Raw genomic sequence first — 228,468 nt, forward strand, 5'->3', positions numbered from 1 at the left:
CAGCGGCTGCGCCCCGCCCCTCGCCCCCGCCACCGAGGTCAGCGGCGAGGTGGGCGTCACGCCCCGGAGAATGAACCGGCCCACCGGTACCCGCGCCAACCGCGGGCGCCGGCCTCAACCCCGGGACCGCCGGTCCCGGGGTTCCGGCAGTTCCGGACGGAGGGGAACCCGCAGGCGTCGGCCACGGACCGCGCGTCGGCTACGGGGTCTCCGGCGCCTCGCACGGCGCATGGGGCCGCTCGCGGTCCGCCGAGTAGAGGTGGCTGTCGCGGAACTGCTCGGCGCCCAGGGTGCGGCCGACCATGATCACGGCCGTACGGACCACGCCCGCGGCCTTCACCTGGTCGGCGATATCGGCGAGGGTGCCGCGCAGGACCAGTTCGTCGGGGCGGGAGGCCATCGCGACGACGGCGGCCGGGCAGTCGGCGCCGTAGTGCGGCAGAAGTTCGGCGACGACCCGGTCGACGTACATCGCGGCCAGGTGGAGGACCAGCAGCGCACCGCTGCTGCCGAGGGTGGCGAGGTCCTCGCCCTCGGGCATGGGGGTGGCGCGCTGGGCGACGCGGGTGAGGATGACGGTCTGGCCGACGGTGGGGACGGTCAGCTCGCGCTTGAGGGCGGCGGCCGCCGCGGCGAACGCGGGGACGCCCGGCACCACCTCGTACGGCACCCCGGCCGCATCCAGCCTGCGCATCTGCTCGGCGACCGCGCTGAAGACGGACGGGTCGCCGGAGTGCAGCCGGGCGACGTCGTGGCCCTCCTCGTGGGCACGGACCATCTCGGCGGTGATCGTGTCGAGGTCCAGCTGAGCGGTGTCGACGAGCCGGGCGCCGGGCGGGCACTCGGCGAGCAGCTCGCGCGGCACCAGGCTGCCCGCGTAGAGGCAGACCCCGCAGGAGGCGAGCGTACGGGCGCCGCGCACGGTGATCAGGTCGGCGGCGCCGGGACCCGCGCCGATGAAGTGGACGGTCATGGTTGCTCGGTCTCCTGGGGGAGGGAGGACGGGGACGGGGAGGCGGCCGGTGGCTTCACGGCCGACCACTGGGTGACCGGCATCGCCTGCCGCCAGCCCGTGAAGCCGCCGACCGGCACCGCATGGGCGACCGCGAGCCGGACCAGTTCACCGCCGTGCTGCCGGTAATGGTCGGCGAGCAGCGCCTCGGACTCCAGCGTCACGGTGTTCGCGACGATCCGGCCGCCCGCCGGCAGCGCCTCCCAGCACGCGGCCAGCAGGCCGGGGGCGGTCAGCCCGCCACCGATGAACACCGCGTCCGGCGTCGGCAGTCCGTCCAGCGCCGCGGGCGCGGAGCCGTGGACGACGCGCAGTGCCGGTACGCCGAGCGAGCGCGCGTTGCGGCCGATCCGCTCGGCCCGTACGGCGTCGCGCTCGACGCTGAGGGCGCGGCAGCTGCGGTGTGCCCGCAGCCATTCGACGGCGATGGAGCCGGAGCCGCCGCCGATGTCCCACAGGAGTTCGCCGGGAGCGGGTGCCAGCGCGGCGAGGGTGGCGGCGCGGACATGGCGCTTGGTGAGCTGGCCGTCGTGTTCGTAGGCGGCGTCGGGGAGGCCGGGGACGGTGGCCAGCGGCGGGGTGCCGGGCTCGCGGCGGCAGTCGAGGGCGATGACGTTGAGGGGGTCGGCGGGCGGTGCGTCCCAGTCGGCGGCGGTGCCCTCGGCCGTCCGCTCGCGGTGGCCGCCGAGCTGCTCCAGTACCCGCATACGGGTCGGGCCGAAGCCGTGTGCGCGCAGCAGGGCGGCGACCTCGGCGGGGGTGCCGGCACCGGCGGACAGCACCAGCAGGCGGTGGCCGTCGTACAGCGCGCGGGCCAGGTTCTCGGTGGGCCGTCCGACGAGCGTGATGACCTCGGTGTCCTCCAGCGGCCAGCCGAGGCGGGCGCAGGCGTAGGAGACGGAGGAGGGGTGCGGGAGGATGCGGAGCCGTGGCCCGCCCCGGGCCGCTTCCGCCGCCCCGTCCGCCCACACCTCGGTCAGCGTCCGCCCGATCCCGTAGAACATCGGGTCGCCGCTGGCCAGCACGCACACCCGGCGCCCGGCGTGCGCGGCCAGCAGTCCGGGGACGGCGGGGCGCAGGGGGGAGGGCCACGGGACGCGCTCACCGGCGCACTCCCCGGGCAGCAGCGCGAGCTGGCGGGGGCCGCCGATCAGCACCCCGGCGCTGCGCAGGGCCTGCCGGGAGGCGTCGGGCAGCCCGTCCCAGCCGTCGGCCCCGATGCCGACGACGGTGACGGGTTCAGGAGCGGCCGGGGCGGGTGGTGCGGGGCTCACTGCCGAGTACCTCAGAGGTCGGGAGGGGCCGGCCCCGGGAGGGGTGCCGGTCCGGGGGACGGGAGCCGAACTTTACTGACCGGTCGGGTCACGGGGTCCCGCTGCCCCCCACGAACCCCTGCAAGGCCGCGGCACGCTTCACCGGCCGCGGCGCGCTGGAGCCGCACCCCGTACACGCCTACAGCAGCGGTGGCCGCCGCACTCGGCGGCCGTCCCTCGTCCGCCCCGCGGCCTCACGCCAGCAGTGCGGTCAGGAACTGCCAGGAGAACAGGAACGTCGCGCAGAAGCCCAGGCCTGCCGGCAGCCACTGCCAGATGCCGCGCGGGGAGTCGAAGCAGACCAGATAGCCGAGGACGGCGACCACGCCGGTCAGGGCGCCCAGCCAGAAGGGGAGGCCGTCGTGGTGCGTGGACAGGATGGCGACGGCGGCCAGCAGGCCGAGCACCGCCAGGATCTGGCCCTTGCCGGGTGCGGGCCGCGCGATCTCGCCCGTAGCGCTCATAGCGCCGGATGCTACCCGGGCGCGGGGACCTCGGCGGCTTCCCACGCCAGCCGGGAGCGGACATCCGGACTCCGCTTTCGGCACCCGCTCCCCTCCTCATCCGCACCGCTCTGACCAGGCACGATAGGCCGTTCGACGGTAATGACAACGGTCACCGATGCAGCCTTTGGATCTTTTGCCGAAGTGCGGTTTGCTTCGGACGAGGAGCCAGGAAGGAGCGCGCCCATGACCGAGGACGCCCACAGCCACGGGCACAGCCACAGCCACGCCCACGGGGTCGCGCCGGACGCCGACCGGCGCTGGCTGCGTTCCGCGCTCATCCTGCTCACCGCGTACATGGCGGTCGAGGTCGTCATCGGTGTCGTGGCGCAGTCCCTGGCACTGATCTCGGACGCCGCCCACATGCTCACCGACGCGGTCTCGATCGTGCTGGCCCTGGTCGCGATGCGGCTGGCCGCGCGGCCCGCGCGCGGTGGCTACACCTACGGGCTCAAGCGCGCCGAGATCCTCTCCGCCCAGGCCAACGGCATCACCCTGCTGCTGCTGTCGGTCTGGCTGGCGTACGAGGCGGTCCAGCGGCTGATCTCGCCGCCCGCGGTGACCGGCGGGCTGGTGCTGGTCACCGCGCTGTCCGGGATCGTGGTGAATCTGATCTGCACCTGGCTGCTGTCCCGGGCGAACCGCTCCAGCCTGAACGTCGAGGGCGCCTACCAGCACATCCTCACCGACCTGTTCGGGTTCGTCGCCACCGCCCTGGCCGGTCTGATCGTGCTGACGACGGGCTTCGAGCGGGCGGATGCGATCGCCTCGCTGGTGGTCGTCGCCCTGATGCTGCGGGCCGGTACGGGGCTGGTGCGCGAATCCGGACGGATCTTCATGGAGGCCGCACCGGCCGGCGTCGACCCGGACGCGCTGGGCGAGCATCTGGTCGCCACGGACGAGGTCGTCGAGGTGCACGATCTGCACATCTGGCAGATCACCTCCGGGCATCCGGCGCTGTCGGCGCACATCCTGGTGGCGCCGGGCGGCGACTGCCACAAGGTCCGCCGCAGTCTGCAGGAGCTGCTCAGCGGCGAGTACGGCATCGGCCACGCCACCCTCCAGGTCGATCACGTCGGTGAACAGGGCACGCCCGACGACGTCCTGACGCTGGGCCCCCGGCCCGGACCCGATCCGGAGCAGCAGGACGGCCATTGCGAGGACGCCCATGGTCCGGTGCACCGGTCGGGGCCGCACCGGCAGTGAGGCACGGGGCCGCCGCCCCCCTCACTCGGGTGAACCCGGCCCGGGAGGAGGCCGCCTGCCGCCGGTGACGGGGGCCGCGGTGCTCGGATGACGGCATGAGAACCGCCGCTGTCTGCGCACTGCTGTGCGCCGCCACGCTCCCCGGACCGTCCGCCGCCGCGTACGCCCCGCAGGCACCGCTCACCGCGGGGTACGCCCCGCGGGCTCCACGCACCGCCGGGCACGCCCCGCAGGCACCGCCCGCCGTCTCGGTCACGGTGGCGGTGACCGACGGCCGGGACGACGCCGAGGCCGGCAAACGGCTCGACTACCGGATCACCGTGCACAACCTGGGCCCCACCGATGTCCACCGGGCCCGCATCGAGCAGGAGATGCCGGCCACCACGACCTCCGCCGCCGCGCCCGGCGCCACCGTCGAAGGGCACGGCGTGGGCCGGCAGAAGGCCGTCTGGCGCTCCGATCTGCCCGCGCACGACATCCAGGTGTTCACCGCCTCGGCCGTGCTCGGCGACCGCGCCGACCTCACCGGCAGCGCGGCCCCCGGCACCCTGCGCGCCGCCGCCACGGTCTGTGTCTACGTGGGCGAGTCCTTCGCCCCCACGGCCTGCTCCGGCGATCTGGACGACTTGCCGGAGACGCACGCGGAGGCCGGGGACGGCGACGGCTGGGTGTGGTGGGCGGCGGCCGCCGCGGCCGCCGCGCTGCTCGGGCCGGGGGTGGCACGGGCGGTACGGCGGCGGCGCGCCGCGCAGCCACGCTGAGCCCCGGGCCGCACGACCCGGCGCCCGCCCGGAAGGCCGGGGCAGGGCGCCGGGTCACCCGTTGGCACCGGCCCCGCTCGCGGACGGCAGGCGTTCGCACTTGCCTGGGAGAGGGCCCGTAGGGCACGTCGTGGGGGGTCTTCCCGGACCCGGCCGATCCATCGGACGCGCCCCGTTCCGCCGCCGGGCAGGAAGGACCAGACGCGATGTCAGCGAGCGCACCCGTACGCCCCGGCGGGCGGGTGACGGAGGGGGAGCGGTCGTCGCGGCCGCTGTGGCGGCGTGGGCGGGCGGCGGCCGGCGGGGTGCTGCTGCTGTTGGGGGCGTTGCTGGTGCCGCTGAGTCTGGCCGCGACCTGGGCGCGGGCCGAGCTGACCGAGACCGACAGCTATGTGGCGGCGGTCGCCCCGCTGGCCGGGAACGCCGCCGTCCAGGACGCGGTCGTCGACGATGTGACGGACGGGGTGATGGCGCATGTCCGGCTCGACGGGCTGCTGCACGCCGTCCCGCGCGCCGAACGTCCCGCGCTGCGGAAGCACTTCACCCGCGGCCTCCGCGAGTTCGTGGACAAGCAGGTACGGCAGGTCGTCACCGGTCGCGGCTTCCCCGCGATGTGGAACGGAGTGCACCGCACCGCCCACCGGACCCTGGACGGCAGTCTGACCGCCCCCGGCCGCTCCGCGGTCACCCTTGATCTCACCCCCGTCGTGGAGCGGGTCAAGCATCAGCTGTCCCACAACGGCATGGGGCTCGACATCCTCCGCCGGGTGCCGAGGGCCGGGGTGGAGATCGTGCTGCTGAAGGCACCGGACGTGCCGCGGATCGCGGCCGTCTACAAGGTCGTGCGGACCGGGGCGCTGCTGTTGCCGCCCGCCGCGGCACTGTGCCTGACCGGCGGGCTGCTGCTGACGCGGCGCCGGCGGCGCGCGCTGATCTGTACGGGGCTGGGCTGCGCGGCGGCCGCCGCCCTGCTGGCCGCCGCGCTCGCGCTGGTCCGCGGCCGTGCCCTGGACGCGCTGCCCGCCATGATCTCCCGGCCCGCCGCGCACGCCTACGCCGATGCGCTCGCCGGTCCGTTGCTCACCGGGGTCTGGGGGGTGGTCGGCGCGGGCATCCTGACCGCGGCGCTGGCCGCGGCGGGACCGCCGACGGCCCGGACACTGCTCGCGCGCCGGCTCGCCCGCGCCGCCGACAGCCGCTGACCTCCGCTCAGATCGCCAGGACCGTCTTGCCCTGTGCCCGGCCGGTGCGGCTGGCCTCCAAGGCCTCCGGCGCCTCTTCCAAGGCGACCTCGCGTCCTACGAGGACCGTCAGACGGCCCGCGTCGACCTGGCCGGCGAGGATCTCCAGCAGCTGCTGGGAGGGGCGGTTGACGAAGTTGAAGCCGCGCAGGTTGTTGTCGGTCAGCTCGTCGGCGTCGGCCGAGCCGATGAGCGAGACGGCCGTGCCCCCGTCGCGTACGGTCCGCGTCAGCTCGCCGAACTCACGAGGCCCGCTGGTCATGTCGATCAGCACATCGACGCCGTCCGGATGGGCCGCGAGGACCTGGTCGGCGACCGGTCCCACGGTGTGGTCGACGGTCTCCGCGGCGCCCAGCGTCCGCATCAGCTCCGCCTTGGCCGGGCGCGCGGTGGCGATCACCTCGGCGCCGCGGCCGGCCGCCAGCTGGGTGGCGAAGGTACCGACGCCGCCGGTCGCGCCGACGATCAGCACCCGGATGCCCTCGGTGACCCGGGTCTCCTCGACCAGGTTGTATGCGGTCATGCCGGCCGTCGGCAGCGCCGCGGACGTGGCGTAGGTGACGCTGCGGGCGGCGTGCGCGAGGCGGCCCTCGTCGGCAACGGCGAGTTCGCCGTACGAACCGCCGCCCTGATCCGGCCGCTGGAACTGGCCGAACACCGCGTCGCCGACGGTGAACCGCCGTACGCCGTCCCCGATCGCGAGTACCTCGCCCGCGCCGTCCGCCCCCAGGACCAGGGGGAAGGCGGCCGGTACGGCATCCCCGAACATGCCATCGGCGATCTTCCAGTCGCTGGGGTTGAGTCCGGCGGCGGACAACCTCACCAGGACCTCACCGGGCCCTGGTTCGGGCTGTGGCAGATCCATGAGCTGCGGCTTTTCACCGAATGCGCTGACTGCTACGGCTCTCATCGTGGCGTTCCCTTCCACCCTTCCGACCGGTGGCCGAAGTGGATCGTAAGCACGCGGGTGGGGCCGGACGCGGCAGGAGGAGAGGCGGTGCGGCGGAAGCAACTCGTACGGCCCCTCACGCCGGGGCTGTCCGGCCCTCCGTTCGGCGGGGCGCGGCCGTTGGGGCCGCGGGCCGGCCGTGCGGTCCACGCCGACGGCGCTCCCCGCCGCGTTTCCTCCGGGCCGGGGCGCTTCCCGGCTCCGGGCGGCTCCCGGCTCCAGCGTGGTGAATTCCCCGGTCCGCGGGGCGCGGCGCAGGGTGGTTCCGGCCCCGCACGGTCCGCCTCGGGTACATATGACGCCATGCGCGTACTGGTCGCGGCGGCCGAGGAGTTGGCCGCGGACATGAGGGCCACGGGGCTGCGCCGTGCCCGTCGGCACCGTGCGCCGGCCGGGCGTACGCGACGGCCGGGTGCCGGCACTGTCCCGCACGGAATGCGGGGTGCTGGAGGCGGGAGTGGCGCAGGGAGCGGTCTGACGGCCCGTAACCCCGCTCCCACCCGATTGCCCGCCTGACGGGTCCGCTCGCGGGCCGCGGGATTCAATGGCTCAATGATCCGGTTCGAGTCCGTCACCAAGCGCTACCCCGACGGGACCACCGCCGTCGACGACCTCTCCTTCGAGGTCGGCGAGGGTGAGCTGGTGACGCTGGTCGGACCGTCCGGCTGCGGCAAGACGACGACGATGATGATGGTCAACCGGCTCATCGACCCCACCCACGGGCAGATCTATGTCGACGGCTCGGACGTCGCCGGTGTCGATCCGGTCGAACTGCGCCGCCGGATCGGCTATGTCATCCAGCAGACCGGCCTCTTCCCCCACCGCACCGTCCTCGACAACACCGCCACCGTGCCCTTTCTGACGGGCTGGAAGAAGGCCAAGGCACGCGAGCGGGCCGCCGAACTCCTGGACCTGGTCGGGCTGGACCCGGCGGTCTACGGCTCGCGCTACCCCGAACAGCTCTCCGGCGGCCAGCGGCAGCGGGTCGGGGTGGCCCGTGCGCTCGCCGCCGATCCACCGGTGCTGTTGATGGACGAGCCGTTCGGTGCGGTCGACCCGGTCGTCCGCGACCGGCTGCAGAAGGAGTTTCTGCGGCTGCAGGCCACCATGCACAAGACGGTGCTGCTGGTCACCCATGACATCGAGGAGGCCATCCGGCTCGGCGACCGGATCGCGGTCTACGGGGAGGGCCGGATCGAGCAGTACGACACCCCCGCGAGCGTCCTCGGCGCCCCCGCCACCCCCTACGTCGCCGAATTCGTCGGTACCGACCGCGCGTTGAAGCAACTGTCGGTCACCGGTATCGACATCGGCGACCTCGAACACCCTCCGCTCGTCGGACTCGGCGAACCCGCCGCGGAGGCCGCGGGACGGCTGCGGGCCGAGGGCGCCCGCTGGGCGGTGGTGCTGGACGAGGACGGCGCACTGCATGGCTGGGCGGGCACGGAGGAGCTGGCGGGAGTGGCGGGCACGGTTGCCGGTCATGCCCGCCGGATGGAGGCCTGGGTACCGGTGACGGGCACCCTCAAGGCGGCCTTCAGCGAGATGCTCAAACACGATGCCGGCTGGACCGCGGTCCTGGACGGCCACCGGTTCCTGGGCGTCCTCACCCCCACAAAGCTCCATGAGGCACTGCGCCGCACCATCGACTCCGATGAACGGGGGGTACCCCGGGAGCGGGCCGAGGTGGATTCCGTTCCTACGGAGTGAGCTCGCAGGGCGGTGCGGGGCTGTTCCACGTGAAACGCCCCGCCCTGCCTGCCTGGCGTTTCACGTGAAACAGCCCCGCCCTCACCGGCCGATGTCAGCCCTTGGGCAACAGCCCCTTGGACTGGAGGTAGTTGCGGGCCACATCCGCCGGCAGCCGCCGCCAGCTGTCCACCTGCTCGTTGAGGTGCGCCAGGTCGGCGGTGGTCAGGACCTTGTTGAGGCGGTTGAGGGCGGCGGCCACCCGTTCGCTGCCCGCGCGGGCACGGTTGACGACGGGGACGACATAGTCGGCGTTCTGGAGTTTTCTGTCGTCGGCGAGCAGCACCAGGCCGAACTGGTCGAGGGTGGCATCGGTGCTGGTGGTCAGCACCATCTGGTCCTGCCCGTTCTGTACGGCCTGTTTGGCGGGCGTGGTGCCGACGCCCTTCGGGTCGATGGCGGTGATGTTGATCCCGTACCGCTTCCTGAGCCCCGGCGCGCAGAACGGCCGCTGCACACACTCGTCGCCCGCCGCCAGACGCACCGGCAGCTTGGCGCGGCCCAGGTCGCTGAGGGTCTTGAGGTGGTGCTTGCGGGCGTATGCGGCGCTCACCGCGAAGGCGTTCTGGTCGACGGCCCGGCCGGCCGGGAGCACGGTCAGACCGCGGGGGCCGGCGAGCCGGCGCAGCGCGGCCATGGTCGCACCGCGGTCCGGCGAGGCGACCGGGGCCGCCTTGGCTCCCTTGTCCTTGGCGTTGAGCCAGTCGGCGAAGGTCGCGGCGTACTCGGGGACCACATCGATCTGCCCGGCCTCCAGGGCCGGTTCGTACAGCTCACGGTTGCCGACCGTCAGGACATGGGTGCGGTATCCGGCGTGGCTGAGCAGCGCCGCATACATCTGGGCGAGCAGCTCGCTCTCCGTGAAGCCCGCCGAGCCGATGGCCAGATCGCGGCTGTCGCCGGGGGAGGCGGTGATCGCGGAGCGGGTCTCCAGGGAGGGGCCGCCGGCGCAGGCCGAGAGCCCGAGGGCAGTGAGGACCACAAGCGCCGCGGCAGCCGCTCTCACCGGATCCGCCCCCGCGCCCAGTCCGGCACGAACCGCTGCGCCAGCTCGAAGGCGGCCTCCATCAGCAGCGCGAACACCGCGACCAGCACCGCGCCGGCGACCACCTGAGGGGTGCTGGCCAGGTTGAATCCCGCGGTGATGATCCGGCCGAGGCCGCCGCCGCCCACCAGCGCGGCCAGCGTGGCGGTGGCCACCAGCTGGACCGCGGCGATCCGGATGCCGGTCACGACGAGCGGAAAGGCGAGCGGCACCTCGACCCGCCACACCAGCTGTGTCCCGGTCATCCCCATGCCCCGCGCGGCCCGCACCACGCTCTGGTCCACCTCGCGCATCCCGACGTACGCATTGGTCAGCAGCGGCGGAATGGCGAACAGCACCAGCGCGATGATCGTCGGCCACTGCCCGTACCGCCCGATGGGCGTCAGCAGAAGCAGGACCAGTACGGCGAAGGTCGGCACCGCCCGGCCGATATTGGCGAGATTGACGGCCAGCGCGCCACCCCGGCCGAGGTGGCCGAGGGTCAGCGCGACCGGCAGTGCGATCACGGCACTGATGACCAGGCAGGCGAAGGTGAGCACGAGGTGCTGTTCGAGGCGGTGCCAGACCCCGTTCTCACCGGACCAGTTGGCGGCCGTGGTCAGCCAGGTCCACACCGCGGAGAGGGTGTTCACGTCCGCCGCCCGGCGGCTGCGGCCGGCCGCTTCGCTCCCCCGCCGGCCCGGGTCCGCACCCGCGCCTTGCGTCCGGCCCGGCGCCAGGGGGTGAGCAGCCGTTCCGCGCCGAGCAGCAGCAGATCGAAGACGATCGCGATGAGCACGCACAGCACGGACGCGGTGAGTACCTGCGCCTTGAAGAAGGAGTTCATTCCGGCGTAGATGAGGTTGCCCAGCCCGCCGTACCCGACGATCGCCCCGACGGTGGTGAGCGCGACGGCCGAGACGGTGGCGATCCGCAGCCCGGCCATCGCGGCCGGTACGGCCAGCGGCAGTTCGATGGCCAGCAGTTGGCGCATCGGCCCGTACCCCAGGCCGCGGGCGGCCTCCTTGGCCTCGGCGGGGACCCCGTCCAGCCCCGCCAGGATGTTCCGTACGAGCAGGGTGAGGGAGTACAGGGCGAGGCCGACCACGACGAGGGTGGCGGACAGCCCGTAGACCGGCAGCAGCAGCGAGAACATCGCCAGCGACGGGATGGTGTAGATGACCGTGGTGATGCCGAGCACCGGTCCGACCGTCCAGCGCCTGCGGCGGGCCAGCAGCGCCAGCGGGACCGCGATCACCAGCCCGAGCGCCACCGAGATCACCGTCAGCTGGATGTGCTGGCCGACCGCGTCGAGCAGGATCTGCCGACGGGTGCTCAGGTAGTCGCCGCAGATCCAGTCGTTACGGGCCAGGCAGTCGTCCGGCGGCGGTGCGGTCACGGTACGAGTCCACCCCGGCGGGGGCGGGGTGTCGCGGCGGACGCGTCCGATCGGGGTGGGTGCGGACGGCCTCCGCCGACGGCCGTTCCGCCCGCCCGCTTCCTCTCCTCACCTCGCGTACACACCCCACGTATACACGCAGTGTGTACTGGCTATGTATAGTCCACCTGAGCCTGTTCGACCCGGGTGACCGAAGGTCGGCACGACGCGGCGATGCCACCCACGCGTCGGCTTTGCCATGCGCAAAAGCGCAGGTCATGGGCTCACTGTCCACCGCCCACGCCCGAAGAGAGACCCGCATGCCGAAGCGTCATTCTGCGGCCCGCAACACGTCCATAGCCGGGCTGCTGGCGGCCACGGCCCTGACCCTGACCCTCAGCGGCTGCGCCACCTACGACGTCACCGCCCCGGCCGACGCCCGCGCCGACGCACCGGCGGCCGACGTCAAGGCGAAGGACGCCCGGCTCGCCGCGGCCGAGGACGCGAAGAACGGGGACGGCAGGAACGGGGACGCGAAGGACGGCGGGCAGACCACGGCCGGGAACGGCACGGGCGATGACGTCGACTGCCGCACGGCGAAGTGCGTCGCGCTCACCTTCGACGCGGGCCCCAGCGAGCACACCAACCGGCTGCTGGACATCCTCAAGAAAGAGAAGGTGCACGCGACCTTCTTCATGCTCGGCGAGAACCACGTCGACAAGCGCCCCGCCGAGGTGAAGCGGATCGACGCCGAGGGCCATGAGCTGGCCAACCACACCTGGTCGCACCAGATCCTGACCGACATCCGGCCCGGGGAGGCCAAGCGGGAGCTGTCCCGCGTACAGGAGGCGGTCCGCAAGATCACCGGCAAGACGCCCCGGCTGATGCGCCCGCCACAGGGCCGGACCGACGAAGAGGTGTCCAAGATCAGCAAGGAACTCGGCCTGGCGCAGGTCCTGTGGAGCGTGACCGCCAAGGACTACCGGACCAACGACTCGGTCCTGATCACCAAGCGGGTGCTCGACCAGACCGAACGCGACGGCATCATCCTGCTGCACGACATCTACAAGGGGACCGTGCCGGCCGTCCCCGGGATCCTCAAGGAGCTGAAGAAGCGCGGCTACACGGTCGTCACGGTCTCCCAGCTGCTCTCCCCGGCGAAGCCGGAGCCGGGGATGGTCTACCGCCCGTAGCGCCCGACGCGGAGCGGACGCCACGCAGCGGACGCCACGCAGCGGACGCCACGGCACGGGCATACGGGGTGGGCACCCCCTACGGGGTTCCTACGGAGCGGGCGCCTTGGAGGCCCTCGGCTGCCCCACCGCCGCCCCCTTCCCGCTGAGCCGGTGCCACCAGTGCCGGCGCCGCGGATGCACCGCGCGGCCCAGCCGGCACCCCAGCAGCAGATAGCCGATCAGCGCGCCGGCACAGTTGAGGATCACATCGTCGATGTCGAACGCCCGGCCGGTGATCAGCGCCCCCTGCACCAGCTCCACCAGCAGCATCACCAAAGCCGTCGACACCCCGACCCGGAGCAGCCCGCGGGCCCGCGGCACCAGCACCGGCAGCAGCACCCCGAACGGCAGCCCCAGCAGGACGTTGCCGCCGAGCTGCTTGACCGTATCGGCCAGGTGCGGTTGCGCCAGATAGCTCCGGATCGAGTCGCCGGGGCGGAGGTTGGGGTGGGTCAGCGGCACCGAGGCCGCCGACGGGGTCAGCGTGACCCGCGCCAGCGCCACCGCAAAAGCCACCATCGCGGCGAACGCCAGCACCAGCAGAAGGATCCGGACGGCCAGCGGGGCCCGCGCGGCCACGGGTGACCATGCCGCCTCATCGCCCTGTTGCGTATGCGCCATGAGGTCACTCCCCGGTATGCGAGATGCGCAGTGCGCCGATGGGAAGTTCGGTTACCCGGGGTCCGGCGAATCATGTGGCCGGGGACGACGGCTGCCCTCACGGCACCCACGCCACCGCCTCACCACAGGCAACAGGGGCGCCGGACAGCTCCGGCGCCCCTGCTCGGCTCATGTGCGGCTCACCCCCGGGGGCGCTCCGCCTCCACCCGTCGGCGTCCCTTGTCGTCGGACGCCGTCGGCGCCTTGGACGGTCCGGTCTGCCGCCCCGGGCCCGGGGCGCCGCCCTCCCCCGCCGCTCCCGCGCCCGGCTTGCGCGGCGGGGCGACCGCCTGGGTGTCCTGCGGGAACGTCAGCTGCTGGCTCTGCCACTCCAGGGCCGGCCCGACCTCGCGCCGCCAGGTCGCGAACTGGTGGCTGCCCTGCGGCAGGATGATCGAGTCGACGGTCATCGGCGACTTCGCGGCATGGATGAACTTCATGGTCTCGCCGTAATCCGCCTCGCCCTTACGGCTGCTGGCGACCAGCGCGGAGATCTGCGGCGCGGGAAGGTTCTTCAGCCGCCACAGCAGATCGTGCTCGCGCTCCCGCTGGGCGCCCGTCGGGCCGGGCCCGAAGAGGCTGCCGGTGGTCAGATCGTCCTTGATCGCGTAGTCACCGGAGAGCGAGACCGCCGAGGTGTAGGCCTTCGGGTTCCGCATCGCCAGCTGCAGCGAGCAGGTGCCACCGGAGGAGTACCCGAACGCGCCCCAGGCACTGGGGTCATGGCCCACCCGGTAGGCCGACTTCATGGCGTCCGGCAGATCCTTGGTGAAGAACGTCTCGGCCTGCGGCCCGCCCGGCACATCCACACACTCGGTGTCCCGCGGCGGCGCGATCGTCGGCCGGACCATCACGATCACCGTCGGCTGCATCCTGCCCTGCGCGATCAGCCGGCCCGCGTTCTGCGGCACCTGGAGGTGCTGCGCCAGGTTCATGATCCCGCCGGGGTAGCCGCTGATGACGACCATGACGGGGAACCGCTGACGGCGGAACTGCTGCTGGAAGTACTGCGGCGGCAGATAGACGAAGCCGGGGTTGATGGCTCGCGTACGGCGGCCGACGATCCGTACCGACTCGACCTTGCCCACCCTGTTCGCGGGCCCCTTGGGCAGTCCGCTCACCCGATCGAGGCCCTGCGGACCGGCCGGTTGGACCAGGCCGGCCTTCATGTTGCCGACCGAGGCGTACTGGCCGCCGCCCTGGCTCACGGACACCGGGGCCTTGTCGTTGTTGCCCAGCAGCTCGTCCCAGTTGCCGTAGAACTCGAAGTTCGTGTTCACGGCGAGGGCGAGTGCACACACGATCGACACCTGGGTGACCAGGATGGCGCCCAGTCTGCCCAGGACGGCGCCCACCCCGCGCCGCGACAGCCGGGGCCAGAACCGGACCGTGGCAGCGACGCAGAGCACCGCCAGCACGATCACCGTGTATTCGAGCGACTGACTGGTCAGCCCCATGCGCCCACATCTCCCGTCACCCTCGAAAGGGTTCTTGCCTTCTTACCGGCCGCCTAAGGCTCAACGGGCGGCTCTGGACAATGGTCACCGGAGAAGACGGGCACACCTGCGCATCGGATACCTGAACGACTCACTTCTTACCCAGCTCTTGCCACATCGTTTCCGCGGCGTGATGTGGGGCGGGGCCCGTGGCACCCGGCCGGGACAGGGCTCGTGGGACGGAGGAGGCGGTCCCCGCCCCACGAGCCCCGGCGTCTGTCACCTCCCGATGCCCCGTCCGTCCTCCCGCCACACACTCACCACGGAAGGCCGTACCAACTCACCTTCCCGGTCCGGCCATTGCGACGCAGGCCTCTCCACACTCGCCCCGTCCACCTCACCCGGATGCCGCACGGCGACCCTCACCCGCCGCTCCTGCACGATCGGCCCGCAGGTCTCGGCCCCGGTGGGTACCGTCAGGAACTGCTTGGCCTCACCGCGCCGGGCCCCGGCGGTCGCCACACCGAACAGCCCGTCATGGCTGCCCAGCGCATTGAAGCGCAGGCCGGGGAGCCGGTGCGCAGGTCCGGGGCGGGGGGGGGTGCGTACCGTCGGGGCAGGCGATGCGTACCGTCGGGGCAGTTGGCGGGTTCCGTCGGGACGGCTCGTACGGACTGCGAGGAGGTTTTGTGGACGGCCGGGGAGACGGTGCGGACGGCCGAACAACCTCGTACGCAGGGCGAACGCGCCCAGGCCGCACCGGCTGAAACCAGCTGCCGCCGCAACACCCCCGGATGGCCCACCACACAAGGCGCGGGGTCCCACGATGAGGCCGGTGTCGGCCGCTACCCTTACGTATCCGTCCTGGTCAGGGACATGTCTGTGCTTCACGGACATACGCCGCACCCACCACCCGCAAGAGAGGTTCGCCGATGGGCATTCGGAGTCTGCTGCGCAACGCTTTCGGTCGCTCCAAGGCGACCCGTGAAGAAACCGGCGCGGCCCCGAGCGGCGCCGACAAGCCGGAGTCCGCAACCATCCCGGAGGCTCGCGAAGAGTCCACCCCGGCCGCCACCACCCCCGCCCCGGAGGCCGAGGTCCCGGCCGCACGGACGGCCCCCACGGAGACTCCCGACAGGGACCCGGTTCCGACGACCGCGACGCTGCCCGCACAGGGCGGCCGGGCGGACCGGGGGGACCGGGCGGCGGAGACCTCCGCGGCCCGGGAGGACAAGGCTGCGGCCGATGCCTCCGCGACGGCCGAGCCGTCCACCGCAGAGGAAGCCACCGCTGAGCCGTCGGCCGCCGAGGCGACCGTGACGGCCGGGAAGCCCGAGGCGGACGCCGCCGAGGACAAGGCCCGCGCGGACAGCGGCAACGACAAGGACGAGCCTGCGGAAGAGGCCTCCACGGCCGCCGCCCCGGCCTCCTCCGACGCCGCCTCCGACCTCGTGAGCCAGGCCTTCGACAACCCGGGCCAGGCGCCGGCGGCCGACGCCGAGCCGGCCGTTGATTCCGCGAAGCCGGCGGCCGAGCCGGAGCCGGTGGCCGAGTTGAAGGCACCTGCCGAGGCCGAGGCGACGGTCGAGCCTGCGGCAGAGGCCGCCGCAGAGCCTGCGGACCAGGCAGTTGCCGAGGCCGAGGCCGAGACGGCGGCAGAGCCGGAGGCCGCACCCGAGCCGGAAGAGAAGGTGGAGGCGAAGGCCGCAGAGCAGCCGTCGGCCGAAGCCGAGGCGAAGCCGGAACCCGCAGCCGAGCCGCAGGCCGAAGCCGAAGCGAAGCCGCAGGAGGTGGACCGGCCCGCGTCCGCGGGCTCCCTCCCCACCGCGCCCCCCGCGCTCCTCAGCCTCTACAAGTCCGCGGCCGCCACCCTGGACAAGCACGGCCTCGCCACCCAGCGCGCCGCCGTCTACCTGGTCCTCGACCGCTCCGGCTCGATGCGTAACTACTACAAGGACGGCACGGTCCAGAACCTCGCCGAGCAGGCCCTCGGCCTCTCCGCGCACTTCGACGACGACGCCACCGTCCCCGTCATCTTCTTCTCCACCGACATCGACGGCACCGCCGACATCGACCTCACCAACTACGAGGGCCGCATCGCGGAACTGCACGCCGGCCTCGGCCACATGGGCCGTACGAACTACCACTGGGCCATCAACGCCGTCGTCGAGCACTACAAGAAGTCCGGCTCCACCGCCCCGGCGTTCGTCATCTTCCAGACCGACGGCGCCCCGACCTCCAAGCCGGCCGCCGAGAAGGCGCTCTGCGAGGCGGCCGGGCTCCCCATCTTCTGGCAGTTCATCGGCTTCGGAGACCCGGACGCCAAGGGCTTCGACTTCCTCCGCAAGCTCGACGACCTGGCCGTCCCGGAGAAGCGTGCCGTCGACAACGCCGGCTTCTTCCCCGCCGGCCACGACCCGCGCAGCCTCTCCCACGACGAGCTCTACCAGCAGCTGATGGTCGAGTTCCCCGAGTGGCTCGCCGAGGCCCGCACCGCGGGCGTCATCAAGGACAACTGACCGCTCCTCCCCTTACGACACCTCACCGGCCGCGGCCGGGCCCGTCCGGCCCGACCGCGGCCGCTGTCGTGTGCACACCCCGGGAAGCCCTCGAATCCCCTCGGCCGGGAAACCGCGGGAATCCGCAGGAGCCTGCAGGGAGCCCGCAGGAACCACCCCTCACCCCCTCACGCGACAGCGGCCCCCACGAGCGGCGTGCCCCGCCCACGCCCCACCACAAGAGGCGAGCCCTCGCCCCGCTACCTAGGCTGAATGGGTGCAATGCTCCGTTTGATCCGGTTGCTCCCGTGTGGGCGGCGGGGTGGCCGGGGTGGCCGTACCAGCCAGGCAAGGCGGGTCGTGATGAGTGACGCGAGCCATGAGGGAGGCCCCGCTCCCCCTCCCCGTGCCAGTACTCCCAGTTGGGCCGCGCGGACGGAGCCCGATCCGCGCCGCTGGTGGGGGCTTGTGGTGATTGCGATTGCACAGTTGATGGTGGTGCTGGACGCGACCATCGTGAATATTGCGCTGCCGTCAGCTCAGCGGGATCTGGGGATGTCGGATGCGAACCGGCAGTGGGTGATCACCGCGTACACGCTCGCGTTCGGCGGGCTGCTGCTGCTCGGCGGGCGAATCGCCGACCTGGTGGGGCGGAAGAAGACCTTCATGATCGGGCTGGTCGGGTTCGCGGTGGCGTCGGGGCTGGGCGGTGCGGCCACGGGGTCCGGGCTGCTGTTCGGGGCGCGGGCGCTGCAGGGCGCCTTCGCGGCGCTGCTGGCGCCGTCCGCGCTGTCGTTGCTGACCACGACGTTCACCATCGGAAAGGAACGGAGCAAGGCCTTCGGGATCTACGGGGCCATTGCCGGTGGGGGCGCGGCCATCGGACTGATCGCCGGCGGGCTGCTGACCGAATACCTGGACTGGCGCTGGTGCCTGTATGTGAATATCCCGATTGCCGTGATCGCCTTCGTCGGTGCCGCCGTATTTCTGCACGACAAGCCCGAGCGCGGGCGCGTCCACCTGGACATTCCGGGTGTGGTGCTGGGCTGCGGTGGCCTGGTCGCGATCGTGTACGGGTGCAGTGAGGCCGAGCCGCGGGGATGGGGGGACGGGCTGGTCCTCGGATTGCTGGTGGGGGGCGTGGCGCTGCTGGGCGTCTTCGCGTGGTGGCAGACGAGGGCGCGGCATCCCCTGCTGCCCTTGCGCATCGTCCGTAACCGGAATCGCGGGGGCGCCTTCCTGACCATGGCGCTGGCGGTCATCGCGCTGTTCGGGATGTTCCTGTTCATGACCTATTACCTGCAGACCGTGCTCGGGTATTCACCGGTCAGGACGGGGGTGGCCTTCCTGCCGATGGTGGCGGCGATCGTCGTCGGTTCGACGCAGATATCGGCGCGGCTGCTGCATCGGATCCCGCCCCGGTTCCTGATGGTCCCGGGCGCCGTCCTCGCCTCCGTGGGGCTCTTCACGCTGACGTTCCTGACGGCCGAGCCCGCATACGTCTCGCATGTGCTGCCGGCCATGCTTCTCGTCGGTCTCGGCATGGGGCTGACCTTCATGCCGGTGCTGGCGACCGCCACGTCCGAGGTGCCGCCGCGCGACTCCGGCGTCACGTCCGCGACGGTCAACACGGCACAGCAGGTGGGCGGTTCGATCGGTACGGCGCTGCTGAACACGATCGCGACCTCGACGAGTGCGGCGTATATCGCGGATCGGCTGGCGGACGCGGCCCGCCGGAGCGCGGGCCCCGGCCTCACCCCGGCGCTGCGGGAGCAGATCGTGAAGGCCGGGGTGGTGCACGGGTTCACCGTCGCCATCGGGGTGGGGTCGGCGGTGATGCTGCTGGCCGCTCTCGTCGCCGGGCTGATGGTCACCGGCCGGGCCCCGAAGCAGGGCCGGATCCCGACGACGGACAGTGCGGAGTCGGCGGACGCGGCGGTGTGAGGGCAGCGCGGGGTCACGCCCGCAGGGGCAGGGCAGCGGTGAGGTCCGTAAGGTGCGGGGCGGGGCATCCGCGGCGTGCGGGGGCGGGGCGGTCGCCGCCGAAAAATCCGCGCGGGCACCCCCACCCCGTCCAGTACGATATTGACGTTCCGTAAAGCAAATCCTCACTCACCGTAGCGACTTGGGAGCAGCCGGCAATGGCTCGACACCTCATCACCAGCGCCCTTCCGTATATCAACGGGATCAAGCACCTGGGCAACATGGTGGGGTCCATGCTCCCGGCCGACGTATATGCGCGGTATATGCGGCAGCGCGGGCACGATGTGCTCTACATCTGTGCGACGGACGAGCACGGGACCCCGGCCGAGCTGGCGGCGAAGGACGCGGGGCAGTCGGTCGACACCTTCTGTGCGGAGCAGCACGACAAGCAGAAGGCGATCTACGAGGGCTTCGGCCTGGAATTCGACTACTTCGGGCGGAGCTCGTCGCGGGAGAACGTGGAGCTGACGCAGCACTTCGCGCGCAAGCTGCACGAGAACGGCTTCATCGAGGAGCGGGCGATCCGCCAGGTCTTCTCCGTCGCCGACGACCGCTTTCTGCCGGACCGCTACATCGTCGGTACGTGTCCGCACTGCGGCTACGACAAGGCGCGCGGCGACCAGTGCGAGAACTGCACCCGGGTGCTCGACCCGACCGATCTCATCGACGCCCGGTCGGCGATCAGCGGGAGCGGTGAGCTGGAGGTGCGGGAGACCAAGCACCTCTTCCTGCTCCAGTCGAAGCTGCAGCACGAGGTCGAGGGCTGGCTGGACGGCAACGGCAGCAAGGAGTGGCCGACGCTGGCCTCGTCCATCGCGCACAAGTGGCTGACCGAAGGCCTTCAGGACCGGGCGATCACCCGTGACCTGGACTGGGGCGTTCCGGTGCCGGCCGATGTGTGGCCGGAGCTGGCGGCCGAGGGCAAGGTCTTCTACGTATGGTTCGACGCGCCGATCGAGTACATCGGGTCGACGAAGGAGTGGGCGGACGCCGTCTCCGACGGGAGCCGCGACTGGAAGTCGTGGTGGTACGAGGCCGATGACGTCCGGTACACGGAGTTCATGGCCAAGGACAATGTGCCCTTCCACTCCGTGATGTTCCCGGCGACGCAGCTGGGCACCCGCGAGCCGTGGAAGAAGGTCGACTTCCTCAAGGCCTTCAACTGGCTCAACTACTACGGCGGGAAGTTCTCCACCTCCCAGCGGCGCGGCATCTTCACGGACGCGGCGCTGGAGCTGCTGCCCGCCGACTACTGGCGCTACTTCCTGATCGCCAACGCCCCGGAGTCGGACGACACCTCCTTCACCTGGGAGCTGTTCTCGTCGTCGGTCAACAAGGACCTGGCGGACACCCTCGGAAACTTCGTCAACCGGGTGCTGTCGTTCTCCCGGAAGCGGTTCGGCGACGAGGTGCCCGCGGGCGCCGAGGCCGGTGCCGCGGAGCAGAAGCTGGGTGCGGAGATCGCCGGGCTGCTGACGGAGTACGAGGGCCACATGGAGGCCCTGCAGTTCCGTAAGGCCGCGGCCTCGCTGCGTGCCCTGTGGAGCGCGGGCAACTCCTACCTGGAGGAGAAGGCCCCGTGGCTGGAGATCAAGACCGACAAGGACGCGGCAGCGCTGACCCTGCGTACGGCGATGAACCTGATCCATCTGTACGCGGTCGTCTCCGAGCCGTTCATCCCGGCCTCGGCCAAGGCGATGCGGGGTGCCTTCGCCCTGGAGAACGACACCGCGGTGTGGGTGACCCCGGAGGAGGCGAAGGCGCTGGCCTCGGTGCCTTCCGGGACGCCGTTCACGGTGCCGCCGGTGCTCTTCGCGAAGATCACCGAGGAGGACCTGGAGTCCTACCGCGAGCGCTTCGGCGGCGCGGAGCAGTAGGCCCGGCCCGCCCGCGGGCGTCGCTGCCGGCCGGAGCACCGGAGCGGTAAGTCCGCCCGAGCACGAGCGTGTTCGCGGCACGGACACCTGAGGACCGCCACGCGCCCGTCCAGCCCTTGCGGCCGGACGGGCGCGAGCGCGTTCGGGCGTCGGGCCGGTCCCCGGACAGGCCCCGGCTCAAGGCCGGGCTCGGTGCCGGGCCGGCGGGGACACATAGACGCTCAGCCGTCCGAAGTCCGGCACCTGCGGCAGGGCTACCCGCCGCCAGTGCCGGGCGTAGGCCGGCGGCTTGTCACCGTTGGCCAGGACGACGGCGACCGGGCGGCCCGCACCCAGCCGGGCCAGGCCCGCGGGGGTGATGCTGGCGTCGTGACCGCCGGACTGCCGGGACGCACAGCCCGCCTGATAGGCCACCCGTACCGCTTCCTCGCCGCTCACCACGCAGGGGGGACGTACGCCCGCCTGACGCAGCGACGTGGTGATCCGGTCGATACCGGCCTGGGCGCGTGCAGTGCTGCGCACCATCGTGTGCCAGACCACCAGTTGGATGACCTGGTGGCTCATCAGCGCGAGGACGAGGAGGGCCACCGCCCAGGCGTTCCGGCGCGGCAGGAGGGTCAGCCAGTACAGGAACCAGGCGGCGGGCATCATCAGCAGCGCGTAGGCGGGCAGCAGGAAGCGGGGGGCGGCGTAGTCCACCGTCAGGAGGTAGGGGGCGGCGAGGCACAGGCCGACCAGGGCCGGGAGGACGACGGGGGCCGGTCCGTACCGGTGCAGCGGGCCGCGGGGGTCGCGCAGGCGCACCAGCGGCCAGGCGGGACCGTGGCCGTGCCGCCCGCCGCCGGGCGCGGGGTCGGCCGCCGGGTCCGGTCCGAAGCTGCCGGGCCGGATGGGCGCCAGCCCGAGGGGGTGCCGGGCACCGCTGCGCGCCGCCGGCTCGTACCCGTACAGCCCGCCGCGGGGCTCGCGGGCGCGCAGCGCCGCCCACACCGCTCCGGCGACCGCCAGGGGCAGCACCAGCCACCACACCGCCGTCACCGGGTGTTCCCAGGTCAGATGGCAGGGGCGGCACAGCGTCTTGCCCTGGAGTGCCCGTGCGTGATCGTCGAAGGACAGATGCCAGCCGAGACCGCCCTGGATCTGCCCGGCCCGCTGCAGCCGTGTCAGGAGCCCGCCGTAGGACAGATACGCCTCCACGGCCCACTCGGCGCAGCCGAGGGCCAGGCCGGCCGGCACCGCCAGCAGCACGGCGGGGCGCCGCCAGGACGGGACGCACAGCGCCGCGGCGAAGAGCGGCACGGCCAGCCACACGGCGTCGGCGGGACGCATCAGCGCGGCCACGGCCATCGCGACGGCGAGTCCGGCGGCGGCACCGCGGTCGGCGCGCGGGGCCAGTTGGCGGGACGGCTGCCGTACGGCCCGCAGGAAGCAGCCGGTGGCGGCGAGCGCGGCGTAGCCGACCCACAGGTTGGGCATCGCCTGCGGACCGTAGAACAGCGTGATCCACAGACCGGCGAACAGCGCACCCCCCAAAGCCGGTACGGGGGCGGGCAGCAGGCGCCGCCAGATGCACAGGGTGATCAGGAGCGCGGCTCCGGAGAGCACCGCCAGGTAGCAGTGCAGCACGACGGCCGAGGTCGTCAGGGCGGCCATCGGTGCGAGGAGGAGCGGGATACCGCGGGCCCGCGGTGCGCTGAAGAACGCGGCCGGCGCATGCGGGTCGACCTGGCTGACGTACACCGTCTCGTCCCATCCCAGGCCGGGGGTGGCGAGGGCGAAGGCGAGGAGGCAGGCGGTGAAGACGACGGCCACGGCGGTGAGCCACCACAGGTCGCCGGCCGGGACGGGGCGCGTCGTACGGGCCGGCGGCCCCAGGGCGGACCTGGCGGAGAGGAGACTGGCTTGCTGCATGGGCACCACAGTGCGTGCCGTACCGGGGCACGGCCACATGAATGGGGCGGTCGGGGCATTCGGGCCGGGCCGGAGCCCGTCTCCGAGCGCACACCGCGGCCGTCCGCCCGACAGCACACCGGGCCGCAAACGGGCCGGGGCGGCGTTTCACGTGAAACGCCGCCCCTCAGCCCGTTCGAGGCGTTTCGCCCCTGGGTGATGCCTACTTCGCCTGCGGCTTGCGGATGGAGAGGTGCAGCTCCTTGAGACGCGCCTCCTCGACCTCGCTCGGGGCGCCCATCAGCAGGTCCTGGGCGTTGCCGTTGAGCGGGAAGGCGATGGTCTCGCGGATGTTGGGCTCATCGGCCAGCAGCATGACGATGCGGTCGACGCCCGGGGCGATGCCGCCGTGCGGCGGGGCGCCGAACTTGAAGGCGCGGAGCATGCCGCCGAACTCCGCCTCCACCGTGTCCTTGTCGTAGCCGGCGATCGCGAAGGCCTTGTACATGACCTCGGGCTCGTGGTTACGGATGGCGCCCGAGGACAGCTCGGTGCCGTTGCAGACGATGTCGTACTGCCAGGCCAGGATGTCCAGCGGGTCCTTGGTCTGCAGCGCCTCCAGGCCGCCCTGCGGCATGGAGAAGGGGTTGTGCGAGAACTCGATCTTGCCGGTGTCCTCGTCCTTCTCGAACATCGGGAAGTCGACGATCCAGCAGAAGCGGAACTCGTCCTCGACGAAGCGGCCGACGCGCTTGGCGGCCTCGACGCGGACCGCGCCCATGATCTTGGAGACCTCGTCGAACTCGCCGGCGCCGAAGAACACGGCGTGGCCGGGCTTGAGGTCCAGCGCGGCGACCAGCGACTTGACGTCGTCCTCGGTGAGGAACTTGGCGATCGGGCCGGTCAGCTCCGTCTTCTCCGCGTCGCCGCCGACCCGGACCCAGGCCAGGCCCTTTGCGCCCTGCTGGACGGCGAAGTCACCCAGCTGGTCGAAGAACTTGCGCGACTGGTCGGCGGTGTCCGGCACGGCCAGGGCGCGGACGTGCTTGTCGGCGAAGGCCTTGAAGCCGGAGCCGGCAAAGACGTCGGAGACATCGACCAGCTCCAGCTCGGCGCGCAGGTCCGGCTTGTCGGAGCCGTACTTGAGCATCGCCTCGCGGAACGGGATGCGCGGGAAGGGGGAGGTGACCGTGCGGCCGTTGCCGAACTCGGTGAACAGCTCGGTCATCAGCTTCTCGACGGGCCGGAAGACATCCTCCTGCTCGACGAAGCTCATCTCGATGTCGAGCTGGTAGAACTCGCCCGGCGAGCGGTCCGCGCGGGCGTCCTCGTCGCGGAAGCAGGGCGCGATCTGGAAGTAGCGGTCGAAGCCGGCGATCATCAGCAGCTGCTTGAACTGCTGCGGGGCCTGCGGCAGCGCATAGAACTTGCCGGGGTGCAGACGCGAGGGGACCAGGAAGTCGCGGGCGCCCTCGGGGGAGGTCGCGGACAGGATCGGGGTCGCCATCTCGTTGAAGCCGAGGGACACCATCTTGTGGCGGATGGCGGAGATGACGGCGGTGCGCAGCATGATGTTGCGGTGCATCCGCTCGCGGCGCAGGTCGAGGAAGCGGTACTCAAGGCGCTTCTCTTCGTTGACGCCGTCGTCCGCGTTGATCGTGAAGGGGATCTGGTCGGCGGCGCCGAGCACCTCGACGTCGGAGACCTCGATCTCGATCTCGCCCGTCGGCAGGTCGGGGTTGACGTTGTCGGCGCCGCGCGCGCTGACCTTGCCGTCGATCCGGACGACGGACTCCTTGGTCAGGGAGCCGAGGGCCTCGTTGGCGGGGGTGCCGGGGCGGGCGACGAGCTGAACGAGACCGTAGTGGTCACGCAGATCGATGAAGAGGATGCCGCCCAGGTCACGTCGATTGTGCAGCCAGCCGCTGAGGCGGACGTCCGTGTCGACGTCCACGGCTCGGAGCTCGCCGCAGTTATGGGACCGGTACCGGTGCATCGCTCATCCAAGTCGTCGCGAGGTCGAGGTGAGGAGTTGTCGGGAGAGGGAGAGGAAAAGGTGTACGGGCTCGGACGCCCGGTCGCTCTCCCCGCGGATCACCCGAAAGGCCACCCCAGGATTGACATAACCGCTCCAGGTTACCGTCCCGGCCCGCACGTCTTCGTTGACATATACGCATCAGCGTCGCCGGGAGCGGAGCGCGGCGTCCCGACTGGGACGATGGTCACGTCCGGCTCGCTGGTCGGGTCCCGCCAAACGCACATAAAGTGATGCAATGCGCACCGAGGATCTCCTGGCCGCCATCGCGACCGGCCTGTGGCGCTGGGACAACGCATCGGGACGGGTGACCCTCGACGCCGAAGCGGCCCGGCTGCTCGGCCTGCCCGCCGACCCGGTGGAGCTGACCGAGGCCGCGGTGCGCTCCCGTTTTCATCCCGTCGACTTCGCCGAGATCAACGGGATCGTGCAGCTCGCGGTCGCCGAGAAGACGCTCGCCGAGGCCCGGCTGCGCATCGTGGACGAGCGCGGGCGGGTGCAACGCATCGTCCGCTCCCGCTCCCGCCCCCGGGTCGTCGACGGCGGCTTCGAGCTGGTCGGAACCCTTCAGGAGGTGCCCGAGCCGCAGCCCGGGACCTCCGCCGCGCACACCCCGATAACCGGCGACTGGCGGCGTTCGCGCGAGGCGTTCCTGCTGGACGCGGGCCGGGGGCTGGCCGAGGCGCGGTCCACCGCCGAGGTGCTGCGGGTCGCGGCCGGGCTGTCCATGCCCGGGTTCATGCCGGACGGGCTGGCGGTCTTCGGCACCGAGGGCGACCGGCTGTCGGTCATCGGCCACCACGGCCACCACGGTGACGACGAGCGGCCGTTCGTCGCCATGACGCTGGAGACCGACTATCCGGCCGCCGAGGTCATCCGTACCGGCCGGGCCATCTATCTGCCCACCCCCGGGGACTACAGCCGCCGCTACCCCGGCACTTGGCCGCTGGCCGCCCGCTTCCGCCGTACGTCCTGGGCGTTCCTGCCGCTGGTCAACGCGGGCCGGACGATCGGCGCCTGGATGGCGGCGTTCGCCCAGCCGGTGGCGTTCACGCCCGACGAACGCTCGGTGCTGACCACCGTCGCCCGGATGCTGGCGCAGGCGCTGGCCAGGGCCGGTGTGCAGGAGGAGCAGCAAGAGCTGGCACTGGGGCTGCAGCGCAGCATGATGCCGACGGTGCAGCCGGACATCCCGGGGATGACGGTTGCGGCCCGCTATGTCCCGACCGGCGGCGGGCTGGAGGTCGGCGGCGACTGGTACGACATGATCCCGCTGCCGTCCGGGCGGATCGCGCTGGTCATCGGGGATGTCCAGGGGCACGACGTACGGGCCGCGGGCCTGATGGGGCAGCTGCGGATCGCGCTGCGGGCCTACGCCTCCGAAGGCCACCACCCCGATGCGGTGCTCTCCCGTGCCTCCCGGTTTCTGGCCGGGATCAACGAGACCGAACTGCGCGGCCACGGCGAGGATCAGCGCTTTGCGACCTGCCTGTACATCGAGGTCGATCCGGCAACGGGGCTGCTGGACATCGCTCGGGCCGGCCACCCCGACCCGGCGATCCGGATGAGCGACGGCACGATGCTGGTCCGGCCCACCGCGGGCGGGCTGCCGCTGGGCATCGTCCCGGACACCGACTACCCCACCACCCGGCTCGTCCTGGAGCCCGGCGAGACCATGATGGTGTGCACCGACGGACTGATCGAGACCGGCGGCCACGATCTGGAGACCGGCTGGGCGCGCCTGCGCGACATCATCGAGACGCATGAGAACGGCGAGGACGGCGAGAGCCTGGAGCGGCTCGCCGACGCCCTGGTCCAGGCGGTGCACGGGCCGTCCTCGCACCACACCACCGGACCGCTGGTGGACCGCCGTGAGGACGACATCGCCGTGCTGCTGCTGAGCCGCGAGGGCGCCGGCTGCGGGATCGGGACCGGCGGCCTGCTCGCGCCACAGCCCGTACGGCGCACCGTGCTCTCCGTCGCGCAGGCCGAGCCGGAGCGGATAGCCGAGGCGCGCCGTCAGGTCCGTGACGTGCTGCACGACTGGGCCGACCCGGACCAGGTGGACTCGGCGGTGCTGATGGTCTCCGAGATGGTCACCAACGTCCTGCTGCACACCGACGGGGACGCGCTGTTGGTCGCCGAGATCACCGGCGAGCGAGGCGCCCGGCGCATCCGCGTCGATGTCGCGGACAGCAGCGACGAGCTGCCGCACCGCCGCTGCCCCGGCGAGCTGGCGTCGTCGGGACGCGGTCTGCTGCTGCTGGAGCTGTTGGCCGGGGCGTGGGGCGTGGATCCGCGCGGGGACGGCAAGTCGACGTGGTTCGAGCTCTACGAGGACGCGGGGGACGCGGCGGGTCCGGTGTCACCGGAGTCCGGGCCCTCGGTGTAGTACACCCGCAGCTCGTGGAGCACGCCGGTGACGGCGGCGGTCAGTGGTACGGACAGCAGCATGCCGAGGATTCCGGCGACGCTGGCGCCCGCGGTGATCGCCAGCAGCACCGTCGCCGGATGCATATGGACCGTACGGCTCTGGATCATCGGCTGCAGTACATGCCCCTCCAGCACCTGCACGGCCAGGACGACGCCGAGCGCCCAGAGTGCGATCACGAAGCCACGGTCGGCCAGCGCCACGAGGATCGCCACGGTGCCGGAGATGAAGGCGCCGAGGTAGGGGATATAGGCGCCGACGAAGACCAGCGCGCCCAGCCCGAGGGCGCCCGGCACCCGAAGGATCAGCAGTCCGACGGTGATGCAGATGGCGTCGATCAGGGCGATGAAGGTGGTGCCCCGCATAAAGCCCTCGATGGACTCGAAGCCGCGGCGGGCCATCCGCTCCAACTGCGGTGCGGAGCTGCCGGGCGCCCAGTCGTTCAACGTGCGTACGGCCTTGTGGGAGTCGCGCAGGAAGAAGAAGGTCAGCAGCAGGGCCAGGACCGAGGCGGCGAGGAACTGGCCGACCGCGCTGACCCCGGTCAGCAGCCCCGAGGCCGCGGTGCCGCCGAAATTGGTGACCAGTCCCTTGGATTTGGAGGCGAGATCGTCGAGCGATGTACCGGCCGCACCGAAGTGCTGGGAGAGGTCCTTGGCGGCTTGCCTGAGCGAGGAGATGATCTGGTCACCGGAGTCGACCAGCGCGTTGACGACGATGAACCCGGCACCGCCGACCACCACCACGAGGACGGCACAGGTCAGTCCGGCCGCCAGTGAACGGTTGAGCTTCATCGCCACCAGCCGCCGGTAGAGCGGTCCGAGCAGTCCGCTGCCGAGCAGTGCCAGCAGTACAGGCGTGACCGCCGCGCTCAGTTCGACGCACAGCCACACGACGAGGGCCACCACGGCCGCGATCAGCAGCCCCATCAGACACCAGGCCGCGGCACGGCGGGCTTGGACCGGCAGCAACGGCTGTGAGGGCAGTGGCCGTTCAGGCTCGGCGCCGCTCCCTGTTCCATCCGAATCGTTTTGCACCCGGACAGTCCACCATGGCCGGAGGCCCTGGTGCGGCCCCCGAAACGGGTCAGGGGCGGCGTTTCACGTGAAACGCCGCCCCTGCTGCCGACACGACGTCAGCGCTCGTCGGCGGGGACCGTCCCGAGCCGGCCGGCCTGGAAGTCCTCGAAGGCCTGCGCCAGTTCGGCGTGGGTGTTCATCACGAACGGGCCGTAATGCATCATCGGCTCGCGGATCGGCAGCCCGCCCAGCAGCACCACCTCGAAGTTCGGACTGCGCGACTCCTGGGACTCGTCCGCCCGGATCGTGATCGAGTCACCGGAACCGAACACGACCGCCTGGCCCATACGGAACGGGCGTCCCTCCACACCGGCCGAGCCGCGTCCGGCCAGGCCGTAGGCGAGGGCGTTGAAGTCCTTGCGCCACGGGAGGGTCAGCTCGGCGCCCGGGTTCACCGACACATGCATCATCGTGATCGGCGTATGCGTGATGCCCGGACCGTTGTGGCCATCGATGTCACCGGCGATCAGCCGCAGCAGCGCGCCGCCGTCACCCGAGGTCAGCAGCTTGACCTGGCCGCCACCGATGTCCTGGTAGCGGGGGGCCATCATCTTGTCGCTCTTCGGCAGGTTCACCCACAGCTGGAGGCCGTGGAAGAGACCGCCGGACATGACGAGCGACTCCGGCGGCGCCTCGATGTGCAGCAGGCCCGAGCCGGCCGTCATCCACTGGGTGTCGCCGTCGTTGATGACGCCGCCGCCGCCGTGCGAGTCACGGTGCACGAAGGTGCCGTCGATCAGATACGTCACCGTCTCGAAGCCGCGGTGCGGGTGCCAGGGCGTGCCCTTGGGCTCTCCTGGCGCGTACTCCACCTCGCCCATCTGGTCCATCATGATGAACGGGTCGAGGTGCTTGTAATCGATGCCGGCGAACGCCCGGCGCACCGGGAAGCCCTCGCCCTCGAAACCGCTCGGAGCGGTGGCAACGGCCAGCACGGGGCGGGCGTGCGCCGCGACGGGCGCCGCCACACGCGGCAGGGTCAGCGGGTTCTCAACGGTCACAGCGGGCATGACGGCCTCCTCGGTCGTTCGCTCAACTTAGTTGAATGGTGAACAATCTGCAAGGCGTGCGGCATTCCCGCGCGTATTTCCGCAGGTCGAAGGGGGTTGATCCGGACCGGCCCAGGCCCCGGACCGAGACACACATCGGGCCGGCCCCACTCCCGGGACCGGCCCTCGACTCAGCCGCAGCGGCGGCCATCAGCCATCTGCACAGCAGTGGCGGTCAGCCATACATGCGCCGCATCGCGAAGTCGACCATCTGCTCCACGGCCTTCGCATCGAAGACCATCCGGTGATCACCCTCCATGTCGAGGACGAACCCGTAGCCGGTCGGCAGCAGGTCGAGCACCTCGGCACCGGTGATCACGAAGTACTTGGACTCCTTGCCCGCGTACCGCCGCAGCTCCTTGAGGGAGGTGAACATCGGGATCACCGGCTGCTGGGTGTTGTGCAGCGCCAGGAAGCCGGGGTTGTCACCACGCGGGCAGTAGATCTTGGACGTGGAGAAGATGCCCTGGAAGTCCTCGGCCGACGTCGAGCCGGTGGTGAAGGCGCGCACCGCATCGGCGAGGGAGGGCGGGGACGGCTCGGGATACAGCGGCTGTTCGCCGTAGCCCCCGGGGGCCGGTTGCTGCGGCGGGGGCGGCGCTCCGTACTGCTGCTGCCCGGCACCCGCGTTCTGGTCGTAGCCGTACATGCGCCACAGCGTACTGAGTCGGCGATTCGTCGGGGGACGCTCGTCACAGATGGGCGGTAGGGGTTGATTCTTATTACCGGTGGGTAGCATCATCGTAGGCACTTGCTACTTGCTGGTATTGCGTTTGAGGTCCTCCCTCCCGAACCCTTACGGAGCCGTATCCATGGGGCACTACAAGTCGAATCTCCGCGACATCGAGTTCAACCTCTTCGAGGTGCTCGGCCGTGACAGCGTGTACGGCACCGGACCGTTCGCGGAGATGGATGTCGACACCGCCAAGAGCGTGCTGTCCGAGATCGCCCGGCTGTCCGAGAACGAACTGGCCGAGTCGTTCGCCGACGCCGACCGCAACCCGCCGGTCTTCGACCCGGACACCAACACCGCTCCGGTTCCGGACACCTTCAAGAAGAGCTACCAGGCCTTCATGGACGCCGAGTGGTGGCGTCTGGGCATCCCGGAGGAGCTCGGCGGCACCACCGCGCCCCGCTCCCTGCTCTGGGGCTTCGCCGAGACCATCCTGGGCGCCAACCCGGCCGTGTGGATGTACGCGTCCGGCCCCGCCTTCGCCGGCGTCCTCCACGAGGAGGGGACCGAGGAGCAGCACCGCATAGCCCAGCTGATGGTGGACAAGCAGTGGGGCTCCACCATGGTGCTCACCGAGCCGGACGCCGGTTCGGACGTCGGCGCCGGCCGCACCAAGGCCGTGCAGCAGGCGGACGGCACCTGGCACATCGAGGGCGTCAAGCGCTTCATCACCTCCGGTGAGCACGACATGTCCGAGAACATCGTGCACTTCGTCCTCGCCCGCCCCGAGGGTGCCGGTCCGGGCACCAAGGGCCTGTCGCTCTTCATCGTGCCGAAGTACGACTTCGACTGGGAGACCGGCGAGCTGGGCGAGCGCAACGGCGCCTACGCCACGAACGTCGAGCACAAGATGGGCCTGAAGGCCTCCAACACCTGCGAGATGACCTTCGGCGCCAACCACCCGGCCAAGGGCTGGCTGCTGGGCGAGAAGCACGACGGCATCCGCCAGATGTTCAAGATCATCGAGTTCGCCCGGATGATGGTCGGCACGAAGGCCATCGCCACCCTCTCCACCGGCTACCTCAACGCGCTGGAGTACGCCAAGGAGCGCGTGCAGGGCCCGGACCTGGCGGCCTTCACCGACAAGACCGCCCCGCGCGTCGCCATCACCCACCACCCCGACGTGCGCCGCTCGCTGATGACGCAAAAGGCGTACACCGAGGGCATGCGCGCCCTGGTGCTCTACACCGCGACGGTCCAGGACGACATCCTCGTCCAGGAGGCCGCGGGCGAGGACGCGAGCGCCGCGATCCGCCTCAACGACCTGCTGCTGCCGATCGTCAAGGGCTACGGCTCGGAGAAGTCCTACGAGCAGCTGGCGCAGTCGCTGCAGACCTTCGGTGGCTCCGGGTACCTCCAGGAGTACCCGATCGAGCAGTACATCCGGGACGCCAAGATCGACACCCTCTACGAGGGCACCACCGCGATCCAGGGCCAGGACTTCTTCTTCCGGAAGATCGTCCGCGACCAGGGCCAGGCGCTCACCGCCCTCTCCGACGAGATCAAGAAGTTCCTCGCCGACAACCTCGGCGGCGAGGAGCTGGAGCAGGCCCGCGGCGAGCTGGCCAAGGCGGCCGCCGACCTGGAGGCGATCGTCGGCGCCATGCTGACCGACCTCGCGGCGACCGAGAAGGACGTCAAGTCCATCTACAAGGTCGGTCTGAACACCACCCGCGTGCTGCTGGCCTCCGGCGATGTCATCATCGGCTACCTCCTGCTCAAGGGTGCGGCCGTGGCCGCCGAGAAGCTGGCCGGCGCCTCGGCGAAGGACAAGGCCTTCTACACCGGCAAGATCGCCGCGGCGAAGTTCTTCGCGCACAACGTCCTGCCGGGTGTCAGCGTCCAGCGCGGTCTGGCCGAGTCCGTCGACCAGTCGCTGATGGAGCTCGACGAGGCCGCGTTCTAGGAGCGGGTTTCCGCAACCTGCCGCGGCGGCCGGTCTCAGAGTTCTCTCAGATTGACCGTCCAGAGTGATGGCGCCCGCCTCTCTTCCCCCGGAGAGGCGGGCTTCGTCATGTCCGGCAGGCAACGGGGCCGTACGGGCCGGTGCGCGGCCCGTACATCGCGGCATCGACCCGGAATCCCCCGCTCCAGGGGGCTTTTCGGTCCCGAATACTGAAATCCTGGCCGGAAGGGAGCGGAGTCACGATGCAGGCGCACGGGGAATGCGGGGTCCGGCTCCTTATGCTGAATCCATGACCAACTCCGCCCGCTTCGATCGCGGCCACACCGACGACCTGATGTCCTTCCTCGCCGCCAGTCCGTCGCCCTACCACGCAGTGGCGAATGCGGCGGAGCGGCTGGAGAAGGCCGGGTTCCGGCAGGTCGCCGAGGTCGATGAATGGGACGGCGGGACCGGCGGGAAGTATGTGCTGCGCGGCGGCGCGCTCATCGCCTGGTACGTGCCCGAGGGTGCGAGCGCCTCGACTCCGTACCGAATTGTCGGAGCTCACACCGACTCTCCCAATTTGCGCGTCAAGCCGATTCCGGACACCGGATCCCGTGGCTGGCAGCAGGTCGCCGTCGAGATCTACGGCGGCACGCTGCTCAACACCTGGCTCGACCGGGACCTGGGGCTGAGCGGGCGGGTGACGCTCGCGGACGGCAGCCACCGCCTCGTCCATGTCGACCGGGCGTTGCTGAGAGTGCCTCAGCTGGCCGTGCACCTCGACCGCTCGGTGAACGCCGACGGCCTGAAGCTGGACAAGCAGCGGCACATGACACCGATCTGGGGCCTGGGCGAGGTGGCCGAGGGCGATCTGATCGCCTTCGTCGCCGAGGAGACCGGCCTCCAGGCCGGCGACATCAAGGGCTGGGACCTGATGGTGCACAGCATCGAGGCGCCCGCCTATCTGGGCCGCGACCGCGAGCTGGTGGCCGGTCCACGGATGGACAACCTGCTCTCCGTACACGCCGGGACGGCCGCGCTCACCGCCGCGGCGGCGGCCGGCAGCAAACTGACCGGCATTCCGGTGCTGGCCGCCTTCGACCACGAGGAGAACGGCAGCCAGTCCGACACCGGCGCGGACGGACCGCTGCTCGGCACGGTCCTGGAGCGCTCGGTCTTCGCCCGCGGCGGCTCCTACGAGGACCGGGCGCGGGCCTTCGCCGGCACCATCTGCCTGTCGTCCGACACCGGACACGCCGTGCACCCCAACTACAGCGAACGGCATGAGCCGGGGCACCACCCGATGCCCAACGGCGGGCCGATTCTCAAGGTCAATGTCAATCAGCGCTACGCGACGGACGGCAGCGGACGGGCCGTCTTCGCGGCGGCCTGCGAGCGGGCCGAGGTCCCGTGGCAGAGTTTTGTGTCCAACAACTCGATGCCGTGCGGGACCACCATCGGGCCGATCACCGCGGCCCGGCACGGCATCGCCACGGTCGACATCGGCGTGGCGATCCTGTCCATGCACTCGGCACGCGAGCTGTGCGGCGCCGAGGACCCTTTTCTGCTGGCGAACGCCCTGACAGCCTTCCTGGAGGGCTGAGTTGGAATTCTCACTGCTCGGTCCGATCGCCGTGACGACCGGCTCCGCGGAGCTGTCGCTCGGGCCCGCCAAACGGCGCAGTGTGCTGGCGCTGCTGCTGCTGCAGCCCAACACCACCGTCCCACTGGAGCAGTTGATCGACTCCCTGTGGGAGGACGAGCCACCCGAACACGCCCGTACGGTCGTCCAGGGACATGTCTCGCGGCTGCGCGCCACCCTCGCCGAGGGCGGTGCGGAGGCATACGGCATCGAGCTGACCACCCATGGCTCGGCCTATCTGCTGCGGCTGCCGGAGGAGCTGATCGACGCCCACCGCTTCGGTGAGCTGGTGGCACTGGCACGCCCCGAGGCGGCGCCGGCCGATGCCGTACCGCTGCTGCGCGAGGCGCTGGGGCTGTGGCGCGGGCCCGCGCTGACCGGCACGGTCACCAGCCCGCCGTTCGCGGCCGCCGCGCATGCGCTGGAGGAGCGCCGGCTGACGGCCGTGGAGGCGCTGGGGCGGGCGCACGGCGCGCTCGGCGAGCATGAACAGGCCGCCGCCGTCCTCTACTCCGCGGCCGTCAACCACCCCTTGCGGGAGGGCCTGATCGCCGGGCTGATGCGGGCGCTGTTCCATACGGGACGGCAGTCCGATGCGCTGGAGTGGTTCCATCGCACCCGCCGGCTGCTCAACGAGGAGCTGGGTGTCGATCCCGGCGAGCGGCTGCGCGGCGCGTACGAGGACATTCTGCGGGCGGAGGCGGCCGGCGGGGGACGGACGGGCGCGGCGAAGCCTGCGGGCGGGGCGCGTGCAGCGGGCTCCGCTCCGGGTGGGGCGCCGTCCGGAGCGGCTCGTTCCGGGACGGTTTCCGGAGGCGGGCGCCCCGGGACTTCCGGAGAGGACCGTTCCGCAACGGGCGGTGGTTCACGGCCCGTTGAGGGTGAAGGGCGGGTACCCGTCCCGGGGCCCGACGGCAGCGATGAGGCGCGCGGTGGCCCTGGTGCGCCAGGTGCCGACGGGTCGGGGACAGGCGCGACGGACGGCGTTCATGACGGGTCCGGCTCCGGGCGGGCCGGTGCGGCACCGCGGCTGCTGCCCCGTCCACCGGCCCGCTTCCTGGGCCGGGAAGATCAACTCTCCGCACTCACCGCGGTGCTGACGGACCGTACGACGGGCGAGAGCCCGCTCGTGGTGGTGGCGGGACCGGCCGGCGTCGGCAAGACCGCCTGCGCCGTGCAGTGGGCGCATCTGCACGCCGGGGCCTTCCCCGACGGGCAGCTCTTCGCCGATCTGCGGGGCTTCGGCGAGGGCGACGAGGCACCGCCGGCCGAGATTCTGCGCGACTTCCTGCTGGCGCTCGGCACTCCGCCGGAGCGGGTGCCCGGCTCGGCGCAGGCCGCCTCGGCACTGTTCAGGTCGCTGGTCGCGGAGCGCCGGCTGCTGGTCGTCCTCGACAACGCCCGCAGCTCGGCGCAGGTACGGCCGCTGCTGCCCGGTGGCCCGCACTGCGCCACGGTCGTCACGAGCCGCAGCCGTCTCGACGGGCTGGTCGCCACCGACTGCGCCCGGCCGGTCGGTCTCCAGACGCTCGGGCATGAGGAGGGCGCGGCGCTGCTCGGCGCCATGCTCGGCCCCGAGCGGGTCGCCGAGGACCCGGCCGCCGCGCGGGAACTGGTCGATCTGTGCGACGGTCTGCCACTGGCGCTGCGGGCCGCGGCCGCCCAGCTGACCGCCCGGCCGCGCTGGCGGCTGGCCCGGCTGGCGGCGGCGCTGCGCGACGAACGGCGGCGGCTGGCACTGCTGTCGGCGGAGGACACCGGCATCGCGGCGGCGCTGCGGATGTCCGTCGCCCGGCTGTCGGCGGACGATGCCCGGCTGCTCAGCGCGCTGGCGACCAGCGCGGACGGGCACCTCAACGCCTCGTTGGCGGCGGCGCTCGCCGGGTACGACCCGGAGCGCACCCAGGACGGTCTGGACCGGCTCACGGAGATGCATCTGGTGGACGAAGAGGCCACCGATGTCTACACGATCAGCACGCTGACGCAGTTGTTCGCGCGGGATGAGCGCGGTGAGAGCGGCGAGGAGGGCACCAGGGGAACGGGTGACGGGAGCAAGGGGAGTGACGGCAGCGGCTGAGCCGTCGCCGGGCGCCCCGCCCCGGGCGCGGAAGCGTTAGGCGCACGTTAGCGGCACGGCAGCGGCGAGCGGCAATCTGGTGGTCGGCCGCAGGACAGAGCACAGGCCGGACCGCAGGACGTACCGCAGGCGCGGTGCGGACCACCGACCGGGGGAGACCGGAAATGCCGCGCAGCCACGCCCACTCCGAAGCAGTCATCGAGACCGGCGCCAGGACCGCCATCGGCGCCCCTCGTGGGTCCCGTACCGTCCGCCGCCGTACGCTCCGGATCGCCGCGGCCGGGCTGACCGCCGCCGCCGCGCTCACGCTCACCGCCTGCGGTGGCCAGGACAACCCGCTCAAGACCAGCGCAGCGAAGCCGTTCAACCCGGCGCCCCAGGACTCCAAGACCCCGGCGGCGCAGGGTGAGGATGCCGCGCAGGGCGGCAAGCGGACCGACGGCGGCCGGACGGAGCAGGCGTCCGCGGGGCATGGCGGCAACGGCACCGGAACGGATGCGGGGACGACGACCGGGGCGGGCACGCACCGTGCGGACAAGTCCGGCGGCGCCCCCGGCGTCCGGCACACCGCCTGCGACGCCGCGAAGATCCGCATCGTCGCCAAGCCGCTGAAGCGGCCGGTCAACCACCTTCTGCTGGCGGCCACCAACACCTCCGGCGCCACCTGCGACCTCTACTACGCCCCCGCTCTGCGGTTCGGCGAGGCGCAGTCCCCGCTCGCCGAACTGCCGGACAGCAGGCCGCAGGCCGTGGTCACCCTCGCCCCCGGCGAATCCGGCTACGCCGGCGTGCTGACCTCGTCCGCCGACGGCTCCGGCCGCAACGGCCACACCGTGACCTCGCTGTCGGTCAGCCTCCCCGGCCGCGACGGCAAGGGCAGCATCGGCGGCTCGGCGGCGGTGGCTCTCCCCGGAGGCAAGACGTACCTCGACGACAGCGCGTGGGTGACGTACTGGCAGTCGGACGCGAGCGCGGCAGCGGCCTGGTGAGCCGCGTCCGGTGCTCCGGAGTCCGGCCGGCTGGAGGCCGGCGTTCGGCCTCCTGACAGGCCGTCGACCACCGGTGCCGGGGCGAGGCGATCGACGCCACCGACGCGAAGACCTCCTGAACCAGGGCGCCCGCAATCCCCCAGCGGGCGCCCTTTCGCGTGCCCGGCATCCCGTCATGTCTCATGCAGCGGCCCGCCCTGTCCCGGGCTCCACCCCTCTTCGCAGGTCACAGCCGTGTGCACGGTCGGGACATCTCATGGGACGAGGAACCTCCGGCCGGCCCCCGGGCCCCGCTCGACGATGGATTCCGTCGCCGCGAGCAGACCATCCCGCGGCTCACCGATCGGCCAACCGGCCGCCTACGGAGGGGAATCGGCATGTCCGAGCACAGCAACAGGCACCCGGCAGACAGCACAACCCCCGCGACCCACCAAGCGCCCACGGGCCACAAGCGGTCGCCGTTCCGCAGGACCCTCCTGCGGACGGTGCTGCCCACGGTTGCCGCGGCCGGTATCGGCGTCGCCGGTTTCGCGGGGCTCGCCCATGGCAGTCAGACGGCCCCTGCGACGGCCGCCGACGGGCACTCCGCGGCTGTCGCCCAGCTCTCCCGCGACACCTCCACCACCGGCTCCACCCTCACCGCTCACACCGCGAGCGCCGGTTCCGCACGGCAGGCCGCGGCCGCCGACTTCCCCACCTGGGGTACCCGTTGGGTGGTGCACGCCACCGCGGACAGCAACTCCCCCGCCGTCGGAATGATCAACAAGACGGCTCCGGGACAGGACCGGATCACTGCCGACTACCAGGTCGACACCGGCCACAAGGTGTGCGACGGCAGCACCTGCTCGACGTTCATGGCGCACCTCACCGGGCCGGTCAGCGGCTTCCTCAGCGTGGTCGCGGTGGACATCCCACAGGACCGGCTGCCGGGCGTGCCGGTCCAGGGCGGCGGCGGGCAGCCGCAGCCCGGCGGCTCCCGTCAGGACATGCTCAACCGCGCCGCCACCTGGCTGACCGCCAACAACGGTGCCCAGGTGCCGTACAGCCAGGCCAAGACCTGGAAGGACGGCTACCGCCAGGACTGCTCGGGCTACGCCTCGATGGCGCTCGGGCTGCCGACGCCCGGCACCAACACCGTGGGTCTGGCCACCAACCGCAACATCACCCGGCCCATCTCGCTGGGCGAGCTCAAGCCCGGTGACCTGCTCATCGACGCGGCCGGCGACAACAACACCCGGCATGTCGTGATCTTCGAGAAGTGGAACAACGACGCGCACTCCTCGTACACCGCCTACGAGCAGCGCGGCGGCCACGGCACCGACCACCGGACGCTGAGCTACGGACTGCCCGGCGGTGACGCCGAGTTCAAGCCCTACCGTCCCGTGAAGTTCGGCGACTGACCCCGTTCCGGGGCACGAGGCCTGACGCAGGAGCGCATGCTGTTTCACGTGAAACGTCACCATCTGATCCGGGACCGATCCGGATCGTGTAACGAGGGGCACTTCCGCCACAGGGGAGCGGAGGTGCCCCTCGCGCGCGCATGTCCGCTGTGCTGAAATGCGAGATGTGCCTGGCAATCAGAACCACGGCGCCCATGTCCGCCGTAAGCCGTTAGCCCCTCTACCCGACGAACTCTCCGGCCCCGTACGCGACTTCGTCGCCGGGCTGCGCCGCATGCACGGCGAACTCGGATACAGCCTCAAGGAGTTGGAGGGCCGGCTGCCCGCCAGCCGCTCGTCCCTCTCACGCTATCTGCGCGGTCAGAGCCTGCCGGACGAACGGCTGCTGGTGCAGTGGTGCAAGCTCTCCTTCACCGGTGAGGACCGGCTGCCCGCACTCGTCGAACTGCTGCATCGCGCCCTGGAGGCGGCGGACGCGGGCGAGCGGGAAGCGGCGGAGCGGGACGGTGTGCCCGAGGCGGGGACCGAGGCCGGTGCGGAAGCCGGGGACACATCGACGGCCGGACGGCGTCGGCTGCGGCTGGTGCTCACCGCACTCGGGGCCGCCGTGGTGGCCGTCGCAGCGGCATGGGCCGTACCGGCGCTGACCGGCCCGGACGCGTCGGACGGCGGCGACGGCCGGGCGCAGGGCTCACAGGCCGCGGCATCGGCCACCGGGTCCGCCCGGATCACCGTCCACAACGTCGAACTGGACTGCCGGCACCGGCGCACCGAGAACTGCGCACTCGGCCTGGCCCGCGACCCGTATCGGCTCTATCGCCGCTCCAACATCGTGGGGCATATCTGGCACGGCGATGTGCTGCGCGCCGTCTGCCGGATCGCCAATGGGGTCTCGGTCACCGACGAGGTGGGCGGGCACAGCAGCATCTGGTTCCGGGTTGATCACGACGGCAAACAGGTGTGGGTGCCGGGTATCCGAATTCGCCCGGAACAGCTGGAAAACACCGAGCTGCCCAGCTGCCCGGACTGATCTCCGGCACCTGACGCGGGGCGGTCCCGACCCGGCCACAAGCTGATCCTCACCCCGCGCCACGGACTGATCTTGACTTCGTACGACCCATCTGACCTGCTATGACGCCACTTCGGCACCGGGCACGTCGAACCCGCCCTGGCGCATCGACCGGCAATGGATATCGTGGCCGTGCCATGACAGACACACCTCGCTGACTGCAGCACTCCACTGGGGGAACCACCCATGACCGCACGCCGCTCCCGAAGCCGCTCCGCCGCGTACGCCGCACTGGCCCTCGGACTGGCCGGCTCGCTCGCGCTGACCGGTTGCAAGAGCCACTCCTCGAAGAAGTCGAAGAAGTCCTCCTCCTCGTCTTCCAAGAGCAAGAAGCGCAGGATCATCGGCGGGGGTGCGGCCGCAGCCGGGGCAGGGGCGGCGTCCCGGCGGGTGCGCGACTGCTACCCCAGCACCTACAAGGTCACGTTCTCCCAGCAGACCGGCCCGAAGAGCCATGTGGCAGTGAAGTTCAGGAACTCCACCAGCCGCGACTGCAAGCTCTACAACGCGCCGCTGCTGCGCTTCAACAACGCCAAGAGCCCGCTGCCCCTGCTGCAGGGCACGCCCGGCCACCTCGACGGCACCCGCATCACCGTGCCTGCCCACGGTTACGCCTACGCGGTCATCCCGACCAACACCGCGGCCGCCAAGGGCACCGAGCAGAAGTCGGTGACCATCGACTTCATGGGCATCTCGGCGAGCTCCGTCACGCACGGTCCGGTCACCGTCAACTTCCCGGAGAAGCGGCTCCACATCTCCGTCGGCAAGAGCAAGGTCACCAACTGGAGCTCGAGCATTCACGGGGCCCAGCTGGCGGGCGGCGTCGGGAACTGACCCGCCGCCCCTCCGGCCCGCCCGCGCCGGCCGGCCTCGTCCCGGGCCCGGCCGACGGGCCCGGGCTCTCGCTCCTACTCGGCGTCCAGCCCTGCCAGGACGAGCCCCAGCCGGGCCACCCCGCCCTCGGCGATCTCGACCGGGACGCCCCAGTCCTGCTGGTGCACATGGCAGGCGGGGTACTCGATGTCCGGGGCGTCGTCGCAGGACGCGGCCATCGCCGAGACATGCAGCACACCCTCGGTCACGCCGTCCGCGAGCACCAGATCCCGCGCGAGATCGGTGCCCGCCCCCGCGCCGTCGGCGAGCAGCTCCGGCGGCGTCGCGCTGACCAGCAGCCGCGTCGAGGGGCCGTAACGGGTGTCGAGCTTCTGGCCCGCCGGGGCCTGGAAGACCACGTCCAGCCGCAGCGCGCCCGGGGCGACCTCGGTGGCCGCCCGCTGGGTGCGGTGTGCCACCGACTCGACACGGATCGCCTCCTCGGGCAGCCGCAGCCGGGTCAGCCGGTGCCGCGCCGACTCCACCACCACGATGTCGTCGTCGACGAGCACCGCGGCGGACGGCTCGCGCAGATCCGTCGCCAGCGTCGTCACCTCGCCGGTCGCGGGGTCGAAGCGGCGCAGTGCGTGGTTGTAGGTGTCCGCGATGGCGACCGAGCCGTCGGGCAGGGCGGTCACGCCCAGCGGGTGCTGCAGCAGCGCCTGGCCGGCGGCGCCGTCGCGGTGCCCGAAGTCGAAGAGGCCGGTACCGACGGCCGTACGGATGGCATATCCGTCACCCACTTCGGCGGGCTCCACCCAACGGACCGCGCTGGTCTCCGAGTCCGCGATCCACAGCCGGTCGCCGGCCGCCGCGAGGCCGGACGGCTGGGCGAACCACGCCTCGGCGGCCGGGCCGTCCACCAGGCCCTCATTGGTCGTGCCGGCCGCGACCTCGACCGTCCCGGCGGCCGGGTCGTAGGTCCAGAGCTGGTGCACCCCGGCCATCGCGATCCACAGCCGGTCCTGCCACCACGCGATGTCCCACGGCGAGGAGAGGTCCACCTCACGTGCCGGTCCGGAGGTCGGCGAGCCCTGCCACCACTGCTTGCCGGTACCGGCCACCGTCTCCAGCGCACCGGTCTCCGGGTCGAAGACGCGGATGGCGTGGTTGACGGTGTCCGCGACGGCCACCCGGCCGTCGGGCAGCAGCGCCAGGCCCTGCGGTTCATTGAAGGAGTCCGGCGTCAGACCGCGCTCGCCGGTGCCGATCCGGCGCAGCACCTGCTCGCCGTCCGCGGCCAGCTCCACCAGCTGATGCCGGGTGGTGTCCGAGACCAGGAAGCTGCCCGCGGGCAGCCGGACCGCCTTGCCGGGGAAGCGCAGATCGGTGGCGACCGGCTCCGGCGGTACGTAGGGGCCGTCGCCGCGGCGCAGGGTGCCCTTCGCCGCGTGCTCGGCCTCCAGCTCCTCGACAAGCTTCTCGATGGCGTGCGCATGGCCCTCGCCGGCGTGCTGGGCGACGACATACCCCTCGGGGTCGATCACCACGAGCGTCGGCCAGGCCCGCACCGCGTACTGCTTCCACGTGGCGAGCTCGGGGTCATCGAGGACCGGGTGCTCGACGCCGTAGCGCTCCACCGCATCGACGACCGCCTGGTGCTCGGCCTCGTGCACAAACTTCGGGGAGTGCACACCGACGATCACGACGGTGTCGCGGTGCCGCTCCTCCAGCTCCCGCAGCTCGTCCAGGACATGCAGACAATTCACACAGCAAAAGGTCCAGAAATCCAGGACGACTATGCGTCCTCGCAGGTCAGCGAGGGTGAGATCCTTGTTACCGGTGTTCAGCCAGCCACCCTTGCCGATCAGCTCGGGGGCGCGGACGCGTGCACGTGAAGCCATGTGCACATTCAACGTCACTCCGGTGCGTGCGCATTCCGCAGGTCCCCGGGGGAACACGTCAGCCATGCAGCAATCTCCCGGGGGGCCGCCCCCGCACACGGGCAAGTACGTGGTGCGCGACCGCATCTTCGGCATCGGCGACGACTACTGGATCGACGACGAGCACGGGCGGCACGCCTTCCTCGTGGACGGGAAGGCGCTGCGGCTGCGGGAGACCTTCGAGCTGAAGGACACCGAGCGGCGGGTGCTGATCACCATCCGCAAGAAGATGCTCAGCCTGCGCGACACGATGACCATCGAGCGGGACGACAAGCCGCTGGCCACGATCAAGCGCAAGCGCCTCTCGCTGCTGCGCAACCACTATCGCGTCGAGCTGGTGGACGGCACCGAGCTGGATGTCAGCGGAAAGATCCTGGACCGGGAGTTCGCGATCGAGTACGACGGCGAACTGCTCGCGGAGATCTCGCGGCGCTGGCTGACCGTGCGCGACACCTATGCGGTCAATGTCGTACGCGACGATGCGGACCCGCCGCTGCTGATCGCCATCGCGGTGTGTGTGATCCGGCTTGCGGAGCGGGAGCGCGGGGACGACTGAGGAGAGCGGGCTTCCCGACCGTACGGCGCACCCCTCTGCGGCCCGGGTACATCGGCCTACGATGGTCATCCGAAAGCACTGCCGGGGTGCCCGTGCGCAGCGTAACTTAACTGCACAGACAGCAGCCCGCGTACGAACCGTCCGAGGGGTCCCGTGACCGTCCATCCCAGCCTTCAGTCCTCCATCGATGCCTGGACTCACTCCATAGAAGCGATAACCGAGCTGGTCACTCCGCTCGTCGAAGGCGAGTGGAACAGGGCGACGGGCCTCCCAGGATGGTCTGTTCGCGATGTGGTCTCCCATGTCATCGGCCTGGAATGCGAAATGCTGGGCGACCCGCGGCCGATCCATACGCTGCCGCGCGATCTCTACCACGTACGCAGCGAGTCGGCCCGACGCATGGAGGTGCAGGTCGACGTCCGCCGGCACCACACCGCGCCGGAGATGCTCAGCGAACTCGAATACACCGTCATCCGCCGCTCCCGGCAGCTGCGCAACGAGTCCCGCCAGCCGGACGCCGTCGTGCACAGCCCGCTCGGTGAGGACCGGTCGCTGGAATTCGTGCTGCAGCAGCGGGCGTTCGACGTCTGGGTCCACGAGCAGGACCTGCGCCGGGCACTGGGCAAGCCCGGCAATCTCGACTCCCCCGGCGCGTATGTGACCCGCGATCTGCTGGTGAAGGTGCTGCCCGGCATCGTGGCCAAGAGGGCCCAGGCGCCCGCCGATTCGGCGGTGGTCTTCGATGTCAACGGACCGCTGGAATTTCTGCGCACGGTCCGCCTCGACGCCGAGGGGAACGCCACGATCGACGGCAGTGTCTCGCTCGGCCCGACCGTGACACTCGCCCTGGACTGGGACACCTTCCACCTGCTGGCCTGCGGCCGGGTCCGCCCGTCGGCCGTCGCCGAGCAGATCAAGGTCGACGGCGACGATGAGCTGGCACGGGCGATCCTGGACAACTTCGCCATCACGCCGTAGCGGGGAGGTTTCCGGTGGGGGCCACCTCACCCGATGCCCGAACCGTCGGCCGGGCCGACCCACGAGGAGTTGGCCCCGGAGTGAGCCGTTTCACGTGAAACAGCCCTGTCCGTTCCACGTGAAACGGACCCGGCCGCCGGTCGTTCGGCTCGCGGGCCTCACGCCGGAACGTGGACCGCCTCGACCCGGCTGACCACCAGCCGTTCGCGCTCGCGCCGTGCCGCACGCCGACGCAGCCGCAGGATCTGCGAGACGCCGGTCGCTTCCAGAACGAAGATCGAGGCGAAGGCGATCCGGTAGTTGTCGCCGGTCGCGTCCAGCAGGACGCCGATGGCCAGCAGCGTCGTCATCGAGGCCGTGAAGCCGCCCATGTTGACGATGCCGGAGGCGGTGCCCTGACGCTCCGGCGGGTTGGCGGGCCGCGCGAAGTCGAAGCCGATCATCGAGGCGGGGCCGCAGGCGCCCAGCACCGCGCACAGCACGATCAGCAGCCCCATCGGCGCATGATCGGCCGGCCAGCACAGGACGATCGCCCACATCAGAGCCGTGGCGCCGACGGTGCTCAGTGCCAGCGGCGTGCGGGCCGCGTGGTGACGGGCGATGATCTGGCCGTAGATCAGGCCCACCGCCATGTTGGAGAGCACCACGAGGGTGAGCAGTTCACCGGCGGTGCCACGCGACAGCCCCTGCGACTCGACGAGGAACGGCAGGCCCCAGAGCAGCAGGAACACCATCGCGGGGAACTGGGTGGTGAAGTGCACCCACATCCCCAGCCGGGTACCGGGCTCACGCCAGGCGTCCACGATCTGCCGGCGCACGAACCCGGCGCCGGTGTGCTCGGCGGAGGGGGGCGGCGGCTCGAAGCCCTTGGGGTGATCCGTGAGGAAGAGCAGCAGCACGATCAGCACGACGATGCCGCCGACGGCGCTGGAGGCGAAGGTCGGGGTCCAGCCGAAGGTGTGCAGGAAACGGGCGAGGACGAGCGTGGAGATCAGATTCCCCGCCATACCCACGAGCGCGGCGATCTGCGCGATGAACGGGCCACGGCGGGCCGGGAACCACCGGGAGCCCAGCCGCAGCACGCTGATGAAGGTCATCGCATCCCCGCAGCCGAGCAGCGCACGCGAGCCGAGCGCCATGGCGTACGACGAGGAGAGCGCAAAGCCGAACTGGCCGACGGTGTAGAGCACCACGCCGAGGGTCAGCACCTTCTTGGCGCCGAGCCGGTCGACCATCAGGCCGACGGGGATCTGCATCCCCGCGTACACCAACAGCTGGAGGATGGAGAACGTCGACAGCGCCGAGGCATTGATGTGGAAGCGCTCGGCGGCATCCAGGCCTGCCACACCGAGGCTGGTGCGGTAGGTGATCGCGACGAAGTAGACCGCAACGCCGATGCCCCAGACGGCCATTGCCTTACGGCCGCCCGGCGGGTCGGCGGGCAGCAGCCGGGCGGAGCCGCCGCCTATGCCGGAGTTGCTGGAGCTGTCGGCCCTTTCGGTACCACCGCTCATCGCACGTCCCCCTGCGCGAGGTTACGGACCCAGCTGACGTGCCGCTGCACGGCGTCGGTCGCGGCGTCCGCATCCCCTGCCCGCAGGGCCTCGAGGATCTCCGCGTGCTCGGTGATGTTCTTGGCGATCCGGTCCGGGTGGGCATGCATCACCGCAACCCCCATCCGCAGCTGGCGGTCGCGCAGCTGCTCGTAGAGCCGGTCCAGGATCTGATTGCCGGCGCTGCGCACAATGGCGGCGTGGAAGGCGCGGTCGGTGACGGAGACGGCAGCCAGATCACCGGATGCGGCCTGCTCCCGCATCGTCTCCAGCAGCTCGGTCAGCTCGCCGATCAGCGCCTCGCTCACGGGCACTGCCTTGGCGGCGGCATGCTTCTCCACCAGCAGCCGGGTCTCGACGACATCGGCGATCTCCTGCGCGGAGACCGGCAGCACCAGCGCGCCCTTCTTCGGGTAGAGCTTGATCAGCCCCTCGACCTCCAGCCGCAGCAGCGCCTCACGCACCGGCGTCCGGGAGACCCCCACGGCGTCGGCCAGCTCGCCCTCGGTGAGCAGCATCCCGCCCTCGTAGCGGCGGTCCAGGACGGCGTCCTTGATGTGCGCATAGACCCGTTCGGCAGCGGGCGGTTGCTTGGCGGTGGGCTCTCTGACAGGCGCGGTGGGCGTGGCGGCGGTGGGCATGCGCACAGGATAGATACAACAGGTATGCGTTCCGCGCTCCATTCCGCGATGCGGACGGCGGGGAGGGTATTTGTCCTGGTAAGGGCGCTATCGGAGCTGTCGTCACGACGGAACGGCAGCCGGGCAGCAGCCGGGCGAACGGCCAGGCGGCGGGCGGATCCCCGGCCCGACCGCCGCCCGGTCATGCCGTCAGCCCGGCATCCGCCCCTGGGCGACCAGCCGCTTCACGACCTGCGCATGGGCGGGTGCACAGCGCTCATGTGCCTCCCAGCGGTCGAACCAGGCGAACTCGGCGATCTCCCGGCCGGGGGCCGGTGCGATGTCCTGGGGCCCACCGGTGAAGCAGGTCATATGCAGCCGACGGCCGTTCTTGCCATGGGCGATGTCATGGATGGCAAACGCCTCCGACAGGTCCTCAGCCGGCACCACCAGGCCGAGCTCCTCGCGGAGCTCACGCGACAGCGCCTCCCGTGTGGTCTCCCCGGGCTCGTACTTGCCGCCCGGGAGATAGAACGTGTCATTCCCCCGCGTCCGCACGCTCAGCAGCCGCCCGTCGCGCAGATGCAGCCAGCTCACCGACTTCAGCGGCGCGGCACGCTCCAGGGCGATCATCGGATGGCCGGTCTCCTCGTCCGTCCGCCGCCCCCGCTCCGTGAAGCCCGGGTGCGCCAAGAAGCCGCGGGCCGCGCCGTTCCCCTCGAAGACCTCCAGGGCCAGCGCCCCGTGCAGCGCCGCCGCATGCTCCAGCAACTCCCGCCCGACGCCGCGCCCTTGGGCCTCCGACGCCACGAACAGCCCGCCGACCTCAGCGGGACCCCCGCTGCCGTCCCCGGACCCGCCGGGCAGCAGCCCGAGCAGCCCGACGACGATGCCTTCGCGCTCGGCGACCCAGTTCTCCGCCCGTACGAGGTACACCTCACGGAGGATCCGGACCCGTTCGTCCTGGCCCTCCCCTCCGGTGAACGGGTGCGCACGCTGCACGGCCCGGGACCACAGATCGGTCACCACGTCCTGGTCGGAGGCACGAGGGCGCCGGATGATCGTTTCGCTGCTCATTTCGCCGACCGTAGGCAGCTCGGCCGACCGCGGCAAACCCTTTCCCGCAACGAGCCCGGACTCCGTCGAAGGGGGACCACGGAGTGACGCCAGGTCCGCCTCAAGTCTGACAAGAGTCCATACCTGCCGCGTACGAATCGGCGCGGATCCCGTGGGTGAATGGAGGCAGGGAGTCGGGGAGGCTCCCCTACCCAAGGGGAGTTGACCATGCAGCCCAGGACGAACGCCGGCCGCCGTACGCGGAACACCGTCGTACTGGCATTGATCGTCGCCGGCCTGTGGGCGGGCGTCGCACTGACCCGCGGCGCCGCGCACCCCGACGAGTCCGGCCCGGTCGGGCCGGTGGCGCACTTCAGTCGCGCGGTGGAGCTCATCCGCGGCTGACCGGCTGCGGTGCGCCGACGCCCGCTACGCCTTCCTCGGCTCGCCGCGGTAGGTACCGAACGACCAGCGGTTGCCCTCGGGATCGCGGGCGCCGAAGCCCCGCGATCCGTACTCGGTGTCGGTCAGCTCATCGGTGATCTCCGCGCCGGCCGCCCGGGCGCGGGCACACAGCTCATCGGGGTGATCGGTCACCACATAGCCGCCGAACGACCCCGGCCGCAGCGGCCAGCGGTCCTCGTCCGCGTCCTTGACGGAGCCGAGCATGATGCCGCCCCCTTCCGGCCAGGAGAGCTGGGCGTGCTCGACGCGCTCGCCCTCCCCGTGGACCACCGTCTCCTCGAAGCCGAAGGCATCGACCAGGAACCGGATCAGTGCACGGGCGTCGTGGGCCCGCAGGGTCGGCCATACCTGGGGTGCGGGCGTGGTGTCGGACAGGTTCCCGGACATGATCGCTGGACCTCCTGGATCGGGTATGCGCCCCCTGGCGGGCCGCTGACCTCAGCATTCCTCGACGGCGTCCCCGGGGGCTTGGACGTTTCGGAACTCCTCGGCGAGCCATGTGCTGGGCGGGCAGCCGGCCAGCGAGCGGAACTCCCGGGCGAGATGGGCCTGGTCGAAGTAGCCGCAGCGCACGGCCAGATCGGCCAGCAGCGGCGGGGTGCCCGTGCGGGCCGCTGTGCCGAGCAGCCGGCGTGCCCGGTCGAAGCGGATGACGCGGGCGGCGGTCTTGGGCGTCAGACCGGTTTCCTGCCGGAAGCGCGCGGTCAGATGGCGGGCGCTCCAGCCGATGTCGTCGGCGAGTGTCGCCACCGTTGCGGTGCCCCGCGACTCTGCCAGCAACCGCCAGGCGCGGACGACCTCGGGCGCCGGACCGGAGCCGCCCGGTCCCGGGGAAAGGCGACCCAGCAGATAGGCGTCCAGCAGCGCGAACCGCTCCGGCCAGCTGCGCGCCGTCCGCAGCCGTTCACCGAGGTCCGCGCCCTGCCGTCCCAGCACCGCGTCCGCGGGGAGGTCGATGCTTGCCAGTTCTCCTGCGGGCAGCCCCAACAAGGTGCGGGCACCCAGCGGATGCAGGCCGACCTGGATGCCGGACTGGCAGCCCTGGTGGGTAATCAGCGCGGGGCGGGTGTGCAGCCCGCCGATGAGGGTGCCGTAGCTGCCGGGGGCCTGCCCGGGGTCCGGGTGGCCGGCCAGCGTGAGCGGCTCATCGAGAGTGAAGATCAGGGTCAGCCGCGGCGAGGGAAGCCCACGGTGCCGGCCCGGTGGGACCCCGGCCTGCCGGTATCCGGCGTATGCGCTGACGTACGGGCGGAGCGGGGGCGCGGGGAGGGCGAGCGGATGCTCGTCAACGGAGCCGGGCCGGTCCCGAGGCGGGGTTTCACGTGAAACACCGCTCCGAACCGCCCGGCCCCGCATCCTGGGTCATCCCCAGGTGATCAGGCGCTTGGGCCGTTCCAGCACGGCCGCGACATCCGCGAGCAGCTTGGAGCCCAGCTCGCCGTCGATGATCCGGTGGTCGAAGGAGAGCGCGAGGGTGGTGACCTGGCGTGCCTTCACCTTGCCCTTGTGGACCCACGGCTGGAGCTTGACCGCACCGAAGGCGAGGATCGCCGACTCCCCCGGGTTGAGGATCGGCGTACCGGTGTCGACGCCGAAGACGCCGACGTTGGTGATGGTGACCGTGCCGCCGGTCATCGCCGCCGGGGACGTCTTGCCCTCACGGGCGGTGGCGACCAGATCGCCCAGCTCCGACGCGAGTCGGGGGAGTGTCTTGACCCCGGCGTCCTTGATGTTCGGGACGATCAGCCCGCGCGGGGTGGCCGCCGCGATCCCGAGGTTGACGTAGTCCTTGTAGACGATCTCCTGACGCGCCTCGTCCCAGGACGCATTGACCTCCGGGTGGCGCTTGATGGCGACCAGGAAGGCCTTGGCGACGAGCAGCAGCGGGTTGACCCGCAGCCCCGCCATGTCCGGGTCCTGCTTGAGCTCCTGGACCAGCTTCATCGTGCGGGTCACATCGACGGTGATGAACTCCGTGACGTGCGGCGCGGTGAAGGCGCTGGTGACCATCGCCTGCGCGGTGGCCTTGCGTACGCCCTTGACCGGCACCCGATGCTCGCGGGCGGATGCATCGGCGAGGCCGGGCTCGGCCGGGGCAGCCGCGGCGGCGGAGACCGGCGCGGCGGCCTCGGTCGGGGCGGCCGGGGACGGCGCCGCTGCCGGGGCGGCGGCCGCATGGACGTCCTCGCGGGTGATGATGCCGTCCGGCCCGGTCGGGGCGATCGCCGCCAGGTCGATACCAAGGTCCTTGGCGAGCTTGCGCACCGGCGGCTTGGCCAGCGGCCGGCCGGCGTGCCCACCTGTGCCGTTCGCGACCGCAGTCACGGAGGCGGCGGGAGTGATCACCGGGGCGGCGGCCGGTGCCGGGGCGGCCCGCCCGTTCAACTCCGCCTGGAGCGCGGCGCTCGCGGGCTCCGGCTGGGCCGGCACCGCCGCCTGGGGCTTGCGCGCCCGGCGCTTGGTCGAGGACGGCGCGGCGCCGTAGCCGACCAGCACCGCCTGCCGGCCCTGCGGCTCGGCCTCCTCCTCGCCGGACGTGGCGGCCTCCTGCGGCGCCTGCTGAGCCGCCGGCGCCGCGGCGGGCCCGGCTCCGGGGTCGGTGTCCACGGAGATGATGACGGTGCCGACGTCGACGGTGATGCCCTCGCCGAAGTTCAGCTCATGCACCACCCCGTCGTAGGGAATGGGCAGTTCCACGGCGGCCTTGGCGGTCTCGACCTCACAGACGACCTGGCCGTCGGTGACGGTGTCGCCCGGCTGGACGTACCACTTGAGGATCTCGGCCTCGGTGAGCCCTTCGCCCACGTCGGGCATCTTGAACTCGCGGAAGCGCTGGGCATTGGCGGTAGCAGTCATGGTCACGAACTCTCCTCAAACCCTCAGTACGCCAACGCACGGTCGACGGCGTCGAGCACCCGGTCCAGTCCCGGAAGGTACTCGTCCTCCAGACGGGAGGGCGGATACGGGGAATGGAACCCGCCGACCCGCAGGACCGGGGCCTCCAGGTGGTAGAAGCACCGCTCGGTGATCCGGGCGGCGATCTCCGCACCCGCGCCGAAGAAGACCGGGGCCTCGTGGACCACGACCAGCCGGCCGGTCTTCTGCACCGACGACTGCACGGTGTCGAAGTCGATCGGGGAGAGCGAGCGCAGATCGACGACCTCGATCGACTTGCCCTCTTCGGCCGCGACATTGGCGACGTCCTGGCAGACCTTCACCATCGGGCCGTAGGCGGCCAGGGTGAGGTCGGAGCCGGTCCGGGCGATCCGGGCCTTGTGCAGGGGGTCGGGGATCGACTCGGTGTCCAGCCGCGACTTGTCGTGGTAGCGGCGCTTGGGCTCGAAGTAGATGACCGGGTCGTCACCGGCGATGGCCTGCTGGAGCATCCAGTAGGCGTCGGAGGAGTTCGAGGGAGAGACGATCTTGAGCCCCGCGACATGCGCGAACAGCGCCTCGGGGGACTCGGAGTGGTGCTCGACCGCGCCGATGCCGCCCGCGTACGGGATGCGGATGACGACCGGCACCTTGACCTTGCCCAGCGCGCGGGCGTGCATCTTCGCGAGCTGGGTGACGATCTGGTCATAGGCGGGGAAGACGAAACCGTCGAACTGGATCTCGACGACGGGGCGGTAGCCGCGCAGCGCCATGCCGATCGCGGTGCCGACGATGCCGGACTCGGCGAGCGGGGTGTCGATCACCCGCTCCTCGCCGAAGTCCTTCTGCAGACCGTCGGTGACCCGGAAGACGCCGCCGAGCTTGCCGACGTCCTCGCCCATGACGAGGACCTTGGGGTCGGCCTCCATGGAGGCACGCAGCGATTCGTTGATCGCCTTGGCGATGGTGATCTTCTCGAAGACGGCCATGGTCAGTTCCCCTCCGCGGCGGCATCGGCGTCGGCGAACGACGCCTGGTACGCGGCGAACTGCGCGCGCTCCTCATCGACGAGCGCATGCCCGTCGGCATAGACATTCTCGAAGATCGCCATGGTGTCCGGGTCGGGCATGGCACGAACGGCATCGCGGACCCGCTTGCCCAGGGCCTCGCTCTCCGCGTCGATCGAGGCGAGATACGCCTCGTCGACCAGGCCCTCGGCCTCCAGATACGTCCGCAGCCGCAGGATCGGGTCCTTGGCCTCCCAGGCCGCCCGTTCCTCGTCCGCCCGGTACTTCGTCGGGTCGTCGGAGGTGGTGTGCGCACCCATGCGGTAGGTGAACGCCTCGATGAGCATCGGGCCCTGGCCGGTGCGCGCCCGCTCCAGCGCCACCTTGGTCACCGCAAGACAGGCCAGTACGTCATTGCCGTCGACCCGTACACCGGGGAATCCGTAACCGCGGGCGCGCTGGTAGAGCGGCACCCGGGTCTGCTTCTCGGTGGGTTCGGAAATCGCCCATTGGTTGTTCTGGCAGAAGAACACGACCGGGGCGTTGTAGACCGCGGAGAAGGTGAAGGATTCCGCGACATCTCCCTGGCTGGAGGCGCCGTCACCGAAATACGCGATGACCGCGGAATCCGTGCCGTCCTTCTGCACTCCCATCGCATAGCCGGTCGCATGCAGCGTCTGCGAACCGATGACGATGGTGTACAGGTGGAAGTTGTTGCTGTTGGGGTCCCAGCCGCCGTGGTTGACACCGCGGAACATGCCCAGCAGGTTCGTCGGGTCGACGCCACGACACCACGCCACACCGTGCTCGCGGTAGGTCGGGAAGACATAGTCGTCGTCGCGCAGCGCGCGGCCGGAGCCGATCTGGGCGGCCTCCTGGCCCAGCAGCGAGGCCCACAGACCCAATTCGCCCTGGCGCTGGAGGGTGGTCGCCTCGGCGTCGAACTTCCGCGTCAGCACCATGTCGCGGTAGAGCCCGCGCAGCTCATCGGCGGAAAGATCGATCGAGTAATCCGGATGCTCGACCCGCTTCCCTTCAGGGGTCAGCAGCTGTACGAGCTGGTCCTGCTCCGCCTGCTCGGGCCGACCGGAGTTCCGGGTCTTGGCCGGGGACGCCTGCTTCGCCGACGTCGCCTTTTTGGCGGTGGTGCGCTTGCTGCTGCCGCGGGCGTTTTTCCGCTGCGCAGTGCCTTCCACGGTCACGTGCTGCTCCTCCGTCTGTCCGGCCCCCGGGGTCCGCCGGTGGCCGTATTGCGGCTCACCCGGTATCCGATACGGCGCACGGGGTGTGTGCGAACGCGGCCGGATCCGGGTGGAACAAAGCTCCCGGAAGGTGGCCTGCTCATTGCACGTTACCCATTGTCAAAGCCGAAGTGGAAACGGCGCTGACCTGCGATTTTGCTTGGATTTCCAAGTAAACCGCGAAGGCTTGGAACAACTCCTGGTCACAGCGTTGCAGGCCGCCGGGACAACGGCACGTTATATCGGTGACCTGGAGCACGGGAAGGGTTGATGTGTGAGACTGATGTGGTGCGCGAAGACGGAAAAATCACGGTATTCCTGCTCGATGACCACGAAGTTGTCCGGCGTGGCGTTCACGAAATGCTGTCGGTCGAGGACGACATCGAGGTGGTCGGCGAAGCCGGTACCGCCGCAGATGCCCTGGTCAGGATCCCGGCGACCCGTCCGGACGTCGCGGTGCTCGATGTCCGGCTGCCGGACGGGAGTGGTGTCGAGGTCTGCCGCGAGATCCGTTCGCAGAATGAGGACATCAAATGCCTGATGCTCACCTCGTTCGCGGACGACGAGGCCCTTTTCGATGCGATCATGGCCGGTGCGGCCGGTTATGTCCTCAAGGCCATTCGGGGCAATGAACTGCTCTCCGCGGTACGCGAAGTGGCGGCCGGGAAGTCTCTGCTCGACCCCGTGGCCACCGCCCGGGTGCTGGAGCGGCTGCGCGACGGCAACGCCGCGAAGGGCGACGACCGGCTGGCGAGCCTCACCGACCAGGAGCGCAGGATTCTCGATCTGATCGGCGAGGGGCTGACCAATCGCGCCATCGGCGAACGGCTCCATCTCGCCGAGAAAACGATCAAGAATTATGTCTCCAGCCTGCTGTCCAAGCTCGGCATGGCGCGCCGCTCCCAGGCCGCCGCGTATGTCGCGCGGATGCAGGCGGAACGGCACTGACACAGCAGGTCGGCAAGCAGGAGGCGGCAACGCCGTGCCCGGCTCATGGCGATTCAGGACCATCGGCCCGGCTCCTCGGGGCTGCCGGCCCCTACTTGCCGACCGGACCCGCCCCGCAAGGTGGTGACATGTCCACCGACGAATACCGTGCCATCGAGCTGCTGAACCGCACGCCCTACGGGCGCGTCTCGGCCAGTCGGCGGGCGCTGCCCTTCACCACCGTCACCCGCCATCTCGTGCTGGACGGGCGACTGGTCCTGCGGCTGCACCGCGGCTACGGCTACCACCAGGCCCTGGACGGCAGCGTGGTCGCCTACGAGGCCGACAACGTCAACAGTGGCGAGTGCGACACATGGTCGGTGCAGTTCACCGGCACGGCCCGGGTCATCGAGCCCACCCCCGCCGAGCGCGAGCTCTTCGGCCGTACCCCCCTGCTGGCCGACGGCGCCCCCTTCGACCCGGTCTTCCTGCGCATCGAGCCGGAATTCGTGACCCTGCACTACCTCACCGATGTGCCGGTCTTCCGCTATGCACACCCTGTGTAAGGCTTTCCGGCACACCCACTCCGACAGGCGCAGTTGATCTAACATCTGGCGCGTGCTGCGCTCATCTGTAGTCCGGACGGCGGCAACGCCCGACAGAGACACCCTCGGATCCCTGCTCCGCCACTACACCGGCGCCGGCGCGCCGCTGTCCTGCGAACCCGTCGCCGAGGGCCTGCTCAACCACGGCTACTTCCTCGCCACCACCCGCGGCCGCTACTTCCTCAAACACCATCTCGACGGCGACCGCGCCGCCCTCACCCGCCAGCACCGCGCCACCCGCCGGCTCGCCGCGCTCGGCCTGCCGGTCGCCCCGCCCGTCGCCGACGCGGACGGCCGGACCGTCACCGTCCTCGACGGCCGCTGCTACGCCCTGCACCCCTGGGTCGAAGGCCTGCACCTGGGCGGCGCCGCGCTGACCTGTGGCCAGTCCTGGCAGCTCGGCTCCCTGCTCGGGCTCGTCCACACCACGCTGGAGCAGGTCATGGCCGACGAGCCGCATCCGCCCCGGCCACCCTGCGCGGACGCCGGCGCCGATCCCGAGCGGACCTTCGAGATGATCGACGAGCTGCTGGCCCTGGCCCGCGGCGCCCGGCCGCGCACCAGCTTCGACGAACTCGCCGAACACCGTCTGCTGGAGCGCCGTGCCCTGCTGGCGCAGATGGCGCACCACCGTCCGGCCCCCGACGCGGAACCCCCGGCGGGCTGGGTGCACGGTGACTTCCACCCGCTGAATGTGCTCTACCGCGACGCGGAACCGACCGCGATCGTCGACTGGGACCGGCTGGGCGTCCAGCCACGCGCCGAGGAGGCGGTGCGCGCCGCCGCGATCTTCTTCGTCCGCCCCTGCGGCACGCTGGACCTGGCGAAGGTGGCGGCGTACGCGCGCGCCTACCGCAGCACCTGCGGAGCCGGCGCCGATGAGCTCGCGGCGGCCGTCCACCGGGTGTGGTGGGAGCGGCTGAACGACTTCTGGATGCTCACCTGGCGCTACCAGCTGGGCGACCGCCGCACCGATCCACAGTTCCCGGCGGCGGCCGCACTGGCCGTGTGGTGGACCCGCGAATACCGGGCCGTACGGAACGCGTTCACCCGCTGAACCGGGGCCGGGCTCCGGTCAGCCGCCCGCACCGAGCGTGGCGCCGCCGTCCGCGCCGTTGCCGGCGGTGGCCCCGCCGTCCGCACCGGCGGTCGTTCCGCCGTTGGCGGCGCCACCGTCCGCGGCACCTCCGTCAGCGGTGCCCCCGTCCGTGGGACCGCCGTCGGACGTCCCGCCGGTGTCGGTGGGCGGCTCGGACGTCGGCGGCTCGGACGTCGGCGGCTCCGAGGTGGGCGGCTCCGAGGTTTCCGGCGTGCTGGGCTGCTCGGTCGGCGGCTCGCTGTACGTGCTGCCGTCACCGCCCGTGCTGCCCGGGTCGGTCTCCGGGGTGCTCGGCTCCTCCGACGGCGGCTCGCTCGCCTTGTCGTCCTTCGTCGGCTTCGGCGACTGCGACGTGGGGGTTTCGTGCTTCTTGTCCTGGCCATCGGTGTTCTGCAGCGCGAAGGCCACACCCATGGCGACGGCGATCACCGCGAGCGCCGCGATCAGCCAGATCTTGCCGCGGCCGCCCTTGGCGGGCCGGGGACCGCCGTCGAAGCCACCGTCGTCGTCCCGCATACCGGACCGCAGAATCGGCTGCGCCGTGGTGCGCCCGGCGTCGGGGTGCGGCAGCGCGGTGGTGGCCGCGGCACCCATGGACGAGGTGTGACCGCCCTCGTGCACCGCGACCGGGCCGGTGCTCCAGGTGCCGGTGTGACCACCCTGCTCATGCAGCATCTGCAGCGAGTACTGGACCAGGCCGCGCATCTCCTCGGCGGACTGGAACCGGTCGTCGGGGTCCTTCGCCAGCGACCGCATGACCAGACCGTCCAGCTCCGGCGGCACCGCGTCGGCGACCTCGGACGGCGCCACCGGCATGTCCTGAACGTGCTGGTAGACGACCGACAGCGGGGTCTCACCGGTGAACGGCGGCCGCAGCGTGAGGAGTTCGTAGAGCAGACAGCCGGTGGCGTAGAGGTCGGAGCGGGTGTCGACGGTCTTGCCGAGCGCCTGCTCCGGGGAGAGGTACTGGGGGGTGCCCATGACCATGCCGGTCTGGGTCATGGTGGACGCGGCGCCGTGCAGCGCGCGGGCGATACCGAAGTCCATGACCTTGACGGCGCCACTGTTCGTGATGATCACGTTCGCGGGCTTGATGTCACGGTGCACGATGCCGTGCTGGTGGCTGTAGGCCAGCGCCTCCAGCACACCGGAGACGATGATCAGCGCCTGGTCCGCCGGCGGCGCGTCGGCATTGAGCAGCAGATCGCGGATGGTGTGGCCCTCGACCAGCTCCATCACGATGTACGGCACGGTGTTGCCGCCGACCAGGTCCTCGCCGGAGTCGTAGACCGCTACCACAGCGTGGTGGTTCAGCCCGGCCACGGACTGTGCCTCACGCGTGAAGCGGGCCTTGGACACCGGGTCCTCGGCGAGGTCGGCGCGCAGCAGCTTCACGGCGACGGTCCGGCCCAGACGTACGTCTTCGGCCGCGAACACCTCCGCCATGCCGCCGCGGCCGAGCCGTCGCGTGAGCCGGTAGCGGCCATCGCCGACCAGCCCACCGTTGCCCCACATCTCCGGTGCGTCGGGGATATTGGAGCCGGTGGCGTCAGGATCGGACGGGCCCTGGGGGCTCTGCGTCGGTGCCATCGGTCCTCGCCGTCGAATCGATCCGCATGAGAGCGGTAAGGTCATCGGTCTTCGCTAGAGCACGCTACAGGCTCCGCGGCATCCGCCGGTCCGTCGTGGACCGGCCATCAAACCTGCCGGAAGCCAAATGCCGCAAGTTCACCAGGGGTAATGAGGCATGCAAAAGCCTCATGGCCGTGACGGGATCTTGCACATCTGGTCACGGAACGGGCACACAGCTTGACGTGTCCGAGGCCTGGGGCAGACTTGGCTGCGGAATTCCAGAATTTTGATCGTTATACGTACGGGCAGTGCGCCTAGGGGGAAGCGGAACGATGAGCCAGGACGGCGCTCAGGGCCAATTCGAGGGCCGTTCGGTCGGCGGAGGACGTTACCAGCTTCGTGATCTTCTTGGTGCCGGTGGCATGGCCTCCGTGCACCTCGCTTACGACAGCGTCCTGGACCGCGAGGTCGCGATCAAGACCCTGCATACCGAGCTCGGCCGCGAGCAGGCCTTCCGTGAGCGCTTCCGGCGCGAGGCCCAGTCCGTGGCGAAGCTCACGCACACCAATATCGTCTCGGTCTACGACTCCGGCGAGGACGAGCTCGACGGCGGCATGGTGCCGTACATCGTCATGGAGTACGTCGCGGGCCAGCCGCTGCGCTCCGATCTGGACAACGACATCGCCCAACATGGCGCGATGCCGACGGAAAAAGCCTTGAAGATCACGGCCGATGTGCTGGCCGCGCTCGAGGTCAGCCATGAAGTGGGCCTGGTCCACCGGGACATCAAGCCCGGCAACGTCATGCTGAACAAGCGTGGCGTCGTCAAGGTCATGGACTTCGGCATCGCCCGCGCGATGCAGTCCGGCGTGACGTCCATGACGCAGACCGGCATGGTCGTCGGCACCCCGCAATATCTGTCGCCCGAGCAGGCCCTCGGCCGCGGTGTGGACGCCCGCTCCGACCTCTACTCCGTCGGCATCATGCTCTTCGAGCTGCTGACCGGTCAGTTGCCGTTCGACGCGGACTCCCCCCTCGCCATCGCCTACGCCCACGTCCAGGAAGAGCCCCCGGTCCCGTCGAGCATCAACAGCTCGCTGCCGCCGGCCGTGGACGCACTGGTGGCCCGTGCGCTGAAGAAGAATCCCAACGAGCGGTTCCCCACCTCCGAGGCGATGCGGGACGAGTGCCTGCGGGTCGTCGGATCCGGGCAGTCCGGGGCGACGCCCCTGATCATCGGCGAGGGCCCGCGGGCGCGCACCAGCGGCTCGTCGGTGTCCTCCGCGGTCTTCCCCACCGCTTCCGGCAACCTGCAGACCCCGCCTCCGCAGAGCGTGCAGCAGCCGTATCAGCCGACCCAGGCCGCCGGATTCGGTCCTTCGACGCCCCCGCCGCCGAACAACGCCTACCCGACGCCCACGCCCGGTCCCATCCCGAGGCCTGCCCCCTTCAACTCGGGTGGCTACCAGCCCCCGCCGGCGTACAACCCGCCGCCGCCCGTGACGGCCTCGATGCCGCCGGCCGGTGGCCCCCGCCCGCGGAAGAACAACACCGCGGTGATCGTCGTCTCGGCGATAGTCGGCGTGATCGTGGTCACCGCGATCGCGATCGGCATCGGCCTGAGCGCCGGCTCCAGCGATGACACCGGCGGTGACATCACCCCGACGTCGGCGTACTCCGACACCACGTCGGCGTCGCCCACCGAGAGCGTCCGGCCCGAGGACAAGACGGCGACGATCCTGGCGTCCGAGTGCACCCACCCGACCAAGAGCTACAGCGACAAGGGCAAGATCCTCATCCCCTCGTTCCGCTTCAAGAATCTGGACTCGGTGAAGAAGTGCATCGAGGCCGCCGGGTGGAAGTACAAGATCGTCGGGCAGGAAGACAGCTCGATCTGGGGCAAGAACACCGTCACCAACCAGACTCCGGCCGCCATCAGCTGGTGGTACCCGAGCAAGGACTCAACCATCGAGCTGACCATCTCGACCGGCCGTAGCGGCTGACGGCAGACGGCCCACCCGGGCCGTCCGTGGACAGCGGAGGGGCCGGCACGCGGAATGCGTGCCGGCCCCATCTGTGTATTCCGCGCGTGGTGCGCCGGCTCGACCGTGACGGCCCTGGGACAGCGTTAGAGGTACGGGCCCGAGCGGGCACCGCCCTGGCCGGGCGCGCCCTCCTCGGCGTCCATCGGAACGGCACCGGGCGGCAGCGCACGGCGCATCGACTCCAGCTGGGCACGGGCGGCCATCTGCTGGGCGAACAGTGCGGTCTGGATGCCGTGAAAGAGGCCCTCGAGCCAGCCCACCAGCTGGGCCTGGGCAATCCGCAGCTCCGCATCCGTCGGCACCGATTCCTCGGTGAACGGCAGCGACAGCCGCTCCAGCTCCTCGACCAGCTCGGGGGCCAGCCCGTCCTCCAGCTCCTTGACCGAGCTGGCGTGGATCTCCTTGAGCCGGACCCGGCTCGCCTCGTCCAGAGGAGCGGATTTCACCTCCTCCAGCAACTGCTTGATCATGCTGCCGATGCGCATGACCTTTGCAGGCTGTTCGACCATGTCCGTCACGGGGGTCTCACGGGGTTCGTCGCCTTCGCCCCCGCTGCCGGAGCCGGTGCTGCCGAGCGCCATGCCGTCCGGGCCGACCACCAGGACGTGCGGATTCTCCTGCGACCGTTCATTCATCGGCATATCCATGCCGCCATTCTCTCGTACGAGGGGTCATGAAGGGTGGTGCCCCTGAGAGAAGGTGATCCACCCTTCTGGACGGACTCGGCTGCCGTGGTTTCACGTGAAACAACGGATTCCCACCGTTTCACGCGAAACCACCGAAATCAGCTCCGGCGCAGCCGAAGGGCGAAGAAGGCCAGACCCAGTCCGGTGAGAGCGAGGCCGGCGCCCATCGGAAGGACCCGCTCGACCGGTGCGTCCGGGGCTTCCATGGCGTAGGGGCTCGCCGTCGCGGCCACTTCGCCATCCGCACTGTCCGGTACGGAACGCGCCTCGTCCTCGGGGTCAGCAGGGGTCGGGAGCGGCGGCAGCGCCTCGTAGGAGCGCTGCGTGAGCCGGTCCGCGACATTCAAGCGTCGCGCGGGCGACGGCCGTGCCGAGGTCCCCTGTGCCGCATGGGATGCGGATGCCGAGGGCTTGGGGTGCTTGGGCGCCGGGGTGCGCCGACCGGGTCGGGGGTGCGCACGGTCGACGTCGGGCGAACTCGTCCCGGCGGACGGCCCATAATGACCGCGCCCCGGGAAGTCCGCGCTGTCGTAGTCGGGCCCCGGGAGGGGGTACGGAGGGCCGGCCGGCCCGATGAAGGCAGGGCTGAACGGGTGATGCGGACGGTGGTGCCACCGTCCATATCCGCGAGGCCCACCGAAGTGGTGGTGCGAAGGCCGGTGCGGGTAGCCCGGAAAGGCGTCCGACAGGCCGGGGAAGCGCGGCGGCAGCTCCGGGAGGCGCGCCGGGGCCCCCGGGTGACCAGGGTGGTCCCGGTCACCCCGCCCGTCGACCGGGCGACGGTCGGCCGCAAAGTCGTCGGACGGGTAACCGTCGAGCCCGTAGTCGTCGGCCCCGGCTTCTTCCTGCGCATAGTCGTCGTCGGGCTGATCGCCGGGGCGGGCGAGGTGCGGATGTCGGTCGACCGGTGTGCCCCGCCGGTCCGCAGCCGCCGCTGAGGTGACCCCTATCGGAACGGGCAGGACGACGGCGGCCACCAACAGACCGCTGACAATGCGCGAACGGAAACCTGGAGCGACCACATGCCCCTCCCGTGCCGAGCCGTCGAGTGACCTCCTCAGCGTCACATGTGATGAGATTCACGGCATCTCGGACAGATCAGGCGGGTTACCCGACGGGAACGTGGGAGGAGCGGGGCCGGGCGGCGCGGGCCACGGGGCGGGAGGCCGGCCGGCTCAGACCGTCAGCACGACCTTGCCGACATGCGCGCTTTCCTCCACGATGCGGTGCGCCTCGGCGGCCTCCGACATCGGGAGCGTACGGTCCACGATCGGCCGCACCTGGCCGTTGCTGATCAGCGGCCAGACGTGTTCCCGTACGGCGGCGACGATGGCCGCCTTCTCGTTCAGCGGGCGGGCACGCAGCCCGGCACCGGTGATCGCGGCGCGCTTGGCCATCAGGGCGGCGAGATTCAGCTCCGCCTTCACCCCGCCCTGCAGCCCGATGATGGCCAGCCGGCCGCTGACCGCCAGCGCCTTGACGTTCCGCTGCAGGTATTTCGCACCGATGATGTCGAGGATGACGTCCGCGCCCGTGCCGTCGGTGGCCTTGCGGATCTCCTGGACGAAGTCCTGCTCGCGGTAGTCGATGAGGATGTCCGCGCCCAGCTCGGCACAGCGGGCCAGCTTCTCGGGGCCGCCCGCGGTGACCGCGACCCGCGCGCCGACCGCCTTGGCGAGCTGGATCGCCATGGTGCCGATGCCGCTGGCACCGCCGTGGACCAGCAGCGTCTCGCCGGGCCGCAGATGCGCGATCATGAAGACGTTCGACCAGACCGTGCAGGTCACCTCGGGCAACGCGGCGGCCGTGATCAGGTCCAGGCCGTCCGGCACCGGCAGGATCTGCCCGGCGGGGACGGCGACCTTCTCGGCATATCCGCCGCCCGCCAGCAGCGCGCACACCTCGTCACCGACGGCCCAGCCGTGCACGCCGGGACCGAGCTCGATGATCCGCCCCGAGCACTCCAGCCCCGGATACGGGGAGGACCCGGGCGGCGGGTCGTAGAAGCCCTGGCGCTGGAGCAGGTCGGCGCGGTTCACGGCGCTGGCCACGACCTCGATCAGGACCTCGCCCTCGGCGGGCTGCGGATCGGGCACGTCCGCCCAGACAAGTGCTTCGGGGCCGCCGGGCTCGGGGATAGTGATCGCTCGCATGGGCGCGAGGCTACTCGCCGTCCGCGTACAGGGCGACGGTGCGGGGGCTCATGACTACCGCCGGGTCGGCCACCGGCCCCCGGATGAAGTGCGGTTATTCATCCGCCCGAGGCACCGGGTCGACGCCGGTGCGAGGCAACGGGGCACCTCTTCGGGGTACTCGGGCGGGCCACGGCGCGACGGTGCCGGGCCACGGCGCGGCGCTGGGGCCCAGCCTTTGCTTTCTCCGGTACGACTTGCCACTCCACCGGGTGAGCACCCCGTCATTGCCCTGCAACCGCCCCGCTGCCGGCGATATCAACGCTCCATGATCAAGACGACGGCTCGCGCCTTCGCCGGTGCAGCGGAGTCCTGCCGCCGGTCGCCGGCTCCCGCCGCGGCTACGCACGCACGGGTGCCTGCATCCCGGAGCATGGGAGGCATGTTTCCTCCACAGACCGCCGCAGAGCAGGCCGTTCCGGGAGCGTCGACCGGATGAGTGACGAGCAGCAACCGCGCCGCGGGACCGACAGATTCGCCATCCTCCGCTCCCTCTGGTCCCGCACCCGGACCGAGGCCAAGGACGACACCGAGGCCGGCCGCTCCATCGTCATGCCCGCCCAGGACATGGCACCGCCACTCCAACAGGTCCTGCGACGGCTGGTGATGGCGCTCGGCGTGCTGGCGCTCACGACGCTGCTCGTATGGCTCGACCGCGCCGGATACCGCGACAACGCCCACCACCAGGTCGATTTCCTCGGCGCGGCCTACTACGCGACGGTCACCCTCTCGACCACCGGCTACGGCGACATCACTCCGGTCAGCGACGGCGCACGGCTGATCAACATCCTGGTCATCACGCCGCTCCGCGTACTGTTCCTGATCATCTTGGTCGGCACCACGCTCGAAGTCCTCACCGCGCGCACCCGGCACCAGGTACGTATTCATCGTTGGAGGTCCCGCATGCGAGATCACGTCGTCGTCATCGGGTACGGGACAAAGGGCCGCCACACCATCGAGACCCTGATCGGCCAGGGCGTCTCGAAAGAGAAGATCGTCGTTGTCGATCCGCAGAAGACGGTCGTGGACGCCGCCAGCAGTGACGGCTTCGTGGGCGTGCACGGCGACGCGACCCGCTCCGACACCCTGACCAGGGCCGAGTTGCAGCGTGCCGCGCGCGTTGTCGTGGCAACCCAGCGGGACGACACCGCGGCCCTGGTCACGCTGACGGCGCGGCAGCTCAACAAGCACGCCTCCATCGTGGTGGCGGTCCGCGAGGACGAGAACGTACCGCTGCTGAAGCAGAGCGGCGCCGACATGGTCATCACGAGTTCCAGCGCGGCGGGACGGCTGCTCGGTATGTCCATGGCCAGCCCGTACGTCGGCACGGTCCTGGAAGATCTGCTGACCTACGGGAGCGGACTGGATCTCGACGAGCGGCCGGTGACGAAGAGCGAGGCGGGCCGCTCCCCCCGCGAGCTCGGTGATCTGGTGGTGGCGGTCGTACGGGGGCACCGGGTGCTGAACTACAGCGACCCGCAGGCCGCGACGCTCGAACTCACCGACCGCGTGATCACCATCAGTCAGGCGGGGCCGAGCAGCTGACGTGTGCGCGGGCAGAGGGTGCGCGAAGGGGGCGGCGGGCCGAGCGGAGGACGGGACCCGGGCCGACGAGCGACGTGGCGGCAGGCACGGCAGACGGCCTGCGCCCTGCCCTACGCGCGCCCGGGGGCGGTCCAGCCCGTTGATGCGCCCGGCGAACCCGTCGAGGAATCCGCGGACCAGCCTGCCGACGAGCCGGCCGACCAGGGAAGTTCCAGGAGTTCGAGCTCGGTGCCGCGCTCCGCGCCACCGGGCGGGACGACGGCCAGCGCATCGGCGGCGGCGATTCCGCGCAGCATGGCAGGGCCGTGGAAGTGCAGCGGCGCCGCCATCAGGCCGTGCCGTTCGTCATCGCGGTAGACCACCGGAACGATCCGGGTGTCCTGCGGATGCCCGTGGACGGGGGCGGCCAGCGGCGTCCGGTACGGCGCGGCGGGCTGGCGCGCGGCGAGCGTACGGAGCAGCGGTTCGGCGAGCGTGACCAGGCCGGAGACCGCGGCGAGGGGGTTGCCGGGCAGGCCGACGAGATGCCGGTGCGCGGCCAGGCGGGCAAGCAGCATGGGGTGCCCGGGGCGGACCGCAACGCCGTCGACCAGCACCTCGGCGCCCAGCCGGCGCAGGGTGGGGTGCACATGGTCGACGGGGCCCGATGCGGTGCCGCCGGTGGTGATCACCACGTCGGCGGTGGACTCCGCAACGGCGGCATACAGGGTGTCGGCGTCGTCGGCGAGATGGCGCGGCGCGGCCGCCTCGACGCCCAGCGCATGCAGCCACGGGGCGAGCATCGGGCCGAGCGCATCGCGGATCCGGCCCTCCTGGGGCAGGCCGTGGTCCAGCAACTCATCGCCCAGCACGAGCACTTCGACGCGCGGCCGGGGGTACGCGGTCAGCTCGTCGTAACCGGCCGCGGCGGCCAGGCCGAGAACGGCGGGGGTCACCAGGGCGCCGACGGGCAGCAGCTGGTCGCCGCGGCGGCACTCCTGACCCCGCGGGCGGATGTCCTGACCGGGCGGCGCGGGCTGCGGTGCGTACAGCCGCCGTCCGCCGTCGCTCAGCTCACGGACCTCGCCGTGCTCGCTGCGCAGCACGGCGGTGGCACCGGACGGCACGCGCGCACCGGTGGCGATCGGGATCGCATGGCCGTCGTGGAGCGCCTCGGTCGACGCGTGACCGGCGAGGATGCCGGGAGCGGGACCGGCCTCGGGTGCGTCGGCGGGGTGGTCGACGCGCCAGGGGCCGGGGCCGGATACCGCCCAGCCGTCCATCGCCGAGGTGTCGAACGACGGCAGATCGGTGAGCGCGGTGAGGGGCGCGGCGAGCGTACGGCCGAGCGCGGCACCGAGCGCCGAGGTCTCGGGCGTGGGTGGGCCGGCTGCGGCGCGCTCCGCGATGCCCCGGGCGGTGTGCCAGGGGAGGTTCAGGGGAGCGGGGGAGGTGGGAGCCGAGGGGGCTTCGGGGCCGGCGGGGCCAGAGGGGCGGGAGGCGCCGGAAGAGCTGGAGGTGCTGTTTCCGGAGGCGGTGGGGTCGTCGGGGGAGAAGGGATCGTCCGGCGTGTAGGGGACGTCGCTTCCGCACCAGGTGGCGGAGGAGGCGGCTGCCGTGGCCTCGTGGGCGGCATACGGCAGGCTGACGGTCGTGGGCTCGGCCCCGCCCTCGGCCTCGGGCCGTACGCGCATCGGCGCCGTTGCGTTGGCCAGCGCGAGCGCCTCCTCGAACGGGTCGCGACGCCCGTCGCCCCTTGTCTCGCCCTCTGTCCGGCCCGCCGTGCCGCCGGGCTTCCCGTCGAACTCGCCGTCGGTCATTCCGCGGGCTTCGATTCGGTACCCGTGCCGCCGCCGGCCTCCGCCGAGCCGGCGGACTCCTCGGCCTCCGCCGCCCAGCGGTTGGCCAGCGCGGTGGCCCGTGCGGTCAGCTCCTTCACGTCCCGGCCCTGTTGGCCCGCCGCGTAACCGATCAGGAAGGTCGTCAGCGGTGCGGCCGGCCGGGCGACGCCGTGCGCCGCGTCCCGCGCGAGATCGAGAAGCGCCGCCGTGTCGACATCGAGTTCGATGCCCAGGTCGGCCTTGACTGCGGTGATCCATTCATCCAACACGTTTCCATGCTCCCTGATACGGGCGCGCGCCGCGCTGATGTCTTCCCAGGTGTCGCAGTCGAAGGATGCCGTGGTCGTGACGTCCGGGACCCGTTCGAGCAGCAGCCCTTTCACCAGGGCACGCAGCGGCAGACCGGCCAGAGTGCCCTGTTCGGCCCGTACCCGCGCCAGCTCACGGCGCAGCGACTCGGCCCGATAGGCGGCCACCAGCGGCTGGTCCCGCCCCGAGGCGTCCTGGAGCATCGCCCCGTCGCGCGCCGCTTCACCGCCGCGGGGCGCGGAAACGCCGTGGGGCGCGAAACCCTCACGGGGCGCGGAATCGCCGTGGGGTGAACCGCCGCCCGGCCCGGCGGCGGCCGATTCCGTCGCCGCCGCCAACAGGCTCTGCACGGTCGCGGCGGTCAGGAACGGGAGGTCGGCGGAGAGGACGAGCACCGTCGGGGCGGTGGTGTGCCGCAGGCCGGCGTCGAGTGCGGCGAGCGGACCGCCGCCCGGCGGGTCCTCAAGGGCGCGGACGACGGCACGGGTGGTCGGACGGTGAGGGCCGACGACGACGGTGAGCGCCGTATCGGGGCAGGCGGCGAGCACCCGGTCCAGGAGGGGGCGACCGCCGACGGACAGGGCGGGTTTGTCCGCCCCGCCGAGCCGCCGGGCCGCGCCTCCGGCCAGCACGATGGTGTCGTAGTCGGTGAGGTCGTTCACCCCTTGAGTATCGCCGGGGCGAAGCGGATCACACCGGTGCCGGAGCTGCGGCAGCTGTCAGCTCCGCCACAGCGGACGCAACGGCCCCGGCCGGGGAGGCGCACCCGTCACACACGCCGCGGGCTGCCACCCGCCTTGCCGCGGTCACCGCCTTCACCGCCGCCACCGGCTGACTGCCGCCAACGGCTCAGTGCCGCCACCGTTTCACCGATGTCACCGGTCTCGCGGATGTCACAGCGTCCGTAGCAGCAGCGCGGGCTGTTCCACACAGTCGGCCACAAAGCGCAGGAAGCCTCCGGCGGTGCCGCCGTCACACACCCGGTGATCGAAGGTGAGCGAGAGCTGAACGACCTGCCGGACGGCCAACTCCCCCTCGTGCACCCAGGGTTTGGCGGCTATCCGGCCGACACCGAGCATCGCCGCCTCGGGGTGGTTGATGATCGGCGTGGAGCCGTCGACGCCGAAGACACCGTAGTTGTTGAGGGTGAAGGTGCCATGTGTCAGCTCGGCCAGGGAGAGCCCGCCGGCCCGGGCGGTCTCGGTGAGCCGGGCGATCTCGGCGGACAGCTCCTCGACCGTACGGGCATGGGCGTCGCGTACGACCGGCACGACCAGACCGCGGTCGGTCTGCGCCGCAAAGCCCAGATGGACGGCGGGCAGCCGGACGATCTCCTGAGCCTTGGTGTCGACGGTGGCGTTGAGCTGGGGGAACCGTGCGAGCGCCGCCATGGTGATCCGGGCCAGCAGCGCGAGCAGCGACACCTTGGGGACGCCCGGCACATTCATCGCCCTACGGGCGGCCAGGAGTTCGGTGGCATCGGCGTCCACCCAGCAGGTCGCCTCCGGGATCTCCCGACGGCTGCGGCTGAACTTCTCGGCGGCCGCACCGAGCATCCCCCTCAACGGGATCCGCTCCTCACCCGCCGCGCCACCGGCTCCCGTGGATCCGATGGTCCTCACGGCTCCGGCAGCGGTCGCGGCCCCCGCCACACCCGTCGCACCGGCGCCGACCACCCCTCGGACACCATTCACCCCGTGGGCACCAACCGAGGCGGCCGCCCCGGCACTACCCACCGACTCCTGCTCCTGCCGTGCCCGGACCGCGCACTCGACGTCCGTACGGAGAATCAGCCCATCCCGCCCGGACCCCGTCAACTCCCGCAGATCCAGCCCGTTTTCCCGCGCCATCCGACGCACCAGCGGGGAAATGACGGCCACCGTACGACTACCGGCATCCACGGCACCGGCCCCGGACGCCCCGTCCGCCCCAGCCGTCCTGGCCGACCCGTCCGCCCCCATGGCCCCGGCAGCCCCGGTGACGCCGACTGACCCAACAGCCGCCGCCCCCGCATCAGCCGCACCTGAGCCACCAGGCGCACCGTCGACCGCTCCAGCCCCGGACGAGCCGTTCACCACTCCTGCGGGCGGCCGCGGCACTCCCGCCACGGGTCCCGCCCCGCCCCCCGGCCGGATCCGGCGCCGCCGCGCCGCCGCCGCGCTCGTGCCGTACCCGACGAGCACATTCCCGGACCCGGCATCCGCCGGGCCCTCCGCGGCCGGACCGGAGGTCCCGGCGGAAGCCGGCGCCGAAGCCCCCGCATCGGGTGCACCACCTGTCACACCCGTCCCGGCGCCAGGCCCCGTCCCAGGGCCCGTCCCCGCCAGATCATCGGGCACGGCCCCCACCGCGACCGTCACCAGCGGCGCCCCCACCGGGACTTCTTCCCCCTCCTCACCGAAGCGGGCGGTCACCACGCCCCCATACGGGCACGGCACCTCCACCATCGCCTTGGCGGTCTCGACCTCCACCACCGGCTGGTCGATCGCCACCACCTCGCCGACCTCGACCATCCAGTGCACGATCGTCGCCTCGGTGAGGCCTTCCCCCAGGTCGGGCAGGGTGAATTCGCGGACCACGGCCATCACTCACCACGTCCCTCGGTCCAGTCCGACTCCCACTGGAGGCGGGCGACGGTGTCCAGAATCCGGTCCACGCCGGGCAGATGGTGCCGTTCCAGCATGGGCGGCGGATAGGGGATGTCGAAGCCGGAGACGCGCAGGACCGGCGCCTCCAGGTGGTGGAAGCAGCGCTCGGTGATCCGCGCGGAGATCTCACCGCCGGGACCGCCGAACCCGTTGGACTCATGGACGACCACGGCTCGTCCGGTCCGCCGCACCGACGCGCAGACCGTGTCGTCGTCGAACGGCATCAGCGAGCGCAGATCGACCACTTCGAGGTCCCAGCCCTCGGCGCGGGCGGCCTCGGCGGCCTCCATGCAGACCGGCAGCGACGGGCCGTAGGTGATCAGCGTGGCACTGCTGCCGCGGCGCCGGACCGCGGCCCGGCCCAAGGGGGCGACCTCGGTGGGCGCATCGGGCGACCAGTCGGCCTTGGACCAGTACAGGCGCTTGGGCTCCAGGAAGACGACCGGGTCGTCTGAGGCGATGGCGGCGCGCAGCAGCCCGTAGGCGTCCTCGACGGTCGCCGGGGTGACGACCTGGAGCCCGGGGGTGGCGAGGTAGTACGCCTCGGAGGAGTCGCTGTGGTGCTCGACCCCGCCGATGCCGCCGCCGTACGGGATGCGGATGGTCAGCGGCATCGTCAGCGCCCCGCGGGTGCGGTTGCGCATCCGGGCGACATGGCTGATCAGCTGCTCGAACGCCGGGTAGGCGAAGGCGTCGAACTGCATCTCGACGACCGGCCGCAGCCCATACATCGCCATGCCGACGGCGGTGCCCAGGATGCCGGCCTCGGCGAGCGCGGTGTCGGTGCAGCGGTCCTCGCCGAACTCCTTGGCGAGGCCGTCGGTCACCCGGAAGACGCCGCCCAGGGCGCCGACGTCCTCGCCCATGACATGGACGGACGGGTCGTCGGCCATGGCGTCGCGCAGCGCGCGGGTCAGCGCCTGCGCCATGGTGGCGGGCTTGCGCGCGGTCGCCGGAGCGATGGTCGTCATGGCCTGGCCTCCTCGGCGGAGCCGTCGGCGCCCGCTGCGTCCTCGGTGTGTCCGTCGGCCTCGGCGTCCAGCTCGGCGCGCAGCAGTGCGGCCTGGGCGCGCAGTTGGCTGGTCTGCTCGGCGAATACGTGGGTGAACAGGTCCATCGGGTCGAGCTCCGGGTCGGCGTTCATCCGCTCCCTGAGGTCGGCCGCCAGCTGCTCGGCGCCGTCCCGGGTGGCGGCGACGAATTCATCGGTCAGCAGATCGCGGGCCGCCAGCTCATGCTCCAGAAGGGCTATCGGGTCGTGGGCCCGCCAGGTCTCGACCTCGGCATCGCTGCGGTAGCGGGTGGCGTCGTCGGCGTTGGTGTGCGCCTCGATGCGATAGGTGACGGCCTCGATCAGGGTGGGGCCGCCGCCCCTGCGGGCCCGCTGCACGGCCTCGGTGAGCACCTCGTGCATGGCGGGCGCGTCATTGCCGTCGACCAGGCGGCCCGGCATGCCGTATCCGACCGCCTTGTGGGCGAGGGACGGCGCGGCGGTCTGCTTGGCGAGCGGCACGGAGATCGCGAAGCCGTTGTTCTGGACGAGGAAGACCACCGGCGCCTGCCAGACCGCCGCGAAGTTCAGCGCCTCGTGGAAGTCGCCCTCGCTCGTGCCGCCGTCGCCCACCATAGCCAGTGCCACCACCTCGTCGCCCTTGAGGCGCGCGGCGTGTGCCAGGCCCACGGCATGCGGGAGCTGGGTGGCGAGCGGGGTGCACAGGGGGGCGATGCGGTGCTCGTGCGGGTCGTATCCGTTGTGCCAGTCGCCGCGCAGCAGGGTCAGCGCCTGTACGGGGTCGAGGCCGCGGGCCACGGCGGCGAGGGTGTCGCGATAGCTGGGGAAGAGCCAGTCCCTGTCTTCGAGGGCCAGCGCCGCGGCGACCTCGCAGGCCTCCTGTCCCGTGGAGGACGGGTAGACCGCCAGGCGTCCCTGCCGGGTCAGGGCCGTGGCCTGGGCGTTGTACCGGCGGCCACGCACCAGCTGGGCGTAGAGCCGGGTCAGCAGTCCGGAGTCGAGCCGGGCCGCAGCGTCCGTACCCAGGAGGCGGTACGGCTCCTCGTCGGGCAGGAGGGGCGCGGGATCGGCGCGCGGCCGCCAGGCAGGCGGCGGGCCGGCCAGGCTGCTCTTGTTCCTGCTGCTGCCGGGCTGCTCAAGGACCGTCATGTCGAGCACCTCCTCGGATCGAAGGGGTGGCGCGGTGCGCCTCAGTGGGTGGTGGGCGGACGGCGGACGGGCAGGATGGAATCGGCCAGGGCGGGTACGCCCTGCCCTACCGATTGTTCGGTCGCCGATGCATTTTGGCTACAGGCGGGCTCAGCCTGTGGACAAACGGTTCTCCACAGCCTGAGATGAAGACAGGGCGTCCACCAAGGGGAGGCGGGACCATATGCCGGACGAACAGATGGCCAATTCCGGCGGGCAGCCGCCCGCGGCACCCGCCCCCGCGCCGCCCTCGCCGGCCGCACGCCCGCTGGACACCATCGACCGTTCGATCCTGCGCATGCTGCAGACCGACGGCAGGGCCTCGATACGCTCCGTGGCCGAGCGGGTGCATGTCTCGCGCGCCAATGCCTACGCCCGGATCAATCGGCTGATCGACGACGGGGTGATCCGCGGCTTCAGTGCCCTCATCGACCAGGAACGCGCAGGTCAGGGCGCCTCCGCATACATCACGCTGAAGATCGTGCAGAACTCCTGGCGGACCGTGCGCAAGCAGCTCACCACGCTGCCGGGGGCCACCCACATCGCGCTGGTCAGCGGTGATTTCGATGTGCTGCTACTGGTCCACACCAAGGACAACCGCGAGCTGCGGGAGCTGGTCCTCACCCGTATCCAGTCGATACCGGAAGTGCTGAGCACCCGCACCCTGCTGGTCTTCGAGGAGACCGACCTCGGGCCCGAGGAGGAGTGACCCGCTCCGGGCGGGGGAGCAAGCGCCCGCCGGGCGCAGACGCCTTTGGGGTGCCCGGATCGGACCTGCCCGGTCAAGGTGCACGCCGAACGGCGCTTGCGCAGATCAGGGCTTGCGCAGTCCCTCGAACGCCGTACGCACCACGGCCTCGGCGACCTCGTCACGGCTCACCGCGCCGCCGCGCCCAGGCCGGTACCACTCCACAATCGAGTTGATCATGCCGAAGAGCAGACGGGTGGCCAGCCGGATGTCCACGTCGTCCCGGAGGTCGCGGTCGGCGGCGGCCTGCTTGAGCAGATCGGAGACCTCGTGGTCGAACTCCCGGCGGCGCTCCATGGCCCACCGCTCGGTGTCCGTATTTCCCCGCACCCGCAACAGCAGTGTCACATAGGGGAGTTCATCCATCAGCACCTCGGCCACGCGCCGGGTGACGTGCTCCAGCCGTTCGATCGCCCGCCCCTGAAGGGCGCCCGGCTCCTCCAGCACACCGAACAGCCCGTCCAGGGCGCGGCTTATCGCGCGCCGCAGCAGCTCTTCCTTGCTGCGGACATGGTGGTAGATCGAGGACTTCGAGATGCCGGCCGCTTTGGAGAGGTGCTCCATGGACGTGCCGTCGTAGCCGCGCTCGATGAACACCTCGACGGCGACCGCGAGCAGCGAATCGGGCGTATAGGTGTCGCGCTTGGCCATGGTCATGATTAGAGCACCCATTCCTCGACGTCTGCACGGCGCCGCAGCGCCCACGACGGTGCGTAGCGCCCACCGGCGTTCTGGTGGTGCATCGAATTCAGCAGATCCCACACCCATGGGGCACCGAGCCGCTCGACCCACTCCATGGGGCCGCCGGGATAGTTCACGCCCAGCCGCATGGCCGTGTCGATGTCCTCAGGACTCGCGACCCCGCGGGCCGCGGCGTCCACGGCGAAGTCGATGATCATCGCGATGGTCCGGGCGACGATCATCCCCGGTACGTCCTCGATCACGCTGACCTGCTTGCCGAGCGCCTGGAACAGCCCGACCGCCTCCGCGAGGTCCTCCTCGGAGACCGCCGCCGAGGCCGCCAGGGCGATCCGGGTGGCCGCGCGGTAGTCCAGGGAGAGATCGAAGCGGATGTGTTTCCCGTAGACGCCGGACGTCGCCGGACGGCCGTTGGTCAGCGCCAGACAGGCCCCACCGGGCAGTCGGAGGAAACCCCCCGACTCCCCCTGCGTCCGGTCACGGGTGATCTTGATGCCCGCCTCCTCGATGAGCTCGCGCAGCACCACCGCGGGGCCGGGCAGTTTCGCGTGCAGACCGACGGACTCGGGCGCCGGGCAGGGCTCGGCGGTCCGCGGTTCGGGCCGGCGGGCGCCCTCGGAGTAGTCGAACCATCCCCGCCCTGCCTTGCGGCCGTGCAGCCCGGACTCGACCAGCCGGCGCTGCGCCAGGGAGGGGGTGAACTTCGGGTCCTGGAAGAACGCCCGCCACACGGAGTGGGTGACCGCCTCGTTCACGTCCTGCCCGATGAGGTCGGTCAGCTCGAAGGGCCCCATCTTGAAGCCGGCACCGTCGCGCAGCACCGCATCGATGGTGGCCGGGTCGGCCACCCGCTCCTCGTAGGCGCGCAGGGCTTCGGCGTAGAAGGGGCGGGCGATGCGGTTGACGAGGAAACCGGGGGTGTCCGTACAGCGCACCGGCTTCTTGCCCCAGGCCGCGGCGGTGTCGTACGCGGTGGTGGCAGCGGCCTCGTCGGTGGCGAAACCGCTGATCACCTCGACCAGGGGGAGCAGCGGCGCCGGGTTGAAGAAATGCATGCCCACACAGCGGCCGGGGTGGCGCAGTCCGCCCGCGACCGCGGTCACGGACAGTGAGGAGGTGTTGGTGGCCAGCAGGCAGTCCGCCGCCACGATGTCCTCCAGGGCGGTGAACAGCTCCTGCTTGGCGGGAAGTTGCTCCAGGATCGCCTCGATGACCAGTGCGGCGTCGGCCAGCTCCGCGGGGGCGGCGGCGGGGGAGAGGCGCGCGCGGGCGGCATCCCGCTCGTCCGACGGGATCCGGCCTTTTTCGACGAGCCGGTCCAGCCGCCGCGCGATCGCCTCGGCGGCCTGTCCGGCGCGCCCGGGAACGGTGTCGTAGAGACGTACCCGGTGGCCGGCGACCAGCGCCACCTGCGCGATGCCCTGCCCCATGGTGCCGGTGCCCACCACTGCCACGGTGCTGCTGGTTCCGATTGCCGTCATGCCAGCTGATCCTCCCCGACCGACTTTTCCACAGGCTGGTCGGGCCCTCTTGCCCCGACCGATCGTTCGGTTACTCTAACTCCGTTGCCCTGTCCACTCCCAGCCCTTATCCACTCTCCGCCCAGCTCGACGAGGAGTTGGTCATCGATGGCCGCCGAAATGACCGCAGCGCAGTTGATCGAGAAGCACCGCCCGACCCTCGACCAGGCGCTGGAGGCGATCCGCACCCGCGCGTACTGGTCCCCGCACCCCGAGCACCCGAAGGCCTACGGCGAGACCGCCGCGCCCGACGGCCTGGCCGCCTTCGAGGCGCTGCGCGGCCGGCGATTCGAGCTCGACCAGCCCGGCACGGACGAATGGACGGGCGAGGAAGTTTCGCCGTACGGCCTGAAGTTGGACATCGCCTATCCGCATCCGGACGTGGACGTGCTGCTCCCGGCCATGCGCGCCGCGCTCCCCGCCTGGCGGGACGCCGGCCCCGAGACGCGCGCGGCGGTGTGTCTGGAGATCCTGGCCCGGATCAGCGCGCGGACCCATGAGTTCGCGCAGGCCGTGATGCACACCAGCGGCCAGGCCTTCATGATGGCGTTCCAGGCGGGCGGCCCGCATGCCCAGGACCGCGGCCTGGAGGCGGTGGCGTATGCGTACGCCGAGCAGGCCCGCCTCCCGGGGCAGGCGCCGTGGTCCAAGCCGCAGGGCAAGCGCGACCCGCTCGAGCTGGCCAAGAGCTTCACGGCCGTGCCGCGCGGCGTCGCCCTGATGATCGGCTGTAACACCTTCCCGACGTGGAACGGCTATCCGGGCCTGTTCGCCTCTCTGGCGACCGGCAACCCGGTGCTGGTCAAGCCGCATCCGCGCGCCGTGCTGCCGCTGGCGCTGACCGTCAAGGTGGCCCGCGAGGTGCTCAGTGAGGCGGGTTTCCCCGCCGACCTGGTGTGCCTGGCCGTGGACAGGCCGGACGAGGGCCTGGCCAAGACGCTGGCCGTCCGCCCCGAGGTCCGCATCATCGACTACACCGGCTCGACCGCCTTCGGCGACTGGCTGGAGACGCACGCCCGGCAGGCGCAGGTCTTCACGGAGAAGGCCGGCGTCAACACCGTCGTCATCGAATCCACCGATGACTACAAGGGCATGCTCAGCAACCTCGCCTTCTCGCTGTCGCTCTACAGCGGCCAGATGTGCACCACCCCGCAGAATCTGCTGATCGCGCGCGACGGCATCACCACGGACGCCGGTCCGAAGTCGTACGACGAGGTGGTCAGCGATCTCGCGGGCGCGGTGAGCGGGCTGCTGGGCGACGATGCACGGGCCAACGCTCTGCTGGGCGCCATCGTCAATCCGCAGGTCAAGGAGCGGATCGACGCGGCTGCCGGGCTCGGCGAGGTGGCACTGGCCTCCCGTGAGGTGGCCAACCCCGAGTTCCCCGGGGCCACGGTCCGGACGCCGGTGATCGTCAAGCTCGACGGCGCCAAGCCGGACTCCGAGGCGGCCTATCTGTCGGAGTGCTTCGGCCCGGTGTCCTTCGCGGTGGCCGTCGATTCCGCGGCCGGCGCGGTGGATCTGCTGCGGCGCACGGTCCGCGAGAAGGGCGCCATGACGGTCGGCGCGTACACCACCTCCGCCGAGGTCGAGCAGCTGGTGGAGGAGGCCTGCCTGGAGGAGTGCGCCCAGCTGTCGCTGAATCTGACCGGCGGGGTCTATGTGAACCAGACCGCGGCGTTCTCGGACTTCCATGGCTCGGGCGGAAACCCGGCGGCCAATGCGGCGCTGTGCGACGGCGCCTTCGTGGCCAACCGCTTCCGGACGGTGGAGGTGCGACGGCCGGCGTGACGGATGCGGGCGCCGGGGCACGGGACGCTCTCCCGGGCCCCGCGCCGGGCGGCCGACGGGGCACGGGCTCCGTCAGAGGCCGTCCGGCCCCTCGATCCGCGCATGGCGACCGATCCAGGCATGCATCGCGATGGCGGCCGCGGCCCCCGCATTGATCGAGCGGGTCGAGCCGAACTGCGCGATCGAGCAGACCAGCGAGACATGCCGGCGCGCCTCCTCGGTCAGCCCCGGCCCCTCCTGGCCGAACAGCAGGACACAGCGCCGCGGCAGCTCGGTCGTCTCCAGCGGCACGGAACCGGGGAGATTGTCGATCCCGATGATCGGCAGCTCCTCGGCCGCCGCCCAGGCGGTGAGGTCCGCGGTGTCCGGGTGGTGACGGACGTGCTGATAGCGGTCGGTCACCATCGCGCCGCGGCGGTTCCAGCGGCGCTGCCCGACGATATGGATCTCCTTGGCCAGGAACGCATTCGCGGTCCGTACGACCGAGCCGATGTTGAAATCGTGGCCCCAGTTCTCGACGGCCACATGGAAGTCATGGCGGCGGGTGTCGAGGTCGGCGACGATCGCCTCGCGTGTCCAGTAGCGGTAGTGGTCGACGACATTGCGGCGGTCACCGTGCGCGAGCAGCTCGGGGTCCAGTCGGTCGTCCTGGGGCCAAGGCTCAGGATGCGGTCCGACGCCGATCTGGGTCCCGTACCCCTCGTCGTACTGGAGGGGCTCGACGGGGGCGGTTTTCTCGCTGCTCACCCCACGAGCGTATGGCCATCGCCGCCGTGCCCCGTACGGGCCTCCGGCTCACCGCCCTCGGCCCCGTCGGCCGGGCGCGCCTCACCGCCACGCGGGAAGAGCCGTTCGCGCAGGCCGGAGAGGCGCGCGGAGAGCCAGGTCAGGAAGTTCGTCGGCAGAAAAACCGCGTCCGCCGCGACCATCGCGAGCGAGAAGAAAGGCAGTCCGAGCAGGAACGCGATCGAGAGGTGCTCACAGATCATCGCGACCAGCAGCACATTCTTCAGCCGGCGGTTGAAGAGTGTGAATGGGAAGGCGACCTGCACGATCACCGTCCCGTAGGTGATCAGCATGATCATCACGCCGTTGCTGCCCAGCAGCTCGGACAGCGCCGGCCAGGGCGAGAAGTAGTCCAGGTGCATCGGGTAGTAGACCGCGGTGCCGTCCTGCCAGCGTGAGCCCTGGATCTTGTACCAGCCGGCCGTGGCGTAGATCAGACAGACCTCGATCACGATCACCAGCAGTGCGCCGTTGTGGGCGAGCTTGGCGAGGGTGTCCAGCACGATGCGCGGCTCGCCGGGCGCGTAGCGCTGCACCGCCCACCACAGGCCGTGCGCCAGCCACAGACCCCACAACACCAGGCTCCAGCCGATGTGCGGGAACGGGCCGCCCTCGGACCAGCCGAGGCCGTAGTTGCCGCCCAGCTGGGCGACGGCCAGCACGAGGCCGAGCACGGACCACAGGATGACGCCGGGCAGGTCGCGGGAGACGGCGGGGACGCCCTCGGCTCCCTCCCCACCGGAGGCGTACGCGGCGGCGGCCGCCCGCTTCGCCCGGCGTGCGTCCAGCGACCAGACCTGCCCGCACCGGGTCAGCACGAGATACATCGACATCAGGTGGATGACGTTGTCGCCGCCGTCCCCTATGAAGATGCTGCGGTTCTGGAGCGAGATCACGCCCACCATGAAGAGCACCGACATGGTGCGGGTGCGCCAGCCGAGCATTAGCAGCGCGCTGGCCACGACGGCCACGAGGTAGACGCACTCGAACCAGCCGCGGCTGTCGGACCAGGGGAGTACGGAGAAGGCGTGGTTGCCGGCCAGGAGCCGGCGCGCCATGTCCAGGTTCCAGGGGCTGTCAGGTCCGTAGAGCACCGCGCGGTGCGGCCACTCGCGCAGCAGGAACAGCAGCCACGTCGCCGAGAAGCCGATCCGGATCACGGCGGTCTGGTACGGGGCGAGTGCGCGGCTGGTGACCCGGCCGAAGCCGCGTCCGATGGCCCGCTCGATGCGGGTCTCCTGGTAGGGGGCGGGCTCCTCGGGCGTCCGTGGTGCCTGCGCTTGCTGCGGCACATCGGCCGGCTGCGTGGTGTGCGGATCCTGCTGTGCGCTCGGCGTCTGCTGAGGGTGGTGGGGCGTCGGTGACGTCACTGGTTGTTCGCCCCCTTGGGCAGGTCGTCGGCGGTGACCTGCCACCAGGGCAGCACGCGGTACACGGGCTTCTCGCTGATCTTCTCGGAGCTCCACGGCGGCGGGCGGACCGCCGTCGTCTGCGAGCGGACCTGGACCTGTTCGACCCGGCCGCCGCCCTCGGTCCACTCGCCGTCCATCCGGAGCATCACGATCCGCCGGATATAGCGCTCGGACAGCTCACCGCGCAGGCCGACGGGGCGGTTCTGCGCGTTGTGGGTGTTGAGGAAGAGCTCCCAGCCGCGGCGCAGCTGGTTCTGCTGGGTGTGGCTGGGCAGCGGGTTGTGGAGGATGGCCTGCCCGTCGCGGGCGGTCAGATCGGTCCAGCCGGTGGTCCGCGTGGCGCCGTCCTCGGCGCGGAGCTGTGCACGGACCTGCACCGCGATGTTCTGCTGGAGCGGATTGGGTGCGAACAGCTTCCAGTTCTGTTCGTACTCGGGGTAGACGTAGTCGCTGATCAGGGCGCCCTGCTGTTTGCTGAGCGTGTTCGACGGCGCGACATGCAAGAACATCATGGCGAGATGAATCGCGACGATGACCGCGATGGCACAGGCCGCCGCCCCTATGACGATCCGCGAGGGCAGCGAGAGCGCGGACAATGGCCGCGTTTCGTCCCCGTATGACTGCATTCCCGCCCCGTTCCCAGAAACCATGCGGCTGACTCCGCTTCGGAACCGTACCTACGCGGCCGCACCGGGCACACCCTTCCCCGGGTTATCCACAGGCTTGACACCCAGGGTCCGCCCACTCACCATTGAACCGAACGATCGGTCGGTCGGGAGCGAGGGGGCACCACATGACGACGATCGCGCCGGAAGAGACGGCTCGCGAGGCCGTATTCGACGCCACTGTGGCCGCGGACGAACGGATCGAGCCGCGGGACTGGATGCCGGACGCCTACCGCTCGACACTCGTGCGGCAGATCGCGCAGCACGCCCACTCCGAGATCATCGGCATGCAGCCGGAGGCCAACTGGATCACCCGCGCGCCGTCCCTGCGCCGCAAGGCGATCCTGATGGCGAAGGTGCAGGACGAAGCCGGCCACGGCCTGTATCTCTACAGCGCCGCCGAGACCCTGGGCACCGGCCGCGACGAACTGCTCGACAAGCTGCACTCCGGCCGCCAGAAGTACTCCTCGATCTTCAACTACCCCACCCTGACCTGGGCCGATGTCGGAGCCGTCGGCTGGCTGGTGGACGGCGCGGCGATCACCAACCAGGTCCCGCTGTGCCGGTGTTCGTACGGCCCCTACGCCCGCGCAATGGTCCGTGTCTGCAAGGAGGAGTCCTTCCACCAGCGACAGGGCTACGAACTCCTGCTGGCCCTCAGCCGCGGCAGCGAGGCACAGCACGCCATGGCGCAGGACGCGGTGGACCGCTGGTGGTGGCCGTCGTTGATGATGTTCGGCCCACCGGACGACGAGTCGTCGCACTCCGCGCAGTCCATGGCCTGGAAGATCAAGCGGCACTCCAACGACGAGCTGCGCCAGCGCTTCGTGGACATCTGCGTCCCCCAGGCCGAGGCCCTCGGGCTCACGCTCCCCGACCCGGACCTGACGTGGAACGACGAGCGCGGCCACTGGGACTTCGGCCCGATCGACTGGGCCGAGTTCCGCGAGGTCCTCAAGGGCAACGGCCCCTGCAACGAACAGCGGATCAGCCGCCGACGGCAGGCTCATGAGGAAGGCGCCTGGGTGCGCGAGGCAGCTGCCGCACACGCGGCCAAGCACGGGGAGGCCACCCGATGACGACATCACGCCCCACCGAAGCCCCCGCGGAGGCGGTCGCCCTGCCCGCCGACTGGCCCCTGTGGGAGGTCTTCGTCCGCAGCCGCCGCGGACTCTCCCACACCCACGCCGGCAGCCTGCATGCGCCGGACGCCGAGATGGCGCTGCGCAACGCCCGCGACCTCTACACCCGCCGCTCGGAAGGCGTCTCCCTCTGGGTAGTGCCCTCCGCGCAGATCACCGCCTCCTCGCCGGACGAGAAGGACACCTTCTTCGAGCCGGCCGGTGACAAGCCCTACCGCCACCCGACCTTCTACGAGATCCCGGACGGGGTGCATCACCTTTGATGAACGTCACCGCCACCCCGGCCCTGCCCCTCGGGGACGACGCCCTGATCCTCTCCCACCGCCTGGGCGAGTGGGCCGGCCACGCCCCGGTCCTGGAGGAGGAGGTCGCGCTGGCCAATATCGCGCTGGACCTGCTCGGTCAGGCCCGTGTGCTGCTCTCCCTGGCCGGTGACGAGGACGAGCTGGCCTATCTGCGCGAGGAGCGGCAGTTCCGCAGCCTCCAGCTCGTCGAGCAGCCCAACGGCGACTTCGCCCACACCATCGCCCGCCAGCTCTACTTCTCCACCTACCAGGAGCTGCTGTTCGGCCATCTCGCCACAGCCGAGAGCGAGTTGGCGCCGCTGGCCGCGAAGGCCGTCAAGGAGGTCGCCTACCACCGCGACCACGCCCATCAGTGGACGCTGCGCCTGGGCGACGGCACGGACGAGAGCCACGCCCGGATGCAACGCGCCCTGGACGCCCTCTGGCGCTTCACCGGTGAACTGTTCGAGCCGGTGGAAGGACTGGAAACGGTGCACTGGCCGGCCCTGCACGACAGCTGGACCGCACGCATCACCGCCACCCTGGAGCAAGCCACCCTCACCGTCCCCGAAGGCCCCCGGCACGGCGCCTGGGCGGCCGGCGCGGGCCGCCAGGGCCTGCACACCGAATCGTTCGGACGGCTGCTTGCCGAGATGCAGCACCTCCACCGCAGCCACCCGGGGGCGGCATGGTGACCACCACCGCCCTCGAAGAGGAACTGCTCGCGCTGGCGGGCTCCGTTCCCGACCCCGAGCTGCCGGTACTCACGCTCGCCGAACTGGGCGTGCTGCGCGGGGTCCAGCTGACGGCCCCCGGCCGGGTCGAGGTGCGGCTCACCCCCACCTACACCGGCTGCCCCGCCATCGAGACGATGTCGGCCGATATCGAGCAAGTGCTGCACGACCACGGGATACCCGAGGTCGAGGTCCGAACGGTCCTCAGCCCGCCGTGGACCACCGACGCGATCACCGCCGAGGGCCGCCGCAAGCTCGCCGAATTCGGTATCGCACCCCCGCGCCCCACGGGACCGGCCGGCGGACCGGTCGCCGTCGACCTCGCCATCCGCTGCCCGCACTGCGGATCGACCGACACCACCCTGCTGAGCCGGTTCTCCTCCACGGCGTGCAAGGCACTGCGCCGCTGTGAGTCCTGCCGCGAACCCTTCGACCACTTCAAGGAGTTGTGATGTTCCACCCGCTCCAGGTCCGGGAGATCGAGCGGCTCACGGATGACGCGGTGGCCGTCACCTTCGCGGTCCCGCCCGAGCTGCGCACGACCTTCCGGCACACCCCCGGACAGCACATCGCGCTGCGCAGATCCGTCGACGGCCAGGAGATCCGCCGTACGTACTCCATCTGCACCCCGGCCACCGGCCGGCCCGTCTTGCGGGTGGGCATCCGCCTCGTCGAGGACGGCGCCTTCTCGACCTACGCGCTCAAGGAACTGACCGTCGGCGACACGGTGGAAGTGATGGCCCCGGCGGGCCGGTTCACCCTCGAACCGCGCCCCGGACATTTCGTCGGAATCGTCGGCGGCAGCGGCATCACCCCCGTGCTGTCCATCGTCTCCACCCTGCTCGACCGGCAGCCGGACGCCCACTTCTGCCTCATCCGCAGCGACCGCACGGCGGCATCGACGATGTTTCTGGAGGAGGTGGCCGACCTCAAGGACCGCTATCCCCAGCGCTTCCAGCTCGTCCACACCCTCTCCCGGGAGGAACAACAAGCCGGCCTGCCCTCCGGCCGGCTGGACGAGCCCCGGCTCCGCTCCCTCCTGCCCGCGCTCCTGAAGATCGACTCCGTCGACGGCTGGTACCTCTGCGGCCCCTACGGCCTGGTCCAGGGCGCCGAACGCGCCCTCCGCGCTCTCAACGTCCCCCGCACCCGCATCCACGAAGAAATCTTCCACGTCGACAACGGCACCCCGACCGCCCCCGTCGCCGCCGTCCCCGCGCACAGCACCGTGACCGCCACCCTCGACGGCCGCTCCGGCACCTGGCCGGTCCACGACAGCGAGTCGCTGCTGGAGGCAGTCCTGCGCAACCGCGCAGACGCCCCGTACGCCTGCAAGGGCGGCGTCTGCGGCACCTGCCGCGCCTTCCTGGTCTCGGGCGAGATCCGTATGGACCGCAACTTCGCCCTGGAGTCCGACGAGGTCGACGCCGGGTACGTCCTGGCCTGCCAGTCCCACCCGGTCACGGAGAAGGTCGAGCTGGACTTCGACCGATAAAACGGATCCGGGCGGGTGCCCGGCTCCACGAGCAGGGCACCGACACCACACCGGTCGCCGCCCGGCTCCCGCCAGGTCCGGGACCACAGGCGGCCGGCTGCCGGTCGCCGAGCCGGACGAGCCGGCAGTGGAAGCCGAGTCGGTCCGACGGCTCTGGCCGCTGCCGGACGTGCCCGGTAGGCACCTCCACGGCCCAACTCCCTCCCCTTTCCACCGCTTCCGCCATTCCCAATTCCTGGAACCTGTTCTACCTTGACGCTTCGTCAGTTCGAGGCGCCGCGTGGGAGGACAGAGCCATGGACTTCACCTTCACCGAGGAGCAGCAGGCCGCCGTCGAAGCGGCCAGGGCCGTCTTCTCGGGGGTCGCTCCGGACACCGTGCCCAGCCCGGCGCTCACCCCTGGTGCGGTCGCCGACGACTTCGACCGCACACTGTGGCGCAAGCTCGCCGACGCCGACCTGCTGAGCCTGCCGATCGCGCCCGAGCACGGCGGCGCGGGCCTGGACCCGATCGCGCTCTGCCTCGTACTCCGCGAGTCGGCCAAGGTGCTGGCGCGGGTGCCACTGCTGGAGTCCGGCGCCGCCGCGCTCACCCTCCAGCGTTACGGGGCCGACGAGTTGTGTGCGGAAGTGCTCCCCCGGATTGCTGCCGGCGACCTCGTCGTGACCGTCGCCACCGCCGGCCGCACCGGCCACGAACCGGCCGAACTCGCCGTTGACGCACGCCAAGAGGGTGCCGACTGGATCTTCGACGGGGTCCAGACAGCCGTCCCCTGGGCCCAGACCGCGGACCGGATCCTGCTCCCCGCCCACACGCCCGAAGGCCACGCCGTACTCGCCCTCGTCCCCCGCACGCATCCGGGCATCACCCTCGACGACCAGGTATCCACGACCGGAGAGCGCCTCGCCGAGGTCCGGCTGGATTCCGTACGCCTCAGCACCCGGGAAACGATCACCGCCCCGGCCGCCTGGGAGTCGCTGCGCAATGTTCTGACCACCGGCACCTGTGCACTCGCCCTGGGCCTGGGCGAATGCGTCCTCGCCATGACCAGCGACTACACCGGCAAGCGCGAACAGTTCGGATTCCCGGTGGCCACCTTCCAGGCCGTCGCCGTCCAGGCCGCCGACCGTTTCATCGACCTACGCGCCATGGAGGCCACGCTCTGGCAGGCCGCCTGGCGCATCACCACCGACGCGGACGGCCCGCTACCGCCCGCCGGGGATGTCGCGGTCGCCAAGATCTGGGCCTCCGAGGGCGTACGCCGCGTCGTCCAGACCGCCCAGCATCTTCATGGCGGCTTCGGCGCCGACACCGACTACTCGCTGCACCGCTACCACGCCTGGGCCAAACAGCTGGAGCTCTCCCTCGGCCCCGCCGCCGCCCACGAGGAGGCCCTCGGCGACCTGCTCGCGGCACATCCGCTGCGCTGAGGCGGGAGCGGGGGGAAGGCACAGCGGGTGTCCGTTGCTGCGGCAACGGGTTTCAGGGGCTGCGTTGGCGACCGCTGCCTGCCCGGCCGCGCCAGGGGTCGGCAGTCGGCAGTCGGCAGTCGGCAGTCGGGCCGGATTCTGCGGACTCGGGACATCAGGAAGGTGGTCAGATCGTCCCGGTCGTAGATCAACCGCTGCGGGGCCTCCGTCGATCAACCAACGAGCCTCCGCCGACAGGCCGGGTCAGAGGGAGACGGACGGGGACGGACGCCTGATGACGACGACCACGGCCTTCCGACGACCTCCGACGCCCTTTGGACGGCAGCCCGACGAGCTACCGACACCGAGCAGCGCAACCCAGCCGTCCCGGCTCCCGGGCTCCCGGGCTCCCGGGCTCCCGGCTAGATGACCGCCCCCGAGCCACCCTTGCCATCCGACACAGGTCGACCGGCGGCCTCCCAGGCTTGCATGCCGCCCATGACGTTCACCGCGTCGATGCCCTGCTGCATCAGATACTGCGCCACCTGCGCCGAGCGCCCACCCACCCGGCACAGCACGTACACCTTGCCGTCCGCAGGGGCCGCTTCGGTCAACTCCCCGTAACGGGCCACGAATTCGCTCATCGGGATGTGCAACGCGCCCTCGGCGTGCCCCGCCTCCCACTCGTCGTCCTCACGCACGTCCAGGAGGAAGTCCCCCGACGTGAGAGCGTCGACACCGACCGTGGGCACAGAACCAAATTGCATGGTCCCGACGCTACCCGACCAGCTGCGCGAGGTACGTCTCGCGTTCCGCAACATCGGCGAGCAGCTTCTCGGCGATCTCGTCCAGGAGGGCGTCCGGGTCCCCCGGCGCCATTTTGATCATCGCGCCGATCGCGCTCTCCTCCAGCTCGGAGGCCACGGCAGCCAGCAGTTCCTTGCGCTCGGCCAGCCACTCCAGCCGGGCGTAGAGCTCCTCACTCTCGCTGAGCCGCTCCTCGGCCGGCGCAGGACCGGCCTCCCATTCCTGCGCCAGCTCGCGCAGCACGGCCTCGTTACCCTGGCCGTACGCCGCGTTGACCCGCGCGATGAACTCGTCCCGCCGTGCCCGCTCCGCATCGTCCCGCGCCAGGTCCGGATGGGCCTTCCGCACCAGGTCGCGGTAGACCTTGCGAGCCTCCTCGCTGGGCCGCACCTTCTGCGGCGGTCGCACCGACTGCTCGGTGAGCATCGCCTGCGCCTCAGGAAAGAGGCCGTCCGACCCCATCCAGCCGTGGAACAGCTCCTCCACTTCCGGCATCGGCAGCACCGAGGCACGCGCCTCCTGCGCCTTACGGACGTCCTCGGGATCGCCCGTACGCGCCGCCACCGCCTCGGCGATCTGCGCATCGAGCTCGTCCAGCCGCGCGTACATGGGGCCGAGCCGCTGGTGGTGCAGGCGGGAGAAGTTCTCCACCTCCACCCGGAAGGTCTCCACCGCGATCTCGAACTCGATCAGCGCCTGCTCAGCGGCCAGTACCGCCTTCGCCAGCCGCCGGGTCGCCTCGTCCTGAGCCGCCTGCTGCCCCGGCGCGCCCGGCTCGGTCCCTGCCCCGGCCTGGCCGGTGGGCGGATCGTCCTGAGCGCCTTGGTCGGCATCCGCCGCCCCGTCGGTCTCCCCGATCCGATCTCCCGAGCCGCCGTCCTGCCCGAGCTGGGGCCCCTGACCGCCGCCGCGGGCGTCCGGTGCCTGCGGGTCGGCCGGGGCGTCCGGGCTGCCCGGTACGTCCGGTCGGTGCTGACCGTCCTGCGTGTTCTCCGCGTGCGAGTTCGTCACCCGGTCAGCGTACGGCCCACGCCGGGCCCGGCCCTCCACGGCCATTCGATCGCTTCCTACCGGGGCCCCTCCCCCCCCCCCAGCCCCCGCCCCCTCAGTCTCAGTCGACCGGCCACCTCCGTCGACAGGCCCTCCCATCGGCAGCCCCCGACCAGCCCCGACAGGCGCAGCCGACCAGCCGATCCGTCGTCGACCGGCCAATCAGCCGGCCAACGGCGCAGACCACCCCGGACCAGTTCCAGCTCGACGCCACGCCGCGCTCGTGGCACGCGTCAACGGTCCGTAGGCCGTCACGACGACACCGCAACGGTCGGTACGCCGCAGGCCTCGCACTCCCGCCGGCCGCCACACCGCAGGGCACCCCGTTCCCGCCGGCCACCACGCCCCCGCGCACCACTCCAGGCAGGGGCCGCCGCGCCACAGCCCCGACCGCGTCAGCCTTCCTGCCCCCAAAGGCTTCCTGCCCCCGCTGCTCCGGCCCCCGAATCCGGCCGTGCTCCCAAGCCCGCCGCTCCGGCCTCCCGCACCCGGCCGAACGCCCGAGCGCCTCCTCGCTCACACCCCCGTCTCCGCCGGGATCCGCCCGTTCTTCACTGCCGCTGCCAGCTCCGCATGGTCTGCTTCCGTGCGGTCCGCGTAGGACACCGCGAAGTTCGCGATCGCCTCGTCCAGTTCCTCGTTCTTGCCGCAGTAGCCGGCCAAAAGGCGCGGGTCGGCGCTGTGCGCATGGGCTCGGGCCAGGAGAGCTCCGGTCATGCGGGCGTAGTCATCCATCTGATCGCCGGACAGCTGCGCCGGGTCCACGCTGCCCTTGCGGTTTCTGAACTGGCGGACCTGGAAGGCCATTCCTTCCCTTCGGCCGTTCTCCACGGTCGCGCCGCCACCCGGCGAGGCCGCGTCCTGCACCGTCGTCCAGCCCAGCAGAATGTCGCTGACCACCTGCATCCGCCGCTGCCCGAGCACCACCCGGCGTCCCTCGTGCACCACCGGCGGCACCGGGAAACCGGCCTTCGCCACGAACGGCACCAGCACCGAAGGCCGCGCCTCCTTCACCTGCAGGACAAGCGGCTCGCCCTGGTGGTCCAAGAGCAGCACCACATACGACCGCAGGCCCACGCTGCCCGTGCCGACCACTCGGAAGGCCACGTCGTGTATCGCGTGCCGGGCCATCAGGGGCAGCCGGTCCTCGGGGAGCGTCTCCAGATAGCCGGCGAGGGATGCGGCCACGGCTGCCGCCTCCGCATCCGGCACCCGCCGCAACACCGGCTGAGCGTCCACGAACCGACGGCCGCCGTCCGGCGTCGCCTCCGTCGCCTTTGCCGCGAACCGCGCGCTGGTGTTCTTGCGCGCCTTGTCCGCGACCCGCTCCAGCGTCCCGACGAGATCCTTGGCGTCAGCGTGCGAGACCAGCGCCTCGTCGGCGATCGCGTTCCACGCCTCGGTCACCGGCAACTTCGCCAGCAGCCGCATCGTGCGCCGATACGCGCCCGCCACGTCCTGCGCCGCCTTGCGGCAGTCGTCCTCGCCCGCGCCCGCCTCCCGGCCTGCCAGCACCATCGATGTCGCAAGCCGTTTCACATCCCACTCCCACGGCCCGTACAAGGTCTCGTCGAAGTCGTTGAGATCGATGACGAGCTGGCCGCGGGCATCGCCGTAGAGTCCGAAGTTGGCGGCGTGGGCGTCTCCACAGATCTGCGTGCCGATGCCGGTCACGGGGCTGCCCGTCAGGTCGTACGCCATCAGGCCCGCAGAGCCGCGGAGGAAGGCGAAGGGGCTCGCGGCCATCCGGCCGACCCGTATCGGCGTCAGCTCGGGCAGCCGGCCGGCATTGGACTGCTCGACCGCCGTGACCGCGTCCGGCCGCCCGGCCGCCATCGACAGTGCGGCCTGCGCGGCACGCGGAACGCTCCCCCGCAACGCCCGCCCGGCGGCCTTGGGCGACGGTCCCTGCGTCTCCACCTTCGCAAACCCCGGTACGTACGGCACACGCGGCATAGCGGGCCACCTCCCCCTTCACGACCTGCGCTCTTGTGTCCTTGTCCGCTGCGTCCATCAGCCCGTCGGGCGAACCCGGCCCGCTGACGAGCAATGACGTTACCGAGATCCCGTCACAACCTGCAGAGCCTGTGGATAACTCTCAGGATCTCCACACCACGGAACCCCCGAACCACGAAAGCCCGGAACCTCCGAACATCGGAACCTCGGCGGCTCCCGGCCCAAGCACGCGGAGCGCTCCCCCCGAGCCGTCGGCCCCCTCCTCACTCTTCGTCCCCTCCCAGACATCGCCGTGCCCCTTCCGGCAATGCAAGGCCGGGAGGGGCACGGAACGCAGCGGAACACGGCACACGGCACACGGCACACGGCAGCACTGTCGACTCCCGGACGCTGTCCACGGACACCAGGCACTCAGACAGCCTTCAGGCACTCAGGCAGCCTTCAGGCACTCAGGCACCCAGCCCCACCAGCCCCCAGACACCCATCCACCGACCTACGCCACCCCGATCAACCGCTACACCCCCACAGCCTCCTCCATCTCCATCTCCACATCCGCCTCCGCAGTCGCAGCCCCAGCCCCAGCCGCGTCCACATCCCCAGCCCCATCGCTCGCGCCCGCCCCCGCGCCCCCTGCCGTCCGCTCCGCCCGCGCCGCCCGGCTCCCCCGCCTCGGCATCGGCTCCGGCACCGTCGCCGCCACCGCAGCTGCCGCCACCGCCGCCGCATTGGCCGCCGCCTCCGCCTCCGCGGTACGCCGCCGCTTCTCGGCCAGCGCCGCCACCCCGACCATCAGCAGGCCGGCGATCAGCCACCACACCAGCGTCCAGACGTGTCCCGGCAGGCCGTAATCGTCGAAGTAGACGTGGCTGCGGGTGCCCTCCACGAAGCCCGCGCCGTTCCAGAAGGAGTGCAGCGCCGCGAAGAATCCGTTCTGCATCTCCGGCCGGAAGATCCCGCCGGAGGACGTGAAGTTGAGCATCACGAAGAGGGCCATCACACCGAGCGTGGTCCAGCGCTTGAGGAAGGTGTGCAGGCCGGTGCCGATCAGCAGAATGCCGGCGGAGTAGAGCCAGGCCATGCCCCACAGTCCCCTGAGGCCGTGGTCGACGAGGTGGAAGACCGGACCGGCGAACGCCGCCCCGATGAGGCTGACGACGAAGGACGTGCCGATCGCCAGCACCGCCCGCAACCGGATCGGCAGCACGGCCCCGGCACCGCCGATCACCGCGACCGAGGCGTATGAGCCGATGCTGATCGCGACCAGCAGGAAGAAGATGCCCTGACCGGTCGGGTCGTCCTCGGCCGTCGGCGCCACGTCCGTGACCTTCAGCGGAGCGCCCTGGTGCGCCGCGATCGGGGTGAAGACCTTCTGCACGACGGAAGCGCTGGTGTCGGAACCGGCGGTCGCCACCAGCAGCTCGGGCGCCGGCTTCGCCGAGCTCCCCGCAGCCCCACCGGCACCGGCCGCACCCGCCGAACCCTTCGCCGCACCCTGCGCGTGGACCACATACGCGCCGAAGATGTCCTGGTGCTTGAGCCGCTCGACCGCCGCCGACCGGTCGCCGACGGTCCGCACCTCCAGGTCACCCTCCGCCTTGTCGTTGATCGACTGGGCCAGCAGCTGTGCACTCCGGCCGGATCCGACGACCGCGACGGGCAGGTGATGCGGCGCGGGGTTCGCGAAGGCGCCCAGGTACGCCAACCCCATTCCGATGCACATCAGCAGCGGCGTGATCAGGTGCGTCAGCACATGACGCAGCCCGGCGGAGTGGGCGGAGCGCGCGGAACGGTGGCCGCCGTGCTGCTCGCTTCGGTGGTCGGGACGTCGGACCGTACTCATGGGGCAGGCCTTCTCAGCTCGTCGGCTCAGCTGTCGCCACTACTGACGACCAGTAGTTGGCTAATACAACTCTCAATGCACGTTGTACTATACAACTACCCCTATGAAAGGCAACCCGTGGCTCACCGCGACGACTCCGTCGAGACCATCCAGCAGGAGATGACCGCGTTCGCCCGCCGGGCCCGCGCGACCGCCGCCCGGATGCACCCCGAGCTGTCACTGGTCTCCTACACCTTGCTGGCGCACCTCGATGACCAGCACGGATGCCGTGCCACGGACCTCGCCGCGCACTACCTCCTGGACAAGTCCACGGTCAGCCGGCAGATCGCCGCACTGGAGAAGCTCGGTTTCGTCGAGCGCCGCGTCGACCCGGAGGACCACCGCGTCCAGGTGCTGCACCCCACCGAGAAGGGCGCCCAGGTGCTCGCCAGCACCACCGCCAGCCGCCGCAAGGCGTTCCGGGAGCGACTGGCCGACTGGGACGAGGACGACCTCGACCGCTTCGCCACATACCTGCTGCGCTACAACGCCACCCAGGAACGGCTGGGATAACGCCACCCAGGAACGGCTGGAATAGGGCAACCGCGGAAGCAGCCACCGACACCTACACGAGAAGCGGCCGCCGAACGACCGCCCACTCACCGCCGGGGCCCTTACCCCCACTCACCGCCGGAGCGCCTGCCCCCAAGCACCACCGGAGCACCCACCCCCGAAGCACCCGCCACCGGAGCCGCCCGGCCCCCACCCGCCGCCTTCCCCGCCCCGCTTCTCCCTCTACTCCTACTTCTACTTCCGGAACTGCTCCGGACACTGCCCGCCCTCGGCGAGATAGGTCTCCGCCCAGTTCGCCAGCTCCTTGAGCGCGGGCTCCATCGCGAGACCGGCCTCCGTCAGCCGGTAGGAGACGCGCAGCGGCGGCCCCGCATCCACCTCGCGTACGAGCAGACCGGTCGCCGCCAGCTCCATGAGGCGGTCGGAGAGCATGCGCTCGCTGATTCCGGGGATGGCCCGCCGCAGATCGGCGAAGTGCACCGGGGCCGGCATCAGGGTGGCGACGATCAGTCCCGTCCAGCGCTTCCCGAACAGCTCGAAGACGCGCGTCATGCCGCCGTCGACCTGCCTGCACATCGCCTCACCCTGGTCCGCCATACAGCCAGAGTACCGCCCTCCCGTTGGCTACTGCAGAAAAGTAAGCTCCTGTGCTATTAATAGGGACGTACGGAATTCAACCAGTGGTCGCGCACCGCCCGGCCGCGTACCGAAGGACCGATCCCCATGGCCACGCTTCTGCTCATAGACTCCTCCGTCTTCCCCGAGGGCGGCTCCGCCTCCCGCTCGGTCACCGCGGCCTTCCGCAAGGCCTGGGAGGAGCAGCACCCCGACGGCACCGTGATCCACCGCGACCTGGCCGCCGACCCGCTGCCGCACCTCGACGGCATCGGCGCCTCCGCCGCCTTCTCCGACCCGGCCGGCCACACCCCCGAGCAGCAGGCGGCCTTCGCGCTGCGTGTGAAGCTGGCCGAGGAGCTGGAGCAGGCGGACGCGATCGTCGTCGGCGCACCGATGTACAACTTCACGATTCCCTCCACGCTCAAGGCGTGGCTCGACCAGGTGATCATCATGGGTCGTACGGCCGGCGAGCAGCCGTCCGCCAAGGGCACCCCGGTCACCGTCGTCGCCAGCCGTGGCGGCTCGTACGCGCCGGGCACGCCCCGTGAGTCCTTCGAGTACGTCCAGAACTACCTGGAGGCCGTGCTCAACGGCGGGCTGGGGCTCGACGTCGACTTCATCGTCCCGGAGCTGACCATGGCCCCCAACAACCCGGCGATGGCCGAGCTCGTCCCGCTGTACGAGACCTCCCGCGACAAGGCCCACGAGGACGCGGCAGCCAAGGCCAAGGCCCTCGTCGCCCGCTTCGCCGCCTGAGACAGCCCCTTCCGGGGAGCGCCGCCTGACACGGCCTCACCCGGCCCCGCACCGCCACACGAGGCGGGCGCCGCCCCACCGCGGCGCCCGCCTCGTGCCGTCCGCCCGGCTCCAACTCCCTGTTTTGCACGGCCGATTGCCTCACGTCCCGTACGGCCGGGCCGGAGGCCAAGGAGGAGGAGCGGTGCTCGCGGTGGCCAGGGGGGCGGAGGGGCCGCAATGGATTCTTAGGGTGACGCATACGTCACGAAAGGCAACAGAAGCCGCCGCGAAGCCCCCACCGGCCGCGCATGTGACGTACCCCTCAAGCCCGCAGGGCCCTCAACCCCCCAGCCGTCCCCACCAAGCAGCCGGCGGAGCAGGCTCCGCGCCGACGCCCACACGCCGACGCCCGCCGACGCCGCTCCAAGGCGCCCGCTCCCGCACCCGTGACATACACAACAGCGTGACGCACACAACGAAAGACCCCCGGTCTCCGGATTTCTCCGGAGACCGGGGGTCTCATCTGTGCGCGAGGGGGGAGTTGAACCCCCACGCCCTTTCGGGCACTGGAACCTGAATCCAGCGCGTCTGCCTATTCCGCCACCCGCGCATGGGTGCTGCCGGTTGATGTTCTCACATGATCCGGGCTGTCTGTCCGGGTCTTGTGCGAGCGCCTTCCGACATCCAGAACACTAGCACGCTGACGGGGGTGCCTTCACACGCCTTTTCGCCGGTCCGCGGCCCGCCGGTAACCCGGGCCGCACCCCTCCGTGCCTCGGACATTCGCCGAGCACTGCCCAAAGGGTTCACACTCGCGGTAGCCGCAAACAGGAGCGGGGTCCCACCCGGCCCGCCTCCATGCCGGCCGGACTGGGCCGGCGCGTGCGCCATGTCCGACTCCGGCCCCCGCCCGGCGGGACTGGTCGGCGGTTGCGGGACACTGTCTTAGGGGCACATCTACGATCGCAGTGCACGAGCAGTGGGCAAGGAGCAAGCAAGCACCGGGCAACCCTGTGAGGGGCGACACTCGTCCTCAAGGCGGGAAAGGGGAACCAGCCGATTTCCCGACGCGTGGATACGATCAGTAAGCAGTATCAGGGCGACTCGATCAGGACGACCCCGACGAAGACTGAGGAAGGAGGTGCCCCGTGGGAGTACTGAAGCGTTTCGAGCAGCGTCTCGAAGGTCTCGTCAACGGCACCTTCGCCAAGGTGTTCAAGTCCGAAGTGCAGCCCGTTGAGATCGCCGGCGCGCTGCAGCGCGAGTGCGACAACAACGCCACCATCTGGAACCGCGACCGCACGGTCGTCCCCAACGACTTCATCGTCGAGCTGAGCACCCCCGACTACGAGCGGCTGAGCCCCTACAGCGGGCAGCTCGGCGACGAGCTCTCCAGCATGGTCCGCGACTACGCCAAGCAGCAGCGCTACACCTTCATGGGCTCGATCAAGGTCCATCTGGAGAAGGCCGACGATCTCGACACCGGCCTGTACCGCGTCCGCAGCCGCACGCTCGCCTCCAGCTCGTCCCAGGACCAGCCCGGGCCGGCGGCTCCCCAGCGCGCCGCGGCGCCCAGTGGCGGCCGTCCCGGCGGCGGCCACGTGAGCCCGCCCCCCATGCCTTCGTCCCCGCCCCCCGGCGGCGCACAGCCCGTACCCCGTGCGGCACCGCCCGGTGCAGGACCGCAGCCACACGCGCAGACCAGGCGCTGGATCGAGATCAACGGCACCCGCCACCAGATCTCGCGCCCGACGCTCGTGCTGGGCCGCAGCACCGACGCTGACGTACGGATCGACGACCCGGGTGTCTCCCGGCGTCATTGTGAGATCCGGGTCGGAACGCCCCCCATGATCCAGGATCTGGGTTCCACGAACGGCATCGTGGTAGACGGGCAGCACACCACTCGCGCTAATCTCCGCGACGGCTCGCGGATTGTCGTGGGCAGTACCACCATCGTTTACCGGCAAGCCGAAGGGTGAAGCGGGGGCAATGTCAGAGCTGACCCTCACGGTCATGCGGTTGGGTTTCCTCGCCGTACTGTGGCTGTTCGTCATCGTGGCCGTTCAGGTCATCCGCAGCGATCTGTTCGGCACGCGCGTCACACAGCGCGGTGCCGCCCGGCGCGGCGGACAGGAAGCGCGTACGCAGCGTCAGGCTGCGCCGCCACAGCAACAGCAGCGCCGCCAGGAAGGCGGCCGCGGCAACAACCGTCAGCGGCGCGGAGCGCCCACCAAGCTGGTGGTCTCCGAAGGATCGCTGACCGGCACCACCGTCGCCCTCCAAGGCCAGACCATCTCCCTGGGCCGTGCACACGACTCCACGATCGTGCTGGACGACGACTACGCGTCCAGCAGGCATGCCAGGATCTACCCGGACCGTGACGGCCAGTGGATCGTCGAGGATCTCGGTTCCACCAACGGCACGTACCTGGACCGGACCCGACTGACGACCCCGACACCGATTCCGCTGGGAGCCCCGATCCGCATCGGCAAGACCGTCATCGAGCTGCGGAAGTAGTACGACAATGAGCGAGCGGAGCGAGCGAGCCGCGGCGGTCCACTCGGCGGACCCGGGCGTGCTCCCGACCGGAGGGTGGGCAGTGTGGCTCGACGAGACCGGCTGTACCCCGAGCCGACGGGTGAGGTGCACATGAGCTTGTCACTGCGCTTCGCCGCCGGATCGCACAAGGGCATGATTCGCGAGGGCAACGAGGATTCCGGCTACGCCGGGCCACGGCTGCTCGCGATCGCCGACGGCATGGGCGGCCAGGCCGCCGGTGAGGTCGCCTCCTCCGAGGTGATCTCCACGCTCGTCCAGCTCGACGACGACGTCCCCGGCTCCGACCTCCTCACCTCCCTGGGCACGGCCGTACAGCGCGCCAATGACCAGCTGCGGGAGATGGTCGAGGAGGACCCCCAGCTGGAGGGCATGGGCACGACCCTGACCGCCCTGCTGTGGACCGGGCAGCGGCTCGGCCTCGTCCACGTCGGTGACTCGCGTGCGTATCTGCTGCGCGACGGCGGGCTGACCCAGATCACCCAGGACCACACCTGGGTGCAGCGGCTGGTCGACGAGGGCCGGATCACCGAAGAGGAAGCCACCACCCATCCGCAGCGCTCGCTGCTGATGCGTGCGCTGGGCAGCGGCGACCACGTCGAGCCCGATCTGTCGATCCGCGAGGTGCGGGCCGGCGACCGGTATCTGATCTGCTCGGACGGACTGTCCGGGGTGGTCAGCCACCAGACGCTGGAAGAGACCCTCGCCAGCTACCACGGGCCGCACGAGACCGTGCAGGAGCTGATCCAGCTCGCCCTGCGCGGTGGCGGACCCGACAACATCACGTGCATCGTCGCCGACGTCCTGGACGTGGACGGCAACGACACGATGGCCGGCCAGCTCAACGACACCCCGGTCATCGTCGGCGCCGTCGCGGAGAACCAGCACCAGCTCAGCGACCCGAGCACGCTGCAGACCCCCGCCGCGCGGGCCGCCGAGCTCGGCCGGCCGGGCGGGCAGCCGTCCGCGCCCGGTGGTGCCTTCGGACCACCCGGCAGCGGTGAGCACGAGGTCGGCGGGCCGCCGCAGGGCTCGTTCGGCGCGTTCATCGACGAGGACTTCGTCAAGCCGCGCCGGCGCGGGCGGTGGCTCAAGCGGTCGCTGTTCATCGCGCTGGCGCTGGCCGTCGTCGGCGGCGGGTGCTACGCGGGCTACAACTGGACGCAGACCCAGTACTTCGTCGGCGCCAAGGACAACCACATCGCGCTCTACCGGGGCATCAGCCAGGACCTCGCGTGGATAAAGCTCAACGACGTGGACGAGGACCATCCCGAGATCGAACTCAAGTACCTGCCGCTGTACCAGCGCAACCAGGTCAAGGAGACGATCGCGGTCGACAGCCGTACGCAGGCCGGCGAAAAAGTCACCGAACTGAACAACCAGGCCAATGCCTGCCGTACTAAGGAGCAGCGGGAGGCAGCCGAACGCGAGGCGGCGCGTCACCCGGGCAAGGGCCAGGCCGGCACGCCATCCAAGCCAGGCTCCCCGTCCAAGCCCGGTACCCCGTCGAAGTCCGGCACGCCGAGCACCCGGCCCGGCTCCACCGGCAAGGCGGGTAACGACAGCGGCACCGGTGCGGCCGGCACGCTGGCGGCGACCGTAACTCCGAAACCCACACCCAGCACCAGCCAGGCCGCCCCCTCCGAGGAGCAGAAGCAGCTGGAAAAAAATTGCAGCACCCAGCAGTGAGGGCGTAGGGGGCCGTAGATCTCATGAGCAGCACCACCAACACCACCACCATTGGCACCATCGGAGCCCCGAGCCGCCGCAACACCGAACTGGCGATGCTCGTCTTCGCGGTGCTGATTCCGGTGTTCGCGTACGTCAACGTCGGTCTGGCGAAGGACGGTTCGGTTCCGGCCGGTGTCCTGGGCTACAGCCTCGGCCTGGGTCTGCTGGCCGGCGTCGCCCATCTCGTCGTCCGCAAGTGGGCGCCGTACGCCGATCCGCTGATGCTGCCCATCGCCACCCTGCTCAACGGGCTGGGACTGATCTTCATCTGGCGGCTGGACCAGGAGCCCTCGCTCGGCAAGGCGATGGCGCCCAACCAGCTGATGTGGTCGACCCTCGGCGTCGCCTTCTTCCTCGCGATCCTGATCTTCCTCAAGGACCACCGCGTCCTGCAGCGCTACACCTACATCTCGATGGTGGTCGCGCTGGTGCTGCTGGTCGCGCCGGTGTTCTTCCCCGGTGTGAACGGCGCGAAGATCTGGATCACGATTCCGGGCCTCGGCTCGCTGCAGCCCGGTGAGTTCGCAAAGATCATCATCGCGATCTTCTTCGCCGGCTATCTGATGGTGAAGCGGGACGCGCTGGCGCTGGCCAGCCGCCGCTTCATGGGGCTCTACCTCCCGCGCGGCCGTGACCTCGGACCCATCCTCGTCATCTGGGCGCTGAGCCTGATGATCCTGGTCTTCGAGACCGACCTGGGTACCTCGCTGCTGTTCTTCGGCCTGTTCGTCGTGATGCTGTACGTGGCCACCGAGCGCACCAGCTGGATCGTGTTCGGTCTGCTGCTCAGCGCCGGCGGCGCGGTCGCGGTGGCGACGTTCGAGTCGCACGTCCAGACGCGTGTCCACAACTGGCTCAACCCGCTGGAGCTGGCCAACGGCGGTGTCACCGAAACCGCCCAGGCGATGTACTCCTTCGGCTCCGGCGGCATCCTCGGCTCCGGTATGGGCCAGGGCTACTCCCGCCTCATCCTGGGCATCGCGCCGAAGAGTGACTACATCCTCGCCACGGTCGGTGAGGAGGTCGGGCTCGCCGGGCTGATGGCCATCCTGCTGCTGTACGGCCTGCTGATCGAGCGCGGTATCCGTACGGCGCTGGCCGCCCGCGACCCGTTCGGCAAGCTGCTGGCGATCGGCCTGTCCGGCGCCTTCGCCCTGCAGGTCTTCGTCGTCGCCGGTGGTGTGACGGGCCTGATCCCGCTGACGGGTATGACGATGCCGTTCCTCGCCCAGGGTGGCTCGTCCGTGATCGCCAACTGGGCACTGGTCGCCATCCTGCTCCGGATCAGCGACACGGCGCGTCGTCCGGCGCCGGCACCCGCCCCGTCCACCGACGCCGAGATGACCCAGGTGGTCCGACCGTGAACAAGCCCCTGCGCCGGGTCGCGATCTTCTGCGGCCTGCTCGTCCTCGCTCTGCTCGTCCGCGTCAACTGGGTGCAGTTCGTCCAGGGTGACTCGCTCAAGAACGACCCGCACAACCGCCGGGTCGCCATCGAGCGCTACAGCACACCGCGCGGGAACATCATCGTCGACGGCAAGGCAATCACCGGCTCCACGACCACCGACAGCGGCGACTTCAAGTACAAGCGCACGTACAAGAACGGCAAGATGTGGGCGCCGGTCACCGGCTACGCCTCGCAGGCCTTCGACGCCAACCAGCTCGAGAAGCTCAACGACGGCATCCTCACCGGCACCGACGACAGGCTCTTCTTCAGCCGCACGGTCGACATGTTCACCGGCGGCAAGCAGAAGGGCGGCAACGTGGTGACCACCCTCGACGCCAAGGCCCAGAAGGCCGCCTTCGACGGCCTCGGCAACCAGAAGGGCGCGGTCGCCGCGATCAACCCGGAGACCGGCGCGATCCTGGCTCTGGCCAGCACCCCGTCCTACGACCCGTCCACCTTCGCGGGGATGAGCGACAAGGACGCCAAGGCGTACAGCGCGCTGCAGAAGAAGAGCGACCCCGACGAGCCGATGCTCAACCGGGCGCTGCGCCAGACCTACCCGCCCGGCTCCACCTTCAAGGTCGTCACGGCCTCGGCAGCGCTGGAGAACGGGCTCTACAACGACGTCGACTCCAAGACCAACTCGCCGCTGCCCTACACGCTCCCGGACACCTCGGGCCTCAAGTTGCAGAACGAGGGCAACATCCCCTGCGAGAACGCCAGCCTGCGTGAGGCGCTGCGCTACTCCTGCAACACGGTGTTCGGCAAGGTCAGCGCGGACCTCGGCAACAAGAAGATGAAGGCCGAGGCGGAGAAGTTCGGCTTCAACGACCCGGGGATCAACACTCCGGTCCGCGCCTCGGAGAGCATCTTCCCCGAGGACAACCGGCCGCAGAACGCGATGGCGGGCATCGGCCAGGCCTCCAACCGCGCCACGCCGCTGCAGATGGCCATGGTCGCCTCGGCGGTCGCCAACGGCGGCAAGCTGATGAAGCCGTACATGGTCGACCAGCTGGTCGCGCCGAACCTCAATGTCGTCCAGCAGCACACGCCGCAGGAGATGAGCCGGCCGCTCAGCCCGGAGAACGCCGACAAGGTCCAGAGCATCATGGAGACCGTGGTCAAGCAGGGCACGGGAACCAACGCCCAGATCCCCGGCGTCACAGTCGGCGGTAAGACCGGTACCGCGCAGCACGGCGAGAACAACAAGGACAACCCGTACGCCTGGTTCATCTCCTACGCGAAGACCGACAAGGGCACCCCCGTCGCGGTCGCCGTCGTCATTGAGGGATCCGACACTCTTCGCGACGACATCGCCGGCGGAAAGCTTGCAGCTCCGGTCGCGAAGCGCGTCATGGAGGCAGTACTCGAAGGCGAGAAGTGACTCGGGTCATGCCAATACCGGTCACGTATCAGGTTGCGGCACCGGCCCGGTCCGGTACGGCGTGCCGGGTACGGTATGCCCGGACAGCACACCGCCGGACCACACACCGGTGCGGTCGGGACTGACGGAGAGGGCTGGAGAAGCTTATGGAAGAGCCGCGTCGCCTCGGCGGCCGGTACGAGCTGGGCTCGGTGCTCGGCCGCGGTGGCATGGCCGAGGTGTACCTCGCGCATGACACCCGCCTGGGCCGCACCGTAGCTGTGAAGACGCTACGGGTGGACCTCGCCCGTGATCCGTCCTTCCAGGCCCGGTTCCGCCGTGAGGCCCAGTCGGCCGCCTCGCTGAACCATCCGTCGATCGTCGCGGTCTACGACACCGGCGAGGACTACGTCGACGGTGTCTCGATCCCGTACATCGTCATGGAGTACGTCGACGGCTCCACGCTGCGTGAGCTTTTGCACTCCGGAAGAAAGCTGCTGCCCGAGCGGTCGCTGGAGATGACCACCGGTGTCCTCCAGGCGCTGGAGTACTCCCACCGGGCCGGCATCGTCCACCGCGACATCAAGCCGGCCAACGTCATGCTGACGCGCACCGGCCAGGTCAAGGTCATGGACTTCGGTATCGCCCGCGCGATGGGCGATGCCGGTATGACGATGACGCAGACCGCTGCGGTCATCGGCACGGCGCAGTACCTCTCGCCCGAGCAGGCCAAGGGTGAACAGGTCGACGCCCGCTCCGACCTGTACTCCACCGGCTGTCTGCTCTACGAGCTGCTCACCGTGCGGCCGCCGTTCGTCGGTGACTCGCCGGTCGCGGTGGCCTATCAGCATGTCCGCGAGGAGCCGCAGAAGCCGAGCAACTTCGACCCCGAGATCACGCCGGAGATGGACGCCATCGTCCTGAAGGCGCTGGTCAAGGACCCGGACTATCGCTATCAGTCGGCCGACGAGATGCGGGCCGACATCGAGGCGGCGCTGGACGGCCAGCCGGTCGCGGCGGCCTCCGCCATGGGCGCGGCCGGCTACGACCAGGACCAGCCGACCACCATGCTGCGGCCGCAGGACCCGGCCGGCCAGACCTCCATGCTCCCGCCGATGAACCCGGACGACGGGGGCTACGGCTACGACGACCGCGGCGACCGGCGCCGTGGTGGCGGCCAGAAGAAGAGCAACACCTCGACGATCCTGCTGGTGCTGGCCGCCGTCCTCGTCCTGGTCGGTGCGATCTTCATCGGCAAGGCGATGTTCACCAACAGCAACAAGGGCGGCACGACGCCGGTCCCCAACCTCGTCGGCAAGACCCTCAAGGATGCCAAGGCGTCCGGCAGGAACGGCGGCTTCAAGGTCGCCGAGGGAGGCCGCAAGTCCTGCGACAACGTCAAGAAGGGCCAGATCACCGAGCAGGATCGGACGGCCGGCAGCCAGATCGACAAGAACTCCACGATCACCGTCAAGCTGTGCACGGGCCAGCAGAAGATCTCGGTTCCCAGTGTGACGGGTCTGACCGAGGACCAGGCGCGCTCGGACCTCCAGGAAAAGGGCTTCACCAACATCGTCAGCAAGCCCGTGACCTCCGACCGTGACCCCGGTACCGTCGCGGACCAGGACCCTAACGCGAACTCCCAGCGGACCAAGGGCACCAAGATCACGCTGTCCATCGCCGCGGAGAGCCCGAAGCAGAACGTCCCGGACGTCAAGGGCCAGGACTTCCAGGCGGCCCAGCAGCAGCTGCAGGACCTGGGCTTCCAGGTCGCCAAGAACGAGCAGGAAGTCACCGACCCCAACCAGGTCGGCAAGGTGATCAGCCAGAGCCCGGAGGGCAACACCAAGGCCGAGGAGAAGTCCACGGTGACCCTCACGGTCGGCAAGGCAGGGGCTCAGACACCGGTTCCGGGTGTGGTCGGCCAGACCCTGAAGGATGCGAAGCAGGCGCTGCAGCAGGCCGGCTTCACCAACATCCAGGTCGCCGGCGGCAGTCCGCAGGACGACAACTCCCGCGTGATCAAGCAGGACCCGCAGGCGCCGACACCGTCCGACCCGAAGACCACCACCGTGACGCTGACCACCATCGGTGGCGGTGGCGGCAACGGCAACGGGGGCAATGACGGCGGTGGCGGCATCTTCGGCGGACCGTTCGGAGGCAAGAACTAGCCCCGTACCGACGAGGCAGCACAAAGCCCCGGCGCCCTGGGAAGGGTGCCGGGGCTTTCCCGTTGCCGCATCGGGCGCAGGGGCGGAGCGCCGGGCGGGCCTGGGACGCGCCCGGCCGTCCCGCCTGGTCCTAGCGGAGTTCCTTCGGGAGGGTGCGGTCCGCGTCGACCTTCTCGGTGCGCTCCAGCTCGCCCCAGACGATGAAGCGGTAGTTCGAGGTGTAGACCGGGGTGCAGGTCGTGAGGGTGATGAAGCGGCCCGCCTTGCGCTTGCCGGATTCCTTCGGGACGTCGTCGAGGACGTCCACGTTGTACTTCGAGGTCTCGGGCAGCGTCGCGAACACCTTGTAGACGTACCAGGTGTCCTTCGTCTCGAAGACGATCGGGTCGCCGTCCTTGATCTTGTCGATGTTGTGGAACTTCGCGCCGTGGCCGTCGCGGTGCGCGGCGAGGGTGAAGTTGCCCTTCTTGTCCTCCGGCAGCCCCGACTTGACCGGCTTGGTGTAGTAACCGGCCACGCCCTCGTTGAGGACCTCGGCGTCGGTGCCCTTCTTGACCAGCACCTCGCCGTTGTCCATCGCCGGTACGTGCAGAAAGCCGATGCCGTCCTTGGTGTCCAGCTTCCCCGGCCCCTTGGGCCCGCTGCTCGCCCAGTGCTTGCGCACCTGGTCGCCCTGCTGGTGCGCCGCGCGGTCGGCGAGGACGTTGGTCCACCACAGCGAGTAGGCAACGAACAGACCCAGGATCAGCCCGGCCGTGATCAGCAGTTCACCGATGACGCTGATGACGGCGGCGATGGTCCTGCGCACCCGGCGCGGCTTGGGCGGCGGCGCGGACCGGTCGCATTCCTCGTCGGTTCCGGTTGCAGTCACCGCGTAGCACCCCTCTTATGTTCGCTCAGCCGGCGAGCGCATCCGGTTTGCCCTTGCTCCGCGGCCGCTCGTCGACCATCTTGCCCCAGACGATCATCCGAAAGGTACTGGTGAACTCCGGGGTACAGGTCGTCAGGGTGATGTAGCGGCCGGGCCCGGTGAATCCCGACCCGGGCGGCACGGGGCCGATCACGCTGGTGTTGCTCGGAGACGTCTGCGGGAGGATGCTCTCCATCTCGTACGTGTAGTACGAGCTCTGCGTCTCGACGATGATCTTGTCGCCCTTGGTGAGCCTGTTGATATAGCGGAACGGCTCGCCGTGCGTGTTGCGATGCGCCGCGACCGCGAAGTTGCCCTTCTTGTCCCAGGGCATCGCCGTCTTGATCCCGCTGTTCTTGTCGTAGTGACCGACCATGCCGTGGTCCAGCACCTGGTGCTTGTCGATGCCCTCGGCTATCGGAGCCTTCACATCCAGCTTGGGGATATACATGATCCCGAAGCGCTCACCGTCCGCGAGATTCTTCTTCTCGCCGCCGCCCTTGTCCCACTCGTGCTGCAGGTTGTTCGCAGCGCCACCGGCCTCCTGTTCGGCCATCACATTCGTCCACCACAGCTGATAAGTGACGAACAGCAGCATCAGCACGCCGAGGGTGATGAACACCTCGCCCAGCGCGCGGCTGGCGATCAGGCTGGGGCTGTCCTTGGCGGCTCGCGCGGCCTGCCGGGCCTCCAGCCGGGACATGGGGGCGGGCGCCGCTTCAGAAGCTGTCGCAGCGGCCGCTGTGGCGGCGGTCGCACCGCTGTGGCGCCCGCGCCTGCCGCCCCGCTTGGCAGCCTCCTGAGCGGCCTTGCGCCGGGCCGCTCGCCCTCCGGACGCCGGGGCCGATGTCGACGCCTCGGTTTCACGTGAAACCGAGGCGTCGGTTTCACGTGAAACGCTCTCTCCGTCGGACTTCTCGGCCTGACGCAGTGCCATGGTCTCGTTGTCGTCCAGCCACGGTGTGGCGGCAGCTGCCGCGGCCGGAGCGGGGCTCACGGCCGGCGCGGGTGCGGGCGGTGCCGGTGCCTCCGGCGCGGCATAGGGCTGCGATATCGGCTCGGTCGACGCGGGACGGGAGTCATAGCCGGAGCCGTAGCCCTGGCCGTAGGCGGCCGTCTCGGCGCCCTGCGACTGCCGGTCCGGCTGGGACGGCCCTTCCGGCTCCAGATGCGGCCGGAACCACGGTGAGCCCTGTCTCCCGTCCTCCTGAGCCGCCTTGCCCCGCCGTCGCCCCCGGCCCGGCTGTCCGTACGGAGCGGGCCCGGGTGCCGGTGCCGCCTGGCCCGGCAGTGGATCGTTCAGCGGGTCGTCGAGCTGCTCCACCGCCGCCTCGAACGCATCGGGCTGCCCGTACGGATCCTGGGATCCGCGCGGCTCCTGCGGCCCGTACGACCGCTGCGGGTCGTTCGGATCGTAGGACCTCCCTTCACGCTCGGGGCGCAGGGCGGTCACGCGCCGGCCTTGCCGACCACCGGGGCGAGCCCCGTCGAGCGCTCCACAGCTCCCGCGTCGCCGCATTCGACGAGCCAGTTGGCCAGCATCCGGTGCCCCCACTCGGTCAGTACCGACTCGGGGTGGAACTGCACGCCCTCGACCGGTAGTTCGCGGTGCCGCAGGCCCATCACGATCCGCCCGCCGGGGACGTCCTCGGCCTCCGTCCAGGAGGTGACGATCAGTTCGTCGGGGACGGTGTCCGGTTCCACGGCGAGGGAGTGGTAGCGGGTGGCGGTGAACGGGGAGGGCAGACCGGCGAAGACACCGACGCCCTCGTGGAGGACTGGCGAGGTCTTGCCGTGCAGCAGCTCGGGCGCCCGGTCCACCACGCCGCCGTAGGCGACCGCCATCGACTGCATGCCCAGGCACACGCCGAAGACCGGGACGCCGGTTTCCGCGCAGTGCCGGACCATGTCGACGCAGACGCCGGCCTGCTCGGGTGTGCCGGGACCGGGCGACAGCAGCACTCCGTCGAAACCGTCCTGAGCGTGCCGCGGCGCGACCTCGTCGTTGCGCAGCACCTCACATTCGGCACCCAGTTGGTAGAGGTACTGGACGAGGTTGAAGACGAAGCTGTCGTAGTTGTCGACGACGAGAATCCGTGCGGTCATCGGACGGCTGCCATCCCTTGGTCGACAGTGACGTCGTTGAAGGGGAGCAACGGCTCCGCCCACGGAAAGACGTACTGGAAGAGTACGAAGACGACCGCCAGCGCGAGCACCAGGGAAATCAGCGCCTTCACCCATGTGTTGCCCGGCAGATGCCGCCAGATCCAGCCGTACATGCTGTCGCTGTCCCCTTGCCGATGCCGATGACGATGACGATTGCGACACCAGAGTAAAGGGAGAGGGCGGGCACAGGTGGGTCAGCCGGTCAAAGCCGATGGCCTTCCCTGTGCCACGGGTTGGGTGGAATCCAGATGCGCCCAGACGATCAGCCGGTGGCTATGGCCCCATTCCGGCTCGCAGGTCGTCAGCGTGAGATAGCGGCCGGGGCCGTTGAAACCGGACTTCCGCGGTACGGGGTCGATCACCCCGACGTCGCCGGGCAGCGTCGTATAGGGCCGGTTGTCGATGCGGTAGGTGAACCAGGTCGCGCCGTCGGTCAGCACCACGGCGTCGCCGGGGCGCAGCCGTGGGAAGTCCTTGAAGGGGTCGCCGTAGGTGCGGCGGTGGCCGGCGACGGCGAAGTTGCCGGTCTCGCCGAGGCGCGCGGTGCGGTCGTAATGGCCGAGACCGCGCTGGAGGACGTCGGTCGCGATGCCTTCGAGCACGGGCTTGGTCCAGTCGGCGCCCAGACGCGGGATGTACATGACCGCGAAGGAAGCGCCTGAGGCATAGCGGCGGGGCGCGGCGGCCGGTGCGGGGGTGCTGCCGGGGGCCGGCTTCCCGTCGGGCGCCTGCTTGCCGCCGGGCCCGGTGACGGAACCCGTCGACCACTGGTGCTGGAGCTTGCCGATCTCGCCGTCCATGGCGCTGTCGGCCCGCACCCCGGTCCAGAAGAGGAGATAGGCCACGAACAGCACGATCAGCGCGCCGACGGTGACACAGACCTCGCTGAGCGTCCGCACGATCCACCGCACCGCCGTCCGGCCCCGCAGCGTCATTCGGCCCCGCCCCTCCCGCCGCCCCGCGGCGTGCGGGCTACGGCTTCACAGGCTGTGCGTAGTGGAGATCCACTGTGCCGGAGTAGCCGGGAAGAGTCACCGCCTCGTGCTGGTCGACTTTCCAGCCCAGGCCGTAGGCGTTCACGTACTGGAGGTAGTTCTGGATGGCGGGGGAGGCGGTCAGCGCGTTGATGAGGGCCTCGCGGTCGCCGACGGCGGTGACCTTGTACGGCGGGGAGTAGACCCGGCCCTGGAGGATCAGGGTGTTGCCGACGCAGCGCACCGCACTGGTGGAGATCAGCCGCTGGTCCATGACCTTGATGCCCTTGGCACCGCCCTGCCACAGGGCGTTCACCACGGCCTGCAGGTCCTGCTGGTGGATGACCAGGTCGTTGGGCTGCGGCTGGGGCACGCCGGGGATCTTGGCGGTGGCGTTCGGCGGGGCGTCGGTGAGCGTGACCGTCACGCCCCCGCCCTTCACCGGCTTGGTGCCGGCGTTCTTCTCCAGTGCCTTGACCTTGGCTTCCTCGGCCTTGGAGTTGCCGTTGTCGCGCCGTGCGAGGGCATCGACATCCGCCCGCAGGGTGGCGTTGCGGTCGTCCTGGGAGCCGTTCTTGTGGCTACGCTCCTGGATGAGGTCGGACAGCCGCAGCATCGAGTCGTCCGAGCGCAGATTCGTGCCCCGTGCGGTGTCGAAGCTCAGCCAGAACAGCAACCCGGCGAGTGCGAATACGATGAGGGTGAGAAACCGCACGGGCCGCAGGCGAGCACGAGTGGGGCGGTCGGGGGAGTCAGCGGAATTGCTCAACGTACCCTTACTCCTTACGGCGCCACGGAAGCACTACGCTAACGGACGCCCGGGAAAAGGAATCCGCTCCCCACCGCGTCCGTGCCCCGGCACACATCTCGTACCTGCCCGCGGATGGGGGCACCGCCCGCTCGAGCCAAGCCGAGAGCGGGGGAGCAGCGCATCGACAGGAGAGTTCCTCGTGCCGAAGTCACGGATCCGCAAGAAGGACGACTTCACGCCGCCGCCGGCGAAGACCACCAATCTGAAGATGAGCTCAGGCCGCGGTTGGGTGGCGCCACTGATGCTGGCGATGTTCCTCATCGGGCTGGTGTGGATCGTGATGTTCTACGTGTCCGAGGGCGATCTGCCGATCGCGGCCATGGGCAACTGGAACATTGTGTGTGGCTTCGGCTTCATCGCGGTGGGCTTCGGCGTATCCACCCAGTGGAAGTAGCGCAAGCCCTGCCCAAGGCCATCCACACGGTTATCCACAGCCGGGGAAAACTTCAGAAGATCTGTGGATAACCTTCCGGAGGTTGACGCCGGTGTGATCGGCGGCCCCCTCTCCCGGGCTGCGCCTCCCCGCATCCTTGCTGGGGAAACGCAGGTCAGGGCGGGCTGGAGCGGATGTCCCGCACAGCATGCACAAGATCGGCCACGCACTGTGGACAACTGGGCGGAACGGGCTCCTCAGCCCACCAGCTGAAGGGTCCGTACCCCCACCACCGCGACGATCGCGAGCAGCGCGACCACACAGGTCGCGATATGCACCAGGGTCCGGCGGTCACGCGGCGCATGCACCATCCCGAACGCCACCGCGGCACCCACCACCAGGCCGCCGACATGCGCCTGCCAGGCGATGTTCGGCCACAGGAACGTGAAGACCAGGTTGAGGCCGAGCAGGATCAGCACCGGCTTCATGTCGTAATTCAGCCGCCGCAGCAGCACCGCGGTCGCGCCGAGCAGCCCGAAGATCGCGCCGGATGCACCCAGCGAAGGCTGGTTCTGCGCGGCGAGGAGATACGACAGGGCGCTGCCGCCCAGACCGGCCAGCAGATAGAGCGCGATGAACCGCAGCCGCCCGAGCGCCGCTTCCAGGGGCGGCCCCAGCCACCACAGCGACAGCATGTTGAAGGCGATGTGCGGGATCTGCTGGTGCAGGAACATCGCGGTCAGCAGGCGGTACCACTCGCCCTCGGCGACACCGACGAGCTGAAAGCGGCTCGGGTCGGCGGCGAGCCCCACCAGGTCGAGACGGCCGGGCAGCCAGCTCGTGTCGCCGCCGGTCACCAGGACGGCGATGAACACGGCGACGTTCAGGCCCAGCAGGATCTTGGTGATCAGCCGCGGATCGGCCGCGATCGTGCCGCCCGCGATCGTGCGCGGCGCCGTCGCCTGCCGCGCATGGCCGGTGCCGCTGCCGCCGCGTACACAGTCCGAGCACTGGAAGCCGACCGAGGCGCTGACCATGCACTCCGGGCATATGGGCTTGTCGCAGCGGGTGCAACGGATGCCGGTCGGGCGGTCCGGGTGGCGGTAGCAGCCCGGCAGGCCGTCGTTACCCTGCGCGTCCTGCGGCTTCTGTGGGCTGCCTGGCACCTGGTCCATCCGTCCCTCGTCCTCTTCTCCGTCCGGGCGCATGAACAATCCACCCCGCGCGCACGACCCCGTCCCGGACGAGCCTCGCGCCCCGCCTGAAGTACGACCGGGCGGGGCGCAATGGTTCCCCGGACCCGGCCGGGGCGCAAGACGCGGCTCAGCGGGTCTCGATGACCACCGACTCGATGACGACGTCCTGGACGGGACGGTCGGTGCGCGGGTTGGTCTGGGTGCCGGCGATGGTGTCGACGACCTTCTTGCTCGCCTCGTTGCTGACCTCACCGAAGATGGTGTGCTTGCCGGTCAGCCACGCCGTCGCGCCGACGGTGACGAAGAACTGCGAGCCGTTCGTGCCCGGACCGGCGTTGGCCATGGCCAGCAGGTACGGCTTGTTGAAGGCCAGGTCGGGGTGGAACTCGTCCCCGAACTCGTAACCGGGGCCGCCGGTGCCGTTGCCCAGCGGGTCGCCACCCTGGATCATGAAACCGCTGATCACCCGGTGGAAGACGGTGCCGTCGTACAGCCGGTCCGTGGACTTCTTGCCGGTCGCCGGGTGGGTCCACTCCCGCTCACCATTGGCGAGCTCGACGAAGTTCTTGACCGTCTTGGGTGCATGGTTCGGCAGGAGCCGAATCTCGATGTCGCCCTGGTTCGTCTTCAGGGTGGCGTAGAGCTGCTCAGCCACGATCTACCTTCCATAAGTCTTCGCTGACGGTTCCCGATCCTCGCATGAACCGGCCCTCCCGCGGCCCGTCCACGGCCCGTCACCGAGCTCCGCGCCGCGTTTCGCCGTCGCCCGGTCATGGCCCCTCCACGGGCCCCGCGCCGCTCCGTGCGTGCCGTCCGGTCATTGCCTCTTGACAGCTTTCGTACTGATTTCCTGCCCCCGAAGCGGAAAATCGTGGCATTGTCGTCCACAAGGCTCCGGAAGGTCCGCAATGACCCGGATGCCCGCTCGCACATGCTGTACGGCGCATGAGCGGGCATGATCTTCAAACGGGTGGACAGGCGATACAGCAGACACGGGGGACAAGCCCCCAAGCCCCGGACACGCCGCCGAGGAGGAGGATCCCGTGACCCGCAAGGACAGCGTGCGCGCCGCGACCGGTACGGCCAAGGACAGCGTGCGGCACGCCGCGGAGGTGGTGGCCCCTTATGCCGGTACGGCCAAGGACGCCGCCGTGCACTTCGCTCACGAAGCTCGGACGCGCGCGGCTCCCAAGGTGGCCGAGGCCGCCCACCAGGCACGCACGCAGTACGACACGCATCTGCACCCGCGTATCGAGCACGCCCGTGGCACGCTCCCGCCCAAGGTGGACGCGGCGGCGACCCGTGCGGCCTGCCGGACCCGCAAGGCGGCCCGCCATGCAGCTGACTACACGGCGCCGCGGCTGGAGAACGCCGTGACCCACGCGCGTGCCGCGGCCGAACCGGTCCGCGAGGAAGCCCTGGCCCGCGGCACCGCCGCGCTCGCCGCGCTCCGCGGACAGGTGACGGCCGCCGAGATCGCCAAGCTCCAGAAGAAGCACAACCGACGGGCCCGGCGCGGCAAGCTCGCCAAGCGCCTCGCCGTACTGGGCATCCTGGCCGGCGGTGCGGTCGCCGCCTGGAAGTGGTGGGACAAGCAGGCCAATCCGGACTGGCTGGTCGAGCCGCCGGCGCCCACCGAGGTCAGTGACCGCGGACGGCTGAGCGCGGTCGACGGCAGCGAGGGCGCCTCGCTCGACCCCGATGTCCAGGCCAAGCAGGCCGAGGCCGAGGCCGACGAACGCGGCGGCGGCACCACGGCCTGACCCCCGGACCGCAGGCACCTCACCGGGCCGTGTCCCCACCCCGTACGAGGGGCGGCGGGCACGGCCCGTTCGCGTACGGCCGGCAACGCTGCCTCCGCGGGCCGGCCAATACTCCGTCAGGACACACGAGACCCCGTCAGGTGCTCGACGGTTTCAGCGGCTTCCCGCTCCGTCGGGGTCACTCCGGGCCCGCGTGGGCACGCCGCATCGGCCGGCACGGTCAGGAGCGTCCGGGACGATGAATCTCCGCGTGCCACCGAGCTGAAGCGGCAGCCCGGCCGGGAGGTGCAGATCCACGGCAGCGCCGCGCTGGCCCAGTCCCTGCTGGCCGCCGGGCTGGTCGACACGTTGCGGCTCGCGATCGCCCCGGTCGTGGTGGGCCAAGGGTGCACCTCCTCGAATCGACGGGGGTTCCGGAGTACGGAACCTACGGGGGTGACACGTAGGCCGCGGGTCCGCGCGGGAGGTACCCGCGCCACGCACAAAAATGCCCCCGAAACCGCGTTTCCACAGTTCAGAGGGCACTTTCCGAGTGGAGCCTAGGGGAGTCGAACCCCTGACATCTGCCATGCAAAGACAGCGCTCTACCAACTGAGCTAAGGCCCCTTCGCGCACCAGGGTACCCGGTGTCCGACGGCTTTCCCGACCGGGTATCGCCGCACACCGTCGCTCTCCGTAGGATGCTTCGCGAGATTCGCGGCAGCGAACCGACCGGGGAGAACAGGGGAGACGGTATGGACGCAGCACAGCAGGAAGCCACCACGCGGGCCCGGGAGCTGCAGCGCAGTTGGTACGGGGAGCCTCTGGGTGCGCTGTTCCGCCGCCTGATCGACGATCTCGGCCTCAACCAGGCCCGGCTCGCCGCTGTGCTCGGTCTGTCGGCACCGATGCTGTCGCAGCTGATGAGCGGGCAGCGCGCAAAGATAGGCAACCCGGCCGTGGTGCAGCGGGTGCAGGCACTGCAGGATCTGGCCGGCCAGGTCGCCGACGGCAGCGTCAGTGCCGCCGAGGCCACCGACCGCATGGAGGAGATCAAGAAGACGGCGGGGGGATCGGTGCTCAACAACACCGCGCAGCAGACGTCGTCGACGGGGGCGACCACGGTGCGGCGCGTGGTGCGGGAGATCCAGTCGCTGCTGCGGTCGGTCTCCGACGCCGGGGACATCATCGATGCGGCGAACACCCTCGCCCCCGCTCACCCCGAACTGGCAGAGTTCCTCCGGGTCTACGGTGCCGGTCGCACCGCGGACGCGGTCGCCCACTACGAGGCGCACCAGAGTTAGCCACAGGGGACGTGGCGAGTTCAGAAGGCGGACGGGGCGCAATGGGTGAGATCTTCGCCGGTCGGTATGAGCTGATCGACCCGATCGGACGGGGCGGGGTGGGCGCGGTCTGGCGCGCCTGGGACGCCCGGCGCCGCCGCTACGTTGCCGCCAAGGTGCTGCAGCAGAGCGACGCACACACACTGCTGCGCTTCGTCCGCGAACAGGCACTGCGGATCGACCATCCGCATGTGCTGGCTCCGGCGAGCTGGGCCGCGGACGACGACAAGGTGCTGTTCACCATGGATCTGGTGAACGGTGGCTCGCTGGCACATCTGATCGGGGACTACGGCCCGCTGCCGCCGCGGTTCGTGTGTCTGCTCCTGGACCAACTGCTGGCCGGGCTGACCGCGGTGCATGCGGAGGGTGTGGTGCACCGTGACATCAAGCCGGCGAACATCCTGCTGGAGGCCACCGGCACCGGCCGGCCGCATCTGCGGCTGTCGGACTTCGGCATCGCGATGCGCAAGGGTGAGCCGCGGCTGACCGAGACCAACCTCGTGGTCGGCACGCCCGGTTACTTCGCTCCGGAGCAGCTGCTGGGCGCGGAACCGGACTTCCCCGCTGACCTGTTCGCGGTCGGCCTGGTCGCGCTCTATCTGATCACCGGCACCAAGCCGGACGCCGACGCCTTGATCCAGCACTTCGCCCGGCACGGCATCCCGAACGCGCCCGAGGGTGTGCCGGAGCCGCTGTGGCAGGTGCTGGCGTCCCTGGTGCACCCCGACCCGGAAGCCCGGTTCAGGACGGCCACGGGGGCCCGTAAGGCGGTCATCTCGACGGTCGAGCTGCTGCCGGACGCGACGATCGAGGAAGAGATCGTCGAAGTCTTCGACCACATAGGGCCGCTGCCGGCCGGCTTCGGGGCGAACGGGCCGCTGCGGACCAGGGAGGGCGACGGGCCCGCGACGGCCGGCGCCACCGCGGGCACCGCGACCACCGGGCAGGTGTCCATGTCGGACACCGGAAGCTTCCAGCTCGCCCCGCCGGAGCCGAGCACCCCGCCGACGCCCACCCCGCTGCCGATGCCGGGCGGTTCGCCGACCGCCCATGGCGGTTCGCCCACGGGTCAGGGCCATACGCCCACGGGCCACGGCGGTCCGGCTGCCGGCCACGGCAGTACACCCACCGGCCACGGCACCCCGGCCGGTCCCGCCGCGGCGTCCGGGACGGCCTCGACGCCTCCCCCGCCTCCGGCGCCCGCGTACGAGCCCACGGCCGCCGCCCCTCCGGAGCCGTCCGCGACCCGCCCCTATACGGCGGGCCCGCACCCGGTCCCGGGGCGGTCCCCGGTCGGCACCCCCGTTGCCGCCCGGGCCACGGCGCCGCCCGTCCCGTACAGGAGACCGGGACCGCCCCCGAAGGTCGCGATCCCGGTGCTGATCGTGGCGTTGCTGTGCATCGCGGTCGGCGTCTGGGCTCTGGTCGCCGCCTGAGGCGATGCCGCGGGCCGGTGCGACCCAAGGGCCCACGGCCCCCGGAAAGGCCCGCTACCAGCCCTGTGGCGGCCCGAACTGCGGCTTCTGCTGAGCCTGTTGGGTCGACCGTGTCGACTGTCCCGGCAAGGAGGGCTGATCGCCCGGACCGCCCGCTGCGACCGGTGCGGCCGACGCAAGGGCCGAGGACCGTCGCGCCGCCAGCGTCCACGCTCCCAGCCCCGCCAGCAGCACCACCCCCGTGCCGATCCCGGCGTAGGCCACCGTCATCAGGGTGCCGCTCTTCTCCGCCTCCTGTGCGGTCCGGCCCTTCTGCGCCGTCTCCCGGTCCTCCGGCGTGACGGAGAAGGCACCGGTCGGCCCGGCGTAGCCGGGCCCGGCCTCGGCGGCGCCGCGGACGTCCACCCGGAGGGTGAGCTCCGCGCCCTTGGGGAAGTACCGCGCGGCATCGGGGTGCAGGCTGACCTCGAGGTAGTACCAGCCCGCGAACCGCATTGCGCTGACCGAGTCGGTCGAGTTGAAGCGGTTGCCGTACTCGACGGGCGCCGTGAAATCCTTCGCAGCGGCCGGCTTCCCGGTGTACGAGACGAAATGGACGTCGTCGACCGCACCGCGCGCCGGATTGTAGACACCCAGCCCGAGCATCCGGGCGAGGAAGCCGGAGGCCCCGGAGGGTGCATTGGGCAGCTCCGCGGTCAGGTTGAGCCGCTGTCCCCAGTCCACCGGAACGCGGTAGAAGCGGGTCTCGCCCGGGGTGATCCGGTCCTTCCATACGCCGGAGTCGACCGCACCCGCGTCGTTGAAGCCGGTGCCGCCCTTGGCACTGCGCCTGGTGGTGTCCGTACGCGGTGCGGGCGTGGCGGTGCTCCAACTGCCCTGACCCGGCTGGGCGGGGGTGCTGCCCTTGAGCGGGGGCTCGTCGAGGTAGTCCAGTTCGATCGGCCAGGTGTCGGGGCCGGAGGTCTCCGATCCCTCGCGGGTGATCACCAGGTAGTACGGGCCGGCCTTCTGACACTCCGTACGGTCGGCGCCGATGCGACGGGTGGCGTAGCCGGCGATCGGGTGCGCCATGCCGCCGCTGTTGAACGACGGACTGGCCCCCGTGTCACAGGTCGTGCCGTCGCTGTCCTGGACGTTGATGGTCAGCTTGTCGCCGTAGTCCTCGACCTTGGTGCCGGGCTTGGGCGCCGCGACGGCCGAGAAGTACGCGCTGGTCCTGTCGTCCAGGGTGACGGCGTAGTACTTCTGCTCGCCGCGCTTGATGGAGTCGGTGTGCAGTCCGGGCTTGAGCTGCGGTGCATCCGCGGCGCTGGAGGTGCCCTTGGTCACCGTGGCGCCGTCCGCCGTCCGGTAGCCGGGGACGGTGTCGGCCGAGGCCACACCCACCACCCCCGGCAGGATCGTCACCACGGCGAGCGCCGTCAGTACGGCCGTGCCCCTGTTCGTCGTGCGCCCCGTCACCACGAGCCACCCCTCATCGGATCGGAATTCCCGGCGCCGGCCCGCGGCTTCCTGCGGGCCCTCCCGTAGGCCACCGCGAGACCGGCCAGCAGCAGTACGCCCACTCCACCGATGGCGACGGCCACCACACGTCCCGCGGACCATCCTCCACCGCCGTCCTGCGTGCCGTCTGCCGAGGGCCGGGAATCGCCCGGGGAGACATCGGCCCGGACCGCGGACGCCCCGGCCTGCGGGCCGCCCTTCTCCTTGCCCAGCACCGCGATCCGCAGCACCACACCGATCTGCGGATGCTCCGCGATCTCGGAGGCCTTGGCGCCCAGCGTCACCGCGATGTAGAAGTCGCCGTTGCGGTGCACGGGCCGGACGTCGGGGTGCGTCTCATAGCGGTTGGTCCAGGCGACCGGGACCGTCCCCATGCTGAGCGACACCAGCCGCCCGCTGTAGGGCACCTGGGGGCTGAACTGGCCGGTGCCGCTGCCGACCGGCGTACGGAACGGTGTGTAGACCTGGGTGCCGCCGTAGGACGTGGCGGCGCTGTACCCCTTGACCGTGGGTTCGTTGGCGAACTCCACGTCGTAGCGCAGTTGCTGGCCCCAGCCGACCGGCACCTTGTACCAAACGGTCTGCGCCGGCAGAACCTTGTCCCGCCAGACGCCCTGGCGCAGCGTACGGGCGTCGTTGAAGCCGGTGCCGCCGGTGACGTCCTTGGGGGCGCTGGTGGGCAGTGTGGCGTCCTTGCCGCCCGCACCGTACTCCGGCTCCGACTGTGCAGGCGTGACGCCTTTCCTCAGCGGATGTTCCACGTGAAACGTCAGCTCCATCGGCCACCGTGCGGCATCCGATCCCTTGGCGGCCTTGCGCTCGACGACCAGCCAGTACCGCCCGGCCTTGTCGCAGCCGCCCGTGCCACTCTGCGTGGGGATGCGGCTGACGCCCGAGGTCAGCGGTGTTGCGCCCTCGTGCTGTCCGAACAGCTCGGAGGTGGAGTCACAGGAGCTGTCGGTGCCGTGCGCGATCCGGGTGCGCAGCGTGTCGAGGGAGTCGATGGCCGCGCCGGGCTGGGGCACCACGGTCGCCGAGAAGTCGGCCGTCGAGGCGGCGTCCAGATCAGTCGCGTAGTACCGCTCTTCGTTGGGCCCGATGGAGTCCAGATACTGCCCCGGGACGATGCGGGGTGCACCGCTTCCGCTCGCCGTGCCGCGCACCTGCTTCCCCTTGAAGCGGTAGCCGTCCGCCGAGAGTTGGCCGGCCCGCTGGAGCTGGCGGGCGAGCGCCCTGGCGTCCGGTGCGTCGTAGTAGCGCCCGTTGCCGGCCTTGGCGATGCACTCCAGCTGAGCGCGTGCTGTGCCGGCCACCTGGAAGCCGATGGCATCGATGTGCAGATCGACGCCGGAGGCGGCGAGTTGGGCGGCGACCTTGCAGGGCGGCGGTGCCTGGCAGTTGTCCTCGCCGTCGGAGATCAGCAGGATCGTGCGCTTGCCGATCGATCCGCCGGCGGGCCCGGGAAGGTCGTCGGCCGCCTTGCGCAGGGAGAGCCCGATGGGGGTGTCGCCCTTGGGCAGGACGCCCGCGACGGCCCGCTTGAGGCCCGCCCGGTCGAGGGCGGCGACCGGCTGGGCGAGCCGGGTGTCGTCACAGCCCCTGGGCTTGTCGGCGCCGTAGACCCGCAGGCCGGTGGGGTAGCCGTCGGGCAGGGCGTCGACGACCGTGCCGACGGCCTTGCGGGCGGAGTCGATCCGGGTGCTGCCGGATCCGTCGTTCCCGGCCATCGAGCCGGACGAGTCGAGCACCATCACCATCCCGGTGCCGTCGGCGGCAGGCGCCTTGGCCGGTGTGGCCGCGGTGGCCTGAAGTGGCCCGGCGGTCAGGGCCAGCAACAGCCCCCCGAGCAACGCCACCGCCCCTCTGCGTGGTCGTTGTGCCATGTCCCGCTCCCCCTTGTGCCCTGTGGCCCCATCACAGACTTTGCTGTTGCAATCTAATGATGTGCTATAGCAAACTCAAGAGGGGTGCCGTCACGGTGCTGCAACGACATCCAGCCACCCGGCACGGACGCCGGCACCCCCACCGCAGGCCGCTCCGCCCGCCCCCGGACGCACGAAACCCCGATCACCCAGGGGCAATCGGGGTCCGTACGAACGAACTGTGCTGTGAGGGGTCTCAGACACCCGAACCTGCGGGCACGGAGTCGGTCGCCTCCGTCCACAGATCCTGCTCGGCGCGATCCGCCTGGATCTGGCGGTACACGAGGAGCCCGCCGATGGCGGCCAGTGCGACCAGGAGAAGCTTCTTCACCGCGCGACCTCGTCTTTCGTTGACGTAGGGGACCTATGTCGGCCGATGATACACACCGGCCGATACCGATCGGTTACCTAGCCCGCGGTCGGCAACACCTCGTCCGAGGGCTCTGCCGCGAGCCAACTTCCGCCTCCGTACAACGAATCGGCCCGGCCGGGGAGTTCCCCGGCCGGGCCGATCGTGCTGTGCGGCTACCAGGACTTGAACCTGGGGCCTCTTCCTTATCAGGGAAGCGCTCTAACCGTCTGAGCTATAGCCGCGCGTTCGCTGCACCGAAAGATTAGCGCACTTCAGAGGCGTTCCCAAAATCGGTTCGGGGAGCCTCCCGAACGCCCTCCCGGAGGGGATCACTCGTCCTCGGCGAGGGTGAGCTCCACACCGCCGACGAAGCCCGCCGACAGGTTGTAGATGAACGCGCCGAGCGTGGCCAGCGCGGTCGCCAGCACCACGTCGATCACCGCGATGATCGACGTGAACAGCAGCACCCGCGGCAGCGACAGGAACGACTGCAGATCGAAGCCCGCGCCGTCACTGGAGCCGGTGGCCTCGCTGATCGTGCCGCCGACCGTGGAGAAGACGCCCATCGCGTTCATGACCATCCACAGCACCGCGGCGGCCACGACCGTGCAGATGCCCAGCGCGATGGAGAGCAGAAAGCTGACCTTCATGACCGACCACGGATCGGCGCGCGCCACCCGCAGCCGGGCCTTGCGGGTCCGCGGGGCCGTACGGGCGCCCGTACGCGGCCGGCGCACCGCCTGCCCGCCGCCCTGCCCACCTCCGGTGGGATACGCCTGAGGCGGCTGGTACGGCTGCTGGGAGCCGCCCTCGGCCTGCCCCTGGGGCTGCTGCCGGGGCTGTGGCTGCGGCTGACGGGTATCGGTCACGGGTCCCCCCTGGTGCGAGCCCTCGTCACGGGGGCCGGTGTCAGAAACGGCGGAGCCACGGGCGCTGTCATCCGTCACGGTAGCGGGTCCGGACGGGGAGTCCTTCTCGGCTCCCGATCCACCCGCCGCAGCGCCCGTGGCTCCACTCACGACCTACTCCTCGTGCTACTCCGCCGCGGGCTGCTCGCCCTCGGCCTCCGTGGGCACGGTCTCCTCGGCCGCGTCGGCCTCGTCGGGCATGTCGCCCCCGTCGACCTCTTCGGCTTCACGACCGGCCTCGGCGTTCCGTGCGATGCCGACGACGGCATCACGCTTGCCCAGGTTGATCAGTTGAACGCCCATGGTGTCACGGCCCGTCTCACGGACTCCGTTGACCCGCGTACGGATCACGCCACCGCCGAGCGTGATCGCGAGGATCTCGTCGGTCGCCTCGACGACCAGCGCTCCGACCAGCGAGCCCCGGTCCTCCACGATCTTGGCGGCCTTGATACCCAGGCCGCCGCGGCCCTGGACGCGGTACTCGTCGACCGCGGTGCGCTTGGCGTACCCGCCATCCGTGGCGGTGAAGACGAACGTCCCGGCGCGGACCACATTCATCGAGAGCAGTTCGTCGTCCGCGCGGAAGCTCATGCCCTTCACACCGGAGGTGGCCCGGCCCATCGGGCGCAGCGCGTCGTCCGTCGCCGTGAAGCGGATCGACTGGGCCTTCTTGCTGATCAGCAGCAGGTCGTCGCTCTCCGAGACCAGCTCGGCGCCGATCAGCTCGTCGTCCGTGCCGTCCTCCTGCTCCCGCAGGTTGATCGCGATGACACCGCCGGAGCGCGGCGAGTCGTAGTCCTTGAGCGGCGTCTTCTTCACCAGGCCGGCCTTGGTGGCGAGCACCAGATACGGCGTGGCCTCGTAGTCGCGGATCGCCAGGATCTGCGCGATCTGCTCGTCCGGCTGGAAGGCGAGGAGATTGGCCACATGCTGACCCCGCGCGTCCCGCCCCGCGTCGGGGAGTTCGTACGCCTTGGCGCGGTAGACCCGGCCCTTGTTCGTGAAGAACAGCAGCCAGTGGTGGGTCGTGGAGACGAAGAAGTGGTCGACGATGTCGTCTTCCTTGAGCTTCGTGCCCCGTACGCCCTTGCCGCCGCGCTTCTGGGAGCGGTAGTCGTCGGTCTTCGTCCGCTTCACATAGCCGCCACGGGAGATCGTGACGACGATGTCCTCCTCGGCGATCAGGTCCTCGATGGACATGTCGCCCTCGAAGGGCACCAGCTTGCTGCGCCGGTCGTCGCCGAACTTCTCGACGATCGCGGCGAGTTCCTCGCTGATGATCTGGCGCTGCCGCTCCGGGGAGGCCAGGATCGCGTTGTACTCGCCGATCTTGCGCTGCAGCTCGTCGTGCTCGGAGGTGATCTTCTGGCGCTCCAGGGCGGCCAGCCGGCGCAGCTGCATCTCCAGGATCGCGTTCGCCTGGATCTCGTCGATGGTCAGCAGGCCCATCAGGCCCTCGCGCGCCACCTCGACCGTCTCACTGCGCCGGATCAGCGCGATGACCTCGTCGATGGCGTCCAGCGCCTTGAGCAGACCGCGCAGGATGTGCGCCCGCTCCTCGGCCTTGCGCAGCCGGAACTTCGTCCGGCGGACGATGACCTCGATCTGGTGCGTCACCCAGTTACGGATGAACGCGTCCAGCGACAGCGTGCGCGGCACCCCGTCGACCAGGGCGAGCATGTTCGCGCCGAAGTTCGACTGCAGATCGGTGTGCTTGTAGAGGTTGTTGAGGACGACCTTGGCGACCGCGTCCCGCTTGAGGACGATCACCAGGCGCTGGCCCGTACGCGAGGAGGTCTCGTCGCGGACGTCCGCGATGCCGCCGATCTTGCCGTCCTTGACCAGGTCGGCGATCTTCTGCGCGAGGTTGTCCGGGTTGGTCTGGTACGGCAGCTCCGTGACCACCAGGCACTGGCGGTTCTGGATCTCCTCGACGGCGACCACGGCACGCATCGTGATGGAGCCGCGGCCGGTGCGGTACGCCTCCTCGATGCCCTTGCGGCCCACGACCAGCGCACCGGTGGGGAAGTCGGGGCCCTTGATGCGCTCGATCAGCGCGTCCAGCAGCTCCTCGCTGGAGGCCTCGGGGTGCTCCAGCGCCCACTGGGCACCGGCCGCGACCTCGCGCAGGTTGTGCGGCGGGATGTTGGTGGCCATGCCGACCGCGATACCGGCCGAGCCGTTGATCAGCAGGTTGGGGAAGCGCGCCGGCAGGACCGTCGGCTCCTGGTTACGGCCGTCGTAGTTGTCCTGGAAGTCGACGGTCTCCTCGTCGATGTCCCGGAGCATCTCCATCGACAGCTGCTTCATCTTGCACTCGGTGTACCGCATGGCCGCGGCCGGGTCGTTGCCCGGAGAACCGAAGTTGCCGTTGGAGTCCACCAGCGGCATCCGCATCGACCACGGCTGCGCCAGGCGCACCAGGGCGTCGTAGATGGAGGAGTCGCCGTGCGGGTGGTACGTACCCATGACGTCGCCGACGACGCGGGCGCACTTGTAGAAGCCCTTTTCGGGGCGGTAGCCGCCGTCGTACATCGCGTACAGCACCCGGCGGTGCACCGGCTTGAGGCCGTCACGCACATCGGGCAGCGCGCGCGAGACGATGACGGACATCGCGTAGTCGAGGTAGGAGCGCTGCATCTCCGTTTCGAGCCCGACGGGCTCGACACGCATCCCCACGCCTTCGATGGCGGCGGGCGCGCCCTCGGCGGTCACGCCGTCCGGGGTCACAGGGGGGTTCTCGTCGGCCATGGTGGTTCAAAGTCCTTTCGAGCTGCGGCTGTTGTTCGGGCCGACAGGGCTCAGATGTCGAGGAAGCGGACGTCCTTGGCGTTGCGCTGGATGAACGAGCGGCGCGCCTCGACGTCCTCGCCCATCAGCACGGAGAACAGGTCGTCCGCACGGGCCGCGTCGTCCAGCGAGACCTGACCGAGGACCCGGTGGTCGGTGTCCATGGTCGTGATGCGCAGCTCCTCGGCGTTCATCTCACCGAGACCCTTGAACCGCTGGATCGAGTCCTCGCGGATCCGCTTGCCGTTCTGCTTGCCGAGTTCGATCAGCGCGTCCCGCTCCGCGTCGGAGTAGGCGTACTCGAAGTCGTCCCGGCCCCACTTGATCTTGTACAGCGGCGGGCGGGAGAGGTAGACGTGCCCCGCCTCGACCAGCGGCCGCATGAAGCGGAAGAGGAAGGTCAGCAGCAGGGTGTTGATGTGCTGACCGTCGACGTCGGCGTCCGCCATCAGGATGATCTTGTGATAGCGGAGCTTCGCGATGTCGAAGTCCTCGTGCACGCCCGTGCCGAACGCCGAGATCAGCGCCTGGACCTCGTTGTTCTGCAGGATCTTGTCGACCCTGGCCTTCTCGACGTTGAGGATCTTGCCTCGGATCGGCAGGATCGCCTGGTACTCCGGGTTACGGCCGGACTTGGCCGAGCCGCCGGCGGAGTCACCCTCGACGATGAAGATCTCGCACTTCTCGGGGTCGTTGGACTGGCAGTCGCTCAGCTTGCCCGGCAGCGACGCCGTCTCCAGCAGGCCCTTGCGGCGGGTCAGATCGCGCGCCTTACGGGCCGCCACGCGGGCGGTCGCCGCCTGGATGCCCTTGCGGATGATGTCCGCGGCCTCGTTGGGGTTGCGGTCCAGCCAGTCCGTGAGGTTCTCGTGGACGACCTTCTGCACAAAGGTCTTGGCCTCGGTGTTGCCCAGCTTCGTCTTGGTCTGGCCCTCGAACTGCGGCTCGCCGAGCTTGACCGAGATGATCGCCGTCAGACCCTCGCGGATGTCTTCACCCGTGAGGTTGTCGTCCTTCTCCCGCAGCAGCCGCTTGTCGCGCGCGTAACGGTTGATCAGACCGGTCAGCGCCGCGCGGAAGCCCTCTTCGTGCGTACCGCCCTCGTGGGTGTGGATGGTGTTCGCGAAGCTGTAGACACCCTCGCTGTACTGGGTGTTCCACTGCATCGCGATCTCGACCGAGAGCATCCGCTCCTTGTCCTCGGCCTCCACGTCGATCACCGTGGGGTGCACCAGCTCGCCCTTGCGCGAGTTCAGGTACGTCACGAAGTCGACGATGCCGCCCTCGTAGTGGTAGCGCACGGAGAGCGGCTTGCCCTCCTCGTCCACGTGGTCGGCGCGCTCGTCGGTCAGCGAGATCGACAGGCCCTTGTTGAGGAACGCCATCTCCTGGAACCGGCGGGACAGCGTCTCGAAGCTGTAGTCGGTGGTCTCGAAGATGTCGCCGTCGGCCCAGAACGTCACCGAGGTGCCGGACTCGTCCGTCGCCTCCTGCTTGGCGAGCGGCGCGGTCGGCACACCGAGCTTGTACTCCTGCGTCCAGCGGTAGCCGTCCGTGCGGACCTCGACCGCCACCCGCTGCGACAGCGCGTTCACGACGGAGACACCCACGCCGTGCAGACCACCGGAGACCGCGTAACCGCCGCCGCCGAACTTGCCGCCGGCGTGCAGCACCGTCATCACGACCTCGACGGCCGGCTTGTTCTCCGACGGCACGATGCCGACCGGGATACCGCGGCCGTTGTCGACGACGCGGACGCCGCCGTCGGCCAGGATCGTCACGTCGATCGTGTCGGCGTGACCGGCCATCGCCTCGTCGACGGAGTTGTCGACGACCTCTTGCACGAGGTGGTGCAGACCACGCTCGCCCGTCGAGCCGATGTACATGCCAGGGCGCTTACGGACCGCGTCCAAGCCCTCAAGGACGGTGATCGCGCTGGCGTCGTACGACTTCTCCACCGAGGAGTCGCCCATGGCGCCGGCAGGAACCCCCTCTTCAGTAGAAGCTGCGTTGTTCTCGTTGAGGTCGCCGGAGTCGGCCACGAAGCGCCCTTTCTGGCACAGCACGAGCCCTTCCGCGCCTGTGGGGATCACCCCTGGGAGGACAGGCGGGAGCGGCTACGTCGTTCGACATGTTCCGCGAGTGGGCGGGATTGCCACCAGTCTACCGGTAGCGCCGACACTCATGGGGGTTTGCAGGCACCTGAGTCGTCATGTGCCGCCCTGAACTGGCGTCCGCCGACTCCCCATATCCGAGAAGGGGCCTCAGGACGCTCACACGGGCACTCAGCGCTTCCGGCTGTCAACCGGCGGCTACCGTGAGCGGAGTCGCACCCGCCTCACCCGTATAAGGAGGCCCGAGGGCTCAGCCGTAGGTGTCGCCCGGGCCCTTGCTTCCCGGTGCCCGCAGCGATCCGTACCGCCGCGCGGGGCCACCGGGACCCAGCACCTTGAGCATCTTCACGGTGCCGTGGCCCAGGTCCTCGTTGAGGCGGGCCACCAGCGTCGGGGCCAGCAGCCGCAGCTGCGTCGCCCAGGCCGTCGAATCGCACTGGACGGTCAGGACGCGGGCGTCCTCGTCGTACTTCTGCGGCTCACAGTGCTGCGCCACCTCGGGCCCGACCAGCTGCGGCCAGCGCCCCATCACCCCGCCGACCGCCGCCGGGGTCTCCCAGCCGCGCTCCGTGATCAGCCGGTTGATCGCCGCACCGAGCGGCAGCGGATCGCGGCCGTCGGCCCGCGCACCCGAGCGCAGCCCGCCGCGTCTGGCCTGCTTCTTCTGCTGCGCGGCCGCGCCCCGCGCACGCGCCTGCTCCTTGGCGGCCACCAGCGCCTGCCGGGCCAGATCCACACCGGAGAGCTCAGGGGAAGGCTTGGCGCCGTCGGGCTGCTCCTCGCTCACGGAGTCACCTTCTCCGCGGCGCCGTCGGACACCGCATAGCGCGCCCCGGCCAGAACGCCCGGCACATCGTCGTCCACGGCGGCCGTCACCAGCACCTGCTCGCCCGGGGCCACCAGCTCCGCCAGCCGCTCGCGGCGCCGCGCGTCCAGCTCGGCGAAGACGTCGTCGAGCACGAGCACCGGCTCATTGCCCTCGGCGCGCAGCAGGTCGTACGAGGCCAGCCGCAGCGCCAGCGCATACGACCAGGACTCGCCATGGCTGGCGTACCCCTTCGCCGGGAGCTGCCCCAGCTTGAGCACCAGATCGTCGCGGTGCGGGCCGACCAGCGTCACCCCGCGCTCGATCTCTCCCTTACGGGCCTCGCCGAGCGCCGCCAGCAGCACCCCGTACAGCTCCTCGCGGGTCGAGGCGGCGGCCATCGCCTCGCCCGCCGAACCGCGGTACTCCAGCGCCAGCGGCCCGCCGCCCGGCGCCAGCTGCTCATAGGCCTTGTCCGCGAGCGGCTGCAGCGCGGCGATCAGATCGAGCCGCTGCGCCAGCAGCTCGGCGCCCGCGCGGGCCAGGTGCTGGTCCCACACGTCCAGGGTCGACAGATCCATCTGCCGCCCGCCGTGCCTGCGCGCCAACGCGGCGGTTTTCAACAGGGTGTTGCGCTGCTTGAGGACACGCTCGTAGTCCGAGCGCACCCCCGCCATCCGCGGCGAACGCAAGGTGATCAGCTCGTCCAGGAACCGCCGTCGCTCCCCCGGATCGCCCTTGACCAGCGCCAGGTCCTCCGGCGCGAACAGCACCGTCCGGACGATCCCCAGCACATCCCGCGGCCTGACCTGGGAGGACCGGTTGATCCTGGCGCGGTTGGCCTTGCCGGGGTTGATCTCCAGCTCGACCAGCTGCTGCCGCTCACCCTGGACGACCGCGGCCCGGATGATCGCCCGCTCGGCGCCCATCCGCACCAGCGGGGCGTCCGAGGAGACCCGGTGACTGCCGAGCGTGGCGAGATAGCCGACCGCCTCGACCAGATTGGTCTTGCCCTGCCCGTTGGGGCCCACGAAAGCCGTGACGCCCGGGTCGAGCGGAACCTCGACCCGGGCGTACGAGCGGAAGTCGGCGAGGGACAGATGCGACACGTGCATGGCTGGACGCCGACCTCCCCCGGCTCTTGCTGCCTGTTACTTCTGCGGTGCTTGCTGTTTTGCTACTTCTTGTTCTCGACCGCGTGGCCACCGAACTGGTTGCGCAGCGCGGCGATCATCTTCATCTGCGGGGAGTCGTCCTGACGGGACCCGAACCGCGCGAAGAGCGAGGCCGTGATCGCGTGCAGCGGCACGGCGTTGTCGATGGCGGCCTCGACCGTCCAGCGGCCCTCACCGGAGTCGGCGGCGAAGCCGCGCAGCTCTTCGAGGTGCTCGTCGCCGTCGAGGGCGTTGACGGCCAGGTCGAGCAGCCAGGAGCGGATGACCGTGCCCTCCTGCCACGAGCGGAAGACCTCCCGCACGTCCGTGACGGAGTCGACCTTCTCCAGCAGCTCCCAGCCCTCGGCGTAGGCCTGCATCATGGCGTACTCGATGCCGTTGTGGACCATCTTCGCGAAGTGGCCGGCGCCGACCTTGCCGGCGTGCACCGAGCCGAACTTCCCCTCGGGCTTGAGGGCGTCGAAGACCGGCTGCACCTTGGCGACATCGTCCTTGTCACCGCCGTACATCAGGGCATAGCCGTTCTCCAGGCCCCAGACACCGCCGGAGACACCGCAGTCGACGAAGCCGATGCCCTTGGCCTTCAGCTCCTCGGCGTGCTTCTCGTCATCGGTCCAGCGGGAGTTGCCGCCGTCCACGACGATGTCGCCCGGCGAGAGCAGCTCGGCCAGCTCGTCGATCGTGGACTGGGTGGCGGCACCGGCCGGCACCATGACCCAGACCACCCGCGGACCCTTGAGCTTGTCCACCAGCCCCTGAAGGCTGTTGACATCCGCCACGTCAGGGTTGCGGTCGTATCCGACGACGGTGTGGCCGGCGCGGCGAATGCGCTCGCGCATATTGCCGCCCATCTTGCCGAGACCGACGAGACCGAGCTCCATCAGAGACCCTCTTTGCACGTAGTCGTTGCTGTTCGTACCCGGGTCCGAGCCTACGCCCGCAGGTCCGCGCACACCTGTGGGCTCAGCCGCTCATCAGGGACCCTTCAGCCGGTCGCCGCAAGCTGCGTGGCCAGGGCGCTGTCCGGGGTCCGCCGGACAGCCGCCACCCCCCCCCCGCTGTCCGGGCGTCAGCCGGAGAGCCGCACCGGCATGATCAGGTACTTGTACGCGTCGTCCGCCTCGGCGTCCTTGGCCGGCCGGCCGCTCAGCAGCGCGGGCTTGGTCGAGGTCGTGAAGGACAGCTGCGCCACCGGGGAGTCGATGGCCGACAGGCCCTCCAGGAGGAAGCCGGGGTTGAAGGCGATCGAGATGTCGTCGCCGTCCAGGTCGGAGTCCACCCTCTCCACAGCCTGTGCATCGTCGCTGGAGCCGGCCTCCAGAATCAGCACACCCTGCTCGAAGCTCAGCCGGACCGGGGTGTTCCGCTCGGCCACCAGCGCCACACGCTTGACGGCCTCGACGAACGGGGCGGTCTCGATCACGGCGACCGAATTGAACTCGGTCGGGAAGAGCGTGCGGTACTTCGGCAGGTCGCCTTCCAGCAGACGCGTCGTCGTCCGCCGCCCGGCGCCCTCGAAACCGATCAGGCCCTCGCCCTGGCCGGAGCCGGACAGCGCGAGCGTGACGGTGTCGCCGCTGCTCAGGGACTTGGCGGTGTCCAGCAGCGTCTTGGCGGGGACCAGCGCGACCGCGGAGGCGTCCGGGCTCTCCGGCTTCCACAGGAACTCACGCACCGCGAAGCGGTAGCGGTCGGTGGAGGCCAGGGTGACCGTGTCGCCCTCGATCTCGATCCGTACGCCGGTGAGCACCGGAAGGGTGTCGTCACGGCCGGCGGCGATGGCGACCTGCGCGGCGGCCGCGGCGAAGACCTCACCGGGGACGGTGCCGGTGGCGGTGGGCATCGTCGGCAGGGACGGGTACTCCTCCACAGGAAGCGTGTGGAGGGTGAACCGCGAGGAGCCGCAGACGACGGTCACTCGTACACCGTCGGTGGAAATCTCCACCGGGCGGTTGGGGAGCGCACGGCAGATGTCGGCGAGCAGCCGGCCGGAGACGAGGACCGTGCCCTCCTCTTCCACCTCTGCTTCCACCGAGACCCGCGCGGAGACCTCGTAGTCGAAGCCGGAGAGGCTCAGCGCGCCGTCCTCCGCCTTCAGCAGCAGGCCCGCGAGGACGGGCACCGGCGGACGGGCCGGGAGGCTCTTGGCCGCCCAGGCCACTGCCTCCGCGAGTACATCGCGCTCCACCCGGATCTTCACCGGAAACCGCCTCCTGCTGTTGCTGGCTCTCGCCCTGCTGGCCTTCGTCGTCGGCTGGGTTGCCGGAGACCAGTCTGACGCACGCCACGGACAGTCGGTGCGGCTCGGGGTCAAGTCGGCTCGGCCGATGTCGGACGCCCGGCGGCCAACTTGTGCACAGGCCCCGTTTCCGAACGAGTTCCCCGGTAGATATCCGTGGTCGTAGTAGTAGGGGCTGTGGAAACCGTGGACAACTGCTTTTGCGCAGGTCAACGCGGATTTTTTGTCCACTGCCCCTGTGGGCGGCGGTCGTGGAAAAGCCGGCGGTTCTGTGGACCGCCGGAAGTTCTGCACACCCGATGCACAGGGGACAGGCACTTCTCCCCAGCGCCGTCCCCAGCTTTACCCACGTTCCCCACAGCCCAACCGACCACCTTGGTGTGACCGCTTTCACTCGGCCCGGTGAGAGCGGGTGTTGCGTTGCCGAACAGTGGACAGCGGTGTGGAGAAGCTGGGGATTGCTGGGGACAACAGCGGCTTGCCTGTGGGCGGGCGGTGGACAAGACGCGGCCCCTCCTGTGGACGAAATCTCTGTCCACACCCTGTGGAGGAGAGTTGGCCACAAATCCACACGCTGCTGACCTCCTCCGATGCCCCGTCAGAACACCGGCCTGTGGATCCCACAGGGATAACTTTCCCCTCCCCAGGATGTGGACGGAAGAATCTTGCCCAATCTGTGGAGGGAGACCGTGACCAGCCGCGGAATCGAACACCGCAGACGCACTCCACAGGTTTGGGATGGCGGCTGGGCGGATCGGAGTGGGGACGGGCAGGGCTCAGGAGAGTCTCCGGACCGGCTCGGGAGAGGTGCGTGACGCCTTCCGGAGTGCCCAGGACGGCTCGCTCGACGGCCTGCGGGGCGCGGAGAGGCACGGGCAGACGCCGGCGCTTCGCCGAACGGCCCGGTACGACGAAGGGCGCTCCCGGAGCGGGTCCGGAGCGCCCTCGGACGTCCTGCGGTGGCCGGCGGATCAGCGGTGGCCGGCCTCAGCCGTTCTTGATGCGGTTGGTCAGCTCGGTGACCTGGTTGTAGATCGAGCGACGCTCGGCCATCAGCGCGCGGATCTTGCGGTCGGCGTGCATCACGGTCGTGTGGTCCCGGCCGCCGAACTGCGCGCCGATCTTCGGCAGCGAGAGATCGGTCAGCTCGCGGCACAGATACATCGCGATCTGGCGGGCGGTGACCAGCACCCGGCTGCGCGAGGAGCCGCACAGGTCGTCGATGGTCAGCCCGAAGTAGTCGGCGGTCGACGCCATGATCGCGGTCGCGGTGATCTCCGGTGCGGCATCCTCGCCCCCGGGGATCAGATCCTTCAGCACGATCTCGGTCAGCCCCAGGTCCACCGGCTGCCGGTTGAGCGAGGCGAACGCCGTGACCCGGATCAGCGCGCCCTCCAGCTCACGGATGTTGCGTGAGATCCGGGACGCGATGAACTCCAGCACCTCCGGCGGCGCATTCAGCTGCTCCTGGACCGCCTTCTTGCGCAGAATCGCGATCCGGGTCTCCAGCTCGGGCGGCTGGACGTCGGTGATCAGGCCCCACTCGAAGCGGTTGCGCAGCCGGTCCTCCAGGGTGACCAGCTGCTTGGGCGGCCGGTCACTGGAGAGCACGATCTGCTTGTTCGCGTTGTGCAGCGTGTTGAAGGTGTGGAAGAACTCCTCCTGCGTCGACTCCTTGCTCGCCAGGAACTGGATGTCGTCGACCAGCAGGATGTCCATGTCGCGGTAGCGCTTGCGGAACGCGTCCGCCTTGCCGTCCCGGATGGAGTTGATGAACTCGTTGGTGAACTCCTCCGAGCTCACGTACCGCACCCGGGTGCCGGGGTACAGGCTCCGCGCGTAGTGCCCGATCGCATGCAGCAGATGGGTCTTGCCGAGACCCGATTCCCCGTAGATGAACAGCGGGTTGTACGCCTTGGCCGGCGCCTCGGCGACGGCGACGGCGGCGGCGTGCGCAAAGCGGTTCGAGGCACCGATGACGAAGGTGTCGAAGAGGTACTTCGGGTTCAGCCGCGCGGTCGGCTCACCGGGGCCGGTGGCCGGCGCGGGCTGCGCGGCGAGCGGACTGGGCGCACCGCTGGGCGCGGGAAGCACGGCGCCGGGGCCGGAGCCGGGAACGCCCGAGCGGCCGTTGTGCCCGCCGGGCTGATGCTCGGAGAGGCCGCGGCGCGGCTGGTCATAAGGGGAGCGACCGTCCGAGTGCTGTGGCGGCCCGCTGCGGTCGGGCGCCTGCCCGCGGTAGTCGTTCTGCCGCGGCTGATGCTGCGCTACATGGGACGACGGGGAGGCGTAGGGGTCGCGCTCGGGGAAGCCGCCGAGGTGCTGCTGCTGCCAGCCGTAGTCCTCGCGCGGGCCGGGGCCGCCGGCCATACCGGAGGAGTGCTGCGGCCAGCTTCCGGGCTCGTGCCGGGGCTGCTGGTAGTCCGGATAGGCGGGGCGGACGCCGGGCAGGTCGTCGCCCTGGTGTCCGTAGCCCTGCCGGTTGTCGTGACGGCTGTCATGGCGGTTGTCGTGCCGCGCTTCGTACCCGTCGTAGGCATCGTGTTGCTGCTGTGACTGATGCGACTGCTGATGGTGCGGAGCGTGCTGCTGAGGCGCCTGGTGCTGGGGCGCCTGGTGCTGGGGCGCGGGCGGTGCGGACTGCGCCGGGAGCTCCTCGGACGAGTCGTCAACGGTGATCGCGATCCGGATCGGGCGGCCGCACTCATGGCTGAGGGCCTCCCCGATCAGCGGCGCCAGCCGGCCTTCGAGCACACCCTTGGCGAACTCATTGGGGACGGCGAGCAGCGCGGTGTCGGCGACCAGCGCCAGCGGCTGGGTGCGCTTGAGCCAGTCCTGGTCCTTGGGCTTGAGCCCGTCGGCCTCCGCGCGAAGGAGATGGTCGAGCACGCGCGGCCACACTGCGGCAAGATCGGCAGGTACATCAGCCACGGGGCACGCTCTCTCAGCAGTCCCACGAATGTGTGATTCTCAGGACGGGCGGGAAGGAATCGGAGTTCAGCCACGGTAGTCAGGGCGGGCCTGGGGATTCAAGTTGTTGTCCACAGGCTGTGCATAGTGTGTCCTGACAAGGGGCTTGCAGGCGCTGCCGAGAAGCCGGTTTGACCGGATGGCGTAGCCGCGCGTACCGTGACCAGGTCGAGTTGTCGATGGCTGCTGCCGCCTGCCTCCGATGGGCAAAGATCACGCTCGAGTGATCGTGTAGCGGTGCACTTAGGCGTTGCGAGCTACTCGTGGGCGCACGGTGACAGCCATTCGACGCCCCACATCTGTCTCTTCCTTGAGACAACAAGCATTCCTGGAGCCCCCGAGTGAGCAAGCGCACCTTCCAGCCGAACAACCGCCGCCGCGCGAAGACCCACGGCTTCCGTCTGCGCATGCGGACCCGCGCCGGCCGCGCGATTCTCGCAACCCGCCGTGGCAAGGGTCGCGCCCGCCTGTCGGCCTGAGCAGCCTGAGCCTAGGTCCATGACGTGCTGCCTACCGAGAATCGGCTGAGGCGGCGCGAGGACTTTGCGACCGCGGTACGCCGGGGACGCAGGGCCGGGCGCCCGCTCCTTGTCGTTCATTTCCGCAGCGGTGCAACGGACCCGCACGGGTCGGGGGAAAGTGTTCCCCCGGCACGTGCGGGTTTCGTCGTGAGCAAGGCAGTGGGAAACGCTGTCGTGCGCAACAAGGTCCAGCGCAGGCTTCGACATCTCGTGCGCGACCGGCTGGACCGGCTGCCCGCCGGTAGCCTGGTTGTCGTACGGGCCCTGCCCTGCGCGGGTGATGCGGATCATGACCAGCTGGCCCGCGACCTGGATGCCGCCCTTGAGCGGCTGCTGGGAGGGGTGCCGAGAGGCTGCAATCCCCCGGGGGACGCCCCCCGGAACCCCGGACGGGACCCGGGAGGGAGCGCACAGTGAAGTACCCGCTGCTGCTTTTGATCAAGATCTACCAGTGGACCATCAGCCCCTTGCTGGGGCCGGTCTGCAAGTACTACCCGTCGTGCTCGCACTATGGCTACACGGCCATCGACCGGCACGGCGCGGTGAAAGGGACTGCGCTGACAGCTTGGCGCATCCTGCGATGCAATCCGTGGTCGCTCGGTGGCGTCGACCACGTCCCTCCCCGGAAGCGTCCGGTTTGGCATCAGCGGCTGAGGAGCCGCCTGGGCGGGCCCACCGTCCCTGAGCCTGTCGCCCAGCCCGAGACTCAGCCCAACGCCCAAGGAGCCTGATTCGTGGACACGATCCTCGGTCCCCTCTATATCGCTGTTTCCTGGATCATCGTCCAGTTCCACTCGCTCTACAGCCTCATCTTTGACAAGGACAGTGGCGCGGCGTGGGGTCTGTCCATCGTCTCGCTGGTGGTGCTGATCCGTATCTGCCTGATCCCGCTCTTTGTGAAGCAGATCAAGTCGACGCGGAACATGCAGGCGCTCCAGCCGAAGATGAAGGCGATCCAGGAGCGCTACAAGAGCGACAAGCAGCGCCAGTCCGAAGAGATGATGAAGCTCTACAAGGAGACGGGCACCAACCCGCTCTCGAGCTGTCTCCCGATTCTGGCCCAGTCGCCGTTCTTCATCTCGCTGTACCAGGTCCTGAGCCACATCGCGCAGAACAAGACGGTCGGCGTCATCGACCAGCCGTTGCTGGAGAGCGCGCAGAAGGCGCACATCTTCGGTGCGCCGCTGGCGGCGAAGTTCATGGACAGCGCGGAGAAGATCCAGAGCCTCGGTGCTTCTGTGGCCGACGTCCGCGTGGTCACGATCATCATGATCGTCCTGATGTCGGCGTCGCAGTTCTACACGCAGCGCCAGCTGATGACCAAGAACGTCGACCTCACGGTGAAGACGCCGTTCATGCAGCAGCAGAAGATGCTGATGTACGTCTTCCCCATCATGTTCGCCGTCTTCGGCATCAACTTCCCCGTCGGTGTGCTCGTCTACTGGCTGACCACCAACGTGTGGACCATGGGCCAGCAGATGTTCGTCATCCGTCGTAACCCGACCCCGGGCAGCAAGGCCTTCGCGGAGCGCCAGGAGCGGCTGCGGGCCGCGGGCAAGATCGTCGAGGACCCGGTCGTCGTCGAGGCGAAGCAGGCCGCCGAGGAGGCGCGCCAGAACCGCCAGCAGCCCAAGCGTCAGACGAAGTCCAAGCGGCACACCGGCGGCGCTCCGGCCGGCGGTGCGGCCGGCGGTGCGCAGAACCGTACGCGTGCCGGATCCGCGTCGGGTGGCACGGACGCCGGTCAGGGTGCCGGTAAGAAGCAGTCGCTGGAGAAGAAGGACGCGCAGGAGGACAAGGAGAAGGGCGGCGCCTCCGGCTCCCGCACCACCAAGTCCGGTCAGCGCAAGGGCCAGCAGCGCCCCAAGCACCCGTCCAAGAAGTAAGAAGGAGTCCTTTCGTGACGGACACGACCCCTGCCACCAAGGGCACCGACACCCTGACCCGCCTGGAGCAGGAAGGCGAGATCGCGGCCGACTACCTCGAGGGTCTGCTGGACATCGCTGACCTCGACGGCGACATCGACATGGATGTCGAGGCCGACCGTGCCGCTGTGTCGATCATCAGTGAATCGACCAGCCGTGACCTGCAGAAGCTGGTGGGCCGCGACGGTGAGGTGCTGGAGGCGCTGCAGGAGCTGACCCGGCTGGCCGTTCACCGTGAGACCGGTGACCGCAGCCGTCTGATGCTGGACATCGCCGGCTTCCGGGCGCGTAAGCGTGAGGAGCTTGCGGAGATCGGCGCGAAGGCGGCGGAGGAGGTCAAGGGCACCGGCGAGCCGGTGAAGCTCGACCCCATGACGCCGTTCGAGCGCAAGGTCGTCCACGACGCGGTGGCGGCGGCCGGGCTCCAGAGCGAGTCCGAGGGCGAGGAGCCGCAGCGCCGAGTGGTTGTTCTCCCGGCCTGACCGCTCAGCGCTCCCGTTTTTCTTTGGCCCCGTCTGCTCGCAGGCGGGGCCAAACGTTGTCAGCGTTCTGTGTTATCCCGGGGGCGTAACCCGGGTTCCCGGCAGGAAAAGCAGTCCAAAGGAAGGGCGGTTCCCGTGACGGAGGCAGCAGCGGAGCTCCCTCCTGCGCCGAAGGCGGCGGAGGAGGTTTTCGGCGAGCGCTTTCCGGAGGCCGTGCGGTACGGCGAACTGCTCGCCGACGCCGGGGTGCGGCGGGGGCTCATCGGCCCGCGCGAGGTGCCGCGGCTGTGGGAGCGGCATCTGTTGAACTGCGCGGTGCTCTCCGAGGTGGTGCCCGAGGGCGTCTCGGTCTGCGATGTGGGATCGGGGGCCGGGCTGCCCGGTATCCCGCTGGCTCTGGTACGCCCGGACCTGAAGATCATGCTGCTGGAGCCACTGCTGCGGCGTACGAACTTCCTCCAGGAGGTCGTCGAGCTGCTCGGGCTGGACCATGTCACCGTCGTGCGCGGGCGGGCCGAAGAGGTCATGGGCAAGCTTCCCCAGGTGCATGTGGTGACGGCGCGTGCCGTCGCCCCGCTCGACCGGCTGGCCGGCTGGGGTGTTCCGCTGCTGCGTCCTTACGGCGAGATGCTGGCGCTCAAGGGCGATGCGGCGGAGGAGGAGCTCAAGGGAGCTCGGGCGGCGCTGAGCAAGCTGGGCGTGGTGGAGACATCGGTGGTGCACGTGGGCGAGGGCATCGTGGATCCGCCGTCGACCGTCGTGCGGGTCGAGGTGGGCGAGAGCCCCGGCGGTGTGCGCTTCGCTGCCAAGCGGGCGAAGGCGGCGCGGGTGGGCCGTGTGTCGAGGGGCCGCCGACGCTGACGCCCTGGTGCCGGAGCGCTACAGGCCGGCCTCGATGGCCCGGGTGCGCCGTTCCATAAAGAAAGGAACGGGCGAATCTCGTAAATGCCATCAAAACGACGCAAGACGGAGTGTCGCGGCTAATTCAGGCGCGACGCTGGCATCGTGTTTCACGTGAAACGTCGTTCTCTGCTGCAAGGGATCATCGACCGAGGTCGTGCGGCCGCCGCGCCGCGCGACCGTAGGCCCGCAAGGGTCAGCGAAGTATCCACAGAAGTGGATTCGTCCACAGGAGAACGGACCTCACTGGTTCACGACACCGAAAGCATGGCAGGCTCTGAACATTGCGAGCCTGATGTCGAGGAGAGTGAATCCTTGCGGTCCGACGCCAACATCGCGGGACCGATGACCGACCCGGTCCCCGGTCCCCGTAACGAGTCGTTCGGGGACGACGTTTCACGTGAAACGCCGCCCCCGATGGACGACACCCCGATCGGTCGTGCAGCTCAGCTGGCGGTAGAGGCACTTGGCCGCGCGGGTGAGGGGCTGCCCCGGCCTGAACAGACGCGGGTCATGGTGGTTGCCAACCAGAAGGGCGGGGTCGGCAAGACCACGACCACGGTGAACCTGGCGGCTTCCTTGGCCCTGCACGGTGCACGGGTTCTGGTGATCGATCTCGATCCCCAGGGCAATGCGTCGACGGCGCTGGGGATCGACCACCACTCCGAAGTGCCGTCCATCTATGACGTACTGGTGGAGAGCAAGCCACTCTCCGACGTCGTGCAGCCGGTCGTGGACGTGGAGGGCCTGTTCTGCGCGCCCGCCACCATCGATCTGGCCGGTGCGGAGATCGAGCTGGTCTCGCTGGTGGCCCGTGAGAGCCGCCTCGACCGGGCCATCCAGGCGTATGAACAGCCGCTGGACTACATCTTCATCGACTGCCCGCCCTCGCTCGGACTGCTGACAGTGAACGCTCTGGTAGCCGGCGCCGAGGTACTGATCCCGATTCAGTGCGAGTACTACGCGCTTGAGGGGCTCGGCCAGCTGCTCCGGAACGTCGACCTGGTGCGGGGGCATCTCAACCCCAAGCTCCATGTCTCGACGATCTTGCTCACTATGTACGACGGGCGCACCCGGCTGGCCTCTCAGGTCGCCGACGAGGTGCGCAGTCACTTCGGCCACGAGGTGCTCCGTACGAGCATCCCCCGATCGGTGCGCATCTCCGAGGCCCCCAGCTATGGGCAGACGGTGCTCACCTATGACCCGGGATCCAGTGGCTCGCTTTCCTACCTCGAAGCGGCCCGAGAGATCGCGTTGCGTGGGGCCCCGCAGACCGGGGACCAGGGCCTCAGCGTCAACTATGAAGCACAGCACAGCATCTCGGAGGGGACTCAGTGAGCGAACGACGTAGAGGCCTGGGCCGTGGGCTCGGTGCGCTGATCCCCGCGGCACCGCAGAGCACGGACCATGCCGGGCCTGCGGGGCAGGGAGCGGCGTCACCGTCGTCCGCACCGGTCTTGGCCCCGGAGCGAGGAGTAGCGGCCGCCAAGGTGGCATCGCTGCCGGCGCACGGTGTTTCACGTGAAACGGAAACACCGGCCGGGCCGGCGGCAACGTCGGCGGGTGTCTCAGAAGTGGCAGGAGCGCACTTCGCCGAGGTGCCGCTGGACGCGATCAAGCCGAACCCGCGCCAGCCGCGTGATGTCTTCGACGAGGACGCCCTTGCCGAGCTGGTCACCTCCATCAAGGAGGTGGGCCTCCTCCAGCCGGTGGTGGTCCGGCAGACGGGACCGGGGCGGTATGAGCTCATCATGGGTGAGCGCCGCTGGCGGGCGTGCCGTGAGGCCGGCCTGGAAAAGATTCCCGCGATCGTTCGGGCCACGGACGATGAGAAGCTGCTGCTCGATGCGCTTCTGGAGAATCTCCACCGGGCACAGCTCAACCCGCTGGAAGAGGCAGCCGCCTACGACCAGTTGCTGAAGGACTTCAAGTGCACGCATGACGAGCTGGCCGACCGGATCGGGCGTTCGCGCCCGCAGGTCTCCAATACGCTGCGGCTGCTGAAGCTCTCGCCGTCCGTACAGAAGCGGCTCGCCGCAGGTGTGCTCTCCGCAGGACACGCCCGCGCTCTGCTTTCCGTGGAGGACTCGGAAGAGCAGGACCACCTCGCACGCCGCATCGTGGCAGAGGGGCTGTCCGTCCGTTCCATCGAGGAGATCGTGACGCTGATGGGGTCGGCCCCCCAGAGCGCGAGCAAGGCCAAGGGGCCCCGTGCGGGCACCCGGGTGTCCCCTGCGCTCACGGGTCTGGCCTCCCGGCTGTCCGACCGCTTTGAGACCCGGGTGAAGGTCGACCTGGGGCAGAAGAAAGGAAAGATCGTCGTCGAGTTCGCCTCGATAGACGATCTGGAGCGCATCCTCGGCACGCTCGCTCCTGGCGAGGGGCGTGTCCTGGGTCAGTCGCTGGCCGAGGAGAACAACGAAGAAGAGTGAGCTGATGCTCTCGGCTCCAGGGCGGGCCGTGTTCCGGAGTGCATACCGGAACACGGCCCGCCCTTTGCTCTCTTGCGGTACCCGTGCCCGTAAAGGGTGGATACGATGCGTTCGGGTATGGCACGCATCCATGTGGAGACACCTCACACCGAGGAGAGGGCCATGCAATCGGTGAGCCGCACCGGACTGTTGGCAGCGGGGTTCGGCCTCGCAGCTGTCGGAGGATTCGTTGGTGGTCTGCTCAGAGAGCAGGCGGCGCTGACGGCGCTTGGTGTGGCAGGCGAGGGAAGCGAGGACCTGGTTCCATGGGCCGTCGGCTCGTACCGCTCACGTTGGACAACCTTCCGGACCTCCCCAAGCGCTGCCGCTCCTGTGTCTTCTGGGAGCTCGACCCCGTCAGCGGCGAGGCCGCGGTAAAGGCGGGCCGCCCCGAGCTCGAGAAGGAAGCCTGGATCTCGGCAGTACTGCTGGAGTGGGGGTCCTGCGGACGGGTGGTCTATGTCGACGAGGTGCCCGTCGGGTTCGTGATGTACGCCCCGCCGGCGTATGTGCCGCGGTCCACGGCCTTCCCCACCAGCCCGGTCTCACCGGACGCAGTGCAGCTGCTGACGGCGTGGCTGATCCCCGGCTACCAAGGCCAGGGGCTCGGGCGGGTGATGGTCCAGACGGTCGCCAAGGACCTCATCCAGCGTGGCTTCAAAGCCATCGAGGCCTTCGGTGATGCCCGCTGGAGCGAGCCGGCATGTGTGCTGCCCGCCGATCATCTCCTCGCGGTGGGCTTCAAGACCGTACGGCCCCATCCCCGCTTTCCCCGGCTACGCCTTGAGCTGCGGACCACGATCTCGTGGAAGGAAGATGTCGAGCTGGCCATCGACCGATTGCTGGGAGCTGTGCAGAAGGAACCGGCCCTGCGACCGCTCTGAGGCATGTGGTATCCCGTGAAACAGAGAACGGGCCTGCCCCTTCGGTGGGGGCAGGCCCGTTTCCCGTGAAACGTGGTGACGCGACTCAGGCGAGGTAGTCCGACAGGTCGCGCTCGATCGCAGCCTTCGGCTTGGCACCGACGATGGTCTTCACGACCTCGCCGCCCTGGTAGACGTTCATGGTCGGGATCGACATGACGCCGTACTTGGCGGTGGTTGCCGGGTTCTCGTCGGTGTTCAGCTTGGCGATGACGATCTCGTCGTGCTCGGCGGCAATCGCCTCCAGGGACGGGGCAACCTGGCGGCACGGGCCGCACCAGGTGGCCCAGAAATCCACGAGGACGGGCTTGTCGCTCTTGAGGACGACCTCTTCGAAGTTGTCGTCCGTGACGGTCACCGTGGCGCCGGCCATGGCAATCTCCTTACTGGGTGGGTGGTGGGAAAGCTGAGTGCGCGGATCAGACGGAGGCGATCTTGTCCGGCTCGGACGCCTCGCTGTCCGACAGCGCAGCGAGGTACCGCTCGGCGTCGAGGGCGGCGGAGCAGCCCGTGCCGGCCGCGGTGATCGCCTGGCGGTAGGTGTGGTCGACAACATCGCCGGCGGCGAAGACGCCCGTCAGGTTGGTCCGGGTGCTGGGCGCATCGACCTTGAGGTAGCCCTCGTCGTCGAGATTCAGCTGACCCTTGAACAGCTCGGTCCGCGGGTCGTGGCCGATCGCGATGAAGAGGCCGGTGACGGGCAGCTCGGAAGTCTTGCCGGTCTTGAGGTTGCGCAGCGTCAGACCCGAGAGCTTGCCCTCTCCGTGGACCTCGGCGACCTCGCTGTCCCACACAAACTTGATCTTCGGGTCGGCGAAGGCACGATCCTGCATGGCCTTGCTCGCCCGCAGGGTGTCCCGGCGGTGGACGACCGTGACCGACCTGGCGAAGCGGGAGAGGAAGGTGGCCTCCTCCATCGCGGTGTCGCCACCCCCGATAACGGCGATGTCCTGGTCCCTGAAGAAGAACCCGTCGCAGGTGGCGCACCAGGAGACGCCACGGCCGGACAGCTCGTCCTCACGGGGCAGGCCGAGCTTGCGGTGCTGGGATCCGGTGCTGACAATCACGGTCTTAGCCCGGTGCACATTTCCAGCGGTGTCCGTGACGGTCTTGATCTCCTCGGAGAGGTCGACCGAGACGATGTCGTCCGGCACAAGCTCGGCGCCGAAGCGTTCCGCCTGGGCACGCATGTTGTCCATCAGGTCCGGCCCCATGATGCCGTCGCGGAAACCGGGGAAGTTCTCCACGTCAGTGGTGTTCATCAGCGCGCCTCCGGCGGTGACGGCACCTTCGAAGACCAGCGGCTTCAGGGACGCGCGGGCGGTGTAGAGCGCTGCGGTATAGCCCGCGGGCCCGGAGCCAATGATGATCACGTTGCGGACGTCGCTCACGGGTGTCTTCCTTGTCTCTGCCGACTGCTTGCTGGGGCTCTCGGAACTCTCACCCCACCCAACGGATCCTACGGGGCGAGCATTCCCGGAGTGTCACAGCGGACTGCTCGTCGCTCAGTCTCGCTGGTACGAGTGAGACAGCAGGACCTTTCCGGGAACCGGTGGCGTGGCGGAGACGCAGGTGGAACTGACGACATAGGCAGAGACGCGCTTCGGATCGGACGGATCCGGCAGCACGACGAGGTAGGCGTCCTTGCCCTGGTACCGGGTGTGGCTGGATGCGAGCGGCGCTTCCGTGCGCCCGGTGCCCAGGCGGACGCACGACGGAATGGTGTCGGCGCCACCGCGCAGCGTCGACTCGGGAGAGGTTCGGGTGCCGATGTCCGGGGACTTGTGTGAGCCCTTTGACGCCAGCAGATCGTGTACATGCGATCCAAGGCTGGCGGCGGTCAGAGCGGCTGCACCCTCCGTGGTCTTCTCGGGGGTGGCGGTGGCCCGGCCATGGTGGCCTGCCTGGGTGCCATCGACGGCGGCGTTCTGGATGAGCAGGCCGCCGAAGCTGAAGACCGCCGCGGCTGCGGCGCTGCCGAGCAGAATCCGGGGCCAGCGCCGCGAACGAGAAGAGCGGCCGCGTGGCGACGGGCGACCTGGCCCAGAGGATCGCCGGGGCCGTCCGGCCGGCCGGGTGGTCGGCATGGCACGGTTGGGAGGCGCGTCGTCGGTTTCACGTGAAACCGCGACGGTGGCGGTGGCTGTTTCACGTGAAACACGAGCCCCGGCAGCGGGAGTCCTGGCGTCCAGCAGCGCCTCGGCGGCGAGGGCGGCATCGATGCGGCCGGCAACATCGGCCGGCATGCGGATCGGGCCGGGGAGGGTGCCGAGCAGCGCCCGGATTTCTTCCAGGGACGCATACACGTCATCGCACAGCGGGCAGCCGGCGAGATGATGCCGCACGTCCGCGCTGCGGGAGGGAGAGAGCAGCCCGTCCGTGAGGTCAGAGATCTCGGAGACTTCCGGGTGCTCACCTGTGGGGTGCTCACCCGTGCCGGTCGTCGACGTCACGCTCGCCCACCTCCGCCCTTCACGGCACCTGTGTCGTTCGGCCCTGCCGTCGGTGGGACGGATGTCCCCTGCGCCCGGTTCCTTCCCCCGCTCGCGGGTTTGCTATCCCCGTTGTCGGTGCGCAGATGGGTGACCAAGGGGAGAAGCCGAGCACGGCCCCGTGCACAGCGGCTTTTCACCGTGCCGGTGGGGATCTCCAGGATCGCCGCCGCTTCCGCGACGGGGTAGCCCTGCATGTCGACGAGGACGAGAGCGGCACGCTGTTCCTCGGGAAGGGTGCGGAGGGCACTCAGCAGCTCCCGGTGCAGATCCTGGCGCTCGGCGGGTGCCGCGGCGGATTCCTCGGGTTCGAGAAGCTGCTCCAGCCGCTCGGTCTCGGCGACGGGCGAGGTGCGCCGTGAGGCGGCCTTGCGGGCCCGGTCGAGACAGGCATTGACCGTGATGCGGTGCAGCCAGGTCGTCACGGCGGACTGCCCGCGGAAGGTGTGGGCTGCGCGATAGGCGGAGACCAGAGCATCCTGCACGGCGTCGGCGGCCTCTTCGCGATCACTGAGGGTGCGCAGTGCCACCGCCCAGAGCCGGTCGCGATGGCGCCGGACGATCTCCCCGAACGCGTCAGGGTCGCCCTTTACATGCAGGGCAAGGAGATCGGCGTCGGTTGGTGTCGAAGCCTTGTCGCTGTCGGTGGACACGGGCCCCCCGGCCGTAGCTGCCTGATCTCGGTCCAATTGAAGCCCGCCAGGTCACGAAAGTAAATGCTGTCGAAAGGCGACGGTGTGCAGGCCGGTGGCCGATATGCGCCGTTCTCACGTGGGCGGTCCACACACAAGCTGAGCCCAAGAGTGTGGGGCTCCGCCCGGATTGCCGGACCTCGGAGCCCCACATACTGCCCTGGACAGCCGTGCCGCCTTCACCAGCTGCTCAGCTGGTGAAGGACACCTCTGTCACACCCTGCCGGTACCCGGCGCTGCTGTACCCATCGCCCGGCGCATACGGCATCGCGGTGATCCATACGACGACGTAGCGCGCCTTTGCCGGCTGCTTCAGCTTGACCTTGGCAGTCGAGCCCGAGGTCCTGCCCGTTCCGAGCCGGCGCATGGAGCTGAGCGGCTGGGAAGCGGAGAGCGAATCGGCCGCATAGAGGTTCACGGTCGTGTGATCGCCGCTGTAGTGAAGTCCGATCGACGCCCCGCTTATCTGCTGTTGCGAGCCGAGGTCGTAGACGAGGCCGACGCCCTTCTTGAAGGCCGGATTCAGATCAGGGCCCTCGCGGTAGCCCTTGCTGCCCCAGTAGGTGCCGGGATTCCCGTCGACTGTGTCCTGCGCCTGATTCGCGTGCTGCGGCTGGCCGTCGGGGTAGTACTCCCCGGCCTCCATGATCTTGATCGGCTTGCCCTTGGGCTTCTTGGCCGCGCCGCTGCTCGGCTGTGCGTTACCCGGGTCGTCCTGGTCGTTCTCCCGCTTCAGCAGGGTGTCCGCCAGCTGCCAGCTGCCCAGTCCCAGCGCCGCGATGAGCAGCGCGGAGACGGACCACTTCAGCGCACGGCCGGTGCGGCTCTGCAGCGGGGGCGGCGGAGCGGCGACAGGCTGGGGCGCATGGCTCGCCTGGGCGGGGCGAGCCGACGGCTGCCGATAGTTGCCCTGTTGGTATCCCGTGCGCTGATACGGCGGAGGTGTGGTGAAGGAGGTCTCCGGAGGCCGGATACGCGGCATGGCCGCCACGGCCTTGGCCAGCTCCTCCGGGGTGGTGCACGGCTGCTCCTGGCGGGAGGCCGTGGCGCCATCGTTGATCAAAGCGCGCATGGCGAGCTCGGACAGCCCGCGGTGCACACCGGCGCGCACCTGGTCGGGTGCGATCAGCCCGACGCCCTTGGGCAGGCCGGTGAGGCCATGCGCGTCGTTCTCGTAAGGCCAGCGCTGGGTCAGCGCGGCGTAGAGCAGCGCCCCGATCGCCTCTGTGTCCGTGCGCTGCGGGTGCTCGCAGGTGATGCCGCGCAACGCGGCCATGACGGCCAGCCCACGGATGCGGTACTGCCCGGACTCCGTACGCAGCACCGAGCCGGGCGTGATCCGCAGATGGGACAGGCCCTCGCGGTGCGCGGCGGCCATGGCCTGGGAGACCTGACTGACGAGCTGGTAGGCGTCGTGCGGCTCCAGCGGGCCGTTGGCGAGCACCGTGGTGAGCTCGGTGGCATCCGGCAGCCACTCATGGACCACATAGACGAGGTCGTTCTCCTCGACGGCGTCGAGGACCTGGACGAACCGGGGGTCGCCCAACAGCGCCGAGGAACGGGCGGCGGACAGTACCGGTCGGGCCCGCGGGTGGTCGGCCGGCAGGATGTGCACGCCGACGGCGCGGCGCAGCTTCTCGTCGACCGCGCGCCAGCTGCTGAATCCGTCCAGACGGGTGACGCACTCCTCGAGGCGGTAACGTCTGGCAAGCTTGTGGCCGCTGTGCAGCTCCGGTGGCTCGGCTTCGATCGCCGCGGCACGCTCCTCGTCGGTGCCCTCGGCGTCGTTTTCCCTGCCGGATACCTCTTCGGCCTTAGCACCGTCGTCCGTGGCCTTACCCGCCTTGGCGGTCAGCGGTTCTTCACCGCTCGTGTCAGCCACGTCGACGGCAGCCGTGCTCCGTTCCGCCACCGTCGTTCCTGCCTCCCCATCCGTTGCAGGCTCAATGAGCCAAGACAATTGTGCCCACAGTCCGCCACTATGCACGACACACGGTGGCAGTCGATGGTTGTGCTCAATCAACGCCCAAGCTTCGACCGGACCATGCCGACCAGGGCGTTCAGTTCCTCGATGCGCATTTTGCGTGCAGCTACGTAGAACACGGCCAGAAGTGCGGCAGCACCGGCGACCAGAGCGGCCAGCGACCCGAGGAACCCGCTGCCGAGCGCCTGCATGATGCCGTACACCACGGCTCCCGAGATCATCGTGGCCGGGATGCTGGCGCCCGCCAGCCGTGCATAGGTCCGGACGACATGTGCGGTGTCGAGGTCGCCGTCCATACGCTTGCTCAAACGGCGCCAGGCCACACCCACGCCGATGATGTACGCCAGGCCGTAGGAGGCCGCCATGCCGACCACGGCCCAGCGGGCGGGCAGGACCAGGAAGCACAGACCGGAGGCCGCGGCGTTGACGGCGGCGACGATCACCGTGTTGTAGAAGGGCGTGCGGGTGTCCTCGTACGCATAGAAGGCACGCAGGACGACGTACTGCACCGAGAACGGGATCAGCCCCACGCCGAAGCCCATCAGCATGTAGCCCATCGGGATGCCGGCGCCGGACGAGCCGTAGACCAGCGTGCACAGCGGGATGCCGAGGGAGAGAAAGCCGAACGAGATCGGGACGATCGCGACGGCGGAGGTGCGCAGGCCCTGCGACATGTCGTCGCGGACGGCTCCGGTGTCACCGTCGTGCGCGGATCGCGCCAGCCGTGGCAGCAGCGCCGCCATGACGGAGACGGTGATGATCGCCTGCGGCATGTTCCAGATCAGCTGTGCGCTGGCGTACGAGATGAAGCCGGTGCCCGGGTGTCCCTGCTGGTCGGCGGTGTTGCCGGCCCAGGTGGAGAGCTGGGTGACGACGAGGACGCCCGCCTGGTTGGCGAGCACGAACAGCACGGTCCACTTGGCGAGCTTGGCGGCCTTGCCCAGGCCGTGGCCGCGCCAGTCGAAGCGCAACCGAAGCTTGAAGTCGGCGTCGCGCAGGTACGGAATCATCGCCAGTGCCTGGACGACGAGTCCGAGGAGGGTGCCGATCCCCAGGAGCCGGATGCCTTCGTCGGGGATGGTGGTGACCCCGATGTGCGACGTCTTCGCCGTGCCGTAGACCCAGATGAACAGGCCGAAGGTGGCGATCATGACGATGTTGTTGAGGACGGGAGTCCACATCATCGCGCCGAAGCGGCCGCGGGCGTTGAGGATCTGTCCCATCACGACATGCAGACCCATGAAGAAGATCGTGGGCACGCAATAGCGGGTGAACGCGACGGCGACTTCGTTGGCTGCCGGGTCACGGGAGATGTCGAAGGACACCATTTTCACCAGGAGCGGCGCCGCCACGACCGCCAGGACCGTCAGCACGCCGAGTACCACGATGACCAGCGTCATCAGCCGGTTCGCATAGGCCTCGCCGCCGTCCTCGTCCTCCTTCATCGCGCGCACCAGCTGCGGGACGAAGACGGAGTTCAGACCGCCGCCGATGGTCAGGATGAAGATCATCGTCGGAAGCTGGTACGCGACCTGCCAGGAGTCACCGAGCACCGCACCACCGAGGGCCGCGACGATCAGTGCCGAGCGGACGAAGCCCGTGAGACGCGACACCATCGTGCCGGCGGCCATCACCGCGCTGGACTTGAGCAGACCTGAGGCGCGGCCCCCCGAGGGCTTGCCGGCCGCCGCCACGGGTGCCGGCTCCGGCTCCGGTACGGCCTGCTGTGGCACGGCCTCCGGCCCGGGCGCCGCACCGGCGAACGAGGGGCCCGCCGACGCGGGCGCGTGGTGCTGGGGCTCGTAGGACTGCTGGTCCCGGAAGAGATGCGCGAAGGCGTCAGGCTCCGGACGCTCGTCGGCGGCCTGGGTGATCAGATCGTCGACACCCACGAACTGCGTCGTCGCGGCGGCATCACCGTAGGGGAGATTGCGGGTCGGGCCCTGCGGCTCGGGCGGCGGGGGCGAGGCCCACAGCTGCGGATCGGGCGTGTGGCGGCCCGCGGCAGGCTGCTGGTAGAGCGGCTGCGTGGGCTGCCCCGGAGGCGGCGGGGGGTGCGCGGCGCGGTCGTAGAGCGCCTCGGTCACCGGATCCTGCGCCGTCGGGTCCTGGGCGCGGTGCGGGTCGTTGCGGTAGGCATCCTGGACATAGGGGTCCTGGACGTACGGATCCTGGTCCGCGGGCGGCGGGGGCGTCGGAGGGACCGGCCCCGTGGGGTCGCCATTGGCGCCCCGGCCCCGGTCACCGTCGTACGGCGCATTCATCGCTGCCCCACCTCATCCGTCGCCGGCCATCCGGCCCCGCCATCTATCAACGGTCCACTTTCTCACCTGAGCCGGACGGGTCGGAGCTTTCCGATCCGGTGTCCGGCGTGGGGTCACTCGGCTGCTCCGGCTCGTCGCCGTCGGTGCCGCCGTTGTCGCCGTCCGTGCCTGTCTCGCCGTCCGGCCCGTCATCGTCGGGCCCGTCGCCGTCGGGCCCGTCGCCGTCGGGCCCGTCCTCGGACCGCCGGGCGGCGGCCCGCTTGCGCTGAAGATAGATCCGCACACCGGCGAGGACGAGCAGCAGCACGCCACCCGCGATGACGAGCATCACCGTTGCGGTGATCTCCGTGACGTTCACCTGGAACGTCATGCGGTCACCGTAGGGCTTTCCGTCCGCCGTGTAGAGCTGGGCGGTCACCCATGCCCGGCCATTGGCGTTCGCCGTGGTGTCGAACTTGAACGACTGGCTGTGCCCGCCGTCCACCGTGATCTGCTGCGACTTCCCCGCGTCCAGACGGTTGGGCTGGGACGAGGTCAGCTTCAGCGTCATGTCCTTGACGCCCTGGACCAGGTTGTTCTGGACCGTCACCGGAATCGTGGCGCTGCGCCCGGAGAGCGTCGCCCCCGACTTCTGGATCAGATGAACCTTCTTGGTCAGACCGTCGAGGTAGCTGCGTACGGAGTGCCGGAAGGTTCTGGCGCCGGTGGCATTGCCCCGCCACTCCGTCGACATCTCCCGCATTATGGCGTTGCCGAACGGGGTCACCACGCGCTCCGGATGGGCCAGGATCACCTGGAAGTCGTCCAGGGCGGACTGGGTGCCCTGGATCTGCCGGAAGGCGTTGACGGGGAGTTCCTGCCTGCGCAGCGAGGACGGGTAGGCGGCGCCGCTGGGCACATGACGGGTGGCCGCGCGGTCGGGCTTGGCCTTGGCCGCGGCGCCGAGGCGCAGCGACTGGGTCCAGCTCCCGGACTCGTCCAGATTCCGCAGTGCGGTGGCCATGGCGTGGGCCTGGCTGACCGACGGCATGCGCTGCGGCGCGACGACGATGCTGCGCTGTCGGCCCGGGTCCTCGAGGCTGATCATCTGCGTCTGGGCGAGGAACTCCTGAACCGCGTGAGTGGAGTTTCCGGCCTTCGACATATCACCCTCGAAGGCTTGTGAGAGCTGCGCGTCCGCGACGACGGCGCTATTGCCGCCGCCGATGGGGCGGGCCGCCGTCGGGGTGTAGGACAGCCTGCCGGCGTCCCGCAGGCTGTCGCTTCGGGTGATCACGTTGTGTGCACCGGCCGAGGTCGCGACATCCACGATGGACGAGTCGATCGCGCCGTCGACGGGCCAGGCGAAGTCCGTGCGCGGCTTGACGCCGAGGATCGTGTCCACGGTCTTGTCGGCAAGGTCGGTGGCCGGGCCGAGGTGACTGAGCGCACTGGGCACGCCCTTGCCGTGGTGGGCGAGCGAGGCCAGGTCGGGGTCGCCGAAGGGCAGCGCGACGACCTCGTGCGTCTTGACCGCTTCTTCGAGGTCGTGCAGCCACTGCTTGGCGACCGCCTGGTTCTTGCCCATGGGGCCGTCCGGGCCGTTCACCCGGTACGACTTGGTCATCGCGTCGACGGTCGCGAGCAGGTCGGGATCGATGACGAAGGTCACCGGCAGGTTTTTGCCGAGCGCGACCATCTGCTGCAGCCGGCCTCCTGGCGCGAGCTCGGCAGCGAGGTCGTCGTTGCGGAAGACCGGCGTCTGCTGGGCATCGGCGTCGGTCTCGGCGGTGAGATGGGTGGGGGAGATCAGCGGCCACATGTATGTGAGCTGCGTCTTCTTCCCGGCACCGGCCGTCTGCCAGGGCAGGAACGTCCGGTCGAAGCCGAGGACCTGCCCGTACGGCGCGGCCTGAGAGCGACCCGACAGAGAGACGCCGAGCTGGTACACACCGTTATCGCTGAGATCGAGGTCCTTGACCGGCACGCTGAGGCTGAAGGGACGGCTGATGCCGGGCTCCAGCTTGCCGATCTTCTCGGTGTGCCCCTTGATCTCCTCACCGTCCGTGCCCGGCAGATAGCCGGTACGACGCGACGCATTCTCGATGGAGCTACGGCCGCCGAGCGTGGATCCACGGTGCATGCCGACATGCGCGTCCGTGATCGTGCTGCGGCCCTCATTGGTCAGCGTGCCGGAGACGGTGACCGTGTCGCTCTTGGTGGGAGCGGACGGGGACATCGAGTTGATGGTGACGTCGACCGTGCGGGAGCCCGTCGGGGCCGCCTGCGCGGAGGAGGCGTGCGGAACCTGGAGCAGCCCCACGAGAAGGAGCACTCCAGTGAGCAGTGTCACGGTCCTTCGCAGCCATCGGCCACGCGGCCGTTCAGTCCGCTGGAACCCTGCCGCCTCGGCCACGCGCTCGCCCGTCCCTCGTCGTCGTCAGTGGTCGTTCGGAATGTGCGTCCACGAATGGTAACGAGAGCCGCAGCGACGGAGTGCCAGGGACTGCTCCACATGATCGCGGTACGGAGAGCCGCGCGCCCAGCCTGTCCCCTTTATTACGTGACGCTTTGCACTGCGCGGCCACGTACTCTGTTTTGTTGTGCCGAACGCCAACAATGACCTCCCCGCCCCGACCGCCGAGCGGACCCCGCAGTCGACGAACGCGCTGAACCATGTGCAGCGCCGCGCCGTGAGCGAACTGCTGAGGGTGTCCCCCGTCGCGGATGACCTGGCCCGTCGCTTCCAGGAGGCCGGGTTCACACTTGCCCTGGTCGGCGGCTCGGTCCGGGACGCGCTGCTGGGCCGGCTCGGCAATGACCTGGACTTCACCACCGATGCCCGCCCCGAGGACGTTCTGAAGATCGTCCGGCCGTGGGCGGACGCGGTCTGGGAGGTCGGCATCGCCTTCGGGACGGTCGGCTGCAAGAAGGAATCGTTCGACATCGAGGTCACGACCTACCGCTCCGAGGCGTACGACCGTACGTCCCGCAAGCCCGAGGTGTCGTACGGCGAGTCCATCGAGGAAGATCTGGTGCGCCGGGACTTCACGGTGAACGCCATGGCGGTGCTGCTGCCGCAGAAGGAGTTCGTCGACCCGCACGACGGCCTGGAGGACCTGGCCGCGCGGGTGCTGCGCACGCCTGGGACGCCGGAGGAGTCGTTCTCCGATGACCCGCTGCGGATGATGCGCGCCGCCCGCTTCGCCGCTCAGCTGGACTTCGAGGTGGCTCCGGAGGTCGTCGCCGCGATGAAGGCGATGTCGGACCGCATCGAGATCGTCTCCGCGGAGCGCGTACGGGACGAGCTGAACAAGCTGATCCTGTCGGCGCACCCGCGCGAGGGATTGCGGCTCCTCGTCGATTCGGGCCTGGCCGACCAGGTCCTGCCCGAGCTGCCCGCGCTACGGCTGGAAAGTGACGAGCATCACCGCCACAAGGACGTCTACGAGCACTCGCTGACGGTCCTGGAGCAGGCGATCGACCTCGAGGAGGACGGTCCCGATCTTGTGCTGCGGCTGGCCGCCCTCCTGCACGACATCGGCAAGCCCAGGACGCGGCGCTTCGAGAAGGACGGTCGGGTGTCCTTCCACCACCACGAGGTGGTGGGCGCGAAGATGACCAAGAAGCGGATGACCGCCCTGAAGTACTCCAATGACATGGTCAAGGACGTCTCGCGTCTGGTGGAGCTGCATCTGCGCTTCCACGGCTACGGGACGGGCGAATGGACGGACTCCGCCGTCCGGCGGTACGTGCGGGATGCCGGCCCGCAGCTGAAGCGGCTGCACAAGCTGACGCGCTCGGACTGCACCACCCGCAACAAGCGCAAGGCCAGTGCCCTGTCGCGTGCCTACGACGGGCTTGAGGAGCGCATCGCCCGGTTGCAGGAGCAGGAAGAGCTGGAGGCGATCCGCCCGGACCTGGATGGCAACGACATCATGCAGGTCCTGGGCATCAGCCCGGGGCCCGAGGTCGGCAAGGCGTACAAGCAGATGCTGGAGCTCCGGCTGGAGCACGGGCCGATGCAGCGGGACGCGGCGATCGCCGCTCTGAAGGAGTGGTGGGCCGGCCAGAGCTGATGTTTCACGTGAAACCGGCGGTCGGTGAACCGCCACGTATCACGTGAAACGTGGGGCGGTGTTTCACGTGAAACACCGCCCCACGGCGTATCCAAGGGGGTTCTCTGCGCGCTACTTGGCCGAGGTCAGGCAGAGCACCATGTGGGTGTCGGACCCCCTGCGCCGGTGCACGCTCTTGCTGTACGCCGATTCGTTTGCGGGGCACACGGACGGGTCCGAGGTGTCATCGTGCACCGCGGTCACCTTGTACTGGGCCTCCGAGGTGCCGCAGTCCACCACCTCGAGGCCGTCGTCGAGTGAACTGCTGGACTTCTTCACGCAGTCGCCGACCTCTGCGCTGCTCGCGTCGTTCATGCTGCTGATCCAGGCGACCCCGAGGAAGACCAGCCCGAGGACGGCTCCGACAGCCCTCAGGATCGTCTTGGGGGAACGCCGCTTGGCGGGCCGCGGCGGCGGTACAGGAGGTCCGCCCTGCATGAAGGGCTGCTGCGGCGGCACGGGGTAACCCGGCTGCGGCTGTCCGTACGGAGCCTGTGGCTGCTGGGGGTAGGCGTATCCACCCTGGGGCTGACCGTAGGGGGCCTGGGGTGCCGGCGGTGCCTGCGGGTACGGGTTCTGTCCGTAGGGCTGTTGTCCGTACGGCTGCTGCCCGTATGGCTGCTGTCCGTATGGCTGCTGTCCGTACGGTGCCTGGCCGTATGGTTGCTGACCCTGAGGCGGCGTGGTCATGGATCTCCCCCGATATTGATGTGTACAGGCTCGTGTAGGACGTCCGTAAGGTATCTGCTCCGGGCGCCTCACTGCAGAGAACTGATCAGCACGGGGCGAGGAATGCGGGTGCTCAGCCGCGCCCGAAGCGGACCATTGCCACGGTGACCACCGCGTAGAGGACGGTCACCACGCCGAGCAGAGCGGTTGATCTTCCGTCCGGAGGCAGCATGAGGGCGGCGACCGCGGCGGCGGCGACGAAGGCGGCATTGAAGAGAACGTCGTAGATGGCGAAGATCCGGCCGCGGAAGGCATCGTCGACTGACGACTGGACGATCGTGTCGGTGGAGATCTTGGTCCCTTGCGTGCCGAGGCCGAGCACGAACGCGGCGGCCAGCATCGGGACCGGCAGGAAGAACAGTCCGAGAGACGGCGCCAACACGGCTCCCATCGCGGCACAGCAGGCGATCCAGCCGAACGCGGTGAGCCGCCCGACGGCCCAGGGCGTGATGACGGCGGCCGCGAAGAAGCCCGCTCCTGACACCCCGACAGTGATCCCGAGCAGTGCCAGACCCTCCGACTCGGTGCTGGACCAGAAGTACCGGCACAGCATCAGCACCATGACCGTCAGGGCTCCGTAGCAGAAGCGGATCACGGTCATCGCCGCCAGTGCCCGGGCCGGAGCACGACGCGCGGCGAGATGACGCAACCCGTCCGCAAGTCCCCGCACCGTGCTCAACAGGGCTTCGCGCAGATGGGGTTGGAGACGTGCCGGGTCAGGGCCGAGCAACTGCGGGGCCATGCGCAGGGCGGTGAGGGCTGAACAGAAATAGAGGGAGGCGGCGAACAGCACGACATACGCGTTCACCTCCGAGCCGGCCAGCCGGATGGCGAAAGCGAGCCCGCCGCCGGCGGTCGCGGCGAGCGTTCCGGCCGTGGGGGCCAGAGAGTTGGCCATGACCAGTTGCTGTTCACCGTCGACCACGCGCGGGAGCGCGGCCGAGAGCCCCGCCAGTACGAAGCGATTGACGGCGGTCACGGAGAGGGCCGAGGCGTAGAAGAGCCAGTCGGGGGCCTTTGACACGATCAGCGCCGCCGTCGCCATGGCCAGCAGGGTGCGCAGCAGATTGCCGTACAGCAGGACCTGACGGCGCCGCCAGCGGTCGAGCAGCACGCCGGTGAACGGCCCGAGGAGGGAGTACGGGAGCAGCAGGATCGCCATGGCGGAGGCGATGGCCACGGGCGACGTCTGCTTCTCGGGCGAGAAGACGACGAAGGTGGCGAGCGCGACCTGGAACACTCCGTCAGCCGCCTGGGACAGGAGCCGTGCGGCGAGGAGCGAGCGGAAGTCGCGTAGCCGGAGTAATACGCGGAGGTCGCGCACAGCATGCATGAGGCACAGCCTCACACAGCCCGCAGGCCCCCGGGTGGAATACCCGGGGGCCTGCGCAGGGACGGTGAGTCAGGCGTCTCAGCGCTCGACTTCGCCGTTGATGAACTTCTCGACGTTCTCCCGTGCCTCGTCGTCGAAGTACTGCACCGGCGGGGACTTCATGAAGTACGAGGACGCGGAGAGGATCGGGCCACCGATGCCCCGGTCCTTGGCGATCTTCGCGGCGCGCAGGGCGTCGATGATGACACCCGCGGAGTTCGGGGAGTCCCAGACCTCGAGCTTGTACTCCAGGTTCAGCGGGACATCGCCGAAAGCGCGACCCTCGAGGCGGACGTAGGCCCACTTGCGGTCGTCCAGCCAGGCCACGTAGTCCGAGGGGCCGATGTGGACGTTGTCCTCGCCCATTTCACGGTCCCGGATCTGGGAGGTGACGGCCTGCGTCTTGGAGATCTTCTTGGACTCCAGGCGCTCGCGCTCGAGCATGTTCTTGAAGTCCATGTTGCCGCCGACGTTCAGCTGCATCGTGCGGTCCAGGATGACGCCCCGGTCCTCGAAGAGCTTGGCCATCACGCGGTGCGTGATCGTGGCGCCGACCTGCGACTTGATGTCGTCACCGACGATCGGGACGCCGGCCTCGGTGAACTTGTCCGCCCACTCCTTGGTGCCGGCGATGAAGACCGGGAGGGCGTTGACGAACGCGACCTTGGCGTCGATGGCGCACTGGGCGTAGTACTTCGCGGCGTCCTCGGAGCCGACAGGGAGGTAGCAGACCAGGACGTCGACCTGCTTGTCCTTGAGGATCTGGACGATGCCGACCGGGGCCTCGGTGGACTCCTCGATGGTCTGGCGGTAGTACTTGCCCAGGCCGTCGTAGGTGTGGCCACGCTGCACCGTCACGCCCGCATTGGGGACGTCACAGATCTTGATGGTGTTGTTCTCGCTGGCGCCGATGGCATCCGCGAGGTCGAGCCCGACCTTCTTGGCGTCGACGTCGAAGGCCGCCACGAACTCGATGTCACGCACGTGGTAGTCACCGAACTGCACGTGCATGAGGCCGGGCACGCGGCTCTTCGGGTCGGCGTCCTTGTAGTACTCGACGCCCTGTACCAGCGAGGCGGCGCAGTTGCCCACGCCGACGATGGCTACGCGAACCGAACCCATTCCGGTTGCTCCCTGTGTTCTCGATGAGGACCTGCACAGCAGAGCCTCATGTGGTGGTGTCATCGGACGGATCCGGCCGGGTACCACCCCGGTGCCGGGGCAGGCCGCCCGTATCTCCTGACTGGTTCTTCTTGTCCTGTGCTGCGGGACCTGGTGCGCGCTGATCACGCCCGGCGCGCTCACTCTCGATGAGCTCGTTCAACCAACGGACTTCGCGCTCGACGGACTCCATGCCGTGCCGCTGCAGTTCGAGGGTGTAGTCGTCCAGCCGCTCGCGGGACCTGGCCAAGGAGGTACGCATCCTCTCAAGGCGCTCCTCCAGCCGGCTACGGCGGCCTTCCAGCACCCGCATCCTCACGTCCCGCGATGTCTGCCCGAAGAACGCGAAGCGGACGCCGAAGTGCTCGTCCTCCCATGCATCCGGTCCGGAGTGCGCGAGCAGCTCTTCGAAGTGCTCTTTGCCCGCTGAGGTCAATCGGTAGACGATCTTGGCTCGGCGCCCTGTCAGCGTTGCGGCCGGTACGCCCTCCGCGGTGCTGTCCGTCTCCTCGATGAGCCAGCCGCTCGCGACCAGCGCCTTGAGACAGGGGTAGAGGGTGCCATAGCTGAACGCGCGGAAGACCCCGAGCGAGGTGTTGAGCCGTTTTCGCAGCTCATAGCCGTGCATCGGGGATTCGCGGAGCAGGCCGAGGACGGCGAACTCGAGGATGCCGGAACGTCTGCTCATCCTCCGCCTCCTTGGTCCTGTGCGTTCTTTATGTCGTGCTGATGTATCGACTCGATACATCCAGACGATAGAGGGGTCACCTGGGCGGAACAAGTGGGGGGACGGTGAACGGCATCACATCACCGAATCGTTCTCATCAACCTGACTGATTTGGAGTGAATTTCAACACTGGGCAGGTTTTGGCCGTGCGTAGTCTGTGCGGCATGCAGACTGCCGGGAACCGTGGGCCGATATCTGGCGTCCCTGTCCTCGGTGTAGTGCGGCTCGCGCCTCAGGAGCGGGCCGTGCATCGGGGGGACCTGAAGACAACTGCCGCCTTCAGGCGACGAGAAAGCGCGCCTGCCCGAGGAGTATTCGTTCCATGAGCGAGCACCGTCGCAAACCGCCACAGCCGCAGAGTGGCGGACGTGCCGCGGCCCGACGCGCCGCACAGCAGCCACCGGGGCGTCGTTCCGCCCCTCCGCGTGGCTCCGCTGCCGGTCCTGCCTCCCACTCCGAGCCGACCGGGCATGAGCCCCGGCAAGGAGGTCGTGCCGAGGCCCGTAGAGCTGCCCAGCGCAGCGGTCGCCGACGCGGGTCCGATGCCGCTGCGGTGGCTGCCGGTGAGGGCGCCGGCGGCCGTGGTGGTGGCGGCCGGCGCGGTAGTGGCGGCGGCGGCCCCGAGGGAGGCCGGGGACGCGGCCGCGGCAGCGGAAAGCCTGCCAAGAAGCGTCTGATCGACTACCCGCGTGCCAACCGCGTCGGGTGGCGCCGCTTTGTGCCCTCCTGGAAACAGGTCGCCACCATGAGCGTCGGTTTCATAGGGCTGATCGTGGGTGCCTCCGGCGTCGCGCTGGCCTTGGTGCACGTTCCCGACGAGAGCCTGGCCGCCAAGTCGCAGAACAACGTCTACCTCTGGGCCAATGGCAAGGTCATGGCGCGTGACGGTGAGACGAACCGGCAGAACGTCACGATCAACGAGATTCCGCGCTCGATGCAGAATGCGGCGATTGCTGCGGAGAACGCGTCGTTCAAGACGGACTCGGGTGTGGACCCGATGGGCATCGCACGTGCGGTGTTCAACATGGCCAAGGGTGGCGAGACCCAGGGTGGCTCGACCATCACTCAGCAGTACGTGAAGAACGCGATGCTGAGTCAGCAGCAGACCCTTGACCGCAAGTTCAAGGAACTGTTCATCGCGATCAAGGTCGGCTGGTCGAAGAGCAAGGACGAGATCCTTCAGGGGTATCTGAACACCAGCTACTACGGTCGTGGGGCCTACGGGATCCAGGCAGCGGCTCAGGCGTACTACGGAGTGGACGCCGCCAAGCTGGACGCGAACCAGAGCGCCTTCCTGGCCACTGTGCTCAAGGGTGCGGACCTGTATGACCCCGCGGGCGGCACCAGCCCGGGAGCCACACGGGCGGCAAACACCGCGCGTGCCAAGGCGCGGTGGTCCTGGATCCTCGACCGTGAGGTCGACAACCACCTCTTGTCGAAGGCGCAGCGGAACAAGTTCCGAAAGCACTTCCCCACGCCACATCTGCCGAAGCCGGTGGCCAGCAAGAGCGGCCAGATCGGCTACATGATGGACACCGCGAAGAAGTACGTGCTGAAGCACGCGGGTCTCAGCGAGGCCCAGTTCGACAAGGGCGGCTACACGATCCGGACGACCTTCGACGCGCATAAGACCAATGAGCTCGAGGGCGCGGTCAAGAAGGTCAACAAGCGCTATATCGACCCGAAGAAGCGCGCAAAGGATAAATACGTCCAGTTCGGTGGCGCCTCCGTGGTGCCGGGAGACGGCAAGATCGTCGCCCTGTACGGCGGCGAGGGCTACGACAAGGGTCACTTCAGCAACAACGCCGACACCTTCGGTGTGCCGGTCGGCTCGACCTGGAAGCCGTTCGTGCTCGCAGCGGGGATGAAGTACGGAACGAGCAGGAGTGACGGGCCGATCTCACCGGACAGTCGTTACAACGGCAATGACCACCTCAAGGTGAAGAATGCCGACGGCAGCTACGTAACGAAGCGGGACAACTCGCCCTTCTACCAGGAGAACGAGAGTAATCACCGCTGGGGCTACATCCCCTTGACCAAGGCGATGGAACAGTCCGTCAACACTCCCTTCGTGCAGCTCGGCATGGATGTCGGGATGCCCAAGGTCCGGGAAATGGCGCACGCGGCGGGTATCGCGTCGGCCAGCTTCGACAAGAACCTGAACCCGTCCTTTGCGCTGGGTACCTCCACACCGAGCGCGATTCGTATGGCCGATGCCTATGCGACGTTCGCCCAATCGGGAACGAAGGTGGAGCCCTACTCGGTGACCAAGGTGACGTTCGAGGGTGAAGACCTGGGGGGCTTCGACAGGCCCAAGCAAGAGACGGCGATGGATTCCAACATCGCCAACAACGTGACCAAGGTGCTGCAGAACGTCATCAAGAACGGCACGGGCAAGTTGGCCAGGCGGCTGAACATGCCGGCGGCGGGCAAGACGGGTACCACCGACGAGAACAAGTCGGCCTGGTTCGTCGGCTACACCAGGCAGCTTTCGACAGCCGTCACCATGTTCCGTGAGGACGCCAAGAATCCGCGTCAGCTGTCCATGAACGGTGTCGGTGGCTTCGACTCGATCCACGGTGGTGCACTGCCCACCGAGGTGTGGACCGAGTACATGCTGCAGGCGATGAACGGCGTCACGGGGGAGCCATTCCCGCCTGCCACGCCCATCGGGCGACGGGTGGACGAGGCCGGCATGCCGTCTCCGACGCCGACGCCCACGCCGTCGGACACACCGTCGGACACTCCGTCGGGGACTCCCAGCGACTCCGCTTCCCCGTCGAACTCGCCCAGCCCGACCCCGACAGACACCTGCTCTCCTTGGGACATCAACTGCAAGAACAGTGGTGGGGCCGGTAACGGCGGGGGCACCGGAGGAGGGCCCGGCGGGCCGGGTGGCCCGGGCGGTGGCACCGGAGGCACGAGTCCGACGCCTGACCCGACGGACGCGAACGGTGGTGGAGGCTTGTTCGGCGGCCCTAGCGGCTGACCAACCGTTTCACGTGAAACGCTGAATGTTTCACGTGAAACGCAGAGCCATGAAGCCCCCGCCCGGCTCGACCGGGCGGGGGCTTCACCGTCTTCTGCACAGAGTTGTACGGCAGGATGGGCCCATGACGAGCGTGGGACGGGACGAGTCGGTACGGCCGACGCGGCGGGATGAGGTGGCGGCGGCCGGCAGCGAGCTGATCGGCGGGCCGATCGGCCGACGCGCACTGCTCGGGACGCACTGGCTGACGCCGGTGAGGGTCATCGCGCTCGTCGCCATCGGTATGTTCGCCCTGGGCATGGTGCAGAAGCTGCCCTGCTACAACGGCGGCTGGTTCTTCGGTGCCACCAGCCAGTACACCCACGCCTGCTACTCCGATATCCCCCATCTCTATGCGGGGCGGGGCTTCGCCGATGGGCTGATCCCGTATTTCGACCGGCTGCCCGGCGATATGGAGTATCTCGAGTACCCCGTGCTCACCGGCGTCTTCATGGAGGTCGCCTCCTGGATGACACCGCACGGCGGGGGAATCCAGCACCGCGAACAGATCTACTGGCTGGTCAACGCCGGCATGCTGATGATCTGCGCCGCCGTCGTCGCGGTGTGCGTGACCCGCACCCACCGGCGGCGCCCCTGGGACGGCCTCCTTGTCGCCCTGGCGCCGGCTGCCGCTCTCACCGCCACCATCAACTGGGATCTGCTGGCGGTCGCCCTGACCGCCGCCGGGATGCTGATGTGGTCACGCAGCCGCCCGCTGGCGGCCGGTGTCCTCATCGGGCTGGCTACCGCGGCGAAGCTGTACCCGGTGCTGTTGCTGGGCCCGCTGCTGGTGCTGTGCTGGCGGGCGGGCGCCTGGCGCGCGTACGGGAGGGCGGTGGCCGGCGCCGTGGCGTCCTGGCTGGTGGTGAACCTGCCGGTGATGATCACGCACGATGGCGCGGGGTTTCACATCCGGGAAGGCTGGGCGAAGTTCTACACGTTCAGCCAGGAGCGGCCCATCGACTTCGGATCGCTCTGGCTCCTGATCTCGCAGCGGACCGGCAACCCCCTGGAGAACGCGAACACCTATGCCACGCTGCTGATGATCCTGGGCTGTGGCGCGATCGGCCTGCTGAGCCTCTATGCGCCGCGCCGGCCACGCTTCGCACAGCTGGCGTTCCTCGTCGTCGCGCTGTTCATCCTCACCAACAAGGTCTACTCGCCGCAGTACGTCCTGTGGCTGATCCCGCTCGCCGTGCTGGCCCGGCCGCGCTGGCGGGACTTCCTGATCTGGCAGGCCTGCGAGGTCATGTACTTCCTGGGGATCTGGACCTACCTCGCCTACACGGGTAACGGCGACAAGCACCAAGGCCTGCCGCTGGAGGGCTACCAGCTGGCCATCGTGCTGCACCTCCTGGGCACCCTCTATCTGTGCGCGGTCGTCGTACGGGACATTCTGCTGCCGGAGCGCGATGTGGTCCGCAGGGACGGGGACGACGACCCGTCGGGCGGAGTCCTGGACCGCAGCCCCGATGTGTTCGTGCTCGGTCGCCGGGCGTACCACCGCCCCCGGCACGCGGTGCAGTTCGAGGCAGCGCCGCAGGTGCGCTGGGGCGCCGTACGGGAATGAATCGGCACCGGCCCGTCCATGCACCGGGCCCGGTGCCGCAGAGAACGTCTGCGGCACCGGGCCCTTGGCGTGTGTCCGAGCTGGAGTGCGGCCGGCTCAGCGGTCCATGATGCGGTCGAACTGCGTGGTGGTGTGCCGCAGATGGGCCACCAGTTCCTCACCGACCTGCGGCTCCGGTGCGTCGCTCGGCACGAACAGGATCGACACCTGCATGTGCGGCGGCTCCGCGAACCAGCGCTGCTTCCCGGCCCATACGTACGGGGCGAGGTTGCGGTTGACGGTTGCCAGGCCGGCCCGGGCCACGCCCTTGGCGCGCGGCATCACTCCGTGCAGTGCCTTGGGCGACTCCAGGCCGACACCGTGCGAGGTGCCGCCGGCCACCACGACCAAGTAGCCGTCGGAGGCAGCCTTCTGCTGGCGGTAGCCGAAGCGCTCGCCCTTGGTGACCCGGGTGACATCGAGCACCGAGCCGCGGTACTCGGTGGCCTCGTGGTCGCCGAGCCACAGCCGCGTACCGATCCGCGCGCGGAACCGTGTCTGGGGGAACTGCTGCTGGAGACGGGCGAGTTCATCGGCCTTGAGGTGGCTGACGAACATGGTGTGCAGCGGGAGGCGGGCGGCGCGCAGCCGGTCCATCCAGCCGATGACCTCTTCGACCGCGTCGGACCCGTCGGTGCGGTCCAGCGGCAGGTGCAACGCGAAGCCTTCGAGCCGGATGTCCTCGATGGCCGCGGCCAGCTTCGGCAGATCCTCCGGCTTGACTCCATGGCGCTTCATGCTGCTCATGACCTCGATGACGACCCGGGCGCCGACCAGGCCGCCCACGCCCTCGACCGAGGAGACCGAGCGGATCGCCCGGTCGGGCAGCGGTACCGGCTCCTCGCCGTGGCGGAACGGCGTCAGGACGAGCAGATCGCCGCTGAAGAAGTCCTTGATACGGGCCGCTTCGTAGGTCGTGCCGACCGCCAGGATGTCAGCACCCAGGCGGGTCGCCTCGTCGGCGAGGCGCTCATGGCCGAAGCCGTATCCATTGCCTTTGCAGACCGGGACCAGCCCGGGGAACTGCTGGAGAACGCTCTGCTGATGCGCCCGCCAGCGCGCGGTGTCGACGTAGAGGGTGAGCGCCATGGCCGGGCCCGGAACCTTTCTCGTGGCTGGGGTGTGTCAGGAGTACGGACGGTGCGGTGAAGCGGTCAGCGGCGCGACATATACATGTCGAGCGCCTTGTGCAGCAGCTTGTTGAGCGGGAAGTCCCACTCTCCGAGGTACTCCGCTGCCTGCCCACCCGTGCCGACCTTGAACTGGATCAGGCCGAAGAGATGGTCGTTCTCGTCCAGCGAGTCGCTGATGCCGCGGAGGTCGTAGACCGAAGCGCCGAGCGCGTAGGAGTCCTGCAGCATCTTCCACTGCATCGCGTTCGAGGGCCGGACCTCACGCTTGTGGTTGGCGGAGGCGCCGTAGGAGTACCAGACGTGGCCACCGACGATCAGCATCGTGGCCGCCGCGACGTTCTCGCCCTCGTGGCGGGCGAAGTAGAGCCGCATGCGGTTGGGGTCCTCGGAGTTGAGGGCCGTCCACATGCGCTGGAAGTAGCCCAGCGGCCGCGGGCGGAAGTGGTCACGCTCCGCGGTGATCTCGTAGAGCCGCTGCCACTCGGCCAGCTCCTCGTAGCTGCCCTGGACGACCTCGACCCCGGCCTTTTCGGCCTTCTTGATGTTGCGGCGCCACAGCTGGTTGAAGCCCTTGTGGACCTCCTCCAGCGAGCGGTCGGCCAGCGGCACCTGGAAGACATAGCGGGGCTGCACATCGCCGAAGCCGGCGCCGCCGTCCTCGCCCTGCTGCCAGCCCATGCGCCGCAGCCGGTCGGCCACCTCGAAGGCGCGTGGCTCGATGTGGCTCGCCTCGACGTCCCGCAGCCGCTTGACGTCCGGGCTCTGGATGCCGGACTTGATCGCGGCGGAGTCCCAGCGGCGGATGATCACCGGCGGGCCCATCTTCACGGAGAAGGCGCCCTTCTGCTTGAGGTGGCTGAGCATCGGCTGCAGCCAGTCCTCAAGGTTCGGTGCGAACCAGTTGATGACCGGACCCTCGGGCAGATAGGCGAGGTAGCGCTTGATCTTGGGCAGCTGGCGGTAGAGCACCAGACCCGCGCCGACCAGCTCGCCGCTCGCGTCGAACCAGCCCAGGCTCTCCGAGCGCCATTCGGCCTTGACGTCTGCCCAGGCAGGGACCTGCATGTGGCTGGCCGCGGGCAGACTCTGGATATATGCCAGATGCTGCTCTCGGCTGATGGTCCTCAGGGTCAGGCTCATGCGGGGCGCTCCTCGGCAGGTGTGTCCCCTTGGTCGGGGCTCCGGCTCTCGCGCCGAAGCCTACTGTGACCGGGGAGCGCCCCGTCTGGGCCATACGGGCCGGGGCCCCGTATGCCGCAGTGGCTAGCCGATAATGCCGCCGAAGAGGCCACCGTGAGCCAGGCCGAGGTAGAAGCCGACGGCCGCTGCCCCGAGGCCGATGATCAACAGGAAGCGTTCACCTGTCGTCGACGAGATGAACTGTCCCCACAGGCCGGTGCCGATTCCGATCAGACCGACCCAGGAACTGACCAGGTGCAGGCTGGGAGAGAGCGTGGTGAAGACGGCGATCGCGCCGAGAACCACGGTCACGATGGCGATGGTGTTCTCGACGGGATGGTCCTTGCCGTCGCTGTTGAGAAGCGAGAGCAGACTGCGCTGGGTCCGTGCTGCCTGTGCCATGCGGCACCTCCGATGACAGGGCGGCGCACTGTAACGCCGCTCACACCCGTTGTGTTCCAGATTGAGGGGTGGAGCGGGCGGATTTCAACCGGAAGGCTTCAGGCAGGTACTCTGTACGGTCTGCGCCCATGTCTGTCCGGATGACCGGACGGGCTCGGTGCGGAACGCATACGACCCTCCTGCCACGGAACGACCGTGGCCGCTGAGTCCAAAGGAGGTGGGTTCTACATGCGTCACTACGAGGTGATGGTCATCCTCGACCCCGATCTCGAGGAGCGCGCTGTCTCCCCGCTGATCGAGAACTTCCTCTCCGTCGTCCGTGAGGGCAACGGAAAGGTCGAGAAGGTCGACACCTGGGGCCGTCGTCGTCTCTCTTACGAGATCAAGAAGAAGCCCGAGGGCATCTACTCGGTCATCGACCTGCAGGCCGAGCCTGCGGTCGTCAAGGAGCTCGACCGTCAGATGAACCTGAATGAGTCGGTCCTCCGGACCAAGGTCCTTCGTCCCGAGACCCACTGAGCGCGCAAGCGTCCAGCGGTAACCGGGTCCGAGTAGCAGCAACACCAGCAGCCAGCAGCACACCCGCCGAGAGGTTCCCCTAATGGCAGGCGAGACCGTCATCACGGTTGTCGGCAATCTTGTCGACGACCCCGAGCTGCGCTTCACCCCGTCCGGTGCGGCGGTCGCGAAGTTCCGCGTCGCGTCCACTCCCCGCACCTTCGACCGCCAGACCAATGAGTGGAAGGACGGCGAGAGCCTGTTCCTGACCTGCTCGGTGTGGCGTCAGGCGGCGGAGAACGTCGCCGAGTCCCTGACGCGGGGTACCCGCGTGGTCGTCCAGGGCCGCCTCAAGCAGCGGTCGTACGAGGACCGCGAGGGCGTGAAGCGCACGGTCTACGAGCTCGACGTCGAGGAAGTCGGCGCGAGCCTGAAGAACGCCACGGCCAAGATCACCAAGACCAGCGGTCGCGGTGGCCAGGGCGGTGGCGGCTTCGGCGGCGGTCAGCAGGGCGGTGGCCAGGGTGGCGGCGGCTGGGGCGGCGGCCCCGGCGGCGGCCAGCAGGGCGGCGGCGGTGCTCCCGCCGACGACCCGTGGGCGACCAACGGTCCTGCCGGCGGCGGTCAGCAGGCCGGTGGCGGTGGCGGTGGTGGCTGGGGCGGTAGCTCCGGCGGTGGCTACTCGGACGAGCCGCCCTTCTAGGTCCGTACAGCTGGTTCGACTCCGCGCTGTTTCACGTGAAACAGCGCCGTGAGGCGGCCAGGGGCCTTGAGGGCGTCAGCACAAACTTCTTGAACTCATTGGAGAGAGATAATGGCGAAGCCGCCTGCTCGCAAGCCTAAGAAGAAGGTTTGCGTGTTCTGCAAGGAGAAGATCTCCTATGTGGACTACAAGGACACGAACCTGCTGCGGAAGTTCATCTCCGACCGCGGCAAGATCCGTGCCCGCCGGGTCACCGGCAACTGCACTCAGCACCAGCGTGACGTCGCCACGGCCGTGAAGAACAGCCGTGAGATGGCGCTGCTGCCCTACACGTCCACCGCGCGATAAGGGAAGGGTGACCGAATCATGAAGATCATCCTCACCCACGAGGTCTCCGGCCTCGGCACCGCCGGCGACGTCGTTGACGTCAAGGACGGGTACGCCCGTAACTACCTGGTCCCGCGTGGTTTCGCGATCCGCTGGACCAAGGGTGGCGAGAAGGACGTCGAGCAGATCCGTCGCGGTCGCAAGATCCGCGAGATCGCCACGATCGAGCAGGCCAACGAGGTCAAGGGCCGGCTTGAGGGCGTCAACGTGAAGCTGGCCGTTCGCGCCGGCGACGCGGGCCGCCTGTTCGGCTCCGTCACCCCGGCCGACGTCGCCTCGGCGATCAAGGCCGCCGGTGGTCCGGACGTCGACAAGCGTCGTGTCGAGCTCGGCTCGCCGATCAAGACCCTGGGCGCGCACCAGGTCTCCGTGCGTCTGCACGCCGAGGTCGTTGCGAAGCTCGGCGTCGAGGTCGTCGCCGCGTAATTGCCGCACCACGCCGAAGGGCCGCATCCCGTCACCGGGGTGCGGCCCTTCGTCGTGTCCGGGGCGCCGACGGTCCGCTGTCAGTCCTCGTCCTGGGCGCGCCTGTAGAGCTTGGCGACGTCGTCGTCGAAGTACGCGGCGTAGGAGACATCGTCTTGGTCGCCGCCGCCTTCATGGCCGCCGAGAACACCGATGACCGTGCCGGTGTGGCTCTTGGGGTCGTAGTCGGCCAGCCAGGGACTGCCGCTCGTCCCGCCCTCGAAGTCGGTGCACTGGATGCGCAGCTGGGTGTCGCTGTACTTCGTGGTGCGGTTCTGGCAGGAGATCGGGGTGTCACGGCTGGTCGGATAGCCGGTGATCTTGACCTCGTTGTCGAAGCCACGGTCGATGCCGAGGGTGTTGCCGCCCAGGACGTCCTGGATCTGCTTGCCGTTCTTCTTGTCGAGCACGAGGAAGGCGACGTCGAGATCCTCGTCCTGCGACTTGGCCCAGCGGTCGTCGACGACCACCTTCTTGACCTTCCAGAGGCCGGTGGGCTCCTTGCCGTCGCGGTAGTCGGGGGCGAAGACGAGATCGTCCACCGTCGTCTCGGCGTCTGCGTCGAAGGCACAGTGCGCCGCCGTGATGAGCATGTTCCGGCCCGGGCTCTGCACGACGCTCGCCGAACAGAAGTGGTCGCCGGAGTCGTTTTTCTCGAAGACCGCGCCGACCCGGGCGTTCTGCTCGGTTCTGCGCGGGGTGTACGCACTGCCGTCATCGGCCGGAGCCGTCGCGGCGGGATCCTGGTCCTGGGGATCGTGGTCGGCCTCGCCGGACTTGCCGAAGCTGCTGTGACCGCTGACGTCGCTGCTGCTCGTATCGGCTTCCTCCGAGGCGTAGCCCACCACGGCAGCAGCCACGATGACGACGAACGTCAGTGGCAGCACGGACTTCCTGGCAAGCGAGCGCACACGGTCATTATTGACATGCGCTGCGTGTCGCGGGAGGTGGTTCAGCGGGAGGCCCCGGTCACAATCCACCGGCCCGAGCGGGTGCGCAGCCACAGAGTCAGCATGCGGACGGTCATCATCAGCGCCATTGCCCACCACAGCGCCACCAGTCCGCCGCCCAGGGCAGGTACGGCCAGCGCGGCCGGAGCGAACAGCGCCAGCGTCACGACCATGGCCCAGGCGAGGTACGGGCCGTCCCCGGCGCCCATCAGCACGCCGTCGAGGATGAAGACGATGCCGGAGACCGGCTGTGTCACGGCCACGACCAGGAGAGTGCTCAGCAGCGGGCCCTGCACGGCGGGGTCGGAGGTGAACAGGGGGATGAACAGGGGGCGGGCGAGCGCGACCAGCACACCGAGGACCAGGCCGGAGGCGATGCCCCACTGGACCATGCGGCGGCAGGCGGCCCTGGCACCGTCGCGGTCCTCCGCACCGAGGTAGCGGCCTATGATGGCCTGCCCGGCGATGGCGATGGCGTCCAGCGCGAAGGCCAGCAGGGACCACAGCGTGAGCACGATCTGGTGGGCGGCGACCTCGGCGTCACCGAGCCGGGCGGCGACGGCGGTGGCGATCATCAGCACAGCGCGCAGCGAGAGCGTACGGACCAGCAGCGGGACGCCGGCCTGAGCCGAGGCACGGATCCCCGCGGTGTCGGGGTGCAGCGAGGCGCCATGCCGTCGCGCACCGCGGACGACCACGGCGAGGTAGACGGCGGCCATGCCGCACTGGGCGATGACCGTGCCCCAGGCGGAGCCCGCGATGCCGAGCCCGGCGCCGTAGACCAGGCAGACGTTGAGCGCGGCGTTGACGGAGAAGCCGCCGATGGCGACGTAGAGCGGGGTCCTGGTGTCCTGGAGCCCGCGGAGCACGCCGGTGGCGGCCAGCACGACGAGCATCGCGGGGATGCCGAGTGCGCTGATGCGCAGATAGGTCGTGGCGTGCGGGGCGGCGGTGGCGGAGGCTCCGAAGGCCTCGACGAGCCAGGGGGCCGTGGGCAGGACGGCCGCGATGACGGCGGCGCCGAGCAGCAGGGCGAGCCAGATACCGTCCATGCCCTGGCGGATGGCGGCGGGGAGGTCGCCGGCGCCGACCCTGCGGGCGACCGCTGCGGTGGTGGCGTAGGCAAGGAAGACGAAGACGGAGACGGCGGTGGTGAGCAGGGCGGCGGCGACGCCGAGACCGGCGAGCTGGGGAGTGCCGAGGTGGCCGATGACGGCGCTGTCGACCATGACGAAGAGAGGTTCCGCGACCAGTGCGCCGAACGCGGGCAGGGCGAGGGCGATGATCTCGCGGTCATGGCGGCGGTCGGTGCGCCGCGGTGTCGCGGGAGCCTGGGTCATGCGCTCTAAGGTAATCGTCCACAGGTAAGAGATGCAAACCCCTTACAGTCCTTACTTTCCGCTGTGTGGAGTTACCTTCTCCATGCCGTTTGTCGCGATCTTGAGCCGCTTGCGGAAGTTTTTCTTCCCCACAGCCTATGGATGAGAAAACTGCAGGTCAGGAGAGTGAGGGTGGGGTGATTGTGTGCTTGTCCACAGAAGTTTCCCCCGTGCCGTGCACAGGATCCGGGGACTTCTCCACAGCTGTAGGCCAGTCATCCACATGGCCTGTGGATAACCAGATTGGCGGACGGTGCCCACGGGCCTACCGTGGTCCGGCACCCGCCGCCTGTTCCGGCCTGAGAAATCGTCCGAACTCGACGCGCCGTAACCGGAGTCGGGCGTCTCGATTGTCAGAGCTGTGCCGTAAGAAAGAACCGCACAGCAAGGTCCGCGCCGCGGACGGGAGGAGGTGCCGGGGTGAGCATTCCCGAGCCCATGGAAGACCCCTGGGCGGACTCCGGTCCCAGCGACCTGCTGCCGGCCGCCCGCTCCCGACGGGGCGAGGGCAAGGGACGCGGCCGCGGCGACCGCCAGGAACGCGATGACGACGGCGGCTCCTGGGCAGGCGGGTTCGAGCGCGTCCCCCCACAGGACCTGGATGCCGAGCAGTCCGTGCTCGGCGGCATGCTGCTGTCCAAGGACGCGATCGCGGATGTCGTCGAGGTCCTCAAGGGCGAGGACTTCTACCGTCCCGCCCATGAGCTGGTCTTCCAGGCCATTCTCGATCTCTACGCCAAGGGGGAGCCCGCCGACCCGATCACCATCGCCGCGGAGCTGACCAAGCGCGGCGAGATCGCACGGGTCGGCGGCGCCTCGTATCTCCACACCCTCGTCCAGTCCGTACCGACCGCCGCGAACGCCGAGTACTACGCCGAGATCGTCCATGAGCGTGCGGTGCTGCGCCGGCTGGTCGAGGCCGGCACCCGCATCACGCAGATGGGATACGCCGCGGACGGCGATGTCGACGAGATCGTCAACAGCGCCCAGGCGGAGATCTACGCCGTCACCGAGCAGCGGACCAGTGAGGACTACCTCCCGCTCGGCGACATCATGGAGGGCGCCCTCGACGAGATCGAGGCGATCGGCTCACGCCAGGGCCAGATGACGGGCGTGCCGACGGGCTTCACCGACCTGGATTCGCTGACGAACGGCCTGCACCCCGGCCAGATGATCGTGATCGCGGCCCGTCCCGCCATGGGTAAGTCGACCCTGGCGCTGGACTTCGCGCGGGCCTGCTCGATCAAGAGCAATCTGCCGAGCGTGATCTTCTCGCTGGAAATGGGGCGCAACGAGATCGCGATGCGTCTGCTGTCCGCCGAGGCACGGGTCGCGCTGCATCACATGCGTTCCGGCAGCATGACGGACGAGGACTGGACGCGGCTGGCGCGCCGGATGCCGGATGTCTCCGCCGCGCCGCTGTTCATCGACGATTCGCCGAACCTGTCGATGATGGAGATCCGCGCGAAGTGCCGTCGGCTCAAGCAGCGCAACGAACTGAAGCTGGTGGTCATCGACTATCTCCAGCTGATGCAGTCCGGCGGCTCGAAGCGCGCCGAGAGCCGCCAGCAGGAGGTCTCGGACATGTCCCGAAACCTCAAGCTGCTGGCGAAGGAGCTGGAACTCCCGGTCATCGCGCTCTCCCAGCTGAACCGTGGCCCCGAGCAGCGCACGGACAAGAAGCCGATGGTCTCCGACCTCCGTGAATCCGGTTCGATCGAGCAGGACGCCGACATGGTCATCCTGCTGCACCGCGAGGACGCCTACGAGAAGGAGTCCCCGCGCGCCGGCGAGGCCGACCTGATCGTGGCCAAGCACCGTAACGGCCCCACGGCGACGATCACGGTCGCGTTCCAGGGCCACTACTCGCGGTTTGTGGACATGGCACAGACGTGAGCGGGGCGTCTGTGGGATCTCAAATCCCGTGTCGGAATCTCACGGCCGATGTCGGATCTGAGTCGGATCCGACACTGAGCTGAGATTCGCAGGTCGTTGCCGTGCCTCGTTCGAGTGAAAGCGCTGCTGGTGCACTCCCGTCGGCGTGTTGAACGGGAGCATTGTGCTGTCGATGGCAACTCCAACCCGGGAGTGGGGATGGAAGCGACGGTCAGCTTTCGTGGGCACGGTGGCGGGGTTTAAGAATGCTCTTGGGAGTCCGTAGCCGCGGTGTCGCTGCAGTCGGCCTCTCCGTGGCGGACGTTCCGATGGCACAAGGGCCAGAAGCACTACTCGGGTACCTACTGGTCGGCGACGACGCGCGATCACGTGATCTACGAGTCGCGCCTGGAGCTTTCGGGGTTGCTCTTCGCTGACTTCGATCTGTCCGTACGTGGCATCGTGGGCCAGCCTTTCCTGCTGAAGACAGTGCTGGAGGGCAAGGCCCGTAAGCACATTCCGGACTATCTCCTGCTCACCGGGCAGGTGCCGGTGGTCGTGGACGTCAAGCCGTTGCACCGGTTATCCAAGCCGGAGGTGGCGTTCACCTTCGACTGGACCCGGCGGGCGGTGGAATCGCGCGGTTGGAAGTACGAGGTCTGGAGCGAGTCTCCGGTCGTGGAACTGGAGAATGTCCGGTTCCTAGCGGGTTACCGCAGGGACTGGCTGTTCGGGTCCGAGGTTCTGGAAGAACTCAGGGATGCGGATCTCGACGGGCTTCTTCTGGGGCAGGTCAGGGAGTGTCTGCAGGATTATCCAGAACCTCAAGTCCGCGCTGCGATCCACCATTTGCTGTGGACTCAGGTTTTCGTTACCGATCTCGACCGGCCGCTCGGTCCTTCGCGCATCCTGAGGAGGGCGGCGTGAGCAGGGCGGCGGCTCGGGTCGGAGTCGGTACGCGCTTCCGCTACGACGGGGAGTCCGTCGAGGTGGTGGAGATGGCCGCGACGACGGCGGGCAACGAAGTGGTCTTGAAGGATGGTCACGGGCGGCTTCTACGGCTGTCGCTCAAGGAGCTGCTGTTCTCTGACCGTGCCGCGATCGGTCCTGACGGCCCGGGGCCGTCAGCGAACGACGAAGGTGAGATCGCCTCCGTGGTTCTCGGGCAGCTCGATGCGGAGGAGAAGCAGAAGGTCCTGGAGCGAGCTGGGCACGTCCGTGCTCTATGACACGAGCCGCGAGATCCTACATTTTCTGTTGGGTCTTACGGCTGATGTCGTAATCGCACGAGCTGTGTCGTACCGATGTCGTATACGACATCGCCGTGAGACTAGCGCGTGGGTGGGTGTTGCTGCCCCGGGTGTGTGGTGCTCGTCGAGCTCCGGTTGGACTCGACGCGTTTCAGTGGTCCATCCGTCTGTGGTGACGGATCTTGTTGCCGTTCCTCTGTGGGCTAATCGCCCACTCCATGGCTTGGGCGGCGCACAGAGCCGGCGAGCACGAGATATACGGAGGTACCAGTGAAGGCAATCGTCGCGACGGATCCGGCCGCGGAAGCAGCCGGGATCACACTCGCGGAGCGGCCTGAGCCGACGCCGGCGATCAACGACGTCGTCGTTGAAGTCCATGCGTCGGGCTTCGTCCCCGCGGAGTGGGAGTGGCCCTCGACGTGGGTCGATCGCGCCGGTCGCGATCGAGCCCAGGCGATCATCGGCCACGAGTTCGCCGGAGTGGTCACCTCCCTCGGCTACGGCACGACGGGGCTCTCGCTGGGACAGCGGGTGTTCGGGATCACGGACTGGCACCGCGATGGAACCCTGGCCGAGTACGCGGCCGTAGAGGCACGCAACCTGGCGCCGCTGCCGGGGAACGTCGACTTCACGGTGGGTGCGAGCCTGCCGATCTCCGGCCTGACCGCGTGGCAAGGTCTGTTCCAGCACGGTCGTCTTCAGGCGGGGCAGAGCGTCCTCGCACACGGCGCCGCCGGCGCAGTCGGGTCCGTGGTTACGCAGCTCGCCCGGGAGTTCGGCGCCTACGTCATCGGTACCGGGCGGGCGGCGGACCGCCAGGCGGCGCTCGACTTCGGCGCGAACGAGTTCCTCGACCTCGCCACCGAGGATCTCGACGACATCGGCGGGGTCGACGTGGTCTTCGATGTCATCGGCGCTGACATCCAAAGGCGCTCGGCGAGAATCATCCGGCCTGGCGGGACGCTGGTGTCGGTGGTCGGGCCTGTTGAGGCTCGCCCTGTCGACGGCTTGGCGGTCGACTTCGTCGTCGAGTCCGTTCCGAGTCAGCTGGTGGAGATCGTCGACCGGGTGCGGGACGGGCGCCTTCGCACGCACATCGGAACCGTCGCGATCCTCGACGACGCCGTCCCTGCGCTCAACCCGACCGAGCGGCGCAAGGGCAAGACCGTCATTCGCGTGCGTCCCTGAGCGCCCTGGAATGAGCCAACAACGGTGGTGGGCTGGACGACCGCTGACCTGCCCGGTGTCGGACGAGGAAATGCCACGGACTTGAGACTGATCATGGTGACACGGCCGTGAGACAACCAAGAAAGCCCAGGTCGCAAAAGATCGACATGTCGGACGCGGCGAGATCCTACAGCGTCAGCGGCGCGGAGCGCGTGAAGGACGTCACCGCCGGCTCCTCGAGGCCAGCGGGATACAGCTGGTCGACGGCTTCCTGGAGTTCGGTGCACCTCAGGTGAGGTACTCCGTCGGCCTCAGGGTTCCGCGCCGGTCGGTGAGGTCTCACCGGCGGGTGCCGTCGATGCTGAAGGAACCGCCGATGCTGAAGGAACCGCCGAGAGCGGGCCCGCCCGCGGGAGACGTCGTCAGGGGGCGACGGACAGGACGATCTTGCCGGTGGTGCGGCCGGTCTCGCCGAGGGCGTGCGCCTTTGCGGCCTCCTCAAGAGGTACGACGGTGTCGACGGCGACCCGCAGCTTTCCGCTGTCCACCAGGTCGGCGACGGCCTGCAGTCCGGCCCGGTCGGGCTCGACGAGCATGAATCCGGCGCGGACCCGTGCCTCGCGCGCCTGCGCGACCGGGAACGAGTCGTCCAGCGGCAGGATCGACACCAGCGTGCCGCCGGGGCGCAGAGTGCGCAGCGAGCGGGCGCCGTAGTCGCCGCTGATGGTGTCGAGAACGATGTCGATGTCGCGCACCGTCTCCGCGAAGTCCTGCTGGGTGTAGTCGATGAGTTCGTCGGCGCCCAGGCCGCGCAGGAAGTCGTGCTTGGCCTGCCGGGCGGTGCCGATCACATACGCGCCGCGGGACTTGGCGATCTGCACGGCCAGATGACCGACTCCGCCCGCCGCGGCATGGATCAGCACCCGCGCGCCGGGCTGGATCTTTGCGGTGTCGACCAGGGCCTGCCAGGCAGTGAGCGAGGCCAGCGGGAGGGCGGCGCCCTGGACGTGATCCAGGCTCGCAGGGAGAGGGGCGAAGTGCCGCGCCGGGGCGGTGACGTACTCCGCGTAGGCCCCGGCGGGGTGCGGGAAGCGGGGCATGCCGAAGACCTTGTCGCCCGGCGCGAAGAGGGTCACGCCGGGACCGACCGCCTCGACCACGCCGGAGACATCGAAGCCCAGGGTGAACGGGGGCTCGGCGCCGGTGAGGAACTCGCCCTGCTCGCGCGTCTTCCAGTCGGTCGGATTGACGCCCGCGGCGTGCACCCGGACCAGGATCTCCGTAGGGCCGGGCACCGGCCGGTCGGTGGTGATCACCTTGAGGACCTCGGGGCCTCCGGCGATGTCCTGGCTGACGGCGCGCATCTGCGGGGTCCGGGTCTCGGACATGGTGTCTCCTTCGTACGGTGCCTATGGCGGGGACCGGGGCGTCCGCGCCGCTGGTCGGGCGCGTTTCCCGGGGGTGCTGTCAGCTTTCCGTGGCGGGCGGGAGCCCAGCGGTGTCCTGATGGCCAACGTTTGAAAGAATCGGGTCATGCATCGCGTCGGTGTTCTCGCCCTGGACGGTGTCGTCCCCTTCGAGCTCGGGATCCCCGCGCGGATCTTCGGCGCCGCGCACAGCGCTGCCGGTGAGCCCCTCTACTCCGTGGTCACCTGCAGTCCGGACGGGCGCCCGGTGCGCGCCGAGGCCGACTACGACATCGCGGTCGCCGAGGACGCCTCCGTACTCGCGAGCGTGGACACCGTCGTCATCCCGCCGTCCCACGCGCTGGGCACCATCGTCGAGGACGGCCGGCTGCCCGATGAACTGCGCAAGGTGCTGGAGTGCGTACGACCCGGCACCCGGATGGTGGCCATCTGCACCGGCTCGTTCGTCCTGGCCGCCGCCGGGCTGCTCGATCATCGGCCGGCCACCACGCACTGGCGGGAGGCCGCACAGCTGCAGCGCCTCTTCACGACCGTCCGTGTCGACCCCAATGTGCTCTTCGTCGACGACGGCGATGTCCTCACCTCTGCCGGAGCCGCCGCCGGTGTGGACCTGTGTGTGCACATCGTGCGCCGTGACCACGGCAGCGCCGTCGCCAATGACGTGGCCCGCTCGTGTGTGGTGCCGCCCTGGCGGGACGGCGGTCAGGCCCAGTTCATCCGGCTGCCCGTCCCCGAACCCTCGGCGGGCGGCACCGCGGCCACCCGCGCCTGGGCCCTGGAGCGCCTCGGCGACCCGCTCACCCTGAGCGCCCTCGCCGCGCACGCCCGCGTCAGCGTGCGGACCCTCACCCGGCGCTTCCGCGACGAGGTCGGGATGAGCCCAGGTCAGTGGCTCGCCGTCCAGCGCATCGAACGCGCCCGGCAGCTGCTGGAATCCACGGACTGGCCCATCGACCTCGTCGCCCATCACGCGGGCTTCGGCACCGGTACCTCCCTGCGCCAACATCTGCACGGTGCGGTGGGGGTGTCACCGCAGGCATACCGGCGAACGTTCCGGAGCGCTGCGGCGCTGACCGCCTGACGGCGCCGGGCGGCGGGCGGGTCGCGCCCTTTGACCTTCAGGTTGGTCGAAGCGCCACCATCGCGTACATGGACGAGACCGAAGAGCTGTTGACCATCGGCACGTTTGCGCGCCGGGTGGGGCTCGCGCCGAGTGCCCTGCGGTTCTACGACGACTGCGGGGTGCTGCGGCCGGCGCGGGTGGATGCCGTGACGGGGTACCGCCGCTACGGAGGACCGCGTACGGCTGCGGACCGCGCTGCACATGCTGCATGCGGCGCGCCGGCTGCCGGCGGACGAGCAGAGCGAACTGGGCGCGTTGACCGGGGCGGAAGCGCTGCGGCGATGCGGCGAGGATGGGGCCCGGCCGAACCGGATCCGCTGTTGAGGAGCGCCATGACCATCGGACAGTCCACGGAGTCCCACGAGCCCGGGCCGGCCGGCCACGGGCCGGGAGTGGTGGCTACGCCTGAAGAGCCCACGGAGCTGTTGCCGCAGACGCGGCGGGCGTTGCTGCGCCGGCTGGCGGTCGGGCAGGCCGAGGGGCGGGCGCCCTCCATGACGGGCGCGGTGGTCCGCGGGGGACAGACGGTGTGGACGGCGGCCCGGGGCTCGGTGGAGGGGGAGGTGCCGCACCGCGATGTGCAGTACCGGATCGGCTCGCTGACCAAGACCTTTGTCGCCGTGCTGGTGCTGAGGCTGCGGGACGAGGGGCTGCTGCGGCTGGAGGACCCGGTCGGCAGGCATCTGGACGGGACTCCGGTGCCGGACGCGACGATCGCTCAACTGCTGGCGCACAGCTCGGGGCTGGCGGCCGAGCCGCAAGGGCCGTGGTGGGAGCGGACCGCCGGCACACTACGCCCCCGGCCGGCCGACCTCTTCGGTGAGCGGCCGCAGCGGCTCCCCGCCGGACGGCGGCACCATTACTCCAACCTTGGCTACGCGCTGCTCGGCGCGCTGGTCGAACGGCTGCGAGGCGGTAGCCCGTGGGGTGAGGTGCTGCGGAGCGAGGTGCTGGAACCGCTGGGCATGGGGCGTACGACGCTGCGGCCGGCGAGGCCCCACGCGAGTGGCTGGGCGGTCCACCCGTGGGCCGACGCCCTGCTGCCGGAGCCGGCCGAGGACACCGGTCTGATGGGCCCGGCGGGGCAGTTGTGGTCGACGCCCGCGGACCTGTGCCGGTGGGCGGGGTTTCTGCTGCGGGGCGACGAGCGGGTGCTCGGTGCGGCGAGCCTGGCCGAGATGCGGACACCGGCCGTACCGCCGGAGGGGAATGCGTGGGATGCGGGGTACGGACTGGGCGTTCAGCTCGTACGGCGCGAAGGGAGGCTGCTGGCCGGGCACGTCGGTTCGATGCCCGGGTTTCTGGCGGCACTGTGGACCGATCCCGAGGAGGACGTGGCCGGGGTCGTGCTCGCCAACTGCACCTCGGGCCCGGCGGTCGCGGCCCTCGCCGCCGATCTCACCGGGATCGTGAGCGAGCATGAGCCCCGGATCCCCGAGCCCTGGCGTCCGCTGTCCGGGCCGCTGGACCCGGAACTGCTGGCGCTGACCGGGCCCTGGTACTGGGGCGCGAACCCGCACGCACTGCGGCTGCGGGGCGAGCGCAGGCTGGAGCTCACACCGCTGTCCGGGTCCGGGCGGGCCTCGCGGTTCCGGGCCGAGAAGGACGGCACATGGACGGGGCTGGACGGCTATTACGCGGGCGAGACGCTGCGAGTGGTGCGCGAGCCGGGCGGTTCGGTCAGCCATCTGGATCTCGGCACCTTCGTGTTCACCCGCGGGCCGTACGAGCCGTCGGAACCGGTGCCCGGTGGGGTGGATCCGGAGGGCTGGAGGGCGTGAGGCCCGTACGGACGGGGGCCCGCGGAGCGGACGTACAGTCGAACCAGATGTCAGGAGCCGCGCCGAGTCGGCTCGCTACCGCTGGAAGGCCCTGTGACTGCCGTGTCTGACCCGACCGCGAACGCCGCCGCCCCGGACCTGCTCGACCTGCCGCCGCTTACCGCGGCCCACTTCGCGCGGATCGAGGACAAGGTCGCCGCCCTGATGCACACCCGCTGCGATGTGGTGGCGATGCAGGGCGAGGCGCTGCTGCCCCTGGAGGCCTGTATTCGCTCGGCCGTGGGGCCCGGCAGCACCGCGCTCAACATCATCACCGGGCCGTACGGCGAGACGTTCGGCGGCTGGCTGCGTTCCTGCGGCGCCGAGGTGGTCACCATCACGGCACCATTCACGGGTGCGGTCGACCCGCGGCAGGTGGCCGATGCGCTGCAGGAGCACCCCGAGATCGACTTTGTGAGCCTGGTGCACGCGGAGGCGGCCACCGGCAACACCAACCCCGTCGCCGAGATCGGCGCGGTGGTGCGGGAGCACGGCGCGCTGCTGATGCTGGACGCGGTCGCATCGGTGGGCGCCGAGCCGCTGCTCACCGACGAGTGGGGCGTGGACCTGTGTGTGATCGGCGGACAGAAGGCAATGGCGGGACCTGCCGGGGTGTCGGCGGTGTCGGTCAGTGCCCGTGCGTGGGAGCGGATCGCCGCCAACGAGCAGGCGCCGCGGCGCTCGTACCTCTCGCTACTGGACTGGAAGGAGCGCTGGATCGACGGCGGACGCACGGCGCTGCCGCACGCACCGGCGCAACTGGAGATGCTCGCGCTGGAGCAGGCCGCGGACCGTATCGACGCCGAGGGCCTGGATGGCGTCATCACCCGGCACCGGGCGGCGGCCGCGGCCACCAGGGCCGGTGTGCGGGCGCTGGGCGGGCTTGTTCCGTACGTCGTGCGCGACGAGGACGCGGCACCGGCCGCCACGACGCTCCGTGCGCCTGAGGGAGTGGACGCCCGGGAGATCGTGACCGCGGCGCTCGCGGTGGACGCAGCGGTGCCGGTGCAGGCCGCGGCGGGCGCGCTGGCCAAGGAGATGATCCGGGTGAATCACTATGGCCGCGCCGCCGACCGGACGGTGGTCACGGCCTCGCTGGCGGCACTGGCGGGCGGACTGCGTGCGCTGGGTGTGTCCGTGGACGCCGAGGCTGCGGATCTGGCGGCGGGCGCCGCGTGGGATGCGGTGGTTGCACGCTGAGGCGATCCGGCGCCCGGCTGTAGGGCGAGTCGTAGCGGTGGGGTCGTGTTTCACGTGAAACGCGACCCCACACGTGCGTCGGGCCGCGGCGTCGTTTCACGTGAAACGCCCATGCCCGCGGATGTGCCCCCGATGGCTCGGTGTTCTCCAATTTCCTTTACCTGTAGCGGAGTTGGACGCTGCTGGCGGAGGGTGAACGCGGTTCCGTGCATCGAGGGAGACGGCGTCGGCGACGGTGCGACCGGCGGTGATCTCGTCTGTCGCCTGTCAGGAGCAGTCCGGTGGCGTGCCCGGGACTCCGGAGGCAGGCTGGACGCGGAAGACGCCATAGGCGCCGTCGCTCGCGGGCCTCAGCGCAGCGGGGTCGATCACCTCGACTGCCCGTATGTCTGCACCGAGGTCGGCTGCCGACCGGTTTCCCCGGTAGACGCGTCGCTGAGGCGTTGAACGATCATGCTGGAACCCTCCCATAGAATCGGAACGAGCGACCCGTTTGAAAAGACGGAACGCGCCCACCGGGTGACGACGTTTCTCAGGAGGTCCGGCGGTGATCGAGGGCGGTGTCACGCGCTCCCGTGCGGATGCGCGGCGCAACAGGGCGCTGGTGCTCCAGGCGGCTCGATTCGCCTTCGAGGAGCGGGGGTTGGGGGTTCCGCTCGGAGAGATCGCGCGCCGTGCGGGCGTCGGTGCGGGAACGGTCTACCGCCATTTTCCGTCCAAGGAAGCCCTGTTCAGGGCGACGATCGTGGAGCGGATCGAGCTTTTCACCGACACCGCCAAGGACTTGGCCGAGGCACCGGACCCCGGCCCGGTGTTCTTTCGCTTCCTCGCCTCAGTGGTGCGGCTCGCGTCACGGAACAAGGCGTTGTGTGACGCGCTGGAAGCGGCCGGCGCGGGCCGTTTCCAGCCGTCGCCGGGGGTCGGGCAGGACTTCGACGATGCGCTGGAGGTCCTGCTCGGGAGGGCCCAAGAGGCAGGCGCCGTACGGCAGGACGTCGGGATAACGGACCTCAGGGCCCTGCTGGTGGGCTGCCTTTCGATGGAGCGGGCCACGGCGGGAACCGGTGCGGCGGCCGAGGGGTCGGGCCGGATGACGGCGCTGATGTGCGATGCGCTGCGGCCGCCGCGCGCCGTGACGAAACTCCCGGTGGAGTCGGAGAAACGTCACGCAACGCGGTGTGAGGCATGTGGCGCGGCCCTCGCGACGGCGCGCACGGGCCGGCCCGCACGCTACTGCGGTGGTGCCTGCCGGCAGAGGGCGCACCGGACGCGGGGACGTACGCGGCAGACGTGATCGGGTGAGGCCGTGCGCCGGCCGCCGCGTCTCTCAGAGCTGGAGCTTGAAGCCCAGGTGGGAGGCCTCGAACCCGAGGCGCTCGTAGAAGCGGTGCGCGTCGATGCGGGTCGCGTCCGAGGTGAGCTGCACCATCTGGCAGCCGAGTGTGCGCGATTCCGCGATCGCCCACTCGATGAGCTGGGTGCCGAGGCCGCTGCCGCGCTCGTCGCGGTGGACCCGGACCGCCTCGACGATCGCGCGGGTGGCACCCCGCCGGGACAGGCCGGGGATGACCGTGAGCTGAAGCGTGCCGACCGTCCGCCCCTCGCGGACCGCCACGATCTGGTGCTGATGCGGGTCGGCGGCCAGTGCCTCGAACGCGGCACGGTACGGAGCCAGATCGTCCGGTGATTCGCGGGCGGCGCCCAACGCGTCGTCGGCGAGCATCGCGATGATGGCGGGCAGGTCGGCCTCGGTCGCGCGGCGTATCTCGATATCGCTCATGGGCGCGACCTTATGCCGTGCGACCGCAGAGGCGGCAGGCAGGCGGCCGTGCCGCGTGCCGCCCGTTCAGCAGTTGGCATGAGCTCGCGCCGCCGGCGTCACTCCGGCGGCGCGAGCGTCTCGACGGCGGTGACCAGCGGCGCCAGCTCGGGGCGCTGTGCGGCGTCCTGGAGGGCTTCGCGCAGCGCCCCGTCGTGGGTGGGCCGGGCCTCCACCAGGAGCGCGAGGCCGTCGGGCGTCACGTTGGTGTAGATGCCGCGCCGGTCGTCGGGGCACAGATAGCGCGAGAGCAGTCCCCGCTCCTCGAGCCGCGTGACCAGGCGGGTCGTGGCGCTCTGGCTGAGGACGACGGAGTCCGCGACCTGGTGCATCCGCAGATGGCCGCCGGGACCGTCGTGCTGCTCGCTGAGCACATTGAGGACCGAGAACTCGCGGACGCTGAGCTCGTGCCCGGTCTGCAGGGCGCGTTCGATGTGGGACTCGATGCGGCTGTGCAGCGCGGAGAGCGCGCACCAGCCCTGCGCGAGTCCTGGGGCGGGTGCCGGCGGGCAGCCGGGAGCGGCCGGTGCTGACGGCTGCGGTGCCTCCACCGTCTCCTGCGTCTCCTGCTTCTCCCGCGTCTGCTGCGTCATCGACGACCTCCTCAAGGGCGCACCTCATGGGCGCACCACCCAGGATAGGACACCCGCGAAATATACAGCGCTTGCAATTAACCGCGTCTGCAATTATTGTCAACGCTCGTAAGGGACGGACGCAATCATTTGAAGGGATCCGTCATGCCTCTCGCACTCCTGGCCCTCGCCATCGGTGCCTTTGGGATCGGAACGACCGAGTTCGCGGTCATGGGCCTGCTGCCCGACATGGCGGCAGGCTTCGGTGTCTCCATCCCGCTCGCCGGATACGCGACCACCGTCTACGCCCTCGGCGTGGTCATCGGGGCGCCACTGATGACCGCCGTCGGCACGCGCTTCACCCGCAAGCAGATGCTGATGCTGCTGATGGGCCTGTTCATCGTGGGCAATCTGCTCACGGCCATTGCACCCAACTTCGGGATCATGCTCGCCGGGCGGATCGTGGCCGCGTTCACGCACGGCGCGTTCTTCGGCATCGGCGCGCTCGTCGCCGCCGACCTCGTCGCGCCGGAGAAGCGCGCCACCGCCATCTCGCTGATGTTCAGCGGCCTGACCATCGCCAATGTCGTGGGCGTACCGGCCGGCACCATGCTCAGCCAGCAGTTCGACTGGCGCACCACCTTCTACGCCATCACCGCGCTCGGTGTGATCGGCCTGCTGGGCATCGTCAAGCTGGTCCCGGCGCAGCGGGCGAAGGCGGCCTCTCCCCTGGGCAGCGAACTCGCGGTGTTCCGCAACCCGCAGGTCGGTCTCGCGATGCTGATGACGATCCTGGGCTTCGGCGGTGTCTTCGCGGCCGTCACCTACCTCGCCTCGATGATGACCGAGGTCACCGGCTTCGCGCCGTCCTCCGTGATCTGGCTGACGGCCATCTTCGGCCTCGGCATGGTCGGCGGAAACCTGATCTCCGGTCGCTTCACCGACCGCGCCATGATGCCGATGCTGTTCGTGTCGATGACCGGTCTGGCGCTGTCGCTGGCCGCGTTCAACTTCACCGCGCACAACAAGACCGCCGCCATCGTCACCGTCGCGCTGATCGGCATCTTCGGCTTCGCCACCGTTCCGCCGCTGCAGAAGCGGGTGATGGACCAGGCGGCCTCGGCGCCCACCCTCGCCTCGGCCGGCAATATCGCGGCCTTCAACTTCGGCAATGCGCTGGCCGCTTGGCTCGGCGGGATCGTCATCTCGGCCGGCCTCGGCTACGCCGCGCCCAACTGGGTCGGTGCGCTGATGACCGTCGCGGCGCTCGGGGTGGCGATATTCGCCTCCGCTCTGGAGCGGCGTCAGACGAGCCGAGGCCGCGTGGTGGCCGCCGGCGGAGCCACCGCGGCTGCCGACGAGCCCGTAGCGGCGGCGCACGGCTGAGGTATCCGGCCGTACCGCGCCCCCCGGGCCATCTGCGTTACGAGCATCACCGGCCACCGAGAACCAACCAGCGCAAGACGCACCACCAGCACCACTTCACCCCAAGGAAGACTCCTCATGAGCACCACCACGCCTGACACGCCCACCCCCACCGTCCGTCCCCTCACCACACGCGACGCCGAGGGCCTCATCGACGCCGCCGTCCGTGCCGCCGAGGGCCTCGGGGTCCGGGGCAGCGTGAGCGTTCTGGATGCGGGCGGGCATCTGCTCGGCTTCCGGCGGGACGACGCGGCCGTGCTGATCTCGGGGGAGACCAGCACCCGCAAGGCGTACACGGCACTGCAGTTGGACGCCCCGACCGCTGACCTGGTCGAGCTCGTACGGCCCGACGGGCTGTTCCACACCCTGCCCACGGCGTTGGACCGGCCGCTGCTGTTCCTCGCGGGCGGTGTGCCGCTCCATCGGGACGGCCGGCTGATCGGTGCGCTCGGCTTCGGCGGCGGTGCCCCCGAACAGGACCACCGGATCGTCACCGGGGCGACAGCGGAGGCCGGTCTCGCCTGACGGCGCCCGGCCCTGGGGCGTGTCCGCAAAGTCCCGCCCGGCCCGCGGGCGAAGGACGGGACCTTGCGGACACGCCCTAGCGGACGCCCGCGCCCTTGATGCCGCTCCTTCGTGACCGGCCGGCGCGGGCCTCGGCCGACTGCGCCTCGCGCAGTCGGCTGCCGCGTTGGGTGAGTCCCCAGGGCTTGAGGACGGAGATCGCGGTGATGAAGAGGTAGGTGGCCGTGGCGACCGCGGGCGCGACGACGAGGTTGATGTCCGGGGTCGGAGTGCCCGCGGCGGCCTCGGCGGCGAGCTGGTTGATGCCGGGCCGGAGTGAGAAGACCGACAGCAGCACGGTGATGAGCGTCAGCCAGAACTTGACGTAGACCCAGCGGTGCCTGGCCAGCCCCCAGGCGGTGCGCAGCGACAGCACCAGTCCGCTGACCAGCGAGACCAGGGCGACGGGGAGGACCAGCCAGTCACCGAAGATCTTCATGGCCCGGTAGGCGACGCCGGCCATGTCGGGGGAGCCGGTCGTGTAGCCGGTGATGCTGAGCGTGAGCAGCCCGACGGTGAGACCGAGCCAGCTGACGGAGACGGCGACGTGCAGGACGAGGAGGGCCCGGCGGGCGGGTCGGCTGAGCTGCTGCATGGTTTCCACGGTGGCGCCCCGTGCCCCGAGGTACATCTGCCGGCGGGAGTATCCGCGCGTACGCGGGCTTGAGTACGTCCCGAAGTGCGGTGCCCGCCCCCCCGGTCCCCGGGCGACCGATCGTACGGGCCGGCCGCCCGCCCTCCCGGTAACGGGAACCGTGCCGACCCGCTCGCACCCTCGTACGGTCCCGCTCTCGCCTGCCGGCACCGGGCCTCCTAGGCTCCGGGGCATGGGCAAGCTGCATCTGTTCGACATGGACGGGACTCTGCTCCATGGTTCCGCGGCCGCCATGGAGATCTCCCGGCAGCTCGGGCTGGACCGGGAGATCGCCGAGCTGGAACGCGGATTTGCCGCGGGTGAACTGACTCCACCGCAGTTCGCGCAGCGGGCATGCGATCTATGGGCCGCCGAGTTGACCGAACTCACGGTGGCCGCGGCTTTTGACGGCGCGCCCTGGCTGACCGGTATCCGGGAAGTCTGGGCGGATATCCGGGCGCGCGGCGAACGGTGCGCGGTGATTTCTCTCTCGCCGGGCTTCTTCGTCGAACGGCTGCTGGCCTGGGGCGCCGACGCGGCGCACGGTTCCCGTTGGCCCGTGTTGCCGATCCGGGAGGCGGTGGATCCGGCCGGCATCCTCTCGTCGGCGGCGAAGGTACGGATCGCGGATGAACTCTGTGTGCAGTACGGGCTGACCCGAGCCGACTGTGTGGCATACGGCGACTCCATGTCGGACACCGAACTGTTCGCGGCAGTTCCGCAGTCGGTGGCCGTGAATGCGGATCACCATGTCAGTGGGCTGGCCTCATATGCGTACGCGGGCGGTGATCTGCGTGAGGCATACGCACTGGTGCGTACTGGCCAGTAATTCCGAAGTTTCTCCGGCGGATTCGTCCGCTGTGTGCGCTGAAAATGCAGTCTGTGGGGAGGATCACTGTTATTGGCAGGGCTGCGCGGAGTGTTCCAAGATCAGGGCTTGTGGTTTCAACTGCTGCCGGTATGGTCGAGTCCGGCTTGGCGGAGGTAGGGGTTCCGCGGGTGCGCGAAGGACGAGCTCAAAGCTCGTCAGCCTAGCGGCGAAGCGGCCCTCGGCACCCGGACTTCCGACTATTTGTCCGATGTGATGAGCAGGAGCGACATGCTGCTGACGCGGCATCTGATCCGCATTGTCGCAAGGGAGTGAGATTTGTCCGCTTTGGAGGGTGTTGCCGGAATCGCTTGAGTCGATGAAGAATTCCGGGGCAGGGCGGGGGAATTCCGGGCAGTTCCGATCCACGGAAGTGCGAAGACAACCGAAAGACGTTCGAGGCGAGGCAGACCATGGACGCTCCGACCACCACGTCGGCCGATAGCGGTTCTTCCGGCGGGAGCAGTGGCGATTGGGGTTGGTTCACTCCGCCGGCGAAGAAGTCCTCCGGAGAACAGCAGGAGCGGCAAAACAGCCAGGACCGGCAGCAGAACCAGGACGTTCCGGCGGAACCGGACGACCGGAGTGAACACCGCGACCGCGGCGACCGCAGAGACCACCATGAGTGGAACGAGAGAGATGAACGGAACGACCGGGAAGAGATACCCAGTCGGCCGGTCAATCCGATCCGGCCGGTAGGCACCGCCGCCGCACGTGAACGCGAGACGGAGCCGTCGCAGGTTCCTCCGTCGCGGCACGAAGCGGGCCGGCCGTCCGCGGCAGCCGGCTATCCCGAGCAGCCCGCCGCGGCTGCTTACTCCGGGCAGCCCGCCGCAGCCCCCGGGTACGCCGCCCCGGCCTCCGCACCGCCGCGCCGCGAGGCCGAGCCCGCCTGGGGTGGTGAGCCGCCCGCGGAACGCCCGTCGGACCGGGAGCGCGAATCCGTCCGGGGCCGGGAGCCCGAGCCCGTACACGAATCGGCGCGCGCCACGCGAGCGCCCGCGGGAAGTGCTCCCACCGGCGCCGCTCCTGCCACGGATCCGGCCGCCCAGAATCAGGCTCCCGCCCCAGCGCCCTCCGCCTTCACCCCCAAGGCGCGTCCCACCGCCCCCGCCCCGGAGCCCTCTCTCGACGCTCTGCAAGCCTCGGCCTCTTCCGCAACACCTGCCTCCCCCGACGCGATCCTCATCCGTCGCACCATGGCGGAAATCGAGCCCGTGGCCGACAAGGTCACCTCGTACTTCTACGCGCTGCTCTTCGTCCAGTACCCCGATCTGCGGGCGCTGTTCCCGGCCTCGATGGACACCCAGCGCGACCGGCTGTTCAAGGCGCTGCTCACCGCCGCCCAGCACGTCGACGACGCCGATGTGCTCACCGCCTACCTCGCGAACCTCGGCCGTGGGCACCGCAAATACGGCACCCAGCCCGACCACTACCCGGCGGTCGGCGAATGCCTGCTCAACGCGCTCGCGCGCTATGCGACGTCCAGTTGGGGACCGGAGGCCCAGGCCGCATGGGTGCGGGCCTACACCGCGATCTCGCAGATCATGATCGATGCAGCTGCCGAGGACGAGGCCGTCGCGCCCGCCTGGTGGCAGGCCGAGGTCGTCTCACACGAGCTGCGTACGCCCGACATCGCGGTGGTGCTGGTCCGCCCGGACCAGCCCTACCCGTTCCTCGCGGGGCAGTACGCCAGCGTGGAAACCCCCTGGTGGCCACGGGTCTGGCGGCACTACTCCTTCGCCTCCGCACCGCGCTCCGACGGCCTGCTGTCCTTCCACGTCAAGGCGGTCCCGGCCGGCTGGGTATCCAACGCGATGGTCCACCGCGCCCGCCCCGGCGATGTCATCCGGCTCGGTGCCCCCGGCGGCTCGATGACGGTCGACCACAGCACGCGCAGCGGTCTGCTGTGCGTCGGCGGCGGCACCGGCATCGCCCCCATCAAGGCGCTGGTGGAGGACGTCGCGGAACACGGGGTCCGGCGCCCCGTCGAGGTGTTCTACGGCGCCCGCAGCGACCACGACCTCTACGACCTCGACACCATGCTGCGCCTGGAACAGACCCACCCCTGGCTCTCCGTCCGTCCCGTCGTCGCCAACGGACCCGCGGCCCGCGGCGGAACGAGCAGCGAAACCGGTCAACTCCCGGACGCAGTGCGGCAATACGGGCCGTTCCGGGAATACGACGCGTATCTTTCCGGGCCGCCGGGGTTGATCCGCAGCGGTGTGGACGCTTTGGTGGGGGTCGGCATCCCGTCCGAGCGCATCCGGCACGACTCCGTGGCAGAGCTGGTCTCGGCAGGAGATTGAGGTCTTGGCAGCACAGGTCGAATTCGGTCCGACAGGGGAGGGGTGGGGCATGCCACGGCAAGAGCGCCCCGGGAGCGACGGCGAGCACTTGGTGCAGCAGAGGCTCGGTACGACCGAGCGCGCCGATCGTTTCTACGGGGACCAGGTCCTGGACCATCTGAACGTCCGTATGCAGGAGTTCGCGGCCCGGCAGGAGATGTTCTTCCTGGCCACGGCCGACCGGCACGGCGAATGCGATGCGACGTTCCGGGCCGGGCCGCCGGGGTTCGTCCAGGTGCTCGACGCCCGGACGCTGGCGTACCCGGAATACCGTGGCAACGGTGTCATGGCGTCCATCGGCAATATTTCGGAGAACCCGCGCCTGGGCATCCTGATGGTCGACTTCACCCGCGACCGCATCGGGCTGCATATCAACGGCCGGGCGCGGGTCGTCATGGACGAGGAAATGCGGGCGCACCACTCCGGTCTGCCGGTCGACCCGGTCCCCGGCCGGCGGGCCCAACTGTGGGTCACCGTCGAGGTCGAAGAGGCGTACATCCACTGCGCCAAGCACATTCCACATCTCCAGAAGATCCCGGCGCAGCAGCGCGGCGCGCGGGCCTGGGGTACCGACGACGTCAAGCGCAAGGGCGGCGATTTCTTCGGCTCGGCGGCGGAGGCGGGTCAGCGGCCGCCCTTCCGGCGCGCGGAGCGCAAGAACGAGCACCTTCGGGGCGGACTGCACGAGGACACGGACGACGCGGTGTATGAGGACACGGACGACGCGGTGTATCAGGGTGCGGCTCCGGCGTACGGCAGCGATCCGGCCTACGGAAACGATCCGGCGTACGGGGGCGGCACAGCCCCTGCCCCACGGGTCGGTGCCGCGTACCCCGGCGCGCCCCCTGTCCCGGGCCGGGACGACTTCGTGGAGGAGCTGAACGCGGAGTTCCTCGACCGGGTCGAGCGGGTGCTCGCCCGTGCCCGGCCCCGTCGGTCCGCGGAGGACGGTCCCGCATTCCGCGGATGGTTCGACCGGCGCGACGGCTGACCCAGCGCCCGCCTCCGGGGCGGGCGCTGCGGGCTCAGCTCAGCCCAGATCGGGGGCGTGCATGGCCCACACGCCCTCGATGTTGCCGTCGAGGTAGTGCCGCAGCGACAGCGGTACGACCTCGACGGAGGCGATGCCGACACGGGTGAAGGGGACCCGCACGATCTCGTACTCCCCGCAGGGTTCCTCCACCTCGGGGCCGTGCCGGCGTGAGAGGTCCATCGAGTCGAGCCGGCAGACGAAGAAGTGCTGGACCTTCACGCCGTCCACCCCGCCATCGCTGAAGTGCTCGACGGTGTCGACGAAGACCGGCACCACGTCCTTGATCTTCGCGCCCAGCTCTTCGTCCAGTTCACGGTGGAGAGCGTCGATGACGGTGGCGTCCTCGGGCTCCACGCCGCCGCCCGGAGTGATCCAGTACGGGGCCCGGCCCGGCTTGGTGCGCTTGATCAGAACGAGGTCCGCGCCATCGAGCAGAATCGCGCGGGCGGTGCGTTTGACGACTGGCCGTACGTTCATAGGGGACAGATGCCGCAGTCACGGCCCGGTGAAACCCACGCCCCTCGGTCACCAGTCGACAGCGGTTCGCAGCAGCCACTCATGCGCCCGGGCAATATGCGGCAGGCCGAGCGTCCCGGTCCGTACGGCCAGGAAGTATGTACGCAGCGGGGGCACCGGCGGGTCGAGCAGGGCCACGACGGCGCCGCTTTCCAGTGCTCCGGCGCACAGATAGCGGGGCAGCACGGCCAGCCCCGCGCCGGCCGTCACGCAGGACAGCACCGCTCTGAGGTCCGCAGCGATCACGGCGGCTGACGCGGCGGGCTTGGCGTCGAAGACCGCGGACCAGTAGCGGGCGATCAGCGGCAGGCTTTCGTGGACCTCGACGAGCGGCACGGGGTCCAGCACGCGGACTCCCCCGGCCTGCAGCACCGTGCTGCCGCCCAGCTCGGCGGCCCAGTGCGGCGCGGCGATCAGTACATGCTCCTCGTCGCAGAGCGGGGTGGCGGTCAGCAGCCCGCCGCGCGGCCGGGTGGTGGTGACGGCCAGATCGTGGTGGCCGGCGGCCAGGCCGGTCAGCAGCTCCTCCGCGGGGCCGAAGGCGGTGCGTATGGACAGTCCCTGGGCGATCAGCGGGGTCAGCGCCGGGAGCGCGCGCTCGGCGAGGAACTCCGGGGGTCCGGCGAGATGGAGAGTGCGGGTGACGGAGTCCCGGTCCAGGCCGGCCTGTGTGATCTCGGTGAGCGCGTCCAGGTGCGGTGCGACTTTGTGGGCGAGTTCATCGCCGATGGTGGTGGGGGTGACGCCACGGGCGTAGCGGAGGAAGAGGGGGCGGCCCAACTGGCGTTCCAGCGCCCGGATCTGGCTGGTCACCGCGGGCTGGGAGAGGCCGAGCAGCGCCGCGGCGCGGGTGAAGGAGCCGGCTCGGTGCACTGTGACGAAGGTGCGCAGCAGAGCCAGATCCATCGCGTACCTCCTGCGCCTCTCGGAAGCCTGGTCGCGGGCCAACTATAAATTTGTCGATAGGGCTGTGTCGCTAGCGTGATTGGACAATGACGCTCAGTCAACTAGCCTTGTTCGAGCGGTTCGTTTCACGTGGAACATCTGGTTTCACGTGAAACGCGTGGACTCGGGGCCATGTGGAAACCGCAGGCCGGCAGGGTGACGAGGGGGGATACCCTGCCGGCCGACCTCATGCCGCTTCCCGTGCACGGGTGTGGGGACGCTCCGCTTGTTCGACACGTTCCCTGCTTCGCTTCATCCCGGACATCCGCTCAGTTCTGTGCGGCCGCGCCCAGTGCCCGGATGACATCCGCGACCAGATCCTCCGGCTCCTCGACGCCGACCGAGAAGCGGATGAAGCCCTCCGGAACGGCGTCACCGCCCCAGCGGGCGCGTCGCTCGGCGCTGGACCGAACACCCCCGAAACTCGTGGCATCGTCCACCAAGGTCAGCGCGTCCATGAAGCGCTCCGCGTAGGCCTTGTCGGGCAGCACAAAGGACACCACGGAGCCGAAACGGCCCGGGCGCATCTGCCGGGCGGCGAGCTCGTGGGACGGGTCGGACGGGAGGCCCGGGTGACGCAGGCCGGTGACCTCGGGACGGTCGGCCAGCGCCGTGGCCAGAGCCAGCGCACCCTCCGACTGCTGGCGGACGCGCAGCGCGAGGGTGGCCAGCGAACGATGCGCGAGCCAGCTCTCCATCGGGCCGGGGATCGCGCCCACCGTCTTGCGCCACAGCCGTACGGAATCGGCCAGCGCGGCATCGCGGGTGCTGGCATACCCCAGCAGGACATCGCCGTGGCCGGTCAGCGCCTTGGTGCCGCTGGCGACCGAGAAGTCCGCCCCGAGGTCGAGCGGCCGCTGGCCGAGCGGGGTGGCGAGGGTGTTGTCGACGGCCACCAGCGCGCCGCGGCGGTGTGCTTCGTCGGCCAGCCGCCGGATGTCGCAGACATCGAGGCCGGGGTTGGAGGGTGTTTCGATCCACAGCAGCCGGGCGCCGTCCAGCGCATCGAGCTGTGCGTCGTGTGCGGTCGGAGCCGTACGGACCTCGATGCCATAGCTCTCCAGGCGGGTGCGGACGGCCGGCAGCAGCTGGTATCCGTCGCTGGGGAGCACCACGGCGTCGCCGGTGCGCAGCTGGGAGAAGAGGACGGCGGTGATCGCTGCCATTCCGGAGGCGAAGGCGACGGTATGGGCGCTTTCATCCGGCGATTCGAACTCGCCGATGGCCTGTTCCAGACGGGTCCAGGTCGGGTTGGCCTCGCGGCCGTAGGTGTACGGGCCGACGGCATCGCCGGGGAGGTGGTAGTGCGCCGCGAACACCGGACCAGGGAGGGCCGGCTCATAGGCCTCGGGCTCCGGAAGCCCGGCGCGTACGGCGCGGGTGCCGTCGCCGGTCATGCGCTCTCCTTTTCCTGGTGCGGGTCCTGCGCTCGGTGCCGGCCGGTGTCATGCCCGGGTGCGGGGGCGGTGGCCACGCTGCGGGCCGTGATCGCGGCCCGGACCGCCGCCAGCAGGCCGTCGCTCGCCGCCTCGATCATCTCCAGGCACTCCTCGAAGCCGGCGAAATCGCCGTAGTACGGATCGGGAACGTCGAGGTCGCGGATGAGGTCGGGGCCGGACGCACGGCCGGGCACCGGCCCCGGGCCTGCTTCTGCCGCAGCGCCCGTCCCGTACGAGCGCAGCAGGCGGATCTTGGCGGCGTCCCGCACGGTCGGGGCCAGGTCGCGCAGCTCGCGCAGATGGCCGGAGTCGAGCCCAATGACCAGGTCGAGGTGGTCGAACCAGGAGGCGTGGAACTGCCGGGCGGTGTGAGCGTTTTCATAGCCGCCCGCGCACAGCACGGCGACCGTGCGCGGGTCGGCTCCATCGCCCTCGTGCCAGCCTCCGGTCCCCGCGCTGTCGACCTCGACCAGGCCGTCGAGCCCGTCCTCCGCGAGGCGGGCGCGGAAGACGGACTCCGCCATCGGCGACCGGCAGATGTTGCCGGTGCAGACGAAGCAGATACGGAAGGGAACGGGCAAGGGTCAGTCCTCGTCGGGAAGGATCACGTGCGTCGCCCACGCGACGATGGAGATGATCACGCCGCCGAGCAGTGCCGTCCAGAAGCCGTCCACATGGAAGGCGAGATCGGCCTTGCCGGCGAGCCAGGAGGTCAGCAGCAGCATCAGCGCGTTCACGACCAGCGTGATCAGGCCGAGTGTGAGGATGAACAGGGGGAAGGACAGCAGCTTCACCACGGGCTTGACCAGGAAATTGACCAGCCCGAAGATCAGCGCGACGAGGACCAGGGTGAGTATTTTGCGGCCGGTGTTCTCACCGGTGAGCGTGATGTCCTTGAGCAGCCAGATAGCCACGGCAAGCGCCGCGGCGTTGGCGATCGTCTTGACGAGAAAATGCTTCATGGTGAGATCGTCGCAGACGAGTCTGAATCATCAGAGGGGTGCGATCGGCATGAAGGCTTTCAGACTGGATGAGCTGGAAGCGGAACGGGCCGCGAACGACGGTGCGTATCTGCAGTTCCTCCGGGAACGCAACATGTCGGTCGGGCTGTATGCGCTGGACGCCGGCAGCACCGACCCGCAGCAGCCGCACGCCCAGGACGAGGTGTATCTCGTGGTCAGCGGCCGGGCGGCGATCACCGTCGGCACGGAGACCCAGTCCGTGGCCCGGGGCAGTGTGGTCTATGTGCCGGCCAGGGTGCCCCACAAGTTCCATCACATCAGCGAGGACCTCCGGGTGATGGTGGTCTTCTCTCCTCCTGAGAGGTAAGGGTCTGTCCCCGGGACCCGTAGGGGAAGGGTCAGGGGAGGGCCGGGGCTGCGAAGCCCCCACGGCCGCGGTCCGCGTCCTAGCATCGTTGGTGCAGGGGGAACCGGAGGTGTGAGGCGACAGACACGCCGCACGCGGACGGCGACACCACCGCGACAACAGCGCAGCAGACGGATGGCGCGGTACGGACAACGACAGCGCGACAGACAGAAAGCAGGGCAGAGCAGTGGCTGGTAAGGGGATATTGGCAGGACTTCCGTGGTGGGTCACCTGGGTCGTGGTGCCCGTCGTCCTGATCGTGGTCTTCGGCGGACTGATCACCACGGCGCTCGGCTTCCTGATCAGCGTGCTGTTCAAGGTCCTCATAGCGGCAGCCCTGATCGCCGGAGTCATCTATCTCGTCCGCAGGACCAGTGGCTCGTCCTCGTCCTCATCGAAGGGCGACTGGTAGGCCGCAGGCCTCCCACCGACCGCCCCCCCGTGCCCGCTGCGAGCGGACCCGGGGGGTCGGTGTTGGCAATCGTGAACGGCAAATGATCCTCCCACTCCCGTCGGCGTCCGGCCCGGCGTCGGGTGCCGACGACGGGCCCGGATCCCGACGTGCCGGCCGTGACGGGTCGGAGTAGGCACCGCCGTCTACTTCGCCGTCTACCGAGAGGGTGATATTGAGACGGTGGCGGTCGCCGACAGCCCGGAGTAGCCATCGGCGGAGGAAAGGGCCGGCTTCCGTGCCGCCGCACCGCCCACGTGATCGGGCAATGTCTGCTCGCGCAGTTTGACGAGGCATCGAACAAAGAGCGTCTCGCCCGCCGCACCGTCCAGTCGATATCGCCCTTTTCCGTGTGATCTGAGGGCGAATTGCCGCACCGTTTGGATACGGTGCGTGGCAGCCTCCGGGCTTTCGGGTGTCAGAAATATGCCCAGGGCACGGCGTTCCCGGCTATCCCGGTCCCGGTCGAGGCGGTCGCCGCGGTGTCGGTGGTTTCTCTGTCCATGGACGAACTGCATCGATTGCGGTCCGTTACAGACCGACTACGAAGAATGGCGGAGGCGTCACTAACGACACTCGCCTTCTCTGTCAGTATCTGGAAACTCACTCCTTGTGATCTGCTTGCGCCTGGCAGACGATGGCGCCAATAGGGCTACGGGCGATGCTTCCCGGCCATCTCCGATCAAGTGCGGGGCAGTGGTTGATGACCGACACAGTTCAGGCAGAAGTGATCATGAGCTTCGTCGTCTCGGAAGAGCTCGCGTTCCGGATTCCGGTGGAGCTGGACTTCGCCAGCGCCGATCCGTACGCCGTCCGCCTCACCTTCGATCTGCCCGGCGATGCGCCCGTGACGTGGGCGTTCGGTCGAGAGCTGCTGCTGGACGGACTGAGTCGGCCGTCCGGTGAGGGGGATGTGCGTATCGAGCCGGCCTCCCCCACGCACCTCAGCGATGTCTTCATCAGCCTTCAAGTCGGCGCCGAGCGTGCGCTGTTCCGGGTGAGCGCGGCGCCGCTGGTCGCCTTCCTGGACCGTACGGACCGGCTCGTACCGCTGGGCAAGGAAGAGGTCTGCGACACCCTGGAGGCCGTACTCGACCGGATCCTTACGGAGGCACCGGCCGGCTGACCCCGACCCCGGACGGGCCGTTCACGCCGGTGTCGTACCGGGTACGCCGGTCATCCCGCGTACCCGTGTGCTCCGCCCCGCCCGTACCGTCTGCCCTTCATCGCACGTGTCCCCGTGCCCCCGCTCCGCTTACGGTCGGCGTTGCCTGCCGGACCGGCCCCGTGTTCCGTCACCGCTTACGGCGCCTGCCGCGTCCCCCGCGCCGGCCCGGCCGGGACTCCGTGGCGCCCATCGGCACATCGGCGCCAACCCCGACTCCGGAACCCGCCCCGAAGCGCTGTCCGGCTCCTGCCCCGCCGTCGCTCCCCACCACGCCCTGCCCCTTCCGGTCCGCCGAGACGACCAGGGCCGCCAGCAACGTCGTCAGCGGCACTGCGGCGACCAGTCCGATGCTGCCCACGAGCGTGCGGATGATCTCTTCCGCGACCACCTCGCTCGTGGCGACCGTGCCGACGCTGCTCTGTGCGATCGAGAACAGCAAAAGCAGCGGCAGCGCGGCGCCCGCGTAAGCCAGTACAAGGGTGTTGACGACGGACGCGATGTGATCCCGGCCGATCCGCATCGCGGCCCCGTACAGCTTGCGCCAGCCGGCGGCCGGGTCCGCCTCCTTGAGCTCCCAGACGGCGGCGGTCTGGGTCACCGTCACATCGTCGAGCACACCCAGTGACCCGATGATGATCCCCGCGAGCAGCAGGCCGCGGATCTCGATGTCGGGATACAGGCCGTGCACCAGCCCGGTCGTTTCGTCCGTATTGCCGGTCAGCAGAGCCCAGTTGATGAACACCGAGCCGAGCAGCCCGATCAGCAGCAGTGAGGCGAGGGTGCCGAGCACGGCCACCGACGTACGGGCCGTCAGCCCATGACACAGATACAGCGCGATCAGCATGATCGCGCTTCCCCCGACCACCGCCACCACCAGCGGATTCGAACCCTGCAGGATCGCCGGGAGGATGAACAGCGTCAGGACCGCAAAGCTGGCCGCCAGTGCCACCAGCGCCAGGACGCCACGCAGTCGGCCGACGATCACCACCGCGAATGCGAAGATCGCAGCCAGCACCCACATCGGGAGCGTCCGGTCGACATCGCTGACCGAATACTGCAGATCCTTCGGCGCCTTGGGGGAGTACGCCACCACCACGTCCTGGCCGGTGGTGTAGTGGCGCAGGGCGTCCGGCGTCACCACCGTCTGGAAGGTGCGCCCGGCGTTCTCACCCGTGGTGACTTTGATCGTCGTCTGCTGACAGGGCTTGCCCTTGGCCGCTCCCCCGGCCGGTGGCTGCCCTGTCGGAGACGGTTGTTGGGGCTGCTGCTCGGCATGGACATCCGCACAGTTCACCTCCGCCACCTTGATGACTCGGGCCTGCTCCGTGGGCTGGTCGAAGCCGACGCCGGACGGCTTGTGGGGTGGCGCGCCGCCCGGCCAGAGCACGACGAGACCGACCGCCACCGCGGCCGCGAAGGGGATCAGCACTGCCGCGATGACCTTGCGCAGATGCCGGGAGACGGGCGTGGCAGGGCCATGGCTGTGCGCATGTGAGTGCACGGCGGAATGGTGGTGGGACTCGTCAGGGCTCACCGCTCGATCATCGCAAGAACTCCTGGGGCCCCCTGTTCACTCCGCCACATCGGCCGCTACCGTGGTGCCACCTTTGCAATCGCGGGAGCTCGGAGCACCGGGCTGAGAGGGCGCTGACCTTCGTCCCAGCGGCGTTTCACGTGAAACGCCCATGGACGGAAGCCGCTGCGTCGACCGCCGAACCTGTTACCGGGTAATGCCGGCGTAGGGAGTTGGGTCTTATGACTCTGCAGGATGCACGCACGCCCGAAAACGGAAACGGTGCCAGCGGCAGCAATGAGCCGCAGATCGGCTGGCACAAGGGCTATGTCTCCGGATCGCGCCCGGACCTTCGCGTCCCCGTCCGGCGGGTGCACCTCACCAACGGCAAGGACGTGACGCTCTACGACACGTCAGGGCCGTACACCGACCCTCAAATCGATACCGACGTCCGCCGTGGTCTGGCGCCGCTGCGGGAGAACTGGATCATCGCCCGCGGCGACACCGAGGAGTACGCGGGCCGTCCCATGCGGCCGGAGGACGACGGCCTCAAGCACACCTCGCCGCGCGGCGGTCTCAAGAACCTCGATGCGGTCTTCCCGGGCCGCCCCCGCCAGCCGCGCCGTGGCCGTGACGGCGCCGCGGTCACCCAGCTCGCCTACGCCCGGCGCGGCGAGATCACCGCGGAGATGGAGTACGTCGCCCTCCGCGAGAACGTCACGCCCGAGTTCGTCCGCGATGAGATCGCGGCCGGCCGGGCGGTGCTGCCGTCCAACATCAACCACCCGGAGATCGAGCCGATGATCATCGGCAAGAACTTCCTGGTGAAGGTGAACGCCAACATCGGCAATTCGGCGGTCACTTCCTCCATCGAGGAGGAGGTGGAGAAGATGACCTGGGCGACCCGCTGGGGCGCCGACACGGTGATGGACCTCTCCACCGGCCGCAACATCCACACCACCCGGGAATGGGTGCTGCGCAACTCCCCCGTCCCCATCGGCACGGTCCCCCTCTACCAGGCGCTGGAGAAGGTCGACGGCAAGGCCGAGGACCTGACCTGGGAGGTCTACAAGGACACCGTCATCGAGCAGGCCGAACAGGGCGTCGACTACATGACGGTGCACGCCGGTGTGCTGCTCCGCTATGTCCCTCTGACGGCCCGCCGCAAGACCGGCATCGTCTCCCGCGGGGGCTCGATCATGGCCGCCTGGTGCCTGGCGCACCACAAGGAGTCGTTCCTCTACACGCACTTCGAGGAGCTCTGCGAGATCCTCGCCTCGTACGACGTCACCTACTCGCTGGGTGACGGCCTGCGCCCCGGATCCATCGCGGACGCCAACGACGAGGCGCAGTTCGCGGAGCTGCGGACGCTCGGCGAGCTGAACACCATCGCCAAGCGGCACGGCGTACAGACGATGATCGAGGGCCCGGGACATGTCCCGATGCACAAGATCAAGGAGAACATCGACCTCCAGCAGGAGATCTGCGAGGAGGCCCCGTTCTATACGCTCGGCCCGCTGACCACCGACATCGCGCCCGCCTACGACCACATCACCTCCGGTATCGGAGCGGCGATGATCGCCTGGTGGGGCACCGCGATGCTCTGCTACGTCACGCCCAAGGAACATCTGGGCCTGCCGGACCGCGACGACGTCAAGACCGGCGTCATCACGTACAAGATCGCGGCCCATGCGGCCGACCTGGCCAAGGGGCACCCGGGCGCCCAGGAATGGGACGACGCGCTCTCCGACGCCCGCTTCGAGTTCCGCTGGGAGGACCAGTTCAACCTGGCCCTCGACCCGGACACGGCCCGCGCCTTCCACGACGAGACGCTGCCCGCCGAGCCGGCGAAGACGGCCCACTTCTGCTCGATGTGCGGCCCGAAGTTCTGCTCGATGAAGATCAGCCAGGACATCCGCCGCGAGCACGGGGGTGACCTGTCGATCGACCCCGAGGCCGGGATGGCCGAGAAGTCGAAGGAGTTCGCGGCGGCGGGTAACCGCGTGTATCTGCCGATCGCGGACTAACCGTCGTTCGGACGCCTCCGTGTGAAGGCCCCTGCCGAAAAGGCGGGGGCCTTCCGCCTGCCCGCCCCGGGGCCGGCGGGCGCCCCGTGACGTGCAGGGCGCCGGACAGGCCCTAATCCGGCTGGTGGTCCGGTCCCCCGTGATCCGGGCTGGTGAAGTCCGGGCTGGAGTAGCGCGGGCGGGACCCCGAGGAGCCGTTGTCGGGGCTGGTGAACTCGGGGCGGGTGTAGCCGAGGGTGGGGATGCGGCTCTCGGACGGCGGGGTGCGACGGGGGACATAGCGGGCCGGGTCGTCGTCCGGAGTGGCCGTGGGGTCGGCAAGGGCCTCCCGGAGAAAGGGCAGCACGCCGCGCTCCAGGAGGGCGCGGCGCCACACCTCACGCGCATGGTCCAGAGCCTTGCCCAGTTCGCCGGCTCTGGCGGCCTGGTCGGACGAGCCGTTGCGCACGGCCGTGATGACCAGGCCGGCCATCGCGACAAGAGTGCCTGCGGCGGTCAGTGCCGCGAATATCCAGCCGACACTGATCAGCGGCTGCGCCAGCGACTTGTCGGGGCTGATGGCGCGCAGCACATAGCCGATGAGGAGGAAGAGGACCGCGGCGATGCCGGCGAGGACGGGCGCGAGGACGGCGACCATGGCGGTGAGTCCGGCGCCCGTGGTTTCGGCCTCGCCCAAGGCCGTGGCACTGGCCGGTCCTGAGCTCCCGTCATCCCCCGCGCTCTGCTCCGCGCCGTCCGCTTCGGCGCGGGACGGTGCGGGCGTCGGTGCGCGCAACTCGGCGCGGAGCTCTACATAGCGTTGGTATTCGGCCGTGGCGCACGCGGCGATGGCGGTGGTCGCGCTGAGCGCCATCGTCCGCAACTGCTCGGTATTGAGATGGTTTCCCGCGACGGCGGTGAAGTCGTCCGGGCGGTATTCGGCGGTGCGCAGCGCCTCATCAAGGATCCGCGCAAATTCCGCGCGGTCCTCGTTCAGCAGGTGCGGAGCGCTGTTCATGTGGATCCCCCGATGCTCCGTAGGGCCGTACGGCCGGCGTTGGCCGGGCAGTGGGCGGAAACGGAGGAGAGCCTGCTACGGATAGTCCGATGGTAGAGCGACTCCGGCGCGGGGTGACAGAGAGTTTACGGAATTTGAGTAATGCCACGACCGGTTTCCGCCCGTGCTGTCCCCCGACGGCGTGCCGGCCGCCCGCCGTCCGGCTGCCGCACGCCTTCCCCGAGAACGCTCAGCCAGTCAGCGGAAGTTGAACGACCAATAGCTTTCCGGCCATCGTGATACCGCCGTCCATGGCGATGGCCAGACCGTCTGCGTAGACGTGCGGACCGTCGACCGCGATGCCCTCGCTCTCGCCGTCCTCCGTGCCCACCTCGCCCAGCAGATAGGGGATCGGGCTGTGGCCGTGTACGACGCGGTCGCCACCGTAGGCGCCGAGGAGTTCGCGTACGGCGTCCGAGCCGGCCTCGTCGCGGAAGGCGAAACGCTTGGTGAACTTGCGGAACAGATCCCAGACTTCGTCCGCGTCGCTGCGGGTGAGCACGTCGTGGACGGTGTCATTGACCGCCTCGATGGAGTCGCCGTATTCGAGGTAGGCGGTGGTGTCGGAGTGCACGAGCAGATGCCCGTCCTCCTCCATCACGGCGTCCAGGCGCGCCATCCACTGGAGGTGGTGGTCCTCCAGGCGGTCCATATCGGTCTTCTGACCGCCGTTGAGGAGCCAGGCCGCCTGGAAGGAGGCGGTGCCGGCGCCGGACTGCACGGGGGTGTCGCCGAACCGCTTGGCGCCCAGCAGCAGGAGTTCGTGGTTGCCCATCAGGGCCTTGCAGTAGCCGCCGGCCGCGGCGGCCTCGGCGGAGAGCTGCATGACGAGGTCGATGACGCCGATGCCGTCCGGGCCGCGGTCGGTGAAGTCGCCGAGGAACCAGAGCCGGGCGTTGCCGGCTGCCCAGCTGCCGTCGGCGTCGATCAGGCCCTCGGCGGCCAGCGCCTCGCGCAGCTCGTCGTAGTAGCCGTGCACATCGCCGACGACGTACAGCGGGCCCATGCCCTCGGGCGCGTCGGGGTCCTGGGCCGGTTCGGGCACCGGGACGACGGCCGGGCGGTCGATGAGGGTGTCCGTACGGCCGGACTCGATCACCGGGAGGTCGCGCGCGGTCGGCGTGTACTCCTCGGGCAGCTCGGCCGGCGGCACCACGGGGGGCGCAGCCGGAGGTGCGGCAGGAGGCGCGGCCGGGGTGCCGGCGGGAAGGTCGAGCGGCGGGCCGGCAGGCGGCACGGGGGACCCGGCGGACGCGCCGGAGGGCACTCCGGGTGGCGGAACACACGCCGGAGTTTCTCCCGCCATGGTCCACACCATGGGTCCCTGACTGGCCCCCTGAGTCATCGACCCCTCCACCGTCGCGCCGCCGTGCACCTCTCGGACCTTTGCCTGGTCGACGGCGGTCCGCGGTGTCGTGCGCCCATCATAGGAATGCCGATCGCAGGTTGTGACGCACCCGGGGGTGGTCAATCCGTCGAAGCCCGGCATTCGCGGTGGATTTCTCCCGTGATCACCCTGTTTTTTCCTCGTAGAAGTGATCACACCGTCGCTCGTATGTGGGAGCACGATCAGTCGCCGGTGGGTCCTCGTGGTGGGCTGACGGTCGTTCTGGGCGAACGTCGCTGGGACGAGGCCCGGATGATCAGGTCGGTCGGTATCACCTGTTCGACGGGCCGGCCGTTGTCGAGCCCCTCGATGGCGTCGATGAGGATCTGCACGACGGCGGTGCCGATGCGGCGCGGCTTGAGGGACAGCGTGGTGACGGGCGGCTCGGTGGCGGCGTAGAGGGTGGACTCGCTGCAGCAGACCAGTAACAGGTCCTCCGGCACTCTCAGGCCGTAGCGCCGGGCGGCGGCGAGCAGATCCGTGCCGTTGGGGTCGAAGAGCCCGTAGACGGCATCCGGGCGGTCCGGGCGGGCCAGCAGCCGGTCGGCGGCGACGGCTCCCGCGCACGGGTCGTGTGCCGGGTAGGACTCGTACACCGGATCCTGGCCGACCCGCTCGCACCAGTGCAGATAGGCCGTGGTCGACAGGCGGGTGTAGGTGTCGGTGGTGTTGCCCGTGAGCAGCCCGATGCGACGGGCGCCGGCGTCGGCGAGATGGTCGAGCAGGCCGAGGACGGCGGCCTCGTGATCGTTGTCGACCCAGCCGGTGACGGGCAGCGCGCCGCCGGGGCGGCCGTCGGAGACGACCGGGATGCCGTGCCGGACGAGCTCGGTGACGACGGGGTCGCCGTCGGCGGGGTCGATGACGACGGTGCCGTCCAGGGCGACGTTGGACCACACGTCGTGGCGGGAGGTCGCGGGGAGGATGACCAGCGCATAGCCGCGGGCCAGGGCCGCGGAGGTGGCCGCTCTGGCCATCTCGGCGAAGTACGCGAATTCGGTGAAGGTGAAAGGTTCATCCCCGTACGTGGTCACGGTCAGGCCGAGGAGCCCTGACTTGCCGGTACGGAGGGTGCGGGCGGCTGCGGACGGGCGGTAGCCCAGCCGGTCGGCCACCTCGCGGACATGGCTACGGGTGGCATCCGGAAGCCGGCCCTTGCCGTTGAGCGCGTCGGAGACAGTCGTGATCGACACACCGGCTGCGGCGGCCACGTCCCGGATGCCCGCCCGCCCCAGCCGGCGACCGGTCGACCGGCTCACCTGGTGCTTCCCTGCTGCTGTCATGGCGAGCCGATAGTAGGGCTCATTAGGGCCATTCGCGGGGCTTGGCCGACAGCTGTGAGGAGGTACGTTTCTGCATGGCAGGTAGCCATCAATTCTCGGGAAAACAAAGGGAGTTGGCGCAATAGGTGATCATTCCGGGGGAGATGTGGTGCCTTCACCTGTCGATCGGTTCAGGTCTCGAAGCGGTCTCAAGTCACCTTGACGGGGGATGCGCGCCACGGCGTAAGCCACCGGCGCACGCCGGATTGGACGGCGCCCCTATGAGGCTCTGCGCGGGGCTTCCCGGTAGCGGGCCGGGGTGCGTGGGTGAGCCCGGCGGCGGGCCGGGACTGCCGCCGAACGGGTCAATCCTCATAAGGTGTGCAGTATTGGCGAAGAGCAGGACGGTCGAGGAGGACCTGCGGTGAGCGAGAAGACCCCGAAGCTGCGTGCTGCGCTGGACGGCGTTCCCACCTACAAGCCGGGGCGGCCGGCGGCGACCGGTGGCCCCGTCACGTACAAGCTGTCCTCCAACGAGAACCCCTATCCGCCGCTGCCGGGCGTCCTGGAGAGTGCGGTGACCGCCGCCGGCTCCTTCAACCGATACCCGGACATGGCCTGCACGGGCCTGATGGCGGAGCTGTCCGAGCGGTTCTCGGTACCGGTGGAGCATCTGGCGACCGGCACCGGATCGGTGGGCGTGGCCCAGCAACTGGTCCAGGCGACGTCCGGGCCCGGCGATGAAGTGATCTACGCCTGGCGGTCGTTCGAGGCGTACCCGATCATCACCCAGGTCTCCGGCGCCACGTCCGTCCAGGTCCCGCTGACCTCCGGTGAGGTGCACGACCTGGATGCGATGCTCGCCGCGATCACCGACCGGACCCGGTTGATCTTCGTCTGCAACCCGAACAACCCCACCGGCACCGTCGTGCGCCGTGCGGAGCTGGAGTCCTTCCTGGACCGGGTGCCGAGCGATGTGCTGGTGGTGCTGGACGAGGCGTACTGCGAATTCGTGCGCGATCCCTTGGTGCCGGACGGCATCGATCTCTACCGCGACCGTCCCAATGTGTGTGTGCTGCGCACCTTCTCCAAGGCGTACGGCCTCGCGGGACTGCGGGTCGGCTTTGCGGTGGCCCATGAGCCGGTGGCCGCGGCGCTGCGCAAGACGGCGGTGCCGTTCGGTGTGAGCCAGCTGGCGCAGGAGGCGGCGGTGGCGTCGCTGCGCAGCGAGGCGGCGCTGCTGGAGCGGGTCGACGCGCTGGTGGCCGAGCGGGCGCGGGTGGCGGACGGCCTGCTGGGGCAGGGCTGGACGGTTCCCGAGTCGCAGGCGAACTTCGTCTGGCTGCGGCTGGGGGACCGTACGACCGACTTTGCGGCGGCCTGCGAGCGGGCCGGGGTGGTCGTGCGGCCGTTCGCCGGCGAGGGCGTACGGGTGACGATCGGCGAGAGCCCGGCGATGGACCTGTTCCTGCAGGCCGCGGAGGAGTTCCGCAAGGCGCTGTAAGCCGCCGTCGGACGTGGCACCGAGGCCGTGGGTCTGCTGACCTGCGGCCTCGGGTCGTATGTGGCCGGATCTGATCCCCGCTGCGGGCGGTGATCAGGGCGCGGGGCCGCCGTCGAGGGGGCCCGGGACGTTGCGGGGGAAGGCGTCGCGCGCCTTGGATTCCGGCGTGACCGCAGTCACGTACCCCCCACAGAGAAGGCTGAGGAGCGGTAGGAGATAATTGCTTGTGAATGTGAACGCGTTCACAAGCGCGCCTGTTATGTGCCCCTTTGCGGGGTTCAAATTGGGGCACTGCGGTAGTGCAACGGCGACGTAAGGAGCACGGCATGGAACTGGCGTTGGCGCCAGAGACTCTGGCGCGATGGCAATTCGGCATCACCACCGTCTACCACTTCCTGTTCGTCCCCCTGACGATCTCCCTCGCCGCTCTGGTGGCCGGACTGGAGACCGCATGGGTACGCACGGGCAAGCAGAAGTACCTCAAGGCCACCAAGTTCTGGGGCAAGCTGTTTCTGATCAACATCGCGATGGGGGTCGTCACCGGCATCGTCCAGGAGTTCCAGTTCGGTATGAACTGGTCCGCCTACTCGCGATTCGTCGGTGACGTCTTCGGTGCCCCGCTGGCCTTCGAGGCGCTCATCGCGTTCTTCTTCGAGTCCACGTTCATCGGCCTGTGGATCTTCGGCTGGGACAAGCTGCCGAAGAAGATCCATTGCTTCTGCATGTGGATGGTCTCGATCGGCACGATCCTGTCGGCGTACTTCATCCTCGCGGCGAACTCCTGGATGCAGCACCCGGTCGGCTACAAGTACAACGCCGCGAACGGCCGTGCCGAGCTGACCGACTTCTGGAAGGTGCTGACCCAGGACACCACCCTGGTCGTCGTCTTCCACACGCTGACCGCGGCCTTCCTGACCGGCGCCGCGTTCATGGTCGGCATCGCCGCCTTCCATCTGATGCGCAAGAAGCACATCACGGTCATGCGGACGTCACTGCGGCTCGGGCTGATCACGCTCGTCATCGCGGGCATCCTCACCGCGGTCAGCGGCGACTCGCTCGGCAAGGTCATGTTCAAGCAACAGCCGATGAAGATGGCCGCCGCCGAAGCGCTGTGGGACAAGGAAGAGCCGGCGCCGTTCTCGGTCTTCGCCTACGGCGATGTCGACAAGGGCCACAACACGGTCGCCATCGAGATCCCCGGCCTGCTGTCCTTCCTCGCGCACAACGACTTCACCTCGCCGGTCCCCGGCATCAACGACGTCAACAGGGCCGAGCAGCAGAAGTTCGGGCCCGGTGACTACCGGCCCAACATCCCGGTCGCCTACTGGGGCTTCCGCTGGATGATCGGCTTCGGGATGTCGTCGTTCGCCATCGGGCTCGCCGGGCTCTGGCTCACCCGTAAGAAGTTCTGGCTGGCCCCGGGGCTGCGGACGGGGGACGAGGAAACACCGCATCTCGCGCTCACCAAGAACAAGGTGCTCGGTGCCCGCCTGAGCAAGTGGTACTGGTCGCTCGCCTTCGTCACCCTCGGCTTCCCGCTCATCGCGAACTCGTGGGGCTGGATATTCACCGAGACGGGCCGCCAGCCCTGGGCCGTCTACGGCGTGCTGCGCACCTCGGACGCGGTGTCTCCGGGTGTCTCGCAGGGCGAGGTGCTCACCTCGATGATCGTCTTCACCGCGCTCTACGCGATCCTCGCCGTGGTCGAGGTCAAGCTGCTGGTGAAGTACATCAAGGCCGGACCGCAGGAGCTCACCGACTCCGACCTCAATCCGCCCACCAAGATCGGCGGCGACAGCACGGACGCCGACCGGCCGATGGCCTTCTCGTACTAGGAGGCGACTGTGCAACTCCACGACGTCTGGTTCGTCCTTATCGCCGTCCTCTGGACCGGGTACTTCTTCCTCGAAGGATTCGACTTCGGAATCGGCATCCACACCAAGCTCCTCGCCCGCGACCGGCGTGAGAAGCGCGTACTGATCAACACCATCGGCCCGGTCTGGGACGGCAACGAGGTCTGGCTGATCAGCGCGGCCGGTGCGACGTTCGCCGCCTTCCCCGACTGGTACGCCACCCTCTTCTCCGGTTTCTATCTGCCGCTGCTGCTGATCCTCGTGTGCCTGATCGTGCGCGGGGTCGCCTTCGAGTACCGCCACAAGCGGACCGAGGAGCACTGGCAGCGGAACTGGGAAAACGCGATCTTCTGGACCTCGCTGCTGCCTGCGGTGCTGTGGGGTGTCGTGTTCGGCAACATCGTGCACGGCGTCAAGATCGACGCTCACAAGGAATACGTGGGCAGCGTCCTCGATCTGCTGAACCCCTACGCGATCCTGGGCGGGCTGGTCACGCTGACGCTGTTCACCTTCCACGGTGCGGTGTTCGCCTCGCTGAAGACGACGGGCGACATCCGGGAACGGGCGCGCAGGATGGCGACCGTCCTCGGACCGCTGACCGCGGTGCCGACGGTCGGCTTCCTCGGGTGGACCCAGGCCGACAAGGGCGACAGCAGCAGCCTCATCGCCATGATCGTCGCGGTGGTCGCGCTGGTCGCGGCGCTCGGGGCCAATAAGGTCGGGCGCGAGGGCTGGGCGTTCGCGTTCTCCGGCGTCACCGTCGTGGCCGCGGTCGCGATGCTGTTCCTGTCGCTCTTCCCGAACGTCATGCCGTCCACGCTGAACGAGAGCTGGAGCCTCACGGTCGGCAATGCCTCGTCCAGCCCCTACACCCTGAAGATCATTACGTGGTGTGCCGGTTTCGCCACACCGCTGGTGATGCTCTACCAAGGGTGGACGTACTGGGTGTTCCGCAAGCGCATCGGCACCCAGCACATCGCCGATGCCCATTAGCTGAGTCGCCGCCCTCTCGGGGGCGGCCCCAGCAGGACGGAAGTTTCACGTGAAACCGGTCGACCCGCGTCTGCTCCGCTATGCCCACGCCACCCGAGGCTTCCTGGTCGCGGTGGTGGTACTCGGGCTGGCCGGAGCGGGCCTGGTCGTCGGCCAGGCGATGCTGATCGCCGAGATCGTCGTCGGGGCGTTCCAGCACGACCTCGATCCGGGCGCGCTGACCACACCGCTGGTGCTGCTCGCCGCGATCTCCGTCGGGCGCGGTCTGGTCTCCTGGCTCACCGAGCTGGCCGCGCACCGCGCCGGCGCGGCGGTCAAGTCCGAGCTGCGGATGCGGCTGATCGAGCGGGCGGCACGGCTGGGGCCCGGCGCGGTGATCGGCCGCACCGACGGTGGCGCGCAGGCTCCGGGTCCGTACGGTCCGGGGGCGGACGGCGCGGGCACCCTGGAGATGCGCACCGGCGAACTCACCGCCCTCGCCACCCGCGGCATCGACGCACTGGACGACTACTTCGCCCGCTATCTGCCGCAGTTGGGGCTGGCGGTCGTCGTCCCCCTCGCGGTGCTGGCGCGGATTGTCACCGGTGACTGGATCTCGGCGCTCACCATCGTGCTCACCCTCCCGCTGATCCCGCTGTTCATGATCCTCATCGGCTGGGCCACCCAGGCGCGGATGGACCGCCAATGGCGGCTGCTCGCCCGGCTGTCGGGACACTTCCTCGATGTCGTCGAGGGCCTGCCGACCCTCAAAGTCTTCGGCCGGGCCAAGGCCCAGGCCGCCTCCATCCGGGCCATCACCGGCGCATACCGCCGGGCGACGATGCGCACCCTGCGGATCGCCTTTCTCTCGTCCTTCGCGCTCGAACTCCTCGCCACCATCTCCGTCGCGCTGGTCGCGGTCGGCATCGGTATGCGGCTGGTGCACGGCGAGCTCGATCTCTACACCGGCCTGATGGTGCTGGTGCTGGCGCCCGAGGCCTATCTGCCACTGCGGCAGGTCGGCGCGCAGTACCACGCCGCGGCCGAGGGGCTCTCGGCCGCGGAGGAGATCTTCGCGGTACTGGAGACACCGCTGCGTACGCCCGGCACCGCACCCGCGCCCGAGGGCACGGCGCTGGCCGTGGAGGATCTGGTGGTCCGCCACCCCGGGCGCACCGCCGACTCGCTCCCGGCGACCTCGTTCGAGGTTCGGCCCGGCGAGACCGTCGCCCTGATCGGTCCTTCCGGCGCCGGCAAGTCGACGCTGCTGAGCGTGCTGCTCGGCTTCACCGAGCCTCACGGGGGCCGGGCCCTCGTCGACGGCCGGGACATCGCCTCCCTCTCTCCCGAGAGCTGGCGGCAGCGGATCGCCTGGGTGCCGCAGCACCCGCATCTGTTCGCCGGCACCATCGCCGAGAACGTACGGCTGGCGCGTCCGGACGCGGAGGACGCCGCGGTGCGCGCCGCACTGGACGACGCGGGCGCGCTGGACTTCATCGACGCGCTCCCGGAGGGCATGGCGACCCGGCTCGGCGAGTCCGGTTCCGGGCTCTCGGCCGGCCAGCGCCAGCGCCTTGCGCTCGCCCGCGCCTTCCTCGCCGACCGCCCGATCCTGCTCCTGGACGAGCCCACCGCCAACCTGGACGGCGCGACCGAGGAGGCGATCGTGGCCGCGGTGCGCCGGCTCGCCGTCGGCCGTACGGTCCTGCTCGTCGTCCACCGGCCGGCGCTGCTGGCGGTGGCGGACCGGGTGGTGCGGTTGCCGGATCCGGCGGGTGCGGCGGAATTGACGGGCGCGGTGGATGCGGAGCCGCGCGCCGGTGTGGCCGTGGCGGCGGCTGCGCGCCAGGAGACGGCCGTGGCCCCGGCCGCCGCGGAACGGGACTCCGCCGAGGCGGCAGCCGGGGCTCCGGACAAGGACGAGGACGAGGACAAGGACAAGGACAAGGACGAGGACACCGAGCCCGACTTCCACCCCGGCCTCGCCCGGGGTTCGGCGCTCACCCGGCTGCGGCGGACGGCCCGTGCCCATCGGGCGCGGTTCGCGATGGCGCTGCTGCTCGGGAGCCTTGCGCTGGGCAGTGCGGTGGGCCTGATGGCGACCTCGGGATGGCTGATCTCACGAGCGGCGCAGCAGCCACCGGTGCTGTATCTGATGGTGGCGGTGACCGCGACCAGGGCGTTCGGTATCGGCCGTGCGGTCTTCCGGTACGCCGAGCGACTGGTCGCCCATGACGCGGTGTTCCGGATGCTCGCCGAGGTACGCGTCGCCGTCTTCCGGAGGCTGGAGCGGCTGGCCCCGGCCGGGCTCAAGGAGCGCAGCCGCGGCGATCTGCTGTCGCGCCTGGTGTCCGACGTCGATGCGGGGCAGGACTACTTCCTGCGCTGGCTGCTGCCCGTCGGGGCGGCGGTGCTGGTCGGCGCGGGCGCGGTCGGTTTCACCGGATGGCTGTTGCCGGAGGCCGGTGTGATCCTCGCCGTCGGACTGCTGCTCGCGGGTGTGGGGGTGCCCATGCTCTCGGGTGCGCTGGCCCGGCGGGCGGAGCGTCAACTGGCGCCCGCGCGCGGACGGCTCGCGACCCGTGTCGTCGATGTCCTCACCGGAACCGCCGAGTTGACGGTGGCCGGTGCCCTCCCCGCCCGTACGGAATCGGTGCGGCGCGCCGACCGGGATCTGACCCGGATCGCCTCCCGCTCGGCCACCGTGGCCGGGACCGGCGCCGGGCTGTCGGCGCTGCTGTGCGGGCTGACGGTCGTCGCGGCGGCGGTGGCCGGCGTCCAGGCCGTGCATGAGGGCCGGTTGGAGGGCGTGGCACTGGCCGTGGTCGTGCTCACCCCGCTCGCCGCATTCGAGGCGGTGACCGGGCTGCCGCTCGCCGTGCAGTACCGCCGGCGCACCCGGCACGCCGCCGAGCGGGTCTTCGAGGTGCTGGACGCCCCGGTCCCGGTGCAGGAGCCGGCCGTGCCCGCCGATGCTCCCGAGACGCCGTTCCCGCTGGCAGTACGGGATCTGAGCGCGCGCCACCCGGGACAGGACCGGCCGGCGCTGGACGGCGTCGGCTTCACCTTGACCGCCGGCCGCCGGCTCGCCGTCGTCGGCCCGTCCGGCTCCGGCAAGACCACGCTGGCGCAGGTGCTGCTGCGCTTTTTGGACCGGGAGGCGGGGACGTACCTGCTGGGCGGAACGGATGCCCGGACGGTGGACGGTGACGCGGTCCGGCGGCTGGTGGGGCTGTGTGCGCAGGACGCGCACCTCTTCGACAGCTCGCTGCGGGAGAACCTCCGGCTCGCCCGCCGCGACCGGCGCGGCAGCTCGGGCGACGCCGACCAGGACCTGTGGGACGCGCTCGGCCGGGCGCGGCTCGCGGACTGGGTGCGCGGGCTGCCCGACGGCCTGGACACCATGGTCGGCGAGCACGGCGCCCGGCTGTCCGGTGGCCAGCGGCAGCGGCTGGCCCTGGCGCGTGCCCTGCTCGCGGACTTCCCGGTACTCGTTCTGGACGAGCCCGCCGAGCACCTCGATCTGGCCACCGCCGATGCACTGACCGCCGATCTGCTGGCCGCGACCGAGGGCCGTACGACGGTCCTGATCACCCACCGTCTCACCGGTCTCGAGGCCGTCGACGAGGTGCTGGTCCTGGACCAGGGGCGGGTCGCGCAGCGCGGGAGGTACCCGGAGCTGGCCGCGGCCGACGGTCCGTTCCGGCGGATGCTGGAGCGCGAGCGGGCGGTGGATACGGCGTACGGCGACGCGCGGCCGGTGGCACACGGCGACGCGCAGCCGTTGGTGCACGACGACGCGCAGCCGGTGGCATGAGGCGGGCTGCCGGTGGCGCGGGACGGCGGACCGCCCCGGGACCGCACCCGGCCACGCCTCCGCCCTGCACCGGGCGCCCGTCTCCTGCCCCGTCCCGACTCCTCGCATAACTGGACTTTCCTAAGAAAACAGCCCTTATTAGGCTCATGGCATGGCAGCCACGGCAGAACCCCCACCCTCGGACCCCAGGGAGGCCGGGAGCGAGGGCGCGGGTGCCGTCCCCGACCCCATGGACGCCGCCACCGAGGCGACCCGCAGTCTGCGGGGCCTGTCGTCCGAGCTGACCGCCCGGGTGCCGCAGCTGCTGGAAGCGATGCGTACCGTCGGCGCGGGTCTTGATCTGCACATCACCCTGGACCGGATCGTGGAGACCGCCGCCGAGCTCGCCGACGCCCGCTATGCCGCGATCGGGATCATCGACGATGCCCGCGAGGGGCTGTCGGACTTCGTGACGTACGGGGTGAACGGGGAACAGCACCAACTGATCGGCGCGCTGCCCGACGGCCACAAGGGCCTGCTCGGTGCGCTCATCCATGATCCCAAGCCGCTGCGCCTCGGCGACCTCACAAAGGACTCCCGCTCGGCCGGGTTCCCGGCCGGGCACCCGCCGATGCGGACGTTCCTCGGGGTGCCGATCCGCGTCCAGGGCGAGATCTTCGGCAACCTCTATCTGACGGAGAAGCGCGGCGGCGGGGAGTTCAGCGAGGAGGACCTGCACATGGTGCGGGTGCTGGCCACCGAGGCCGGTATCGCGATCGGCAACGCCAGGGTGCATGCGGCAACCCGCCAGCGGGAGCGGTGGATCGACGGCTCCGTGGCGGTGACCACCGAACTCCTCGCCGGCAGCGATGTCGACGATGCGCTCGCGGTGGTCGCCGAGCAGGCGCGCAAGCTGGCGGACTCGGCGGCCGGCATCGTGCTGCTGCCTGATGAGGGGGGCGGTCTGGAGATCGTCGCGGTGTCGGCGGACGACCCCACCGGGATCATGGGGACACAGATTCCGCCCCACAGCCCGGTGGTCGAGCAACTTCTCGCCGGGGAACCGGTGTTCGTGCACGACTCGGCCACCGACCCGCGGATGATCACGGATATCGCGGCCCGCTTCGGCCCCAGCATGATGCTGCCGCTCAAAAGCGGCGGCCGGGTGCTCGGCACCCTTGCGACCCCGCGGGCCAGGGGCGCCCGCCCGTTCACCGCCGCCGAGCGGACGCTGGCCACCCAGTTCGCGGCGCAGGCCGCGCTGGCGCTGGTGCTGGCCGACGCGCAGCGCGACCGCGAGCGGCTCGCCGTCTACGAGGACCGCGACCGGATCGCCCGTGACCTGCACGATCTCGTCATCCAACGGCTTTTCGCGACGGGCATGATCCTGGAGAGCGCACAGCGCAGATCCGTCGTGCCCGAGGTGGCCCGGGGCGTCGGCAAGGCCGTCGACGAGCTGGACATCACCATCCAGGAGATCAGGACCGCGATCTTCGCCCTCCAACAGGGACCGGCCGAGGCGCCGTCCGGGCTGCGGACGCGGGTCCTGCGCGAGATCGGCACCGCGGCCGTACCGCTCGGCTTCCAGCCGTCGGCCACCTTCGTCGGTCCGGTCGACTCCCGGGTCGGCGAGCTGACCGGCAAAAACCTGATCGCCGCGCTGCGTGAGGCGCTGTCGAACGCCTTCCGGCACGCCGAGGCCTCCCGGATCGAGGTCGTCGTCGACGCCACGATCCGCCTCCCAGACGGCAACGACGGCGTCCGCCTGACCGTCGCCGACGACGGCATCGGCATCGCGGACGGCGGTCGCCGCAGCGGCCTCAAGAACCTCGCCAAGCGCGCGGAGTCGCTGGGCGGCGCCAGCTCGTACGGCCGGGGGCTGGGCGAGGACGGCACGGGGACGAGGGTGAGGTGGGAAGCGCCGTTGTGAGGGGGCGGGCTGGCGTCGACGCGAAACCGGCCGCCGCAGCGCCGTCGCCCTCGGTGCTACCGGTCGCCCCGTGGAATGCCGTGGTGCAGGATCCGCTCGATGACGGCCGCGACGCCGTCGTCGTTGTTGGATGCGGTACGGCCCGTCGTGGCGGCCAGCACGTCCGGGTGCGCGTTGGCCATGGCGTACGAGGTACCGGCCCAGGTCAGCATCTCTATGTCGTTCGGCATGTCCCCGAAAGCGACGACCTCCTCCGGCGAGATGCCGCGCTCCGCACAGCAGCGGGCGAGGGTGCCGGCCTTGCTGACGCCGGGCCCGCTGATCTCCAGGAGGGCGGTGGGGCTGGACCGGGTGAAGGACGCGAGAGCGCCCACGGTCGTACGGGCCAGCGTGAGGAACGCGTCGGGGTCCAGCTCGGGGTGGTGCGCCAGCAGCTTGATCACGGGCTGCTCGGGGAAGGCGGGGCCCGCGGGATCGGTGGGGCTGTCGGGGCCACCGGACGGGGCGTTCGCCCCCTGGGCGCCGTCGGGGCCGGCCGGGTGCGGACACAGCGTCGAGACGAAGTCCTCGGCGAGCAGCTTCTCGGCCGGCGCGACGACCGCGGCCGGGTCCAGGAGGAGGGGCGGGTACTGCGGCTCGTAGTGGATGCCGCCGGTGCGCTCGACCGCGAACGAGACGCCGGGTGCGGCGCTGCGCAGCGCGTCCACGACGGTGAGCGCGACGGTGCGCTCCAGGGGGCTGACCTCGACGATCCGGCCGCCGCGGTGCAGATCGACGACGGCCGCGCCGTTCGCGCAGATCGCCAGGCCGTGGCCGTGCACATGGTCGCTGACCACGCCCATCCAGCGGGCCGGGCGCCCGGTGACGAAGAACACCTGGATGCCGGCCTGCTCCGCGGCGGCCAGCGCGGCGATCGTCCGGTCGGAGACCGTCTTGTCGTCGTGCAGCAGCGTGCCGTCGAGGTCGGTGGCGATCAGCCGGGGCGCAACGGCCGTTTCGGGCGCCCGTGGTGGCGTGGCGGGGGCATCAGTCACGGGGCCATCTTCCCGTACCGCCGTGCACAGGCGTGCGGTGGGTTGCGCGCATGAGCCCCTGGCGGCCGGCCCATGGCGTGCGGGCGGCCGGTGGCGGAGCCGTCCAGGGCATCGAGCGAATCGTTCGTACCCTCCGGACGGCCGTACGCTCGGGGGTATGCGACTGAGCACCGTGATACTCCCCGTCCGCCGTTGGTCCGAAGGCGGACGGGAGGCATGGCAGCGCGCCGAGGAGCTGGGTTTCCACGCCGCGTACACCTATGACCACCTCTCGTGGCGGAGCTTCCGCGACCAGGCGTGGTTCGGCGCCCTTCCGACGCTGACCGCGGCCGCGGCCGCGACCTCCCGTATGCGGCTGGGCACCCTCGTCACCTCGCCGAACTTCCGGCACCCGGTCACCCTCGCCAAGGAACTGATCTCGCTGGACGACATCAGCGACGGCCGGATCACCCTGGGCATCGGCGCCGGCGGCAACGGCTTCGACGCCACGGCACTCGGCCAGGAGCCCTGGACGCCGCGGGAACGGGCCGACCGCTTCGCCGAGTTCGTCCCGCTGCTGGACCGGCTGCTGACCCAGGATGTCGTCTCCTACGCCGGCGACCACTACTCAGCGCACGAGGTGCGCAACATCCCCGGTTGTGTGCAGCGGCCGCGGCTGCCGTTCGCGGTGGCGGCCACCGGGCCGCGCGGGCTGAAGCTGGCCGCCCAGTACGGCCAGGCCTGGGTGACGACCGGTGATCCCAAGGTCTCCAACGGGGGCGGTACGCCGGAGGAGTCGCGTGAGGCGATCCGCGGACAGCTGGAGCGGCTGGGCAAGGCCTGCGCCGACCAGGGCCGGGACCTCGCCGACCTGCAGAAGATCATGCTGACCGGCTTCACCCCGGACCGTCCGCTGGACTCCGTGGACGCCTTCGTCGACTTCGCCGGACGCCACGCCGAGCTGGGCATCGACGAGCTCGTCCTCCACTGGCCGATCGCCGATTCGGTCTTCGAAGCCGATGCCGCGGTGTTCGAGCGGATCGCCACGGAGGGGCCGGCGCAGCTGGGCGCCCGGTAGGCGGGGCACGGTCCGGCGGTCCCCTACGGACCGCCGGTTCGTCTCGACCCCGCCGGAGCCGCCTCCGCTCCTCCTCCTCCGGAGCCGCCTCCGCCCTGGGCACCGCATGTGTCCCGCCGCCCGACGCGCCCGGCAGTCCCCTGGCCTGGGCTTTACCCCCTATATAGCCCTCAAGAGGGAGAATCGGGACAGCGGCGCAGTGTGCTGCCCGCGGCGTGCGGTGCGGGGACGGCGCGTGGGCGGTCGGCGCACTGCGCGAACTGCGGCGTTGCGGAGGAGCCATGGCACAGACCCGATTCGCCCCGGACCGCGGGCTGACCACACGCATGGTCACCACGATGTTCTTCATCGGGCTGCTGTACGTCGTGGTCGTCGGCGTGCTGGTGGTGCTGCTCAAGGGCGCCTGGGTGGTGGTGCTGGTGATCGCGGGTGCCCTGTTCGTCGCGCAGTTCTGGTTCAGTGACCGGATCGCGGCGTTCAGCATGGGCGCGCGTGAGGTCACCCCGGAGCAGGCGCCCGAACTGCACGGCGCCGTCGACCGGCTGTGTGCGCTGGCCGATATGCCCAAGCCGCGGGTCGCGATCGCCCAGTCGGATGTGCCGAACGCCTTCGCCACCGGCCGCAGCCGGAAGAACTCCCTGGTGTGTGCCACCACCGGGCTGCTCAGGCGCCTGGAGCCGGAGGAACTGGAGGGGGTACTGGCCCACGAGCTCTCGCATGTCGCGCACCGCGATGTCGCGGTGATGACCATCGCCTCCTTCCTCGGCGTACTGGCCGGGATCATCACCCGGGCCGCCCTGTGGAGCGGTATCGGCCGCAACAACCGGGACCAGAACGCGGCCATCGCCGTGCTCATCGTGACCGCCGTGAGTGTGGTCGTCTATGCGATCAGTTTCCTGCTGACCCGGCTGCTGTCCCGTTACCGCGAGCTGTCCGCCGACCGGGCCGCCGCGCTGCTGACCGGCCGTCCCTCGGCGCTGGCCGCCGCACTGACCAAGGTCACCGGCCAGATCGCAAGGATCCCGACCGAGGATCTGCGCAAGGCCCAGCCGTTCAACGCCTTCTACTTCGCCCCGGCGTTCAACAAGGAGAGCTTCAGCCGGCTGCTGTCCTCGCACCCGACGCTGGAAGAGCGGCTGGACCAACTGGCCAGGATCTCGGCGCAGCTGGGGCGGGCGTGATGAACGGCGCGGCCGGGCCGGATGTGGTGACCGGCGCAGTGGCCGGACGGGATGACCGGCGCAGTGGGGCCGGACGTATCGAGCAAGGAGTATGTCGCGCATGGGATTTCTGGACGTCATCCTCGGCCGCAGCAAACCGGTACGCCCCGATCTCGACCGGCTCTTCGCGCTGCCGTCCGCCGCGGTAACCCTTCAGGCCGCGGCCGGATTTGAACCCACCGGCCTGGGGTCGGTGTGTTTCGCGAGCGTCGAGGGCGGGACGTTCTCGCGCATCCAGGAGGAGGCCCGGTCCCTGCTGGACGGTTCGGTGGAGTTCACGCAGGACGCGTACGGCTACACCTGGCTGCTCGCACAGCATCCGCCGGAGGACGTGGCGGGCCTGGTCAACGACCTGCACGCGGTCAATACGTCCCTGGAGGAGGCGGGTTTCGGCCCGCAGCTGCTGTGTTCGCTGGTCGGCTTCCGCGATGAGCGGCAGCGGCCGCTGGCGCTGGTCTACCTCTACAAGCGCGGCACGTTCTACCCCTTCTCCCCGAAGGAGGGCGGCGGCGAGAAGCGCGACAGCCCGCTTGAACTGGAGGTGCGGGCGATGCTCGGGGACGACCTGACGATCGAGCAGGATCTGACCCGGTGGTTCCCGGTGTGGGGGGCGCCGGGGCTCTGAGGAGGCGCTGTCGCGGGGCCGCCGGGGCGGGCTCACGGGGGCGGTGGGCTCGGGCCGGCCTGTGGGCACACGGATTTCGGCCCGGTCCTACGGTCGAGGGCTCAGCCCGGGAAGCGGAGGAACGGGGCCGGTACGCGGCTGGTGAGCCAGACCCCGTTGGCGCTGACCCGGAAGATATGGCCGGCGCGGTGCATCGCGCCTGCGTCGACGGTCAGGACCTCGGGCTTGCCGCGCCGCGCGCCGACGCGGGTCGCGGTCTCGCGGTCGGGCGAGAGATGGACGGCATGCCGCGACATCGGCCGTAGCCCCTCCTCCCGGATGGCGGCCACACTGCGGGCCACCGTGCCGTGGAAGAGATGGGCGGGTGGTACGGCCGGCGGCAGATCGAGGTCGACCCGCACCGAGTGACCCTGGTTGGCGCGGATCCGGCCGTCCTCGATGGCGTAACGCTGCTTGTCGTTGCCGGCGACCACCGCCTCCAACTCCGCCCGGGAGAAGCGGAATCCATGCCGCGCGGCCGCTGTCATGAGTTCTTCCACGGCCACCCATCCCTGGGCGTCGAGGATGATGCCGATCCGGTCCGGTTCGTGGCGCAGATGTTTCGCCAGATACTTCGAGATGCGCACGGAGCGCTGGTTTTCCATGGCTCCAGAGTGCCGCGCACGGCGGGCGACGGCACCTGAATTGTGGGCCCGGGAGGCTGCGGCAGGTGCCGGGCGGCGCTGTCGGCCGTCCGCCCCGTGGGCCTGTCGGGCGAGCGAGGGCCTCGACGGCCGTCGCCCGGCCTGTCACTCCTCTTCGGCCTGTCCGCCCTCCGTGTGCTGCGCCCTTGCGAGCGCGCTCGCCTTTCTCGCCCTTGCGCTGGTCACCTCATCGGCTGCCCAGCGGGCCCACTCCTCCTGGGTCGCCGACATCCGCAGGCCGTATTCCAGCGCGATGCGCCCGTAGACCGAAATCATTTCCTCGTCCCACTCGGCGGTCTCTTCGAGGTGCTCGAGCGTGGCGCGGGTATGCGCGGCGCGCTCGGCCTGATGCAGGAGAAATGTCTGTGCCTCGAGGGGCGTGACGATGCCGAGGAAGAAGACGCGCAGCAGGCCGTCATGGCGCTGGGGGCCGCTGGGCTCGATCTCGGTGAGCCAGTGGCGCAGCTCCGCCAGGCCGTCCTCGGTGATCGCGTATTCCTTGCGGCCGCGGGGGCCGTGGGCGGCGACCTCGACGAGGCCGGCGGTCGTGAGTTTGGTGAGCTCGCCGTACACCTGGCTCTGCGTGGCCGGCCAGACGTTCGAAAGCGTGGCGTTGAACAGCTTCATCAGGTCGTATCCGCTGGCCGGGGCTTCGGCCAGCAGGCCCAGCACGGCATGTCTCAGGCTCATGGTCAGCACTTTACCTTCCACTATTGACATGTCAAAGGTGGAGCTTCTATGTTCGACATGTCGAAGTTGGAAGGTTCCGCGAATGCGGCGACTCGTCCCGGCATTGAGGCGCACGGTCGTGCGTGAAGAGGGGGAATCATGAACTACCTGCGGAGCTTCATTCCGTGGCTGGTCTTTGCGGGGGTGTCCTCCCTCGGCTGGCAGTGGGGGGCGCTCGCGGGCCTGGTGCTGTCCGTCGCGCTGCTCATCGCCGACCGTTCCGCGGGCCTTTCGCTCGACTACCGGCTGCTGGAGTACGGCACGATCCTGTTCTTCGCCGCCCTCGCCGTGCTGGCCTTCGCCCGTCCCGACAGCGATCTCAAGATGTACGGCAGTGCTCTGTCGACGGGCTGGCTGGCGCTCATCGCCTGGGTGTCGATCGCCGTGCAGCGGCCCTTCACGATGGCGATCGCGCGACGGATGGCCCCGCCGGAGGTCTGGCACACCCCGCTGTTCCGTCGCATCAATGTCGTGCTCACGGCCGCGTGGGCGCTGTCCTTCACCCTCACCGCGATCGCCCAGACCGTCGTCTCCGCCCATGCGTGGAGCGTCATCGTCTCGATCGTCATCCAGATCGCCGGATTCGTTCTTCCCCTCCGCTTCACCGCCGCCTACCCGGAGCGGGCCCGTGCCCGCTTCATGGAGAAGTCCGGCGTGCGGGGCGATGCCCAAGGAGGCCTGGCTTCATGACCACCACACCCTCGACCACCCCGTCCGCATCACCCGCACCCGCACCGCACATGGCCGGCAACTTCGCGCCGGTGAAGGACGAGCTGACCGCCTACGACCTCCCGGTCACGGGCACGATCCCGCCCGAGCTCAGCGGCTGGTTCCTGCGGAACGGCCCCAACCCGCGGGACGCCGCCAGTCCGCACTGGTTCTTCGGCGACGGCATGGTCCACGGTCTGCGCCTGGAGGGCGGCCGGGCCGTCTCCTACCGCAACCGCTGGGTCCGTACCTCCACCTTCACCGAGGGCGAGCGCATGGTGGACGCGCAGGGCCGCCGCAATCTGGCGGCGGGCGTGGCCAACACCCATATCGTCCGGCATGCCGGACGCACCCTCGCACTGGTCGAGTCGTCGTTCCCCTATGAGATCGACTGCCGCCCCGGCCATGAGCTGGAGACCATCGGCGCCCATGACTTCGGGGGCCGGCTCACCACAGCCATGACCGCCCATCCCAAAACCTGTCCCACCACCGGCGAGCTGCATTTCTTCGGATACGGCGGCCCCACCCCGCCCCATCTCACCTACCACCGTGCCGACGCGTCAGGGGAGTTGGTGATCAGCCGCCCCATCGATGTTCCGGGGCACACGATGATGCACGACTTCCATCTGACCGCCCGCCACGTCATCTTCATGGACCTCCCAGTGGTCGCCGATCGCAACCGCCCCGGCATGCCGTTCCGCTGGGACCCGGAGTACGGCGCCCGGCTCGGGGTGCTGCGGCGTGACGACCCCTACGGCGAGGTCCGCTGGCTGCCCATCGACCCCTGCTATGTCTTCCACGCCCTGAACGCTCACGACGACGGTGACCAGCGGATCGTTCTGTATGTGTCCCGCTACGCCGAATACGGCGGCATGACCCCGCCCTACCTCTGGCGCTGGACCATCGACCTCGCGACGGGCACGGTCACCGAGGAACAACTCGACGACCGTTTCTGCGAGTTCCCCAGGGTGGATGACCGGCTCGCCGGGCTGCCGGCCCGCTTCGGGCATGCCACCACCGGCGAGCTGCCGGGCAGCGGTCCGATACCCGGCGCCCTGCTCCGCTATGACCTGCAGACCGGTGCGGTCGTCCGGCATGACTTCGGCCCGGGGCGCACTCCGGCCGAGGCCGTCTTCGCCCCGGCGGACGACCGCCCCGGAGGGCCGGGCTGGCTGATCACCTATGTCTACGACGCCTCCACGGACACCAGCGATCTCGTCGTGCTCGACGCGGAGGACATATCCGCCGACCCGGTCGCCACGGTCCATCTCCCGCAGCGAGTGCCGTACGGCTTCCATGGCAACTGGCTCCCGGATCCGGCCGGCTGAAGCCCTGAAGGGCGCGGTGGGGGGACCGCGCACCGCCTGATCCTTGACAACTCAAGACGGTGTACGGCGGGAGGCGGGCGGGCTCCCGATGGGGCGGCACGGGCTCGCGGCCGGAGCCCGTGCCGCAGGCGGAGCAGGGTCCGTCCCGGCCCCGGGAAGAACTCGGCGTGGATATCGGCGTCAGGGCGGTCGTCGGGCCAGGTGTGCCATCCGGGCGAACGACGGGACTTTGGCGTCGGGCCCTAGATGTGCCGTCCGGGCACGTTGCCCGCCTGGTGCTCGGTGTCGGTGTCGGCCGCTTCGCCCGCCGGCGCGTTCCGGCTTCCGCCCGACGCCAGGGCGTCCATGGTGCGGGCCTGTACCTCCCGGTGTGCGGCGGCGGCGATGAAGGCGGCCGTGTTCTCCGCGCCCACCAGAGCCCGTACGGCCTGTACGGCCGCGGCGGGGAGCAGCACGGTTTCCGGCACCGCACCCGGGCCGGTCGCGGTACGGGGGTCCGTGACCGGCCCGGGGGCGGCTGTCGGGGCGGCCGCCGGGACGACCGGCGGAGGCCCGGGAGCGGCCCGTGGACCGGGCACGCCTCCGGCTCCCGCCTCGGCTCTTGGCCCGGCTCCCGCCTCGGTGGGCGTCCCGGCAGGCGCCCGCTCGGCGCGGTCCGCCGCCACCGACGCCGGGCCCTCCGCTCCCCCGGGCCCGTGCGCCTCTGCCGGTAGTGCCTCGCTGAGGTGATGGCGCAGATACCGGGTGGCCAGGGTGCGCATGGCGCGGGCGAGTTCGGCGTCAATGGTCTGCTGGGCCAGGGGGCGCAGCCGGCGGACAAGCGCGGCGGCTTCCGCGGCCTCTGCCTCGGTGGGCGGGTGGTCCAGGAAGGGCTGGAAGACATGCTCGGTGGTGAAGTCCAGGAAGCGGGAGGCGATGTGCTCGACCTGGCCCCGCACCTCCCGCAGATGACCCGAGATCGCCCGGAGCGGGACACCGGCGGAGTGCAGTTCGGCGGCGACGGCGAGTTCCTGCGGGCTGGGGACCAGGAACTCGTCGCCCTCGCCGGGGATCCTTTCCAGGACGCCCAGTGCGACGGCCTCGGCGATCGCTTCCTCGTCGGAGGTGCCCCCGAAGGCGGCGTCCAGGTCCTGGCGGCTGATGCGGGAGGACTCCTCGTCGGTCCACGGCCCGTCGATCTCGGCGACCAGGCCCAGGACCCCGCCGAGGTCGAGGCCCGCGTCCCAGGCCCCGAGGAGTTCCTTGATGCTGGCCAGGGTGTAGCCGCGGTCCAGGAGATCGGCGATCTGGCGCAGCCGGGCCAGATGGGTGTCGCCGTAGACATTGGCCCGGCCCCGGCGTTGTGGGCGGGGGAGCAACCCGCGGTCCTGATAGGCGCGGATCGTGCGGACCGTGGCGCCGCTGAGGTGCGCCAGGTCCTCGATGCGGTATTCGGCCGTCGGCGGCTGCTCGGTCACTTGAGGTGCTCCTTACGAGAGGCCGCGCGCTACGAGAGGGCCGCGCGGTCCACCGCGCCCGCCGCGGCCCGTGCGGCCGGGGAGGGCGTCGGATGGACGGCGGCCGTGCGCGACGGCCCTTCCTGCGAGGGATGGTACGACCGCCGCAGACACCGCGGATTCGCCGCTCCCGGCGCACATCGGGTGGGCAGCAGCGGCGGATACCGGCCGGGTGCCCGGACGGGCCCGGGGCAGCGGATACGGGCGGGCGTCGGGCGCTACAGCCGCGGCTCGAAGCGGGCCAGGGCGCGCAGCGCGCGTGGGGTGAAGCGGGACATCAGACGGGCGCCGCGTGCTTCGGGGGTGACCGGCACCACCGCCTGGTTGCGGACCACCGCACGCAGAATGGCGTCGGCGACCTTCTCCGGCGGGTAGTTGCGCAGCCCGTACATCCGCGCGGCCTTGGCCTGGCGGCGCTTCTCCTCGTCGGCCGAGACGCCGGTGAAGCGGGCCGTGGCGGTGATGCCGGTGTTGACCAGCCCCGGGCAGATGGCCGAGACGCCGATGCCCTGACCGGCCAGTTCGGCCCGCAGACACTCGCTGAGCATCAGAACGGCCGCCTTGGACGTGCTGTAGGCGGGCAGCACCCTCGACGGCTGGAAGGCGGCGGCCGAGGCGATGTTGACGATATGGCCGCCCTGCCCGCGGTCTGCCATCCGCCTGCCGAAGATCCGGCAGCCATGGATGACGCCCCACAGGTTGACGTCCAGCACCTTCTTCCAGTCCTCGGCGCTGGTCTGCAGGAAGGAGCCGGACAGGCCGATGCCGGCGTTGTTCACCAGGACGTCGACGGTGCCGTACTCGGCGTCGACCGTGTCGGCGAGCTTCTCCATCGCCGCCTCGTCCGAGACGTCGACGACCTCCGCCCAGGCCCCCGGTGCACCGATCAGCCGGGACATCTCGGCGGTCCGTGCCGCGCCCTCGGCGTCCCGGTCGACGGCGATGATCCGCGCGCCGGCCTCGGCAAAGGCGAACGCCGTCGCCCGGCCGATGCCGCCGGCCGCACCGGTCACCAGCACCAGCTGACCACCGAACCGGTCGGCGTGCGGGCCGGACGCCACGACCTGCTTTGCCGGATCCCCCTCTTCCTTGGCGGTGACGAACTCGCCGATCCAGGAGACGAGTTGATCGGGGCGGGTGCGCGGTACCCAGTGCTTGGCCGGGAGGGTGCGGCGTACCAGCTGGGGCGCCCACTGCTCCAGATCGTCGTACAGCCGCTGGGAGAGGAAAGCGTCGCCGGTCGGGGTGATGAGCTGGACCGGGCAGTGGGCGTAGGCGTCGGTGCGCGGGCGGCGGAGCCGGGGAAGAACATTGTCGCGGTAGAGCCAGGCGCCGTGGGCCGCATCGGTCGGCAGTGAAGCGGTCGGGTAGTCACCGTCCGGTACCTTCTCCACCCGCTGCAGGATCTGCGGCCAGCGCTTGCCGAGCGGGCCCTTCCACGCCAGCTCGGGCAGTACGGGCGTGTGCAGCAGGTAGACGTACCAGGACTTGGCGCTCTGGTTGAGGAGCTGGGCGGCGCGCCGGGGTGTGGGGCGCGCCAGGCGCTTCTTGATCCAGTGGCCGAAGTGGTCCAGGGAGGGACCCGACATGGACGTGAAGGAGGCGATCCGGCCCTCCGTATGCCGCACCGTGGCGAACTCCCAGGCCTGCACCGAGCCCCAGTCGTGGCCGACCAGATGGACCGGCCGGCCGGGGCTGACGGCGTCGGCGACGGCCAGGAAGTCGTCGGTCAGTTTCTCCAGGGTGAAGCCGCCGCGCAGCGGCTGCGGAGCGGTGGACCGGCCGCAGCCCCGGACGTCGTAGAGCACCACATGAAACCGGTCGGCCAGGCCGCGGGCGACCTCGGACCACACCTCTTTGCTGTCCGGATAGCCGTGCACCAGCATCACCGTGGGCCGTGCCGGATCTCCCAGCTCGGCGACGCACAGCTCGATGCCACCGGTTCGCACCCAGCGCTCCCGCGCCCCGTCGAGCCCCGCACCGTGTGCGGCCCCGGGCTGCTGCGCCCGCCCCGGTTGCCGGTGCCGATCCGCTCCCCGCCCACGTCCCTTTCCCTGCACGGGCCCCTGTCCGGGCTCCTGTGCACGTCCCTGCCGATGTCCCTTGCCCCGGCCACGTCCCGTGTTCACGCTGCCTTCTCCTCCTGCCAGCGCCGCACATGCGGCAGATCGTCGTCCAGCCAAAAGGCGCTTTCCTGCGGGTCCTTGGAGTCCGTGACGACCAGGATCTCCTCGAACTTCGCGCCCGTTCCCCGGAACCCGAGGTGGGGTTCGACCGCCCACAGTCCCGGCTGCGGCGGGTGGTCGGAGAAGGTGTAGGGGCTCCACAGCGGGGACCAGCCGTCACGGTGGCCGTGCAGCGCATCGGAGGCGAGGCCCTTGAGCGACTGGATGCCGAACCCGAAGAGGGTGGGGGACCAGCGGCGCTGTCCGACCCGGTCGACCTTGTGCGCGATGACGCCGAAGGGGTAGGCGCGATGCCGGTTGGCGTAGCCCTGCCGCACCATGAGCCGGTCGACGTCCTCGTAGATCTCCCGCAGCGGGCGCCGCTCGCGCACCTCCCGCAGGATCAGCTCCCGGTGCACTTCGAGGTCGGCGAGCAGCCGGTCGTGCACGGGGTTGAGCCCGAGGCAGCCGGAGTAGCCGATGTCGGCCGTGAAGCCCTGGTGAACCGGTGCCATGTCGAGGATGAAGGCCATCCCCGGTTCCAGCTCGCGGTGGGTCGGGAAGAACTGCAGCGGTATGCGGAAGTTGGCGAAGGCGGTGCGGTCGCCGAACCAGGCGAAGGGCAGATGGAACCAGTCCCGCACCCCCCGCTCGCGCAGCCACTCGCGCTGCATCCGGGCCGCCGCCCGCTCCGTGACCCCGGGCTTGAGCTGGGCGGCCACCGCTTCCGCGCAGGCGTAGGCGAGCCGCTGGACCTCTCTGAACCCCCTTAGCTCGGCGTCGAGTTCTCCGGCTCCTGGTGAGGTCGCTGAGGTGACTGAGGCCATCGCCAACCGTCCGTCCGTGAGCGGTGCATCGCGGTACGTGCCCGTAACTTGACACTGATGAATGTGACAATGACCGGCGGCTGCGTCAAGAGGGTCGTCAGCTGCGCACCGCGACCCCGACGCCATGGCCGCCCGGAGCAGGAGACCCCTACGGGCGCGTAATACCGCAGGGGGAGACACATCCCATCGTCTGGTCTGACGACCGGTGTGGCGGGCGCCACTACCGTCGATGCCGTGACTGTGATCGTGACCGAAAGCCTGAGCAAGCGGTTCCCGCGGGTGACCGCTCTGGACCGGCTCTCCCTTGACATCGCCCCCGGCGTAACGGGCCTGGTGGGTGCCAACGGTGCCGGCAAGTCCACCCTGATCAAGATCCTTCTCGGACTGGCCCCGGCCACCGAAGGGACGGCGCATGTCCTCGGCCTGGATGTGACCAAGGACGGCGGCACCATCCGTGAGCGGGTCGGCTACATGCCCGAGCACGACTGCCTGCCGCCGGACGTCTCGGCCACCGAATTCGTGGTGCACATGGCCCGGATGTCCGGTCTGTCGCCGGCCGCCGCCCGTGAGCGCACCGCGGACACCCTGCGCCACGTCGGTCTCTACGAGGAGCGCTATCGACCCATCGGCGGCTATTCGACGGGCATGAAGCAGCGGGTGAAGCTGGCCCAGGCGCTGGTCCACGACCCGCAGCTGGTGTTCCTCGACGAGCCCACCAACGGCCTCGACCCGGCCGGGCGGGACGAGATGCTCGGCCTGATCCGGCGCGTTCACACCGACTTCGGGATCTCCGTCCTGGTGACCTCCCACCTCCTCGGTGAGCTGGAGCGGACCTGTGACCATGTCGTCGTCATCGACGGCGGCGCACTGCTGCGTTCCTCCTCGACCGATGAGTTCACGCAGGCCACGGCCTCGCTGGCGATCGAGGTCACGGACACCGACGCCCATCCGGACGGCACCGGAACCCTGCGTGCGGCCCTGGCCGCTGCCGGAGCCACGGTGACCACCGGCGCCGCCGGCTCGGAGAGCCTCGCCTCCGCCGGGCGCCTCCTGTACGTCGAGGCGGCCGGGGAGGAGACCTACGACCTGGTGCGGGACACCGTTGCCGGGCTCGGGCTCGGCCTGATCCGGATGGAACAGCGCCGGCACCGGATCGCCGAGGTCTTCCGCGACGCGGACGCGGCGCATGCCACCCCCGCCACCGCAGGCGCCCCGAGCGCCCCGTATGCCACCCAGGACGGAGGCGCCCACGATGTCGCCTGAGCCCACGACGTCCGCGTCCGCGACGTCCGCATCCGCCGCGCCGGGCGGCGCCTATATCCACAACATCGGCTACCGCCACTACGACGGCCCCCGCCTGGGCCGCGCCTACGCCCGCCGGTCGCTCTTCTCGCAGAGCCTGCGCGGCGCCTACGGTCTGGGCCGTTCGGCCAAGAGCAAGGTGCTGCCGATGCTGCTCTTCGCGGTGATGTGCCTGCCCGCCGCGATCATGGTCGCGGTGGCGGTCTTCACCAAGGCCAGCAGCCTCCCGGTGAGCTACTCCCGCTACGCCGTCTACCTCCAGGCCGTCATCGGCCTCTATCTGGCCGCCCAGGCCCCGCAGTCGGTCTCACGGGATCTGCGCTTCAAGTCCATCCCGCTGTACTTCTCCCGCCCCATCGAGCGGGGCGACTATGTGGTCTCGAAGTTCGCGGCGATGGCCAGTGCCCTGTTCATCCTCACCGGCGCCCCGCTGCTGGTCCTCTACGTGGGAGCGCTGCTGGCGAAGCTGGACTTCGTCGACCAGACCAAGGGGCTGGCACAGGGACTGGTCTCCGTGGTGCTGCTCTCGCTGCTGTTCGCCGGGATTGGCCTGGTCGTCTCCGCGGTCACGCCACGCCGGGGCTTCGGTGTCGCCGCCGTGATCGCCGTACTCACCATTCCGTACGGTGCGGTGAGCGCCGTCCAGGGGATCGCCTTCGTCCAGGGCAACGAGGACGCGGTCGGCTGGCTGGGGCTGTTCTCCCCCATCACGCTGATCGACGGAGTGCAGTCGACGTTCCTCGGCGGCACCAGCTCCTTCCCCAACGGACTGGCGCCGTCGACCGGTGCCGGCTTCGTCTATCTCCTCGTCACGCTGGGCGTCATCGCCGGCTGCTATGCCCTGCTGATGCGCCGCTACCGGAAGGCCGGACTGTGACCGCGCCCCGCCGCAGGCTCCCGCCGGACGGCACCCCCGGCCCGACCACCACCCTCCTAAGGAATGGGCTGCGCCCATGAGCACTCTCACCATCGACCATGTCTCGCGCTGGTTCGGCAATGTCGTCGCCGTCAACGACATCACGATGACCATCGGTCCCGGCGTGACCGGCCTGCTCGGCCCGAACGGTGCCGGCAAGTCCACCCTCATCAACATGATGGGCGGCTTCCTCGCGCCCTCCAACGGTTCCGTCACCCTCGACGGGACAACGATCTGGCGCAACGCCGGAATCTACCGCCACATCGGCATCGTCCCCGAGCGCGAGGCGATGTACGACTTCCTCACCGGGCGCGAATTCGTCGTCGCCAACGCGGAGTTGCACGGCCTCGGCCGGGCGGAGGCGGCCAGGGCGCTGGCCACCGTCGAGATGGAGTACGCCCAGGACCGCAAGATTTCGACGTACAGCAAGGGCATGCGGCAGCGCGTGAAGATGGCTTCCGCGCTGGTCCACGAACCGTCCGTGCTGCTGCTCGACGAGCCGTTCAACGGCATGGACCCCCGTCAGCGGATGCAGCTGATGGAGCTGCTGCGGCGGATGGGCGACCAGGGCCGTACGGTCCTGTTCTCCTCCCACATCCTCGAAGAGGTCGAGCAACTCGCCGCACATATCGAGGTGGTGGTGGCCGGACGGCATGCCGCGTCCGGTGACTTCCGCAAGATCCGCCGGCTGATGACGGACCGCCCGCACCGCTATCTGGTCCGGTCCGACAACGACCGGGCGCTGGCCGGTGCACTGATCGCCGACCCCTCGACGGCCGGCATCGAGGTGGACCTCGCCGAAGGCGCGCTGCGCATCCAGGCGGTCGACTTCGGCCGCTTCACCGAACTCCTGCCGCGGGTCGCCCGCGACCACGGCATCCGCCTTCTGACGGTCTCGCCCTCCGACGAGTCGCTGGAATCCGTCTTCTCCTACCTCGTAGCGGCCTGAGGCCTGAAAGGAGCCCTGACGCATGTCCACGACCACTCCGACGGCCCCGCCCGCGACCCCTGGCGCGCCCAAGGCCTCGCTGTACCACCCGACCGTCGCCCGGCTCACCTACCGCGCCCTGCTCGGCCGGCGCCGGGCCCTGATCCTCTTCGCGCTGCCCGCCCTGCTGGTGGTGCTCGCGGTGGCCGTCCGGGTGCTGGCCGGCGCCGACGATTCCACCGCCGGCGGCATCCTGGGCGGCTTCGCGCTGGGCACGATGGTGCCGCTGATCGGTGTCATCGCCGGTACGGGCGCGATCGGCACGGAGATCGACGACGGCTCGGTCGTCTATCTCCTCGCCAAGCCGGTGTCCCGGCCGACGATCATCTTCACCAAACTCCTGGTCGCGATAGGCGTCACGGTCGCCTTCTCCGCCCTTCCCGTCCTGCTCGCCGGCTTCCTCCTCAACGGCAACAGCCAGCAGATGGCCGTGGGATACGCCCTGGCGGCGGCCATCGCGTCGGTCGCCTACAGCGCCCTCTTCCTCCTCTTCGGCACGATCACCCGGCACGCCGTGGTGTTCGGCCTGGTCTACGCCCTGGTCTGGGAGGCGCTGGTGGGCACCCTCGTCCCGGGCGCGAAGACGCTCAGCATCCAGCAGTGGGCGCTGGCGGTCGGCCAGAAGGCGGCCGCGGAGGGCGCGATCACCTCCGATGTCCAGCTGCCCCTCGCGATCAGCCTGTTGGTGGCCCTGACGGCCGCCGCCACCTGGTATGCCGCCCGCCGTCTGAAGGCGCTCACCCTGGCCGGTGAGGAGTAGGGCCTGCCCGACGGGTTATGGCGGGGGTGAGGGGCCACGGGGCAGCGGCCAGGCGTCGGGGCCCCTAAGCCCCGCCACCGCCGCTCCCGGCGCTCTGCTGCCGGCCGTTGAACTCCCGGACGTTCCGCAGATGTTCCTGGTAGTCGGCGGTGAAGCGGGTGTCGCCCGGTTTGACGGTGACGAAGTAGAGCCAGTCGCCCGCGGGCGGCGCACCGGCCGCCTTCAGCGCGTCCGCCCCGGGATTGTCGATCGGCGTCGGCGGCAGGCCCTGGTACCGGTAGGTGTTGAACGGGCTCTTGTTCCTGGTGTCGGCATGGCTGGTGTTGAGGGTGCTGCGGCCGAGCGCGTAGTTGATCGTCGAATCCATCTGCAGCGGCATGTGGTGCGCAAGCCGGTTGTCGATGACCCGGGCGACCTTGCCCATATCGGCCGGGCGGTCCGCCTCGGCCTGCACGATGCTGGCGATGACGACCGTCCGGTAGGAGGCGATGCCGTCGGCGGCGAGCCGCTGGTGGGCGGTTTTGACCATGTAGGTGAGCAGCGACGCCGGGGTGGTGTCCGAGTCGATGGGATAGGTCGCCGGGAAGAGGTAGCCCTCAGGGTTGCCCTTCGCCTCGTCCGGCAGCGCCAGATGCGCGCTCTTGGCGGCCTTCGCGGTGGAGCCGGCGGGCCGGTGCAGGGCCTTGTCGGCGGCGGCGTAGACCTGCGAGGCCCGCTGCCCCTCCGGGACGGTCAGCGTCTGCCCGGGCCGCAGCCCGCGCAGCACACGCGGCAGCAGCAGAACGGCAAGGACGACCAGGACACACAGCACCGCTACCAGAATGAGCCGGCCGGTGCGGGAGAACCGCGGTCCTGGCCGGCGAACGGTGCGCTCAACATCGCTCATAGGGGCACGGTAGGCGAGAGGGAAGGGGCGCGTGGCGACTGCTCCCCGGATCGTTGCCGATGACGGAGATCATTCACCAGCTCGCCATGCACCGGCCACGCGCGACGAGGTCACGCGCCACGGGCCACGCGCCACGCGCGACGAGCCACGGCGAGGGCCCGCCGGGCGCCACCCCGCGCAAGGCGGGGAAGCGGCGGGCCCTCCCGGTCTCACAGCCCGATGTCCCGCTCCTGGATGTCCGCGAGGGATTCGCGCCGTACCAGAAGGCGGGCATGCCCTCCGGTGACGGCGATGACCGGCGGCCGGCCGACGAGGTTGTAGCCGGAGGCCATCGAGAGGTGGTACGCGCCGGCGACAGGGACGGCCAGCAGATCGCCGGGACGGATGTCGCCGGGCAGCGGGACGTCGGCGGCGAGCACATCGCCGGCCTCGCAGTGCCGCCCGACGACGGTGACCGGTTCCGGTGCGGCGGACGGGCGGCGGCCGATCAGCCGCGGCGCATAGCGCACCCCGTACAGCGCGGGCCGCGGGTTGTCGCTCATCCCGCCGTCCACGGCCACGAAGGTGTGCGCACCGGTCCGTTTGACGGACAGCACCCGGTAGAGGACGACACCGGCCGGGCCCGCGATGGCGCGGCCGGGTTCGACGGCGAGCCGTGGCACCGGCAGCCCGGCCGCCGCGCAGCCGCGGGCCAGTTCGGCGCGGATCCTGTCCCCGAGGGAGGCGAGGTCGAGCGTGGGCTCGCCGGGGCGGTAGGCGATGCCGTGGCCGCCCCCGAGATCCAGCTCGGGCAGGGTGATGCCGTGCTGCTCGTGGACCCGGGCCAGCAGACCGATCAGCCGGCGTACGGCCGACAGATAGGGCTTGACGGTGGTGATCTGGGAGCCCAAGTGGCAGTGCAGGCCGACCAGTTCGAGACGTGACTGGCTGAGCACCCGCGCGATGGCGTGCTGTGCGGAGCCGTCGGCGATCGACAGCCCGAACTTCTGGTCGTCGGTCCCGGTACGGATCTTGGGGTGACCGCCGGCGGCGATGCCCGGCACGACCCGGACCAGCACCTTCTGCCGGCCGCTCGCCGGGACCGCGGCGGCCAGCCGGGCGATCTCCGAGGTGCTGTCGATGACGATCCGGCCGACGCCGAGCCGTAGCGCGGCCCGCAGGTCGGCCGGGCTCTTGGCGTTGCCGTGCAGCACCATCCGCTCGGGCGGGAAGCCGGTGGTGACGGCCAGCTCCAGCTCGCCGGCGGAGCAGACGTCCAGGCCGAGCCCCTCCTCCCGCACCCAGTGCACCATGGCGCGGCACAGGAACGCCTTGGCGGCGTAGAAGACGTCGGTGCCGGGGAAGGCCCGCAGGTAGGCGCGGCAGCGATGGCGCACCTCGTCCTCGTCCAGGACGTAGGCGGGGGTGCCGAAGCGGTCGGCGACCTCGGTGAGCGGGACGCCGCCCACGGCGAGGTCGTCCTGGCCGAGCGGCGCCGCCGACCCGGGCCAGACGGACAGCGGCTCGCGGCCGGACAGGGGCTCGTCGGCGGACGGCGGCGGGGTGGCGGTCGGCGGCGCGGTCGCCAGGGCGGTGGCCGGCGACGGAGCACCGATCCTGCCGGTGGTGCGGGGCAGTGTGCTGTGGCTCATGGTGATGGCCCCTCCCTCAGCCGGCCCGTAGGTGCTGACCACGGGGAATGCCGGGGGCGAACCGTGGATCGACGGTCAGGACCCTCGCTCCGACGGGTTCGGCCAGCGCACGCAGCGCGGGCTCGGAGAGCCTGACCCAGGACTGGTCGCTGCCGAGGGCCGCGGCCAGCCGCCGGGGTGAGGTGAAGCCGACGGCGGTACGGCCGCCCAGCGGAGTGCGGAACAGGCGGGCCGTACAGCCCGCGGGGCCCGACCGGACAGGGACGAAGAGAAGCCCGGCCGGGACACGTTCGGCAGGCTCGGGATCTTCCGCGTACAGAAGGTGGGACACGGCGTTGCTCCTCGAACAGAACCTCGGCCCCGGACCGGTGGGAAACGCGTACGCCGGGGCTCGGCCCTGACGCTATTCCCGGGGAACGGGGCACTCGGCCTGCTCCTGACGCGTCATTGACGGGTTGTGGACGCTACTTGACGCGATGCTGCTGCCCGGTGGCGGATTGTGCGACGGCGGTGACGCCGGGGCGCGGTCACCGCGGCGGGGCAGGCCCCGGTCCGTCCGGCAAGGACGAGCCCCGGCCGTCCGCCGCCGTGTCCCGCGTCCGCCGCCGTGTCCCGCGTCCCCCGCCGTGCCCCGAGCCCGTCGCCGTCCCCCACGCCCCGCGTCCCCCGATCTGTCCACCTCCGTGGCAGGCCCTGCTTGACCTTGACACTGTGGAAAGGACTCCACTGGAAGGCGTCATGTTCACCATCGGAGATTTCGCCCAGTACGGCCGTGTGTCGGCCCGCATGCTGCGCCATTACGACGCGATCGGGCTGCTGCGCCCGGCCCGCACCGACCCCGTCAGCGGCTACCGCTTCTACGAGGCGGCCCAGCTCGCCCGGCTCAACCGCATCATCGCCCTCAAGGACCTCGGATTCAGCCTCCAGCAGGTGGGGGCGATCCTGGCCGACGAGGTGAGCGTGCCGGAGCTGCGCGGCATGCTGCGGCTGCGGCGGGCGGAGCTGGCGGCGGCGCTGACGGCGGCGGGTACGCGGCTGGCGCAGGTCGAGGCGAGGCTCCGGACCATCGAGAGCGAGGGACGCATGTCTGCCGACGACGTGGTGGTCAAGCGCACCGACACGGTATTGCTCGCGGAGCTGAGCGGGATCGCCGCCGGCTACGGGCCCGAGGACATCGGGCCGGTCATCCAGCCGCTGTACGGCGAACTGTGCCGACGGCTGGAGGCGGCCGGGGTGACCCCGGCGGGGCCGGGGCTGGCGTACTACGAGGACGCACCGGAGACACCGGAGACACCGGCAGCAAAGACGGGCGAGGGGAGCGAACCCGCCGGAGCGGGCAGGGAGCCCACCGGAGCGGGCGAGGCGCTCGCGGCCGGGAAGGAAGGAGACGGACGCGCGGACGGGAACCGAGGACACAGACACGCGAAGGCGCACGCGAACGGAGACGACGGACCCGCGGACGGCGGAAAGGCGGCCGCCGGCAGTGAGGCCATCGTCGTCCACGCGGGGATGGTGATCACCCATGAGGCGCTGGCCAAGGCGGGTGTCACGAGCGACGGCACATCCGGCCGCTCCGGCACCCCTTCCGCCGCACCCACCCCCACCGGCCTCGGCTTCGACATCGTCACCCTTCCTGCCCTCGAATGCGCCGCCACGGTGGTGCACCGCGGCCCGATGAGCCGGATTCTGCCGACGGCCCAGAACCTTGCGCACTGGATCGACGCCAACGGCTACCGCTCCGCCGGGTACGCCCGTGAGCTGTACCTGGAGTGCCCGCCGGACCAGGAGAAATGGGTCACCGAGATCCAGGAGCCGGTGGTCAGGGCCTGAAGCTCTCCGTACCGCCGCCCAGGCACGCGGTGACCGTCTCCGCGAACGCCACCGCCGCCGGGCTCAGCGCCTCCCACTGGCGTACCGCCCAGCCGGTGGCCAGTGGGGGCAGCGCGGCGATCGGGACCAGCCGAAGTGCCGGGTGGGCGGAGGCGTGCAGGCCCGGCAGTTGGGGGACGACGGCATGGCCGACGCCGAGTTCGGCCAGCAGCAGGGCGGTGTCCCAGTCGGCGACGCTGGTGGTGCTCGGCGGCGGCACGGGGCCGGCTTCCCGGTGGCTGAGGTGACCGTCGAGGCGCATACGGGAAGTGGAGTTCTCCGGCAGCCGGATGTGCCGGATACCGGCCAGCTCCTCGGGCTCGATCCGCTTCCGGCCGGCGAGCGGGTCATCGGCGCGTACGGCGAGCACCCAGGGCAGCCGGACCACCGGATACTGCTCGATGCCGGGTACCGACGGGCCGATGGTGATCCAGCCCAGCTCGGAGCTTCCGTCCGCGACGGCCTCGAAGCAGCGGCGGCTGGAACTCTCGGTCCGGAACTCCAGGTTGACGTGCGGATGGTGGGCGCGGAAGGTGACCACCGCGTCGGACATGAAGTGCCGGACGGTCGTGGCGCCGGTGGCCACCCGGACCGTGCCGCCGTCGCCCGCGCGCAGATCGGCCAGCCGGCGCAGCGCCAGATCCAGCCCGCCGATGCCGTTCGCCGCCGCACGGTGCAGGATCCGGCCCGCCTGGGTCGGCGCCACACCGCGCGGCCGGCGTTCCAACAGCCCACTGCCCGTCTCCCGTTCGAGGCGCTTGATGCGCTGGCTCACGGCCGACTGGGTGCAGCCGAGATCGCGGGCGACGGCACTGAGACTGCCCGCCTCGCACACGGCCACGAAGACGCGCAGATCGTCGAGGGTCACCCGCGTACGGTAGCCCTCAACCCAAGCTCCTGCTAAGGGATGTGAAAGGAAGTCAGAGGATTGACTTGGGTGTGGTGCGCGGCGAACATCGGCACAGGGCCCAGGGCGGCAACCCGGAACCCCATACGGCCGTACGGTTCCGGGTGCCGACCCGCACAGGGGCTGACTCCACCCCGTTACGCCCCCGCCCGCGCACCCTCCCGCACCGGAGTGGCCGCCGCCCCCTCCGCCGAGCCGCCGGCCGGACCGCCGCCGCCCTCCCCGCGCCGTACGACCGCAAGGACCAGCAGCCCGCCCGCCAGGGCCACCACCCCGGAGATCAGCATGATGTCCGTCAGCCCGGAGACGTAGGCGGACCCGATGGCCGCAGGGGAGGCGCCGGGCCGTACACCGCCGCGCAGCGCGGTGGCGAAGACGGTGCCGAGGACCGCGATGCCCAGGGCGTAGCCCAACTGCCGGAAGGTGTTCACGGCGCCGCTCGCCATGCCCGCCCGCTGCGGTGGCGCCGCGCCGAGCGCAGCGGAGACCAGCACCGGCATCGCCATCCCGATGCCCAGACCGCTCACCGCGAGCCCGGGGGCCGGCGCCGCCCAGCCGGAGTCGTCGTCCAGCAGCGCGCACGACAGCAGCGCCCCGGCACCCACCAGCAACAGGCCGATTCCCACCGGGAGTTGGGGTGCCATCCGCTGCAGCTGCCGGCCGCCCAGCGCACCGACCAGCAGGGACATCAGCGCCATCGGCGTCACCGCGAGACCGCCCTGCACCGGGCTCAGGCCGACGATGTTCTGCAGCCACAGCCCCACGAACGTCAGATACGGGAACGCCGCGGCCTGCAGCAGCAGCGCCGCCGCCATCAGCGCCGCGAACGACGGCCGGCGCAGCAGCCCCAGGTCGAGCAGCGGCCGGCGCACCCGCCGCTCGACGGCGACGAACACCAGCAGCGCCAGCGCCGCGCCGCCGAGCGAGGCGAGCGTCCCGTAGTCCGTCCAGCCCTGCTCACCGCCGCGGATCAGCCCGTACGTCAGCGCGCCCGCGCACCCGGTGAAGGACGCGGCGCCCGGCCAGTCGATACGGGCGACGGGGGTTTCCCCGGCCGAGTCCGTTCGGGGGTGGGGGAGGTCGCCGTGCGACTCCCGGACCCGGCGCAGGGTGATCCACACCGCGACGGCGACCAGCGGCAGATTGACCAGGAAGATCGCCCGCCAGTCCACGTACTCGGTGAGCAGGCCGCCCAGTACGGGGCCGATCGCGGCCGCGGCGCCGCTGGTACCGCCCCAGACGCCGAACGCCACACCACGGTCGCGGCCCTGGTACGCGGCCATCAGCAGCGGGGTGTTGGTGGCGAACATCGCCGCCGCGCCCACGCCCTGGACGGCGCGGGCGGCGACCAGGACGCCCGCGTCCGGGGCCAGACCGCAGGCCAGCGAGGCGAGCGCGAACAGCGCCAGCCCCGCCACGTACAGCCGGCGCCGTCCGAAGAGGTCGGCGGCCGAGCCCGCCACCATCAGCAGCGCGGCGAGCGCCAGTGCGTAGATGTCCATCACCCACTGGAGCGAGGTGAAGGAGGCGCCCAGGCCGTCGGCTATCCGGGGCAGCGCGGTGTTCACGATCGTCACATCGACCAGCAGCAGGAAGTTGCCGAGGGTGATGGCGACCAGCGGCCACCACTTCCCGGCCCGTCTGCCCGCCGGGCCCTCGTCCTCTCTCCTGCCCGGCCGCCCGTCCGCGCCCGCCGCCCGGCCGCCGCCCGGGGTCCCCCGCTCGGGTGCGTTCCCCATGATCATTCCTCCGCTCGTGTCGCCGGGGCGGCCCCGTGCGGCGCCGCACCCGTAGTGCCGACGCCACCGTGCGGCCCGCGCCGCCCGTTCTCCCAGCCACTGCGCTCCCGGCGGCGCAATCCGACACGCGCTAGCCTCGAATGGTGAAAACCGACGGGAAGCCCGACGGGACGGTCCAGGGAGGCGCCACCGGCCGGCCCCTCGGTGGCCCCATCGGCTTCGATGCCCTCGACCGCCGGCTCGTGCATGCGCTCCAGCTGGACGGCCGGGCGCCGTTCAGCCGGATCGCAGCCGTGCTCGGCGTCTCCGACCAGACCGTCGCCCGGCGCTACACCCGGCACCGCACCACCGGCGCGCTCAAGGTGCTGGGGCTCGCCGATGCGCAGGCGCTGGGGGAAATCACCTGGATGGTGCGGGTCCAGTGCACACCGGACGCCGCCGTCTCCGTCGCCGAGGCGCTGGCCCGCCGCTCGGACACGTCCTGGGTGAGTCTGATGTCCGGCGGCACCGAGATCGCCGCGGTCTGCCGCGCCCCGAGCAGCGACCACAGTGATGCGCTGCTGCTGCAGAAGCTGCCGCGTACCCCGAGCGTCGTCGGCGTGACCGCGCACTGCCTGCTGCATGAGTTCTTCGGCGGTCCGCGGGGCCTGATCAGCAAGTCCGGGGCGCTCACCGACGCTCAGATCGCCGAGCTGAGTCCGCAGCCGTCGAACCCGCCCGCGGCCCCGGTGACGCTCACCGACGCCGACCGCCGGCTCTTCGACGCGCTCGGCCGGGACGGCCGGACGCCGCTGGGCGAGCTCGCCGCCGTCACCGGCTGGTCGCCCAGCACCGTCCGCCGCCGGCTCGCGGAGCTGCGTGCGGACGGTGTCCTGTACTACGACGTCGACTACGACCTGCGGCAGTTCGGGTACGGCGTGATGGTCGCCCTCTGGCTGTCCGTCGCGCCCGCCGAACTCGCCGCCGCCGGCGAGGCGTTGGCGGCACACCCGGAGGTCGCCTTCGCCTGCGCCACCACCGGACCGCACAACCTCTTCGCGTCCGTGCTGTGCCCGAGCGTCGGCGCGCTCTACACCTACCTCACGACCCGGGTCGCGGCGCTGCCCGGTATACGGGCGATGGAGAGCGCACCCCGCATCCGGCACCTCAAGGGGCCGGGACCGCTGGTCACCACGTCCCCAGCCGGCTCCGGACGCCGCCGGTGAGCCCGCTGATGGAGCCGCCGCGCGGCGGCCGTCGTCCGCGCCCCGGCAACCCCCTGACCTGGGTGAAGGACTGGGTACACCGCAGTCCCGGCACCCATATCTGGCTGCTGGTCATCGGCGTCACCAGCCTGGTCATCGCTTCCGCGTCCGAGGGGCTGGGACAGTTCCTCGTCCACCGCACCAGCAGCAATATCCACGAGCTGAACGAGCATCCGCTGCCGTCGCTGCTCATCAGCGGTTTCTGGATCGAACGCCCCTCGTCCTTCCTGCTCTACGTGGCGATGTTCGAGCTGGTGCATGCCAACGTGGAGCGCTGGATGGGCAGCGCGCGCTGGCTGCTGACCGTCGGCGGTGCGCATATCGCCGCCACCCTCGCCAGCCAGGAGCTCGTCCTGCTGGCCATCGAGGGCCACCGGCTGCCGCGTTCGATGACTCATGTCGTGGACATCGGGGTCTCGTACGGCCTGGCGGCGGCCGCCGGTGTGCTGACGTACCGGCTGCGGCCGCCCTGGCGCTACGGCTATC

The 228,468-nt window shown here is 70.1% G+C and carries 195 protein-coding genes, 3 tRNA genes and 4 pseudogenes (1 of these 202 only partly in view); 97 read left to right on the plus strand and 105 right to left on the minus strand.

Annotated elements, in window-relative coordinates:
- Positions 1-199: 199 nt before the first annotated feature.
- From cobM to ACWGI6_RS00015, 3 genes are all read right to left on the minus strand, one after another.
- Complete coding sequence (gene cobM / locus ACWGI6_RS00005; protein WP_453265383.1) at positions 200-973, minus strand: precorrin-4 C(11)-methyltransferase; 774 nt, start codon at positions 971-973, stop codon at positions 200-202.
- On the minus strand, positions 970-2,286 hold the full coding sequence (cbiE, locus tag ACWGI6_RS00010) for a precorrin-6y C5,15-methyltransferase (decarboxylating) subunit CbiE (RefSeq protein ID WP_453265384.1): 1,317 nt from the start codon (positions 2,284-2,286) through the stop codon (positions 970-972). Before cbiE ends, cobM begins: the two co-directional genes overlap by 4 nt.
- A 233-nt stretch (positions 2,287-2,519) precedes the next feature.
- Positions 2,520-2,789: a hypothetical protein gene (locus ACWGI6_RS00015; RefSeq protein ID WP_453265385.1), complete on the minus strand. Its 270-nt coding sequence runs from the start codon at positions 2,787-2,789 to the stop codon at positions 2,520-2,522.
- Positions 2,790-3,014: 225 nt separating this feature from the next.
- On the opposite strand from ACWGI6_RS00015, the gene ACWGI6_RS00020 reads away from it, so the two are divergent.
- From ACWGI6_RS00020 to ACWGI6_RS00030, 3 genes are all read left to right on the plus strand, one after another.
- Positions 3,015-4,034, plus strand: coding sequence for a cation diffusion facilitator family transporter (locus ACWGI6_RS00020; RefSeq protein ID WP_453265386.1), 1,020 nt, complete (start codon positions 3,015-3,017; stop codon positions 4,032-4,034).
- Positions 4,035-4,129: 95 nt separating this feature from the next.
- A complete protein-coding gene (locus ACWGI6_RS00025) occupies positions 4,130-4,795 on the plus strand; it encodes a hypothetical protein (RefSeq protein ID WP_453265387.1) in 666 nt (221 codons plus the stop codon).
- A 206-nt stretch (positions 4,796-5,001) separates the two neighbouring features.
- Positions 5,002-5,997: a hypothetical protein gene (locus tag ACWGI6_RS00030; RefSeq protein ID WP_453265388.1), complete on the plus strand. Its 996-nt coding sequence runs from the start codon at positions 5,002-5,004 to the stop codon at positions 5,995-5,997.
- 7 nt (positions 5,998-6,004) lie between these two features.
- Here ACWGI6_RS00030 and ACWGI6_RS00035 read toward each other — a convergent pair whose 3' ends face one another.
- The gene (locus ACWGI6_RS00035) at positions 6,005-6,946 is read right to left on the minus strand and encodes an NADP-dependent oxidoreductase (RefSeq protein ID WP_453265389.1); all 942 of its coding nucleotides are present in this window, start codon (positions 6,944-6,946) and stop codon (positions 6,005-6,007) included.
- Positions 6,947-7,537: 591 nt separating this feature from the next.
- Here ACWGI6_RS00035 and ACWGI6_RS00040 point away from each other — a divergent pair.
- On the plus strand, positions 7,538-8,695 hold the full coding sequence (locus tag ACWGI6_RS00040; protein ID WP_453265390.1) for an ABC transporter ATP-binding protein: 1,158 nt from the start codon (positions 7,538-7,540) through the stop codon (positions 8,693-8,695).
- 94 nt (positions 8,696-8,789) lie between these two features.
- On the opposite strand, the gene ACWGI6_RS00045 is transcribed toward ACWGI6_RS00040, so the two are convergent.
- Genes ACWGI6_RS00045 through ACWGI6_RS00055 form a run of 3 tightly spaced genes read right to left on the minus strand, consistent with a single transcriptional unit; the run spans position 8,790 to position 11,157 of the window.
- Positions 8,790-9,740 carry an ABC transporter substrate-binding protein gene (locus ACWGI6_RS00045; protein ID WP_453265391.1) on the minus strand — a complete coding sequence of 317 codons (951 nt, stop codon included), beginning with the start codon at positions 9,738-9,740 and terminating at the stop codon, positions 8,790-8,792.
- Positions 9,737-10,411, minus strand: coding sequence for an ABC transporter permease (locus ACWGI6_RS00050; protein WP_453265392.1), 675 nt, complete (start codon positions 10,409-10,411; stop codon positions 9,737-9,739). The genes ACWGI6_RS00045 and ACWGI6_RS00050 overlap by 4 nt, the downstream gene beginning before the upstream one ends.
- A complete protein-coding gene (locus ACWGI6_RS00055; protein WP_453265393.1) occupies positions 10,408-11,157 on the minus strand; it encodes an ABC transporter permease in 750 nt (249 codons plus the stop codon). Before ACWGI6_RS00055 ends, ACWGI6_RS00050 begins: the two co-directional genes overlap by 4 nt.
- Before the next feature lie 299 nt (positions 11,158-11,456).
- Here ACWGI6_RS00055 and ACWGI6_RS00060 point away from each other — a divergent pair, with 299 nt between their 5' ends.
- Complete coding sequence (locus ACWGI6_RS00060) at positions 11,457-12,329, plus strand: polysaccharide deacetylase family protein (protein ID WP_453265394.1); 873 nt, start codon at positions 11,457-11,459, stop codon at positions 12,327-12,329.
- Between the two features lie 90 nt (positions 12,330-12,419).
- Here the strand turns inward: ACWGI6_RS00060 and ACWGI6_RS00065 are convergent, their stop codons facing one another.
- The 3 genes and pseudogenes from ACWGI6_RS00065 to ACWGI6_RS00075 form a co-directional block, all read right to left on the minus strand.
- Positions 12,420-12,992 carry a VanZ family protein gene (locus ACWGI6_RS00065; RefSeq protein WP_453265395.1) on the minus strand — a complete coding sequence of 191 codons (573 nt, stop codon included), beginning with the start codon at positions 12,990-12,992 and terminating at the stop codon, positions 12,420-12,422.
- Positions 12,993-13,171: 179 nt separating this feature from the next.
- On the minus strand, positions 13,172-14,488 hold the full coding sequence (locus ACWGI6_RS00070) for an alpha/beta hydrolase (RefSeq protein ID WP_453265396.1): 1,317 nt from the start codon (positions 14,486-14,488) through the stop codon (positions 13,172-13,174).
- A 258-nt stretch (positions 14,489-14,746) separates the two neighbouring features.
- Positions 14,747-15,022 (minus strand): annotated as a pseudogene (locus ACWGI6_RS00075) (alkaline phosphatase PhoX); the annotation flags it as partial.
- 377 nt (positions 15,023-15,399) lie between these two features.
- On the opposite strand from ACWGI6_RS00075, the gene ACWGI6_RS00080 reads away from it, so the two are divergent.
- From ACWGI6_RS00080 to metG, 3 genes are all read left to right on the plus strand, one after another.
- Positions 15,400-16,986, plus strand: a complete 1,587-nt coding sequence (locus tag ACWGI6_RS00080) for a VWA domain-containing protein (RefSeq protein ID WP_453265397.1) — start codon at positions 15,400-15,402, stop codon at positions 16,984-16,986.
- 447 nt (positions 16,987-17,433) lie between these two features.
- Entirely contained in the window at positions 17,434-18,909 is a 1,476-nt protein-coding gene (locus ACWGI6_RS00085; RefSeq protein WP_453265398.1) for an MFS transporter, read from the plus strand.
- Positions 18,910-19,106: 197 nt separating this feature from the next.
- The gene (gene metG, locus ACWGI6_RS00090; protein ID WP_453265399.1) at positions 19,107-20,825 is read left to right on the plus strand and encodes a methionine--tRNA ligase; all 1,719 of its coding nucleotides are present in this window, start codon (positions 19,107-19,109) and stop codon (positions 20,823-20,825) included.
- Between the two features lie 177 nt (positions 20,826-21,002).
- Here metG and ACWGI6_RS00095 read toward each other — a convergent pair whose 3' ends face one another.
- Complete coding sequence (locus ACWGI6_RS00095; protein WP_453265400.1) at positions 21,003-22,736, minus strand: hypothetical protein; 1,734 nt, start codon at positions 22,734-22,736, stop codon at positions 21,003-21,005.
- Between the two features lie 202 nt (positions 22,737-22,938).
- On the minus strand, positions 22,939-24,711 hold the full coding sequence (aspS, locus tag ACWGI6_RS00100; protein WP_453265401.1) for an aspartate--tRNA ligase: 1,773 nt from the start codon (positions 24,709-24,711) through the stop codon (positions 22,939-22,941).
- 277 nt (positions 24,712-24,988) lie between these two features.
- Between aspS and ACWGI6_RS00105 the strand changes: the two genes are divergently transcribed.
- Positions 24,989-27,142, plus strand: a complete 2,154-nt coding sequence (locus ACWGI6_RS00105; RefSeq protein WP_453265402.1) for an ATP-binding SpoIIE family protein phosphatase — start codon at positions 24,989-24,991, stop codon at positions 27,140-27,142.
- Here ACWGI6_RS00105 and ACWGI6_RS00110 read toward each other — a convergent pair.
- The 3 genes from ACWGI6_RS00110 to ACWGI6_RS00120 all read right to left on the minus strand — a co-directional run bounded on the left by ACWGI6_RS00110 (position 27,082) and on the right by ACWGI6_RS00120 (position 29,958).
- The gene (locus tag ACWGI6_RS00110) at positions 27,082-28,218 is read right to left on the minus strand and encodes an AI-2E family transporter (protein ID WP_453265403.1); all 1,137 of its coding nucleotides are present in this window, start codon (positions 28,216-28,218) and stop codon (positions 27,082-27,084) included. The two genes, ACWGI6_RS00105 and ACWGI6_RS00110, sit on opposite strands and share 61 nt — an antisense overlap.
- A gap of 98 nt (positions 28,219-28,316) precedes the next feature.
- On the minus strand, positions 28,317-29,270 hold the full coding sequence (locus ACWGI6_RS00115; protein WP_393908447.1) for a pirin family protein: 954 nt from the start codon (positions 29,268-29,270) through the stop codon (positions 28,317-28,319).
- 214 nt (positions 29,271-29,484) lie between these two features.
- On the minus strand, positions 29,485-29,958 hold the full coding sequence (locus ACWGI6_RS00120; protein WP_006604511.1) for an SseB family protein: 474 nt from the start codon (positions 29,956-29,958) through the stop codon (positions 29,485-29,487).
- A gap of 163 nt (positions 29,959-30,121) precedes the next feature.
- Between ACWGI6_RS00120 and ACWGI6_RS00125 the strand changes: the two genes are divergently transcribed.
- The 7 genes from ACWGI6_RS00125 to ACWGI6_RS00155 all read left to right on the plus strand — a co-directional run bounded on the left by ACWGI6_RS00125 (position 30,122) and on the right by ACWGI6_RS00155 (position 39,941).
- A complete protein-coding gene (locus ACWGI6_RS00125; protein ID WP_453265404.1) occupies positions 30,122-31,948 on the plus strand; it encodes an acyl-CoA dehydrogenase in 1,827 nt (608 codons plus the stop codon).
- Between the two features lie 289 nt (positions 31,949-32,237).
- Positions 32,238-33,533: a M18 family aminopeptidase gene (locus tag ACWGI6_RS00130; protein WP_453265405.1), complete on the plus strand. Its 1,296-nt coding sequence runs from the start codon at positions 32,238-32,240 to the stop codon at positions 33,531-33,533.
- A 1-nt stretch (position 33,534) separates the two neighbouring features.
- Positions 33,535-35,649: a BTAD domain-containing putative transcriptional regulator gene (locus tag ACWGI6_RS00135; protein WP_453265406.1), complete on the plus strand. Its 2,115-nt coding sequence runs from the start codon at positions 33,535-33,537 to the stop codon at positions 35,647-35,649.
- A 164-nt stretch (positions 35,650-35,813) separates the two neighbouring features.
- Positions 35,814-36,638 (plus strand): DUF4232 domain-containing protein, encoded by an 825-nt coding sequence (locus tag ACWGI6_RS00140; RefSeq protein WP_453265407.1) that lies wholly within the window; start codon positions 35,814-35,816, stop codon positions 36,636-36,638.
- A gap of 377 nt (positions 36,639-37,015) precedes the next feature.
- Entirely contained in the window at positions 37,016-38,038 is a 1,023-nt protein-coding gene (locus tag ACWGI6_RS00145; RefSeq protein WP_453265408.1) for a hypothetical protein, read from the plus strand.
- Between the two features lie 157 nt (positions 38,039-38,195).
- Positions 38,196-39,068, plus strand: coding sequence for a helix-turn-helix domain-containing protein (locus ACWGI6_RS00150; protein ID WP_453265409.1), 873 nt, complete (start codon positions 38,196-38,198; stop codon positions 39,066-39,068).
- A 225-nt stretch (positions 39,069-39,293) separates the two neighbouring features.
- Positions 39,294-39,941 carry a DUF4232 domain-containing protein gene (locus tag ACWGI6_RS00155; protein ID WP_453265410.1) on the plus strand — a complete coding sequence of 216 codons (648 nt, stop codon included), beginning with the start codon at positions 39,294-39,296 and terminating at the stop codon, positions 39,939-39,941.
- Positions 39,942-40,015: 74 nt separating this feature from the next.
- On the opposite strand, the gene ACWGI6_RS00160 is transcribed toward ACWGI6_RS00155, so the two are convergent.
- Positions 40,016-41,824, minus strand: a complete 1,809-nt coding sequence (locus tag ACWGI6_RS00160; RefSeq protein ID WP_453265411.1) for an NHL domain-containing thioredoxin family protein — start codon at positions 41,822-41,824, stop codon at positions 40,016-40,018.
- A gap of 64 nt (positions 41,825-41,888) precedes the next feature.
- Here ACWGI6_RS00160 and ACWGI6_RS00165 point away from each other — a divergent pair, with 64 nt between their 5' ends.
- Both ACWGI6_RS00165 and ACWGI6_RS00170 read left to right on the plus strand, forming a co-directional pair.
- A complete protein-coding gene (locus tag ACWGI6_RS00165) occupies positions 41,889-42,419 on the plus strand; it encodes an LURP-one-related/scramblase family protein (RefSeq protein ID WP_393908457.1) in 531 nt (176 codons plus the stop codon).
- 153 nt (positions 42,420-42,572) lie between these two features.
- Positions 42,573-43,397, plus strand: a complete 825-nt coding sequence (locus ACWGI6_RS00170) for a maleylpyruvate isomerase family mycothiol-dependent enzyme (RefSeq protein WP_453265412.1) — start codon at positions 42,573-42,575, stop codon at positions 43,395-43,397.
- 158 nt (positions 43,398-43,555) lie between these two features.
- Here the strand turns inward: ACWGI6_RS00170 and ACWGI6_RS00175 are convergent, their stop codons facing one another.
- The 3 genes from ACWGI6_RS00175 to ACWGI6_RS00185 all read right to left on the minus strand — a co-directional run bounded on the left by ACWGI6_RS00175 (position 43,556) and on the right by ACWGI6_RS00185 (position 46,647).
- Complete coding sequence (locus ACWGI6_RS00175; RefSeq protein WP_393908479.1) at positions 43,556-44,809, minus strand: MFS transporter; 1,254 nt, start codon at positions 44,807-44,809, stop codon at positions 43,556-43,558.
- 98 nt (positions 44,810-44,907) lie between these two features.
- Positions 44,908-45,591, minus strand: a complete 684-nt coding sequence (locus ACWGI6_RS00180; RefSeq protein WP_393908459.1) for a GntR family transcriptional regulator — start codon at positions 45,589-45,591, stop codon at positions 44,908-44,910.
- 189 nt (positions 45,592-45,780) lie between these two features.
- Positions 45,781-46,647: a GNAT family N-acetyltransferase gene (locus ACWGI6_RS00185; protein ID WP_453265413.1), complete on the minus strand. Its 867-nt coding sequence runs from the start codon at positions 46,645-46,647 to the stop codon at positions 45,781-45,783.
- 207 nt (positions 46,648-46,854) lie between these two features.
- On the opposite strand from ACWGI6_RS00185, the gene ACWGI6_RS00190 reads away from it, so the two are divergent.
- Positions 46,855-47,031, plus strand: a complete 177-nt coding sequence (locus ACWGI6_RS00190; protein ID WP_393908461.1) for a hypothetical protein — start codon at positions 46,855-46,857, stop codon at positions 47,029-47,031.
- A 24-nt stretch (positions 47,032-47,055) separates the two neighbouring features.
- Here the strand turns inward: ACWGI6_RS00190 and ACWGI6_RS00195 are convergent, their stop codons facing one another.
- The 5 genes from ACWGI6_RS00195 to pdhA (ACWGI6_RS00215) are packed head-to-tail and all read right to left on the minus strand — an operon-like array spanning position 47,056 to position 52,174.
- Entirely contained in the window at positions 47,056-47,478 is a 423-nt protein-coding gene (locus ACWGI6_RS00195) for a VOC family protein (protein WP_453265414.1), read from the minus strand.
- Positions 47,479-47,529: 51 nt separating this feature from the next.
- Entirely contained in the window at positions 47,530-48,447 is a 918-nt protein-coding gene (locus ACWGI6_RS00200; protein ID WP_453265415.1) for a helix-turn-helix domain-containing protein, read from the minus strand.
- Positions 48,448-48,453: 6 nt separating this feature from the next.
- Positions 48,454-49,947, minus strand: a complete 1,494-nt coding sequence (locus ACWGI6_RS00205) for a dihydrolipoamide acetyltransferase family protein (protein ID WP_453265727.1) — start codon at positions 49,945-49,947, stop codon at positions 48,454-48,456.
- Positions 49,948-49,970: 23 nt separating this feature from the next.
- Complete coding sequence (locus ACWGI6_RS00210; RefSeq protein ID WP_355790820.1) at positions 49,971-50,954, minus strand: alpha-ketoacid dehydrogenase subunit beta; 984 nt, start codon at positions 50,952-50,954, stop codon at positions 49,971-49,973.
- Between the two features lie 2 nt (positions 50,955-50,956).
- On the minus strand, positions 50,957-52,174 hold the full coding sequence (gene pdhA, locus ACWGI6_RS00215; RefSeq protein ID WP_453265416.1) for a pyruvate dehydrogenase (acetyl-transferring) E1 component subunit alpha: 1,218 nt from the start codon (positions 52,172-52,174) through the stop codon (positions 50,957-50,959).
- Between the two features lie 327 nt (positions 52,175-52,501).
- On the opposite strand from pdhA (ACWGI6_RS00215), the gene ACWGI6_RS00220 reads away from it, so the two are divergent.
- From ACWGI6_RS00220 to ACWGI6_RS00230, 3 genes are all read left to right on the plus strand, one after another.
- On the plus strand, positions 52,502-53,161 hold the full coding sequence (locus ACWGI6_RS00220) for a response regulator (protein WP_453265728.1): 660 nt from the start codon (positions 52,502-52,504) through the stop codon (positions 53,159-53,161).
- Between the two features lie 128 nt (positions 53,162-53,289).
- Positions 53,290-53,706, plus strand: a complete 417-nt coding sequence (locus ACWGI6_RS00225; RefSeq protein ID WP_453265417.1) for a pyridoxamine 5'-phosphate oxidase family protein — start codon at positions 53,290-53,292, stop codon at positions 53,704-53,706.
- Positions 53,707-53,758: 52 nt separating this feature from the next.
- A complete protein-coding gene (locus ACWGI6_RS00230; protein WP_453265418.1) occupies positions 53,759-54,802 on the plus strand; it encodes a phosphotransferase in 1,044 nt (347 codons plus the stop codon).
- A gap of 18 nt (positions 54,803-54,820) precedes the next feature.
- Here ACWGI6_RS00230 and ACWGI6_RS00235 read toward each other — a convergent pair whose 3' ends face one another.
- On the minus strand, positions 54,821-56,434 hold the full coding sequence (locus ACWGI6_RS00235; RefSeq protein WP_453265419.1) for a protein kinase domain-containing protein: 1,614 nt from the start codon (positions 56,432-56,434) through the stop codon (positions 54,821-54,823).
- Between the two features lie 314 nt (positions 56,435-56,748).
- Here ACWGI6_RS00235 and ACWGI6_RS00240 point away from each other — a divergent pair, with 314 nt between their 5' ends.
- Positions 56,749-58,419 (plus strand): protein kinase domain-containing protein, encoded by a 1,671-nt coding sequence (locus ACWGI6_RS00240; RefSeq protein ID WP_453265420.1) that lies wholly within the window; start codon positions 56,749-56,751, stop codon positions 58,417-58,419.
- Positions 58,420-58,544: 125 nt separating this feature from the next.
- On the opposite strand, the gene ACWGI6_RS00245 is transcribed toward ACWGI6_RS00240, so the two are convergent.
- Both ACWGI6_RS00245 and ACWGI6_RS00250 read right to left on the minus strand, forming a co-directional pair.
- Positions 58,545-59,108: a bacterial proteasome activator family protein gene (locus ACWGI6_RS00245; RefSeq protein WP_453265421.1), complete on the minus strand. Its 564-nt coding sequence runs from the start codon at positions 59,106-59,108 to the stop codon at positions 58,545-58,547.
- Between the two features lie 137 nt (positions 59,109-59,245).
- On the minus strand, positions 59,246-59,494 hold the full coding sequence (locus ACWGI6_RS00250) for a hypothetical protein (RefSeq protein WP_453265422.1): 249 nt from the start codon (positions 59,492-59,494) through the stop codon (positions 59,246-59,248).
- Positions 59,495-59,884: 390 nt separating this feature from the next.
- Here ACWGI6_RS00250 and ACWGI6_RS00255 point away from each other — a divergent pair, with 390 nt between their 5' ends.
- Positions 59,885-60,085, plus strand: coding sequence for a hypothetical protein (locus tag ACWGI6_RS00255; RefSeq protein WP_453265423.1), 201 nt, complete (start codon positions 59,885-59,887; stop codon positions 60,083-60,085).
- 237 nt (positions 60,086-60,322) lie between these two features.
- On the opposite strand, the gene ACWGI6_RS00260 is transcribed toward ACWGI6_RS00255, so the two are convergent.
- Complete coding sequence (locus tag ACWGI6_RS00260) at positions 60,323-61,300, minus strand: NAD(P)H-quinone oxidoreductase (RefSeq protein ID WP_453265424.1); 978 nt, start codon at positions 61,298-61,300, stop codon at positions 60,323-60,325.
- Positions 61,301-61,774: 474 nt separating this feature from the next.
- Here ACWGI6_RS00260 and ACWGI6_RS00265 point away from each other — a divergent pair, with 474 nt between their 5' ends.
- A complete protein-coding gene (locus tag ACWGI6_RS00265) occupies positions 61,775-62,884 on the plus strand; it encodes a potassium channel family protein (protein ID WP_453265425.1) in 1,110 nt (369 codons plus the stop codon).
- A gap of 110 nt (positions 62,885-62,994) precedes the next feature.
- Here the strand turns inward: ACWGI6_RS00265 and ACWGI6_RS00270 are convergent, their stop codons facing one another.
- The 5 genes from ACWGI6_RS00270 to pdhA (ACWGI6_RS00290) form a co-directional block, all read right to left on the minus strand.
- Positions 62,995-64,683, minus strand: a complete 1,689-nt coding sequence (locus ACWGI6_RS00270) for a molybdopterin molybdotransferase MoeA (RefSeq protein ID WP_453265426.1) — start codon at positions 64,681-64,683, stop codon at positions 62,995-62,997.
- Positions 64,680-65,675, minus strand: coding sequence for a DUF6457 domain-containing protein (locus ACWGI6_RS00275; protein WP_453265427.1), 996 nt, complete (start codon positions 65,673-65,675; stop codon positions 64,680-64,682). The genes ACWGI6_RS00270 and ACWGI6_RS00275 overlap by 4 nt, the downstream gene beginning before the upstream one ends.
- A gap of 231 nt (positions 65,676-65,906) precedes the next feature.
- A complete protein-coding gene (locus ACWGI6_RS00280) occupies positions 65,907-67,598 on the minus strand; it encodes a dihydrolipoamide acetyltransferase family protein (RefSeq protein WP_453265428.1) in 1,692 nt (563 codons plus the stop codon).
- Positions 67,598-68,632, minus strand: a complete 1,035-nt coding sequence (locus ACWGI6_RS00285; protein WP_393904347.1) for an alpha-ketoacid dehydrogenase subunit beta — start codon at positions 68,630-68,632, stop codon at positions 67,598-67,600. Before ACWGI6_RS00285 ends, ACWGI6_RS00280 begins: the two co-directional genes overlap by 1 nt.
- Entirely contained in the window at positions 68,629-69,822 is a 1,194-nt protein-coding gene (gene pdhA / locus ACWGI6_RS00290; RefSeq protein ID WP_453265429.1) for a pyruvate dehydrogenase (acetyl-transferring) E1 component subunit alpha, read from the minus strand. Before pdhA (ACWGI6_RS00290) ends, ACWGI6_RS00285 begins: the two co-directional genes overlap by 4 nt.
- Positions 69,823-70,045: 223 nt before the next feature.
- Here pdhA (ACWGI6_RS00290) and ACWGI6_RS00295 point away from each other — a divergent pair, with 223 nt between their 5' ends.
- Entirely contained in the window at positions 70,046-70,570 is a 525-nt protein-coding gene (locus ACWGI6_RS00295; RefSeq protein WP_453265430.1) for an Lrp/AsnC family transcriptional regulator, read from the plus strand.
- A gap of 105 nt (positions 70,571-70,675) precedes the next feature.
- Here the strand turns inward: ACWGI6_RS00295 and ACWGI6_RS00300 are convergent, their stop codons facing one another.
- The gene (locus ACWGI6_RS00300; RefSeq protein ID WP_453265431.1) at positions 70,676-71,266 is read right to left on the minus strand and encodes a TetR/AcrR family transcriptional regulator; all 591 of its coding nucleotides are present in this window, start codon (positions 71,264-71,266) and stop codon (positions 70,676-70,678) included.
- Between the two features lie 2 nt (positions 71,267-71,268).
- Positions 71,269-72,789, minus strand: a complete 1,521-nt coding sequence (locus ACWGI6_RS00305) for a 3-hydroxyacyl-CoA dehydrogenase (RefSeq protein ID WP_453265432.1) — start codon at positions 72,787-72,789, stop codon at positions 71,269-71,271.
- Positions 72,790-72,936: 147 nt separating this feature from the next.
- Here ACWGI6_RS00305 and paaN point away from each other — a divergent pair, with 147 nt between their 5' ends.
- The gene (paaN, locus tag ACWGI6_RS00310; protein WP_453265433.1) at positions 72,937-74,619 is read left to right on the plus strand and encodes a phenylacetic acid degradation protein PaaN; all 1,683 of its coding nucleotides are present in this window, start codon (positions 72,937-72,939) and stop codon (positions 74,617-74,619) included.
- Between the two features lie 72 nt (positions 74,620-74,691).
- Here the strand turns inward: paaN and ACWGI6_RS00315 are convergent, their stop codons facing one another.
- The 3 genes from ACWGI6_RS00315 to ACWGI6_RS00325 are packed head-to-tail and all read right to left on the minus strand — an operon-like array spanning position 74,692 to position 77,443.
- A complete protein-coding gene (locus tag ACWGI6_RS00315) occupies positions 74,692-75,366 on the minus strand; it encodes a TrmH family RNA methyltransferase (RefSeq protein ID WP_393904341.1) in 675 nt (224 codons plus the stop codon).
- The gene (locus tag ACWGI6_RS00320; protein ID WP_453265434.1) at positions 75,363-76,775 is read right to left on the minus strand and encodes an HTTM domain-containing protein; all 1,413 of its coding nucleotides are present in this window, start codon (positions 76,773-76,775) and stop codon (positions 75,363-75,365) included. Before ACWGI6_RS00320 ends, ACWGI6_RS00315 begins: the two co-directional genes overlap by 4 nt.
- Positions 76,772-77,443 (minus strand): DUF5819 family protein, encoded by a 672-nt coding sequence (locus ACWGI6_RS00325; protein ID WP_453265435.1) that lies wholly within the window; start codon positions 77,441-77,443, stop codon positions 76,772-76,774. The genes ACWGI6_RS00320 and ACWGI6_RS00325 overlap by 4 nt, the downstream gene beginning before the upstream one ends.
- Before the next feature lie 167 nt (positions 77,444-77,610).
- Here ACWGI6_RS00325 and paaA point away from each other — a divergent pair, with 167 nt between their 5' ends.
- The 6 genes from paaA (at position 77,611) to ACWGI6_RS00355 (ending at position 82,567) form a co-directional block, all read left to right on the plus strand.
- Entirely contained in the window at positions 77,611-78,561 is a 951-nt protein-coding gene (gene paaA / locus ACWGI6_RS00330; RefSeq protein ID WP_453265436.1) for a 1,2-phenylacetyl-CoA epoxidase subunit PaaA, read from the plus strand.
- The gene (paaB, locus tag ACWGI6_RS00335; RefSeq protein WP_453265437.1) at positions 78,558-78,887 is read left to right on the plus strand and encodes a 1,2-phenylacetyl-CoA epoxidase subunit PaaB; all 330 of its coding nucleotides are present in this window, start codon (positions 78,558-78,560) and stop codon (positions 78,885-78,887) included. The genes paaA and paaB overlap by 4 nt, the downstream gene beginning before the upstream one ends.
- Positions 78,887-79,603 (plus strand): 1,2-phenylacetyl-CoA epoxidase subunit PaaC, encoded by a 717-nt coding sequence (paaC, locus tag ACWGI6_RS00340; protein WP_453265438.1) that lies wholly within the window; start codon positions 78,887-78,889, stop codon positions 79,601-79,603. Before paaB ends, paaC begins: the two co-directional genes overlap by 1 nt.
- The gene (gene paaD, locus ACWGI6_RS00345) at positions 79,597-80,094 is read left to right on the plus strand and encodes a 1,2-phenylacetyl-CoA epoxidase subunit PaaD (RefSeq protein WP_453265439.1); all 498 of its coding nucleotides are present in this window, start codon (positions 79,597-79,599) and stop codon (positions 80,092-80,094) included. The genes paaC and paaD overlap by 7 nt, the downstream gene beginning before the upstream one ends.
- Positions 80,094-81,137 (plus strand): 1,2-phenylacetyl-CoA epoxidase subunit PaaE, encoded by a 1,044-nt coding sequence (gene paaE, locus ACWGI6_RS00350; RefSeq protein WP_393904334.1) that lies wholly within the window; start codon positions 80,094-80,096, stop codon positions 81,135-81,137. Before paaD ends, paaE begins: the two co-directional genes overlap by 1 nt.
- Positions 81,138-81,433: 296 nt before the next feature.
- The gene (locus ACWGI6_RS00355) at positions 81,434-82,567 is read left to right on the plus strand and encodes an acyl-CoA dehydrogenase family protein (protein WP_453265440.1); all 1,134 of its coding nucleotides are present in this window, start codon (positions 81,434-81,436) and stop codon (positions 82,565-82,567) included.
- 401 nt (positions 82,568-82,968) lie between these two features.
- Here ACWGI6_RS00355 and ACWGI6_RS00360 read toward each other — a convergent pair whose 3' ends face one another.
- From ACWGI6_RS00360 to ACWGI6_RS00375, 4 genes are all read right to left on the minus strand, one after another.
- A complete protein-coding gene (locus ACWGI6_RS00360) occupies positions 82,969-83,313 on the minus strand; it encodes a rhodanese-like domain-containing protein (RefSeq protein WP_453265441.1) in 345 nt (114 codons plus the stop codon).
- Positions 83,314-83,323: 10 nt separating this feature from the next.
- Positions 83,324-84,364 (minus strand): J domain-containing protein, encoded by a 1,041-nt coding sequence (locus ACWGI6_RS00365; protein WP_453265442.1) that lies wholly within the window; start codon positions 84,362-84,364, stop codon positions 83,324-83,326.
- A gap of 555 nt (positions 84,365-84,919) precedes the next feature.
- Entirely contained in the window at positions 84,920-86,359 is a 1,440-nt protein-coding gene (locus ACWGI6_RS00370; protein ID WP_453265443.1) for a DUF2252 domain-containing protein, read from the minus strand.
- A gap of 514 nt (positions 86,360-86,873) precedes the next feature.
- A complete protein-coding gene (locus ACWGI6_RS00375) occupies positions 86,874-88,199 on the minus strand; it encodes an ABC transporter permease (protein ID WP_453265444.1) in 1,326 nt (441 codons plus the stop codon).
- A gap of 117 nt (positions 88,200-88,316) precedes the next feature.
- On the opposite strand from ACWGI6_RS00375, the gene ACWGI6_RS00380 reads away from it, so the two are divergent.
- Positions 88,317-88,751 (plus strand): MarR family winged helix-turn-helix transcriptional regulator, encoded by a 435-nt coding sequence (locus ACWGI6_RS00380; protein WP_393904370.1) that lies wholly within the window; start codon positions 88,317-88,319, stop codon positions 88,749-88,751.
- Between the two features lie 234 nt (positions 88,752-88,985).
- Here the strand turns inward: ACWGI6_RS00380 and ACWGI6_RS00385 are convergent, their stop codons facing one another.
- A complete protein-coding gene (locus ACWGI6_RS00385; protein WP_453265445.1) occupies positions 88,986-89,348 on the minus strand; it encodes a winged helix-turn-helix transcriptional regulator in 363 nt (120 codons plus the stop codon).
- Between the two features lie 126 nt (positions 89,349-89,474).
- On the opposite strand from ACWGI6_RS00385, the gene ACWGI6_RS00390 reads away from it, so the two are divergent.
- Positions 89,475-90,125 (plus strand): FMN-dependent NADH-azoreductase, encoded by a 651-nt coding sequence (locus ACWGI6_RS00390; protein ID WP_393904327.1) that lies wholly within the window; start codon positions 89,475-89,477, stop codon positions 90,123-90,125.
- 508 nt (positions 90,126-90,633) lie between these two features.
- Here the strand turns inward: ACWGI6_RS00390 and ACWGI6_RS00395 are convergent.
- Positions 90,634-90,717, minus strand: a tRNA-Leu gene (locus tag ACWGI6_RS00395).
- A 538-nt stretch (positions 90,718-91,255) separates the two neighbouring features.
- On the opposite strand from ACWGI6_RS00395, the gene ACWGI6_RS00400 reads away from it, so the two are divergent.
- The 6 genes from ACWGI6_RS00400 (at position 91,256) to pknB (ending at position 99,374) form a co-directional block, all read left to right on the plus strand.
- Positions 91,256-92,086 carry an FhaA domain-containing protein gene (locus tag ACWGI6_RS00400; protein ID WP_453265446.1) on the plus strand — a complete coding sequence of 277 codons (831 nt, stop codon included), beginning with the start codon at positions 91,256-91,258 and terminating at the stop codon, positions 92,084-92,086.
- A gap of 10 nt (positions 92,087-92,096) precedes the next feature.
- Positions 92,097-92,624 (plus strand): FHA domain-containing protein FhaB/FipA, encoded by a 528-nt coding sequence (locus ACWGI6_RS00405; protein ID WP_453265447.1) that lies wholly within the window; start codon positions 92,097-92,099, stop codon positions 92,622-92,624.
- 132 nt (positions 92,625-92,756) lie between these two features.
- Positions 92,757-94,352: a Stp1/IreP family PP2C-type Ser/Thr phosphatase gene (locus ACWGI6_RS00410; RefSeq protein WP_453265448.1), complete on the plus strand. Its 1,596-nt coding sequence runs from the start codon at positions 92,757-92,759 to the stop codon at positions 94,350-94,352.
- A gap of 23 nt (positions 94,353-94,375) precedes the next feature.
- Positions 94,376-95,758, plus strand: a complete 1,383-nt coding sequence (locus tag ACWGI6_RS00415) for an FtsW/RodA/SpoVE family cell cycle protein (protein ID WP_393904323.1) — start codon at positions 94,376-94,378, stop codon at positions 95,756-95,758.
- A complete protein-coding gene (locus ACWGI6_RS00420; protein WP_453265449.1) occupies positions 95,755-97,224 on the plus strand; it encodes a peptidoglycan D,D-transpeptidase FtsI family protein in 1,470 nt (489 codons plus the stop codon). The genes ACWGI6_RS00415 and ACWGI6_RS00420 overlap by 4 nt, the downstream gene beginning before the upstream one ends.
- Positions 97,225-97,370: 146 nt before the next feature.
- Positions 97,371-99,374, plus strand: coding sequence for a Stk1 family PASTA domain-containing Ser/Thr kinase (gene pknB / locus ACWGI6_RS00425; protein ID WP_453265450.1), 2,004 nt, complete (start codon positions 97,371-97,373; stop codon positions 99,372-99,374).
- A 130-nt stretch (positions 99,375-99,504) separates the two neighbouring features.
- Here the strand turns inward: pknB and ACWGI6_RS00430 are convergent, their stop codons facing one another.
- The 6 genes from ACWGI6_RS00430 to ACWGI6_RS00455 all read right to left on the minus strand — a co-directional run bounded on the left by ACWGI6_RS00430 (position 99,505) and on the right by ACWGI6_RS00455 (position 104,193).
- Positions 99,505-100,245, minus strand: a complete 741-nt coding sequence (locus tag ACWGI6_RS00430) for a class E sortase (protein WP_453265451.1) — start codon at positions 100,243-100,245, stop codon at positions 99,505-99,507.
- Positions 100,246-100,270: 25 nt separating this feature from the next.
- Entirely contained in the window at positions 100,271-101,737 is a 1,467-nt protein-coding gene (locus tag ACWGI6_RS00435) for a class E sortase (RefSeq protein ID WP_453265452.1), read from the minus strand.
- On the minus strand, positions 101,734-102,390 hold the full coding sequence (locus tag ACWGI6_RS00440) for an aminodeoxychorismate/anthranilate synthase component II (protein WP_453265453.1): 657 nt from the start codon (positions 102,388-102,390) through the stop codon (positions 101,734-101,736). Before ACWGI6_RS00440 ends, ACWGI6_RS00435 begins: the two co-directional genes overlap by 4 nt.
- Entirely contained in the window at positions 102,387-102,563 is a 177-nt protein-coding gene (locus ACWGI6_RS00445) for a hypothetical protein (RefSeq protein ID WP_006604449.1), read from the minus strand. Before ACWGI6_RS00445 ends, ACWGI6_RS00440 begins: the two co-directional genes overlap by 4 nt.
- Before the next feature lie 81 nt (positions 102,564-102,644).
- Complete coding sequence (locus ACWGI6_RS00450) at positions 102,645-103,385, minus strand: class E sortase (RefSeq protein WP_453265454.1); 741 nt, start codon at positions 103,383-103,385, stop codon at positions 102,645-102,647.
- A gap of 37 nt (positions 103,386-103,422) precedes the next feature.
- Positions 103,423-104,193: a DUF881 domain-containing protein gene (locus ACWGI6_RS00455; protein ID WP_453265455.1), complete on the minus strand. Its 771-nt coding sequence runs from the start codon at positions 104,191-104,193 to the stop codon at positions 103,423-103,425.
- A 181-nt stretch (positions 104,194-104,374) separates the two neighbouring features.
- Here ACWGI6_RS00455 and crgA point away from each other — a divergent pair, with 181 nt between their 5' ends.
- Complete coding sequence (gene crgA / locus ACWGI6_RS00460; RefSeq protein WP_018092078.1) at positions 104,375-104,629, plus strand: cell division protein CrgA; 255 nt, start codon at positions 104,375-104,377, stop codon at positions 104,627-104,629.
- Positions 104,630-104,865: 236 nt separating this feature from the next.
- Here the strand turns inward: crgA and ACWGI6_RS00465 are convergent, their stop codons facing one another.
- Positions 104,866-105,783, minus strand: coding sequence for a rhomboid family intramembrane serine protease (locus ACWGI6_RS00465; RefSeq protein ID WP_453265729.1), 918 nt, complete (start codon positions 105,781-105,783; stop codon positions 104,866-104,868).
- A gap of 148 nt (positions 105,784-105,931) precedes the next feature.
- Positions 105,932-106,459 carry a peptidylprolyl isomerase gene (locus ACWGI6_RS00470; RefSeq protein ID WP_393904315.1) on the minus strand — a complete coding sequence of 176 codons (528 nt, stop codon included), beginning with the start codon at positions 106,457-106,459 and terminating at the stop codon, positions 105,932-105,934.
- A 388-nt stretch (positions 106,460-106,847) separates the two neighbouring features.
- Between ACWGI6_RS00470 and ACWGI6_RS00475 the strand changes: the two genes are divergently transcribed.
- Together ACWGI6_RS00475 and ACWGI6_RS00480 are read left to right on the plus strand one after the other, a co-directional pair.
- Positions 106,848-107,567: a DUF5324 family protein gene (locus ACWGI6_RS00475; RefSeq protein ID WP_453265456.1), complete on the plus strand. Its 720-nt coding sequence runs from the start codon at positions 106,848-106,850 to the stop codon at positions 107,565-107,567.
- A 285-nt stretch (positions 107,568-107,852) separates the two neighbouring features.
- Positions 107,853-108,110, plus strand: a complete 258-nt coding sequence (locus ACWGI6_RS00480; RefSeq protein WP_453265457.1) for a dihydrofolate reductase family protein — start codon at positions 107,853-107,855, stop codon at positions 108,108-108,110.
- On the opposite strand, the gene ACWGI6_RS00485 is transcribed toward ACWGI6_RS00480, so the two are convergent.
- Positions 108,101-108,173 (minus strand) — tRNA-Ala (locus tag ACWGI6_RS00485). The genes ACWGI6_RS00480 and ACWGI6_RS00485 overlap by 10 nt on opposite strands.
- 128 nt (positions 108,174-108,301) lie before the next feature.
- Between ACWGI6_RS00485 and ACWGI6_RS00490 the strand changes: the two genes are divergently transcribed.
- Both ACWGI6_RS00490 and ACWGI6_RS00495 read left to right on the plus strand, forming a co-directional pair.
- Positions 108,302-108,850, plus strand: coding sequence for a helix-turn-helix domain-containing protein (locus ACWGI6_RS00490; protein ID WP_453265458.1), 549 nt, complete (start codon positions 108,302-108,304; stop codon positions 108,848-108,850).
- A 41-nt stretch (positions 108,851-108,891) separates the two neighbouring features.
- Positions 108,892-110,325, plus strand: a complete 1,434-nt coding sequence (locus ACWGI6_RS00495; protein ID WP_453265459.1) for a serine/threonine-protein kinase — start codon at positions 108,892-108,894, stop codon at positions 110,323-110,325.
- 54 nt (positions 110,326-110,379) lie between these two features.
- Here ACWGI6_RS00495 and ACWGI6_RS00500 read toward each other — a convergent pair whose 3' ends face one another.
- The 12 genes from ACWGI6_RS00500 to dnaA form a co-directional block, all read right to left on the minus strand.
- Entirely contained in the window at positions 110,380-111,789 is a 1,410-nt protein-coding gene (locus ACWGI6_RS00500) for a hypothetical protein (RefSeq protein WP_453265460.1), read from the minus strand.
- Positions 111,783-113,711 (minus strand): vWA domain-containing protein, encoded by a 1,929-nt coding sequence (locus ACWGI6_RS00505; RefSeq protein ID WP_453265461.1) that lies wholly within the window; start codon positions 113,709-113,711, stop codon positions 111,783-111,785. Before ACWGI6_RS00505 ends, ACWGI6_RS00500 begins: the two co-directional genes overlap by 7 nt.
- A gap of 235 nt (positions 113,712-113,946) precedes the next feature.
- The gene (locus tag ACWGI6_RS00510) at positions 113,947-114,081 is read right to left on the minus strand and encodes a DLW-39 family protein (protein WP_003958712.1); all 135 of its coding nucleotides are present in this window, start codon (positions 114,079-114,081) and stop codon (positions 113,947-113,949) included.
- Positions 114,082-114,270: 189 nt separating this feature from the next.
- A tRNA-Ile gene (locus tag ACWGI6_RS00515) sits at positions 114,271-114,344 on the minus strand.
- An 87-nt stretch (positions 114,345-114,431) separates the two neighbouring features.
- Positions 114,432-115,121: a DUF3566 domain-containing protein gene (locus tag ACWGI6_RS00520; RefSeq protein WP_393904308.1), complete on the minus strand. Its 690-nt coding sequence runs from the start codon at positions 115,119-115,121 to the stop codon at positions 114,432-114,434.
- Between the two features lie 15 nt (positions 115,122-115,136).
- Positions 115,137-117,761 (minus strand): DNA gyrase subunit A, encoded by a 2,625-nt coding sequence (gene gyrA / locus ACWGI6_RS00525; protein ID WP_453265462.1) that lies wholly within the window; start codon positions 117,759-117,761, stop codon positions 115,137-115,139.
- A gap of 50 nt (positions 117,762-117,811) precedes the next feature.
- Positions 117,812-119,842, minus strand: coding sequence for a DNA topoisomerase (ATP-hydrolyzing) subunit B (gyrB, locus tag ACWGI6_RS00530; RefSeq protein WP_453265463.1), 2,031 nt, complete (start codon positions 119,840-119,842; stop codon positions 117,812-117,814).
- A 322-nt stretch (positions 119,843-120,164) separates the two neighbouring features.
- Complete coding sequence (locus ACWGI6_RS00535) at positions 120,165-120,701, minus strand: DUF721 domain-containing protein (RefSeq protein ID WP_393904305.1); 537 nt, start codon at positions 120,699-120,701, stop codon at positions 120,165-120,167.
- Positions 120,698-121,834, minus strand: coding sequence for a DNA replication/repair protein RecF (recF, locus tag ACWGI6_RS00540; RefSeq protein ID WP_453265464.1), 1,137 nt, complete (start codon positions 121,832-121,834; stop codon positions 120,698-120,700). Before recF ends, ACWGI6_RS00535 begins: the two co-directional genes overlap by 4 nt.
- A gap of 62 nt (positions 121,835-121,896) precedes the next feature.
- On the minus strand, positions 121,897-122,775 hold the full coding sequence (gene gnd, locus ACWGI6_RS00545; RefSeq protein ID WP_453265465.1) for a phosphogluconate dehydrogenase (NAD(+)-dependent, decarboxylating): 879 nt from the start codon (positions 122,773-122,775) through the stop codon (positions 121,897-121,899).
- Between the two features lie 188 nt (positions 122,776-122,963).
- On the minus strand, positions 122,964-124,094 hold the full coding sequence (gene dnaN / locus ACWGI6_RS00550; RefSeq protein ID WP_393904302.1) for a DNA polymerase III subunit beta: 1,131 nt from the start codon (positions 124,092-124,094) through the stop codon (positions 122,964-122,966).
- A gap of 1,026 nt (positions 124,095-125,120) precedes the next feature.
- Positions 125,121-127,064, minus strand: coding sequence for a chromosomal replication initiator protein DnaA (gene dnaA, locus ACWGI6_RS00555; RefSeq protein ID WP_453265466.1), 1,944 nt, complete (start codon positions 127,062-127,064; stop codon positions 125,121-125,123).
- 380 nt (positions 127,065-127,444) lie between these two features.
- Here dnaA and rpmH point away from each other — a divergent pair, with 380 nt between their 5' ends.
- The 9 genes and pseudogenes from rpmH to ACWGI6_RS00600 all read left to right on the plus strand — a co-directional run bounded on the left by rpmH (position 127,445) and on the right by ACWGI6_RS00600 (position 134,286).
- Positions 127,445-127,582 (plus strand): 50S ribosomal protein L34, encoded by a 138-nt coding sequence (gene rpmH, locus ACWGI6_RS00560; protein WP_030354375.1) that lies wholly within the window; start codon positions 127,445-127,447, stop codon positions 127,580-127,582.
- A gap of 24 nt (positions 127,583-127,606) precedes the next feature.
- Positions 127,607-127,975, plus strand: a pseudogene (gene rnpA, locus ACWGI6_RS00565) (ribonuclease P protein component); the annotation flags it as partial.
- A gap of 62 nt (positions 127,976-128,037) precedes the next feature.
- On the plus strand, positions 128,038-128,355 hold the full coding sequence (yidD, locus tag ACWGI6_RS00570; protein ID WP_006604423.1) for a membrane protein insertion efficiency factor YidD: 318 nt from the start codon (positions 128,038-128,040) through the stop codon (positions 128,353-128,355).
- A gap of 3 nt (positions 128,356-128,358) precedes the next feature.
- Entirely contained in the window at positions 128,359-129,510 is a 1,152-nt protein-coding gene (gene yidC, locus ACWGI6_RS00575) for a membrane protein insertase YidC (protein WP_453265467.1), read from the plus strand.
- Positions 129,511-129,524: 14 nt separating this feature from the next.
- Positions 129,525-130,031, plus strand: coding sequence for a Jag family protein (locus ACWGI6_RS00580; RefSeq protein WP_453265468.1), 507 nt, complete (start codon positions 129,525-129,527; stop codon positions 130,029-130,031).
- 135 nt (positions 130,032-130,166) lie between these two features.
- Complete coding sequence (gene rsmG / locus ACWGI6_RS00585; RefSeq protein ID WP_393904299.1) at positions 130,167-130,892, plus strand: 16S rRNA (guanine(527)-N(7))-methyltransferase RsmG; 726 nt, start codon at positions 130,167-130,169, stop codon at positions 130,890-130,892.
- 306 nt (positions 130,893-131,198) lie between these two features.
- Positions 131,199-132,269, plus strand: coding sequence for an AAA family ATPase (locus tag ACWGI6_RS00590; protein ID WP_453265469.1), 1,071 nt, complete (start codon positions 131,199-131,201; stop codon positions 132,267-132,269).
- Positions 132,266-133,363, plus strand: coding sequence for a ParB/RepB/Spo0J family partition protein (locus ACWGI6_RS00595; protein WP_453265470.1), 1,098 nt, complete (start codon positions 132,266-132,268; stop codon positions 133,361-133,363). The genes ACWGI6_RS00590 and ACWGI6_RS00595 overlap by 4 nt, the downstream gene beginning before the upstream one ends.
- Positions 133,364-133,668: 305 nt before the next feature.
- On the plus strand, positions 133,669-134,286 hold the full coding sequence (locus ACWGI6_RS00600) for a GNAT family N-acetyltransferase (protein WP_453265471.1): 618 nt from the start codon (positions 133,669-133,671) through the stop codon (positions 134,284-134,286).
- A gap of 85 nt (positions 134,287-134,371) precedes the next feature.
- Here ACWGI6_RS00600 and trxA read toward each other — a convergent pair whose 3' ends face one another.
- The 7 genes from trxA to ACWGI6_RS00635 all read right to left on the minus strand — a co-directional run bounded on the left by trxA (position 134,372) and on the right by ACWGI6_RS00635 (position 144,089).
- On the minus strand, positions 134,372-134,698 hold the full coding sequence (gene trxA / locus ACWGI6_RS00605; protein ID WP_030075727.1) for a thioredoxin: 327 nt from the start codon (positions 134,696-134,698) through the stop codon (positions 134,372-134,374).
- Between the two features lie 46 nt (positions 134,699-134,744).
- Positions 134,745-135,716 carry a thioredoxin-disulfide reductase gene (trxB, locus tag ACWGI6_RS00610; RefSeq protein WP_453265472.1) on the minus strand — a complete coding sequence of 324 codons (972 nt, stop codon included), beginning with the start codon at positions 135,714-135,716 and terminating at the stop codon, positions 134,745-134,747.
- A 114-nt stretch (positions 135,717-135,830) separates the two neighbouring features.
- A complete protein-coding gene (locus ACWGI6_RS00615; protein WP_453265473.1) occupies positions 135,831-136,778 on the minus strand; it encodes an anti-sigma factor family protein in 948 nt (315 codons plus the stop codon).
- The gene (gene sigM / locus ACWGI6_RS00620; protein WP_453265474.1) at positions 136,775-137,470 is read right to left on the minus strand and encodes an RNA polymerase sigma factor SigM; all 696 of its coding nucleotides are present in this window, start codon (positions 137,468-137,470) and stop codon (positions 136,775-136,777) included. The genes ACWGI6_RS00615 and sigM overlap by 4 nt, the downstream gene beginning before the upstream one ends.
- A 229-nt stretch (positions 137,471-137,699) precedes the next feature.
- Positions 137,700-139,421 (minus strand): protein kinase family protein, encoded by a 1,722-nt coding sequence (locus ACWGI6_RS00625; protein WP_453265475.1) that lies wholly within the window; start codon positions 139,419-139,421, stop codon positions 137,700-137,702.
- A gap of 107 nt (positions 139,422-139,528) precedes the next feature.
- Positions 139,529-141,757 carry a murein biosynthesis integral membrane protein MurJ gene (murJ, locus tag ACWGI6_RS00630; protein ID WP_453265476.1) on the minus strand — a complete coding sequence of 743 codons (2,229 nt, stop codon included), beginning with the start codon at positions 141,755-141,757 and terminating at the stop codon, positions 139,529-139,531.
- 46 nt (positions 141,758-141,803) lie between these two features.
- Positions 141,804-144,089, minus strand: a complete 2,286-nt coding sequence (locus ACWGI6_RS00635) for a DUF6049 family protein (protein WP_453265477.1) — start codon at positions 144,087-144,089, stop codon at positions 141,804-141,806.
- A 250-nt stretch (positions 144,090-144,339) separates the two neighbouring features.
- Here ACWGI6_RS00635 and ACWGI6_RS00640 point away from each other — a divergent pair, with 250 nt between their 5' ends.
- On the plus strand, positions 144,340-145,815 hold the full coding sequence (locus ACWGI6_RS00640) for a CCA tRNA nucleotidyltransferase (RefSeq protein WP_453265478.1): 1,476 nt from the start codon (positions 144,340-144,342) through the stop codon (positions 145,813-145,815).
- Between the two features lie 111 nt (positions 145,816-145,926).
- Here the strand turns inward: ACWGI6_RS00640 and ACWGI6_RS00645 are convergent, their stop codons facing one another.
- The 4 genes from ACWGI6_RS00645 to ACWGI6_RS00660 form a co-directional block, all read right to left on the minus strand.
- Complete coding sequence (locus ACWGI6_RS00645; protein ID WP_453265479.1) at positions 145,927-146,544, minus strand: LppU/SCO3897 family protein; 618 nt, start codon at positions 146,542-146,544, stop codon at positions 145,927-145,929.
- A 112-nt stretch (positions 146,545-146,656) separates the two neighbouring features.
- Positions 146,657-147,916 carry an MFS transporter gene (locus ACWGI6_RS00650; RefSeq protein WP_453265480.1) on the minus strand — a complete coding sequence of 420 codons (1,260 nt, stop codon included), beginning with the start codon at positions 147,914-147,916 and terminating at the stop codon, positions 146,657-146,659.
- A gap of 78 nt (positions 147,917-147,994) precedes the next feature.
- On the minus strand, positions 147,995-149,077 hold the full coding sequence (locus ACWGI6_RS00655) for an inositol-3-phosphate synthase (protein WP_453265481.1): 1,083 nt from the start codon (positions 149,075-149,077) through the stop codon (positions 147,995-147,997).
- Between the two features lie 46 nt (positions 149,078-149,123).
- The gene (locus tag ACWGI6_RS00660) at positions 149,124-149,804 is read right to left on the minus strand and encodes a PadR family transcriptional regulator (RefSeq protein ID WP_393904286.1); all 681 of its coding nucleotides are present in this window, start codon (positions 149,802-149,804) and stop codon (positions 149,124-149,126) included.
- 361 nt (positions 149,805-150,165) lie between these two features.
- Between ACWGI6_RS00660 and ACWGI6_RS00665 the strand changes: the two genes are divergently transcribed.
- Together ACWGI6_RS00665 and ACWGI6_RS00670 are read left to right on the plus strand one after the other, a co-directional pair.
- Complete coding sequence (locus ACWGI6_RS00665; RefSeq protein ID WP_453265482.1) at positions 150,166-152,832, plus strand: transglycosylase domain-containing protein; 2,667 nt, start codon at positions 150,166-150,168, stop codon at positions 152,830-152,832.
- 124 nt (positions 152,833-152,956) lie between these two features.
- Positions 152,957-154,441, plus strand: a complete 1,485-nt coding sequence (locus tag ACWGI6_RS00670; RefSeq protein ID WP_453265483.1) for a glycosyltransferase family 87 protein — start codon at positions 152,957-152,959, stop codon at positions 154,439-154,441.
- 96 nt (positions 154,442-154,537) lie between these two features.
- Here the strand turns inward: ACWGI6_RS00670 and ACWGI6_RS00675 are convergent, their stop codons facing one another.
- From ACWGI6_RS00675 to ACWGI6_RS00685, 3 genes are all read right to left on the minus strand, one after another.
- Complete coding sequence (locus ACWGI6_RS00675) at positions 154,538-155,569, minus strand: alanine racemase (protein WP_453265484.1); 1,032 nt, start codon at positions 155,567-155,569, stop codon at positions 154,538-154,540.
- Positions 155,570-155,634: 65 nt separating this feature from the next.
- Positions 155,635-156,753 carry a lipid II:glycine glycyltransferase FemX gene (locus ACWGI6_RS00680; protein ID WP_393904282.1) on the minus strand — a complete coding sequence of 373 codons (1,119 nt, stop codon included), beginning with the start codon at positions 156,751-156,753 and terminating at the stop codon, positions 155,635-155,637.
- A 123-nt stretch (positions 156,754-156,876) separates the two neighbouring features.
- Positions 156,877-157,194, minus strand: a complete 318-nt coding sequence (locus ACWGI6_RS00685) for a hypothetical protein (protein WP_393904281.1) — start codon at positions 157,192-157,194, stop codon at positions 156,877-156,879.
- 228 nt (positions 157,195-157,422) lie between these two features.
- On the opposite strand from ACWGI6_RS00685, the gene rpsF reads away from it, so the two are divergent.
- The 4 genes from rpsF (at position 157,423) to rplI (ending at position 159,208) form a co-directional block, all read left to right on the plus strand.
- The gene (gene rpsF / locus ACWGI6_RS00690; RefSeq protein WP_006604399.1) at positions 157,423-157,713 is read left to right on the plus strand and encodes a 30S ribosomal protein S6; all 291 of its coding nucleotides are present in this window, start codon (positions 157,423-157,425) and stop codon (positions 157,711-157,713) included.
- Positions 157,714-157,795: 82 nt separating this feature from the next.
- The gene (locus ACWGI6_RS00695; RefSeq protein ID WP_453265485.1) at positions 157,796-158,395 is read left to right on the plus strand and encodes a single-stranded DNA-binding protein; all 600 of its coding nucleotides are present in this window, start codon (positions 157,796-157,798) and stop codon (positions 158,393-158,395) included.
- A gap of 111 nt (positions 158,396-158,506) precedes the next feature.
- The gene (rpsR, locus tag ACWGI6_RS00700; RefSeq protein WP_003978893.1) at positions 158,507-158,743 is read left to right on the plus strand and encodes a 30S ribosomal protein S18; all 237 of its coding nucleotides are present in this window, start codon (positions 158,507-158,509) and stop codon (positions 158,741-158,743) included.
- An 18-nt stretch (positions 158,744-158,761) separates the two neighbouring features.
- Positions 158,762-159,208, plus strand: coding sequence for a 50S ribosomal protein L9 (rplI, locus tag ACWGI6_RS00705; RefSeq protein WP_393893019.1), 447 nt, complete (start codon positions 158,762-158,764; stop codon positions 159,206-159,208).
- Positions 159,209-159,288: 80 nt separating this feature from the next.
- On the opposite strand, the gene ACWGI6_RS00710 is transcribed toward rplI, so the two are convergent.
- Both ACWGI6_RS00710 and ACWGI6_RS00715 read right to left on the minus strand, forming a co-directional pair.
- The gene (locus ACWGI6_RS00710; RefSeq protein WP_453265486.1) at positions 159,289-160,158 is read right to left on the minus strand and encodes a trypsin-like serine peptidase; all 870 of its coding nucleotides are present in this window, start codon (positions 160,156-160,158) and stop codon (positions 159,289-159,291) included.
- Between the two features lie 41 nt (positions 160,159-160,199).
- Positions 160,200-161,537, minus strand: a complete 1,338-nt coding sequence (locus ACWGI6_RS00715; RefSeq protein WP_453265487.1) for an MATE family efflux transporter — start codon at positions 161,535-161,537, stop codon at positions 160,200-160,202.
- 477 nt (positions 161,538-162,014) lie between these two features.
- Between ACWGI6_RS00715 and dnaB the strand changes: the two genes are divergently transcribed.
- The 4 genes and pseudogenes from dnaB (at position 162,015) to ACWGI6_RS00735 (ending at position 165,889) form a co-directional block, all read left to right on the plus strand.
- Complete coding sequence (dnaB, locus tag ACWGI6_RS00720; protein WP_393904367.1) at positions 162,015-163,472, plus strand: replicative DNA helicase; 1,458 nt, start codon at positions 162,015-162,017, stop codon at positions 163,470-163,472.
- Between the two features lie 264 nt (positions 163,473-163,736).
- A pseudogene (locus tag ACWGI6_RS00725) lies at positions 163,737-164,378 on the plus strand (TnsA-like heteromeric transposase endonuclease subunit); the annotation flags it as partial.
- On the plus strand, positions 164,375-164,680 hold the full coding sequence (locus ACWGI6_RS00730) for a hypothetical protein (RefSeq protein WP_453265488.1): 306 nt from the start codon (positions 164,375-164,377) through the stop codon (positions 164,678-164,680). The pseudogene ACWGI6_RS00725 and the gene ACWGI6_RS00730, both read left to right, overlap by 4 nt.
- A 291-nt stretch (positions 164,681-164,971) precedes the next feature.
- Entirely contained in the window at positions 164,972-165,889 is a 918-nt protein-coding gene (locus ACWGI6_RS00735; protein WP_453265489.1) for an NADP-dependent oxidoreductase, read from the plus strand.
- A gap of 401 nt (positions 165,890-166,290) precedes the next feature.
- Here the strand turns inward: ACWGI6_RS00735 and ACWGI6_RS00740 are convergent, their stop codons facing one another.
- A complete protein-coding gene (locus tag ACWGI6_RS00740; RefSeq protein ID WP_453265490.1) occupies positions 166,291-167,256 on the minus strand; it encodes an NADP-dependent oxidoreductase in 966 nt (321 codons plus the stop codon).
- Between the two features lie 145 nt (positions 167,257-167,401).
- Between ACWGI6_RS00740 and ACWGI6_RS00745 the strand changes: the two genes are divergently transcribed.
- From ACWGI6_RS00745 to ACWGI6_RS00765, 5 genes and pseudogenes are all read left to right on the plus strand, one after another.
- On the plus strand, positions 167,402-168,376 hold the full coding sequence (locus ACWGI6_RS00745) for a GlxA family transcriptional regulator (RefSeq protein WP_453265491.1): 975 nt from the start codon (positions 167,402-167,404) through the stop codon (positions 168,374-168,376).
- Positions 168,377-168,444: 68 nt separating this feature from the next.
- Positions 168,445-168,534, plus strand: a pseudogene (locus tag ACWGI6_RS00750) (hypothetical protein); the annotation flags it as partial.
- Between the two features lie 216 nt (positions 168,535-168,750).
- On the plus strand, positions 168,751-170,199 hold the full coding sequence (locus ACWGI6_RS00755) for a serine hydrolase domain-containing protein (RefSeq protein WP_453265730.1): 1,449 nt from the start codon (positions 168,751-168,753) through the stop codon (positions 170,197-170,199).
- A gap of 102 nt (positions 170,200-170,301) precedes the next feature.
- Entirely contained in the window at positions 170,302-171,438 is a 1,137-nt protein-coding gene (locus ACWGI6_RS00760) for a pyridoxal-phosphate-dependent aminotransferase family protein (RefSeq protein ID WP_453265492.1), read from the plus strand.
- A gap of 547 nt (positions 171,439-171,985) precedes the next feature.
- A complete protein-coding gene (locus ACWGI6_RS00765) occupies positions 171,986-172,732 on the plus strand; it encodes a TetR/AcrR family transcriptional regulator (RefSeq protein WP_453265493.1) in 747 nt (248 codons plus the stop codon).
- Positions 172,733-172,765: 33 nt separating this feature from the next.
- Here the strand turns inward: ACWGI6_RS00765 and ACWGI6_RS00770 are convergent, their stop codons facing one another.
- Both ACWGI6_RS00770 and ACWGI6_RS00775 read right to left on the minus strand, forming a co-directional pair.
- Positions 172,766-173,218: an N-acetyltransferase family protein gene (locus ACWGI6_RS00770; protein WP_453265494.1), complete on the minus strand. Its 453-nt coding sequence runs from the start codon at positions 173,216-173,218 to the stop codon at positions 172,766-172,768.
- A gap of 98 nt (positions 173,219-173,316) precedes the next feature.
- A complete protein-coding gene (locus ACWGI6_RS00775) occupies positions 173,317-173,850 on the minus strand; it encodes a MarR family winged helix-turn-helix transcriptional regulator (protein ID WP_453265495.1) in 534 nt (177 codons plus the stop codon).
- A 144-nt stretch (positions 173,851-173,994) separates the two neighbouring features.
- Here ACWGI6_RS00775 and ACWGI6_RS00780 point away from each other — a divergent pair, with 144 nt between their 5' ends.
- Together ACWGI6_RS00780 and ACWGI6_RS00785 are read left to right on the plus strand one after the other, a co-directional pair.
- Entirely contained in the window at positions 173,995-175,215 is a 1,221-nt protein-coding gene (locus ACWGI6_RS00780) for an MFS transporter (RefSeq protein WP_453265496.1), read from the plus strand.
- A 117-nt stretch (positions 175,216-175,332) separates the two neighbouring features.
- Complete coding sequence (locus ACWGI6_RS00785) at positions 175,333-175,779, plus strand: GlcG/HbpS family heme-binding protein (protein ID WP_453265497.1); 447 nt, start codon at positions 175,333-175,335, stop codon at positions 175,777-175,779.
- 76 nt (positions 175,780-175,855) lie between these two features.
- Here ACWGI6_RS00785 and ACWGI6_RS00790 read toward each other — a convergent pair whose 3' ends face one another.
- Positions 175,856-176,413: a DUF2269 domain-containing protein gene (locus ACWGI6_RS00790; protein ID WP_453265498.1), complete on the minus strand. Its 558-nt coding sequence runs from the start codon at positions 176,411-176,413 to the stop codon at positions 175,856-175,858.
- Between the two features lie 232 nt (positions 176,414-176,645).
- Here ACWGI6_RS00790 and ACWGI6_RS00795 point away from each other — a divergent pair, with 232 nt between their 5' ends.
- The 3 genes from ACWGI6_RS00795 (at position 176,646) to ACWGI6_RS00805 (ending at position 180,659) form a co-directional block, all read left to right on the plus strand.
- On the plus strand, positions 176,646-177,281 hold the full coding sequence (locus ACWGI6_RS00795) for an HAD family hydrolase (RefSeq protein ID WP_453265499.1): 636 nt from the start codon (positions 176,646-176,648) through the stop codon (positions 177,279-177,281).
- Positions 177,282-177,733: 452 nt separating this feature from the next.
- A complete protein-coding gene (locus ACWGI6_RS00800; RefSeq protein WP_453265500.1) occupies positions 177,734-179,629 on the plus strand; it encodes a globin domain-containing protein in 1,896 nt (631 codons plus the stop codon).
- 49 nt (positions 179,630-179,678) lie between these two features.
- The gene (locus tag ACWGI6_RS00805) at positions 179,679-180,659 is read left to right on the plus strand and encodes a pyridoxamine 5'-phosphate oxidase family protein (protein ID WP_453265501.1); all 981 of its coding nucleotides are present in this window, start codon (positions 179,679-179,681) and stop codon (positions 180,657-180,659) included.
- 39 nt (positions 180,660-180,698) lie between these two features.
- Here the strand turns inward: ACWGI6_RS00805 and ACWGI6_RS00810 are convergent, their stop codons facing one another.
- The 5 genes from ACWGI6_RS00810 to ACWGI6_RS00830 all read right to left on the minus strand — a co-directional run bounded on the left by ACWGI6_RS00810 (position 180,699) and on the right by ACWGI6_RS00830 (position 184,563).
- Positions 180,699-181,178, minus strand: coding sequence for an NUDIX domain-containing protein (locus ACWGI6_RS00810; RefSeq protein WP_393904262.1), 480 nt, complete (start codon positions 181,176-181,178; stop codon positions 180,699-180,701).
- Positions 181,179-181,226: 48 nt separating this feature from the next.
- Entirely contained in the window at positions 181,227-182,123 is an 897-nt protein-coding gene (locus tag ACWGI6_RS00815) for a LysR family transcriptional regulator (RefSeq protein ID WP_453265502.1), read from the minus strand.
- 308 nt (positions 182,124-182,431) lie between these two features.
- On the minus strand, positions 182,432-183,559 hold the full coding sequence (locus tag ACWGI6_RS00820; RefSeq protein ID WP_453265503.1) for a cystathionine gamma-lyase: 1,128 nt from the start codon (positions 183,557-183,559) through the stop codon (positions 182,432-182,434).
- Complete coding sequence (locus tag ACWGI6_RS00825) at positions 183,556-184,182, minus strand: low molecular weight protein-tyrosine-phosphatase (protein ID WP_453265504.1); 627 nt, start codon at positions 184,180-184,182, stop codon at positions 183,556-183,558. Before ACWGI6_RS00825 ends, ACWGI6_RS00820 begins: the two co-directional genes overlap by 4 nt.
- A gap of 3 nt (positions 184,183-184,185) precedes the next feature.
- On the minus strand, positions 184,186-184,563 hold the full coding sequence (locus ACWGI6_RS00830) for a phage holin family protein (RefSeq protein WP_393904258.1): 378 nt from the start codon (positions 184,561-184,563) through the stop codon (positions 184,186-184,188).
- A 49-nt stretch (positions 184,564-184,612) separates the two neighbouring features.
- Here ACWGI6_RS00830 and ACWGI6_RS00835 point away from each other — a divergent pair, with 49 nt between their 5' ends.
- From ACWGI6_RS00835 to ACWGI6_RS00845, 3 genes are all read left to right on the plus strand, one after another.
- Positions 184,613-184,930: a cupin domain-containing protein gene (locus tag ACWGI6_RS00835; RefSeq protein ID WP_393904257.1), complete on the plus strand. Its 318-nt coding sequence runs from the start codon at positions 184,613-184,615 to the stop codon at positions 184,928-184,930.
- Between the two features lie 226 nt (positions 184,931-185,156).
- Positions 185,157-185,381: a DUF5326 family protein gene (locus ACWGI6_RS00840; RefSeq protein ID WP_453265505.1), complete on the plus strand. Its 225-nt coding sequence runs from the start codon at positions 185,157-185,159 to the stop codon at positions 185,379-185,381.
- A gap of 742 nt (positions 185,382-186,123) precedes the next feature.
- A complete protein-coding gene (locus tag ACWGI6_RS00845) occupies positions 186,124-186,546 on the plus strand; it encodes an SsgA family sporulation/cell division regulator (RefSeq protein WP_453265506.1) in 423 nt (140 codons plus the stop codon).
- A gap of 169 nt (positions 186,547-186,715) precedes the next feature.
- Here the strand turns inward: ACWGI6_RS00845 and ACWGI6_RS00850 are convergent, their stop codons facing one another.
- Positions 186,716-188,122, minus strand: a complete 1,407-nt coding sequence (locus ACWGI6_RS00850; protein WP_453265507.1) for a YibE/F family protein — start codon at positions 188,120-188,122, stop codon at positions 186,716-186,718.
- Positions 188,123-188,343: 221 nt separating this feature from the next.
- Here ACWGI6_RS00850 and thiC point away from each other — a divergent pair, with 221 nt between their 5' ends.
- Positions 188,344-190,128 (plus strand): phosphomethylpyrimidine synthase ThiC, encoded by a 1,785-nt coding sequence (gene thiC / locus ACWGI6_RS00855; RefSeq protein WP_453265508.1) that lies wholly within the window; start codon positions 188,344-188,346, stop codon positions 190,126-190,128.
- 112 nt (positions 190,129-190,240) lie between these two features.
- Here thiC and ACWGI6_RS00860 read toward each other — a convergent pair whose 3' ends face one another.
- The 3 genes from ACWGI6_RS00860 to ACWGI6_RS00870 all read right to left on the minus strand — a co-directional run bounded on the left by ACWGI6_RS00860 (position 190,241) and on the right by ACWGI6_RS00870 (position 193,834).
- On the minus strand, positions 190,241-191,125 hold the full coding sequence (locus tag ACWGI6_RS00860; RefSeq protein ID WP_453265509.1) for a hypothetical protein: 885 nt from the start codon (positions 191,123-191,125) through the stop codon (positions 190,241-190,243).
- A 229-nt stretch (positions 191,126-191,354) separates the two neighbouring features.
- Positions 191,355-192,482: a metallophosphoesterase gene (locus ACWGI6_RS00865; protein ID WP_453265731.1), complete on the minus strand. Its 1,128-nt coding sequence runs from the start codon at positions 192,480-192,482 to the stop codon at positions 191,355-191,357.
- A gap of 251 nt (positions 192,483-192,733) precedes the next feature.
- On the minus strand, positions 192,734-193,834 hold the full coding sequence (locus ACWGI6_RS00870; RefSeq protein ID WP_393904251.1) for a LacI family DNA-binding transcriptional regulator: 1,101 nt from the start codon (positions 193,832-193,834) through the stop codon (positions 192,734-192,736).
- A gap of 403 nt (positions 193,835-194,237) precedes the next feature.
- Here ACWGI6_RS00870 and hisC point away from each other — a divergent pair, with 403 nt between their 5' ends.
- The 5 genes from hisC (at position 194,238) to ACWGI6_RS00895 (ending at position 203,868) form a co-directional block, all read left to right on the plus strand.
- Positions 194,238-195,317 (plus strand): histidinol-phosphate transaminase, encoded by a 1,080-nt coding sequence (gene hisC / locus ACWGI6_RS00875; protein ID WP_453265510.1) that lies wholly within the window; start codon positions 194,238-194,240, stop codon positions 195,315-195,317.
- 326 nt (positions 195,318-195,643) lie between these two features.
- Positions 195,644-197,152 carry a cytochrome ubiquinol oxidase subunit I gene (locus ACWGI6_RS00880; protein ID WP_453265511.1) on the plus strand — a complete coding sequence of 503 codons (1,509 nt, stop codon included), beginning with the start codon at positions 195,644-195,646 and terminating at the stop codon, positions 197,150-197,152.
- Between the two features lie 9 nt (positions 197,153-197,161).
- Positions 197,162-198,163 carry a cytochrome d ubiquinol oxidase subunit II gene (gene cydB, locus ACWGI6_RS00885; protein WP_453265512.1) on the plus strand — a complete coding sequence of 334 codons (1,002 nt, stop codon included), beginning with the start codon at positions 197,162-197,164 and terminating at the stop codon, positions 198,161-198,163.
- Between the two features lie 49 nt (positions 198,164-198,212).
- A complete protein-coding gene (cydD, locus tag ACWGI6_RS00890) occupies positions 198,213-201,959 on the plus strand; it encodes a thiol reductant ABC exporter subunit CydD (protein ID WP_453265513.1) in 3,747 nt (1,248 codons plus the stop codon).
- A gap of 229 nt (positions 201,960-202,188) precedes the next feature.
- A complete protein-coding gene (locus ACWGI6_RS00895) occupies positions 202,189-203,868 on the plus strand; it encodes a GAF domain-containing sensor histidine kinase (protein ID WP_453265732.1) in 1,680 nt (559 codons plus the stop codon).
- Between the two features lie 56 nt (positions 203,869-203,924).
- Here ACWGI6_RS00895 and ACWGI6_RS00900 read toward each other — a convergent pair whose 3' ends face one another.
- Positions 203,925-204,902 carry an HAD family hydrolase gene (locus tag ACWGI6_RS00900; protein WP_453265514.1) on the minus strand — a complete coding sequence of 326 codons (978 nt, stop codon included), beginning with the start codon at positions 204,900-204,902 and terminating at the stop codon, positions 203,925-203,927.
- A 157-nt stretch (positions 204,903-205,059) separates the two neighbouring features.
- On the opposite strand from ACWGI6_RS00900, the gene ACWGI6_RS00905 reads away from it, so the two are divergent.
- From ACWGI6_RS00905 to pspAB, 3 genes are all read left to right on the plus strand, one after another.
- Positions 205,060-205,959 (plus strand): LLM class flavin-dependent oxidoreductase, encoded by a 900-nt coding sequence (locus ACWGI6_RS00905; protein WP_453265515.1) that lies wholly within the window; start codon positions 205,060-205,062, stop codon positions 205,957-205,959.
- A 281-nt stretch (positions 205,960-206,240) separates the two neighbouring features.
- Complete coding sequence (htpX, locus tag ACWGI6_RS00910) at positions 206,241-207,140, plus strand: zinc metalloprotease HtpX (protein WP_453265516.1); 900 nt, start codon at positions 206,241-206,243, stop codon at positions 207,138-207,140.
- A gap of 100 nt (positions 207,141-207,240) precedes the next feature.
- Positions 207,241-207,804, plus strand: coding sequence for a PspA-associated protein PspAB (gene pspAB, locus ACWGI6_RS00915; RefSeq protein WP_453265517.1), 564 nt, complete (start codon positions 207,241-207,243; stop codon positions 207,802-207,804).
- A gap of 101 nt (positions 207,805-207,905) precedes the next feature.
- Here the strand turns inward: pspAB and ACWGI6_RS00920 are convergent, their stop codons facing one another.
- Complete coding sequence (locus tag ACWGI6_RS00920; protein ID WP_453265518.1) at positions 207,906-208,448, minus strand: RNA 2'-phosphotransferase; 543 nt, start codon at positions 208,446-208,448, stop codon at positions 207,906-207,908.
- 144 nt (positions 208,449-208,592) lie between these two features.
- On the minus strand, positions 208,593-209,177 hold the full coding sequence (locus ACWGI6_RS00925) for a PadR family transcriptional regulator (protein ID WP_453265519.1): 585 nt from the start codon (positions 209,175-209,177) through the stop codon (positions 208,593-208,595).
- Between the two features lie 138 nt (positions 209,178-209,315).
- Here ACWGI6_RS00925 and ACWGI6_RS00930 point away from each other — a divergent pair, with 138 nt between their 5' ends.
- Positions 209,316-209,906, plus strand: a complete 591-nt coding sequence (locus ACWGI6_RS00930) for a hypothetical protein (protein ID WP_453265520.1) — start codon at positions 209,316-209,318, stop codon at positions 209,904-209,906.
- Positions 209,903-211,252, plus strand: coding sequence for a carotenoid oxygenase family protein (locus ACWGI6_RS00935; protein ID WP_453265521.1), 1,350 nt, complete (start codon positions 209,903-209,905; stop codon positions 211,250-211,252). Before ACWGI6_RS00930 ends, ACWGI6_RS00935 begins: the two co-directional genes overlap by 4 nt.
- Positions 211,253-211,494: 242 nt before the next feature.
- Here ACWGI6_RS00935 and ACWGI6_RS00940 read toward each other — a convergent pair whose 3' ends face one another.
- The 3 genes from ACWGI6_RS00940 to ACWGI6_RS00950 form a co-directional block, all read right to left on the minus strand.
- Complete coding sequence (locus tag ACWGI6_RS00940; protein ID WP_453265522.1) at positions 211,495-212,709, minus strand: MerR family transcriptional regulator; 1,215 nt, start codon at positions 212,707-212,709, stop codon at positions 211,495-211,497.
- A 257-nt stretch (positions 212,710-212,966) separates the two neighbouring features.
- A complete protein-coding gene (locus ACWGI6_RS00945; RefSeq protein ID WP_453265523.1) occupies positions 212,967-214,697 on the minus strand; it encodes an SDR family oxidoreductase in 1,731 nt (576 codons plus the stop codon).
- A 176-nt stretch (positions 214,698-214,873) separates the two neighbouring features.
- Positions 214,874-215,740, minus strand: a complete 867-nt coding sequence (locus ACWGI6_RS00950; RefSeq protein WP_453265524.1) for a M24 family metallopeptidase — start codon at positions 215,738-215,740, stop codon at positions 214,874-214,876.
- Between the two features lie 207 nt (positions 215,741-215,947).
- Here ACWGI6_RS00950 and ACWGI6_RS00955 point away from each other — a divergent pair, with 207 nt between their 5' ends.
- The 4 genes from ACWGI6_RS00955 (at position 215,948) to ACWGI6_RS00970 (ending at position 219,706) form a co-directional block, all read left to right on the plus strand.
- Positions 215,948-217,003, plus strand: coding sequence for an ABC transporter ATP-binding protein (locus ACWGI6_RS00955; RefSeq protein WP_453265525.1), 1,056 nt, complete (start codon positions 215,948-215,950; stop codon positions 217,001-217,003).
- Positions 216,993-217,919: an ABC transporter permease subunit gene (locus ACWGI6_RS00960; protein WP_453265526.1), complete on the plus strand. Its 927-nt coding sequence runs from the start codon at positions 216,993-216,995 to the stop codon at positions 217,917-217,919. The genes ACWGI6_RS00955 and ACWGI6_RS00960 overlap by 11 nt, the downstream gene beginning before the upstream one ends.
- 76 nt (positions 217,920-217,995) lie before the next feature.
- The gene (locus ACWGI6_RS00965; protein ID WP_393904234.1) at positions 217,996-218,907 is read left to right on the plus strand and encodes an ABC transporter ATP-binding protein; all 912 of its coding nucleotides are present in this window, start codon (positions 217,996-217,998) and stop codon (positions 218,905-218,907) included.
- A 79-nt stretch (positions 218,908-218,986) separates the two neighbouring features.
- Complete coding sequence (locus ACWGI6_RS00970) at positions 218,987-219,706, plus strand: ABC transporter permease subunit (protein ID WP_453265733.1); 720 nt, start codon at positions 218,987-218,989, stop codon at positions 219,704-219,706.
- Positions 219,707-219,770: 64 nt separating this feature from the next.
- On the opposite strand, the gene mltG is transcribed toward ACWGI6_RS00970, so the two are convergent.
- The 3 genes from mltG to ACWGI6_RS00985 all read right to left on the minus strand — a co-directional run bounded on the left by mltG (position 219,771) and on the right by ACWGI6_RS00985 (position 222,554).
- Positions 219,771-220,592, minus strand: a complete 822-nt coding sequence (mltG, locus tag ACWGI6_RS00975) for an endolytic transglycosylase MltG (protein WP_453265527.1) — start codon at positions 220,590-220,592, stop codon at positions 219,771-219,773.
- Positions 220,593-220,801: 209 nt separating this feature from the next.
- Positions 220,802-222,223 carry a diaminopimelate decarboxylase gene (gene lysA / locus ACWGI6_RS00980; RefSeq protein WP_453265528.1) on the minus strand — a complete coding sequence of 474 codons (1,422 nt, stop codon included), beginning with the start codon at positions 222,221-222,223 and terminating at the stop codon, positions 220,802-220,804.
- Between the two features lie 16 nt (positions 222,224-222,239).
- Positions 222,240-222,554, minus strand: a complete 315-nt coding sequence (locus ACWGI6_RS00985; RefSeq protein ID WP_453265529.1) for an SAV_915 family protein — start codon at positions 222,552-222,554, stop codon at positions 222,240-222,242.
- A gap of 407 nt (positions 222,555-222,961) precedes the next feature.
- Here ACWGI6_RS00985 and ACWGI6_RS00990 point away from each other — a divergent pair, with 407 nt between their 5' ends.
- The gene (locus ACWGI6_RS00990; protein WP_453265530.1) at positions 222,962-224,053 is read left to right on the plus strand and encodes a MerR family transcriptional regulator; all 1,092 of its coding nucleotides are present in this window, start codon (positions 222,962-222,964) and stop codon (positions 224,051-224,053) included.
- Here ACWGI6_RS00990 and ACWGI6_RS00995 read toward each other — a convergent pair.
- Both ACWGI6_RS00995 and ACWGI6_RS01000 read right to left on the minus strand, forming a co-directional pair.
- On the minus strand, positions 224,043-224,960 hold the full coding sequence (locus ACWGI6_RS00995; RefSeq protein ID WP_453265531.1) for a LysR family transcriptional regulator: 918 nt from the start codon (positions 224,958-224,960) through the stop codon (positions 224,043-224,045). The genes ACWGI6_RS00990 and ACWGI6_RS00995 overlap by 11 nt on opposite strands.
- A gap of 176 nt (positions 224,961-225,136) precedes the next feature.
- Entirely contained in the window at positions 225,137-226,738 is a 1,602-nt protein-coding gene (locus ACWGI6_RS01000) for an MFS transporter (RefSeq protein ID WP_453265532.1), read from the minus strand.
- A gap of 140 nt (positions 226,739-226,878) precedes the next feature.
- Here ACWGI6_RS01000 and ACWGI6_RS01005 point away from each other — a divergent pair, with 140 nt between their 5' ends.
- Positions 226,879-227,943, plus strand: coding sequence for an Lrp/AsnC family transcriptional regulator (locus ACWGI6_RS01005; protein WP_453265533.1), 1,065 nt, complete (start codon positions 226,879-226,881; stop codon positions 227,941-227,943).
- An 8-nt stretch (positions 227,944-227,951) separates the two neighbouring features.
- Positions 227,952-228,468 carry the 5' portion of a rhomboid-like protein gene (locus ACWGI6_RS01010; RefSeq protein ID WP_453265734.1) on the plus strand. Its footprint extends 257 nt past the window's final position, so the window shows 517 of its 774 coding nt (coding positions 1-517); it begins with the start codon at positions 227,952-227,954; its stop codon lies beyond the right edge, outside the window.

The organism is Streptomyces sp. NPDC054786, from assembly GCF_053611685.1.

Bases quoted from the DNA above. Each gene is read 5' to 3' on its own strand.
- cobM (WP_453265383.1), bottom strand. From the start codon at position 973: ATGACCGTCCACTTCATCGGCGCGGGTCCCGGCGCCGCCGACCTGATC.
- ACWGI6_RS00015 (WP_453265385.1), bottom strand. From the start codon at position 2,789: ATGAGCGCTACGGGCGAGATCGCGCGGCCCGCACCCGGCAAGGGCCAG.
- ACWGI6_RS00020 (WP_453265386.1), top strand. From the start codon at position 3,015: ATGACCGAGGACGCCCACAGCCACGGGCACAGCCACAGCCACGCCCAC.
- ACWGI6_RS00025 (WP_453265387.1), top strand. From the start codon at position 4,130: ATGAGAACCGCCGCTGTCTGCGCACTGCTGTGCGCCGCCACGCTCCCC.
- ACWGI6_RS00030 (WP_453265388.1), top strand. From the start codon at position 5,002: ATGTCAGCGAGCGCACCCGTACGCCCCGGCGGGCGGGTGACGGAGGGG.
- ACWGI6_RS00035 (WP_453265389.1), bottom strand. From the start codon at position 6,946: ATGAGAGCCGTAGCAGTCAGCGCATTCGGTGAAAAGCCGCAGCTCATG.
- ACWGI6_RS00040 (WP_453265390.1), top strand. From the start codon at position 7,538: ATGATCCGGTTCGAGTCCGTCACCAAGCGCTACCCCGACGGGACCACC.
- ACWGI6_RS00060 (WP_453265394.1), top strand. From the start codon at position 11,457: ATGCCGAAGCGTCATTCTGCGGCCCGCAACACGTCCATAGCCGGGCTG.
- ACWGI6_RS00065 (WP_453265395.1), bottom strand. From the start codon at position 12,992: ATGGCGCATACGCAACAGGGCGATGAGGCGGCATGGTCACCCGTGGCC.
- ACWGI6_RS00070 (WP_453265396.1), bottom strand. From the start codon at position 14,488: ATGGGGCTGACCAGTCAGTCGCTCGAATACACGGTGATCGTGCTGGCG.
- ACWGI6_RS00080 (WP_453265397.1), top strand. From the start codon at position 15,400: ATGGGCATTCGGAGTCTGCTGCGCAACGCTTTCGGTCGCTCCAAGGCG.
- metG (WP_453265399.1), top strand. From the start codon at position 19,107: ATGGCTCGACACCTCATCACCAGCGCCCTTCCGTATATCAACGGGATC.
- ACWGI6_RS00095 (WP_453265400.1), bottom strand. From the start codon at position 22,736: ATGCAGCAAGCCAGTCTCCTCTCCGCCAGGTCCGCCCTGGGGCCGCCG.
- aspS (WP_453265401.1), bottom strand. From the start codon at position 24,711: ATGCACCGGTACCGGTCCCATAACTGCGGCGAGCTCCGAGCCGTGGAC.
- ACWGI6_RS00105 (WP_453265402.1), top strand. From the start codon at position 24,989: ATGCGCACCGAGGATCTCCTGGCCGCCATCGCGACCGGCCTGTGGCGC.
- ACWGI6_RS00115 (WP_393908447.1), bottom strand. From the start codon at position 29,270: ATGCCCGCTGTGACCGTTGAGAACCCGCTGACCCTGCCGCGTGTGGCG.
- ACWGI6_RS00120 (WP_006604511.1), bottom strand. From the start codon at position 29,958: ATGTACGGCTACGACCAGAACGCGGGTGCCGGGCAGCAGCAGTACGGA.
- ACWGI6_RS00125 (WP_453265404.1), top strand. From the start codon at position 30,122: ATGGGGCACTACAAGTCGAATCTCCGCGACATCGAGTTCAACCTCTTC.
- ACWGI6_RS00130 (WP_453265405.1), top strand. From the start codon at position 32,238: ATGACCAACTCCGCCCGCTTCGATCGCGGCCACACCGACGACCTGATG.
- ACWGI6_RS00140 (WP_453265407.1), top strand. From the start codon at position 35,814: ATGCCGCGCAGCCACGCCCACTCCGAAGCAGTCATCGAGACCGGCGCC.
- ACWGI6_RS00145 (WP_453265408.1), top strand. From the start codon at position 37,016: ATGTCCGAGCACAGCAACAGGCACCCGGCAGACAGCACAACCCCCGCG.
- ACWGI6_RS00150 (WP_453265409.1), top strand. From the start codon at position 38,196: ATGCGAGATGTGCCTGGCAATCAGAACCACGGCGCCCATGTCCGCCGT.
- ACWGI6_RS00155 (WP_453265410.1), top strand. From the start codon at position 39,294: ATGACCGCACGCCGCTCCCGAAGCCGCTCCGCCGCGTACGCCGCACTG.
- ACWGI6_RS00160 (WP_453265411.1), bottom strand. From the start codon at position 41,824: ATGGCTTCACGTGCACGCGTCCGCGCCCCCGAGCTGATCGGCAAGGGT.
- ACWGI6_RS00165 (WP_393908457.1), top strand. From the start codon at position 41,889: ATGCAGCAATCTCCCGGGGGGCCGCCCCCGCACACGGGCAAGTACGTG.
- ACWGI6_RS00175 (WP_393908479.1), bottom strand. From the start codon at position 44,809: ATGGCCGTCTGGGGCATCGGCGTTGCGGTCTACTTCGTCGCGATCACC.
- ACWGI6_RS00180 (WP_393908459.1), bottom strand. From the start codon at position 45,591: ATGCCCACCGCCGCCACGCCCACCGCGCCTGTCAGAGAGCCCACCGCC.
- ACWGI6_RS00185 (WP_453265413.1), bottom strand. From the start codon at position 46,647: ATGAGCAGCGAAACGATCATCCGGCGCCCTCGTGCCTCCGACCAGGAC.
- ACWGI6_RS00190 (WP_393908461.1), top strand. From the start codon at position 46,855: ATGCAGCCCAGGACGAACGCCGGCCGCCGTACGCGGAACACCGTCGTA.
- ACWGI6_RS00195 (WP_453265414.1), bottom strand. From the start codon at position 47,478: ATGTCCGGGAACCTGTCCGACACCACGCCCGCACCCCAGGTATGGCCG.
- ACWGI6_RS00200 (WP_453265415.1), bottom strand. From the start codon at position 48,447: ATGCGGGGCCGGGCGGTTCGGAGCGGTGTTTCACGTGAAACCCCGCCT.
- ACWGI6_RS00205 (WP_453265727.1), bottom strand. From the start codon at position 49,947: ATGACTGCTACCGCCAATGCCCAGCGCTTCCGCGAGTTCAAGATGCCC.
- ACWGI6_RS00210 (WP_355790820.1), bottom strand. From the start codon at position 50,954: ATGGCCGTCTTCGAGAAGATCACCATCGCCAAGGCGATCAACGAATCG.
- ACWGI6_RS00225 (WP_453265417.1), top strand. From the start codon at position 53,290: ATGTCCACCGACGAATACCGTGCCATCGAGCTGCTGAACCGCACGCCC.
- ACWGI6_RS00235 (WP_453265419.1), bottom strand. From the start codon at position 56,434: ATGGCACCGACGCAGAGCCCCCAGGGCCCGTCCGATCCTGACGCCACC.
- ACWGI6_RS00240 (WP_453265420.1), top strand. From the start codon at position 56,749: ATGAGCCAGGACGGCGCTCAGGGCCAATTCGAGGGCCGTTCGGTCGGC.
- ACWGI6_RS00245 (WP_453265421.1), bottom strand. From the start codon at position 59,108: ATGGATATGCCGATGAATGAACGGTCGCAGGAGAATCCGCACGTCCTG.
- ACWGI6_RS00260 (WP_453265424.1), bottom strand. From the start codon at position 61,300: ATGCGAGCGATCACTATCCCCGAGCCCGGCGGCCCCGAAGCACTTGTC.
- ACWGI6_RS00265 (WP_453265425.1), top strand. From the start codon at position 61,775: ATGAGTGACGAGCAGCAACCGCGCCGCGGGACCGACAGATTCGCCATC.
- ACWGI6_RS00270 (WP_453265426.1), bottom strand. From the start codon at position 64,683: ATGACCGACGGCGAGTTCGACGGGAAGCCCGGCGGCACGGCGGGCCGG.
- ACWGI6_RS00280 (WP_453265428.1), bottom strand. From the start codon at position 67,598: ATGGCCGTGGTCCGCGAATTCACCCTGCCCGACCTGGGGGAAGGCCTC.
- ACWGI6_RS00285 (WP_393904347.1), bottom strand. From the start codon at position 68,632: ATGACGACCATCGCTCCGGCGACCGCGCGCAAGCCCGCCACCATGGCG.
- pdhA (WP_453265429.1), bottom strand. From the start codon at position 69,822: ATGACGGTCCTTGAGCAGCCCGGCAGCAGCAGGAACAAGAGCAGCCTG.
- ACWGI6_RS00295 (WP_453265430.1), top strand. From the start codon at position 70,046: ATGCCGGACGAACAGATGGCCAATTCCGGCGGGCAGCCGCCCGCGGCA.
- ACWGI6_RS00300 (WP_453265431.1), bottom strand. From the start codon at position 71,266: ATGACCATGGCCAAGCGCGACACCTATACGCCCGATTCGCTGCTCGCG.
- ACWGI6_RS00305 (WP_453265432.1), bottom strand. From the start codon at position 72,789: ATGACGGCAATCGGAACCAGCAGCACCGTGGCAGTGGTGGGCACCGGC.
- paaN (WP_453265433.1), top strand. From the start codon at position 72,937: ATGGCCGCCGAAATGACCGCAGCGCAGTTGATCGAGAAGCACCGCCCG.
- ACWGI6_RS00325 (WP_453265435.1), bottom strand. From the start codon at position 77,443: ATGCAGTCATACGGGGACGAAACGCGGCCATTGTCCGCGCTCTCGCTG.
- paaA (WP_453265436.1), top strand. From the start codon at position 77,611: ATGACGACGATCGCGCCGGAAGAGACGGCTCGCGAGGCCGTATTCGAC.
- paaB (WP_453265437.1), top strand. From the start codon at position 78,558: ATGACGACATCACGCCCCACCGAAGCCCCCGCGGAGGCGGTCGCCCTG.
- paaC (WP_453265438.1), top strand. From the start codon at position 78,887: ATGAACGTCACCGCCACCCCGGCCCTGCCCCTCGGGGACGACGCCCTG.
- paaD (WP_453265439.1), top strand. From the start codon at position 79,597: ATGGTGACCACCACCGCCCTCGAAGAGGAACTGCTCGCGCTGGCGGGC.
- paaE (WP_393904334.1), top strand. From the start codon at position 80,094: ATGTTCCACCCGCTCCAGGTCCGGGAGATCGAGCGGCTCACGGATGAC.
- ACWGI6_RS00355 (WP_453265440.1), top strand. From the start codon at position 81,434: ATGGACTTCACCTTCACCGAGGAGCAGCAGGCCGCCGTCGAAGCGGCC.
- ACWGI6_RS00360 (WP_453265441.1), bottom strand. From the start codon at position 83,313: ATGCAATTTGGTTCTGTGCCCACGGTCGGTGTCGACGCTCTCACGTCG.
- ACWGI6_RS00370 (WP_453265443.1), bottom strand. From the start codon at position 86,359: ATGCCGCGTGTGCCGTACGTACCGGGGTTTGCGAAGGTGGAGACGCAG.
- ACWGI6_RS00375 (WP_453265444.1), bottom strand. From the start codon at position 88,199: ATGAGTACGGTCCGACGTCCCGACCACCGAAGCGAGCAGCACGGCGGC.
- ACWGI6_RS00385 (WP_453265445.1), bottom strand. From the start codon at position 89,348: ATGGCGGACCAGGGTGAGGCGATGTGCAGGCAGGTCGACGGCGGCATG.
- ACWGI6_RS00390 (WP_393904327.1), top strand. From the start codon at position 89,475: ATGGCCACGCTTCTGCTCATAGACTCCTCCGTCTTCCCCGAGGGCGGC.
- ACWGI6_RS00405 (WP_453265447.1), top strand. From the start codon at position 92,097: ATGTCAGAGCTGACCCTCACGGTCATGCGGTTGGGTTTCCTCGCCGTA.
- ACWGI6_RS00410 (WP_453265448.1), top strand. From the start codon at position 92,757: ATGAGCTTGTCACTGCGCTTCGCCGCCGGATCGCACAAGGGCATGATT.
- ACWGI6_RS00415 (WP_393904323.1), top strand. From the start codon at position 94,376: ATGAGCAGCACCACCAACACCACCACCATTGGCACCATCGGAGCCCCG.
- pknB (WP_453265450.1), top strand. From the start codon at position 97,371: ATGGAAGAGCCGCGTCGCCTCGGCGGCCGGTACGAGCTGGGCTCGGTG.
- ACWGI6_RS00440 (WP_453265453.1), bottom strand. From the start codon at position 102,390: ATGACCGCACGGATTCTCGTCGTCGACAACTACGACAGCTTCGTCTTC.
- ACWGI6_RS00445 (WP_006604449.1), bottom strand. From the start codon at position 102,563: ATGTACGGCTGGATCTGGCGGCATCTGCCGGGCAACACATGGGTGAAG.
- ACWGI6_RS00450 (WP_453265454.1), bottom strand. From the start codon at position 103,385: ATGACGCTGCGGGGCCGGACGGCGGTGCGGTGGATCGTGCGGACGCTC.
- ACWGI6_RS00465 (WP_453265729.1), bottom strand. From the start codon at position 105,783: ATGGACCAGGTGCCAGGCAGCCCACAGAAGCCGCAGGACGCGCAGGGT.
- ACWGI6_RS00490 (WP_453265458.1), top strand. From the start codon at position 108,302: ATGGACGCAGCACAGCAGGAAGCCACCACGCGGGCCCGGGAGCTGCAG.
- ACWGI6_RS00495 (WP_453265459.1), top strand. From the start codon at position 108,892: ATGGGTGAGATCTTCGCCGGTCGGTATGAGCTGATCGACCCGATCGGA.
- ACWGI6_RS00505 (WP_453265461.1), bottom strand. From the start codon at position 113,711: ATGGCACAACGACCACGCAGAGGGGCGGTGGCGTTGCTCGGGGGGCTG.
- gyrA (WP_453265462.1), bottom strand. From the start codon at position 117,761: ATGGCCGACGAGAACCCCCCTGTGACCCCGGACGGCGTGACCGCCGAG.
- recF (WP_453265464.1), bottom strand. From the start codon at position 121,834: ATGCACGTGTCGCATCTGTCCCTCGCCGACTTCCGCTCGTACGCCCGG.
- gnd (WP_453265465.1), bottom strand. From the start codon at position 122,775: ATGGAGCTCGGTCTCGTCGGTCTCGGCAAGATGGGCGGCAATATGCGC.
- ACWGI6_RS00590 (WP_453265469.1), top strand. From the start codon at position 131,199: ATGGCAGGCTCTGAACATTGCGAGCCTGATGTCGAGGAGAGTGAATCC.
- ACWGI6_RS00600 (WP_453265471.1), top strand. From the start codon at position 133,669: ATGGGCCGTCGGCTCGTACCGCTCACGTTGGACAACCTTCCGGACCTC.
- trxA (WP_030075727.1), bottom strand. From the start codon at position 134,698: ATGGCCGGCGCCACGGTGACCGTCACGGACGACAACTTCGAAGAGGTC.
- murJ (WP_453265476.1), bottom strand. From the start codon at position 141,757: ATGAATGCGCCGTACGACGGTGACCGGGGCCGGGGCGCCAATGGCGAC.
- ACWGI6_RS00645 (WP_453265479.1), bottom strand. From the start codon at position 146,544: ATGACCACGCCGCCTCAGGGTCAGCAACCATACGGCCAGGCACCGTAC.
- ACWGI6_RS00650 (WP_453265480.1), bottom strand. From the start codon at position 147,916: ATGCATGCTGTGCGCGACCTCCGCGTATTACTCCGGCTACGCGACTTC.
- ACWGI6_RS00655 (WP_453265481.1), bottom strand. From the start codon at position 149,077: ATGGGTTCGGTTCGCGTAGCCATCGTCGGCGTGGGCAACTGCGCCGCC.
- ACWGI6_RS00660 (WP_393904286.1), bottom strand. From the start codon at position 149,804: ATGAGCAGACGTTCCGGCATCCTCGAGTTCGCCGTCCTCGGCCTGCTC.
- ACWGI6_RS00665 (WP_453265482.1), top strand. From the start codon at position 150,166: ATGAGCGAGCACCGTCGCAAACCGCCACAGCCGCAGAGTGGCGGACGT.
- ACWGI6_RS00670 (WP_453265483.1), top strand. From the start codon at position 152,957: ATGACGAGCGTGGGACGGGACGAGTCGGTACGGCCGACGCGGCGGGAT.
- ACWGI6_RS00675 (WP_453265484.1), bottom strand. From the start codon at position 155,569: ATGGCGCTCACCCTCTACGTCGACACCGCGCGCTGGCGGGCGCATCAG.
- ACWGI6_RS00680 (WP_393904282.1), bottom strand. From the start codon at position 156,753: ATGAGCCTGACCCTGAGGACCATCAGCCGAGAGCAGCATCTGGCATAT.
- ACWGI6_RS00685 (WP_393904281.1), bottom strand. From the start codon at position 157,194: ATGGCACAGGCAGCACGGACCCAGCGCAGTCTGCTCTCGCTTCTCAAC.
- rpsF (WP_006604399.1), top strand. From the start codon at position 157,423: ATGCGTCACTACGAGGTGATGGTCATCCTCGACCCCGATCTCGAGGAG.
- ACWGI6_RS00695 (WP_453265485.1), top strand. From the start codon at position 157,796: ATGGCAGGCGAGACCGTCATCACGGTTGTCGGCAATCTTGTCGACGAC.
- rpsR (WP_003978893.1), top strand. From the start codon at position 158,507: ATGGCGAAGCCGCCTGCTCGCAAGCCTAAGAAGAAGGTTTGCGTGTTC.
- rplI (WP_393893019.1), top strand. From the start codon at position 158,762: ATGAAGATCATCCTCACCCACGAGGTCTCCGGCCTCGGCACCGCCGGC.
- ACWGI6_RS00715 (WP_453265487.1), bottom strand. From the start codon at position 161,537: ATGACCCAGGCTCCCGCGACACCGCGGCGCACCGACCGCCGCCATGAC.
- dnaB (WP_393904367.1), top strand. From the start codon at position 162,015: ATGGAAGACCCCTGGGCGGACTCCGGTCCCAGCGACCTGCTGCCGGCC.
- ACWGI6_RS00740 (WP_453265490.1), bottom strand. From the start codon at position 167,256: ATGTCCGAGACCCGGACCCCGCAGATGCGCGCCGTCAGCCAGGACATC.
- ACWGI6_RS00745 (WP_453265491.1), top strand. From the start codon at position 167,402: ATGCATCGCGTCGGTGTTCTCGCCCTGGACGGTGTCGTCCCCTTCGAG.
- ACWGI6_RS00755 (WP_453265730.1), top strand. From the start codon at position 168,751: ATGACCATCGGACAGTCCACGGAGTCCCACGAGCCCGGGCCGGCCGGC.
- ACWGI6_RS00770 (WP_453265494.1), bottom strand. From the start codon at position 173,218: ATGAGCGATATCGAGATACGCCGCGCGACCGAGGCCGACCTGCCCGCC.
- ACWGI6_RS00775 (WP_453265495.1), bottom strand. From the start codon at position 173,850: ATGACGCAGCAGACGCGGGAGAAGCAGGAGACGCAGGAGACGGTGGAG.
- ACWGI6_RS00780 (WP_453265496.1), top strand. From the start codon at position 173,995: ATGCCTCTCGCACTCCTGGCCCTCGCCATCGGTGCCTTTGGGATCGGA.
- ACWGI6_RS00785 (WP_453265497.1), top strand. From the start codon at position 175,333: ATGAGCACCACCACGCCTGACACGCCCACCCCCACCGTCCGTCCCCTC.
- ACWGI6_RS00790 (WP_453265498.1), bottom strand. From the start codon at position 176,413: ATGCAGCAGCTCAGCCGACCCGCCCGCCGGGCCCTCCTCGTCCTGCAC.
- ACWGI6_RS00795 (WP_453265499.1), top strand. From the start codon at position 176,646: ATGGGCAAGCTGCATCTGTTCGACATGGACGGGACTCTGCTCCATGGT.
- ACWGI6_RS00800 (WP_453265500.1), top strand. From the start codon at position 177,734: ATGGACGCTCCGACCACCACGTCGGCCGATAGCGGTTCTTCCGGCGGG.
- ACWGI6_RS00805 (WP_453265501.1), top strand. From the start codon at position 179,679: ATGCCACGGCAAGAGCGCCCCGGGAGCGACGGCGAGCACTTGGTGCAG.
- ACWGI6_RS00810 (WP_393904262.1), bottom strand. From the start codon at position 181,178: ATGAACGTACGGCCAGTCGTCAAACGCACCGCCCGCGCGATTCTGCTC.
- ACWGI6_RS00815 (WP_453265502.1), bottom strand. From the start codon at position 182,123: ATGGATCTGGCTCTGCTGCGCACCTTCGTCACAGTGCACCGAGCCGGC.
- ACWGI6_RS00820 (WP_453265503.1), bottom strand. From the start codon at position 183,559: ATGACCGGCGACGGCACCCGCGCCGTACGCGCCGGGCTTCCGGAGCCC.
- ACWGI6_RS00830 (WP_393904258.1), bottom strand. From the start codon at position 184,563: ATGAAGCATTTTCTCGTCAAGACGATCGCCAACGCCGCGGCGCTTGCC.
- ACWGI6_RS00835 (WP_393904257.1), top strand. From the start codon at position 184,613: ATGAAGGCTTTCAGACTGGATGAGCTGGAAGCGGAACGGGCCGCGAAC.
- ACWGI6_RS00845 (WP_453265506.1), top strand. From the start codon at position 186,124: ATGACCGACACAGTTCAGGCAGAAGTGATCATGAGCTTCGTCGTCTCG.
- thiC (WP_453265508.1), top strand. From the start codon at position 188,344: ATGACTCTGCAGGATGCACGCACGCCCGAAAACGGAAACGGTGCCAGC.
- ACWGI6_RS00860 (WP_453265509.1), bottom strand. From the start codon at position 191,125: ATGAACAGCGCTCCGCACCTGCTGAACGAGGACCGCGCGGAATTTGCG.
- ACWGI6_RS00865 (WP_453265731.1), bottom strand. From the start codon at position 192,482: ATGGTGTGGACCATGGCGGGAGAAACTCCGGCGTGTGTTCCGCCACCC.
- ACWGI6_RS00870 (WP_393904251.1), bottom strand. From the start codon at position 193,834: ATGACAGCAGCAGGGAAGCACCAGGTGAGCCGGTCGACCGGTCGCCGG.
- ACWGI6_RS00880 (WP_453265511.1), top strand. From the start codon at position 195,644: ATGGAACTGGCGTTGGCGCCAGAGACTCTGGCGCGATGGCAATTCGGC.
- ACWGI6_RS00895 (WP_453265732.1), top strand. From the start codon at position 202,189: ATGGACGCCGCCACCGAGGCGACCCGCAGTCTGCGGGGCCTGTCGTCC.
- ACWGI6_RS00905 (WP_453265515.1), top strand. From the start codon at position 205,060: ATGCGACTGAGCACCGTGATACTCCCCGTCCGCCGTTGGTCCGAAGGC.
- htpX (WP_453265516.1), top strand. From the start codon at position 206,241: ATGGCACAGACCCGATTCGCCCCGGACCGCGGGCTGACCACACGCATG.
- pspAB (WP_453265517.1), top strand. From the start codon at position 207,241: ATGGGATTTCTGGACGTCATCCTCGGCCGCAGCAAACCGGTACGCCCC.
- ACWGI6_RS00920 (WP_453265518.1), bottom strand. From the start codon at position 208,448: ATGGAAAACCAGCGCTCCGTGCGCATCTCGAAGTATCTGGCGAAACAT.
- ACWGI6_RS00925 (WP_453265519.1), bottom strand. From the start codon at position 209,177: ATGAGCCTGAGACATGCCGTGCTGGGCCTGCTGGCCGAAGCCCCGGCC.
- ACWGI6_RS00930 (WP_453265520.1), top strand. From the start codon at position 209,316: ATGAACTACCTGCGGAGCTTCATTCCGTGGCTGGTCTTTGCGGGGGTG.
- ACWGI6_RS00935 (WP_453265521.1), top strand. From the start codon at position 209,903: ATGACCACCACACCCTCGACCACCCCGTCCGCATCACCCGCACCCGCA.
- ACWGI6_RS00950 (WP_453265524.1), bottom strand. From the start codon at position 215,740: ATGGCCTCAGTCACCTCAGCGACCTCACCAGGAGCCGGAGAACTCGAC.
- ACWGI6_RS00960 (WP_453265526.1), top strand. From the start codon at position 216,993: ATGTCGCCTGAGCCCACGACGTCCGCGTCCGCGACGTCCGCATCCGCC.
- ACWGI6_RS00965 (WP_393904234.1), top strand. From the start codon at position 217,996: ATGAGCACTCTCACCATCGACCATGTCTCGCGCTGGTTCGGCAATGTC.
- mltG (WP_453265527.1), bottom strand. From the start codon at position 220,592: ATGAGCGATGTTGAGCGCACCGTTCGCCGGCCAGGACCGCGGTTCTCC.
- lysA (WP_453265528.1), bottom strand. From the start codon at position 222,223: ATGAGCCACAGCACACTGCCCCGCACCACCGGCAGGATCGGTGCTCCG.
- ACWGI6_RS00990 (WP_453265530.1), top strand. From the start codon at position 222,962: ATGTTCACCATCGGAGATTTCGCCCAGTACGGCCGTGTGTCGGCCCGC.
- ACWGI6_RS01000 (WP_453265532.1), bottom strand. From the start codon at position 226,738: ATGGGGAACGCACCCGAGCGGGGGACCCCGGGCGGCGGCCGGGCGGCG.
- ACWGI6_RS01005 (WP_453265533.1), top strand. From the start codon at position 226,879: ATGGTGAAAACCGACGGGAAGCCCGACGGGACGGTCCAGGGAGGCGCC.